Source organism: Pseudomonas sp. NFX224 (assembly GCF_048565165.1).
Lineage (GTDB): Bacteria > Pseudomonadota > Gammaproteobacteria > Pseudomonadales > Pseudomonadaceae > Aquipseudomonas.
The window spans coordinates 5,252,269-5,479,121 of the sequence record NZ_CP183416.1; the positions used below are offsets into that span (position 1 = coordinate 5,252,269).

Annotated in this window: 205 protein-coding genes, 5 tRNA genes and 6 pseudogenes (1 of these 216 running past the window's edge); 102 read left to right on the forward strand and 114 right to left on the reverse strand. The window is 58.4% G+C overall.

All coding sequences use genetic code 11. The features are described 5' to 3' along the window. Positions 1 to 270: 270 nt before the first annotated feature. From nuoN to ACNYC6_RS24055, 22 genes are all read right to left on the reverse strand, one after another. Positions 271 to 1,734: an NADH-quinone oxidoreductase subunit NuoN gene (gene nuoN / locus ACNYC6_RS23950; protein ID WP_150701295.1), complete on the reverse strand. Its 1,464-nt coding sequence runs from the start codon at positions 1,732 to 1,734 to the stop codon at positions 271 to 273. 7 nt (positions 1,735 to 1,741) lie between these two features. Beyond that, complete coding sequence (nuoM, locus tag ACNYC6_RS23955; protein ID WP_419709446.1) at positions 1,742 to 3,274, reverse strand: NADH-quinone oxidoreductase subunit M; 1,533 nt, start codon at positions 3,272 to 3,274, stop codon at positions 1,742 to 1,744. 39 nt (positions 3,275 to 3,313) lie between these two features. Next, positions 3,314 to 5,167, reverse strand: coding sequence for an NADH-quinone oxidoreductase subunit L (nuoL, locus tag ACNYC6_RS23960; RefSeq protein ID WP_419709447.1), 1,854 nt, complete (start codon positions 5,165 to 5,167; stop codon positions 3,314 to 3,316). Continuing rightward, positions 5,164 to 5,472: an NADH-quinone oxidoreductase subunit NuoK gene (gene nuoK / locus ACNYC6_RS23965; protein WP_007946416.1), complete on the reverse strand. Its 309-nt coding sequence runs from the start codon at positions 5,470 to 5,472 to the stop codon at positions 5,164 to 5,166. The genes nuoL and nuoK overlap by 4 nt, the downstream gene beginning before the upstream one ends. 2 nt (positions 5,473 to 5,474) lie before the next feature. Next, positions 5,475 to 5,978: an NADH-quinone oxidoreductase subunit J gene (gene nuoJ / locus ACNYC6_RS23970; protein ID WP_007970450.1), complete on the reverse strand. Its 504-nt coding sequence runs from the start codon at positions 5,976 to 5,978 to the stop codon at positions 5,475 to 5,477. 9 nt (positions 5,979 to 5,987) lie between these two features. Next, complete coding sequence (nuoI, locus tag ACNYC6_RS23975; protein ID WP_178132024.1) at positions 5,988 to 6,533, reverse strand: NADH-quinone oxidoreductase subunit NuoI; 546 nt, start codon at positions 6,531 to 6,533, stop codon at positions 5,988 to 5,990. A 12-nt stretch (positions 6,534 to 6,545) separates the two neighbouring features. After that, positions 6,546 to 7,553, reverse strand: a complete 1,008-nt coding sequence (gene nuoH / locus ACNYC6_RS23980) for an NADH-quinone oxidoreductase subunit NuoH (protein ID WP_419709448.1) — start codon at positions 7,551 to 7,553, stop codon at positions 6,546 to 6,548. After that, a complete protein-coding gene (gene nuoG / locus ACNYC6_RS23985; protein ID WP_419709449.1) occupies positions 7,550 to 10,264 on the reverse strand; it encodes an NADH-quinone oxidoreductase subunit NuoG in 2,715 nt (904 codons plus the stop codon). The genes nuoH and nuoG overlap by 4 nt, the downstream gene beginning before the upstream one ends. A gap of 137 nt (positions 10,265 to 10,401) precedes the next feature. Next, the gene (gene nuoF, locus ACNYC6_RS23990) at positions 10,402 to 11,757 is read right to left on the reverse strand and encodes an NADH-quinone oxidoreductase subunit NuoF (RefSeq protein WP_419709450.1); all 1,356 of its coding nucleotides are present in this window, start codon (positions 11,755 to 11,757) and stop codon (positions 10,402 to 10,404) included. Next, on the reverse strand, positions 11,754 to 12,251 hold the full coding sequence (gene nuoE, locus ACNYC6_RS23995; RefSeq protein WP_008053447.1) for an NADH-quinone oxidoreductase subunit NuoE: 498 nt from the start codon (positions 12,249 to 12,251) through the stop codon (positions 11,754 to 11,756). The genes nuoF and nuoE overlap by 4 nt, the downstream gene beginning before the upstream one ends. A gap of 2 nt (positions 12,252 to 12,253) precedes the next feature. Further along, a complete protein-coding gene (gene nuoC / locus ACNYC6_RS24000; protein ID WP_419709451.1) occupies positions 12,254 to 14,038 on the reverse strand; it encodes an NADH-quinone oxidoreductase subunit C/D in 1,785 nt (594 codons plus the stop codon). A 73-nt stretch (positions 14,039 to 14,111) separates the two neighbouring features. Then, entirely contained in the window at positions 14,112 to 14,786 is a 675-nt protein-coding gene (locus ACNYC6_RS24005; protein ID WP_046037844.1) for a NuoB/complex I 20 kDa subunit family protein, read from the reverse strand. Positions 14,787 to 14,796: 10 nt separating this feature from the next. Next, positions 14,797 to 15,210 (reverse strand): NADH-quinone oxidoreductase subunit A, encoded by a 414-nt coding sequence (locus ACNYC6_RS24010; RefSeq protein WP_077045930.1) that lies wholly within the window; start codon positions 15,208 to 15,210, stop codon positions 14,797 to 14,799. A gap of 635 nt (positions 15,211 to 15,845) precedes the next feature. Continuing rightward, complete coding sequence (gene aceA / locus ACNYC6_RS24015) at positions 15,846 to 17,171, reverse strand: isocitrate lyase (protein WP_056854618.1); 1,326 nt, start codon at positions 17,169 to 17,171, stop codon at positions 15,846 to 15,848. Between the two features lie 474 nt (positions 17,172 to 17,645). Then, complete coding sequence (locus ACNYC6_RS24020; RefSeq protein WP_419709452.1) at positions 17,646 to 18,407, reverse strand: secretin N-terminal domain-containing protein; 762 nt, start codon at positions 18,405 to 18,407, stop codon at positions 17,646 to 17,648. A gap of 222 nt (positions 18,408 to 18,629) precedes the next feature. Beyond that, a complete protein-coding gene (locus tag ACNYC6_RS24025; protein WP_419709453.1) occupies positions 18,630 to 19,055 on the reverse strand; it encodes a GNAT family N-acetyltransferase in 426 nt (141 codons plus the stop codon). Then, entirely contained in the window at positions 19,048 to 20,217 is a 1,170-nt protein-coding gene (locus ACNYC6_RS24030) for a JmjC domain-containing protein (RefSeq protein WP_419709454.1), read from the reverse strand. The genes ACNYC6_RS24025 and ACNYC6_RS24030 overlap by 8 nt, the downstream gene beginning before the upstream one ends. An 86-nt stretch (positions 20,218 to 20,303) precedes the next feature. Beyond that, the gene (purB, locus tag ACNYC6_RS24035; protein ID WP_339528455.1) at positions 20,304 to 21,674 is read right to left on the reverse strand and encodes an adenylosuccinate lyase; all 1,371 of its coding nucleotides are present in this window, start codon (positions 21,672 to 21,674) and stop codon (positions 20,304 to 20,306) included. A gap of 124 nt (positions 21,675 to 21,798) precedes the next feature. After that, a complete protein-coding gene (hflD, locus tag ACNYC6_RS24040; RefSeq protein WP_419709455.1) occupies positions 21,799 to 22,422 on the reverse strand; it encodes a high frequency lysogenization protein HflD in 624 nt (207 codons plus the stop codon). Further along, positions 22,419 to 23,552, reverse strand: coding sequence for a tRNA 2-thiouridine(34) synthase MnmA (gene mnmA, locus ACNYC6_RS24045; RefSeq protein ID WP_419709456.1), 1,134 nt, complete (start codon positions 23,550 to 23,552; stop codon positions 22,419 to 22,421). The genes hflD and mnmA overlap by 4 nt, the downstream gene beginning before the upstream one ends. Before the next feature lie 59 nt (positions 23,553 to 23,611). After that, entirely contained in the window at positions 23,612 to 24,058 is a 447-nt protein-coding gene (locus tag ACNYC6_RS24050) for an NUDIX hydrolase (RefSeq protein WP_419709457.1), read from the reverse strand. A 186-nt stretch (positions 24,059 to 24,244) separates the two neighbouring features. Beyond that, complete coding sequence (locus ACNYC6_RS24055; protein WP_419709458.1) at positions 24,245 to 26,470, reverse strand: NADP-dependent isocitrate dehydrogenase; 2,226 nt, start codon at positions 26,468 to 26,470, stop codon at positions 24,245 to 24,247. Between the two features lie 493 nt (positions 26,471 to 26,963). Here ACNYC6_RS24055 and icd point away from each other — a divergent pair, with 493 nt between their 5' ends. Then, positions 26,964 to 28,220 (forward strand): NADP-dependent isocitrate dehydrogenase, encoded by a 1,257-nt coding sequence (icd, locus tag ACNYC6_RS24060; protein WP_008015544.1) that lies wholly within the window; start codon positions 26,964 to 26,966, stop codon positions 28,218 to 28,220. 79 nt (positions 28,221 to 28,299) lie between these two features. Here icd and cspD read toward each other — a convergent pair whose 3' ends face one another. Continuing rightward, the gene (gene cspD, locus ACNYC6_RS24065; RefSeq protein ID WP_419709459.1) at positions 28,300 to 28,554 is read right to left on the reverse strand and encodes a cold shock domain-containing protein CspD; all 255 of its coding nucleotides are present in this window, start codon (positions 28,552 to 28,554) and stop codon (positions 28,300 to 28,302) included. A 224-nt stretch (positions 28,555 to 28,778) separates the two neighbouring features. On the opposite strand from cspD, the gene clpS reads away from it, so the two are divergent. Beyond that, complete coding sequence (clpS, locus tag ACNYC6_RS24070; RefSeq protein WP_020799529.1) at positions 28,779 to 29,162, forward strand: ATP-dependent Clp protease adapter ClpS; 384 nt, start codon at positions 28,779 to 28,781, stop codon at positions 29,160 to 29,162. A 30-nt stretch (positions 29,163 to 29,192) separates the two neighbouring features. Next, positions 29,193 to 31,463, forward strand: coding sequence for an ATP-dependent Clp protease ATP-binding subunit ClpA (gene clpA, locus ACNYC6_RS24075; RefSeq protein ID WP_419709460.1), 2,271 nt, complete (start codon positions 29,193 to 29,195; stop codon positions 31,461 to 31,463). Between the two features lie 139 nt (positions 31,464 to 31,602). Here the strand turns inward: clpA and infA are convergent, their stop codons facing one another. From infA to trxB, 4 genes are all read right to left on the reverse strand, one after another. Further along, positions 31,603 to 31,821 (reverse strand): translation initiation factor IF-1, encoded by a 219-nt coding sequence (gene infA, locus ACNYC6_RS24080; RefSeq protein ID WP_002553999.1) that lies wholly within the window; start codon positions 31,819 to 31,821, stop codon positions 31,603 to 31,605. 112 nt (positions 31,822 to 31,933) lie between these two features. Beyond that, positions 31,934 to 32,641 (reverse strand): arginyltransferase, encoded by a 708-nt coding sequence (locus ACNYC6_RS24085; RefSeq protein ID WP_338581870.1) that lies wholly within the window; start codon positions 32,639 to 32,641, stop codon positions 31,934 to 31,936. A 57-nt stretch (positions 32,642 to 32,698) separates the two neighbouring features. Continuing rightward, positions 32,699 to 33,379 (reverse strand): leucyl/phenylalanyl-tRNA--protein transferase, encoded by a 681-nt coding sequence (aat, locus tag ACNYC6_RS24090; protein WP_419709461.1) that lies wholly within the window; start codon positions 33,377 to 33,379, stop codon positions 32,699 to 32,701. Positions 33,380 to 33,442: 63 nt separating this feature from the next. After that, positions 33,443 to 34,402, reverse strand: a complete 960-nt coding sequence (gene trxB / locus ACNYC6_RS24095) for a thioredoxin-disulfide reductase (protein ID WP_419709462.1) — start codon at positions 34,400 to 34,402, stop codon at positions 33,443 to 33,445. Between the two features lie 318 nt (positions 34,403 to 34,720). Between trxB and ACNYC6_RS24100 the strand changes: the two genes are divergently transcribed. The 6 genes from ACNYC6_RS24100 to cysG all read left to right on the forward strand — a co-directional run bounded on the left by ACNYC6_RS24100 (position 34,721) and on the right by cysG (position 42,355). After that, positions 34,721 to 37,129 (forward strand): DNA translocase FtsK, encoded by a 2,409-nt coding sequence (locus tag ACNYC6_RS24100; RefSeq protein ID WP_419709463.1) that lies wholly within the window; start codon positions 34,721 to 34,723, stop codon positions 37,127 to 37,129. A gap of 66 nt (positions 37,130 to 37,195) precedes the next feature. Continuing rightward, positions 37,196 to 37,819: an outer membrane lipoprotein chaperone LolA gene (gene lolA, locus ACNYC6_RS24105; RefSeq protein ID WP_338581865.1), complete on the forward strand. Its 624-nt coding sequence runs from the start codon at positions 37,196 to 37,198 to the stop codon at positions 37,817 to 37,819. Between the two features lie 148 nt (positions 37,820 to 37,967). Continuing rightward, the gene (locus ACNYC6_RS24110) at positions 37,968 to 39,290 is read left to right on the forward strand and encodes a replication-associated recombination protein A (protein WP_419709464.1); all 1,323 of its coding nucleotides are present in this window, start codon (positions 37,968 to 37,970) and stop codon (positions 39,288 to 39,290) included. After that, a complete protein-coding gene (crcB, locus tag ACNYC6_RS24115; RefSeq protein ID WP_419709465.1) occupies positions 39,290 to 39,664 on the forward strand; it encodes a fluoride efflux transporter CrcB in 375 nt (124 codons plus the stop codon). The genes ACNYC6_RS24110 and crcB overlap by 1 nt, the downstream gene beginning before the upstream one ends. Positions 39,665 to 39,679: 15 nt before the next feature. Continuing rightward, entirely contained in the window at positions 39,680 to 40,960 is a 1,281-nt protein-coding gene (serS, locus tag ACNYC6_RS24120; protein ID WP_419709466.1) for a serine--tRNA ligase, read from the forward strand. After that, a complete protein-coding gene (gene cysG / locus ACNYC6_RS24125) occupies positions 40,961 to 42,355 on the forward strand; it encodes a siroheme synthase CysG (RefSeq protein ID WP_419709467.1) in 1,395 nt (464 codons plus the stop codon). Positions 42,356 to 42,471: 116 nt separating this feature from the next. Here the strand turns inward: cysG and ACNYC6_RS24130 are convergent, their stop codons facing one another. The 7 genes from ACNYC6_RS24130 to ACNYC6_RS24160 all read right to left on the reverse strand — a co-directional run bounded on the left by ACNYC6_RS24130 (position 42,472) and on the right by ACNYC6_RS24160 (position 46,598). Further along, positions 42,472 to 43,473, reverse strand: coding sequence for a glutathione S-transferase family protein (locus tag ACNYC6_RS24130; protein WP_419709468.1), 1,002 nt, complete (start codon positions 43,471 to 43,473; stop codon positions 42,472 to 42,474). Between the two features lie 90 nt (positions 43,474 to 43,563). Beyond that, positions 43,564 to 44,565, reverse strand: a complete 1,002-nt coding sequence (locus ACNYC6_RS24135; protein ID WP_419709469.1) for a glycosyl transferase family protein — start codon at positions 44,563 to 44,565, stop codon at positions 43,564 to 43,566. Beyond that, positions 44,562 to 44,897 (reverse strand): TusE/DsrC/DsvC family sulfur relay protein, encoded by a 336-nt coding sequence (locus tag ACNYC6_RS24140; RefSeq protein ID WP_419709470.1) that lies wholly within the window; start codon positions 44,895 to 44,897, stop codon positions 44,562 to 44,564. The genes ACNYC6_RS24135 and ACNYC6_RS24140 overlap by 4 nt, the downstream gene beginning before the upstream one ends. Then, the gene (tusB, locus tag ACNYC6_RS24145; RefSeq protein ID WP_419709471.1) at positions 44,894 to 45,187 is read right to left on the reverse strand and encodes a sulfurtransferase complex subunit TusB; all 294 of its coding nucleotides are present in this window, start codon (positions 45,185 to 45,187) and stop codon (positions 44,894 to 44,896) included. The genes ACNYC6_RS24140 and tusB overlap by 4 nt, the downstream gene beginning before the upstream one ends. Next, positions 45,187 to 45,549: a sulfurtransferase complex subunit TusC gene (gene tusC / locus ACNYC6_RS24150; RefSeq protein WP_419709472.1), complete on the reverse strand. Its 363-nt coding sequence runs from the start codon at positions 45,547 to 45,549 to the stop codon at positions 45,187 to 45,189. The genes tusB and tusC overlap by 1 nt, the downstream gene beginning before the upstream one ends. A 1-nt stretch (position 45,550) precedes the next feature. Beyond that, complete coding sequence (gene tusD, locus ACNYC6_RS24155; protein WP_419713005.1) at positions 45,551 to 45,943, reverse strand: sulfurtransferase complex subunit TusD; 393 nt, start codon at positions 45,941 to 45,943, stop codon at positions 45,551 to 45,553. 325 nt (positions 45,944 to 46,268) lie between these two features. Continuing rightward, positions 46,269 to 46,598 (reverse strand): DUF6388 family protein, encoded by a 330-nt coding sequence (locus ACNYC6_RS24160; protein WP_419709473.1) that lies wholly within the window; start codon positions 46,596 to 46,598, stop codon positions 46,269 to 46,271. 126 nt (positions 46,599 to 46,724) lie between these two features. Here ACNYC6_RS24160 and ACNYC6_RS24165 point away from each other — a divergent pair, with 126 nt between their 5' ends. After that, positions 46,725 to 47,075, forward strand: coding sequence for a hypothetical protein (locus tag ACNYC6_RS24165; RefSeq protein WP_419709474.1), 351 nt, complete (start codon positions 46,725 to 46,727; stop codon positions 47,073 to 47,075). 60 nt (positions 47,076 to 47,135) lie between these two features. Here ACNYC6_RS24165 and ACNYC6_RS24170 read toward each other — a convergent pair whose 3' ends face one another. Beyond that, on the reverse strand, positions 47,136 to 47,561 hold the full coding sequence (locus ACNYC6_RS24170) for a GNAT family N-acetyltransferase (RefSeq protein WP_419709475.1): 426 nt from the start codon (positions 47,559 to 47,561) through the stop codon (positions 47,136 to 47,138). A 146-nt stretch (positions 47,562 to 47,707) separates the two neighbouring features. Between ACNYC6_RS24170 and ACNYC6_RS24175 the strand changes: the two genes are divergently transcribed. Further along, the gene (locus ACNYC6_RS24175) at positions 47,708 to 48,145 is read left to right on the forward strand and encodes a hemerythrin domain-containing protein (RefSeq protein WP_419709476.1); all 438 of its coding nucleotides are present in this window, start codon (positions 47,708 to 47,710) and stop codon (positions 48,143 to 48,145) included. A 122-nt stretch (positions 48,146 to 48,267) separates the two neighbouring features. Here ACNYC6_RS24175 and ACNYC6_RS24180 read toward each other — a convergent pair whose 3' ends face one another. Continuing rightward, positions 48,268 to 48,780 (reverse strand): methylated-DNA--[protein]-cysteine S-methyltransferase, encoded by a 513-nt coding sequence (locus ACNYC6_RS24180; RefSeq protein WP_419709477.1) that lies wholly within the window; start codon positions 48,778 to 48,780, stop codon positions 48,268 to 48,270. Positions 48,781 to 48,916: 136 nt separating this feature from the next. Here ACNYC6_RS24180 and ggt point away from each other — a divergent pair, with 136 nt between their 5' ends. The 3 genes from ggt to ACNYC6_RS24195 all read left to right on the forward strand — a co-directional run bounded on the left by ggt (position 48,917) and on the right by ACNYC6_RS24195 (position 52,709). Continuing rightward, positions 48,917 to 50,644, forward strand: coding sequence for a gamma-glutamyltransferase (gene ggt, locus ACNYC6_RS24185; RefSeq protein ID WP_419709478.1), 1,728 nt, complete (start codon positions 48,917 to 48,919; stop codon positions 50,642 to 50,644). Between the two features lie 68 nt (positions 50,645 to 50,712). Continuing rightward, positions 50,713 to 51,246, forward strand: coding sequence for a cysteine hydrolase family protein (locus ACNYC6_RS24190; RefSeq protein ID WP_419709479.1), 534 nt, complete (start codon positions 50,713 to 50,715; stop codon positions 51,244 to 51,246). A gap of 359 nt (positions 51,247 to 51,605) precedes the next feature. Next, positions 51,606 to 52,709, forward strand: a complete 1,104-nt coding sequence (locus tag ACNYC6_RS24195) for a sterol desaturase family protein (protein WP_419709480.1) — start codon at positions 51,606 to 51,608, stop codon at positions 52,707 to 52,709. Here ACNYC6_RS24195 and ACNYC6_RS24200 read toward each other — a convergent pair. From ACNYC6_RS24200 to lipA, 3 genes and pseudogenes are all read right to left on the reverse strand, one after another. After that, complete coding sequence (locus ACNYC6_RS24200; protein WP_419709481.1) at positions 52,612 to 53,334, reverse strand: L,D-transpeptidase family protein; 723 nt, start codon at positions 53,332 to 53,334, stop codon at positions 52,612 to 52,614. The genes ACNYC6_RS24195 and ACNYC6_RS24200 overlap by 98 nt on opposite strands. Beyond that, positions 53,331 to 54,089: a M15 family metallopeptidase gene (locus ACNYC6_RS24205; RefSeq protein WP_419709482.1), complete on the reverse strand. Its 759-nt coding sequence runs from the start codon at positions 54,087 to 54,089 to the stop codon at positions 53,331 to 53,333. The genes ACNYC6_RS24200 and ACNYC6_RS24205 overlap by 4 nt, the downstream gene beginning before the upstream one ends. A gap of 33 nt (positions 54,090 to 54,122) precedes the next feature. Beyond that, positions 54,123 to 55,104 (reverse strand): annotated as a pseudogene (gene lipA / locus ACNYC6_RS24210) (lipoyl synthase). Positions 55,105 to 55,197: 93 nt separating this feature from the next. Here lipA and ACNYC6_RS24215 point away from each other — a divergent pair. After that, positions 55,198 to 56,157: a tRNA dihydrouridine synthase gene (locus ACNYC6_RS24215; RefSeq protein WP_419709483.1), complete on the forward strand. Its 960-nt coding sequence runs from the start codon at positions 55,198 to 55,200 to the stop codon at positions 56,155 to 56,157. A gap of 71 nt (positions 56,158 to 56,228) precedes the next feature. Here ACNYC6_RS24215 and ACNYC6_RS24220 read toward each other — a convergent pair whose 3' ends face one another. Next, entirely contained in the window at positions 56,229 to 58,505 is a 2,277-nt protein-coding gene (locus tag ACNYC6_RS24220; RefSeq protein WP_419709484.1) for a nitric-oxide reductase large subunit, read from the reverse strand. A 120-nt stretch (positions 58,506 to 58,625) separates the two neighbouring features. Between ACNYC6_RS24220 and ACNYC6_RS24225 the strand changes: the two genes are divergently transcribed. Then, positions 58,626 to 59,831: an ISL3 family transposase gene (locus ACNYC6_RS24225; RefSeq protein ID WP_419709226.1), complete on the forward strand. Its 1,206-nt coding sequence runs from the start codon at positions 58,626 to 58,628 to the stop codon at positions 59,829 to 59,831. 284 nt (positions 59,832 to 60,115) lie between these two features. On the opposite strand, the gene ACNYC6_RS24230 is transcribed toward ACNYC6_RS24225, so the two are convergent. Further along, complete coding sequence (locus ACNYC6_RS24230) at positions 60,116 to 63,394, reverse strand: PAS domain S-box protein (protein WP_419709485.1); 3,279 nt, start codon at positions 63,392 to 63,394, stop codon at positions 60,116 to 60,118. Positions 63,395 to 63,460: 66 nt separating this feature from the next. Then, complete coding sequence (locus ACNYC6_RS24235) at positions 63,461 to 64,351, reverse strand: LysR family transcriptional regulator (RefSeq protein WP_338585800.1); 891 nt, start codon at positions 64,349 to 64,351, stop codon at positions 63,461 to 63,463. Positions 64,352 to 64,498: 147 nt separating this feature from the next. Between ACNYC6_RS24235 and leuC the strand changes: the two genes are divergently transcribed. The 22 genes from leuC to ACNYC6_RS24345 all read left to right on the forward strand — a co-directional run bounded on the left by leuC (position 64,499) and on the right by ACNYC6_RS24345 (position 87,656). Then, a complete protein-coding gene (gene leuC / locus ACNYC6_RS24240) occupies positions 64,499 to 65,917 on the forward strand; it encodes a 3-isopropylmalate dehydratase large subunit (RefSeq protein ID WP_419709486.1) in 1,419 nt (472 codons plus the stop codon). A 10-nt stretch (positions 65,918 to 65,927) separates the two neighbouring features. Next, positions 65,928 to 66,572, forward strand: coding sequence for a 3-isopropylmalate dehydratase small subunit (leuD, locus tag ACNYC6_RS24245; RefSeq protein ID WP_419709487.1), 645 nt, complete (start codon positions 65,928 to 65,930; stop codon positions 66,570 to 66,572). A 139-nt stretch (positions 66,573 to 66,711) separates the two neighbouring features. Continuing rightward, on the forward strand, positions 66,712 to 67,479 hold the full coding sequence (locus tag ACNYC6_RS24250) for a class I SAM-dependent methyltransferase (RefSeq protein WP_419709488.1): 768 nt from the start codon (positions 66,712 to 66,714) through the stop codon (positions 67,477 to 67,479). Between the two features lie 69 nt (positions 67,480 to 67,548). After that, positions 67,549 to 68,631, forward strand: a complete 1,083-nt coding sequence (gene leuB, locus ACNYC6_RS24255) for a 3-isopropylmalate dehydrogenase (protein ID WP_419709489.1) — start codon at positions 67,549 to 67,551, stop codon at positions 68,629 to 68,631. Positions 68,632 to 68,697: 66 nt separating this feature from the next. Next, entirely contained in the window at positions 68,698 to 69,810 is a 1,113-nt protein-coding gene (gene asd, locus ACNYC6_RS24260) for an aspartate-semialdehyde dehydrogenase (protein ID WP_419709490.1), read from the forward strand. Between the two features lie 281 nt (positions 69,811 to 70,091). Then, a complete protein-coding gene (locus tag ACNYC6_RS24265) occupies positions 70,092 to 71,102 on the forward strand; it encodes an aspartate-semialdehyde dehydrogenase (protein ID WP_419709491.1) in 1,011 nt (336 codons plus the stop codon). A gap of 87 nt (positions 71,103 to 71,189) precedes the next feature. Then, positions 71,190 to 73,913, forward strand: coding sequence for a FimV/HubP family polar landmark protein (locus ACNYC6_RS24270; RefSeq protein ID WP_419709492.1), 2,724 nt, complete (start codon positions 71,190 to 71,192; stop codon positions 73,911 to 73,913). A gap of 184 nt (positions 73,914 to 74,097) precedes the next feature. Continuing rightward, positions 74,098 to 74,952 carry a tRNA pseudouridine(38-40) synthase TruA gene (truA, locus tag ACNYC6_RS24275; protein ID WP_416128319.1) on the forward strand — a complete coding sequence of 285 codons (855 nt, stop codon included), beginning with the start codon at positions 74,098 to 74,100 and terminating at the stop codon, positions 74,950 to 74,952. A gap of 63 nt (positions 74,953 to 75,015) precedes the next feature. After that, complete coding sequence (locus ACNYC6_RS24280; protein ID WP_419709493.1) at positions 75,016 to 75,639, forward strand: phosphoribosylanthranilate isomerase; 624 nt, start codon at positions 75,016 to 75,018, stop codon at positions 75,637 to 75,639. 194 nt (positions 75,640 to 75,833) lie between these two features. Beyond that, positions 75,834 to 76,754, forward strand: coding sequence for an acetyl-CoA carboxylase, carboxyltransferase subunit beta (gene accD / locus ACNYC6_RS24285; protein ID WP_217872859.1), 921 nt, complete (start codon positions 75,834 to 75,836; stop codon positions 76,752 to 76,754). After that, positions 76,751 to 78,058 carry a bifunctional tetrahydrofolate synthase/dihydrofolate synthase gene (folC, locus tag ACNYC6_RS24290; protein ID WP_419709494.1) on the forward strand — a complete coding sequence of 436 codons (1,308 nt, stop codon included), beginning with the start codon at positions 76,751 to 76,753 and terminating at the stop codon, positions 78,056 to 78,058. Before accD ends, folC begins: the two co-directional genes overlap by 4 nt. Beyond that, entirely contained in the window at positions 78,042 to 78,701 is a 660-nt protein-coding gene (locus ACNYC6_RS24295; protein WP_419709495.1) for an SPOR domain-containing protein, read from the forward strand. Before folC ends, ACNYC6_RS24295 begins: the two co-directional genes overlap by 17 nt. A gap of 98 nt (positions 78,702 to 78,799) precedes the next feature. Continuing rightward, positions 78,800 to 79,360, forward strand: a complete 561-nt coding sequence (locus ACNYC6_RS24300) for a CvpA family protein (protein WP_419709496.1) — start codon at positions 78,800 to 78,802, stop codon at positions 79,358 to 79,360. A gap of 41 nt (positions 79,361 to 79,401) precedes the next feature. Continuing rightward, a complete protein-coding gene (gene purF, locus ACNYC6_RS24305; RefSeq protein WP_338585814.1) occupies positions 79,402 to 80,907 on the forward strand; it encodes an amidophosphoribosyltransferase in 1,506 nt (501 codons plus the stop codon). A gap of 74 nt (positions 80,908 to 80,981) precedes the next feature. Beyond that, a complete protein-coding gene (locus ACNYC6_RS24310) occupies positions 80,982 to 82,193 on the forward strand; it encodes an O-succinylhomoserine sulfhydrylase (RefSeq protein ID WP_130930812.1) in 1,212 nt (403 codons plus the stop codon). Next, positions 82,190 to 82,963, forward strand: coding sequence for an SDR family oxidoreductase (locus tag ACNYC6_RS24315; protein WP_419709497.1), 774 nt, complete (start codon positions 82,190 to 82,192; stop codon positions 82,961 to 82,963). Before ACNYC6_RS24310 ends, ACNYC6_RS24315 begins: the two co-directional genes overlap by 4 nt. A 129-nt stretch (positions 82,964 to 83,092) precedes the next feature. Beyond that, a tRNA-Val gene (locus ACNYC6_RS24320) sits at positions 83,093 to 83,168 on the forward strand. 53 nt (positions 83,169 to 83,221) lie between these two features. Beyond that, positions 83,222 to 83,298 (forward strand) — tRNA-Asp (locus tag ACNYC6_RS24325). Between the two features lie 94 nt (positions 83,299 to 83,392). Further along, positions 83,393 to 83,469 (forward strand) — tRNA-Asp (locus tag ACNYC6_RS24330). A gap of 246 nt (positions 83,470 to 83,715) precedes the next feature. Beyond that, complete coding sequence (locus ACNYC6_RS24335; protein ID WP_419709498.1) at positions 83,716 to 84,225, forward strand: sigma-70 family RNA polymerase sigma factor; 510 nt, start codon at positions 83,716 to 83,718, stop codon at positions 84,223 to 84,225. Continuing rightward, the gene (locus ACNYC6_RS24340) at positions 84,222 to 85,166 is read left to right on the forward strand and encodes a FecR domain-containing protein (protein WP_419709499.1); all 945 of its coding nucleotides are present in this window, start codon (positions 84,222 to 84,224) and stop codon (positions 85,164 to 85,166) included. The genes ACNYC6_RS24335 and ACNYC6_RS24340 overlap by 4 nt, the downstream gene beginning before the upstream one ends. Positions 85,167 to 85,232: 66 nt before the next feature. Continuing rightward, on the forward strand, positions 85,233 to 87,656 hold the full coding sequence (locus ACNYC6_RS24345) for a TonB-dependent siderophore receptor (RefSeq protein ID WP_419709500.1): 2,424 nt from the start codon (positions 85,233 to 85,235) through the stop codon (positions 87,654 to 87,656). Between the two features lie 130 nt (positions 87,657 to 87,786). Here ACNYC6_RS24345 and aldA read toward each other — a convergent pair whose 3' ends face one another. From aldA to ACNYC6_RS24365, 4 genes are read right to left on the reverse strand one after another with little or no spacing between them, the layout of a single operon-like run. Beyond that, positions 87,787 to 89,220: an aldehyde dehydrogenase gene (aldA, locus tag ACNYC6_RS24350; RefSeq protein ID WP_419709501.1), complete on the reverse strand. Its 1,434-nt coding sequence runs from the start codon at positions 89,218 to 89,220 to the stop codon at positions 87,787 to 87,789. Positions 89,221 to 89,239: 19 nt separating this feature from the next. Then, on the reverse strand, positions 89,240 to 90,040 hold the full coding sequence (locus ACNYC6_RS24355; RefSeq protein WP_419709502.1) for an aldolase/citrate lyase family protein: 801 nt from the start codon (positions 90,038 to 90,040) through the stop codon (positions 89,240 to 89,242). 14 nt (positions 90,041 to 90,054) lie between these two features. Continuing rightward, positions 90,055 to 91,239: an L-rhamnonate dehydratase gene (rhmD, locus tag ACNYC6_RS24360; RefSeq protein WP_419709503.1), complete on the reverse strand. Its 1,185-nt coding sequence runs from the start codon at positions 91,237 to 91,239 to the stop codon at positions 90,055 to 90,057. Positions 91,240 to 91,272: 33 nt separating this feature from the next. Further along, positions 91,273 to 92,568, reverse strand: a complete 1,296-nt coding sequence (locus ACNYC6_RS24365) for an MFS transporter (RefSeq protein ID WP_419709504.1) — start codon at positions 92,566 to 92,568, stop codon at positions 91,273 to 91,275. A 125-nt stretch (positions 92,569 to 92,693) separates the two neighbouring features. On the opposite strand from ACNYC6_RS24365, the gene ACNYC6_RS24370 reads away from it, so the two are divergent. Continuing rightward, entirely contained in the window at positions 92,694 to 93,635 is a 942-nt protein-coding gene (locus tag ACNYC6_RS24370; protein WP_419709505.1) for a LysR family transcriptional regulator, read from the forward strand. Positions 93,636 to 93,638: 3 nt separating this feature from the next. On the opposite strand, the gene ACNYC6_RS24375 is transcribed toward ACNYC6_RS24370, so the two are convergent. Further along, positions 93,639 to 93,812, reverse strand: coding sequence for a hypothetical protein (locus ACNYC6_RS24375; RefSeq protein WP_419709506.1), 174 nt, complete (start codon positions 93,810 to 93,812; stop codon positions 93,639 to 93,641). Here ACNYC6_RS24375 and ACNYC6_RS24380 point away from each other — a divergent pair. The 4 genes from ACNYC6_RS24380 to ACNYC6_RS24395 are packed head-to-tail and all read left to right on the forward strand — an operon-like array spanning position 93,811 to position 99,388. Next, on the forward strand, positions 93,811 to 96,642 hold the full coding sequence (locus tag ACNYC6_RS24380; RefSeq protein WP_419709507.1) for a xanthine dehydrogenase family protein molybdopterin-binding subunit: 2,832 nt from the start codon (positions 93,811 to 93,813) through the stop codon (positions 96,640 to 96,642). The genes ACNYC6_RS24375 and ACNYC6_RS24380 overlap by 2 nt on opposite strands. Further along, on the forward strand, positions 96,635 to 97,174 hold the full coding sequence (locus ACNYC6_RS24385) for a (2Fe-2S)-binding protein (RefSeq protein ID WP_419709508.1): 540 nt from the start codon (positions 96,635 to 96,637) through the stop codon (positions 97,172 to 97,174). Before ACNYC6_RS24380 ends, ACNYC6_RS24385 begins: the two co-directional genes overlap by 8 nt. A gap of 2 nt (positions 97,175 to 97,176) precedes the next feature. Continuing rightward, the gene (locus ACNYC6_RS24390; protein ID WP_419709509.1) at positions 97,177 to 98,415 is read left to right on the forward strand and encodes a c-type cytochrome; all 1,239 of its coding nucleotides are present in this window, start codon (positions 97,177 to 97,179) and stop codon (positions 98,413 to 98,415) included. 1 nt (position 98,416) lies between these two features. After that, complete coding sequence (locus ACNYC6_RS24395; RefSeq protein ID WP_419709510.1) at positions 98,417 to 99,388, forward strand: XdhC family protein; 972 nt, start codon at positions 98,417 to 98,419, stop codon at positions 99,386 to 99,388. A gap of 45 nt (positions 99,389 to 99,433) precedes the next feature. Here ACNYC6_RS24395 and ACNYC6_RS24400 read toward each other — a convergent pair whose 3' ends face one another. Then, positions 99,434 to 100,717, reverse strand: coding sequence for an NAD(P)/FAD-dependent oxidoreductase (locus ACNYC6_RS24400; RefSeq protein WP_419709511.1), 1,284 nt, complete (start codon positions 100,715 to 100,717; stop codon positions 99,434 to 99,436). Positions 100,718 to 100,900: 183 nt separating this feature from the next. On the opposite strand from ACNYC6_RS24400, the gene ACNYC6_RS24405 reads away from it, so the two are divergent. Next, positions 100,901 to 100,977: transfer RNA gene (locus ACNYC6_RS24405), tRNA-Val, on the forward strand. A gap of 98 nt (positions 100,978 to 101,075) precedes the next feature. On the opposite strand, the gene ACNYC6_RS24410 is transcribed toward ACNYC6_RS24405, so the two are convergent. Beyond that, entirely contained in the window at positions 101,076 to 101,231 is a 156-nt protein-coding gene (locus ACNYC6_RS24410; RefSeq protein ID WP_419709512.1) for a hypothetical protein, read from the reverse strand. A gap of 378 nt (positions 101,232 to 101,609) precedes the next feature. Between ACNYC6_RS24410 and ACNYC6_RS24415 the strand changes: the two genes are divergently transcribed. Both ACNYC6_RS24415 and ACNYC6_RS24420 read left to right on the forward strand, forming a co-directional pair. After that, the gene (locus ACNYC6_RS24415) at positions 101,610 to 101,744 is read left to right on the forward strand and encodes a hypothetical protein (protein ID WP_419709513.1); all 135 of its coding nucleotides are present in this window, start codon (positions 101,610 to 101,612) and stop codon (positions 101,742 to 101,744) included. Between the two features lie 430 nt (positions 101,745 to 102,174). Continuing rightward, positions 102,175 to 102,333: a hypothetical protein gene (locus ACNYC6_RS24420; RefSeq protein ID WP_419709514.1), complete on the forward strand. Its 159-nt coding sequence runs from the start codon at positions 102,175 to 102,177 to the stop codon at positions 102,331 to 102,333. 195 nt (positions 102,334 to 102,528) lie between these two features. Here the strand turns inward: ACNYC6_RS24420 and ACNYC6_RS24425 are convergent, their stop codons facing one another. Then, positions 102,529 to 102,813, reverse strand: a complete 285-nt coding sequence (locus ACNYC6_RS24425) for a hypothetical protein (protein ID WP_419709515.1) — start codon at positions 102,811 to 102,813, stop codon at positions 102,529 to 102,531. Between the two features lie 364 nt (positions 102,814 to 103,177). On the opposite strand from ACNYC6_RS24425, the gene ACNYC6_RS24430 reads away from it, so the two are divergent. After that, a complete protein-coding gene (locus tag ACNYC6_RS24430; protein ID WP_419709516.1) occupies positions 103,178 to 103,372 on the forward strand; it encodes a hypothetical protein in 195 nt (64 codons plus the stop codon). 63 nt (positions 103,373 to 103,435) lie between these two features. On the opposite strand, the gene ACNYC6_RS24435 is transcribed toward ACNYC6_RS24430, so the two are convergent. Then, positions 103,436 to 104,188 (reverse strand): carbonic anhydrase, encoded by a 753-nt coding sequence (locus ACNYC6_RS24435; RefSeq protein WP_419709517.1) that lies wholly within the window; start codon positions 104,186 to 104,188, stop codon positions 103,436 to 103,438. A gap of 235 nt (positions 104,189 to 104,423) precedes the next feature. On the opposite strand from ACNYC6_RS24435, the gene ACNYC6_RS24440 reads away from it, so the two are divergent. Beyond that, entirely contained in the window at positions 104,424 to 104,879 is a 456-nt protein-coding gene (locus ACNYC6_RS24440; RefSeq protein WP_419709518.1) for a DUF2214 family protein, read from the forward strand. Between the two features lie 99 nt (positions 104,880 to 104,978). Here the strand turns inward: ACNYC6_RS24440 and csrA are convergent, their stop codons facing one another. Beyond that, the gene (gene csrA / locus ACNYC6_RS24445; RefSeq protein WP_007938114.1) at positions 104,979 to 105,173 is read right to left on the reverse strand and encodes a carbon storage regulator CsrA; all 195 of its coding nucleotides are present in this window, start codon (positions 105,171 to 105,173) and stop codon (positions 104,979 to 104,981) included. Positions 105,174 to 105,423: 250 nt separating this feature from the next. Here csrA and ACNYC6_RS24450 point away from each other — a divergent pair, with 250 nt between their 5' ends. Both ACNYC6_RS24450 and ACNYC6_RS24455 read left to right on the forward strand, forming a co-directional pair. Then, complete coding sequence (locus ACNYC6_RS24450) at positions 105,424 to 105,792, forward strand: SPOR domain-containing protein (RefSeq protein ID WP_419709519.1); 369 nt, start codon at positions 105,424 to 105,426, stop codon at positions 105,790 to 105,792. Between the two features lie 101 nt (positions 105,793 to 105,893). Next, positions 105,894 to 106,805: a siderophore-interacting protein gene (locus ACNYC6_RS24455; protein WP_419709520.1), complete on the forward strand. Its 912-nt coding sequence runs from the start codon at positions 105,894 to 105,896 to the stop codon at positions 106,803 to 106,805. 54 nt (positions 106,806 to 106,859) lie between these two features. On the opposite strand, the gene ACNYC6_RS24460 is transcribed toward ACNYC6_RS24455, so the two are convergent. From ACNYC6_RS24460 to ACNYC6_RS24470, 3 genes are all read right to left on the reverse strand, one after another. Then, on the reverse strand, positions 106,860 to 107,549 hold the full coding sequence (locus tag ACNYC6_RS24460) for an endonuclease (protein ID WP_419709521.1): 690 nt from the start codon (positions 107,547 to 107,549) through the stop codon (positions 106,860 to 106,862). A gap of 4 nt (positions 107,550 to 107,553) precedes the next feature. Continuing rightward, the gene (locus tag ACNYC6_RS24465; RefSeq protein ID WP_419709522.1) at positions 107,554 to 107,823 is read right to left on the reverse strand and encodes a DUF1654 domain-containing protein; all 270 of its coding nucleotides are present in this window, start codon (positions 107,821 to 107,823) and stop codon (positions 107,554 to 107,556) included. A 147-nt stretch (positions 107,824 to 107,970) separates the two neighbouring features. Beyond that, positions 107,971 to 109,059, reverse strand: coding sequence for an asparaginase (locus ACNYC6_RS24470; RefSeq protein ID WP_338585901.1), 1,089 nt, complete (start codon positions 109,057 to 109,059; stop codon positions 107,971 to 107,973). Between the two features lie 327 nt (positions 109,060 to 109,386). On the opposite strand from ACNYC6_RS24470, the gene ACNYC6_RS24475 reads away from it, so the two are divergent. The 8 genes and pseudogenes from ACNYC6_RS24475 to ACNYC6_RS24510 form a co-directional block, all read left to right on the forward strand. Next, positions 109,387 to 109,827 (forward strand): hypothetical protein, encoded by a 441-nt coding sequence (locus ACNYC6_RS24475; protein WP_419709523.1) that lies wholly within the window; start codon positions 109,387 to 109,389, stop codon positions 109,825 to 109,827. A 174-nt stretch (positions 109,828 to 110,001) separates the two neighbouring features. After that, positions 110,002 to 110,958 carry a sugar ABC transporter substrate-binding protein gene (locus tag ACNYC6_RS24480; protein ID WP_419709524.1) on the forward strand — a complete coding sequence of 319 codons (957 nt, stop codon included), beginning with the start codon at positions 110,002 to 110,004 and terminating at the stop codon, positions 110,956 to 110,958. A gap of 55 nt (positions 110,959 to 111,013) precedes the next feature. Beyond that, a complete protein-coding gene (locus ACNYC6_RS24485) occupies positions 111,014 to 112,567 on the forward strand; it encodes a sugar ABC transporter ATP-binding protein (protein ID WP_419709525.1) in 1,554 nt (517 codons plus the stop codon). After that, positions 112,564 to 113,541 (forward strand): ABC transporter permease, encoded by a 978-nt coding sequence (locus ACNYC6_RS24490; RefSeq protein ID WP_419709526.1) that lies wholly within the window; start codon positions 112,564 to 112,566, stop codon positions 113,539 to 113,541. Before ACNYC6_RS24485 ends, ACNYC6_RS24490 begins: the two co-directional genes overlap by 4 nt. A 3-nt stretch (positions 113,542 to 113,544) precedes the next feature. Further along, positions 113,545 to 114,564 (forward strand): LacI family DNA-binding transcriptional regulator, encoded by a 1,020-nt coding sequence (locus tag ACNYC6_RS24495; protein ID WP_419709527.1) that lies wholly within the window; start codon positions 113,545 to 113,547, stop codon positions 114,562 to 114,564. A gap of 41 nt (positions 114,565 to 114,605) precedes the next feature. Further along, positions 114,606 to 115,523, forward strand: a complete 918-nt coding sequence (gene rbsK / locus ACNYC6_RS24500; RefSeq protein WP_419709528.1) for a ribokinase — start codon at positions 114,606 to 114,608, stop codon at positions 115,521 to 115,523. After that, positions 115,520 to 115,924 (forward strand): D-ribose pyranase, encoded by a 405-nt coding sequence (rbsD, locus tag ACNYC6_RS24505; RefSeq protein WP_419709529.1) that lies wholly within the window; start codon positions 115,520 to 115,522, stop codon positions 115,922 to 115,924. The genes rbsK and rbsD overlap by 4 nt, the downstream gene beginning before the upstream one ends. A gap of 5 nt (positions 115,925 to 115,929) precedes the next feature. Further along, a pseudogene (locus tag ACNYC6_RS24510) lies at positions 115,930 to 116,874 on the forward strand (nucleoside hydrolase); the annotation flags it as partial. A gap of 19 nt (positions 116,875 to 116,893) precedes the next feature. Here ACNYC6_RS24510 and ACNYC6_RS24515 read toward each other — a convergent pair. Next, positions 116,894 to 117,106 carry a hypothetical protein gene (locus tag ACNYC6_RS24515; RefSeq protein WP_419709530.1) on the reverse strand — a complete coding sequence of 71 codons (213 nt, stop codon included), beginning with the start codon at positions 117,104 to 117,106 and terminating at the stop codon, positions 116,894 to 116,896. A 132-nt stretch (positions 117,107 to 117,238) separates the two neighbouring features. Here ACNYC6_RS24515 and ACNYC6_RS24520 point away from each other — a divergent pair, with 132 nt between their 5' ends. Then, positions 117,239 to 117,544 (forward strand): hypothetical protein, encoded by a 306-nt coding sequence (locus ACNYC6_RS24520; RefSeq protein WP_419709531.1) that lies wholly within the window; start codon positions 117,239 to 117,241, stop codon positions 117,542 to 117,544. Between the two features lie 167 nt (positions 117,545 to 117,711). Then, positions 117,712 to 118,032 (forward strand): I78 family peptidase inhibitor, encoded by a 321-nt coding sequence (locus tag ACNYC6_RS24525; protein WP_419709532.1) that lies wholly within the window; start codon positions 117,712 to 117,714, stop codon positions 118,030 to 118,032. 71 nt (positions 118,033 to 118,103) lie between these two features. Here ACNYC6_RS24525 and ACNYC6_RS24530 read toward each other — a convergent pair whose 3' ends face one another. The 3 genes from ACNYC6_RS24530 to ACNYC6_RS24540 form a co-directional block, all read right to left on the reverse strand. Beyond that, positions 118,104 to 118,316: a cold-shock protein gene (locus ACNYC6_RS24530; protein WP_003179963.1), complete on the reverse strand. Its 213-nt coding sequence runs from the start codon at positions 118,314 to 118,316 to the stop codon at positions 118,104 to 118,106. Positions 118,317 to 118,608: 292 nt separating this feature from the next. Further along, entirely contained in the window at positions 118,609 to 118,911 is a 303-nt protein-coding gene (locus tag ACNYC6_RS24535; RefSeq protein WP_419709533.1) for a hypothetical protein, read from the reverse strand. 176 nt (positions 118,912 to 119,087) lie between these two features. Next, positions 119,088 to 119,234 carry a hypothetical protein gene (locus ACNYC6_RS24540; protein WP_419709534.1) on the reverse strand — a complete coding sequence of 49 codons (147 nt, stop codon included), beginning with the start codon at positions 119,232 to 119,234 and terminating at the stop codon, positions 119,088 to 119,090. A gap of 50 nt (positions 119,235 to 119,284) precedes the next feature. Here ACNYC6_RS24540 and thrS point away from each other — a divergent pair, with 50 nt between their 5' ends. From thrS to ACNYC6_RS24585, 9 genes are all read left to right on the forward strand, one after another. Then, entirely contained in the window at positions 119,285 to 121,207 is a 1,923-nt protein-coding gene (thrS, locus tag ACNYC6_RS24545) for a threonine--tRNA ligase (protein WP_150705194.1), read from the forward strand. Then, a complete protein-coding gene (gene infC / locus ACNYC6_RS24550) occupies positions 121,207 to 121,758 on the forward strand; it encodes a translation initiation factor IF-3 (protein WP_169843736.1) in 552 nt (183 codons plus the stop codon). The genes thrS and infC overlap by 1 nt, the downstream gene beginning before the upstream one ends. Positions 121,759 to 121,818: 60 nt before the next feature. Then, positions 121,819 to 122,013, forward strand: a complete 195-nt coding sequence (rpmI, locus tag ACNYC6_RS24555; RefSeq protein ID WP_002553160.1) for a 50S ribosomal protein L35 — start codon at positions 121,819 to 121,821, stop codon at positions 122,011 to 122,013. A 28-nt stretch (positions 122,014 to 122,041) separates the two neighbouring features. Further along, the gene (gene rplT, locus ACNYC6_RS24560; RefSeq protein ID WP_007905879.1) at positions 122,042 to 122,398 is read left to right on the forward strand and encodes a 50S ribosomal protein L20; all 357 of its coding nucleotides are present in this window, start codon (positions 122,042 to 122,044) and stop codon (positions 122,396 to 122,398) included. A gap of 109 nt (positions 122,399 to 122,507) precedes the next feature. Then, the gene (pheS, locus tag ACNYC6_RS24565) at positions 122,508 to 123,524 is read left to right on the forward strand and encodes a phenylalanine--tRNA ligase subunit alpha (protein ID WP_419709535.1); all 1,017 of its coding nucleotides are present in this window, start codon (positions 122,508 to 122,510) and stop codon (positions 123,522 to 123,524) included. A gap of 26 nt (positions 123,525 to 123,550) precedes the next feature. Continuing rightward, positions 123,551 to 125,932 (forward strand): phenylalanine--tRNA ligase subunit beta, encoded by a 2,382-nt coding sequence (pheT, locus tag ACNYC6_RS24570; RefSeq protein ID WP_419709536.1) that lies wholly within the window; start codon positions 123,551 to 123,553, stop codon positions 125,930 to 125,932. A 3-nt stretch (positions 125,933 to 125,935) separates the two neighbouring features. Further along, complete coding sequence (gene ihfA, locus ACNYC6_RS24575; RefSeq protein WP_002553164.1) at positions 125,936 to 126,238, forward strand: integration host factor subunit alpha; 303 nt, start codon at positions 125,936 to 125,938, stop codon at positions 126,236 to 126,238. Then, positions 126,219 to 126,575: a MerR family transcriptional regulator gene (locus ACNYC6_RS24580; RefSeq protein ID WP_003179985.1), complete on the forward strand. Its 357-nt coding sequence runs from the start codon at positions 126,219 to 126,221 to the stop codon at positions 126,573 to 126,575. Before ihfA ends, ACNYC6_RS24580 begins: the two co-directional genes overlap by 20 nt. An 89-nt stretch (positions 126,576 to 126,664) precedes the next feature. Next, positions 126,665 to 126,741: transfer RNA gene (locus ACNYC6_RS24585), tRNA-Pro, on the forward strand. Positions 126,742 to 127,173: 432 nt separating this feature from the next. Here the strand turns inward: ACNYC6_RS24585 and istB are convergent. From istB to ACNYC6_RS24620, 7 genes are all read right to left on the reverse strand, one after another. Next, complete coding sequence (gene istB, locus ACNYC6_RS24590) at positions 127,174 to 127,929, reverse strand: IS21-like element ISPsy14 family helper ATPase IstB (protein WP_419709537.1); 756 nt, start codon at positions 127,927 to 127,929, stop codon at positions 127,174 to 127,176. 19 nt (positions 127,930 to 127,948) lie between these two features. Beyond that, positions 127,949 to 129,463 carry an IS21 family transposase gene (gene istA / locus ACNYC6_RS24595; RefSeq protein ID WP_419709538.1) on the reverse strand — a complete coding sequence of 505 codons (1,515 nt, stop codon included), beginning with the start codon at positions 129,461 to 129,463 and terminating at the stop codon, positions 127,949 to 127,951. Positions 129,464 to 129,745: 282 nt separating this feature from the next. Further along, positions 129,746 to 131,146 (reverse strand): VOC family protein, encoded by a 1,401-nt coding sequence (locus ACNYC6_RS24600; protein ID WP_419709539.1) that lies wholly within the window; start codon positions 131,144 to 131,146, stop codon positions 129,746 to 129,748. 174 nt (positions 131,147 to 131,320) lie between these two features. Then, on the reverse strand, positions 131,321 to 132,553 hold the full coding sequence (locus ACNYC6_RS24605) for a DUF3422 domain-containing protein (protein WP_419709540.1): 1,233 nt from the start codon (positions 132,551 to 132,553) through the stop codon (positions 131,321 to 131,323). Positions 132,554 to 132,578: 25 nt separating this feature from the next. Beyond that, entirely contained in the window at positions 132,579 to 135,635 is a 3,057-nt protein-coding gene (locus ACNYC6_RS24610) for an FAD-binding and (Fe-S)-binding domain-containing protein (RefSeq protein WP_419709541.1), read from the reverse strand. Between the two features lie 3 nt (positions 135,636 to 135,638). Continuing rightward, positions 135,639 to 136,889, reverse strand: coding sequence for an aspartate aminotransferase family protein (locus tag ACNYC6_RS24615; RefSeq protein ID WP_419709542.1), 1,251 nt, complete (start codon positions 136,887 to 136,889; stop codon positions 135,639 to 135,641). A 229-nt stretch (positions 136,890 to 137,118) separates the two neighbouring features. Further along, the gene (locus ACNYC6_RS24620) at positions 137,119 to 138,024 is read right to left on the reverse strand and encodes a LysR substrate-binding domain-containing protein (RefSeq protein WP_419709543.1); all 906 of its coding nucleotides are present in this window, start codon (positions 138,022 to 138,024) and stop codon (positions 137,119 to 137,121) included. Between the two features lie 143 nt (positions 138,025 to 138,167). Between ACNYC6_RS24620 and ACNYC6_RS24625 the strand changes: the two genes are divergently transcribed. The 11 genes and pseudogenes from ACNYC6_RS24625 to ACNYC6_RS24675 all read left to right on the forward strand — a co-directional run bounded on the left by ACNYC6_RS24625 (position 138,168) and on the right by ACNYC6_RS24675 (position 152,760). Next, on the forward strand, positions 138,168 to 139,658 hold the full coding sequence (locus ACNYC6_RS24625) for an aldehyde dehydrogenase family protein (protein ID WP_419713006.1): 1,491 nt from the start codon (positions 138,168 to 138,170) through the stop codon (positions 139,656 to 139,658). Positions 139,659 to 139,877: 219 nt separating this feature from the next. Next, positions 139,878 to 140,186, forward strand: coding sequence for a hypothetical protein (locus ACNYC6_RS24630; protein WP_419709544.1), 309 nt, complete (start codon positions 139,878 to 139,880; stop codon positions 140,184 to 140,186). Positions 140,187 to 140,230: 44 nt separating this feature from the next. Further along, positions 140,231 to 141,517, forward strand: coding sequence for an NAD(P)/FAD-dependent oxidoreductase (locus ACNYC6_RS24635; protein ID WP_419709545.1), 1,287 nt, complete (start codon positions 140,231 to 140,233; stop codon positions 141,515 to 141,517). Between the two features lie 171 nt (positions 141,518 to 141,688). Then, positions 141,689 to 142,018 (forward strand): annotated as a pseudogene (locus ACNYC6_RS24640) (ABC transporter substrate-binding protein); the annotation flags it as partial. 71 nt (positions 142,019 to 142,089) lie between these two features. Continuing rightward, positions 142,090 to 143,187 (forward strand): IS630 family transposase, encoded by a 1,098-nt coding sequence (locus ACNYC6_RS24645; protein WP_419709546.1) that lies wholly within the window; start codon positions 142,090 to 142,092, stop codon positions 143,185 to 143,187. Further along, a pseudogene (locus ACNYC6_RS24650) lies at positions 143,183 to 143,983 on the forward strand (branched-chain amino acid ABC transporter substrate-binding protein); the annotation flags it as partial. The gene ACNYC6_RS24645 and the pseudogene ACNYC6_RS24650, both read left to right, overlap by 5 nt. Before the next feature lie 69 nt (positions 143,984 to 144,052). After that, a complete protein-coding gene (gene livH / locus ACNYC6_RS24655; RefSeq protein ID WP_419709547.1) occupies positions 144,053 to 144,967 on the forward strand; it encodes a high-affinity branched-chain amino acid ABC transporter permease LivH in 915 nt (304 codons plus the stop codon). Between the two features lies 1 nt (position 144,968). Next, positions 144,969 to 146,249: a high-affinity branched-chain amino acid ABC transporter permease LivM gene (gene livM, locus ACNYC6_RS24660; RefSeq protein ID WP_419709548.1), complete on the forward strand. Its 1,281-nt coding sequence runs from the start codon at positions 144,969 to 144,971 to the stop codon at positions 146,247 to 146,249. Next, complete coding sequence (locus ACNYC6_RS24665) at positions 146,246 to 147,118, forward strand: ABC transporter ATP-binding protein (RefSeq protein ID WP_419709549.1); 873 nt, start codon at positions 146,246 to 146,248, stop codon at positions 147,116 to 147,118. The genes livM and ACNYC6_RS24665 overlap by 4 nt, the downstream gene beginning before the upstream one ends. Then, on the forward strand, positions 147,115 to 147,831 hold the full coding sequence (locus ACNYC6_RS24670; protein ID WP_419709550.1) for an ABC transporter ATP-binding protein: 717 nt from the start codon (positions 147,115 to 147,117) through the stop codon (positions 147,829 to 147,831). The genes ACNYC6_RS24665 and ACNYC6_RS24670 overlap by 4 nt, the downstream gene beginning before the upstream one ends. Before the next feature lie 93 nt (positions 147,832 to 147,924). After that, positions 147,925 to 152,760 (forward strand): NAD-glutamate dehydrogenase, encoded by a 4,836-nt coding sequence (locus ACNYC6_RS24675; protein ID WP_419709551.1) that lies wholly within the window; start codon positions 147,925 to 147,927, stop codon positions 152,758 to 152,760. A gap of 627 nt (positions 152,761 to 153,387) precedes the next feature. Here the strand turns inward: ACNYC6_RS24675 and ACNYC6_RS24680 are convergent. From ACNYC6_RS24680 to mobH, 3 genes and pseudogenes are all read right to left on the reverse strand, one after another. Then, entirely contained in the window at positions 153,388 to 154,797 is a 1,410-nt protein-coding gene (locus ACNYC6_RS24680) for an amino acid permease (RefSeq protein WP_419709552.1), read from the reverse strand. Between the two features lie 1,605 nt (positions 154,798 to 156,402). Further along, positions 156,403 to 156,601 (reverse strand): annotated as a pseudogene (locus ACNYC6_RS24685) (IS630 family transposase); the annotation flags it as partial. 322 nt (positions 156,602 to 156,923) lie between these two features. After that, positions 156,924 to 158,642 carry a MobH family relaxase gene (gene mobH / locus ACNYC6_RS24690; protein WP_419709553.1) on the reverse strand — a complete coding sequence of 573 codons (1,719 nt, stop codon included), beginning with the start codon at positions 158,640 to 158,642 and terminating at the stop codon, positions 156,924 to 156,926. 224 nt (positions 158,643 to 158,866) lie between these two features. On the opposite strand from mobH, the gene ACNYC6_RS24695 reads away from it, so the two are divergent. Both ACNYC6_RS24695 and ACNYC6_RS24700 read left to right on the forward strand, forming a co-directional pair. After that, on the forward strand, positions 158,867 to 159,061 hold the full coding sequence (locus ACNYC6_RS24695) for a hypothetical protein (RefSeq protein WP_419709554.1): 195 nt from the start codon (positions 158,867 to 158,869) through the stop codon (positions 159,059 to 159,061). 126 nt (positions 159,062 to 159,187) lie between these two features. Then, entirely contained in the window at positions 159,188 to 159,553 is a 366-nt protein-coding gene (locus ACNYC6_RS24700) for a histone-like nucleoid-structuring protein, MvaT/MvaU family (protein ID WP_419709555.1), read from the forward strand. A gap of 81 nt (positions 159,554 to 159,634) precedes the next feature. Here ACNYC6_RS24700 and ACNYC6_RS24705 read toward each other — a convergent pair whose 3' ends face one another. Continuing rightward, complete coding sequence (locus tag ACNYC6_RS24705) at positions 159,635 to 160,573, reverse strand: ArdC family protein (RefSeq protein WP_419709556.1); 939 nt, start codon at positions 160,571 to 160,573, stop codon at positions 159,635 to 159,637. A gap of 704 nt (positions 160,574 to 161,277) precedes the next feature. Continuing rightward, a complete protein-coding gene (locus tag ACNYC6_RS24710) occupies positions 161,278 to 161,640 on the reverse strand; it encodes a DUF3085 domain-containing protein (protein WP_419709557.1) in 363 nt (120 codons plus the stop codon). 464 nt (positions 161,641 to 162,104) lie between these two features. On the opposite strand from ACNYC6_RS24710, the gene ACNYC6_RS24715 reads away from it, so the two are divergent. Continuing rightward, positions 162,105 to 162,461: a hypothetical protein gene (locus tag ACNYC6_RS24715; protein WP_419709558.1), complete on the forward strand. Its 357-nt coding sequence runs from the start codon at positions 162,105 to 162,107 to the stop codon at positions 162,459 to 162,461. Between the two features lie 4 nt (positions 162,462 to 162,465). On the opposite strand, the gene ACNYC6_RS24720 is transcribed toward ACNYC6_RS24715, so the two are convergent. From ACNYC6_RS24720 to ACNYC6_RS24790, 15 genes are all read right to left on the reverse strand, one after another. Then, on the reverse strand, positions 162,466 to 164,004 hold the full coding sequence (locus ACNYC6_RS24720) for a conjugal transfer protein TraG N-terminal domain-containing protein (RefSeq protein WP_419709559.1): 1,539 nt from the start codon (positions 164,002 to 164,004) through the stop codon (positions 162,466 to 162,468). Between the two features lie 9 nt (positions 164,005 to 164,013). Continuing rightward, a complete protein-coding gene (locus tag ACNYC6_RS24725) occupies positions 164,014 to 164,319 on the reverse strand; it encodes a hypothetical protein (RefSeq protein ID WP_419709560.1) in 306 nt (101 codons plus the stop codon). Beyond that, positions 164,316 to 165,671, reverse strand: a complete 1,356-nt coding sequence (locus ACNYC6_RS24730; protein ID WP_419709561.1) for an integrating conjugative element protein — start codon at positions 165,669 to 165,671, stop codon at positions 164,316 to 164,318. The genes ACNYC6_RS24725 and ACNYC6_RS24730 overlap by 4 nt, the downstream gene beginning before the upstream one ends. Then, positions 165,668 to 166,660 carry a TIGR03756 family integrating conjugative element protein gene (locus ACNYC6_RS24735; protein WP_419709562.1) on the reverse strand — a complete coding sequence of 331 codons (993 nt, stop codon included), beginning with the start codon at positions 166,658 to 166,660 and terminating at the stop codon, positions 165,668 to 165,670. The genes ACNYC6_RS24730 and ACNYC6_RS24735 overlap by 4 nt, the downstream gene beginning before the upstream one ends. Before the next feature lie 230 nt (positions 166,661 to 166,890). After that, on the reverse strand, positions 166,891 to 169,632 hold the full coding sequence (locus tag ACNYC6_RS24740; RefSeq protein ID WP_419709563.1) for a conjugative transfer ATPase: 2,742 nt from the start codon (positions 169,630 to 169,632) through the stop codon (positions 166,891 to 166,893). Beyond that, a complete protein-coding gene (locus tag ACNYC6_RS24745; protein WP_419709564.1) occupies positions 169,632 to 170,051 on the reverse strand; it encodes a TIGR03751 family conjugal transfer lipoprotein in 420 nt (139 codons plus the stop codon). Before ACNYC6_RS24745 ends, ACNYC6_RS24740 begins: the two co-directional genes overlap by 1 nt. Continuing rightward, on the reverse strand, positions 170,014 to 171,522 hold the full coding sequence (locus ACNYC6_RS24750) for a TIGR03752 family integrating conjugative element protein (RefSeq protein ID WP_419709565.1): 1,509 nt from the start codon (positions 171,520 to 171,522) through the stop codon (positions 170,014 to 170,016). The genes ACNYC6_RS24745 and ACNYC6_RS24750 overlap by 38 nt, the downstream gene beginning before the upstream one ends. After that, positions 171,512 to 172,318 carry a TIGR03749 family integrating conjugative element protein gene (locus ACNYC6_RS24755; RefSeq protein ID WP_419713007.1) on the reverse strand — a complete coding sequence of 269 codons (807 nt, stop codon included), beginning with the start codon at positions 172,316 to 172,318 and terminating at the stop codon, positions 171,512 to 171,514. Before ACNYC6_RS24755 ends, ACNYC6_RS24750 begins: the two co-directional genes overlap by 11 nt. After that, on the reverse strand, positions 172,318 to 172,956 hold the full coding sequence (locus ACNYC6_RS24760; protein WP_419709566.1) for a PFL_4703 family integrating conjugative element protein: 639 nt from the start codon (positions 172,954 to 172,956) through the stop codon (positions 172,318 to 172,320). Before ACNYC6_RS24760 ends, ACNYC6_RS24755 begins: the two co-directional genes overlap by 1 nt. Further along, a complete protein-coding gene (locus ACNYC6_RS24765) occupies positions 172,953 to 173,354 on the reverse strand; it encodes a TIGR03750 family conjugal transfer protein (RefSeq protein WP_419709567.1) in 402 nt (133 codons plus the stop codon). The genes ACNYC6_RS24760 and ACNYC6_RS24765 overlap by 4 nt, the downstream gene beginning before the upstream one ends. 7 nt (positions 173,355 to 173,361) lie before the next feature. After that, positions 173,362 to 173,739, reverse strand: coding sequence for a TIGR03745 family integrating conjugative element membrane protein (locus ACNYC6_RS24770; protein WP_419709568.1), 378 nt, complete (start codon positions 173,737 to 173,739; stop codon positions 173,362 to 173,364). Between the two features lie 15 nt (positions 173,740 to 173,754). After that, the gene (locus ACNYC6_RS24775) at positions 173,755 to 173,994 is read right to left on the reverse strand and encodes a TIGR03758 family integrating conjugative element protein (RefSeq protein WP_419709569.1); all 240 of its coding nucleotides are present in this window, start codon (positions 173,992 to 173,994) and stop codon (positions 173,755 to 173,757) included. Next, complete coding sequence (locus ACNYC6_RS24780; RefSeq protein ID WP_419709570.1) at positions 173,981 to 174,316, reverse strand: RAQPRD family integrative conjugative element protein; 336 nt, start codon at positions 174,314 to 174,316, stop codon at positions 173,981 to 173,983. Before ACNYC6_RS24780 ends, ACNYC6_RS24775 begins: the two co-directional genes overlap by 14 nt. A 440-nt stretch (positions 174,317 to 174,756) precedes the next feature. Next, a complete protein-coding gene (locus ACNYC6_RS24785; RefSeq protein ID WP_419709571.1) occupies positions 174,757 to 175,980 on the reverse strand; it encodes a DUF3422 domain-containing protein in 1,224 nt (407 codons plus the stop codon). A gap of 5 nt (positions 175,981 to 175,985) precedes the next feature. Next, a complete protein-coding gene (locus tag ACNYC6_RS24790) occupies positions 175,986 to 176,603 on the reverse strand; it encodes a TetR/AcrR family transcriptional regulator (RefSeq protein WP_419709572.1) in 618 nt (205 codons plus the stop codon). A 115-nt stretch (positions 176,604 to 176,718) separates the two neighbouring features. Here ACNYC6_RS24790 and ACNYC6_RS24795 point away from each other — a divergent pair, with 115 nt between their 5' ends. The 9 genes from ACNYC6_RS24795 (at position 176,719) to ACNYC6_RS24835 (ending at position 188,676) form a co-directional block, all read left to right on the forward strand. Continuing rightward, a complete protein-coding gene (locus tag ACNYC6_RS24795; RefSeq protein WP_419709573.1) occupies positions 176,719 to 177,468 on the forward strand; it encodes an SDR family NAD(P)-dependent oxidoreductase in 750 nt (249 codons plus the stop codon). Next, positions 177,461 to 178,219, forward strand: a complete 759-nt coding sequence (locus tag ACNYC6_RS24800; protein ID WP_419709574.1) for an SDR family oxidoreductase — start codon at positions 177,461 to 177,463, stop codon at positions 178,217 to 178,219. Before ACNYC6_RS24795 ends, ACNYC6_RS24800 begins: the two co-directional genes overlap by 8 nt. 169 nt (positions 178,220 to 178,388) lie before the next feature. Beyond that, entirely contained in the window at positions 178,389 to 180,464 is a 2,076-nt protein-coding gene (locus ACNYC6_RS24805) for a hydantoinase/oxoprolinase family protein (RefSeq protein ID WP_419709575.1), read from the forward strand. Between the two features lie 29 nt (positions 180,465 to 180,493). Further along, on the forward strand, positions 180,494 to 182,161 hold the full coding sequence (locus ACNYC6_RS24810) for a hydantoinase B/oxoprolinase family protein (protein ID WP_419709576.1): 1,668 nt from the start codon (positions 180,494 to 180,496) through the stop codon (positions 182,159 to 182,161). Beyond that, the gene (locus tag ACNYC6_RS24815) at positions 182,161 to 183,363 is read left to right on the forward strand and encodes an aminotransferase class I/II-fold pyridoxal phosphate-dependent enzyme (RefSeq protein WP_419709577.1); all 1,203 of its coding nucleotides are present in this window, start codon (positions 182,161 to 182,163) and stop codon (positions 183,361 to 183,363) included. The genes ACNYC6_RS24810 and ACNYC6_RS24815 overlap by 1 nt, the downstream gene beginning before the upstream one ends. A 35-nt stretch (positions 183,364 to 183,398) precedes the next feature. Next, on the forward strand, positions 183,399 to 184,211 hold the full coding sequence (locus ACNYC6_RS24820; protein WP_419709578.1) for an NAD-dependent epimerase/dehydratase family protein: 813 nt from the start codon (positions 183,399 to 183,401) through the stop codon (positions 184,209 to 184,211). Between the two features lie 33 nt (positions 184,212 to 184,244). Next, complete coding sequence (locus ACNYC6_RS24825) at positions 184,245 to 185,441, forward strand: NAD(P)/FAD-dependent oxidoreductase (protein ID WP_419709579.1); 1,197 nt, start codon at positions 184,245 to 184,247, stop codon at positions 185,439 to 185,441. A gap of 25 nt (positions 185,442 to 185,466) precedes the next feature. Then, a complete protein-coding gene (locus ACNYC6_RS24830) occupies positions 185,467 to 187,155 on the forward strand; it encodes a thiamine pyrophosphate-binding protein (protein ID WP_419709580.1) in 1,689 nt (562 codons plus the stop codon). A 69-nt stretch (positions 187,156 to 187,224) separates the two neighbouring features. Continuing rightward, positions 187,225 to 188,676, forward strand: a complete 1,452-nt coding sequence (locus ACNYC6_RS24835; RefSeq protein WP_419709581.1) for an NAD-dependent succinate-semialdehyde dehydrogenase — start codon at positions 187,225 to 187,227, stop codon at positions 188,674 to 188,676. 24 nt (positions 188,677 to 188,700) lie between these two features. On the opposite strand, the gene ACNYC6_RS24840 is transcribed toward ACNYC6_RS24835, so the two are convergent. Then, positions 188,701 to 189,426, reverse strand: a complete 726-nt coding sequence (locus ACNYC6_RS24840) for a FadR/GntR family transcriptional regulator (RefSeq protein ID WP_223570048.1) — start codon at positions 189,424 to 189,426, stop codon at positions 188,701 to 188,703. Positions 189,427 to 189,871: 445 nt separating this feature from the next. Here ACNYC6_RS24840 and ACNYC6_RS24845 point away from each other — a divergent pair, with 445 nt between their 5' ends. From ACNYC6_RS24845 to ACNYC6_RS24870, 6 genes are all read left to right on the forward strand, one after another. Beyond that, positions 189,872 to 191,020 (forward strand): branched-chain amino acid ABC transporter substrate-binding protein, encoded by a 1,149-nt coding sequence (locus ACNYC6_RS24845; protein ID WP_419709582.1) that lies wholly within the window; start codon positions 189,872 to 189,874, stop codon positions 191,018 to 191,020. Positions 191,021 to 191,166: 146 nt separating this feature from the next. Next, the gene (locus ACNYC6_RS24850) at positions 191,167 to 192,105 is read left to right on the forward strand and encodes a branched-chain amino acid ABC transporter permease (protein ID WP_419709583.1); all 939 of its coding nucleotides are present in this window, start codon (positions 191,167 to 191,169) and stop codon (positions 192,103 to 192,105) included. 11 nt (positions 192,106 to 192,116) lie between these two features. After that, a complete protein-coding gene (locus ACNYC6_RS24855) occupies positions 192,117 to 193,361 on the forward strand; it encodes an ABC transporter permease subunit (protein WP_419709584.1) in 1,245 nt (414 codons plus the stop codon). Beyond that, positions 193,358 to 194,131: an ABC transporter ATP-binding protein gene (locus ACNYC6_RS24860; RefSeq protein WP_419709585.1), complete on the forward strand. Its 774-nt coding sequence runs from the start codon at positions 193,358 to 193,360 to the stop codon at positions 194,129 to 194,131. The genes ACNYC6_RS24855 and ACNYC6_RS24860 overlap by 4 nt, the downstream gene beginning before the upstream one ends. Before the next feature lie 2 nt (positions 194,132 to 194,133). Continuing rightward, on the forward strand, positions 194,134 to 194,850 hold the full coding sequence (locus ACNYC6_RS24865; RefSeq protein WP_419709586.1) for an ABC transporter ATP-binding protein: 717 nt from the start codon (positions 194,134 to 194,136) through the stop codon (positions 194,848 to 194,850). 104 nt (positions 194,851 to 194,954) lie between these two features. Beyond that, a complete protein-coding gene (locus ACNYC6_RS24870; protein ID WP_419709587.1) occupies positions 194,955 to 197,987 on the forward strand; it encodes an FAD-binding and (Fe-S)-binding domain-containing protein in 3,033 nt (1,010 codons plus the stop codon). A 248-nt stretch (positions 197,988 to 198,235) separates the two neighbouring features. On the opposite strand, the gene ACNYC6_RS24875 is transcribed toward ACNYC6_RS24870, so the two are convergent. The 12 genes from ACNYC6_RS24875 to ACNYC6_RS24930 all read right to left on the reverse strand — a co-directional run bounded on the left by ACNYC6_RS24875 (position 198,236) and on the right by ACNYC6_RS24930 (position 208,807). Continuing rightward, entirely contained in the window at positions 198,236 to 198,964 is a 729-nt protein-coding gene (locus ACNYC6_RS24875) for a TIGR03747 family integrating conjugative element membrane protein (protein ID WP_419709588.1), read from the reverse strand. Between the two features lie 36 nt (positions 198,965 to 199,000). Next, entirely contained in the window at positions 199,001 to 201,127 is a 2,127-nt protein-coding gene (gene traD, locus ACNYC6_RS24880; RefSeq protein WP_419709589.1) for a type IV conjugative transfer system coupling protein TraD, read from the reverse strand. A 9-nt stretch (positions 201,128 to 201,136) separates the two neighbouring features. Then, positions 201,137 to 201,598 (reverse strand): integrating conjugative element protein, encoded by a 462-nt coding sequence (locus ACNYC6_RS24885; protein WP_419709590.1) that lies wholly within the window; start codon positions 201,596 to 201,598, stop codon positions 201,137 to 201,139. After that, on the reverse strand, positions 201,595 to 202,149 hold the full coding sequence (locus ACNYC6_RS24890) for a transglycosylase (protein ID WP_419709591.1): 555 nt from the start codon (positions 202,147 to 202,149) through the stop codon (positions 201,595 to 201,597). Before ACNYC6_RS24890 ends, ACNYC6_RS24885 begins: the two co-directional genes overlap by 4 nt. Beyond that, entirely contained in the window at positions 202,131 to 202,847 is a 717-nt protein-coding gene (locus ACNYC6_RS24895; protein ID WP_419709592.1) for a TIGR03759 family integrating conjugative element protein, read from the reverse strand. The genes ACNYC6_RS24890 and ACNYC6_RS24895 overlap by 19 nt, the downstream gene beginning before the upstream one ends. A 10-nt stretch (positions 202,848 to 202,857) precedes the next feature. Beyond that, positions 202,858 to 203,529, reverse strand: coding sequence for a hypothetical protein (locus ACNYC6_RS24900; RefSeq protein ID WP_419709593.1), 672 nt, complete (start codon positions 203,527 to 203,529; stop codon positions 202,858 to 202,860). Then, positions 203,526 to 204,041, reverse strand: coding sequence for a PilL N-terminal domain-containing protein (locus ACNYC6_RS24905; RefSeq protein WP_419709594.1), 516 nt, complete (start codon positions 204,039 to 204,041; stop codon positions 203,526 to 203,528). The genes ACNYC6_RS24900 and ACNYC6_RS24905 overlap by 4 nt, the downstream gene beginning before the upstream one ends. 215 nt (positions 204,042 to 204,256) lie before the next feature. After that, positions 204,257 to 204,751, reverse strand: a complete 495-nt coding sequence (locus ACNYC6_RS24910; RefSeq protein WP_419709595.1) for a JAB domain-containing protein — start codon at positions 204,749 to 204,751, stop codon at positions 204,257 to 204,259. 62 nt (positions 204,752 to 204,813) lie between these two features. Then, positions 204,814 to 205,071: a hypothetical protein gene (locus ACNYC6_RS24915; RefSeq protein WP_419709596.1), complete on the reverse strand. Its 258-nt coding sequence runs from the start codon at positions 205,069 to 205,071 to the stop codon at positions 204,814 to 204,816. Between the two features lie 63 nt (positions 205,072 to 205,134). Further along, entirely contained in the window at positions 205,135 to 205,689 is a 555-nt protein-coding gene (locus ACNYC6_RS24920) for an STY4534 family ICE replication protein (RefSeq protein ID WP_419709597.1), read from the reverse strand. Between the two features lie 755 nt (positions 205,690 to 206,444). Then, the gene (locus tag ACNYC6_RS24925; protein WP_419709598.1) at positions 206,445 to 208,424 is read right to left on the reverse strand and encodes a DNA topoisomerase III; all 1,980 of its coding nucleotides are present in this window, start codon (positions 208,422 to 208,424) and stop codon (positions 206,445 to 206,447) included. 131 nt (positions 208,425 to 208,555) lie between these two features. Further along, complete coding sequence (locus ACNYC6_RS24930) at positions 208,556 to 208,807, reverse strand: helix-turn-helix domain-containing protein (RefSeq protein WP_419709599.1); 252 nt, start codon at positions 208,805 to 208,807, stop codon at positions 208,556 to 208,558. Between the two features lie 229 nt (positions 208,808 to 209,036). Here ACNYC6_RS24930 and ACNYC6_RS24935 point away from each other — a divergent pair, with 229 nt between their 5' ends. Further along, positions 209,037 to 209,258, forward strand: coding sequence for a DUF4880 domain-containing protein (locus ACNYC6_RS24935; protein WP_419709600.1), 222 nt, complete (start codon positions 209,037 to 209,039; stop codon positions 209,256 to 209,258). Between the two features lie 86 nt (positions 209,259 to 209,344). Here the strand turns inward: ACNYC6_RS24935 and ACNYC6_RS24940 are convergent, their stop codons facing one another. The 9 genes from ACNYC6_RS24940 to ACNYC6_RS24980 form a co-directional block, all read right to left on the reverse strand. Beyond that, the gene (locus tag ACNYC6_RS24940) at positions 209,345 to 209,782 is read right to left on the reverse strand and encodes a single-stranded DNA-binding protein (protein ID WP_419709601.1); all 438 of its coding nucleotides are present in this window, start codon (positions 209,780 to 209,782) and stop codon (positions 209,345 to 209,347) included. Continuing rightward, positions 209,779 to 210,288 (reverse strand): DUF3158 family protein, encoded by a 510-nt coding sequence (locus tag ACNYC6_RS24945; protein ID WP_419709602.1) that lies wholly within the window; start codon positions 210,286 to 210,288, stop codon positions 209,779 to 209,781. Before ACNYC6_RS24945 ends, ACNYC6_RS24940 begins: the two co-directional genes overlap by 4 nt. Further along, entirely contained in the window at positions 210,285 to 211,046 is a 762-nt protein-coding gene (locus tag ACNYC6_RS24950; protein WP_419709603.1) for a PFL_4669 family integrating conjugative element protein, read from the reverse strand. Before ACNYC6_RS24950 ends, ACNYC6_RS24945 begins: the two co-directional genes overlap by 4 nt. A gap of 182 nt (positions 211,047 to 211,228) precedes the next feature. After that, on the reverse strand, positions 211,229 to 212,428 hold the full coding sequence (locus ACNYC6_RS24955) for an STY4528 family pathogenicity island replication protein (RefSeq protein ID WP_419709604.1): 1,200 nt from the start codon (positions 212,426 to 212,428) through the stop codon (positions 211,229 to 211,231). Next, positions 212,422 to 212,973 carry a DUF2857 domain-containing protein gene (locus tag ACNYC6_RS24960; RefSeq protein ID WP_419709605.1) on the reverse strand — a complete coding sequence of 184 codons (552 nt, stop codon included), beginning with the start codon at positions 212,971 to 212,973 and terminating at the stop codon, positions 212,422 to 212,424. Before ACNYC6_RS24960 ends, ACNYC6_RS24955 begins: the two co-directional genes overlap by 7 nt. 16 nt (positions 212,974 to 212,989) lie before the next feature. Next, positions 212,990 to 214,555, reverse strand: a complete 1,566-nt coding sequence (locus tag ACNYC6_RS24965) for a ParB family protein (RefSeq protein WP_419709606.1) — start codon at positions 214,553 to 214,555, stop codon at positions 212,990 to 212,992. 193 nt (positions 214,556 to 214,748) lie between these two features. After that, complete coding sequence (locus ACNYC6_RS24970) at positions 214,749 to 215,645, reverse strand: ParA family protein (protein ID WP_419709607.1); 897 nt, start codon at positions 215,643 to 215,645, stop codon at positions 214,749 to 214,751. A 3-nt stretch (positions 215,646 to 215,648) separates the two neighbouring features. Beyond that, complete coding sequence (locus tag ACNYC6_RS24975; protein ID WP_419709608.1) at positions 215,649 to 215,861, reverse strand: AlpA family transcriptional regulator; 213 nt, start codon at positions 215,859 to 215,861, stop codon at positions 215,649 to 215,651. A gap of 119 nt (positions 215,862 to 215,980) precedes the next feature. Then, the gene (locus ACNYC6_RS24980; protein WP_419709609.1) at positions 215,981 to 216,712 is read right to left on the reverse strand and encodes a hypothetical protein; all 732 of its coding nucleotides are present in this window, start codon (positions 216,710 to 216,712) and stop codon (positions 215,981 to 215,983) included. 245 nt (positions 216,713 to 216,957) lie between these two features. Here ACNYC6_RS24980 and tnpB point away from each other — a divergent pair, with 245 nt between their 5' ends. Continuing rightward, positions 216,958 to 217,266 carry an IS66 family insertion sequence element accessory protein TnpB gene (tnpB, locus tag ACNYC6_RS24985; RefSeq protein ID WP_419709610.1) on the forward strand — a complete coding sequence of 103 codons (309 nt, stop codon included), beginning with the start codon at positions 216,958 to 216,960 and terminating at the stop codon, positions 217,264 to 217,266. 53 nt (positions 217,267 to 217,319) lie between these two features. Continuing rightward, positions 217,320 to 218,519 (forward strand): annotated as a pseudogene (locus ACNYC6_RS24990) (transposase); the annotation flags it as partial. A 467-nt stretch (positions 218,520 to 218,986) separates the two neighbouring features. Here ACNYC6_RS24990 and ACNYC6_RS24995 read toward each other — a convergent pair. From ACNYC6_RS24995 to ACNYC6_RS25020, 6 genes are all read right to left on the reverse strand, one after another. Further along, the gene (locus ACNYC6_RS24995; RefSeq protein WP_419709611.1) at positions 218,987 to 219,406 is read right to left on the reverse strand and encodes a hypothetical protein; all 420 of its coding nucleotides are present in this window, start codon (positions 219,404 to 219,406) and stop codon (positions 218,987 to 218,989) included. 214 nt (positions 219,407 to 219,620) lie between these two features. Next, the gene (locus tag ACNYC6_RS25000) at positions 219,621 to 220,862 is read right to left on the reverse strand and encodes a cytochrome P450 (protein ID WP_419709612.1); all 1,242 of its coding nucleotides are present in this window, start codon (positions 220,860 to 220,862) and stop codon (positions 219,621 to 219,623) included. Between the two features lie 70 nt (positions 220,863 to 220,932). Continuing rightward, positions 220,933 to 221,253, reverse strand: coding sequence for a 2Fe-2S iron-sulfur cluster-binding protein (locus tag ACNYC6_RS25005; RefSeq protein ID WP_419709613.1), 321 nt, complete (start codon positions 221,251 to 221,253; stop codon positions 220,933 to 220,935). Positions 221,254 to 221,277: 24 nt separating this feature from the next. After that, positions 221,278 to 222,384 carry a hypothetical protein gene (locus tag ACNYC6_RS25010; RefSeq protein WP_419709614.1) on the reverse strand — a complete coding sequence of 369 codons (1,107 nt, stop codon included), beginning with the start codon at positions 222,382 to 222,384 and terminating at the stop codon, positions 221,278 to 221,280. A gap of 529 nt (positions 222,385 to 222,913) precedes the next feature. Next, on the reverse strand, positions 222,914 to 223,315 hold the full coding sequence (locus ACNYC6_RS25015) for a nuclear transport factor 2 family protein (RefSeq protein ID WP_419709615.1): 402 nt from the start codon (positions 223,313 to 223,315) through the stop codon (positions 222,914 to 222,916). A 21-nt stretch (positions 223,316 to 223,336) separates the two neighbouring features. Then, on the reverse strand, positions 223,337 to 224,158 hold the full coding sequence (locus tag ACNYC6_RS25020; RefSeq protein ID WP_419709616.1) for an SDR family NAD(P)-dependent oxidoreductase: 822 nt from the start codon (positions 224,156 to 224,158) through the stop codon (positions 223,337 to 223,339). Positions 224,159 to 225,506: 1,348 nt separating this feature from the next. Here ACNYC6_RS25020 and ACNYC6_RS25025 point away from each other — a divergent pair. After that, on the forward strand, positions 225,507 to 226,853 hold the 5' portion of the coding sequence (locus tag ACNYC6_RS25025; protein WP_419709617.1) for a DUF1302 domain-containing protein. The gene runs 318 nt beyond the window's last position; only the first 1,347 of its 1,665 coding nucleotides appear in the window; it begins with the start codon at positions 225,507 to 225,509; its stop codon lies beyond the right edge, outside the window.

Genomic DNA, 226,853 nt, shown 5'->3' on the forward strand with positions numbered 1-226,853 from the left:
CGGCACACACGAACCGATGTGGGAGTGAGCTTGCTCACGATAGCGGTATGTCAGTGAAGCAAGCATTGGCTGACCCGACGCCATCGCTGGCAGGCCAGCTCCCAAAGGTTATGTGTCGTTCGCCAGCTTTTTGATGACCCACAATCCCCGTGGGCGCGCGGCTTGCCCGCGAAGAGGCCATTCCAGGCACTCAAGATGTTGAATCCCACAAACGCAAAAACGGCACCCGAAGGTGCCGTTTCAGTTTACTGCCGAATGTCGCTTAAGCGATCAACCCGCCAGGCCCGATTGCTGAACCAGGTTCAGCAGCGGTTGTGGGTAGACGCCGAGGAAGAACGCGACCAGGGCGATGGCCAGCAGCATCACGCCGCCTGCCTTCTGTTCCCAGTGCAGTTGCGCATCGTGGCGACGCAGGTTCGGTTCGATCAGGTACAGGGTGACCATGACGCGCAGGTAGTAGAACACGCCGATGGCGCTGCCCAGTACCAAGGAACCAACCAGCCACCATTGATGCGATTCGACACCGGTGGCGATGATGTAGAACTTGCCGATGAAGCCCGCGGTCAGCGGGATACCGGCGAGGGACAGCATCATCACGGTCAGGACGGCGGTCAGGTACGGACGACGCCAGAACAGGCCGCGGTATTCGTACAGGGCGTCCGCGTCACGGCCGTTGTACGGCGAGGACATCAGGGTGATCACGCCGAAAGCGCCGAGGCTGGTGATCACGTAGGTGACCAGGTACACGCCGATGGCTTCCACGGCCAAGCCTTTGCTCGCCACCAGGGCGATCAGCAGGTAACCGAAGTGGGCGATGGACGAGTAACCCAGCAGACGCTTGAGGTTGCTCTGGGTCAGCGCCAGCAGGTTACCGAACAGGATCGACGCGATGGCGATGATGGTCAGCACGTCGCTCAGCACGCCGCTGCTTGCCGCTGGCGAAATCTGGAACAGACGCACCATCACGGCAAACACGGCAACCTTGGAAGCGGTAGCGAGGAACGCTGCAACCGGCGCCGGAGCACCTTCGTAAACGTCCGGTGTCCAGAGGTGGAACGGTACCAGCGACAGCTTGAACGCCAGGCCGATCAGCATCATGCCGAGGCCCAGTTGAGCCAGCGAGCTTGGCAGGCCGGTAGCCGCCAGCGCCTGGCCGATGCCGACGAAGCTCAGGGAACCCGAGTCTGCGTACAGCAGCGCCATACCGAACAACAGGAACGCCGAGCCGGCAGCCGACAGCACCATGTACTTGATACCGGCTTCCAGCGAACGCTTGTTGAAGAAGGCGTAAGCCACCAGACCGTAGACCGGCACCGACAGCAGTTCCAGGCCGATGAACAACCCGGCCAGGTGCTGCGCGCTGACCAGAACCAGGCCACCGGCGGCGGCCATCAGGATCAGCAGGTACAGTTCTTCACGGTTGCCCGGGTAACCCGAACCGCCGTCGCCGAGGTAGGCGTGGGCGAGGGTGACACAGGCGAGGGTGGCGACCAGGATCAGCGCCATGTACAGGCAGGCAAAGGTGTCGATTTGCAGCAGTGGCGTTACGGCCAGAGGCGCAACTTTCAAGGCAGGCAGGATCGACAGCAAAGCCAGGTTCAGACCTGCCACGGAAATCAGGAAGGTCTGCGAGTGGTTGCGGCGCCAGGCGATTGCCAGCATCACCACGATAATGGTGAGGCTGGTAATCAACAGCGGCGCTAGCGCGATAAAGTGTTGAGTCGTGAATTCCATAGCGCTCTTACCGGGCCGAAGCGAGTTGAGTGAAGGCGGTGCCGAGCCATTGCTGCACGCCATGCATCGTCGCGGCAGAAGTATCGAGGAACGGTTGTGGGTACACGCCGATGTAGATCAGCAGTGCAGCCAGACCGACCACCATGATCAGTTCGCGACCGTCCATGCCATGCAGTACCGCGTCCGATTTGGCCGGGCCGAAGTACGCACGGTGGATCATGATCAGCGAGTAGACCGAACCGAACACCAGGCCGGTCGTGGCGATGATGGTGACCCATGGGGCAATCGGGAAGGTACCGATCAGGATCAGGAACTCGCCGACGAAGTTACCGGTACCCGGCAAGCCCAACGACGCGGCTGCGAAGAACAGGCTGAGGGCCGGCAGGTAAGCGATCTTCGACCACAGGCCACCCATTTCACGCATGTCGCGGGTGTGGGTGCGTTCGTACAGCTGGCCACTCAGGATAAAGAGTGCCGCCGCCGACAGGCCGTGCGCCAGCATCTGCATGACAGCGCCTTGCAGTGCCAGTTGGCTGCCGGAGTAGATGCCGATCAGTACGAAGCCCATGTGGGAAACGGACGAGAAGGCAATCAGACGCTTGATGTCGGTTTGCGCGAACGCCAGGAACGCACCGTAGAAGATCCCGATCAGACCCAGGGTCATGGCGATCGGCGCGAACTCGGCCGACGCATTCGGGAACAGCGGCAGGGCGAAACGCAGCAGGCCGTAGGCAGCGGTTTTCAGCAAGATACCGGCGAGGTCGACGGAACCAGCGGTCGGTGCCTGGGCGTGAGCGTCAGGCAGCCAGGAGTGGAACGGTACGACCGGCAACTTGACCGCGAAGGCAATGAAGAAGCCGAGCATCAGGATGTACTCGGTGGTCATCGACATCTTGGTTTTCAACAGGTCGGCGTAGTTGAAGGTAATCACGCCGGTTTCGTTGAAGTTGACCAGTACCAGGCCCAGGATCGCCACCAGCATGATCAGGCCGGAAGCCTGAGTGAAGATGAAGAACTTGGTCGCCGCGTAGATCCGGGTTTTCTTGCCATCCGAAGAACTGTGACCCCAGAGCGCGATGAGGAAGTACATCGGCACCAGCATCATTTCCCAGAAGAAGAAGAACATGAACAGGTCGAGGGCGAGGAACACGCCGACGACACCACCCAGGATCCACATCAGGTTCAGGTGGAAGAAGCCAACGTGACGTTGAATCTCTTTCCACGAGCAGAGTACCGAGAGGACACCCAGCAGGCCGGTCAGCAGGATCATCAGCAGCGACAGGCCGTCGAGGGCCAGATGCACGCTGATGCCGAAGCGCTGGATCCAGATGTGCTTGAACTCAATCACCCAGGTCGGATCGGCGCCAGGCGCCGGAGCAAATGAATAATCGCCATGGGCCCACAGCCAGAGGCCGAGTGCGAGTTCCAGGGACATGGTCAACAGCGCAATCCAGCGTGGGAGGGTAGAGCCGAAGCGCTCACCCATCCAGCACAGCAGGCCGCCGATGAAGGGAATCAGGATTAGCCAAGGCAGAATCATGACGGGCTCGTTTCCTTTCGCAAATTCGCAAGGTTCATATCAGACCGCTACCAGCACGACGGCGCCAATTACCAGCACGGCACCCGCAGCCATCGAGGCGGCATACCAACGCAGTTGACCGGTCTCGGTACGGCTCAGGGCGGTGTGACCGCCTTTGGCCATGCGCGGGATCAGACCGATGGTCTGGTCGAGCGGGTCTTTGCGCAGGATGTGGCTGATCGCCAGGTACGGCTTGACGAACAGTTTGTCGTAGATCCAATCGAAGCCCCAGGCAGCGAACCACCAGGCCGAGAGGAAACGGCCGATGCCGCTGTTGGCGACCGCAGTGACGAAGCGACGCTTGCCGAGGAACAGCAGCGCGGCCAGCAGGATACCGGCCAGGGCGATGGCGCCCGACGCGATTTCCAGGCTGTGCTTGGCTTCGCCGCCGGCATGGCCGACGCTTTGTGGCAGCACGCCGTGCAGCGGTGGAACGATCATCGCGCCGATGAAGGTCGACAATACGATCAGCACCGACAGTGGCAGCCAGTGGGCGATGCCGTGACCGGCGTGGGCTTCGGTCTTCGCTTCACCGTGGAACGCGATGAAGATCAGGCGGAAGGTATACAGCGAGGTCATGAACGCGCCAACCAGACCTGCGTAAAGCAGACCGTTGTTGCCGCTGGCGAACGCTTCCCAAAGGATTTCGTCCTTGGAGTAGAAGCCTGCGGTTACCAGGGGCAGGGCCGCCAGGGCCGCACCGCCGACGATGAAGCTGGCGTAGGCCAGTGGCAGCTTCTTCCACAGACCGCCCATCTTGAAGATGTTCTGCTCGTGGTGGCAGGCAACAATCACCGCACCGGAAGCAAGGAACAACAGCGCCTTGAAGAAGGCGTGGGTCATCAGGTGGAAGATCGCGCCGTCCCAGGCACCAACGCCCAGGGCCAGGAACATGTAGCCGATCTGGCTCATGGTCGAGTAGGCGAGGATACGCTTGATGTCGGTCTGGACCAGGGCTGCGAAGCCAGCCAGAACCAGGGTCACACCGCCGACGATGCCGACCAGGTGCAGGATTTCCGGTGCCAGGGTGAACAGACCGTGAGTACGGGCGATCAGGTAGACGCCCGCGGTCACCATGGTGGCGGCGTGGATCAGTGCCGAAACCGGGGTAGGACCGGCCATCGCGTCCGCCAGCCAGGTTTGCAGCGGCAGTTGCGCGGATTTACCGACAGCGCCACCCAGCAGCATCAGGGTGGCCATGACCATCCAGAAGTCGCCGGCCTGGAATTTCTGCGGTGCCAGCACCAGCAGTTCCTGAACGTTCAGGGTGCCCAGTTGGGCAAACAGAATGAACAGGCCGATGGCCATGAACACGTCACCGATACGGGTCACGATGAAGGCTTTGAGTGCGGCGTTACCGTTGTTGCGGTTGCTGTAGTAGAAACCGATCAACAGGTACGAGCACAGGCCCACGCCTTCCCAACCGAAGTACAGGAACAACAGGTTGTCGCCCAGCACCAGGAACAGCATGCTGGCGATAAACAGGTTGGTGTAGGCGAAGAAGCGCGAGTAACCGGCTTCACCGCGCATGTACCAGGACGCGAACAGGTGGATCAGGAAGCCGACGCCAACCACCACGCCGAGCATGGTCACGGACAGGCCGTCCAGATACAGCGCGAAGTTCGGGGTGAAGCCTTCCACCGCCATCCACTGCCACAACACCTGGGTGTAGTGACCGCCTTGCGGCGGGGCGACGTTGAATTGCCAGATCACATAGGCGGTGACGATTGCCGACAGACCGATGGAACCCACGCCGATCAGTGCGGCCAGGTTTTCCGAGATGCGTCCACGGGAGAACGACAGCAGCAGGAAACCAATGAGAGGGAATACGAAAGTCAGAAAGAGTAGGTTCATCCGCGCATCTCACTGGCAGCGTCGATATCGAGCGTGTGGAAGCGGCGATACAGTTGCAACAGGATCGCCAGGCCAATACTGGCCTCGGCGGCTGCCAGGCTGATCACCAGGATGAACATGATCTGTCCATCCGGCTGCGCCCAACGGCTACCGGCAACGATGAAGGCCAGTGCAGAGGCGTTCATCATCACTTCAAGACTCATCAACACGAACAAAATGTTGCGGCGGACCATCAGGCCGACCAGACCGAGGCAGAACAGGATGCCGGCGACCGCCAGACCATGCTCCATAGGGATAGCAGGCATCGTCATTGCTCCTTGGCTTCGTTGCGGCCCAAGTGGAACGCCGTGACGGCTGCGGCGAGCAGCAGCATCGAGGCGAGTTCGACCACCAGCAGGTAAGGACCGAACAGGCTGATGCCCACGGCCTTGGCGTCTACAGTGGTGTGGCCGACGGCTTCACCGGTCTGGTGGGAGAACAGCACGTACAGCAGTTCCACCAGCAGCAGCGCGGCGAGGAGGACCGGGCCGCCCCAGATGCCGGGCTTGAGCCAGACGCGCTCTTGCTGAACCGAGGCAGGCCCCAGGTTCAGCATCATCACCACGAATACGAACAGCACCATGATGGCGCCAGCGTAGGCGATCACTTCCAGGACACCGGCAAACGGTGCGCCGAGGGCGAAGAACGTCATCGCCACGGCGATCAGCGAAATGATCAGGTAGAGCAGGGCGTGCACAGGGTTGGTGTTGGTGATCACGCGAAGCGTGGACACCACAGCGATACCCGATGCGAAATAGAAAGCGAATTCCATCTTTCTTCCTTAAGGCAGCAAGCTCTTCACGTTGATCGGTTCGGCTTCATTCTGCGCGGAGCCTTTCGGCTTCCCGGCAATCGCCATACCTGCAACACGATAGAAGTTGTAATCAGGGTTTTTGCCGGGGCCGGAGATCAGCAGATCTTCTTTCTCGTAAACCAGGTCCTGACGTTTGAACTCGGCCATTTCGAAATCCGGTGTGAGCTGGATCGCGGTGGTCGGGCAGGCTTCCTCGCAGAGGCCGCAGAAAATGCAGCGCGAGAAGTTGATGCGGAAGAAGTCCGGGTACCAGCGACCGTCTTCGGTTTCAGCTTTCTGTAGCGAGATGCAACCGACCGGGCACGCTACGGCGCACAGGTTGCACGCTACACAACGCTCTTCACCGTCAGGGTCGCGGGTCAGGACGATACGCCCACGGTAGCGCGGCGGCAGGTAGACCGGTTCTTCCGGGTACTGAAGCGTGTCGCGCTTGCGGAAGGCGTGGCCGAAAATCATCACCAGGCTGCGAAGCTGGGTGTAGAGGCCATGCACGATGTCAAATATGTACTTCATGATTCTCTATCCTCACTGAGCCGCGACGGCGGGCGTGTTGAGCAACACGATCGCAGCGGTCACCAGCATGTTGACGAGGGTCAGCGGCAAGCAAAACTTCCAGCTGAAATCCATCACTTGGTCATAACGTGGGCGCGGGATCGACGCACGCAACAGAATGAAGATCATGATGAAGAACGCGGTTTTCAGTGCGAACCAGATGAACGGGATCTGCGGCAGGATGCCGAACGGACCGTGCCAGCCACCGAAGAACAGGGTCACCAGCAGCGCCGAGATCAGCACGATGCCGATGTACTCGCCGACGAAGAACATGCCCCATTTCATGCCGGCGTATTCAATGTGGTAACCGTCGGCCAGTTCCTGTTCCGCTTCCGGCTGGTCGAACGGGTGACGGTGAGTCACGGCCACGCCAGCGATGAAGAAGGTCAGGAAACCGAAGATCTGCGGAATGATGAACCACAGGTTCTGTGCCTGGTAATCCACGATGTCGCGCATGTTGAACGAGCCGACCTGGATCACGATGCCCATCAGCGACAGGCCCATGAACACTTCGTACGACACGGTCTGCGCCGAGGCTCGCAAGCTGCCCAGCAGGGCGAACTTGTTGTTACTCGACCAACCGGCGAACAACACCGCATAGACCGACAGACCGGCCATGGCGAAGAAGAACAGGATGCCGATGTTCAGGTCCGCCACGCCCCAGGTCGGGGTGATCGGGATGATCGCGAAGGCAATCAGCAGGGCGCTCATGGCGACTACCGGTGCCAGGGTGAAGATCATCTTGTCGGCGAATGGAGGCGTCCAGTCTTCCTTGAAGAACATCTTGATCATGTCGGCAGCGATCTGGAACGCGCCGAACGGACCGACGCGGTTCGGACCGTAACGGTCCTGCCAGAGGGCGAGCAGGCGACGCTCGACCCAACTGAGCAGGGCGCCGCAGACCACCACGGCGAGCAGAATCACCACGGCCTTGAGGACCGCAATGATCACGTCGATCACTTCAGGAGTGAACAAGGTCATTGAGCTGCCTCCTGCAGACCGTCAACGGATTTGCCAAAGATCGCTGGCGGAATGCCGGCGATGCCCGCAGGCAATGCAACCAGACCAGCGCCCAGCTCTTCGTTGATGCGCAGCGGCAGACGCAGGGTCTGGCCAGCCACGTTCAGGCTCAGCATGGCGCCGTCATTGACACCCAGGCGATCGGCTTCGGATTTGGCCAGAGCAACGTAGGCAGCCGGAATGCGTTCCTGAACCGGAGCGGCTTTCGAAGAGTTCTCTTCGCTGCCGAACAGGTGGAAGAACGGCACTGCCTGCCAAGTACCTGGAGCCGGGTTGAACGCACGCGGAGCGCTGGCGAACCAGTTCAGCGAGTCACCGGTGCTTTCGATCAGGCGGGTGCCCGGGTCGCCAGCGCGGATGTGACCACCGACTTCGTCCTGGAACTTGTTCCAGGCTTGCGGCGAGTTCCAGCCCGGAGACCAGGCGAATGGCACTTGCTGACGGGGTTCGGCCGAACCCGAGTAACCTTCCATGGAGAAGGCAAACGCGGTGTCTTTGTCTTGCGGGGTACGCGGCTCGTGCACGCTGATGTCGGCGCGCATGGCGGTACGACCGGAGTAACGCAGCGGTTCACGGGCCAGTTTCATGCCCTTGATGCGGAACGCGGCGGACGGTGCGGCATCGACGATGCGGTTCAGGATCGAAGTGCTGGAAGCGACGGCAGCGGTGACGTGGTCCAGTTGGGTCCAGTCAATCGGCTGGTTCAGCAGGGTGGCACGCAGGGCATGCAGCCAGCGCCAGCCTTCGTGAACCAGGATGCTCGCGTCCATGTACTTCGGATCGAAGACCTGGAAGAAACGCTGGGCGCGGCCTTCCTGGCTGACCAGCGTACCGTCGCCCTCGGCGAAGCTGGCGGCTGGCAGAACCAGGTGCGCACGCTCGCTGGTGGCGGTCTTCTGATGGTCGGCGACGATCAGCACCTTGGCGGCGGTCAGGGCAGCATCGACCTTGGCCTTGTCGGTACGGGTGTACAGATCGTTTTCCAGCACGACGATGGCGTCGGCCTTGCCGTCGATCACGGCTTGCAGCGCAGCGTCGACCGATTCACCACCGAGCATGGCCAGGCCGAGGCTGTTGGCCTCAGGCACGATCAGGCTGATGGAACCGTTCTTCTCGCGCAGCTTCAAGGCTTTGGCGATGTTTGCGGCGGCTTCGATCAAGGCTTTGGAGCCCAGGGAAGTACCGGCAATGATCAGCGGGCGCTTGGCAGCGAGCAGGGCGTCGGCAATGCGCTTGGCCAGTTCGAGGGCTTCAGCGTCCAGGCCTTCAACGGCTGGAGCGCTGGCGTCGAGGGCGTGAGCCACCGCGAAACCGATGCGAGCCAGGTCGTCTGGAGCCGCGTGAACGCACTCTTCGGCGATGTCGTCGAGCTTGGTTTCAGCCAGGCTGGCGATGAACAGCGGGTTCAGCGCGTGCTGACCGATGTTCTTCACCGCAGCGTCGAGCCAAGGTTGGACGCGCATGGCGTCGGCCATGTCTTCAGCTTTACCCTTGACCGATTGGCGCAGGGCCAGGGCCATGCGTGCTGCGGTCTGGGTCAGGTCTTCACCGAGGACGAACACGGCGTCGTGGTCTTCGATGTCGCGCATGTTCGGCACTGGCAGCGGGCTGTCTTTCAGCACCTGCAGGACCAGACGAATGCGTTCCAGTTCGGAAGCTTCGATACCGCAGTAGAAGTGCTCGGCACCGACCAGTTCGCGCAACGCGTAGTTGCTTTCGAGGCTGGCGCGAGGCGAACCGATACCGACGATGTTGCGACCGCGCAGCAGGTCAGCGGCTTTATCCAGCGCTTCGTCGAGGCTCAGCTTGGTGCCGTTGGCCAGCAGTGGCTGACGCGGGCGGTCTTCGCGGTTGACGTAGCCATAGCCGAAACGGCCACGGTCGCACAGGAAGTACTGGTTTACCGAACCGTTGAAACGGTTTTCGATGCGACGCAGTTCGCCGTAACGTTCGCCCGGGGAGATGTTGCAACCGCTGGAGCAACCATGGCAGATGCTCGGCGAGAACTGCATGTCCCACTTGCGGTTGTAGCGCTCGGAGTGAGTCTTGTCGGTGAACACACCGGTCGGGCAAACCTCGGTGAGGTTGCCGGAGAACTCGCTTTCGAGCACGCCGTCTTCAACGCGACCGAAGTACACGTTGTCGTGAGCGCCGTACACGCCGAGGTCGGTGCCGCCAGCGTAGTCTTTATAGAAGCGCACGCAGCGGTAGCAAGCGATGCAGCGGTTCATTTCGTGGGAAATGAACGGGCCCAGTTGCTGGTTCTGGTGGGTACGCTTGGTGAAGCGGTAACGGCGCTCGTTGTGGCCGGTCATTACCGTCATGTCTTGCAGGTGGCAGTGACCGCCTTCTTCACAGACCGGGCAGTCGTGAGGGTGGTTGGTCATCAGCCATTCGACAACACTGGCGCGGAAAGCCTTGGATTCTTCATCTTCGATGGAGATCCAGGTGTTGTCGGTGGCAGGGGTCATGCAGGACATGACGATACGACCACGGGTGTCGTTCTCGTCGGTGTACTGCTTGACCGCGCACTGGCGGCAAGCGCCAACGCTGCCTAGGGCAGGGTGCCAGCAGAAATACGGAATATCGAGGCCCAGAGACAGACATGCCTGTAACAGGTTGTCTGCCCCATCGACTTCGAGCGCTTTGCCGTCTACGTGGATAGTGGCCATGGTTCAAAGTTCTTCGTTGGCCCGGTGTCAGCGGGCGTGGCTAATGGAATCTTGTTATCCGCGTGAATCAACACAGCCGTTAAAGGCGTCATCACACGAAAAGCGAAGGGCACGGACCCTTCGCTTTTTTTAAGCGTTTACGCGCCGATTACGATCGGCCTTGCCAGAGGCGGGACGGCGGCGCTGACAGGCGCGATACCGGCTTCGAACTCATGGCGGAAGTATTTGATTGCGCTGCCCAACGGCTCCACGGCTCCCGGTGCGTGAGCACAGAAGGTCTTGCCCGGGCCGAGGAAACCGACCAGACCCAGCAGGGTCTCGATGTCGCCTGGCTGACCTTCGCCGTTTTCGATGGCCATCAGGAGCTTGACACTCCATGGCAAGCCATCGCGGCACGGGGTGCAGAAACCACAGGATTCGCGAGCGAAGAACTGCTCCATGTTGCGCAGCAGGGACACCATGTTGACGCTGTCGTCCACCGCCATGGCCAGGCCGGTACCCATACGGGTGCCCACTTTGGCGATGCCGCCGGCGTACATTTGTGCGTCCAGGTGTTCCGGCAACAGGAAGCCGGTACCGGCGCCGCCAGGCTGCCAGGCCTTGAGCTTGTAACCGTCGCGCATGCCGCCGGCGTAGTCTTCGAACAGCTCGCGACCGGTGACGCCGAACGGCAGTTCCCACAGGCCCGGGTTCTTCACTTTGCCGGAGAAGCCCATGAGCTTGGTGCCCATATCCTCACTGCCGACCCGGGCCAACGATTTGTACCAGTCCACGCCGTCGGCAATGATCGCCGGCACGTTGCACAGGGTTTCAACGTTGTTCACGCAAGTCGGCTTGCCCCACACGCCAACGGCGGCAGGGAAGGGCGGCTTGGAGCGCGGGTTGGCGCGGCGGCCTTCGAGGGAGTTGATCAGTGCGGTTTCTTCACCGCAGATGTAACGCCCGGCGCCGGTGTGGACGAACAGCTCGAAATCGAAACCCGAACCCAGGATGTTCTTGCCCAGCAGGCCCGCTGCCTTGGCTTCTTCCACGGCACGGTTGAGGTGCTTGGCGGCGGTGGTGTATTCGCCACGCAGGAAGATGTAGCCACGGTAGGTTTTCAGTGCACGGGCACTGATCAGCATGCCTTCGATCAGCAGATGGGGCAGTTGCTCCATCAGCATGCGGTCTTTCCAGGTGTTCGGCTCCATTTCATCCGCGTTGCACAGCAGGTAACGGATGTTGATGGATTCGTCCTTTGGCATCAGGCCCCACTTCACGCCAGTGGGAAAGCCTGCACCGCCGCGACCTTTAAGGCCGGCGTCTTTCACGGTCTGGACGATGTCGTCCTGAGCCATGTCGGCGAAGGCTTTGCGCGCAGCGGCGTAACCGTTCTTGGCCTGGTACTCGTCGAGCCATACGGCTTCGCCGTCGTCACGCAGACGCCAGGTGAGCGGGTGAGTCTCGGCCGAACGCTTGATGCGGTTGGCTGGACCGAAAGAAGTCAGGGTCATACGTAGCCCTCGAGCAATTTGGCAACGCCTGCTGGCTGCACATCACCGAAAGTGTCGTCGTCGATCATCAACGCCGGCGCCTTGTCGCAGTTGCCGAGGCAGCAGACCGGCAGCAGGGTGAAACGACCGTCGGTGGTGGTCTGACCCAGGCCGATACCGAGTTTGCTCTGGATTTCGCTGACCACGGACTCGTGGCCGCCGATGTAGCAGACCATGCTGTCGCAGACGCGAATGATGTGGCGGCCGACCGGCTGACGGAAGATCTGGCTATAGAAAGTAGCCACGCCTTCAACGTCGCTCGCCGGGATGCCGAGGATCTCGCCAATGGCGTACAGAGCGCCGTCCGGCACCCAGCCACGTTCCTTCTGGACGATCTTCAGGGCTTCGATCGACGCCGCGCGCGGGTCTTCGTAGTGATGCAACTCGTGCTCGATGGCCGAGCGCTCGGTTTCACTCAAAGTGAAACGGTCTGTCTGGATAAGCGTGCTGTTCATGCTTAGCGGTCCACGTCGGCCATAACGAAATCGATACTACCCAGGTACGCGATCAAGTCCGCGACCATGCTGCCTTTGATCACCGAAGGGATCTGCTGCAGGTGCGGGAAGCTTGGAGTACGAATCCGGGTGCGGTAGCTCATGGTGCCGCCATCGCTCGTCAGGTAATAACTGTTGATGCCCTTGGTCGCTTCGATCATCTGGAAGGATTCGTTGGCCGGCATGACCGGACCCCACGAAACTTGCAGGAAGTGCGTGATCAAGGTTTCGATGTGCTGCAGGGTGCGCTCTTTCGGCGGCGGCGTGGTCAGCGGGTGATCCGCCTTGTACGGGCCTTCCGGCATGTTGCGCATGCACTGCTCGATGATCTTGATGCTCTGGCGCATCTCCTCGACGCGCACGATGCAGCGATCGTAGGCATCGCCGTTGGCCGCCAGCGGCACTTCGAACTCGAAGTTCTCGTAGCCCGAGTACGGGCGCGCTTTACGCAGGTCGAAATCGCAACCGGTCGAACGCAGGCCTGCACCCGTGACGCCCCACTCCAGGGCCTCTTTGGTGTTGTAGGCAGCGACGCCGATGGTCCGGCCGCGCAGGATGCTGTTGTCCAGTGCGGCTTTCTGATACTCGTCCAGACGCTTTGGCATCCACTCGACGAAATCTTTAACCAGTTTTTCCCAGCCGCGTGGCAGGTCGTGGGCGACACCACCGATGCGGTACCAGGCCGGGTGCAGACGGAAACCGGTAATGGCTTCGATCACCGTGTACGCCTTCTGGCGGTCGGTGAAGGTGAAGAACACCGGGGTCATGGCGCCGACGTCCTGGATGTAGGTACCCAGGAACAGCAGGTGGCTGGTGATCCGGAAGAACTCGGCCATCATGATGCGGATGACGTCGACCTTCTCCGGCACCTTGATGCCGGCCAGCTTCTCGACGGAGAGCACGTACGGCAGGTTGTTCATCACGCCGCCGAGGTAGTCGATACGGTCGGTGTACGGGATGAAGCTGTGCCAGGACTGACGTTCGGCCATCTTCTCGGCACCACGGTGGTGGTAGCCGACGTCCGGAACGCAATCGACGATCTCTTCACCGTCCAGCTGCAGGATGATGCGGAACGCACCGTGCGCCGAAGGGTGGTTAGGACCGAGGTTGAGGAACATGTAGTCCTCGTTCGGGCCGGAACGCTTCATGCCCCAGTCTTCCGGCTTGAAGCGTGCGGACTCTTCTTCGAGCTGCTGCTTGGCCAGGTTCAGGGTGAACGGGTCGAACTCGGTGGCGCGCGCCGGGAAATCCTTGCGCAGCGGGTGACCTTCCCACGTCGGCGGCATCATGATGCGCGACAGGTGAGGATGGCCTTTGAAGTCGATGCCGTACATGTCCCAGACTTCACGCTCGTACCAGTTGGCGTTCGGCCAGATGCTGGTGACGGTCGGCAGGCTGAGGTCGCTCTCGGACAAGGCGACTTTGATCATGACGTCACTATTACGTTCGATCGACATCAAGTGATAGAACACGGAGAAGTCGACGCCGTTCGGCAGCCCTTGACGCTTGGTGCGCAGACGCTCGTCCACGCCGTGCAGGTCATAGAGCATGACGTACGGCTTGGGCAGGTTGCGCAGGAAGGTCAGGACTTCGACGAGTTTGGCGCGGGCAACCCAAAGCACCGGCATGCCGGTGCGGGTAGCCTGGGCGGTGAACGCCTCGGGGCCAAAACGGTTGTTCAGTTCGACGACCACATCCTGGTCGTCTGCCTTGTAAGGCGGGATGTACAGAGCACTGCCTGTAGTCATGGTTATTTTATCGCTTTCGGTCAACGTAAAGAATGAAGCCAGTTTCTCGTTCTATTAAAGAAGCAGATCTGGATCAGACTTCGTCGGGGCTGCGCAGGTTGGTGACTGCGATTCGCTGTTCGCGGCGCTTTTCCTTTTCGGAAGGCATCTCGGCGCGATAGACGCCTTGATCGCCAACGACCCAGGAAAGCGGGCGACGCTCCTGGCCAATCGACTCCTGCAACAGCATCAAACCTTGCAGAAAAGCTTCAGGGCGGGGCGGGCAGCCAGGCACGTAGACGTCCACGGGCAGGAACTTGTCCACCCCTTGAACCACAGAGTAGATGTCGTACATGCCACCGGAGTTGGCGCACGAACCCATGGAAATGACCCATTTAGGTTCGAGCATTTGCTCGTAGAGACGCTGAATGATCGGCGCCATCTTGATGAAGCAGGTACCGGCGATAACCATGAAATCCGCCTGGCGCGGCGATGCCCGGATAACCTCGGCGCCAAAGCGCGCGATGTCGTGGGGCGCCGTGAAGGCGGTGGTCATTTCCACGTAGCAGCACGAAAGACCGAAGTTATACGGCCACAGGGAGTTCTTGCGCCCCCAGTTGATCGTGCCGTTAAGCACGTCTTCGAGCTTGCCCATGAAAATGTTTTTGTGGACTTGATCTTCTAACGGATCGGAAACGGTTTCCCGTTGGCCAATCGGATACTGCTCGTTAGGAGCATCGGGGTCGATCCTGGTGAGATTGTATTGCATTGCCAAAGCCTCATTGTTTCAGCTTCGCTTGCCGCTTGCGCCGAGCTTCCGGAGCCCAGTCAAGGGCGCCCACTCGGAATAGGTAGACAAGACCTGCCAACAGAATTGCTATGAAAACGAGAGCTTCGACGAATCCGGTCCAGCCGCTTTCGCGGACGGACACAGACCATGCAAAGAGAAAGAGGGCTTCGATATCGAAGATCACGAAGAGCATCGCGACCAGATAGAATTTGGCTGAGAGCCGCAAGCGGGCGCCACCTGTAGGTAGCATGCCGGACTCGAACGGTTCGTTTTTGCTGCGGCCCCAGGCTTTTGACCCGAGGAGGCTGGAGACGCCCAGCATAAAGGCACAGAGGCCGATGACGCCTAGAAGGAAAATGGCAAAGCCCCAGTTATGGGCCATGAGTCCTGTCGCTTCGGGCATGCTGGTAATCCTTAACAGAGAGCAAAGGTCTCTGAGCTTGAAAAAGAACAAAGCAGTGACGATATGTCGCAGCAATCAATCCCGCTGATTTTATGGCTAAACACCCGGCAAGTAAAATTCCTATAGCGAAATTATTTATAGGAATAAGGACATTACGAGCCCTCAAAGCCCTGTAACCCTTGGCCCGTGGGCATTAGCCGAGATTTCATCAATTATGTTTTGTAGGGAATGTAACGAACATAGTTTCAGCTAAATGATAATCAATATTGTTTGGCGTGGGATTTAAACTGTTTGCCCAGTGGGAAGTTGGGAAGTTGTCTTATATGCGCGTTACTACAAGTAGCGGCGGGGTGGGTTTTAGCGGATTTTTCTGGGGGCGATAGCGCTCTGAATCATTGTTTTTCCGGGCCACCATCATCCCTGTAGGAGTGAGCCTGCTCGCGATGGTCGTGAACGATAACGCGCGAAACCTGACTCCCTGTGGTGCTCTTGAGTTTTTCGCGAGCAGGCTCGCTCCTGCAGGGGGGGCGGTGTTTGGCGCGCAAAAAAAACGCCCCGAACCAGTCGGGGCGTCAGATGTGCGGCGTTGCGGTTTCTAATCGGTCCGCAACGGCCGTTGACTCAGGCGAAGCAGATCAGTGGAACTGTTCTTCTTCAGTCGAACCGGTCAGCGCGGTGACCGAAGACGAGCCACCCTGGATCACGGTGGTCATGTCGTCGAAGTAGCCGGTGCCTACTTCCTGCTGGTGAGCCACGAAGGTGTAGCCCTTCGAAGCGTCAGCGAATTCCTGCTCTTGCAGCTTCACGTAGGCAGTCATGTCGTTGCGGGCGTAGTCGTGCGCCAGGTTGAACATGCTGTGCCACATGTTGTGAATGCCGGCCAGGGTGATGAACTGGTGCTTGTAGCCCATGGCGGACAGTTCGCGCTGGAATTTGGCGATGGTCGCGTCGTCCAGGTTTTTCTTCCAGTTGAAGGAAGGCGAGCAGTTGTACGACAGCAGTTGGTCCGGGTATTCCTTCTTGATCGCTTCAGCGAAGCGACGCGCTTCTTCCAGGTCCGGCTTGGCGGTTTCGCACCAGATCAGGTCGGCGTACGGAGCGTAAGCCAGGCCGCGAGCGATAGCCTGGTCCAGGCCGGCGCGTACTTTGTAGAAACCTTCCTGGGTACGTTCACCAGTCACGAATGGCTGGTCGTACGGGTCGCAGTCCGAAGTCAGCAGGTCGGCGGCGTTTGCGTCGGTACGGGCCAGGATGATGGTCGGAGTGCCGGCAACGTCAGCAGCCAGACGGGCAGCGGTCAGCTTCTGTACGGCTTCCTGGGTTGGAACCAGTACCTTGCCGCCCATGTGGCCGCATTTCTTCACGGACGCCAGTTGGTCTTCGAAGTGAACGCCGGCGGCGCCTGCTTCGATCATGCTCTTCATCAGCTCGTAAGCGTTCAGTACGCCACCGAAACCGGCTTCAGCGTCAGCCACGATTGGCGCGAAGTAGTCGATGTAGCCGTCGTCGCCCGGGTTCTTGCCGGCTTTCCACTGGATCTGGTCGGCACGACGGAACGAGTTGTTGATGCGCTTGACCACGGTTGGAACCGAGTCCACCGGGTACAGCGACTGATCCGGGTACATCGATTCGGCGGAGTTGTTGTCCGCAGCCACTTGCCAGCCCGACAGGTAGATCGCCTGGATACCGGCTTTGACTTGTTGCACAGCCTGGCCGCCGGTCAGGGCGCCCATGCAGTTGACGAAATCTTTCTCAGGACGGAAGGCTGGCTTGGCACCCTGGGTAACCAGGTTCCACAGCTTCTCGGCGCCCATTTTTGCAAAGGTGTGCTCAGGTTGAACCGAGCCACGCAGACGGACGACGTCAGCAGCGGAGTAAGTGCGTGTCACGCCTTTCCAGCGCGGGTTTTCAGCCCAGTCTTTTTCGAGGGCTGCAATTTGCTGTTCGCGTGTCAGTGCCATGGGAGATAAACCTCGTCGCGTCTTTATGAAAAGTTGTTCTGCGGTGGAAAATTCCTGCGCTCGCTGACCAGAAGCTTAGGCGGTCAAGTCGGATTCGGCGGGGATGGCGACGGGATGAACGATGGGCTCGAGGGGAAGTGAGCAGGTAAAGGCGAACTGCGTGCGCATTCGGGCGTCGTGGGCCTTGGTGCGAACATCAGTGGAGTGCCGGGCTACCTAATTACGCTTCCGTCCCTCGGGACAACTTCGTTCCAGTCGGCAACCTCGTCAAACACACCTTGTGGGCGGTACAGACACGAAGCGGTTCGCGGGGTAGGTGCGAACATCGCCTCGAAGGCCCTTGCCAGGGCCCCTGATTAGCGGGAGCGAGGCCATCATGCCTTTGCTTTTTTGGCTCGTCAAACGTTTTGTAGTGCTTTTTTTCAAGCACTACATCTTTGGTCTAATACGACTAATCAGTCAGTTTTCGGTGACTTAGTCCAAAGTGTCGACTTTCACCCGCAAGGTCATGTCGTTACGGCTCTGAGTAGAGTAACTGCGGGCTACGCCTTGTTTATCGGCTTGTGTCTGGCCGTTCGTGCCGGCCAGCAGGATCCATTCGCCGAGGCGACCGGTGACGGTTGTGTCGGTGCTTTGCACGTTCACTACATCCGGACGTTCCTGGCTCATGCGGTCACGGTTGGTGCTGATCGACAAGTGAACGATCTCGCCGGTGACGTTGGCCGTAACGTAGAAACCCTGGGTGACGTTGCGATACTCGGTCTGGCTGCGCAGGTCGCCGTAGGAGTCGGTCTGGGTGCTGGTCAGCGGCACGCTCTGGCCAACCTGGATCAGTGCCGGCATGCCGTCGGTAGCCTGGACCTGCTGAATGCCGCCGTCGCGGCTATCGGTACTGCGATTGATGATGCGGGTCTGGCTGGGCTTGGCGCCGTTCACCGAGTATCCCTGATCGCCCTGGAAGTTGTTTTCGTTGGTGTCGACGGTGATCAGCAGGCGTTTGGGGGCGGTGTCGAGCTGGCCAATCAAGGCCTTGAGTTCGTCGATTTTGCGTTGATCGGCATTGACGATGAGCTGATTGCCATAGGCGCTGACGGTGCCGTCCTTGCCGATGAAATCCTGTGCCACGGGCAGCATGTCGGCACTGGTGTGGTAATTCAAAGGCACGATTTCAGTGGCTGCCATGACCGAAAAACTGCAGGTCACCAGCAGCGTGGTGAGCAGGGTGCGTAGGGACATATCCGTTATCTCCGCTAACTTCAAAGTGTTGATATTGCCACTTTGTCGGCCTGGGAGGCGGCAAGTTGAATCGTAGGCAGCAAAACGCCCCGGCATCGTGTGATGTCGGGGCGTTCTAAGTGTTCTTGCGGGCCTCTTCGCGAGCAGACTCCCATATTGGTTTTGCGTGGTTCGCAAATCAACTGCGGGAGCGGGCCTGCTCGCGAAGGCCGCAACTCGGTATCAAGCCGAGTGGCGAACCATGTCCACATGCGGAATCCCGGCTTCCAGGAACTCCTCACTGACCATGCTGAAACCCAGGCGCTCATAGAACGCCGTGGCCTGCACCTGAGCGCTGAGCATCTGCTGTTTCAGCCCACGTTCTTCGGCTTCGCCAATCACGGCTTGCATCAGGGCATCGCCGACCTTCAGGCCGCGCCAGTCCTTGAGCACCGAAACCCGGCCAACGTGACCGTCAGGCAGTAGGCGTGCGGTGCCAATCGGAAAGTCGCCTTCAAGCGCAAGGAAATGCACCGCGGTTGCGTCATCGGCGTCCCATTCCAGTTCAGGTGGAACGCATTGCTCGGCAACGAACACCGTCTCACGAATGCGCCGGATCTCGGCGTTGTCCTTTTGCCAGTCTGCGACACGTACGTGAATCTTATTCATCGGCGAACCCCAGGCTACCTTGCTTGACCAGTTCGCACAGCAGGCCGCGGCCGTCTTCGTCGCTCAGCCATTCGCCTAGGTTGTCGACGTGCAGCGCGTCGGCGGCGCAGATCATCTTCAGCAGCTCGCGCAGTTTGCCCGGCAGATAACGGCTCTGGCCGCTGGCGAACAGCAGCAGATCGTCGTCGACCTCGGACCAGGCCAGGCGTGCGCTTGGGTTGCGGATCAGCACCGCGCCTTGCTCCAGTGCGCCGAGGACGTCTTCTTCGGCGAGGTCTTCCTGACCGACTACCAGTTCCGGGTAGCGCGGCTCGGTCATGAACTGGCCGAACCAGGTCAGCAGCAGACGCTCGTCGCTCATGTGTTCGGCGAGTAGGCTTTTCAGACGATCCAGTGCGTCGTGCTGAATCTGGTGCGGATCGGCCGCAGGCAGGGCGTCGGCGTCGGTGTAACGCTCTTCGTCCGGCAGGAACTGACTGAGGAAGTCGGTGAAGTGGGTCAGCACTTCGGCGGCGCTCGGTGCGCGGAAGCCGACCGAGTAAGTCAGGCAGTCATCGACGGCCACGCCGCAGTGGGCCAGGCGCGGCGGGAGGTACAGCATGTCGCCCGGTTCCAGGACCCATTCATCGGTCGCTTCGAAGTCGGCGAGGATGCGCAGGTCGGCGTGTTGCAGCAGCGGGCTTTCGGAATCGCACATCTGGCCGATTTTCCAGTTGCGCTTGCCGTGGCCTTGCAGCAGGAACACGTCGTAGTTGTCGAAGTGCGGACCGACGCTGCCACCCGGGGCGGCAAAGCTGATCATCACGTCGTCGATGCGCCAGCTCGGCAGGAAACGGAAGTGCTCCAGCAGTTCGCTGACTTCCGGGACGAACTGGTCGACGGCTTGCACCAGCAAGGTCCAGTCACGCTCAGGCAGTTTGCTGAATTCGTCTTCGGCAAACGGGCCGCGACGCAATTCCCAGGGACGCTCGCCGTTCTCGATGATCAGGCGCGATTCGACCTCTTCTTCCAGCGCCAGGCCGGCCAGTTCGTCGGCGTCGATCGGGCTTTCGAAATCAGGAATCGCCTGACGGATCAGCAGTGGTTTTTTCTGCCAGTAGTCGCGCAGGAATTCCCGTGCCGTGATGCCGCCCAGAAGTTGAAGAGGAGTGTCAGGATTCATGTGTAACCTATTGAAAAAAAGCACTTTCCATACGGGAATAAAAACGCCCGGCGCTGCCGGGCGTCTTAAAAGGGTCAAGCGGTCGATCAGATGCGTTTGGCTTGCGCTACAGCGTTACCGATGTAGTTGGCCGGGGTGAGCAATTTCAGCTCGGCCTTGGCGGCGACTGGCATGTCCAGGCCGTCAATGAAAGTCTGCAGCGCTTCAGGGCTGATGCCTTTGCCGCGAGTCAATTCTTTCAGTTTTTCGTACGGGTTTTCGATGTTGTAGCGACGCATCACGGTCTGGATCGGCTCGGCCAATACTTCCCAGCAGGCGTCCAGGTCAGCGGCAATCTTCTGCTCGTTGAGCTCCAGTTTGCTGATGCCTTTGAGGCTGGCTTCGTACGCGATCACGCTGTGGGCGAAGCCGACACCGAGGTTGCGCAGTACGGTGGAGTCGGTCAGGTCGCGCTGCCAGCGGGAGATCGGCAGTTTGCTCGCCAGGTGCTGGAACAATGCGTTGGCGATACCCAGGTTGCCTTCGGAGTTTTCGAAGTCGATCGGGTTGACCTTGTGCGGCATGGTCGACGAACCGATTTCGCCAGCGATGGTGCGCTGCTTGAAATAACCCAGGGAGATGTAGCCCCAGATGTCGCGGTCGAAGTCGATCAGGATGGTGTTGAAGCGTGCGATCGCGTCGAACAGCTCGGCAATGTAGTCGTGCGGCTCGATCTGCGTGGTGTACGGGTTGAAGCCCAAGCCCAATTCGTCTTCGATGAAGGCGCGGGCGTTGGCTTCCCAGTCGATCTCAGGGTAGGCCGACAGGTGAGCGTTGTAGTTGCCGACGGCGCCATTGATCTTGCCCAGCAGTGGAACGGCGGCGACTTGAGCGATCTGGCGCTCCAGACGGTAAACCACGTTCGCCAGTTCTTTGCCCAGGGTGGTCGGCGAGGCCGGTTGACCGTGGGTGCGCGACAGCATTGGCACGTCGGCAAAACGGATGGCCAGTTCGCGGATGGCGTTGGCGGTCTGGCGCATCAGTGGCAGCATCACGTCATCACGGCCTTCGCGCAGCATCAGGGCGTGGGACAGGTTGTTGATGTCCTCGCTGGTGCAGGCAAAGTGGATGAACTCGCTGACCTGGGCCAGTTCCGGCAGCTTGGCCGCTTGCTCTTTGAGCAGGTATTCGATGGCTTTGACGTCGTGGTTGGTGGTGCGCTCGATCTCTTTGACGCGCTCGGCGTGCTCCAGAGAGAAGTTTTCCGCCAGGGTGTTGAGCACAGCGTTGGCTTCGGCGGAGAACGCCGGTACTTCGCTGATGGCAGGGTGGGCGGCCAGGCGCTGGAGCCAGCGCACTTCAACCAGAACGCGGGCACGGATCAGGCCGTACTCGCTGAAAATTGGGCGCAGGGCCTGGGTTTTGCCGGCGTAGCGGCCGTCAACAGGGGAAACCGCAGTGAGCGAAGAAAGCTGCATGGGGTGTTCTCGGACAGTCGGGCAACGAAATGGGGCGCGTATCATACATGAAAAAATCCGCCGGTCCGTCGCCAACTGACCGGCGTATTACGCGTATTGCTAGGTTCGGTGCTGTCGATGCGAGTTATTCGTTACGCATCAACGGGTAAAGCTCTTTCAGCAATTTGCGGCGGCTGACCACCAGCTGCCAGCGATGACCGCCCAACTGCCGCCACAAGCGTGCCGAGCGAATGCCGGCCAGCAACAGGGCGCGGATTTTCGAGGCGTTGCTCGGCTGTTGCAGGTTGCGCATGTCGCCGTGCACCTGAATGCGTTGGCGCAGCGTGCTCAGGGTGTCCTGATACAGCGCGCCGCAGGCGGCGACCACGTTTTCGTGGGCCGGGCCGAAGTGTTCAACCTGGGACTGGATCTGTGGCAGACGCTTGCCGATTACGTCGAGCATGTCGCTGCGCTTGGCCAGCTGACGCTCAAGGCCGAGCATGGCCAGCGCATAACGCAGCGGTTCACGCTGCAGAGCGCTCGGGTCGCGTTCGAGGGCGCCAACCAAGGCGCGATAGCCTTCGCGCAGATTGATGTCGTCGCCGCCGTAGACTTCCAGAGTGTCCTTGGGGTCGCGGATCAGCAGGCTGCCGAGCATGCAGGTCAGGCCGGCTTCGCTGGTCTGGCCGGTTTTGGCAATTTTGTCCACCAGCACGGCGGCGAGGAATACGCCGCCCAGTGCCGTCAGTTGTTCCTGAATCGGGCTCATAGGGCCTGGCCCTTGCTCGTCCACGGCTCGGCGACTTCAATTACGCCGCCGCCGAGGCAGATTTCGCCGTCGTAAAACACTACCGATTGGCCTGGCGTGACCGCGCGTTGCGGGTCATCGAAGGTTGCGCGGTAGCCGGTGGCGGTCTTTTCCAGCGTGCAAGACTGGTCGCTCTGGCGATAACGCACTTTGGCGGTCAGCTTGCGCGGCTGGCTCAGGTCGATCGGGTTGACCCAGTAGATGTCCGAAGCGAGCAGGGCGCGGGAGAACAGCCACGGGTGATCATTGCCCTGACCGACGATCAGCTCGTTGTGCTCCAGATCCTTGATCAGCACGTACCACGGCTCGTCGCTGGCGTCTTTCAGGCCGCCGATGCCGAGGCCCTGGCGCTGGCCGATGGTGTGGTACATCAAGCCGTGGTGACGGCCGATGATCTCGCCTTCGGTCGTCTTGATCTCGCCCGGTTGCGCCGGCAGGTACTGCTTGAGGAAGTCGCTGAAGCGGCGTTCGCCAATGAAGCAGATCCCGGTGGAATCCTTTTTCTTCGCGGTCGCCAGTTCGTATTTTTCGGCGATAGCGCGCACTTGCGGTTTTTCCAGCTCGCCCACCGGGAACAGGGTCTTGGCGATCTGTTCACCGCCGACGGCGTGCAGGAAGTAGCTCTGGTCTTTGTTCGGGTCGAGGCCCTTGAGCAGTTCGGTGCGGCCATCGATGTCGCGGCGACGCACGTAGTGACCGGTGGCGATCAGGTCGGCGCCGAGCATCATGGCGTAGTCGAGGAACGCCTTGAACTTGATCTCGCGGTTGCACAGGATGTCCGGGTTCGGCGTGCGCCCGGCCTTGTATTCGGCCAGGAAGTGCTCGAACACGTTATCCCAGTACTCGGCGGCGAAGTTGGCGGTGTGCAGCTTGATGCCAATCTTGTCGCACACGGCCTGGGCGTCCGCCAGGTCGTCCATGGCGGTGCAGTATTCCGTTCCATCGTCTTCTTCCCAGTTCTTCATGAACAGGCCTTCCACCTCATAACCCTGCTCGATCAGCAGGAGGGCGGAAACGGAAGAGTCCACGCCGCCGGACATGCCGACAATGACGCGCTTCTTTTGTGTGTCAGAAGGGGCTGGATCACGCATAGGGATTCAATGAGTGTCTTGAAAAAGGACGCGATTCTAGCAGGCTGAAGCGCACAAGGCTAAAGAGAAGGACGGATCAATTCGAGGTCGAAGTGATTGCCGGCCAGGTAGTCGTCGATGCAACGGATGATCAACTCGCTGCGCCAGTTGTCGCGCTGCTCGATTAATTCGTCACGGGTCAACCACTTGGCGCCGACGATGCCATCGTCCAGTTGATAATCCGGGTGGTGTTGCAGCGGTTTGGCGATGAAGCAGACCCGTTGGTAGGTCACGCCATTGCTCGGGGCCGTGTACAGATAAATGCCCAGTACGCCGGTGGGTTCGACGTCCCAGCCGGTTTCTTCGAGGGTTTCACGGGCTGCGGCTTCGGTCAGGGTTTCGTTCGGGTCGAGATGACCGGCGGGCTGATTGAGCACCACGCGCCCGTGCTTGAGTTCTTCGACCATCAGGAAACGGCCGTTGTCTTCGACGATGGTAGCGACGGTGATGTGGGGTTGCCAGTCCATGAAAGTTCCTTGGTCTGTAAGTTGAAGTCCGATCTCTGTGGGAACTGGCCTGCCGGCGATTGCGGTGGGTCAGTTATCATCAATGTCGACTGATAAGCCGCCATCGCCGGCAGGCCGGCTCCCACAGGGGTTATTGGAAACAGAAACCCCGGCACTGGGCCGGGGCTTCTTTGCTTCCTTACAACCTTAAACCAACGCTGCAACCGCTGCGTTGAAAGTTGCGCTAGGACGCATGGCCTTGCTGATCAGCTCGGCGTCGGCGTGGTAGTAACCGCCGATGTCCACTGGCTTGCCCTGAACGGCGTTGAGTTCGGCAACGATGGTTGCCTCGTTCTCGGTCAGGGTCTTGGCCAGGGTCGCGAACTGCGCTTGCAGTGCAGCGTCTTCGGTCTGGGCGGCCAGGGCTTGAGCCCAGTACAGCGCCAGGTAGAAGTGGCTGCCGCGGTTGTCGATGTTGCCGACTTTGCGCGATGGCGACTTGTTGTTGTCCAGGAACTGGCCGGTGGCCTGATCCAGGGTCTTGGCCAGAACCAGCGCCTTCGGATTGTTGTAGGTCACGCCCAGGTGTTCCAGGGACGCGGCCAGGGCCAGGAATTCACCCAGCGAATCCCAGCGCAGGAAGTTCTCTTCCAACAGCTGCTGAACATGCTTCGGAGCCGAACCGCCGGCGCCAGTTTCGAACAGGCCACCGCCATTCATCAGCGGCACGATCGATAGCATCTTGGCGCTGGTGCCCAGTTCCATGATCGGGAACAGGTCGGTCAGGTAGTCGCGCAGTACGTTGCCGGTCACCGAGATGGTGTCCTTGCCTTCGCGGGTGCGCTGCAGGGTGTACTTCATGGCCTCGACTGGCGCCATGATCTGGATGTCCAGACCGGCAGTGTCGTGATCCTTCAGGTAAGCCTGAACTTTCTCGATCACCACGCCGTCGTGGGCGCGCATTGGGTCCAGCCAGAAAATCGCTGGCGTGCTGCTGGCGCGAGCACGGTTGACGGCCAGTTTGACCCAATCCTGAATCGGCGCGTCTTTGGTCTGGCACATGCGGAAGATGTCGCCGGCTTCAACCGACTGCTCCAGCAGCAAGGTGCCGTTGGTGTCGGTCACGCGGACAACACCGTTGGTCTTGATCTGGAAAGTCTTGTCGTGGGAACCGTACTCTTCGGCTTTTTTCGCCATCAGGCCAACGTTCGGCACGCTGCCCATGGTGGTTGGGTCGAAGGCTCCGTTTACCTTGCAGTCTTCGATCACTGCCTGGTAGATGGTCGCGTAGCAGCGATCCGGGATCACCGCCTTGGTGTCGTGCAACTGGCCGTCGGTGCCCCACATCTTGCCGGAGTCACGGATCATGGCCGGCATCGAGGCGTCGACGATGACGTCGCTCGGCACGTGCAGGTTGGTGATGCCTTTGTCGGAGTTGACCATCGCCAGGGAAGGGCGAACGGCGTAGACCGCTTGAATGTCAGCTTCGATGGCGGCTTGTTGCTCGGCCGGCAGGGCCTTGATGCGAGCGTACAGGTCGCCGATGCCGTTGTTCAGGTTGAAGCCGATCTGAGCCAGCACATCAGCGTGCTTGGTCAGTGCGTCTTTATAGAACTCGGCAACGATCTGGCCGAACATGATCGGGTCGGAGACCTTCATCATGGTCGCTTTCAGGTGAACCGACAGCAGCACGCCCTGGGCCTTGGCGCTTTCGATTTCAGCGGCGATGAAAGCGCGCAGAGCATTTTTGCTCATGACGGCGCAATCGAGGATCTCGCCAGCCTGAACGCTGGTTTTTTCTTTCAGGACGGTGGTGGTGCCGTCTTGAGCGATCAGCTCGATCTTCACGGCGCCAGCGGCGTCGATCAGGGCGGCTTTTTCGCTGCCGTAGAAATCGCCGGTGCTCATGTGCGCGACGTGGGACTTGGAGTCCGCAGCCCAGGCGCCCATTTTGTGCGGGTGCTTGCGAGCGTAGTTCTTGACCGATAGCGGAGCGCGACGGTCGGAGTTGCCTTCACGCAGAACCGGGTTTACCGCGCTGCCCTTGACCTTGTCATAGCGCGACTTGACTTCTTTGTCGGCGTCGCTGGTCACGGTTTCCGGGTAGTCCGGCAGGGCGTAGCCCTGGGCTTGCAGTTCTTTGATCGCGGCTTGCAGTTGCGGAACCGAGGCGCTGATGTTTGGCAGCTTGATGATGTTGGCTTCAGGCGTAACGGCCAGGGCGCCCAGTTCGGCGAGGTGGTCGGCTACGGCTTTGTCGCCCAGTTGCTCGGGGAAGCTGGCCAGGATGCGCCCTGCAAGAGAGATATCGCGGGTTTCAACGGCGATATCAGCCGAGGCGGTGAACGCCTCTACGATAGGCAACAGTGAATAGGTGGCGAGGGCTGGGGCTTCGTCGGTGAAGGTATAGATGATCTTCGAGCGGGTGGGCATATTCGGATTAACTCTCTCTTCTTTGCTAAAGCGTGCGCAGAAACTCGAGGGGCGCCGGGTAAGCGCGTTCGTTCAAAGTCATCCATGAGCCGAATATCGAGATTTCGTTGCTGTGATGTTGGGTGCATCAGTAGGGCGTCAAGCAGCCGGTCTGCGGTAACAGGCCGGCCTGTCGGGCTGAAAGTCTCGTCATAGAGCCTTTCAGTCGTCGTGACCCTTTGGTCAGCGCCGGCATTATACATAGGTAGCTGGCAATCTGCCGATGGTTCATACGCAACGATTCTCGTCCATTGGTCTAAAGGTCGCAGGGGCGAGTGCGGCAAGATGTCATTCGTCGTGCTTGATTTTGGCGCTTTTCCCTTAGCTTTCAGGCTTGTAGCGCGCCAGTTGCAGGGCTTTGCGGCATATGGACAGAACATAGGGTTTGCGCGTTGATTTAACTGGGTTACGCTCGAACCAAGCCAGATGTTCAATCCAATCAATGGAGTTCAGCATGGGTTACAAGAAGATTCAGGTTCCAGCCGTCGGCGACAAAATCACCGTCAATGCAGACCATTCTCTCAATGTTCCTAATAACCCGATCATCCCCTTCATCGAAGGTGACGGCATTGGTGTCGACATCAGTCCGGTCATGATCAAGGTTGTCGATGCTGCTGTGAAAAAGGCTTACGGCGGCGAGCGCAAGATTTCCTGGATGGAAGTGTACGCCGGGGAAAAAGCGACTCAGGTTTACGATCAGGACACCTGGCTGCCTCAGGAAACCCTGGACGCGGTCAAGGATTACGTGGTTTCCATCAAGGGCCCGTTGACCACGCCGGTCGGCGGCGGTATCCGTTCCCTCAACGTAGCGCTGCGCCAGCAACTCGACCTGTACGTCTGCCTGCGTCCGGTACGCTGGTTTGAAGGCGTGCCGAGCCCGGTCAAGAAGCCAGGCGACGTCGACATGACGATCTTCCGCGAGAACTCCGAAGACATCTACGCCGGTATCGAATGGAAGGCTGGTACGCCGGAAGCCACCAAGGTCATCAAATTCCTTAAAGAAGAAATGGGCGTTACCAAGATCCGTTTCGACGAAAACTGCGGTATCGGCGTCAAACCGGTTTCCCTGCAAGGCACCAAGCGTCTGGCGCGCAAGGCCCTGCAATATGTGGTCGACAACGATCGCGATTCGCTGACCATCGTGCACAAAGGCAACATCATGAAGTTCACCGAAGGTGCCTTCAAGGAATGGGCCTACGAAGTGGCGGCTGAAGAGTTCGGCGCGACCCTGCTTGACGGTGGTCCGTGGATGCAGTTCAAGAACCCGAAGACCGGCAAGAACGTTGTCGTCAAGGACGCCATCGCCGACGCCATGCTCCAGCAGATCCTGCTGCGTCCGGCCGAGTACGATGTGATCGCAACCCTGAACCTCAACGGCGACTACCTCTCCGACGCCCTGGCGGCGGAAGTGGGCGGTATCGGTATTGCGCCAGGTGCCAACCTGTCCGACACCGTTGCGATGTTCGAAGCCACCCACGGTACGGCGCCGAAGTACGCAGGCAAGGACCAGGTGAACCCGGGTTCGTTGATCCTGTCCGCTGAAATGATGTTGCGCCACATGGGCTGGACGGAAGCGGCTGACCTGATCATCAAGGGCACCAACGGCGCGATCTCCGCGAAGACCGTGACCTATGATTTCGAGCGCTTGATGGATGGTGCCAAGCTGGTGTCTTCCTCCGGCTTCGGTGATGCGCTGATCTCGCACATGTAAGAAAACGCAGGCACACAAAAACCGCCTGATTCAAGACGTTGAGTCAGGCGGTTTTTTATGACTGGATGACGGTGTGGTCTCAGGCCGTCACGGTCTGTTGCGTGGAAGGTGTCTCCGTTTTCGAAGCATCTACAGGGTTGCCGATCTCGACGGCATGCAGGCCCTTCGGCCCCTGGATGATTTCGAAGACGACCGCTTGCCCGGCTTTCAGGGTTTTATAACCTTCCATTTTAATGGCCGAGTAGTGGGCAAACAGATCTTCTGTCTTGCCTTCCTCGTTGATGAAACCGTAACCCTTGGCGTTGTTGAACCATTTCACCTTGCCGACAGCCATACCCAACTCCCTCTGCAACAGACTCCATCACTGGAGTATCATCCAGTTCATCCGCAGTCACTTCTTCGAAAAAAGTTGACTCCGCGGACCTTTTTTACCCACTGTGGGCTCTATTGGTTGTAACACCGTTTTGCCGATAGTCAAGGTGACCAGGCAGTCGGAGTTGAAATCGTCCAGGATCGCCCCCACCACTGTATTTGCACAACTGACGAACCTTTCTTTCCATGCATGCAATCAGCCAGATTCGACTAACATTCAATCAGGATCGCCCGACTCTCCAGAAAGATCGCCCGGAGGAACACGACGACGATTCAGCAGGCATTGCTGTCCAGGAGGCCAAGCCTGCTTTACAGGCGCCGCCGATGTACAAGGTGGTTTTGTTTAATGATGACTACACACCGATGGATTTCGTCGTCGAAGTGCTCGAGGTGTTTTTTAACCTGAATCGCGAGCTGGCGACCAAGGTCATGCTGGCCGTCCATACAGAAGGACGGGCAGTATGTGGAGTGTTTACCCGCGACATCGCCGAGACCAAGGCCATGCAGGTCAACCAGTACGCCAGGGAAAGCCAGCATCCGCTACTCTGTGAAATCGAGAAGGACGGTTAATCGCCGGACACTTGGGTATGAGGTGAAGCTATGTTAAACCGCGAGCTCGAAGTCACCCTCAATCTTGCCTTCAAGGAGGCTCGTTCGAAGCGTCATGAATTCATGACCGTCGAACACCTTCTGCTGGCCCTATTGGACAATGAGGCTGCCGCCACCGTTTTACGTGCGTGCGGCGCAAACCTCGACAAACTCAAGCATGACCTGCAGGAGTTCATCGACTCCACCACGCCATTGATCCCCGTTCATGACGAGGATCGCGAAACCCAGCCAACCCTGGGCTTCCAGCGTGTACTGCAACGTGCTGTGTTTCACGTACAGAGCTCGGGCAAGCGCGAAGTGACTGGCGCTAACGTGCTGGTCGCGATCTTCAGTGAGCAAGAGAGCCAGGCAGTGTTCCTGCTGAAACAGCAGAGCGTTGCGCGCATCGATGTCGTCAACTACATCGCCCACGGCATCTCCAAGGTGCCAGGGCACGGCGATCACTCTGAAGGTGAGCAAGATATGCAGGACGACGAGGGCAGTGAGTCTTCTTCTTCAGGCAATCCACTGGATGCTTATGCCAGCAACCTTAATGAGCTTGCACGCCAGGGTCGTATCGATCCGTTGGTAGGGCGTGAGCTGGAAGTCGAGCGCGTCGCCCAGATCCTGGCGCGTCGTCGCAAAAACAATCCATTGCTGGTGGGCGAGGCGGGCGTGGGTAAAACCGCAATTGCCGAAGGCCTGGCCAAGCGTATTGTCGACAACCAGGTGCCGGACCTGCTGGCCAACAGCGTGGTTTACTCCCTCGATCTGGGTGCCTTGCTGGCCGGGACCAAATATCGCGGCGATTTCGAGAAGCGCTTCAAGGCGTTGCTCAATGAACTGAAAAAACGTCCGCAGGCGATCCTGTTCATCGACGAAATCCACACCATCATCGGTGCGGGTGCTGCGTCGGGTGGCGTCATGGATGCCTCGAACCTGCTCAAGCCACTGCTGTCGTCCGGTGATATCCGTTGCATCGGCTCGACTACCTTCCAGGAATTCCGCGGGATCTTCGAGAAGGACCGTGCTTTGGCCCGGCGTTTCCAGAAAGTCGATGTGTCGGAACCTTCCGTGGAAGACACCATTGGAATTCTGCGCGGCCTGAAGGGTCGTTTCGAGACCCATCACAATATCGAATACAGTGATGAAGCCCTGCGCGCAGCTGCCGAACTGGCCTCGCGTTACATCAATGACCGTCACATGCCGGACAAGGCCATCGACGTCATCGACGAAGCGGGTGCCTACCAGCGCCTGCAACCGGTCGAGAAGCGTGTAAAGCGCATTGAAGTGCCGCAAGTCGAGGACATCGTCGCGAAAATCGCGCGGATTCCGCCAAAGCACGTCACCAGTTCCGACAAAGAACTGCTGCGTAACCTTGAGCGTGATTTGAAGCTGACGGTGTTTGGTCAGGATGCCGCGATCGACTCGTTGGCGACTGCGATCAAGCTGTCCCGCGCCGGCCTCAAGTCGCCTGACAAGCCTGTCGGTTCGTTCCTGTTCGCCGGGCCTACCGGTGTCGGTAAAACCGAAGCGGCGCGTCAGTTGGCCAAGGCGTTGGGCGTTGAGCTGGTTCGTTTCGACATGTCCGAGTATATGGAGCGCCACACCGTATCGCGTCTGATCGGTGCGCCTCCAGGCTATGTCGGGTTCGATCAGGGCGGTCTGCTGACCGAAGCCATCACCAAGCAACCACACTGCGTGTTGCTGCTCGATGAAATCGAGAAGGCGCATCCGGAAGTCTTCAACCTGCTGTTGCAGGTCATGGACCACGGTACGCTGACCGACAACAACGGACGCAAGGCGGACTTCCGTAACGTGATCGTCATCATGACGACCAACGCCGGGGCCGAAACCGCAGCGCGTGCTTCGATCGGTTTCACCCATCAGGACCACTCGTCCGATGCGATGGAAGTGATCAAGAAGAGCTTCACGCCCGAGTTCCGCAACCGTCTGGACACCATCATCCAGTTTGGTCGCCTCAGTCATGAGGTCATCAAGAGCGTGGTGGACAAGTTCCTCACCGAGCTTCAGGCGCAGCTGGAAGACAAGCGTGTGTTGCTGGAAGTCACCGATGCGGCTCGCAGCTGGCTGGCAGCCGGCGGTTACGACTCGGCAATGGGTGCTCGACCTATGGCGCGCCTGATCCAGGACAAGATCAAGCGTCCACTGGCGGAGGAGATTCTCTTTGGTGAGTTGGCCGAACATGGCGGTGTAGTGCACATCGACATCAAGGACGGCGAACTGACCTTCGAGTTCGAGACCACGGCTGAAATGGCCTGACGTTAAACCGCAGTACAGCAAAAAGGCGCCGGTTGGCGCCTTTTTGCTGTCTGTCATAATCACCGGCAGTGCGCGGTCGCTAAATCGCAGGCAAACAAAAACGCCCGGCAATTATGCCGGGCGTTTTGTATTGACTTGATTAGCGAGCGCGGTAAGTGATGCGCCCTTTGCTCAAGTCATAGGGCGTCAGTTCGACGCGCACTTTGTCACCGGTAAGAATACGAATGTAGTTCTTGCGCATCTTGCCGGAAATATGCGCGGTTACGACGTGCCCATTTTCCAACTCCACGCGAAACATGGTGTTGGGCAGGGTGTCGACGACAGTGCCTTCCATTTCGAAGCTGTCTTCTTTCGACATGCAGTAAAGCCCTCGGTGTCCAGTGAATGGCCCGGTGCAACTGCGCCAGGCAAAAGCGGCGTGCATTGTGCCCGAAAAGTGGAGGTCAAGCCAAGGGGTTTAAGGGTGTGCTCTAGTTCAGAACGACCCAGCGCTGGTTAACCAGCAGCTCTATGGGACGATATTGGGTCTTGTAACTCATTTTTTTGCAGTTCTTGATCCAGTAGCCCAGGTACACCGCGTCCAGCCCCAGGCGTCGGGCTTCGGCGATTTGCCAGAGGATGGCGTAACGCCCCAGGCTGCGGCGCTCTTCGGCGGGTTCATAGAAGGTGTAGACCGCCGACAGACCGTTGGGCAGAAGGTCGGTGACGGCGATCGCCAGCAACCGTCCGTCGAGACGGAATTCATAGAACCGTGAAAACGGCAGGTCGCGCACCAGAAACGTGGAAAACTGATCGCGACTGGGTGGGTACATGTCGCCGTCGGCATGCCGCTCTTCGATGTAGCGCTGATAAAGGTCGAAATACTCTTCGCTGAAACCTGGCTTGGCCGGACGCACCTGCAAGTCGGCGTTGCGCTTGAAAATACGTTTCTGCTGACGGTTAGGCGTGAATTGGGCTACAGGAATGCGCGCCGGTACGCACGCATTGCAGTTCTGGCAATGGGGGCGATACAAGTGGTCGCCACTGCGACGAAAGCCCATTTCCGACAGGTCTGCATAGACATGCACATCCATGGGCTGGCTAGGGTCCAGGAACAGGGTCGTGGCCTGCTCCTCAGGCAGATAGCTGCAAGAGTGGGGCTGAGTGGCATAGAACTTCAAACGCGCCAACTCGGTCATGATCAACCCTCGGGATAATGCTTTCGATTAAGTGTAAGCCACGCGCGCAAAAGTCGCTCAGCAAACCCAGGTTGCGCGGCTGGGTTGATCCAGATATTGCGACAGATAGCCAGCAAACGCGCTGCGCGGGATCGCCCGGGCGCCCAGGCTGTGCAGATGGTCGGTGGGCATCTGGCAGTCGATCAGGACAAAGCCTGAGTCTTTCAAATGTCGCACCAGTGTGGCAAAGCCATATTTGGATGCGTTGTCGGCGCGACTGAACATGGATTCGCCGAAAAACAGCCGCCCCATCGCCAGGCCATACAGCCCGCCGACGAGCGTGCCCTGATCCCAGACCTCCACCGAATGCGCGTAACCGCGTTTGTGCAGTTGCAGGTAGGCGTCCTGCATGGCACCGGTAATCCAGGTGCCGTCGGCGTACTCCCGAGGCGCGGCGCAGGCGCCGATGACCGCGGCAAAATCCTGATCGAAGGTCACTTGATAGCGTTGCTGGCGCAGCAATTTGCGCAGGCTGCGGGATACGTGCAGTTCGTCGGGAAACAGCACGGTGCGCGGGTCTGGCGACCACCAGAGGATCGGCTGGCCTTCGGAGAACCATGGAAAGCAACCGTGGCGGTAGGCCTGAATCAACCGATCGGCAGACAGGTCGCCGCCGGCGGCCAACAAGCCGTTGGGGTCGCGCATGGCTTTTTCCAGCGGCGGGAAAGTCAGGGAGTTGCGTTGTAACCAAGTCAGCATGGCGTCCGGGCTTACAGAAGGGGAGGGCGGTGGCGAGCTTGAGGCTCGCCACTCAGTGTGCCGTTAAACGGCGGGAATGTCGTCGAGGTATTTTTCCGCATCGAGGGCCGCCATGCAGCCAGCCCCGGCGGAGGTGACTGCCTGGCGATAGACGTGATCGGCCACGTCGCCGGCCGCAAACACGCCTTCGATGGCAGTTGCGGTGGCATCACCTTCGCTGCCGCCCTTGACCAGCAGGTAGCCGTCGCGCATTTCCAGTTGGCCGACGAACAGGTCGGTATTGGGTTTGTGGCCGATAGCGATGAACACGCCAGAAACCGCCAGTTCCTTGAGTTCGCCGGTATGGCTGTCGCGCAGGCGGGCGCCGGTCACGCCGCTCGCATCACCCAGCACTTCATCCAGATTCTGGTTCCAGTGCAGGCGGATGTTGCCATTGGCGGCTTTCTCGAACAGTTTGTCCTGAAGGATTTTCTCTGAGCGCAGCTTGTCGCGACGATGAATCAGGTGCACTTCGCTGGCGATGTTCGACAGGTACAAGGCTTCCTCAACGGCCGTGTTGCCGCCGCCGACCACGGCAACCACTTGCTTGCGATAGAAGAATCCATCGCAGGTCGCGCAGGCCGAAACCCCTTTGCCGGCAAATGTTTCTTCCGATGGCAGGCCCAGGTATTGCGCGGAAGCGCCGGTGGCGATAATCAGTGCGTCGCACGTGTAAGTGCCGCTGTCGCCGGTCAACTCGAACGGGCGCTGTTGCAACTTGGCCGTATGGATGTGGTCGTAGACGATCTGTGTGTCAAAGCGTTCGGCGTGTTTTTGCATGCGTTCCATGAGGACCGGGCCGGTGAGACCTTCGACATCACCTGGCCAGTTATCGACTTCGACGGTGGTGGTGAGCTGGCCACCTGCCTGTATGCCGGTAATGACAACGGGTTTGAGGTTGGCGCGGGCGGCATACACGGCTGCGCTGTAACCGGCGGGGCCGGAACCCAGAATGATCAGGCGGTGATGTTGCGCTGCGCTCATAAAAACACCTCATAAGCCTTTGTCACAAAAGAGAATGCATGCTCAAATTGAGTCGCATGTAGTGTGCTTTTGACTATGCTGCATACAAGTGTTGCAAGCATGGCATCGGACGAGCAAACCCGTACAATGCCTGGCTGTAACCGTGTTTGTAACAAAATAAGCAATGCGCTTCGTGTTTATAAAAACCGGGGCGCAGTGTTAAAAGTAGTACCAGTTACGCCGGTTAACTTTTTTACCTGCCTGGATTGGGCAGTTTTTTACCGTTTTTTAAAGACATTCATCAGATGGACGCGCCTTGGGCGCAGGAAAAGTAGCGTTTTGAAGAAATCCACCGAAGCACCCAAAACAGTCGTTCCGCTCTGGCGTCAGCATTTGCACTACCGCCTCAAGGAAGGTGCATTGATCGCCATCGGTGCCTTGTGCCTGTTCCTGATGATGGCCTTGCTGACCTATGGCAAGGACGATCCGGGCTGGAGTCACAACAGCAAGATCGACGACGTGCAGAACTTCGGCGGCCCGGCAGGCTCCTACAGCGCCGATATTCTGTTCATGGTGTTGGGTTACTTCGCCTATATCTTCCCGTTGTTGCTGGCGATCAAGGCTTACCAGATCTTCCGTCAGCGCCACGAGCCGTGGCAGTGGAGCGGCTGGCTGTTTTCCTGGCGTTTGATTGGCCTGGTGTTCCTGGTGCTGTCCGGCGCTGCGCTGGCGCATATCCATTTCCATGCCGCCACCGGCCTTCCGGCGGGCGCTGGTGGTGCGCTGGGCGAAAGCCTTGGCGACCTGGCCAAAAACGCGCTGAACATTCAGGGCAGCACGTTGCTGTTCATCGCTCTGTTCCTGTTCGGCTTGACCGTATTCACCGACCTGTCGTGGTTCAAGGTGATGGACATCACCGGCAAGATCACCCTCGACCTGTTCGAACTGTTCCAGGGCGCCGCCAATCGCTGGTGGGCGGCCCGTAACGAGCGCAAGCAACTGGTCGCGCAATTGCGTGAAGTCGACGACCGTGTCCACGACGTGGTCGCGCCGACCGTCACCGACAAACGCGAGCAGGCCAAGGTCAAGGAGCGCCTGATCGAGCGCGAGCAGGCCCTGAGCAAGCACATGTCCGAGCGTGAGAAGCAGGTGCCGCCTGTTATTGCACCGGCGCCGGTCAAGCCCGCCGCACCGAGCAAGCGTGTCGAAAAAGAGAAACAGGCACCGCTGTTCGTCGACAGCGCCGTGGAAGGCACCTTGCCACCGATCTCGATTCTCGACCCGGCGGAAAAGAAACAACTCAATTATTCGCCTGAATCCCTGGCTGCGGTTGGCCACCTGCTGGAAATCAAGCTCAAGGAATTCGGCGTAGAAGTCGCCGTGGATTCGATCCATCCGGGCCCGGTGATTACCCGTTACGAAATTCAGCCTGCCGCGGGCGTGAAAGTCAGCCGAATCGCCAACCTGGCCAAAGACCTGGCGCGTTCCCTGGCCGTGACCAGTGTGCGGGTGGTGGAAGTGATTCCGGGCAAGACCACGGTCGGTATCGAAATTCCGAACGAAGACCGGCAGATCGTGCGTTTCTCCGAGGTGCTGTCGACTCCCGAGTACGACAACTTCAAATCGCCGGTCACCCTGGCCCTGGGTCACGACATCGGTGGCAAGCCGGTCATCACCGACCTGGCGAAGATGCCGCACCTGCTGGTAGCCGGTACAACCGGTTCCGGTAAGTCGGTGGGTGTGAACGCGATGATCCTGTCGATCCTGTTCAAGTCCGGCCCGGAAGACGCCAAGCTGATCATGATCGACCCGAAAATGCTTGAACTGTCGATCTACGAAGGCATTCCGCACCTGCTGTGTCCGGTGGTTACCGACATGAAGGACGCCGCCAACGCCCTGCGCTGGAGCGTTGCCGAGATGGAGCGCCGCTACAAGCTGATGGCGAAGATGGGCGTGCGAAATCTGTCGGGTTTCAACGCCAAGGTCAAGGAAGCCCAGGACGCCGGCGAGCCGTTGAGCGATCCGCTGTACAAGCGCGAAAGCATCCACGACGAAGCGCCACTGCTGCAAAAGCTGCCGACCATTGTGGTGGTCGTCGACGAATTCGCCGACATGATGATGATCGTGGGCAAGAAGGTTGAAGAACTGATCGCCCGTATCGCCCAGAAGGCCCGTGCTGCCGGTATCCACTTGATCCTCGCGACCCAGCGTCCGTCGGTTGACGTGATCACCGGTCTGATCAAGGCCAACATCCCGACGCGCATGGCGTTCCAGGTATCGAGCAAGATCGACTCGCGGACCATCATCGACCAGGGCGGCGCCGAGCAACTGCTTGGTCACGGTGACATGCTGTACATGCCGCCGGGCACCAGCCTGCCGATCCGTGTCCACGGTGCGTTCGTTTCCGATGATGAGGTACACCGGGTGGTCGAAGCCTGGAAACTGCGCGGTGCGCCTGAGTACAACGACGACATCCTTAACGGTGTCGAAGAGGCGGGCAGTGGCTTTGAAGGCAGCAGTGGCGGCGGCGACGGCGATGATCCCGAGGCTGACGCGCTGTACGATGAGGCGGTGCAGTTCGTTCTGGAAAGCCGCCGCGCTTCCATTTCCGCGGTTCAGCGCAAGCTGAAAATCGGCTACAACCGCGCCGCGCGCATGATCGAAGCCATGGAAATGGCCGGGGTCGTGACGTCCATGAATACCAACGGTTCGCGTGAAGTCCTGGCCCCAACGCCGGCGCGCGACTGAGCTGATATGAAAGGGGGGGCGTCCTGAGGCGCCACCCGCACTCCCACGAATGTAATGAGGACTCCCATGCGTCTGATCCGCATGCTGTTGCTGCCGGTACTGGCTTTGACCACGCTCTCGGCCCACGCCGATGACAAGGACGTGGCGCGTCTGACCCAACTGCTGGAAAAATCCCAGACCCTGAGCGCACGTTTCTCGCAACTGACCCTCGATGGCACTGGCACTCAGTTGCAGGAAACAGCTGGCGAGATGTCGTTGCAGCGTCCGGGCCTGTTCTACTGGCACACCAATGCTCCTGCCGAGCAGACCATGGTTTCCGACGGCAAGAAAGTCACCTTGTGGGACCCGGACCTGGAGCAGGCCACCATCAAGAACCTCGACCAGCGTCTGACCCAGACGCCGGCGTTGCTGTTGTCCGGTGACGTGTCCAAGATCAGCGAAAGTTTCGACATCAGCGCCAAGGAAGCCGGTGGCGTGATCGACTTCACCTTGAAGCCCAAGACCAAGGACACCTTGTTCGACAGCCTGCGCCTGTCGTTCCGCAACGGTCTGGTCAATGACATGCAGCTGATCGACAGCGTCGGCCAGCGCACCAATATCCTGTTCACCGGGGTGAAGGCCAATGAGCCGATCCCGGCTTCCAAGTTCAAGTTCGACATCCCCAAGGGTGCGGACGTGATCCAGGAGTAACACGCACAACCCTGTAGGAGCGAGCCTGCTCGCGATGGAGTCCGGTCAGTGCGCATTGATATCGAATGCAGTACCGCTATCGCTAGCAGGCTAGCTCCCACAGGGATCTGCGGTGTTCAAATCTTGCAGTGAGGTTTCACCCGATACCATGGATCTGTTCCGCAGCACCCCAATCGCCCAACCCTTGGCCGCCCGCCTGCGTGCGACCAATCTGGACGAGTACGTCGGTCAGGAGCACGTGCTCGCTCGCGGCAAGCCTTTGCGCGAGGCACTGGAGCAGGGTGCCCTGCATTCGATGATTTTCTGGGGACCGCCGGGCGTGGGCAAAACCACCCTGGCGCGATTGCTGGCGGAAGTCTCGGAAGCGCATTTCGAAACGGTGTCGGCGGTCCTGGCCGGGGTCAAGGAGATCCGTCAGTCGGTGGAAATCGCCAAGCAGCAGGCCGCGCAGTACGGTCGGCGCACGATTCTGTTCGTCGACGAAGTGCACCGCTTCAACAAGTCGCAGCAGGATGCATTCCTGCCTTACGTTGAAGACGGTACGCTGATTTTCATTGGTGCGACCACCGAAAACCCCTCGTTCGAACTCAATAACGCCTTGCTCTCCCGTGCGCGGGTCTATGTGCTGAAAAGCCTCGACGAAGCCGCACTGCGCAAACTGGTGCACCGTGCGCTGACCGAAGAACGCGGCCTGGGCAAGCGCAACCTGACCCTCAGTGATGAAGGCTTCCAGATGCTGCTGTCGGCCGCCGATGGCGATGGCCGGCGCTTGCTCAATCTGCTGGAAAACGCCTCGGACCTGGCGGAAGACAACAGCGAAATCGGCACCGACCTGCTGCAAAGCCTGCTCGGCGATACCCGTCGGCGTTTCGACAAGGGTGGCGAGGCGTTCTACGATCAGATCTCCGCACTGCACAAATCGGTGCGCGGCTCCAACCCCGACGGCGCGTTGTACTGGTTTGCGCGAATGATCGACGGCGGTTGCGATCCGTTGTACCTGGCCCGGCGCGTGGTGCGCATGGCCAGCGAAGACATCGGCAACGCCGACCCGCGTGCGTTGAGCCTATGTCTGGCAGCGTGGGAAGTGCAGGAGCGCCTCGGCAGCCCCGAAGGCGAGTTGGCGGTGGCCCAGGCCATCACCTATCTGGCCTGCGCGCCGAAAAGCAACGCGGTGTACATGGGCTTCAAGACCGCACTGCGCGCCGCCGCCGAACATGGTTCGCTGGAAGTGCCGCTGCACCTGCGCAACGCGCCGACCAAGCTGATGAAGCAGCTGGGCTACGGCGACGAATACCGTTATGCCCACGACGAACCTGATGCCTACGCCGCCGGGGAAGACTATTTCCCGGAAGAACTCGACCCGATCCCGTTCTATCAACCGGTGCCCCGTGGCCTGGAGTTAAAGATCGGCGAAAAGCTCAACCACCTGGCAAAACTCGACCGTTTAAGCCCGAGGCAGCGGAGAAAATAGTGCTTCCATTGATTGTTGCGGTTTCTGTCGGCGGGATGGCCGGCACCTTGTTGCGCTTCGCCACCGGCAACTGGATCAACGCTAATTGGCCGCGGCACTTCTATACCGCGACGCTGGCCGTTAATATCGTCGGCTGTTTGCTGATCGGCGTTCTTTACGGTCTGTTTTTACTGCGCCCGGAAGTGCCCATTGAGGTACGCGCCGGGTTGATCGTTGGCTTCCTTGGGGGACTGACGACTTTTTCATCTTTTTCACTGGATACCGTGCGCCTGCTGGAAAGCGGGCAGGTGCCGCTGGCCCTGGGCTATGCTGCCATCAGCGTATTCGGCGGGCTGCTCGCCACTTGGGCCGGCCTGTCCCTGACCAAACTTTGATAACGAGAGACCGACATGCTCGATTCCAAACTGTTACGTAGCAACCTTCAGGACGTAGCGGATCGCCTCGCATCCCGTGGCTTTGCCCTGGATGTCGCGCGCATTGAAGCGCTGGAAGAACAGCGCAAAACCGTTCAGACCCGCACCGAAGCCCTGCAGGCAGAACGCAACGCACGCTCCAAATCCATCGGTCAGGCCAAGCAACGTGGCGAAGACATCGCGCCTTTGATGGCCGACGTCGAGCGCATGGCGGGCGAATTGAGTGCCGGTAAAGTCGAACTGGACGCGATCCAGACCGAGCTGGATTCGATTGTACTTGGCATCCCCAACCTGCCGCACGAATCCGTACCCGTCGGCAAAGATGAAGACGACAACGTCGAAGTGCGTCGCTGGGGCACCCCGACCGCTTTCGATTTCCCGGTTCAGGACCACGTGGCCCTGGGCGAGAAGTTCGGTTGGCTGGATTTCGAAACCGCCGCCAAGCTGTCCGGCGCCCGTTTCGCCTTGCTGCGCGGTCCGATCGCCCGTATGCACCGCGCCCTGGCGCAGTTCATGATCAACCTGCACGTCACCGAACACGGCTACGAAGAGGCTTACACGCCTTATCTGGTTCAGGCTCCGGCGCTGCAAGGCACCGGCCAGTTGCCTAAGTTCGAAGAAGACCTGTTCAAGATCACCCGCGAAGGCGAAGCCGACCTGTACCTGATCCCGACCGCCGAAGTGTCGCTGACCAACATCGTGGCCGGCGAAATCGTCGATTCGAAACTGCTGCCGATCAAGTTCGTCGCCCACACCCCGTGCTTCCGCAGCGAAGCCGGTGCATCGGGCCGCGATACCCGCGGCATGATCCGCCAGCATCAATTCGACAAAGTCGAAATGGTACAGATCGTCGAGCCGTCGACCTCCATGGAAGCGCTGGAAGGCCTGACCGCCAACGCCGAGAAAGTCCTGCAACTGCTGGAGCTGCCGTACCGCACCATCGCGCTGTGCACCGGCGATATGGGCTTCGGCGCGGTCAAGACCTACGACCTGGAAGTGTGGATCCCGAGCCAGGACAAGTACCGCGAAATCTCGTCGTGCTCCAACTGTGGCGACTTCCAGGCCCGTCGCATGCAGGCGCGTTTCCGCAACCCGGAAACCGGCAAGCCTGAACTGGTGCACACCCTGAACGGTTCCGGCCTGGCGGTCGGTCGTACCCTGGTAGCGGTGCTGGAGAACTATCAGCAAGCCGACGGTTCGATCCGCGTACCTGAAGTGCTCAAGCCGTACATGGGTGGCCTCGAGGTTATCGGCTAAATGAACTATCTGCCGCTGTTCCATAACCTTCGCGGCAGTCGTGTGTTGGTCGTCGGCGGGGGGGAAATTGCCTTGCGCAAATCCCGTCTGCTGGCCGATGCCGGTGCGCTGCTGCGGGTGGTTGCACCTGAAATCGAAACGCAATTGCGCGAACTGGTAGCCGGCAGCGGTGGCGAGTGCCTGGTGCGTGGATATGCCGAAGCGGATCTCAATGGTTGCGGGCTGATCATTGCCGCCACTGACGACGAAGCGCTGAACGCACAAGTCTCCGCCGATGCCCATCGGCGTTGCGTGCCGGTCAACGTGGTCGACGCGCCTGCGCTGTGCAGCGTGATTTTCCCGGCGATCGTCGACCGTTCGCCGTTGATCATTGCGGTGTCTAGCGGCGGCGATGCGCCGGTGCTGGCGCGCTTGATCCGCGCCAAGATCGAAACCTGGATTCCTTCGACCTACGGCCAACTGGCTGGGCTGGCGGCGCGTTTTCGCCATCAGGTGAAAAAACTGTTCCCGGATGTGCAGCAGCGCCGCGCGTTCTGGGAAGAGGTTTTCCAGGGGCCAATTGCTGATCGTCAACTGGCGGGGCAGGGCGGTGAAGCCGAGCGTCTGCTGCAAGCGAAAATCAATGGCGAAGCGCCGGTAGCGACTGGCGAGGTGTATCTGGTGGGCGCAGGGCCGGGTGATCCGGATCTGCTGACCTTCCGCGCCTTGCGCCTGATGCAGCAAGCCGATGTGGTGCTGTACGATCGCTTGGTGGCACCGACGATTCTGGAGTTGTGCCGTCGCGACGCCGAGCGGGTTTATGTCGGCAAGCGTCGCGCTGATCACGCCGTGCCGCAGGATCAGATCAACCAGCAACTGGTGGATTTGGCCAAGCAAGGCAAGCGCGTGGTGCGGTTGAAGGGCGGTGATCCGTTCATCTTCGGCCGTGGCGGTGAAGAGATCGAGGAACTGGCGGCCCATGGCATCCCGTTCCAGGTGGTGCCGGGTATCACAGCGGCCAGTGGTTGCGCGGCCTATGCCGGGATTCCGCTGACTCATCGCGATTACGCGCAGTCGGTGCGCTTCATTACCGGTCACCTCAAGGATGGCTCCAGTGATCTGCCGTGGCCCGACCTGGTCGCACCGGCGCAGACCCTGGTGTTCTACATGGGGCTGGTGGGTTTGCCGATCATCTGTGAACAGTTGATCAAGCACGGTCGCGGCGCCGATACCCCGGCGGCACTGATCCAGCAGGGCACAACGGTCAATCAGCGGGTGTTCACCGGCACGTTGGCCGATTTACCTCGATTGGTGGCGGAGCATGAAGTGCATGCGCCGACCTTGGTGATCGTGGGTGAAGTGGTGCAACTGCGCGAGAAACTGGCGTGGTTTGAAGGGGCTCAGGGGCAGGTCTGAAAACCGAGTCGGCTCCATCGCTAGCAGGCTAGCTGCCACACTGGATTTGTGTCGTTTCACACATCCCCTGTGGGAGCTAGCTGCTAGCGATTGGGGCCTTGATACCTGCAAAAACCTCAGGCACTTTGCCAAGTCCCTTTGCCACTCAACCGCTCCCGATCATGGGGCGCGGTGAAGTCTTGCGTCGGACCCTTGGGCACGATACCGGTCGGGTTGATGGTCTTGTGGCTGCCGTAGTAGTGATGCTTGATGTGGGTGAAATCCACCGTCCCGGCAATCCCCGGCCACTGGTAAATTTCCCGCAACCAGTTCGACAGGTTCGGATAATCGGCAATGCGCCGCAGGTTGCACTTGAAGTGGCCGTAGTACACCGCGTCAAAACGAATCAGCGTGGTGAACAGGCGAATGTCCGCTTCGGTCAGGTATTCGCCGGTCAGGTAACGGTTGGCGTCCAGCACCTGCTCCAGATGATCCAGTTCGGCAAACACATCGTCGAACGCCTCTTCATAGGCCTGCTGTGACGTGGCGAAACCGGCGCGGTACACGCCGTTGTTCACTGCCGGGTAGATCCGCTCGTTCAGCGCATCGATCTCACTGCGCAGCGGGGCCGGGTAGAAGTCCAGGTCATTGCCGGTCAACTCATCGAAGGCGCTGTTGAACATGCGGATGATTTCCGCCGATTCATTGCTGACGATGCGCTGCTGCTGTTTGTCCCACAGCACTGGCACGGTGACGCGGCCAGTGTAGTCGGCGGTATCGGCGGTGTAGCGCTGGTGCATGAATTCGAAACCGTCGAGTTTGTCGCCGGTAGAGCCCAGCGTCTTGTCGAAAGTCCAGCCGTTTTCCAGCATCAGCCAACTGACCACCGACACATCGACCAGGCTTTCCAGGCCCTTGAGTTTGCGCAGGATCAACGTGCGATGGGCCCACGGACAGGCGAGGGACACGTAGAGGTGATAGCGACCAGGTTCGGCAGCAAAACCACCGACACCGCTCGGGCCGGGTTGGCCGTCAGCGGTGACCCAGTTGCGACGCTGCGCCTGCTCACGCTGGAACGCGCCGTCCTTGCTGCTTTCGTACCACTTGTCTTGCCAGCGACCTTCAACTAACAGACCCATGTTCGAGACTCCTCAACCGATAAGCGTTGGAGAGGAGTCTATTCCGATAGGTTCGATAAAAAAGCGCAAAGGTTGATAGGTTGTGATCGATTAAATCGATTTATTCCGAGCGTCCCAGTATTGCTGGGCGGTTTCGAACGCCCGCTCGCGAGTCTGGCCGAGGCCACGCAAGGCCAGCGCCATGGTGGAGATCAGGGCCATTTGCGGGTAGCTGTCGACCACATCGCCACGCCAGACGGCTTTCAGATGTTCTGGCTCAAGTGATGCCGGTTTGACGTGGCGCTGGCTCGACAGTTGCGGCCATTCCTCATCCCAGCTTTCACCGCCTGTGGTGCCGTACAAATGGCTGTCGGCGTCCGGGTTGATTTCGATTTCGCCGCCATCGCCTTTGACCACAATCGCGGTGTCGCCGAGCAAGCCGCTGGCATCGCGATGCACTGCCTGGTAGCCGGGGTGGAAAATGCTTTGCAAACCACAACGCGCGCCCAGCGGATTGAGAATCCGCGCCAGCGAGTGGATTGGAGAACGCAGGCCCAGGGTGTTGCGCAGGTCGATCATCCGTTGGAGCTGTGGCGCCCAGTCCACCAGTGGCATGAACGCCAAGCCGCCATTGTCCAGGGCCGTGCCGACCTGCTGCCAGTTGCGGCACAGCGGGATGTTTAGTTCCTCCAGCAATTGCTCGCTGTACAGCCGACCCGCCGTGTGCGCTCCGCCGCCGTGCATGAAAATACGCACGCCGTTCTGCGCCAGGCACTTGGCTGCCAACAGATACCACGGCAGATGACGCTTCTTGCCGGCGTAGGTCGGCCAGTCCAGATCGACCGCCATTGCCGGTGGATTCAAGCGCTCGCGCAAGGCCTCGGTGAAGCCGGCCATTTCCTCGGCGCTTTCTTCCTTGTGCCGCAACAGCATCAGGAATGCGCCGAGCTGGGTTTCCTCGACCTTTTCATCGAGCACCATGCCCATGGCGGCACGGGCTTCTTCGCGGGTCAGGTCGCGGGCGCCGCGTTTGCCTTTGCCGAGGATTCGTACGAACTGGGCGAACGGGTGTTCGGCGGGCGTTTCGAGGGTCAGCGCTGGATAGTCGGTCATAAGCAATTCGTCGGTTTGGGCAGGCCCGCCAGTTTCGCGGCGAGTTTGGCGGGGGTGCCTTTGAACAATTGGTTCAGGTGCAGGCTGTTGCCCTTTTCCGGACCAAGCTTCAATGCGGTGTATTTGATCAGCGGTCGGGTGGCCGGCGACAACTGGAACTCGGCGTAGAAACTGCGCAGCAGTTCGAGGATTTCCCAGTGTTCGGGGCTCAACTCGATGTCTTCGGCGGCCGCCAGGGCGCAGGCGACTTCTGCCGACCAGTCACTCAGTTCGACCAGGAAACCGTCTTTGTCCAACTCGATGGCGCGGGCGCCGACCGTCAATGCATTCATAGCCAACTGTTGACCTTGTCGTGGCGGATCGACAGTTCGACGAAGGCCGGGTAATCGATGGCTTCGGCCCAGTCCGGAACGTCGATGGCCCGGGCCTGGGCGTCTTCGGCCAGAACGTAGAGCTTGAGGCTGCGAGCGTTCAGTGCATTGAACGGTGCGGTGCCCGGCTGCAAGGCATAGGCGGCGTCGCCGGACAGCAGCAGCGCGTCATCGGCGCCGATCACGCGCAGGCAACTGCTCAAGCGTTCGTCGCCGAAGGGAGAGTGAGACAACACATGCAAAGTCGACATCAGAGGGTGATCACCTGGTCGTAACGGTCAATAAGTGCAGTGATTTCAGCGGCGGCCAGCGCCTGGGCTTCCTCCAGCGACAGCGTGCTCGGGTCTAGCCCACGCTGCGCCGCGCTGTCGGCACAGACGAACAGCGCTTCGACACCGAACATCGGCAAGGCCTGAAGGTTAGCGCTCAGGTCTTTCTGTTGCAGGGCCTTGGCGTCCTGTTTCGGCGCGAGCTGGAACACACCGTCATCGAGAAACAGCAAACCGATCGGCAGATCGAAAGCGCCGCCGGCCAGCACGATGTCCAGCGCTTCCCGTGCGCCCGGCCCGGCCCACGGTGCCTGGCGGCTGATGATCAACAAGGATTTGGCCATGTTATGCGCCTCCGAAACAGATCAGGCGGTCGGCATCCTGCACCGCGTCATGCAACTGGCCGAGCCCGGACAATTCCCACGGTGCACCGACGGCGATGGCTTCGCGTTGATAGCGCTTGGCTTCTTCCTCGTTCAACACGCCTCGGCGCAAGGCGGCGGCGATGCAGACCACGCCATCCAGTTTTTGCTCGCTGACGAAGGTGCGCCATTGCTTGGGCACGTCGAGCTCGTCCTGGGGCGTGACCATGCTGCCGGATGCGTTGTAGACGCCATCCTGATAAAAAAACAGCCGGACAATTTCATGCCCGCCGGCCAGCGCGGCCTGGGCAAACAGCAAGGCGCGGCGCGAGGAGGGCGCATGAGCGGCGGAAAACACGGCGATGGCGAACTTCATGACGGACTCGATCAGCGAAACTGCGGCCATGATAAAGCTTTATCGGCGGGGGCGGCTAAATCGATGTTGCCTGTGAGGGCCTGATCGCTGGCAGGCCAGCTCCGACAGGTTTTGTGGTGAGCTTGCATGGACAGCAGCAGGGGTGGGGCTCGGCGCCCACTTAGCCTCAGCCGGCTGAGCCAGCCCCGGCCACCGGCTCACACACAAATAGCCTGGACGCACCAGCCTGCGTCTGGTGATCCTCGTCGCGACGTTCACCCTCGGCAATGCGCTGTGCGGTCGGGTGGCGGAAGGCACCATGGGCTGTGATGTCCTTGAGCGGTGGTCAGGGTTTTATTCCGTACAAATCGCAATACTCCAGCCAGTCCATGCCGGCCATCTCCGCCACCTCCCGGTGCACGGCAACGCGCTGGGCCTCGTATTCCTGCGGTGTGTCGGCAGTCAGTTGCAGGGTCAGCTCCCAAGCGAACAATCCCAGGCGCTCGGCTTCTTCTTCAAAGGCTTCATGCAAGCGCTCCTCGCGAAACCGAGCTTGGGTCTCGCCCTTGGCCTGAGCCAGCAGCGGGTTTAGATTGTCCAGTTGATGGAGCAACTCGGGACGTTCATCGAGAAATTTTTTCAGTGCCTGTTCGTGTTGCAGCTCGGATGCCGCCATGGTCACTCCTTGAGAACCGATTAGGGTCGCGAATCGTCGCACGGTGTCGCGGTATAAATGAAGTAAAGCAGAACGATTCGCGGTGCCACGGTGATACAGTCCGCTATTTCCTGAAGAGGCAATGCAATGCGAATTCTGATGGTAGCGCTGGCCGCTGCCTTGCTGGTGGGATGCGCGGGCTCGGCAATGAACGATGCTCGCACCAAGGCCCCGTACAAAACCCTGAACTCGGACAAACCGGCCAAAGACGTCGCCCAGTGCGTGCAGTTTTCCTGGCAGGACGAATCGGTGTTCGGTGTTGATGCCGCTGCTTACCTGGAGCCAGCGCAGAAGGGCGGCACCACGGTTTACACCCGCTCGGCGGAGTCTTTCGTGGACGTGACTACCAATGCCTCGGGCACTGTGTTGAGCTACTACGCGCAGCAGGACGACTTCGTTGCCAAGCGCCGGTTGGCGGCGTTGGCCACCTGCCTGTAAGTCGATGCAATTTCCCAGTAGGAGCGAGCAGGCTCGCTCCTACTGGGTTTTGTGTATTGATCAGTAATTTAAGCGCTTCTGAAAGAAGAAATGCTTGTGCCCCGGCGGGTAGTCGGCGATGTGCCCGATCTCGCTATAACCGCATTTCTTGTAGAACTCCGGCGCCTGGAATTCAAAGGTTTCCAGCCACAGACCGACGCATTCCTTTTCCCGCGCCAGGTCTTCCGCCATCTGCATCAGCTTCGTGCCCATGCCCTGTCCACGGGCCTGTTCCGGCACCGCCAGCAGGTCGATGAACAACCACTGATAAAACAGCCGGGCATAAACGCCGCCGACAATCTCATCGTTGTCGTCGCGTATCAGCAGCGCGATATGTTCCGGTGGCGGGCTCGCGGACTTCGAGGTGTTATAGGCGCGCAACGGCACGAGGATCGCCTCACGTTCTTCGTTGCTGGGGTTGTGCTTGCGTTCGATACGCAGGGTCATGGCTATATCCTTATGGCTGTGAAAGCGCAGCCTATCGTGGTCGACGCCAATGTTCCATCACCACAATGAGGATGGAACCGTCGCCTTCGCGCCGATGTCATTTGTTGTGACGCGCCATTGCCGAGCGCGACCGATGAGGACACGCCGTGAATATTTTCGAAGCCTTGCGCGAAAGCCATGAACGCCAGCGGACTTATGCCAAGGCGCTGATCCACACCAGCGGCGATACCCCTGAACGGGTCGAGGCCTACAAGCAGCTCAAGTCCGAATTGCAGGCCCACGAGACGGCTGAAGAGCGGCATTTCTACATCCCGCTGATGGAGTTCGACAACGGCGTCGACCTCAGTCGCCACGCCATCGCCGAGCATCACGAAATGGACGAAATGATGGAGGAACTGGACGAGACCGAGATGTCCAGCCCGGCCTGGCTGGCGACCGCTAAGAAGCTGTCGGAAAAGGTTCATCACCACCTCAAGGAGGAGGAGCAGAAGTTCTTCCAGATGGCGGGCAAAATGCTCGATGACAAGCAGAAAGAGGCGCTGGCCGGGCAGTACGAGAAGGAGTACAAGGCGCAGCTTTCCTGATTCAGTAACGCCTTCCCCTGTAGGAGCGAGCCTGCTCGCGAAAAAACGACTGGATAATGCGGTCATTCAGACAGGGCGCGTTATCGTTGACGTCCATCGCAAGCAGGCTCGCTCCTACAGGGTTAGAAGCCAGGCAGACGGGATGTGCCTGGCCAATGCCCGCCTTCCAGCGTCAGCAACAATTCCTTCGCCTCCAGCCCCCCGGCAAACCCGGTCAATTTCCCCGACGCGCCTATCACCCGGTGGCACGGTGCAATAATCGATATCGGGTTCTTGCCATTCGCCGCGCCCACCGCCCGCACCGCGTTCGGGTTGCCGATCTGTTCGGCGATCTGGCTGTAGCTGCGGGTTTCGCCGAAAGGGATGGTCAGCAGCGCTGCCCAGACCTTTTTCTGAAATTCCGTGCCGACAAAATCCAGGTCCAGTTCAAATCGCTGACGTATACCAGTGAAATATTCGCGCAGTTGCTCGGCGGCACGCATCAGGATCGGGTTGTCCGGCGCTTCGTTCATCGGGCCGAGGCGCACGCGGCCGGGGTTGTCGTTTTCCCAGAGGATGGCGACCAGTCTTGATCCGTTCGCCACCAGCTTCAACTCGCCGACCGGGGAGGCAAGGGTGGTGCAGGTGTAAGTCATGCCGCAGGCCCTGCCTGATTGTTGAACAGGTGTTAAGGATACTGCTTCGCCGGGGAGGCGCAATACGCAATCCCGACCATACTTGGCTCCTGCTTTTGACGAATTTTCATACTTAAAAACAAGAAGAGACCGACTCATGAAGTACGAACCTTTTGCCAAATCGCTAATTGCGACCTCGTTGGCGCTCAGTTGCCTGACTGCCCATGCGGCCTCCGTCGCCCCGGTTGCCGCCGAAAACGGCATGGTGGTCACCGCCCAGCATCTGGCCAGTCACGTGGGCGTGGATGTGTTGAAGGACGGTGGCAACGCGGTCGATGCAGCTGTCGCGGTGGGTTACGCGTTGGCGGTGGTGTATCCAGCGGCGGGTAACCTGGGCGGTGGTGGTTTCATGACCATTCAACTGGCTGACGGGCGCAAGACCTTCCTCGACTTCCGTGAAAAAGCCCCGCTGGCTGCCACCGCCGACATGTACCTGGACGAGGCCGGCAACGTTATTCCGGACCTGAGTACCCGTGGCCACCTGGCCGTCGGCGTGCCGGGCACTGTTTCCGGCATGGAACTGGCCCTGAGCAAGTACGGCACCAAGCCGCGCAAAGAGGTGATCGCCCCGGCAATCAAACTCGCTGAAGACGGTTTCGTGCTGGAGCAGGGCGATGTCGAGTTGCTGGAATACGCCACCGACGTGTTCAAGAAGGACATGAAGGATTCCGGTTCGATCTTCCTCAGCAACGGTGAACCGATGCAGGTCGGGCAAAAACTGGTGCAAAAAGACCTCGGAAAAACCCTGCGCGAGATCTCCGAAAAGGGTGCGGACGGTTTCTATAAAGGTTGGGTGGCCGACGCCCTCGTCACCTCCAGTCAAGCCAACAAAGGCATCATTACCCAAGCCGACCTCGACAAATACAAGACCCGCGAACTGGCGCCGATCGAGTGCGACTACCGTGGCTACCACGTGGTTTCGGCACCGCCGCCGAGCTCCGGCGGCGTGGTGATCTGCCAGATCATGAACATCCTCGAAGGCTATCCGATGAAGGATCTGGGCTACCACTCGGCCCAGGGCATGCACTACCAGATCGAAGCGATGCGTCACGCTTATGTCGATCGCAACAGCTACCTCGGCGACCCGGATTTCGTGAAAAACCCGATCGCCCATTTGCTGGACAAGAACTACGCGACCAAACTCCGCGAAGCCATCAACCCGCAAAAGGCCGGCGTGTCCAAGGACCTCAAACCCGGCGTAGCGCCCCATGAGGGCAGCAACACCACCCACTACTCGATCGTCGACAAATGGGGCAACGCGGTGTCGGTGACCTACACCCTCAACGACTGGTTCGGCGCCGGGGTCATGGCCAGCAAGACCGGGGTCATCCTCAACGACGAAATGGATGACTTCACCTCGAAAATCGGTGTGCCGAACATGTACGGCCTGGTGCAGGGCGAGGCCAACGCCATCGCCCCCGGCAAGGCGCCGTTGTCGTCCATGAGCCCGACCATCGTCACCAAGGACGGCAAAGTGGTGATGGTGGTCGGCACGCCGGGCGGCAGCCGCATCATCACCGCGACCTTGTTGACCATGCTCAACGTCATCGACTACGGCATGAACATTCAGGAAGCGGTGGATGCGCCGCGTTTCCACCAGCAATGGTTGCCGGAGGAAACCAATCTGGAAACCTTCACCACCAGCCCGGACACGGTGAAGATCCTCGAAAGCTGGGGCCACAAGTTCGCCGGCCCGCAGGATGCCAACCACCTGGCGGCGATCCTCGTAGGGGCGCCGTCGCTGGATGGAAAACCGGTGGGCAAGAATCGTTTCTACGGAGCCAACGATCCACGGCGTAACACCGGTTTGTCGCTGGGCTATTGAGGGTTGTGTTTGACGAGGGACGGACTTATGTTCGTCCCTCGCTCCTCTGACATTTCAAGGAAGGAACCATGACCACTGCACTGTTAATCATCGACGTCCAGCAGGCGCTATGCTCGGGTGAATACAAGTGCTTCGAGATCGAACGTGTAATCAAAACCATCAACGACCTTTCGACGCGGGCGCGCAATGCCGGTGTTCCGGTGGTTTTGATTCAGCACGAAGAGGCGGAGGGTCTCTTAACGTACGATGCGGCTGGCTGGCAACTGGCTGAAGGGCTGCAAACGGCGCCAAAGGACCTGCGCGTACGCAAGACCGCCGGGGATTCGTTCTACCAGACCAACCTGCAAAAGCATTTGCCCAAAGAAGACTTTGAACGCCTGGTCATTTGCGGTCTGCAAACCGATTACTGCGTCAACGCCACTGTGCGTCAGGCGCTGAAACTGGGCTATGACGTGGTGCTGGCGAACGACGCGCATTCCACCGTCGACATCGGCAACCTCACCGCTGACGACATCATTGCCGAGCACAATAAGGATTGGGCGCGCCTCACCGGTTCGGTGGCCCGGATCGACGTGGTCCCAACCAAGGGCATTCACTTTTGAAATCACCACATTCCCTGTAGGAGCGAGACTGCTCACTCCTACAAGGTGTCTCAGGTCGCAAATCGCAAATCCGCGCCTCGATGTAGGCAGGCAAGCCCACCAGCGGACCGTCGCTCTCGCGCAGCACAGCAGACGCTTCCAGCAACGGCTCGACAAACCCGAGCAGAACCCTGTTCTCCCGGACATCGGCATTGGGGATATCCGTTGCCGAAGCTCACAGGCCTGAATAAGATACATCCTCAATAGCGTCTACACTTGCTGGTCTGCCAAGGATGAAGCAGCACTTGCAGGAGCACGGCTTGCCGGCAAGCCGTGCTCCTGCAGGAAGCGATTTTGCACTTCGACAGGGGCAGCCGTTCATGGATGTTCTCGCACCGTTCTACCAATACCTGTTCAGGTGGGTCATCGCACCTGTCAGCGAGCAGTTTCTTGGCCTGTTCGACCTCAATGGCCGCCTCTGTGTGGCTTTTCTCTTTACCTCCTATGCCGTTGCTTACGCTCTGTTCCGCTTCAGGAAGGCTCGCGGGCTGGCCGACGCACACACGTTCTGGCAGTTCATCGGCGGCAACCGCGTGCATTTTCATCCTTCGGCATTGCTCGATTACCGCTACTACTTCGTGCGCGCGATCCTCAAAGTCATGCTGGTGGTGCCGATTGTCGGGCTGGTCGATCCGTACGTGCTGCGCTCCGGTGACTACATCCGCTTTTTCACCCACCTGTGGGGCGCGCGGGTGCAGGTGGAGGAACACTTGGCGCTGTCCTTGCTCTACGGGCTGGGCGTGTTCTTGCTGCAGGACTTCATCCACTACTGGGCGCACCGTGCTTATCACTCGCGCTACTTGTGGGCCTTCCACAAAGTCCATCATTCGGCGCCGGTGCTGGTTCCGGTGACGGCCAGCCGCGTGCACTTCGTCGAAAAAATGGTCGAGCGGCTGATCGACATCGTGTTCATCAGCGCGTTTGCTGGCGTGTTCTGGTACGCCTGCGGCGGGGAGATCAGCCGCTACACGCTGTTCGGCGTGACCTACATAGTGTTCATCCTCAATGCATTGGCGGCGAACCTGCGCCACAGCCATGTCTGGCTGTCGTTCGGTCCGGCGGTCGAGCATGTGCTGAACAGTCCAGCGCAGCACCAGATCCATCACAGCGATGCGCCTCGGCACATGAACAAGAACTTCGGTGTGAACCTGTCACTCTGGGACTGGATGTTCGGCACGCTTTACGTCACGCAGGCGAAACCCGAGGCCATTCGCTTCGGCACCGGTGAAGCGGATCAGGAGCGTTACCTGACGCTCTATAGCCTGATCGTGACGCCGTTTGTTGAGACGGCGTGCACGTTCCGTCAGACAAAGCGTGTACCTGAAATCAGCGCTGCGGAAGCTTCCAGCGTTCACGCAACAGCTCGTATTGCGCCTGGGGCAGCTGCACCAGCAGCGGGGACTGGCGCGAGTCGAGCCAGGTGAGCAGGCGAGCAATATCTTCCGGGGCCATGGCGGTGCAGCCTCGGGTCGGCGCTGTCGAGCTGCGCCAGATGTGGAAGAATATGCAGGAGCCTGCGCCGGGAGACGCAGGCGTGTTGTGCTCGATGAAAATCCCTTGGCGATACAGATCGTCCTTGCGTCGCATGCGTTCGGCGCTGTTCCAGTCTTTTTCCATGCTGAAGCCATCGACGAGCTGGTTGTAGCGCGCCGACTGGCTGTCATCCACGCATTCGATGGTCGGGGTCAGCGCGAGATAAGGCAGGCGAGTGCTGGCTGAAGCGTCGTAGCCGAACACTGTTCCCAGTTTGAACATCCCGGCCGGGGCCTTGCCATCGCCTTCCTGTTTGATCGGGCCCTGAGGTTGCTCGACGATTTTCAGGCCCTTGCCCCAGCCCATGCCATTTTTCCCGAGCACCACGGGAAATGCGGCTTCGAACTTTTCAAATCGGTCGCCGTGCCGTTCATAGCGCTGGGCGATGCCCTGGATGTCATCCCAGTTTTTGCTGGTGACAACAATCAACTGACCGCTGCCGTCGAGTCCCTGAGCCATGGCTGCACCGGGCAACAGCAGCATCAGCAATGACCAGACCCCGATCAGGTGGCTCATGGCGCCAACGGCGTAATGGGGAAGTCCATGACGGTCTTCAATGACGCGTCCCGGCTGTACGTGAAGTGCCACCACTCGTTGGCGTAACCGATAAATCCTTCCTTCTCCATCGCACGGCTGAGTCGCTGGCGATTGTCCTTGGCTGCCGCGCTGATCAGTGATGAATCGGTATGTGCGCGCTCATCGAAACAGTCGAACCCAGTGCCCATGTCGACGGCGCCATCGTGCCAGCGCTGACCATAAGGCGCGGTGCAATCGACCGGCGTGGCGGCAGGCGTCCAGGTGTCGGCGGCCAGGGCGCCCGGGCCGGTCAGGGTGAGGTCGACCGTACTGCCACGGGAGTGATTGGACACCCGCGCCACGTAACCCAGGCGCCAGAAGTCCTGTTTGTCTACCCGTGGATAGAATTCAGCCTTGCGTGGGTCGCCCGGCTCCGTGGCGAAACGGCCCATGTCGGCGACTGCCCGAGCGGGGCGATAGCAGTCGAACACCTTCAAACCGTAGCCGTCGGCCTCAAGGGCCGTTTGTGCCCGGGCCAGAGCCTTGGCGGCGTCCACTGACAACAGGCACTCGGCGGCCTGGTAACCGTCGAGCGGATGCCCGGTGAAGTTGTGGGCGCTGGCGTAGCGGATGTCCTGCTCGATACCCGGATCGATCGTGCGCAGATAGACCATGTGTTCGGGTTTCGATTCCTCGGCCATACACGGCGTGGCAAGGCACAGGCACAGCAGCAACAGACAGGGTGAACGCGACATCGCAAACGGCTCCATGCATGACCAGTCACCTCATCATGGCTTGAAACCCGCTCCACCTCCATGAAGTTGTTGATCGGCATGATAGGACGAGCGCACCAATGGTGCCGGACGCGACGTTTTTGAAACCCATGCGTGCGCCTTCCTCGGCGAACCAGGCAAACACGTCCGGGTGCACGAAACGCTGGACCGGCAAGTGACTGCGCGACGGTTGCAAGTACTGGCCGAGGGTGAGCATGTCGATGTCGTGGTCGCGCATGCGCTGCATGACTTCGATCACTTCCTCATCGGTTTCACCCAGGCCCAGCATCAGTCCGGATTTGGTCGGCACCTGCGGCACCCGTTGCTTGAAGTTCTGCAACAGGTCCAGCGACCACTCGAAATCCGAACCCGGCCGCGCGGCCTTATACAAACGCGGCACGGTTTCCAGGTTGTGGTTGAACACATCCGGCGGTTCCGATGCGGTGATCGCCAAGGCGACGTCCATGCGCCCGCGATAATCCGGCACCAGGGTTTCCAGTTGAATGCCCGGCGACAGCTTGCGGATCTCGCGCAGGCGATCGACAAAGTGTTGAGCGCCGCCATCGCGCAAATCGTCGCGATCCACCTAGGTGATCACCACGTACTTAAAGCGTAATTCGGCGATGGCCACGGCGAGGTTGGTCGGCTCGTCGACATCCAGCGGTTTCGGACGTCCGTGGCCGACGTCGCAGAACGGACAGCGGCGGGTGCAGATGTCGCCCATGATCATGAACGTCGCCGTGCCCCCGGAAAAACACTCGCCGAGGTTCGGGCAGGAGGCTTCTTCGCAGACGCTGTGCAGCTCGTGTTTGCGCAGCAGTTGCTTGATGCGGTCGACCTCGGGGGAGGTTGGCATGCGCACGCGAATCCAGTCGGGTTTGCGCGGGGACTCATCGGTGGGAATGATCTTCACCGGAATCCGCGCGAGCTTCTCTGCACCGCGCAGTTTGATGCCGACTTCTACTTTGGCATTCATGATGCTTTCCTTGTGCAACATAGAATCTCCCACAATGGATCTGCGATGTTCTGCAGATTTACCCAGTAATCCAGTAAACTGCTGCACGTTTTTTCCTTGAGTAGTGTTTTTCCCATGCAAATTGCTTTGGCGCCCATGGAGGGGTTGGTCGACGACATCCTGCGCGACGTGCTGACCCGAGTGGGCGGCATCGATTGGTGTGTGACCGAGTTCATTCGGGTCAACGACCAGTTGCTCACACCGGCCTATTTCCACAAGTTCGGCCCGGAGTTGCTCAACGGTGCCCGCACCGCGTCCGGTGTGCCGCTGCGCGTGCAGTTGCTGGGTTCCGATCCGGTGTGCCTGGCGGAAAACGCCGCACTGGCCTGCGAGTTGGGCTCGGAAGTGATCGACCTGAACTTCGGTTGCCCGGCCAAGACCGTGAATAAATCCCGTGGCGGCGCAGTTCTGCTGAAAGAACCTGAACTGCTCAACCAGATCGTCGAACACGTCCGTCGCGCCGTTCCGGCGCACATTCCCGTCACCGCCAAGATGCGCCTGGGCTTCGACAGTCCCGACGGCTCGCTGGTGTGTGCCACGGCGTTGGCCGAAGGCGGCGCTGAACACATCGTGGTCCACGCGCGAACCAAGGTCGACGGCTACAAGCCGCCAGCGCATTGGGAATGGATTCCACGCGTGCAAGACGTGGTCAAAGTGCCGGTGTTCGCCAACGGTGATATCTGGAGCGTCGAAGACTGGCGTCGTTGCCGCGAGATCAGCGGCGTTGAAGACATCATGCTCGGTCGCGGCCTGGTTTCGCGTCCCGACCTGGCAATGCAAATCGCCGCGGCACGGGCCGGTGAAGAGGTCGTGGAGATGACCTGGGCCGAGCTGTTGCCGTTGATCCAGGACTTCTGGCTGCAGGCCAAGGCGCAGATGACCGCGCGTCAATCGCCGGGCCGCTTGAAGCAATGGCTGGCGATGCTGACCCGCAATTATCCTGAAGCCGTAGAGCTGTTCACCGTTCTGCGTCGCGAGACCGAACTGGATAACGTTTCGCGTTTGCTGGGGTTGCCGGTGGCGGACGCGGCCTGAAAGAATCTCTGAGTTATCTCTTCCAGAGCAACAAGAAGGGCGCCAACGGCGCCCTTTTTTGTGCCTGCGAATTAACGTTTTTCCGCAATCGTTGCAGATTCTATCGCGCGGGGATGCCGGGACGAAAACAGCAAGCCGCCGACGATCTGCCAGATCACCGCAAACGCGCCGACCAGGAACACGATGTCACCGAACGTGCGCACCCAGCGCAGGGTTTGCAGCAAATCTTGCTGCATGAACGCTTCGCTGCGGGCGTACCACAGGCCTTGGCTGGCGCTGGCGTAAAACTGCAGGATGCCAATCGGCAACAGACTGGTGACGATCATCAGCATCAGGCCGCCGTTGAGCCACCAGAAACCGGTGTTCATCAGCCGGTTGTTGAGCTGCAAGTCAGGTCGCAGGTAACGCAGGATCAGCAAGCTGAAGCCCAGCGCCAGGGAGCCATAAACCCCGAATAACGCCGCATGTGCATGCAATGGCGTGGTGTTCAGGCCCTGTATGTAATACAGCGCGATCGGTGGATTGATGAGGAAGCCGAATACACCGGCGCCGAGCATGTTCCAGAACGCAGTAGCGATGAAGAACTGCAACGGCCAACGCAGCGGTGCCATCCACGGCGCGCGCTCTTTCAGGCGCCAGTTTTCCCAGGCTTCATAGCCAAGCAAAATCAGCGGCACCACTTCCAGGGCGCTGAAGGTTGCGCCGACCGCCATCACTGGCGTAGTGGTCCCGGCGAAGTAGATGTGGTGGAAGGTGCCGGGTACGCCGCCGAGCATGAACAACGAGGCCGAACCGAGGGTCGCGGTGGTGGCCAGGCGTTTGGAGACCAGCCCCATGCTGGTGAAAATGAAAGCCAGGGCAGTGGTGGCGAACACCTCGAAGAAGCCTTCGACCCACAGATGCACGACCCACCAGCGCCAGTACTCCATGACCGACAGGTTGGTGCGCTCGCCATAAAACAGGCCTGCACCGTAGAACAGGCCGATGGCGATTACCGACGCGGCCAGCAAGGCCAGCAGGTTTTTGTCGCCGGGCTGGCGCAGGGCCGGGACCATCGCGCGCAACATCAGCACCAGCCAGAACACGATCCCGGCAAACTTGGCGATTTGCCACAGACGTCCGAGGTCAACGTACTCGTAACCCTGGTGGCCGAGCCAGAAGCTCCATTGCGCCGGCATCAGTTGAGCAATGGCGAGGAAGTTGCCGGCATACGAGCCGACAACGACCAACACCAGCGCCCAGAACAGCACATCTACGCCGAGTTTTTGCCACTTCGGGTCTTTGCCGCCGTTGATGAACGGCGCCAGGAACAGTCCGGCTGCAAGAAATCCGGTGGCGATCCAGAACATTGCACTCTGCAAATGCCAGGTTCGGGTCAGCGAGTAGGGGAACCACTTCGACAGCGGCAGCCCATAGAAATCCTGGCCCTCGACCGTGTAGTGCGCCGTCACGCCGCCCATCAGCACCTGGAAGCCGAACAGTGCGCCGACCAGCAACAGGTATTTGCCCAGGGCCTTTTGCGAAGGCGTAAGTTTGATCAGACTCAGCGGGTCCTGTGCCGGAATCTTGGGTTCGCCTTCGTCGTGATTACGCAGGAACGCCCAGCCCCAGACCAGGAAGCCAATACCTGCCAACAGCACGACGATGCTGACGATCGACCAGACCATGTTTTCGGCGGTCGGCTGGTTGTCGATCAACGGCTCATGGGGCCAGTTGTTGGTGAATGTCGCGCTCTGGCCATCGCGTTCGGTGGCGGCTGCCCATGCAGTCCAGAAGAAAAACTGCGTCAACTGCTCGCGTCGGGCGGCGTCGGGCAGGGTGTTTTCTTTCATGGCAAAGCTTTCGCGGCTTTGATGCAGCGAAGCGGCGTTGCCGAATAGGTCTTGGTAATACGCGGCAGTTTGCGCAATGGCCTGGACGCGGCGATCACTGAGGACCAGCGTGCCATCGACCAGTCGATTGCCACGGTACTCGCGTTTGAGTTGATGGCGCAGCAGGGCCTGCTGGTCGTCATCGATATCCTGATAGGCCTTGGCGTAATTCTGCTGCGCCGCCAGGTCCAGCCAGGCGAGCAATTCGCGATGCAGCCAGTCGGCGGTCCAGTCCGGTGCCTGATAGGCGCCGTGGCCCCAGATCGAGCCCAGCTGCATGCCACCGACGCTTTGCCACGCGGTTTGGCCATCAAGAATATCGCCTGCGCGGAAAAGGGTTTTGCCTTCGACGCTTTGCACTTCATCGGGAATTGGCGGTGCCTGTCGATAGATCTCGTGGCCGAACCAGCCGAGCAGGCAGAAGGTCACGCCGAGGACGCCAATCAACGACCACCATAATTTGCGGTATTCACCCATGGATCACCTTAATGTCAAAAAAAAGGTTCTTCACGGAATCCCGGGAAACACAGAAACAAGAACGCCGATTTGATTGATGATGTTCGTGCGAGCAAACACATCTAACAAACCGGCGTTCTTATGCGCGATATTAATACTTTCCTTCCGTTTTGGGAGGGCTTTTCTGTCGTCACGATCAAGCCTGAGGGTGATGCCCTACGGATCGAACTGACTCCCCACGCCACCCGATTTCCTTCCTGTGGCGGCTGCCAAAAGCCTTGTTCAACCACTCATGAGTATTGCGAGCGAACCGTTCGCGATTTGCCCATTCTCGGCCGCGCGGTACGCCTCAGCGTGCTGCTCAGGCGCGTTGGCTGCCGCGACTGTGGCAAACGCATGGAGGCCGTGAGTTGGCTGGATCGCTATGCGCGCATGACACGCCGCTTGGCTGATGCGGTTATTCAGGCCAGCGAACGCCTTCCCACCCTGCACGTGGCCCAGATGTTTGGGCTGCATTGGGACACCGTGCGGTTGCTGGAGCGTCGGGCCTTGCAAGCGGCATTGAGCGAGTTGCCGACGGCTCAACCACGACGCCTGGTGATGGATGAATTCGCGCTGTTTAAAGGGCATCGCTACGCCAGTGTTGTGTTGGATGCCGATACGCGACGAGTGCTATGGATCGGCGAAGGCCGCAGCCGGGCGGCAGTTCGGCCCTTTTTCGAAGAGCTTGGGCCAGAGGGATGTGCTCGAATCGAAGCGGTGGCAATGGACATGAACACTGCGTTTGACCTGGAGGTTCGTCAGCACTGCCCGAAAGCGCGTGTGGTCTACGACCTCTTTCATGTGGTGGCCAAATATGGCCGAGAGGTCATTGACCGGGTCCGCGTCGACGAAGCTAACCGATTGCGTCATGACAAGCCGGCTCGCAAGGTCATCAAGCAGGCGCGATGGCTGTTGCTGCGCAATCCACAGAATCTGAAAACGCCGGAACAGCAGGTTCGCTTGCAAGATTTGTTGGCGGCCAACCAATCGCTGATGACGGTGTATTTGATGAAGGCTGAGCTCAAAACACTCTGGACACCGAGTGCTGCCTGGGCTTGGCGATCGGCCTGGAAGCAATGGCTGCGCCATGCTCATGAAAGCGAACTACCGGCACTGATCCAGTTCGCCAATCGGCTGAAGGCTTACTGGCGAGGCATCGTCAGTCGGGTTCGCTGGCCGATGCACACAGGGCAGTTGGAAGGTATAAACAATCGAATAAAGGTCATCAAACGGATGGCGTACGGTTACCGGGATAGCGAATTCTTTTTCATGAAGATCAAGAGCGTCTTTCCCGGTAATCCGTGAAGAACCAAAAAAAAGCGCCCGCATAACGAGTATGCGGGCGCAGAAAACCCGGCCGTGTGATCGGGAAGAGACGCCGGGGTGTTGCTCAGGGAAAATGATCGGTTGTCGCGATCATTGGCTAGCGGGGGCGGGACGTTTGTCTGCCATGGGATGAATGTACGGTGCACTCGATACTGCGTCACTCCTACTCAGGGTCAGTGGCGTCATGTCTGGGTTTTAATGATTTATACGAAGGTATGGGGGCGATTTCTGCAGGAGCGAGCTTGCTCCTGCAATGACCCGTATCACCTGAGCAATTTTTGAAACTCTTCCACCGGCAGCGGCTTGCTGTGCAGATACCCTTGATAGAAGTGACAGCCCAGCCCTTGCAGGAACTCCAATTGTTCCGGCGTTTCGACACCTTCGGCAATCACTTTCAATTCCAGGCTGCGGGCCATGGCGACGATGGCGCGGATGATCTCGGCGTCGTTGGGGTCGGTGGTGGCGTCGCGGATGAATGACTGGTCGATTTTCAGCGTGTCGACCGGCAGGCGCTTGAGGTAGGTCAGCGACGAGTAGCCGGTGCCGAAGTCATCCATGGCGAAACTGACACCGAGCTTTTTCAGCTGACGCATTTTGCTGATGGTGTCTTCCAGGTTCTGGATGACGATGCCTTCGGTGATTTCCAGTTTAAGTAGCGAGCAGGGCAGGCCATAGCTGGCGAGGCTTTCCTCGACGCGTTCGACGAAGTCGTTCTGGCGGAACTGCCGTGGGCTGATGTTCACGCACAGGCTGAAATCGAGTGGATCCACCAGGCCGTTGGCGATCATCAGGCGGCAGGCCTGGCACGCTTCGTCGAGAATCCAGGTGCCTACCTCCAGGATCAGGCCACTGTCCTCCAGCACCTTGATGAATTCGGTCGGCGATTGTGCGCCAAGTTCCGGATGGTTCCAGCGCACTAGCGCTTCGGCGCCGACGATGCGGTTATCCCGCGCATCAAGCTGCGGTTGGTAATGCACGCGGAACTCGCCGCGTGACAGGGCCAGGCGCAGGTCGGTTTCCATGCGCAGGCGTTCGCTCGCGGCCTTCTGCATGGTGTTGTGATACATCTGCGCGGTATTGCGCCCCGAATCCTTGGCGCGATAAAGAGCAATGTCGGCACGCTTGAGCAGGTCGGTCGGCGTGGAGCCGTGATCGGGAATCAGCGCGATGCCGATACTCGGCGTCACTTGCAGGCGTTGGCCGTCAAGGAACATCGGCTCGGACAGCAATTCGCGCAAGGTATCGGCCAGTTGTCGCACCTGGACGCTGACATCGTTGCGCGAGCCTTCAAGGCCGCTGAGCAACACCACGAACTCGTCACCGCCCAGGCGCGCGACGGTGTCTTCCATGCGCACGCTGGCTTCCAGGCGCGCAGTGATGATTTTCAGCACCGTATCGCCCACCGGATGGCCGAGGGAGTCGTTGATGTGCTTGAAGTGGTCGAGGTCGAGGAACATCAGCGCACCGCGCAGGTTGTGCCGCTTGAGCAGGGCGATTTGCTGGCTCAGGCGATCCATCAGCAGGGCGCGGTTGGGCAGGTTGGTCAGCGGGTCGTGGTAGGCGAGGTGGCGGATCTGCGCCTCGGCGTTTTTCAGCAGGCTGACGTCCCGCGCAGTCAGCAACAGGCACGCGGTTTCGTTGAGGGTGATCGGTTCCACCGAGACTTCGACGGTCAGTAACTCGCCGCGTTTGTTGCGCCCGAGCATTTCCTGATGATGAACCCGGCCCTTGATCTGCAGTTCGGCCAACAGCGCCGAGCGTTGCTTTTCTTCAGCCCAGATCCCGACCTGATAAACCGTGCGGCCAATCACTTCATCGGCGCGATAACCGGTCAAGCGACAGAAGCCGTCGTTGACCTCCAGATAGCGTCCGGTGTCGCGTTCGGTGATGGTGATGGCGTCGGGGCTGGAATGAAACGCCTTGGCGAATTTCTCTTCGCTGGCCTTCAGCGCTGCTTCCGAGCGTTGCTGTTGGGTGATGTCGCGCAGGGTGGTGACGATGCATGGCTGGTCGCCGACGCTGATCTGCCGGCTGGAAATCACGCAGGTCAGGGATTGCCCGTCCTTGTGCTGGACGAGAATCGCTACGTTATTGAGGCCTTGTTCGCGAATCACCTGTTCGATCCGTTGCAAGCTTTTCGCCGAGGCATCCCACAGGCCGATTTCGTCGGCGCTGCGACCGATCACGTCGGCGGCGCTCCAGCCGAAGGTCTGGGTGAAACTGGAGTTGATCTCGATGAACTGGCCGGTGTCCTGGCGGGTCACGCAGATCGGGTCCGGGCTGACCTGGAACAGCGTGGCGAATTTCTCTTCGGAGGCCACCAGCAGTTGTTCGCGTTCGACCTGGTCGGTGATGTCGAGCAAGGTGCCGGCCATGCGCAGCGGCACGCCGTTTTCATCGCGATAGAGCCGGGCTCGGCTTTCCAGATAGCGTGAGCTGCCGTCCGCCAATTGCACGCGATAGGTCAGTTGGTAGTTGCCGGCCGGGCCTTCGCGCAGGCTGCGGTAGGCGTCACGCATGGTGTCGCGCTCTTCGCCGGGCACGCCTTCGAAGAACTCGTCGAAGGACTCATGAAAAGGCTTGGCTTCGAGGCCGTGCAACTGTGCGGCGCGGGCCGAACCGTAGAGCATGCCGCTGGGAATGTGCCAGTCCCAGGTACCGAGTTGCGCCGAGTCCAGGGCCAGGTCGAGGCGTTCCTGACTGTCTTTGAGTGCGTGCTCGGCGGCTTTGCGTTCGGTGGTGTCGAGGAACGTGCTGAGCAGATAGGGTTGACCTTCGAGTTCGACCTTCTGCGCGCTGAGGATGCCGTCGTGGATCTGACCATTGCTGGCGCGAAACTGCACCTCCATGCTGGTCAACTCACCTTGGGCCTTGGTGGCTTTGACCAGCTCCGCCCGCTGCTCGGGGTGCACCCATAAGCCCAATTCCAGAGTGGTGCGGCCAATCGCGTCCTGCACCGGCCAACCGAACAGGCTTTCGAAATACTGGTTGGCTTCGGTGATCAGGCCGTCTTCCTGGCGAGTCAGCAGGACCATGTTCGGGCACAGGTGAAACAGCGTGGCGAAGCGTTTTTCCGAACTGCTCAACGCCTGCTCGCGTTGGCGCTGGTGGGTGATCTCGCGGATCACGCCGATCATTCGGGGGCGTCCGTGTTTGTCCGGCAGCAGGCTGCCGTTGATCTCCAGCCAGTGCAGGCTGCCGTCGGGCCAGCGAATGCGGTGGTGCATCGCATGCTCCAGCGGTGCGCCGGCGATCACCGCATGGAAGGCGCGGACGGTTTTCGCCCGGTCTTCGGGTGGCAGCAAATCGAGGTATTGCAGATCCGCCGGCAACGGTTGCCGGGGATCGAAGCCGAACAGTGCCTGCGTACCCCGCGACCAACTGATCTGCCCGCGCTCGATATCCCAATACCAAGCGCCCAAACGTGCGCCGTTCAGGGCTGCCAGCAATTGTGGGGCACTTTCCCAGCTCTGTTCGGAGCTTTTCGGGTCAAGTGCCTGGATGCGCGGCATCGGCGGAATACGGTCAACAGATTTCGGCATTGGCAAGCCTTAAGCTGAATGGGCTATTTGTGACAGGTTTTCGCGGCTCTATAGGAGTAGCACAAGTTAGCCTTGAGTCCCTGGCAGATCGATTTGAGCGTCCAGCAAGGCCATGAAGGCGCGTGCGGCATTCGACAGCGTCCGTTCTGTGTGCAGGATATAGCCTAGCTGGCGGGACAGTTGTATGCCCGGCAAAGGTATTCGTGCAACTTGATCATCGAGCATGGTGCGCGGCAGCACACTCCAGGCCAGGCCAATTGACACCATCATCTTGATGGTTTCCAGGTAATTGGTGCTCATGGCGATGTTCGGCGTCAGGCCCTGGGCCTCGAACAGGCGCTGGACGATGTGGTGTGTAAAGGTGTTGCCGCCGGGGAACACTGCCGGGTGGCGGGCGATATCCGCGAGGCTGACCTTGCCGTTATTGAGCAGCGAGTGCTCCGGTGCGACCACGAAGTCCAGCGGGTCGTCCCACACCGGCGTGGCCTTGACCAATGCGTGGGGCTCCGGCGCCAGGGTAATGACCGCCAGTTCCGCGCGGCCATGAAGAATTTCTTCGTAGGCCACTTCCGAATCGAGAAACTGAATATCCAGTGCAACCTCGGGATAACGTCGAGTGAACTCCCTTAATAAGGGTGGCAAACGGTGCAGGCCGATGTGGTGACTGGTGGCGAGGGTCAGACGACCGGTCACCTCGCCGGTGAGGTTGGTCAGGGCGCGGCGCGTATCATCAAGGACATTCAGAATCTGGTAGGCCCGCGGCAGCAGGGCGCGGCCCGCCTCGGTCAGCCCGACCTCGCGGCCCAGTCGATCGAACAGTCGCACCTTCAATTGCTGCTCCAGCCCGGCGATGCGCTTGCTGATCGCCGGCTGTGTCAGGTGCAGCCGTTCGCCCGCGCCGGAGAAACTTCCGGTCTCGGCGATGGCTATAAAGGCATTGAGGTTGGCCAGGTCCATGGTCGTATTCCAGTTGGTTATCCAAAGCATAAAAAATATGAATTTGAGTTATTTAATGTAACCCCATAGGATCAGCCTCACAAGCCAAAGGGTTATTGAATCACTCAAGACCCAGGGCATAGAAACAAGCTGATGAGGAACCGTCTGATGGCCGGCAAAACGCTCTACGACAAGCTCTGGGATTCGCATTTGGTCAAGCAGCGCGACGATGGCTCTGCGCTGATCTACATCGATCGTCACATCATCCACGAAGTGACCTCGCCGCAAGCCTTCGAAGGTCTGCGTCTGGCCGGGCGCAAGCCTTGGCGCATCGATGCCAACATCGCGACCCCGGACCACAACGTTCCGACCACTCCGGAGCGCAAGGGCGGCATCGAAGCCATTGCCGACCAGGTCTCGCGTTTGCAGGTCCAGACCCTCGACGACAACTGCGATGAGTACGGCATCGTCGAGTTCAAGATGAACGACGTCCGCCAAGGCATCGTCCACGTCATCGGCCCGGAGCAGGGCGCCACCTTGCCGGGCATGACCGTGGTCTGCGGCGACTCCCATACTTCGACCCACGGTGCATTCGGCGCTCTGGCTCACGGTATCGGCACTTCCGAGGTCGAGCACGTGCTCGCCACTCAGTGCCTGGTCGCCAAGAAAATGAAGAACATGCTGGTGTCGGTCGAGGGCGAATTGCCGTTCGGCGTGACCGCCAAGGACATCGTCCTCGCCGTGATCGGCAAGATCGGCACCGCCGGCGGTAACGGCCACGCCATCGAATTCGCTGGCAGCGCGATTCGCGACCTGTCCGTTGAAGGCCGCATGACCATTTGCAACATGTCGATCGAGGCTGGCGCTCGCGTAGGTCTGGTGGCGGCTGACGAAAAAACCGTGGCCTACGTTAAAGGTCGTCCATTTGCCCCGAAAGGCGCGGAATGGGATTTGGCCGTCGAAGCCTGGAAGGACCTGGTGTCCGACGCCGATGCGAAGTTCGACACCATCGTCGAGCTCGACGCGACTCAGATCAAGCCGCAAGTCAGCTGGGGCACTTCGCCTGAAATGGTGTTGGCCGTGGATCAGAGCGTGCCGGATCCTGCGAAGGAAATGGACCTGGTCAAGCGCGGTTCCATTGAGCGCGCCTTGAAATACATGGGTTTGACCGCCAATCAGGCGATCACCGACATTCAGCTGGATCGTGTGTTCATCGGTTCGTGCACCAACTCGCGGATCGAAGATTTGCGCGCAGCCGCCGTTATCGCCAAAGGCCGCAAAGTGGCCTCGACCATCAAGCAGGCCATCGTGGTGCCGGGCTCGGGTCTGGTGAAGGCGCAGGCTGAGTCGGAAGGCCTGGACAAGATTTTCCTCGAAGCCGGTTTCGAGTGGCGCGAGCCAGGTTGCTCGATGTGCCTGGCGATGAACCCGGACCGTTTGGAGTCCGGCGAGCATTGCGCCTCGACGTCCAACCGTAACTTCGAAGGCCGTCAGGGCGCGGGTGGTCGCACTCACCTCGTCAGCCCGGCCATGGCCGCCGCCGCCGCTGTGAACGGTCGTTTCGTCGACGTCCGTGAATTGATCTAAGGAGCGCAGCATGAAAGCTTTTACCCAGCACACTGGACTTGTCGCGCCTTTGGATCGTGCCAACGTCGACACCGACCAGATCATTCCGAAGCAATTTTTGAAGTCGATCAAGCGCACCGGTTTCGGCCCGAACCTGTTCGACGAGTGGCGCTACCTCGATGTGGGGCAGCCGTACCAGGACAACTCCAAGCGTCCGCTGAACAAGGACTTCGTCCTCAACGCCGAACGCTACCAGGGCGCCAGTGTGTTGCTGGCCCGCGAAAACTTCGGTTGCGGCTCCAGCCGCGAGCACGCGCCGTGGGCGCTGGAAGAATACGGTTTCCGCAGCATCATTGCGCCGAGCTACGCCGACATCTTCTTCAACAACAGCTTCAAGAACGGCTTGCTGCCGATCATCTTGAGTGACGCTGAAGTCGATGAGCTGTTCCAGCAGGTGGAAGCCGATCCGGGTTACCAGTTGCAGATCGATCTGCAAGCCCAGACCGTGAGCCGCCCGGACGGCAAGGTGTTGAACTTCGAAATCGACGCCTTCCGCAAACACTGCCTGCTCAACGGCCTGGACGACATCGGCCTGACCTTGCAGGACGGCGATGCGATTGCGACGTTTGAAGCCAAACATCGTGCGAGCCAGCCGTGGTTGTTTCGCGACGCGTGATTGATCCGAGATTGATGTAGTCAGGGCCGGCCCCATCGCTGGCAAGCCAGCTCCCACAGGAGATCCAATGTGGGAGCTGGCCTGCTAGCGATGGCGGCAGTAGAGACACCACAAGACTCACCCCAAAAAGGAAGTCCCCATGACCAGCACTGCCCAGCACACCCAGGTAGTCCAGAAGCAATTCGGTGAACAGGCTTCGGCCTACCTGAGCAGCGCCGTCCACGCTCAAGGCACTGAATTCGCGCTGCTACAGGCGGAGCTGGCGGGGCAGGGCGATGCCAGGGTTCTGGATTTGGGCTGCGGCGCCGGCCACGTGAGTTTTCACGTCGCCTCGTTGGTGAAAGAAGTGGTGGCGTATGACTTGTCGCAGCAAATGCTCGACGTGGTGACGGCCGCTGCTGTCGACCGTGGGTTGAGCAACGTGTCCACGGTCAACGGTGCCGCCGAGCGCCTGCCATTCGCCGACGGTGAGTTCGATTTCGTATTCAGCCGTTATTCGGCGCACCACTGGAGCGATCTCGGCCTGGCCCTGCGCGAAGTGCGTCGAGTGTTGAAGCCAGGTGGCGTGGCAGCGTTCATCGATGTGTTGTCACCGGGCAGTCCGTTGTTCGACACTTACCTGCAAAGCGTCGAAGTGCTGCGCGACACCAGCCATGTGCGCGATTATTCCGCCGGCGAGTGGTTGCGTCAGGTCAGCGAAGCGGGGTTGCATACCCGCAGTACCACGCGTCAGCGTCTGCGCCTGGAATTCAACAGCTGGGTCGAACGCATGCGCACACCGCAAGTGATGCGTGCAGCGATCCGCGAACTGCAGCAATCGATGGGCAACGAAGTACGCGAATATTTTGAGATTGAGGCCGATGGTTCGTTTAGTACGGATGTACTCGTGCTGATGGCTGAACGATAAGCGCCGAACGATAAGCATTTTTCCGGGCGCGCCGGTTGATGGCGCACCGACTGAAGACATGAGGAAAGCATGAGCAAGCAGATTCTGATTCTCCCAGGTGACGGTATTGGCCCGGAAATCATGGCCGAAGCGGTCAAGGTGCTGGAATTGGCCAGCGACAAGTTCGCCTTGGGCTTCGAGCTGAGCCACGACGTGATCGGCGGCGCTGCCATCGACAAGCACGGCGTGCCACTGGCTGACGAAACCCTGGAGCGTGCCCGCGCAGCCGATGCCGTGCTGTTGGGTGCGGTCGGCGGACCGAAATGGGACGCTATCGAGCGTGACATCCGTCCTGAGCGCGGCCTGCTGAAAATCCGTGCGCAACTGGGCCTGTTCGGCAATCTGCGTCCGGCCATCCTGTACCCGCAACTGGCCGAGGCTTCCAGCTTGAAGCCGGAAATCGTTGCTGGCCTGGACATCCTGATCGTTCGCGAACTGACCGGCGGCATCTACTTCGGCGCGCCACGCGGCACCCGTACCCTGGAAAACGGCGAGCGCCAGTCCTACGACACCCTGCCGTACAGCGAAAGCGAAATCCGTCGCATCGCCCGTGTCGGTTTCGACATGGCGATGGTCCGTGGCAAGAAGCTGTGCTCGGTGGACAAGGCCAACGTGCTGGCTTCCAGCCAACTGTGGCGTGAAATCGTCGAAGAAGTGGCCAAGGATTACCCGCAAGTCGAACTGAGCCACATGTACGTCGACAACGCCGCGATGCAGCTGGTGCGTGCACCGAAGCAGTTCGACGTCATCGTCACCGACAACATGTTCGGCGACATCCTGTCCGATCAGGCTTCGATGCTCACCGGTTCCATCGGTATGCTGCCTTCGGCGTCCCTGGACACCCACAACAAGGGCATGTACGAGCCGTGCCACGGTTCGGCGCCGGACATCGCGGGCCAAGGCATTGCCAACCCGCTGGCGACCATTTTGTCGGTGTCGATGATGTTGCGTTACAGCTTCAACCAGCAGGCCGCGGCCGATGCCATCGAGAAAGCCGTCAGCCTGGTGCTGGATCAGGGCTTGCGTACCGGTGATATCTGGTCGGCCGGTTGCACTAAAGTCGGTACGCAGGAAATGGGCGACGCAGTAGTCGCCGCGCTGCGGAATCTGTAATCTCTCGGGCCCGCTGCCAAATTCAAGACAAAGCAGCGGCCCACATTTCAAGAAGGTGTAGTTGCGATGAAACGTGTAGGTCTGATCGGTTGGCGCGGTATGGTCGGTTCCGTGCTCATGCAGCGGATGCTGGAAGAGCAGGATTTCGATCTTATCGAGCCGGTGTTTTTCACCACTTCCAATGTCGGTGGCCAAGGCCCGTCCGTGGGCAAGGACATTGCTCCGCTCAAGGACGCTTACAGCATTGAAGAGCTGAAAACCCTTGACGTGATTCTGACCTGCCAGGGTGGCGACTACACCAGCGAAGTGTTCCCCAAGCTGCGCGAGGCCGGCTGGCAGGGTTACTGGATCGACGCCGCTTCAAGCCTGCGCATGCAGGATGACGCGGTCATCGTTCTGGATCCGGTCAACCGCAAGGTTATCGACCAGCAACTGGACGCGGGCACCAAGAACTACATCGGCGGCAACTGCACCGTCAGCCTGATGCTGATGGGGCTGGGCGGTCTGTTCGAAGCCGGCCTGGTGGAATGGATGAGCGCCATGACTTATCAGGCGGCCTCCGGTGCCGGCGCGCAGAACATGCGTGAACTGATCAAGCAGATGGGCACGACCCACGCCGCTGTCGCCGATCAACTGGCTGACCCGGCCAGTGCGATCCTCGACATCGACCGTCGTGTGGCCGAAGCCATGCGCAGTGACGCGTACCCGACCGAGAACTTCGGTGTACCGCTGGCCGGCAGCCTGATCCCGTGGATCGACAAGGAACTGCCGAACGGTCAAAGCCGCGAAGAGTGGAAGGCCCAGGCCGAGACCAACAAGATTCTCGGTCGCTTTAAGAGCCCGATCCCGGTGGATGGCATCTGCGTGCGCATCGGCGCCATGCGTTGCCACAGCCAGGCACTGACCATCAAGCTGAACAAAGATGTGCCGATGGCCGATATCGAAGGGCTGATCAGCCAGCACAACCCTTGGGTCAAGCTGGTGCCGAACAACCGCGATGCCAGCATTCAGGAGCTGAGCCCGAACAAGGTCACCGGCACCCTGAACATTCCGGTCGGCCGTCTGCGCAAGCTGAACATGGGTTCGCAGTTCCTCGGCGCGTTCACCGTCGGCGACCAACTGCTGTGGGGCGCGGCCGAACCGCTGCGCCGCATGCTGCGGATCCTGCTTGAGCGTTGATCGATTGATGCAATGAACGAACCCGCGCCTTGAAAGAGGTGCGGGTTTTTTTTTCGCAGGTTGATTGATCCCTGTAGCCGCTGCCGAAGACTGCGTTCGGCTGCGCAGCAGTCGTAAATACTAAAGACGCGGTCCTCCTGAGTGATCAGGCCCCCCCTCGGGCGAGGACTTCGTCCCCGAACGCAGCCTTCGGCAGCTGCTACAAGGTGTCGTGCATCAATTGCCTGCGTCCCACCCACCCGGTAAAGTGCCGCTCCCCCCGTTTCGCCAGAGGTAGAACCATGAGCCAGTCCATTGATATTGCCGTGATCGGCGCCACCGGTACTGTCGGCGAAACGCTGGTGCAGATTCTCGAAGAGCGCGACTTCCCGATCGGCAATCTGCACCTGCTGGCCAGTAGCGAATCCGCCGGCAGTTCGGTGCCGTTTCGCGGCAAGAACATGCGCGTGCGCGAAGTCGATGAGTTCGACTTCGGCAAGGTGCAACTGGTGTTCTTTGCCGCAGGTCCCGCCGTGACCCTGAGTTTCGCTTCCCGCGCCACGGCTGCCGGTTGCTCGATCATCGACCTGTCCGGCGCCTTGTCCGCCGAACAAGCGCCGCAAGTGGTGCCGGAAGCCAACGCCCAAGTACTGGTCGGTCTGAAAAAGCCGTTCCAGGTCAGCAGCCCGAGCCCATCGGCCACCGCGTTGGCGGTGGTGCTCGCGCCATTGCTGGGCTTGCTTGACTTGCAGCGCGTCAGCCTGACCGCCAGCCTGGCAGTGTCGGCTCAAGGCCGCGAGGCCGTCAGTGAACTGGCGCGGCAGACCGCCGAGCTATTAAACGTGCGTCCACTGGAGCCGAAGTTCTTTGATCGGCAGATGGCATTCAACCTGCTGGCACAAGTCGGCAAGCCGGACGAGCAGGGCCATACGCTGCTGGAAAAACGACTGGTGCGAGAGTTGCGGCAGGTGATGGCGCTGCCTTCTTTGAAAATATCCGTTACTTGCATTCAAGCCCCGGTGTTTTTTGGCGATAGCTATAGCGTGACCCTGCAGTCCGCAAGCGATATCGACCTGTCGAAAGTCAACGCTGCACTGGAAGACGCCCCCGGCATCGAACTGGTCGAGGCTGGTGATTTTCCAACCCCGGTCGGCGATGCGGTCGGGCAGGATGTGGTCTACGTTGGTCGGGTTCGTCACGGTATCGACGACCTGTCGGAACTAAATATGTGGCTGACGTCAGATAACGTACGCAAGGGCGCCGCGCTCAATGCCGTGCAGCTGGCTGAGTTGTTGATTAAAGACCTGCTGTAAAAGATACTTGATCGCGCGCAACGCCTTACGGCAGCGGCAATCAACACCTTCTCGCTGGCCGAGGAATGTTCAAACTAAGGATGAGCTATGGTTCAAGTTCGCAAACTGGTGTTAGCAATAGCGGCCGCCTCGGCGCTGTCCTCCGGTATGGCGCATGCCCTCGGGCTCGGGGAGCTGACCCTGAAATCGACGCTCAACCAGCCGCTGGTGGCGGAAATCGAGCTGCTCGATGTCAAGGATCTCACTGCTGCCGAAGTGGTGCCGAGCCTGGCTTCTCCTGAAGATTTCGCCAAGGCCGGTGTCGACCGCCAGGCGTTTCTCAACGACTTGACCTTTACCCCGGTACTCAACGCCAGCGGCAAAAGCATCCTGCGTGTGACCTCCAACAAGCCGCTCTCCGAACCCATGGTGAAATTCCTGGTTCAGGTGATGTGGCCCAACGGTCGTCTGTTGCGCGACTACAGCGTGCTGCTTGATCCGTCCAAATTCTCGCCGCAAACCGCTGAAGCGGCTGCGCAACCGGCGCCGACCGGCACCACCCCTGTCACCGGCGCGACCAAACCGTCCCAATACACCACCACGCCGCGCGATACCCTGTGGGAAATCGCGGCGAAGGCGCGTAACGGCGGTTCGATTCAACAAACCATGCTGGCCATCCAGGCGCTGAACCCGGATGCCTTTATCGACGGCAACATCAACCGCTTGAAAACCGGGCAAGTGCTGCGCCTGCCGGATCAGGCGCAAAGCACCAGCCTGCCGCAACCCAAGGCCATTGCCGAAGTGGCGGCGCAGAACACGGCGTGGCGCCAGGGTCGTCGCTATGTGGCGAAGCCTGGGACCGGGCAGCAGCAGCTCGATGCGACCAATCGCGGTCGTGGTGACGCGCCTGCCACGCAAACCGGTCAGGACAAGCTGAGCCTGGTGTCCGCGGAGTCCGGCAAGGCCGGTGGCAAAGGTGCGGCAGGTGATGCCAAGGCCTTGGGTAACAAATTGGCCGTCACCCAGGAAAGCCTAGACACGACCCGTCGTGACAATGCCGAACTGAAAAGCCGCGTGGCCGATCTGCAAAGTCAGATGGACAAGCTGCAACGCCTGATCGAACTGAAGAGCAATCAACTGGCCAAGTTGCAAGCCGAAGGCGCCGCGGGCGCGCCGGCTGCCGCTACTGCTGCGACCGCTCCGGCGATCACCGCTGAGCTGGCATCCGGCCCGGCGGGAACACCTGCCGAACCAGCGCCAGCCACCCCGGCACCGGCAGCGGCGACTCCTGAAGCCACTCCGGCGCCAGTCGAGCAGCCCGTCGAGCCTAAACCGGCTGCCTCCGACGAGCAGAATTTCAACGAGTTGCTGACCAACCCGTGGCTATTGGGGTTGGCCGGTGGCGGGGCAGTCGTCGTATTGCTGTTGTTGCTGTTGCTGGCTCGTCGCCGCAAGGCCCAGCAGGAAGCCGAGAAACACCTGCGCATGGCCCGTGCCCTGGCCGAAGAGCAAGAGTTCTCCGCCGAACTCGACCTGCCGGAAAGCAGCTTCGAAGGCCTGGAAGTTCCACCGCCAAGCGTGAAGCGTGCGACCATTCCGGCACCCGCGCCAGCTCCAGTGATTGCACCGGTCGTGGTAACACCACCGATTGCAGCGCCGTTGGTTTCTCCAGCCGCCGAGCGCTCGGACGATGTGTTGGGTCAGGCCCAGTCGCATATCGCTGCCGGTCGTCTGAATCAGGCTGCCGCGCTGCTGGAAGAGGGCATCAAGCAAGAGCCACAGCGCAGTGATCTGCGTCTCAAGCTGATGGAAGTCTACGGTCTGCAGGGCGACCGCGATGCGTTCGTGGTTCAAGAGCGTCAACTGGTGGCCAATGGCGACAACTTCGCCCAGGTCGAAAAACTGAAAAGCCGTTTCCCGGCCATGGCGCTGGTCGCTGCTGGCGGTATCGCTGCAGCTGCCGTCGCGGCCGAGCTGGACGCACAATACGTCAAGGACTTGCTGCTGGACGAGCCGCAAGCACCAGTACCAGAGCCCGCGCCGCTTGACGACGACTTCGACAGTGCGTTCGATCTGAGTCTCGACGACCTGGAAAACGTCACACCGGTCGCTGCTGAACCCGTACCAGCGCCGGTCGTCGACGACCTCGACAGCGCGTTCGATTTGAGTCTTGATGACCTGGACAACATCACTCCGGCAGCTGCTGCGCCAGCGCCGCAGGCGGAACCAGAGCCGATTGCGACGCTGGACGAGCTGGAAGATTTCCCCCTGGACGACGACCTGAGCTTCGGGGCGGTGTTGCAGCAGCAGACTGAAATCAAGGAAAGCCTCGACGACCTGTCGGATTTCGATCTGGACATGGACCTCGGTGCCGAACCGTCCCCGGCCATTCTGGCGGAAGACGATTTCCTGCTGGATCTGGATGAGGGCGTGAAGGATCTGCCACCGGTGGAAGCGCCAACAGTGGCCGAAGCACCGCTGGACGACCTGGAGCTGCCGGCTGATTTCGACTTGTCGCTGGCCGACGAGATGGACGCGCCAGACGCCTTTGCCGCTGAGCTGGATGACGTCAACGCCGAACTGGATCGCCTGTCCCAGAGCATCAGCGAGCCAACGTTCACCGTGGACGATGCCTTGGCTACCGTGGATGACGAACCGGACTTCGATTTCCTGTCCGGCACCGACGAAGTCGCTACCAAGCTCGATCTGGCCCAGGCCTACATCGACATGGGCGACAATGACGGCGCCCGCGACATCCTCAATGAGGTGGTGACCGAAGGCGATGCCGGGCAGAAGAGCGAAGCCAAGGAGATGCTTTCGCGTTTGGCTTGAGTCAATCGCTAGACAAAGCGGCAGCCTATTGAGGCTGCCGTTTTTGTTTCTGGCGGGGTTTTAATGGAATCGGTGTGGGGCCTCATCGCGGGCAAGCCGGAACCGTCAATGGAGATGTCACTGGCATCCCCGTCCGAGCACCTTATAATGCCCGCCTTTGCGTACATCAGCAGGCTGTCCTTCCTTGGCAAATATAGATAACCCGGCCGCCGAACTGGCAGCCGAGGGCTTTTACCGGATCGCGTTGGGCGTCGAATACAAAGGCTCGCGGTATCGCGGCTGGCAGCGCCAGGCCTCCGGCGTGCTCACTGTGCAGGAAACTCTCGAAAACGCCTTGTCCAAAGTCGCCGATTCGCCGGTTTCACTGCTGTGCGCCGGGCGCACCGACGCTGGCGTGCATGCTTGCGGGCAAGTGGTGCATTTCGATACCCAGGTCGAGCGGTCGATGAAAGCCTGGGTCATGGGTGCCAACATCAACTTGCCGCATGATGTCAGTGTCAGTTGGGCCAAAGTCATGCCCGCGCATTTTCATGCGCGGTTCAAGGCCATCGCCCGGCGTTATCGCTACGTGATCTACAACGATCAGATCCGTCCGGCGCACCTGAACGAAGAAATCACCTGGAACCACCGTCCGCTGGACGTCGAGCGTATGGCCGAAGCGGCCCAATACCTGGTGGGCACCCATGACTTCAGCGCTTTCCGTGCCGGTCAGTGCCAGGCGAAGTCGCCAATCAAGGAGCTGCATCACCTGCGGGTCACGCGTCACGGCAAGATGATCGTGCTGGATATCCGTGCCAGCGCCTTCCTGCATCACATGGTGCGCAACATTGCCGGTGTGCTGATGACCATCGGTGCCGGCGAGCGCCCGGTGGAGTGGATGAAGGAAGTGCTGGAAAGCCGTATTCGCCGTTCCGGCGGGGTGACGGCGCATCCGTTTGGCCTGTATCTGGTGCAGGTCGAGTACCGCGACGAGTTCGAATTGCCCGAGCGTTACATTGGCCCACACTTCCTCACCGGTTTCTCCGAACTTGACGGCTGACGCCCTCGAACGCTTTTGTTACCATCCGGGACTTTCTCGGATTTGCCGTGGGGTTTTATCGACATGTCAGCCGTTCGCAGCAAAATTTGCGGGATTACCCGCATAGAGGATGCGTTGGCAGCGGTCGAAGCCGGGGCTGATGCCATCGGATTTGTGTTTTATGCCAAGAGTCCGCGGGCGGTGACGTTCCAGCAGGCGCGCGCGATCGTCAAGGCGCTGCCGCCGTTTGTCACGACCGTCGGTTTGTTCGTCAATGCCAGCCGTGCCGAGTTGAGCGAGATCCTCGATGCCGTGCCGCTGGATCTTTTGCAGTTCCATGGCGATGAAAGCGCCGCGGAGTGCGAAAGCTGGGATCGTCCGTACATCAAGGCGTTGCGGGTCAAGGCCGGCGACGACATTGCCGTGGCGTGCGAGGCTTATCCGAGTGCCAGCGGCATCCTGCTCGACGCCTATGTCGAAGGCATTCCCGGTGGAACCGGCGAGGCGTTCGACTGGTCACTGATACCTCAAGGCTTGAGCAAGCCGATCATTCTCGCGGGCGGATTGACCCCGGATAACGTCGCCGATGCAGTGGCCCGGGTCCGGCCTTATGCCGTGGATGTCAGCGGCGGGGTAGAGGCGAGCAAGGGCATCAAGGATCACGCAAGGATTCAGGCATTTATCAAAGCTGTACGCAGGAGCCTGTAGGATGTGACGGCTGGCAGACTGCCGCCGTCCACTGCACTGTACAAAACGGCTGAGGGTTTTTTGGGTTGTACGCCGGTCACGTTTCCCTGACCCGGCAATCCAGCGATCATCGCCGCACACATGAATTTAGCGCTAGGGCATACGCGGGGCTGCGAACCAGAGCGTTCGGGCCGCCGGTACTGGAGAAAGAAAGCATGAGCAACTGGTTAGTAGACAAACTGATCCCTTCGATCATGCGTTCCGAGGTCAAGAAGAGCTCGGTGCCTGAAGGTCTTTGGCACAAATGCCCGTCTTGCGAGGCTGTGCTGTATCGTCCAGAGCTTGAAAAAACCCTGGATGTTTGCCCCAAGTGCAACCATCACATGCGTATCGGCGCACGCGCCCGTATCGACATTTTCCTCGACGTCGAAGGCCGTACCGAGCTGGGCGCGGACCTGGAGCCGGTTGACCGTCTGAAATTCCGGGACGGCAAGAAGTACAAGGATCGCCTGACCGCTGCACAAAAGCAGACCGGCGAAAAAGACGCACTGGTGTCCATGAGCGGTACACTGCTGGGCATGCCGGTGGTGGTTTCGGCGTTCGAATTCTCCTTCATGGGTGGGTCGATGGGCGCTATCGTTGGTGAGCGCTTCGTGCGCGCCGCCAACTACGCGCTGGAAAAACGTTGCCCGATGATCTGCTTTTCCGCCTCTGGTGGTGCGCGGATGCAGGAAGCGCTGATCTCCCTGATGCAAATGGCCAAGACCTCCGCGGTGCTGGCACGTCTGCGTGAAGAAGGCATTCCGTTCATCTCCGTGCTGACCGACCCGGTCTACGGTGGCGTTTCCGCCAGTCTGGCGATGCTCGGCGACGTGATCGTCGGCGAGCCGAAAGCCCTGATCGGTTTTGCCGGTCCGCGCGTGATCGAGCAGACCGTGCGTGAAAAACTGCCGGAAGGCTTCCAGCGCAGCGAGTTCCTGCTGGAGCACGGCGCGATCGACATGATCGTTCATCGTCAGGAACTGCGTCCGCGCCTGGGCAACCTGCTGGCACAAATGATGGGCCTGCCGACGCCGAAATTCGTCGCTGCGCCAATCGAACCGATCGTCGTTCCGCCGGTGCCTGCCAACATATGACCCAACGTACCCTTGGCGAGTGGCTCGCCTACCTTGAGCAGTTGCACCCTTCGGCCATCGACATGGGCCTTGAGCGCTCGCAACAGGTAGCGTCCCGCATGGGACTGGGCAAGCCGGCGCCTCGGGTGATCACGGTCACCGGCACCAACGGCAAGGGTTCTACCTGTGCCTTCGTGGCTTCATTGCTGCGGGCCCAGGGCCTGAAAGTGGGTGTCTACAATTCCCCGCACCTGCTGCGCTACAACGAGCGGGTGCAAGTCAATGGCATCGAAGCCACTGACGCCGAGCTGTGCCAGGCCTTCGCCGCGGTCGAGGCCGGTCGTGGCGACACTTCCCTGACTTACTTCGAAATGGGCACCCTGGCGGCGTTCTGGCTGTTTCAACAGTCTGCACTTGATGCCGTGGTGCTGGAAGTCGGTCTGGGCGGGCGTCTGGACACGGTCAACGTGGTCGACGCCGACATGGCGCTGGTCACCAGCATCGGTGTCGATCACGCGGACTACCTGGGTGATACCCGCGAGTCCGTGGCCTTCGAGAAGGCCGGCATCTTCCGCCAGGGCGCCCCTGCGCTCTGTGGCGACCTGAATCCACCGCAACCCTTGCTGGACAAAGCGCGCGAGCTCAATTGCCCGTTTTTCCTGCGTGGGCGCGATTTCGATCTTGGAGTCACCGATCACAACTGGCAATGGCGCGGTCTTGACGCTCAGGGTCGTGTGGTCGAACTGCGCGATCTGCCATTGCTCGATCTGCCGATGGAAAACGCCGCACTGGCCTTGCAAGCCTATCTGCTGCTCGGTCTGCCTTGGGTGGATGCGCAGATTATCCAGGCGTTGCAAGCGACGCGCGTGGTCGGTCGCCTCGATCGTCGGCAGTTCAACTGGCAGGGTAAGCGCCTGAATCTGTTGCTGGATGTGGGGCACAACCCCCATGCGGCAGAGTATCTGGCGCGGCGTCTGGCCAGTCGTCCATCGGTCGGCAAGCGCTTGGCGGTGTTCGGGTTGCTGGCGGACAAGGATCTGGATGGTGTTGTTGACGAATTGAGTGCTAGTGTCGAGCACTGGGCCGTCGCACCGCTGGATTCGCCGCGTGCTCGGCCGGTTAACGATTTGCAGGAAGCGCTGCACAAACGCGGTGCTTCAGTAACGTCTTATGACAGCGTGGCCGCCGCTCTGGAAGGGCAGAGCGCGCTGGCGACGAGCGACGACGAAATTCTGTTGTTCGGATCATTTTATTGTGTCGCCGAGGCCCTGGAATGGCTGGCCCGGCGCTCCACGGAGGAAGCGGCAAATGGCATTGCTGGATAAAGCCTACAAACAGCGCATGGTCGGCGCCCTGGTTCTGGTGGCGCTGGCCGTGATTTTCCTGCCGATGCTGTTCTCCCGCCAGGATGAGCAGCGCCAGATAACGGTCGAAGCCCCGGCTGCACCGCAAGCACCGGCGATGCCGCAAGTGCAGGTTGAGCCGGTGGTGGTGCCTGAGCCGCAAGCCTTGCCTCAGGAACCCGTACCGAGCGATGACGAAATCGCCCAGCAAGCAGTGCCCGTTGCGCCCGTCGTACCTGCGCCAACCGCAAAACCGGTCACACCGCCTCCTGCTCCGGCACCGGTGCCGGCGCTCGCGGCAAAACCTGCGACCGCGCCGTCCCAGCCGATTACCGCGGCTCCGGGCAAACCGGACACCACGCAAAGCCGCGTCGATGCCAATGGCCTCTCGGTGAGTTGGTCGGTGCAACTGGCCAGCCTGGCCAACCGGGAAAGTGCGGAAAAGTTGCAGAAAACCCTGCGCAGCCAGGGTTACAACGCCTATATCCGTACCGCCGACGGCAAGAATCGGGTGTTTGTGGGGCCACTGATCGAGCGAGCCGAAGCCGATCGCCTGCGTGACTTGTTGAACCGCCAGCAGAACCTCAAGGGGTTTGTGGTGCGTTTTCAGCCAGAGCGCGGCTAAATCTATCGCACCGATTTGAAATGCACTGACAATCGCAGCTTACCGATAAGCATGGGCTCTGCTAAAATGCGCCGCCTTATCCGTCTGTAGGTTGCACTGTGCCATTTACCTGGGTTGACTGGGCGATCGTTGCAATCGTCGCTATCTCCGCATTGATCAGTCTGAGCCGCGGCTTCGTCAAAGAAGCACTGTCGCTGGTGACCTGGATCATCGCAGGAGCCGTTGCCTGGATGTTCGGTGGCTCATTGTCCGAGTACCTCGGCGGATATATCGAAACGCCATCGGCGCGCGTGATCGCGGGCTGCGCAATAATGTTTGTCGCCACGTTAATCGTAGGCGCAATGGTCAATTATCTTATCGGCGAATTGGTACGCGTCACCGGGTTGTCCGGGACCGATCGATTCCTCGGCATGGCCTTCGGCGCCGCGCGTGGCGTGTTGCTGGTGGTCGTGGCGGTCGGGCTGTTGAGCCTGGGGCCGGTACAGCAGGACGAGTGGTGGCAGCAGTCGCAACTCGTGCCAAAATTTCTATTGGTCGCCGATTGGTCCAAAAACCTGATTCTCGGGTGGAGCAGTCAGTGGCTTGCCAGCGGTATCAGCGTACCCGCTGAAATACCGTTCAAGGAGCACCTCTTGCCGATGGCCAAAACGCCTCAGTGAGTTGTGTTCAGTTCAGATCCATTAAGTAGGGGTTGCGTCGCATGTGTGGCATCGTCGGTATCGTCGGTAAGTCGAACGTCAATCAGGCGCTGTATGACGCGCTAACCGTCCTCCAGCACCGCGGCCAGGACGCTGCCGGTATCGTGACCAGCCATGATGGCCGGTTATTCCTGCGCAAGGACAATGGCCTGGTGCGTGACGTGTTCCAGCAGCGTCACATGCAGCGCCTGGTCGGCCACATGGGCATTGGCCATGTGCGCTATCCGACCGCGGGCAGCTCGACCTCGGCCGAAGCTCAACCGTTTTACGTCAACTCGCCTTACGGCATCACCCTGGCGCACAACGGTAACCTGACCAACGTTGAACAGCTGGCCAAGGAGATTTACGAATCTGACCTGCGCCACGTCAACACCAGCTCCGACTCGGAAGTTCTGCTCAACGTGTTCGCGCACGAGCTGGCCCAGCGCGGCAAATTGCAGCCAACCGAAGAAGATGTGTTTGCCGCCGTCACCGACGTGCATAACCGTTGTGTCGGTGGTTACGCCGTTGTGGCGATGGTGACCGGTTACGGCATCGTCGGTTTCCGCGATCCGCACGGCATCCGCCCGATCGTGTTCGGCCAGCGTCACACCGACGAAGGCGTCGAATACATGATCGCGTCCGAAAGTGTGTCCCTGGACGTGCTCGGCTTCACCCTGATTCGCGACCTGGCACCGGGCGAAGCGGTCTACATCACTGAAGACGGCAAGCTGCACACCCGTCAGTGCGCGACCAACCCGTCCCTGACCCCGTGCATCTTCGAACACGTCTACCTGGCACGTCCGGACTCGATCATCGACGGCGTTTCGGTGTACAAGGCCCGTCTGCGCATGGGCGAGAAGCTCGCCGAGAAGATCCTGCGCGAGCGTCCTGAGCACGACATCGATGTGGTCATCCCGATCCCGGACACCAGCCGCACCGCGGCCCTGGAGTTGGCGAACCACCTGGGCGTGAAGTTCCGCGAAGGCTTCGTGAAGAACCGCTACATCGGCCGGACCTTCATCATGCCGGGCCAGGCCGCACGGAAAAAATCCGTACGCCAGAAGCTCAACGCCATCGAGCTGGAATTCCGCGGCAAGAACGTGATGCTGGTGGACGACTCCATCGTTCGCGGCACCACCTGCAAGCAAATCATCCAGATGGCACGTGAGGCGGGCGCCAAGAACGTCTATTTCTGTTCCGCAGCGCCAGCCGTGCGTTTCCCGAACGTCTACGGCATCGACATGCCGAGCGCCCACGAACTGATCGCCCACAACCGTTCGACCCAGGACGTTGCCGACCTGATCGGCGCAGACTGGCTGATCTATCAGGACTTGCCCGACTTGATCGAAGCGGTCGGTGGCGGCAAGATCAAGATCGATAAGTTCGATTGCGCGGTGTTCGACGGCCAGTACGTCACCGGCGACGTCGACGAGGCTTACCTGAACAAGATCGAGCAGGCACGCAACGATGCCTCCAAGGTCAAGACGCAGGCAGTCAGCGCGATCATCGACCTGTACAACAACTGAGTTTCTACCGGCCCTGAGGGGCCGGTTTTGTATCCGGCTTTTTATTTACGAGAATTAGGGAAAGGAGTGACAGCATGAGTCAGGATTGGGATGCCGGTCGGTTGGACAGCGACCTCGAAGGCGTAGCGTTCGATACCCTGGCCGTACGTGCCGGTCAGCACCGTACGCCGGAAGGCGAACACGGTGATCCGATGTTCTTCACGTCCAGCTACGTATTCCGCACCGCTGCCGACGCCGCCGCGCGTTTTGCCGGAGAAGTGCCGGGCAACGTCTACTCGCGCTACACCAACCCGACCGTGCGCGCCTTCGAAGAGCGCATTGCCGCCCTGGAAAGCGCCGAGCAAGCCGTGGCCACCGCAACCGGCATGGCTGCGATCATGGCAGTGGTGATGAGCCTGTGCAGCGCCGGTGATCACGTATTGGTGTCGCGCAGCGTGTTCGGCTCGACCATCAGCCTGTTCGAGAAGTACTTCAAGCGTTTCGGCATCGAAGTCGATTACGTGGCCCTGGCGGACTTGTCCGGCTGGGATGCGGCGATCAAGGCCAACACCAAATTGCTGTTCGTCGAGTCGCCATCCAACCCGCTGGCCGAGTTGGTCGACATCGCCGAACTGGCGAAAATCGCTCATGCCAAAGGTGCGATGCTGGTGGTCGACAACTGCTTCTGCACCCCTGCGTTGCAGCAGCCGCTGAAAATGGGCGCGGACATCGTCGTGCATTCGGCGACCAAGTTCATCGACGGCCAGGGCCGTTGCATGGGCGGTGTCGTCGCCGGTCGCAGCGAGCAGATGAAAGAAGTGGTCGGTTTCCTGCGCACCGCCGGACCGACCCTGAGCCCGTTCAACGCCTGGATCTTCCTCAAGGGCCTGGAAACCCTGAACCTGCGGATGAAGGCGCACTGCGCCAACGCCCAGCAACTGGCTGAGTGGCTGGAGCAACAGGATGGCATCGAGAAGGTTCATTACGCCGGCCTCAAGAGCCACCCGCAACACGAACTGGCCCTGCGTCAGCAGAAGGGTTTCGGGGCAGTGGTGAGCTTCGAAGTGAAGGGTGGCAAAGAGGGCGCCTGGCGCTTTATCGATGCAACGCGCCTGATTTCGATCACCGCCAACCTGGGCGATAGCAAAACCACCATCACTCACCCGAGCACCACCTCTCACGGCCGTCTGGCGCCGCAAGAGCGTGAAGCGGCGGGCATTCGTGACAGCCTGATCCGCATTGCAGTCGGCCTGGAAGATGTGGCAGACCTGCAAGCCGACCTGGCGCGCGGGTTGGCTGCCTTGTGATCGAGCTGTCTAGGCCAACCCCTTCCAATGGTCGCGTTGCACTGGTAACTGGTGCTGCGCGGGGCATTGGATTGGGGATTGCGGCCTGGCTTATCAGCGAGGGCTGGCAAGTCGTGCTGACAGACCTGGATCGTGAGCGCGGTTCGAAAGTGGCGAAGGTGCTTGGCGACAACGCCTGGTTCATCGCCATGGACGTTTCGAATGAAGGGCAGGTGGCTCTGGGTGTTGCCGAGGTGCTGGGGCAATTCGGGCGCCTGGATGCGTTGGTGTGCAATGCGGCGGTAGCCGATCCGCACAACATCACTCTGGAAAGCCTCGATCTGGCTTACTGGAATCGGGTGTTGGCGGTGAATCTCAGTGGGCCGATGTTATTGGCCAAGCACTGTGCGCCTTACCTTCGCGCTCACAACGGGTCGATCGTCAATCTGGCCTCGACCCGTGCCGGGCAATCGGAACCTGATACCGAGGCGTATGCGGCGAGCAAAGGCGGTCTGTTGGCCCTGACTCACGCATTGGCCATCAGTCTTGGCCCGGAAATTCGCGTCAATGCGGTCAGCCCGGGCTGGATCGATGCACGCGACCCTTCAGCGCGTCGTGCCGAGCCGCTGACCGATGCTGATCATGCCCAGCATCCGGCGGGCAGGGTAGGGACGGTGGAGGATGTGGCGGCGATGGTGGCCTGGTTGCTGTCGAAGAATGCCGGTTTTGTCACGGGGCAGGAGTTCGTGGTGGACGGTGGCATGACCAAGAAGATGATTTACAGCGAGTAACTCCAGCGGTCTGACTGTTGGCGACATTGTCCGGATTGAAACGATTTTGTCTTTTTCAGAAAAACTTCAATCCTGCTATTGACTTAGGTTCGCTACCTGCGTAAATTTCGCGGCCTCGGAGATGCAAACGGGTGATTAGCTCAGCTGGGAGAGCGTCTGCCTTACAAGCAGAATGTCGGCGGTTCGATCCCGTCATCACCCACCACTCCCGAGAAACTTGCGAAAGCAAGAAGGAAGCTGAAATGCCTCCACCGACGCGCAGCGGTAGTTCAGTCGGTTAGAATACCGGCCTGTCACGCCGGGGGTCGCGGGTTCGAGTCCCGTCCGCTGCGCCATTATTTACGAAGCAGAATTTGATCTGGTTCGCGATTGAAAAGCACCGAAGCTTTCAATCACACGAGTTACTTGGGCGAAAGTCCAAAGCGATACGCAGCGGTAGTTCAGTCGGTTAGAATACCGGCCTGTCACGCCGGGGGTCGCGGGTTCGAGTCCCGTCCGCTGCGCCATATCTGCACTGAGGCCTACTGAACGCCTCGGAGCTACGAAGAAAGCCACTGGTTTACTTCGAGTCGATAGCAAAGACCCTGGTCGAAAGACCGGGGTTTTTTGTGTCTGAAATTTGTCTTTTTCTTCTCTTTTGCTCTTAACGTCCAATCTTTCTGCACTCGCGGTGCATAAAGCACTTGGTTCGTCGCGGCGATATTAATTAGAATCACTCTCATTTACGACTCCTTGGCACAGGGCTTCTTGAGATGAGTGATGCAGCGATGCCGAAGGAGCAAACCCTTCACGACCTGTACCGCGATCACCGTGGCTGGCTTGAGAGCTGGCTAAGGCGACGCATGGGCAACGCCTGCGATGCGGCGGATCTCAGTCAGGACACGTTTTTGCGTTTGCTTGCCAGTTCTCAACGAATTGCGGATTTGCAAGAGCCCCGTGCCTATTTAATGACAGTGGGCAAGCGCCTGCTGAGCAATTTCTACAAACGACGCAGTCTCGAGCAGGCTTATCTGAATGCCCTAGCATCGTTACCCGAAGACTGCGTGCCGTCCCCGGAACAGCGCTGGTTATTACTGGAAACCCTGCAAGCCCTGGACGAATTGCTCGATGGATTGCCGCGAGCAGTACGACGGGCATTTCTCTGGAGTCAGCTTGAAGGCCTGAGCTACCAGCAAATCGCCGAGCGCCTGTCAGTCTCCGAACGCACGATCAAGCGCTACATGGCACAAGCCTACGAACATTGCCTGCTGGTGGCACTGTGAACAGCGCCGCGCCCGATGCCCGTCAAGTGGTACGAGCGGCTGCGCAATGGCTGGCGTTGCTCGAATCCGGTGGTGCCACCGAGCAGGATCGCGCGAACTTGCAGCGCTGGCGCGATACGGCGGCCAGCCATGAGCAGGCCTGGCAAAAGGCGCAAGCCTTGCGTCAGCGTTTTGCCGACCTGCCTTCAGCGTTGGCCCTGAGCAGTCTCGACCGTCCCGATCCCGGGCGGCGCGTGGTGCTCAAGCGTGCCTTGGGCGCCGTGGCGTTGGTGCCCGCAGCCTGGCTGATCAGCCGGCAATTGCCCATGGACGTCTGGCGTGCCGATCTGCACACCGCCACTGGCGAGCGCAAACAAGTGCAACTTGCGGATGGCAGCTCCCTGCAACTGAATACCGCCAGCGCCGTCGACGTGGAGTTGTCGAATCGCCGGGTGAAGCTGGTGGAGGGCGAAATGTCGCTGAAGGTGTCGGGTCTCTCGCCATTGACGGTCCAGACCCGCTTCGGCCAGGTGATCGTCAGCCAAAGCGAAGTTTGCGTGCGTCAGGACAATCGCGGATGCCGGGTTTCGGTGTTCGACGGCGCCGTGCAGTTGCAGCCGTTGCAGGCCCCGGCACTGACGCTGCGTGCGGGTCAGCAGGTCAACCTGCAAGCGGCAGGCGCTGGTGCGGTGCAAGCCTTTGATGTGCTGCAACCTGGCTGGCGTGAAGGCGTGTTGATGGCGAACAACCAGCCGCTGGGGGATTTCCTGCGTGAACTTGATACCTATCGACCGGGTGTCCTGCGTTGGGAACCGGAACTCGAAGCGCTGCGCGTCACCGGCAGTTTTCGCCTCGATGACACCGATCGCATTCTCGCGTTGCTTGCAGTCAGCCTGCCGTTGGAGGTGCAAACGCGTACCCGTTACTGGGTGACGTTGCTGCCGCGCAAAAAAGTTGTCTGAAGCGTGTCCCCTTTTTTCCACTCGCTTGTCATTCAAGGCAACTGAACGCACAAGAGAGTTTTTTCAATGCCCGCAGTAAAGCCTTGCTGTTCGCGCCCGACGTCTTCCGGTCTGCGCCCATTGTTGCGCCTGAGCCTGTTGCTGAGCCTGAGTGCCAGCCCGTTTTTCATGACCAACAGCTGGGCCGAAGATGCCGCCCGCCGCAGTTATCAGGTGCCCGCCGGCAGCCTGAGCGATGCGTTGACGCGGTTTGCGGGTTTGGCCGGAGTCAACCTGTCGGTCGATCCCGCGCTGGTCAGTGGTCGCAGCAGTGCCGGTCTGTCCGGCGACTTCGGGGTAGAGGAGGGCTTTGCGCGCCTGTTGCAAAATTCCGGACTGCAACTGCAGCCGGTGGGTGAGCAGGCGTACATCCTGATTCCGGCGCCAAGCGGTGCCAGCCTGCAATTGGGCGCGACTTCGATTCTCGGTGCCGTTGATTCCGAACATGGCGATCCGTATGCCGGTGGCCAGGTTGCGCGTCGCGGGTCGCAAGGCTTGCTGGGCTCGCAAGACTTCATGGAAACGCCGTTCAGCATGACCACCTACACCAGCGAGACGGTGAAAAACCAGCAGGCCCGCACCTTGGGCGACTTGGTTGCCAGCGATCCTTCGGTTCGTGCCACCAACCCGGCGGGCGGGCGTTACGAGCAATTCACCATTCGCGGGCTCAGCCTGTTCAATAGCGATGTTTCCTACAACGGTCTGTACGGGATCCTGCCGACCTATACGATCGACATGGAGATGGCCGATCGCGTCGATATCCTCAAAGGCCCGAGCCAGCTCATCAACGGCATCTCGCCGCGAGGCAGCGTGGGTGGTGGGATCAACGTGGTGCCAAAGCGCGCGACCGACCAGCCCGTCACCTCGTTCACCGGTAGTTACGCGTCCAACAACCAGGTCGGCGGTGCCGTGGATGTTGGTCGGCGCTTTGGCGAAGGCGACATGTTCGGCATTCGCTTCAACGGCGTGAAACAGTCCGGCGACACCGAATGGGATCACCAGAGCGTCGACCGTGAAATGGCCGTGCTGGGCCTGGATTTTCGCGGTGAGCGCCTGCGCCTGTCGACCGACATCGGCCACACCGAGCGCGATACCGATGCCCCGCAGGAGCGCGTGCAGATTGGCGCCAACGCGAAGGTGCCGAATGCCAACGATGTCCGTGACAACTATGCTCAGCCCTGGAGTCAGGCACGGACCACGGACACCTTCGGCACGCTGAACGGCGAGTTCGATGTTAGCGATTCAGTCATGCTGTACGGCGGTGTGGGCGCGCGTAAAAGTAATCATGATTTTCTTCGGCATGCCGTTTCGATCACCAATGATGCTGGCGATTTCAGCGTTCTGCCGCGTGATTTCACCCGCGACGAAAATGTCCGCACGGCCACGGCAGGCGTGCGCAACTGGTTTCATACCGGTCCGGTGAGCCATCAGGTCAACCTGGCGGCCAGCTACTTCTACATGGACTTCGAAAATGGCGGCGCCCGTTATGCGGCCGCCCCCAGCAACCTCTACAACCCTCGGGAAACACCTACACCTGTCCGCCCGACGCGTTTCGATCCAGAGGTCTACACCGAAAACCGCTTCAGCAGCGTGGCGTTGTCCGACACGCTGGGTTTCTTCGAGGATCGCTTGCTGCTGACCCTCGGCGGCCGCTGGCAGCGGGTCAAGGTCGACGACTGGTCGGATGACGTCAAAGGCGAGACTGCCTACGACGAGGAAAAATTCTCGCCATCGGGTGGCATCCTGTTCAAGGCGACCGACCAATTGTCGCTGTACGCCAACTACATGGAAGGTCTGAGCCAGGGCAAGATCGCGCCGTCGACGTCGGTGAACGAGGACGAGATTTTTCCTCCATTCATCAGTCGCCAGGTCGAGGTCGGTGCCAAGTACGACGCCGGTGTGTTCGCGCTCACCGCCGCCGTGTTCCGGATCAAGCAGCCGGCCTACGAGACCAATGCCACGACGCGGGTCTTCGGCCCGAATGGCAAACGTCAGAATGATGGTGTGGAGTTGAGCGTGTTTGGCGAACCGCTCAAGGGTTTCCGCCTGCTTGGCGGTGTGATGTACATCGACAGCGAATTGACCGACACCACCAACGGCACTTTCGACGGCAACCGCGCACCGGCCACGCCGAAGTACAACGTCAATCTGGGCGCCGAGTGGGACGTGCCTAACGTGCAAGGCTTGACCCTGACCAGTCGCGGTATCTATTCCAGTTCGCAGTATCTGGATCAGTCCAACAACAAGGAAATCGATTCGTGGGAGCGGTTCGACGTGGGCGCGCGGTATGCGTTCAGGGTTGATGAAAAGACCATCACCGTGCGGGCGAATGTCGAGAACGTGGCGGACAAGCGCTACTGGAGTTCGGCGGGGGCTTCGGATGACAGCGAGCCGGGGTTGACGCTCTCGACGCCGCGGACCTATTTGCTTTCGGCGACTGTGGATTTCTGATGTCATCGTGTTGACTGGTCTGGCGCCATCGCGAGCAGGCTCACTCCTACAGGGGATTTGCGTGGACAACACAAGTCCCTGTAAGAGTGAGCCTGCTCGCGATAGCGGTCTAAACAGCACCGCCAAATATTCAGCCTTGCAAATAAACCGCATGCGTATGGGTGTACTCGTACAACCCATGCTTGCCATCCGCACCGCCAATCCCCGATTTACGCACGCCGGCATGGAAGCCTTGCATGGCTTCGAAGTTCTCGCGGTTGACGTAGGTTTCGCCAAAATCCAGCTCGCGCATGGCGTGCAGGGTTTTGTTCAGGTCGCGGGTGTAGATCGATGAAGTCAGGCCATAGTCGCAGTCGTTGGCCAGGGCGATGGCTTCGTCGAGGTCATCGATGATCTGGATCGGCAGCACCGGGCCGAAAATCTCTTCGCGCATGATCTCCATGTCGGCGCGGCAACCGGCAAGCACCGTAGGTTGGAAGTGGAAGCCATTCGGCAGGTCGGCAATTTGCCCACCGCTGATCAGGCTCGCGCCCTGGCTCAATGCCGTGCGGACTTTACGGTTGACGCTGTCCAGTCCCTGGCGGTTGATCAGCGGACCCATTTCCACATCGGACTGCGCAATCGGGTCGCCATAGCGGGTCGCGCTCATCGTCGCTGCGATGCGCTCGATGAATTGATCCGCCACTTTGCGCTCGACGTACACCCGCTCGGCGCAATTGCACACCTGACCGCTGTTGATGATCCGCGAATCGCGAATGGCTTTGACGGCGAGATCCAGATCAGCGTCCGCCAGCACAATGGCCGGGGCCTTGCCGCCCAGTTCCAGATTGAGCTTGGTGATGTTCGGTGCGGCGGCAGCCATGATTCGCGAACCGGTGTCGACGCTGCCGGTGAAGCTGATCATGTCCACGCCCTTGTGCCCGCTGAGTGCCGCGCCAACCTGGCCGTCACCGCAGACCACGTTGAACACGCCGGGCGGCAAATCGGTTTCGGCCACCAAACGGGCGAATTCGAAGCAGTTGTTTGGCGTCTCTTCGCTGGGCTTGATGACGATGGTGTTGCCGGTCAGCAGCGCCGGGGCCATCTTGCGAGCGATCAGGAAGAACGGGAAATTCCACGGCAGAATCCCGGCCACTACGCCCAACGGTTTGCGGAACAGGAAGATGTTTTCGTTCTGGCGGTCGCTGGTGATGATTTCGCCTTCGATGCGCCGCGCCCACTCGGCCATGTAGTCGAGGTAGTCAGCGGTGAAGTTGACTTCGACTTCGGCCAGACCGCTGATCTTGCCTTGCTCCAGCGTAATGGTGCGCGCCAGGTGCGGTACGTTTTCACGCAGTTTGGCGGCGATACGGCGCAAGTAACCGGCGCGGTCATTTGCCGCTTTGCGTGCCCAATCCTTCTGCGCCGCTCGGGCAGCAGAGAGCGCGCGTTCGACGTCTTCGGCGGTCGAAGCGGGGACTTTCGACAACATGCCTCCGGTGGCCGGGTTGATCACATCGAGGTGGGCAGCGCTGGCCACGAACTGGCCGTTGATGAAGTTTTCGTAAACAGGCACGGACGGCATGGGACGACTCCTTGGCAGATCAGTAAGTGCGTGACGGCGCTTGTGTGCTGGCGGGTTCGCGGTAGCGGGCGAGGGTGGCCATGGCGCTCTGGCGTAGCAGGCTGATGTCGATGGCGACTGCAATGAACTGGCAACCCCAGCCTTGGTAGCGACGGGCATCTTCTTCGTTGGGAGCGAGAATCCCGCAGGCCTTGCCCGCCGCGAGCGTGGCGTTCACGGCGTGTTGAATGCGTTCCTGAACTTCCGGATGACCAGGATTGCCGGCATGACCCAGGCCAATCGACAAATCCGCCGGGCCGATAAACACCGCATCCACACCCTCGACGGCGGCAATCGCTTCGACGTTTTCCACGCCGATGCGCGATTCCACCTGTACGATCAGGCACAACTGTTCATGGGCGGTATTGAGGTAATCGGGCACGCCATCCCAACGCGTGGCGCGGGTCAGGCCGCCGCCGACACCGCGAATCCCGTGGGGCGGGTAGCGCATCGCGCGGACCAATGCCTTGGCCTGTTCGGCGGTTTCGACCATCGGGATCATCAGCGTCTGCGCGCCGATATCCAACAGTTGCTTGATCAGATTGGCGTCGCCATTCACCGCGCGCACGATCGGCGCAGTGGAGTAGGGCGCCACGGCCTGCAATTGCGCGAGTACGCCGGGCACGGTGTTCGGTGCGTGCTCGCCATCGATCAGCATCCAGTCGTAACCGGTGGTGGCGACGATTTCGGCGGCGTAGCCGGTGGCGAATCCGGCCCAGATGCCATATTGGGTCGCCGGTTTTTTCAGCGCGGCTTTGAAAGCGTTGTTCGGCATGATCATCACGAGCTCCTTTCTCAGCGGCTGTACGGCCGATGCAGTTGGCATTCGGGGTTGAGTGTTACGCCGAAACCGGGCTGGTCGAGCGCCGACAGGCGCATGCGGCCATTGACCGGCACCGGTTCGCCGAGCAGTTGGGGATGGAACATCGGCACCACTTCGTCAGCCTTCGGCGCCATCATCAAGAATTCGGCGAACGGGCTGTTATGCCGGGTGGCGACGAAGTGGTAGCTGTACACCGACGAACCGTGGGGGATGACCAAAGCGTTATGGGCATCGGCCAGGGCCGAGATTTTCACCAGTTCGGTGAGGCCACCGCACCAGCCGACGTCTGGCTGTATGATGTCGCAGCAGCCCATTTCCAGCAGCATGCGGAAGCCCCAGCGCGTGGCTTCGTGTTCGCCGGTGGTCACCAGCATGCCTTTCGGTACGTTGTTGCGCAGGGCCGCGTAGCCCCAGTAATCGTCTGGCGGCAGGGCTTCTTCGATCCACTTCAAGCCATGTTCGTGGGCACCGACCGCCAGTTTGGTGGCGTAGTTGAGGTCCAGGCTCATCCAGCAATCAAGCATCAGCCAGAAGTCCGGGCCGACCCGTTCACGCATGGTCGCCAGTTCTTCGAGGTTCTTGCGCAGGCCTTCTTCGCCTTCGGCGGGGCCGTGGTGCAGCGGCATCTTGCCGCCGATGAAGCCCATTTTCTGCGCCAAGTCCGGACGGGCGCCGGTGGCGTAGAACTGCAGTTCGTCGCGCACTGCGCCGCCGAGTAATTGATGCACCGGTTCCTGGCGGATCTTGCCGAGCAAGTCCCACAGCGCCAGGTCAACGCCGGAGAGGGTGTTGATGACGATGCCCTTGCGCCCGTAATACAGGGTCGACTGGTACATCTGGTCCCAGATCTTTTCGATGTCGGTGACGCGGGCGCCTTCAAGGAACCGCGCCAGGTGTTTCTCGACAATGTAGGCGGCAGGCTCGCCGCCGGTGGTCACGGCAAAACCAACGGTGCCGTCACTGGCTTCAATCTCTACCACCAGCGTACCGAGCACGTTGATGCCGAAGGTGCGGCGGCTCTGGCGGTACTCCGGGTATTTGCTCATCGGGGTAGCGATGTGATCGTCGATCCAGTGGCCGTCCGCCTGATCGTGATAATCCGCGCCGCCGCCACGCAGGGTGAAAGCGCGAACGTGTTTGATGGTTGGAATGCCCATGGTGTGATTCCTTTTGTTAAACGGCGGTCAGGTTTAAACGGTGGCCGGTTTGTTCGAGGCTTTATGGCCGGGCGCACGGACGCCCAGCACCAGCAACGCGGCGATGACGGTCGTAGCGGACAGCACGTACAAACCGGCTGCCGGGGAATGGAAGGCGCCTTCGGCCCAGTTCTTCAGCACCGGGGCGATGAAGCCACCGAGGGCGCCGAACGAGTTGATCAGGGCAATTCCGGCTGCGGCGGCGCTGCCGGCGAGGTAGCTGGAGGGGAAGGTCCAGAACACCGGTTGCACGGCGATGAACCCGGAGGCGGCGAAGCACAGGGCAATGATGCCCAGCAGCGGATTGCTGAAGGTCACCGAGCAGGCGATCCCGGCGGCGGCCATGAGCAAGGTCAGGCTTGCGGTGCGCCGACGTTCACCGGTGCGATCGCTGTAGCCGGGAATCAGGTAGGCGGCGATCAATGCGCAAATCCATGGAATTGCGGTGACCAGTCCGACCATCAAGCCGACTTTGGTGCCGAGCAGTCCGCCAACCTGGCTTGGCAGGTAAAACACCACGCCGTAGACGCTCGCCTGGATGAGCAGATAAATGAGGCACAGGTACAACACCGAAGGCTGGCAAATCACGTTGAGCAGGCTGCGGCCGTGGTTCTGTTTATGGCTGTCTTCCTGATCGAGCAGGCTCTGCACTTGCTGGCGTTCCTCGACGGTCAGCCACTTGGCATCGGCCGGGCGATTGTCCAGGTACCAATAGGCCCAGATGCCGACCGCCGTGGCCATCAAGCCTTCAACGGCGAACAGCCATTGCCAGCCATGGAAGCCTGCAAAACCGTCCAGCTCCAGCAGCAGGCCGGACAGCGGGCTGCCGAAGATGAACGCCAGCGGCGCACCGAAATAGAAGAAGCCCATGGCTTTGCCGCGCACGGCGCTGGGGAACCAGTAGGTGAGGTAAAGGATCACGCCGGGGAAGAATCCGGCTTCGGCCACCCCCAGCAAAAAACGCAGGATGTAGAAGCTGGTTTCGGTGTGGGCGAAGACCATGGCCGCGGAGACCAGGCCCCAGGTGACCATGATCCGGCACATCCACAGACGGGCGCCGACGCGGTGCAGAATCAGGTTGCTCGGCACTTCGAGCAGCGCGTAACCGACGAAGAACACCCCGGCACCGAAGGCGAAGGCGGCGTCACTGATATGGGTGTCGGCCTGGAAGGCTTGCTTGGCGAACCCGACGTTGGCGCGGTCGAGGAAGGCCATGATGTACATCAGCAGGAGAAACGGGAGCAGCCGCCAGGAAATTTTGGCGAGCAGAGGCGCGGGTAGAGTCTTCATCGCAGTTTTCCTTTGGTAGGGCATTTGTTCTTATGGGGAAGACTGTACGGCCGCTGATCGATGCGTTACAAATCGAATCTAGCTCACAACTGATACCTTCAGGGTATCGATAACAAAGGCCCGCCATGTCCACGCCAACCATCTCCCGCAGCCTGCTCAATCGCCTGCGCTACAAACATCTGCACATGCTGGTGACGCTCAGCACCAGCCAGAACCTGCACCGTGCTTCGCAAAGCTTGAACATGTCGCAACCGGCTGCCACCCGCATGCTCCATGAAATTGAAGACATGTTTGGCTGCGACCTGTTCGAACGTTTGCCGCGCGGGATGCGACCGACGGCGCTGGGTCAGGAGTTGATTCGTTTTGCCGAGTCGGCGCTCAGCGGTCTCGACCGTTGCGCCGAAGACCTGATGGCGCGGCAGCAGGGTGGCTACGGCTACCTGTCGATCGGCACCATCATGGGCGCGGCGCCGGATCTGGTGATGGATTCGATTGCCGAGATCAAATCACTCAATCCGCAATTGCGAATTCGCATCATGGGCGACACCAGCGATCAGGTGATCCAGTTGCTGGAGCAGGGCCGCATCGACCTCGCCATCGCGCGGCGCAATGCCGCCACCGACAGCGAGCATTACGTCTTCGAACAATTGGGCAACGAACGCTTGCTGGTGGTGGTACACGCTGGCCACCCGCTGGCCAGGCGCAAGAAGCTGGAAATGGCAGAACTGGTCAACGGCTGGCCGTGGATTCTGCAACCGGAAACCAGCCCGGCGCGCATCGGCCTGGATCAAGCCCTGCAGCGCCTGGCCTTGCCGTTGCCGGCAGACATCATCGAATGCGGCTCGGTGTATTCGATGCAGCAGCTGATTCAACTGACCGACGCGATCATGGTCCTGTCGGAAACCGCATTGCGCGACTACCTTAAAATGGGGCTGGTGGTGGCGCTTCCGGTGGAGCTGGATGTGCAACTGGCGCCGTTTGGGCTGCTGTTGCGCAAAGGTGAGCACATAAGTCGCGAGCTGGGATTGTTCATCGATCTGCTGCGTCGAAAAGCCGCGGTTTTTTGATTTTCAGGTCAGTTTTTTGTTTTCCGCGAGCGCATAAACCTTTAAAGTTAACCTTTCGGTCAGCTTTGCACTGTCATCACAGCCCTTTGCATCGTCAAAAGGGGCTTCTGCAAGACTCGAGATTCCCAGTAGATAACCAGAAGGGCGGACCCCATAACCGCCCAGAGGATGATCCATGTCCAACCGTGATATATCCCGGCGCTCGTTCCTTCAGGGCGGGCTGGTAGCGGGTGTGAGCGTGACGCTCACACCATTGAGCAGCCAGGCGCTGGCAGCCTTGATGGAAAACAGCGTGACCGTGCCGTCCGAGCAATGGCTCGGCAACAACGGCAAGGCGCGCGCCCGTAACGATGCCTTGTCCAAGGTCTGCGGCAGCAAAGTGTTTGCTCGCGACATCCGCGCCAAGGACATGCCGGGCTGGCCGCAGCAGCAAGGCCACGCCATGCTGCTGAAAACCATCAAGGCTGACCGAATCTACGATGGCTACGACCTGTCGTGGCTCGGTGCCGAATTGCAGCCGGACCGCATCGTCACCGCCGACGACCTGATCAAGGACGGGATCGTCTTCCCGGAAGAGCACGCGCCTGATCCGCTGCTGCCGGCCGGCAAGGTGCCGATGTTCATCGGTCATCCAGTGGCGATCCTGATCTGGAACGACTTCGAGCGTTTCCGCCAGGCCAAGGCCCAACTCAAATTCAATGACAAGGCAATCCGCTACGGCGAGAAAGCGCCGTTCTACGAAGGCGACCCGTACGGCAGCTTCCGCTACGTGCGCGTCGGCGGCCCGACCTCGGCCGACGAAGATGAATTTGCCAGCCTCAAGGATTCGATCCTGTTTCCGATGCTGAAAAACCGGCGTCCGGTGTGGAACTCCCAGCCCAACCTGCACGGCAACCTGACCGAGCGCGGCTTGTTCTATGCCGAGCGCATGAAGCAGCAAATCGACACGCCGCCGGACAACTGGCTGGTGTTCGACGAGCGCTACAAAACACCGTCGATCGAGCCGGCCGCGATGGAACCGGACAACGGCAACGGCTGGTACGACCCGGCCACGAAGACTCTGCATTTTGTCGTCGCCACGCAGTGCCCGCTGGAAACCGCGACCGAGACCGCGAAGATGATCGCGCCGTCGCGTTTCGGCCTGGCCAACCTGAACATGCACCCGGGTTACACCGTCGGTTACGGCTCGAAAGACCACAACATTTTTGTCTACTACGCCGCCCTTGCAGCGTTGTACGGCGCCGGTGTGCCGGTGCGTCTGGCGAATGACCGCTATGAACAGTTCCAGAGCGGCATCAAGCGTCACCCGTTCGATATCCGCTACCAACTGGCGGTGGACAAGACCGATCACAGCTTCAAGATTTTCCGCGCCGAGATGAGCGTCGACGGTGGCGGCCGGGTCAACTACAGCCCGTCTGTGGCAGCGGTGGGCGCCACGGCGGCGCAGTCGATCTACTACATGCCGCAGAACGATTTGCAGGTGACGGCTTATCACTCCCGCGCCGTTGAGGCCGGGTCAATGCGTGGCTACGGCACCCTGCAAAGCATGGCGTCCACCGAGATGATGGTCGACGAAATCGCTGATCGCCTCGGTGTCGATGCCATTGAATTACGCCGCAAGAACGCGCTGCGTTCGGGCATGAAAAACACCCAGGGCGCGGTGCCTGCCGGTGCCTTGCGTCTGCACGAGATTCTCGATAAAGCGGCCGTTCACGACACCTGGAAAAACCGCGCCGCGATCAAGAAACAACGCGAAGCCGCCGACCCGGATAACTGGTACGGCATCGGTTTCGCCATCTGCCAGAAAGACTTCGGCACCGGTTCCGAAGCGCCGATGGCGAGTATCGAATACACCGCTGACGGTCGCATCACCCTGCGCCACATCGGCATCGAAATCGGCACCGGCATGTCCACGTCCCAAGCGATGGTGGTGGCCGATTTCCTCGGCAACCCGGCGCATGAAGTGAAGACCGGCGAAACCGAATGGAAAGAGTTGCAGCTGATCAGCGGCGGCAACCCGTACATCATGAGCCAGGCCGAGCAGGACAACTTCCTGCGTAATCCGCGTTGGGTCGGCAAGGTCGCTTCGGCCTCATCCGCGACCAACTCGGCGTACTACTTCAGCCACGCCACCCGTGAAGCGGCACGCGTGCTGTTCAACCACGGCTTGTGGCCGGCAGCGATGGAGATCTGGCGCCAAGGCCCATTCGGCGGCCAGGCCAACCCTTACGTGGTGCGCCGTGAAGACGCCCATTGGGTCGATGGCAAACTCACCGCCAACGGTATGGAGCCTTTGCCGTTTGCGGTGCTGGCCAAGCGCGCCCACGAGCGCGGTCTGGTCACTGGCGCCACGGTTCACGGCTTCAACCGTTGGAGCTGGGCCGAGGCCGAGTTCAGCATCGATGGCGTGCGTGAACGCTTGCCGCTCGATGGCCTGGCCGTGAAGTACGGCGACGGTGCACCGAACGCGAAGAAGGCGCAGATGAACAGCGCCGGTTTCCATTTGCTGGATCGGCAGAACATCGCCTACCCGGCGACCCAGTTGAACAACGCGGCAGTCACGTACTACAGCCCGGTCGCGACGCTGGTGGAAGTGAAGGTCAACAAGGGTTCGAACGAAGTGTCGGTGCTCAACCACCACTCGTGGGTCGAGTGCGGTCGGGTGCTGGTGCCGGAACTGGTCAAGGGCCAGCTCGAAGGCGGCATCGCCATGGGCATCGGCCATGCGCTGATGGAAGAAATGCCGCTGTACGAAGGTGGGCCGGGGGAGGGTGACTGGAACTTTAACCGCTATCGCTTGCCGATGGCGCGCCACGTCGCGGTGTGGAAACAGACCGCGGAAATCCTGCCGCCATTGTCACCAAGCGACCCGTCCAAAGGCATCGCCGAAGTGGTGATGATCCCGGTGGTCGGCGCCATCGGCAACGCCGTGGCCCATGCCATCGGTAAACGTGTCCGCGACCTGCCTATCACTTCTGCACGCATCAAGGAGGCCCTCAATGGCTAACCGTCCGCTTCAACTGACCCTCAACGGTCAATCCGTCGGCCCGGTGGACATCCCTGCTGACCTGCCGATGATCGACTACCTGCACGAATACAAGAACCTCACCGGCTCACGCCTCGGCTGCGGTCAGGGCATTTGCCACGCCTGCGTGGTGATCGTCGACAACCCGGACGGCACCAGCGAAGAAGTGCGCACCTGCATCACTGGCGCGCACTATTTCGAAGGCAAGAAAGTACGGACTATCGAAGGCCATGCGACCCGCGACGAGCAGGGCAAGGTCACCGAACTGAACCCGATCCAGCAGCGCTTCGTCGACGAATTCGCCTTCCAGTGCAGCTACTGCGCGCCGGGCTTCGTCAACGCCGCGACGGTGCTGGTGGAAAAACTGCAACGCCAGCCGATCGTCAAAAGCCAGCTGGAAAAAGTCATCGAGGACAGCCTGGGTCATCACATCTGCCGTTGCACCGGGTACGTGCGCTACTACAGCGCCACCCGCAACGTGCTGACCGATCTCGGCCTGGTCAAGGAGGGTTAAGCATGAAGCAACTACTTAGCCGTCTCGTGTTGACGGTCGGCCTCGCTGCGCCTGTGTTGGCGGCTCACGCTGACGATGCGCAGGTCAAGCAAGGCGAATACCTCGCCCGCGCCGCCGACTGCATGGCGTGCCACACCGCACCGGGTGGCGCGCCGTATGCGGGCGGCCTGCCGATCGTCTCGCCGTTCGGCACGATCTACGGCACCAACATTACACCGAGCAAAGAGCACGGCATCGGTTTGTACAACGATGACGAATTCTTCGCTGCGTTGACCGAAGGCAAGCGTCGCGATGGCGCGAACCTGTACCCGGCGATGCCGTACACCTCGTATCACCTGATCCCGCGTGCCGACTCCGACGCGATTCACGCTTACCTGAAAACCGTCGAGCCCATCGAGCGCGCCGCGCCGGTCACCAGCCTGACCTTTCCGTTCAACGTGCGTCCGGGCCTCATGGGTTGGAACATGATCTACGGCAAGGACGTGAAGCTGGAATCCACCGAAGGCAAAAGCGAAGCCTGGAAGCGCGGCCAGTACATGGTCGACGTGCTCGGCCACTGCGGCGAATGTCACACGCCACGTGGCCTTCCCGGTGCGATGCAAATGGACAAGCGCATGACCGGCGGCATCCTCAACGGCTACCTGGCACCGAGCCTGCTGGCCACTGACCTGGCGGCACGCGGCTGGAACCATCAGGACCTGAGCTCGTTCCTCAAGCACGGCATGAGTGCCCAGGGCACGATGTTCAACGAGATGTTCCCGGTGTTCCACAACAGCACTCAGGGCCTCACTGATCCGGATCTGGCCGCCATGGCCACGTTCCTGCTCGGCGATCAGCCGCCAGCGGCAAAAGTGCTGACTGACGTACCGTTGGACAAACTCAGCGCCAGCGCCCAGCGCGGTCGTCAGGATTACCTGAACGTCTGCGCCGGTTGCCATGCGCCAGGTGGCGAAGGCAAGCCGCACATCGCTGTGGCCATGCGCGGCAACACCACGTTGCGCCTGGAAGATCCGCGCAACCTGGTTCGGGTGATCGACGACGGTATCGGCGAACAGAAATTCTCCGGGTTCGAGCACATGCAGCCGATGCCAGGTTTTGTCGAGAAGCTCAGCGACGAGCAACTGACCGATCTGCTGAACTACCTGCGTCAGGGGTGGGGCGGTCAGCCGGGTGACCTTGCGGTGAATGCGGTGCAGAAGTTGCGCGCAGACGCGCCGCCGCTTGAGCACAAGGCGCACTGACATGCAGCATCTGGATCTGCAAGTGGTGCGGCGGGCGTTGGAGTGGTCGTTGGCTGGTCAGCGTGTCTGGCTGTGCACGGTTCTCGCCACTTACGGCTCGGCGCCTCGCGCACCGGGTTCGTTGCTGGCGGTGAACGCCGACGGCCAGTGGATCGGTTCGTTGTCGGGCGGTTGCGTCGAAGAAGATTTCCTTGAACGCGTCGCCGAAGGTGCGTTTGAGCAAGCCGTCAGCGTTGTGCGTTACGGCGAAGGTGATGATCCGCGCTCGCGGGTCAGTTTGCCCTGTGGCGGTGTGCTCGACGTGCTGGTGGAGAGGCTGGATTCGGATTGCGACGTTCAGGCGCATCTGCGCGAACTGGAGTCGGCGTTGTTGGGCCGACGGCGGTTGATCCGCGAAGTCGATCTGGTCAGCGGTGCGCGCGGCCTGTTCGATGATCGCGAGCAGGGTGTGCGCGTCGAGTGCGAAGTCGACCGGGTTCGCCTGCGCATCGGTGCGGCACAGCGCTTGTTGCTGGCCGGGTATTCCAGTGTGGCGCAGGCATGTGCGGAGTTTGCCGTGGGCCTTGGCTTCGAGGTGATCCTCTGCGATCCACGGGACGAAGTGCTCGAAGGTGTCGTGCTGGACAACGTGGAGATCCGTCGTCAACTGCCATCGGTGTTCATCGCCGATGGCGGCTGTCACAGCGACACGGCGGTGGTGGCGCTGACCCACGATCCGCGCATCGATGACCTGGCGATGATGGAAGCCGTGCGCACCGAAGCGTTTTACATCGGTGTGATGGGCTCGATGCAAACTTCGCAAAAGCGCTTCGAGCGGTTGCGGCGTATTGGTGGGCTGGGCGATGCCGAACTGGCGCGGATTCATGCGCCGATCGGTTTGAACCTGGGCAGCAAGACACCGGCGGAGATTGCCTTGGCGGTGCTGGCCGATATCTTGCGGATTCGAAGTGGTATCTCACGGGATCGGCTCTAACCACAAAAACTGTGCGAGCTTGCTCCCACAGTTTTTGTGTGCCGCTTAGTACCCGAACTTGTCCCGCAACCCGTAATACCACGCACCTAAAGCCGCAAACGGTGTGCGCAACAATTGCCCACCGGGAAACGGGTAGTGCGGCAAGTCGGCAAACGCGTCGAAACGCTCGGCCTGGCCACGCAACGCTTCAGCCAGGACCTTACCCGCCAGATGCGTGTAGGTCACGCCGTGGCCGCTGCAACCCTGGGAGTAGTAGACGTTGTCGCCCAGTCGCCCGACTTGTGGCAGACGCGACAGGGTCAGCAGGAAGTTGCCGGTCCAGGCATAGTCGATCTTCACGTCTTTGAGTTGCGGGAAAGCCTTGAGCATTTTCGGGCGGATGATCGCCTCGATGTTCGCCGGATCCCGGGCGCCATACACCACACCACCGCCGAAAACCAGGCGCTTGTCGCCCGTCAGGCGGTAGTAGTCGAGCAGGTAGTTGCAGTCTTCGACGCAGTAATCCTGAGGCAGCAGGCTTTTCGCCAACTCGTCGCCCAAGGGCTCGGTGGTGATGACCTGGGTGCCGCAAGGCATCGACTTGGCCGCCAGCTCCGGCACCAGATTGCCCAGGTACGCGTTGCCCGCCACGATGATGAATTTTGCCCGGACCTTGCCCTGTGGCGTGTGCACCACTGGATTCGCGCCGCGCTCGATGCGCACGGCCGGTGACTGTTCATAGATCGTGCCGCCCAACGACTCAACCGCGGCCGCTTCGCCCAACGCCAGATTGAGTGGGTGAATGTGCCCGCCGCTCATGTCGAGCATGCCGCCGACGTATTGGTCACAGGCCACCACTTCACGGATGCGCCGCTCATCCAGCAACTCGAGCTGCGTATGACCGAAGCGTTCCCACAGGCGCTTCTGGGATTCCAGGTGGCCCATCTGCTTGGCAGTGATGGCGGCGAACACGCCACCGTCCTTCAAATCACACTGGATATTATATTTGGCGACCCGCTCACGAATGATCCGCCCGCCCTCGAACGCCATCTGCCCCAGCAACTGAGCCTGTTTGGGGCCGACGCTGCGTTCGATCACGTCGATATCACGGCTGTAGCTGTTGACGATCTGGCCACCGTTACGCCCGGAAGCACCAAAACCAACCTTGGCAGCTTCCAGCACCGTCACGTTGAAACCGTTCTCCAGCAAAAACAGGGCAGAGGACAGGCCGGTGTAACCGGCGCCGATTACACAGACATCAGTCTCCACGTCATTCTGCAACGCCGGGCGCGGCGGCACCGCGTTGGCCGATGCGGCGTAGTAGGACTCTGGGTAGGGGGTGTTCGCCATCCGGCAGCCTCTGTTTAATATATTTTACGAGTGCGTCGATCCTACCCGAGTTAAAAAACCACCGCCAGCCACCGGAAAATCTTCTTCGCGGCGGCGAAATTAAATATTTTGCATATTCATAGGGTTAGCGCGAAAAAAGGTGTTGACACCCCTCCGGAATTCCGTAGAATGCCGCCTCACAGCAGGCACGTAGCTCAGTTGGTTAGAGCACCACCTTGACATGGTGGGGGTCGTTGGTTCGAGTCCAATCGCGCCTACCAAACAAAATCCGCTCTGCTGGGCGGTCTAGAGGGGTCACCGGAAACGGTGACCCCTTTTTGCTTTCTGCGATTTGCAAAACTTTTGCAAAACTCCCACCTCAGAACGCCAATTCGGCACCTACCTCCACCAGCGGCGACCGCAAGCATTCACCGACCACCTCCCTAAGCGCCGCGCCCATGGTGATCTTCAGGTGGGTCGGATTGTCGTAGCTCTGCGTCTTCTCGGGCGATACCGTCACCGTGTTCTTGCCCATGTCCGGTGTCAGCCCACTACAGCACTGAGGTTCTGCACTCCCGCTCGCGGGCGATCAGCAGCGTATTGATCCAACAAAACTCGGCTGCACTCATCCATTCCGCTGGTTGCCGTTGGGCGCGGAAGAGAGTGCATACGGGTTTAGTCGGTGGAGGGGGTGTTGCTAATTCAGCAGTAGTTTTGGCTGGTGGGTTTGATATGTCTCGCCAGTGAATCATTGATCCGTCTGACGGTCATATCGCCGACTTTGGCTTTTAGGACGTTCAAATGAAGCGTGCAGTAATAATGTTCATGGCCATTTCAGGCTCTCTCCTGCTGGGAGGCTGCGGGCCTCACTGGCACGACGGAGATAGGTACGAACGTGATCGGGGCTACGATCATGGCCGCGGATATGACCGAGGGCATGACGATGATCGAAAGCAATACCGCAGATATGATCGTCGCGACGATGATCATGGATATGAGCGCAATCACGATCGTGATCATGGCGACAGAGGCGATTAGTTCGCTCTGATCTCTTTACATGTAGGAAGGCTACCTATTGAATGAGTAAAGAGTGGAGCCGCATTGCGCGGTGCAGAGTCGTCCGCATCGGGGTGTGATCTGGCCGGCGCTGATCTCAGGCTGAGGACGGATCCTTCAAGGAGATATACAACGAGCCCGGCCAGCTAATTTTTGAGCAACTGGCGAACCGAAAGCCCACGCGAACAGGGCTGCATGGCGGATTGATGAACATGTTGAAGAGCATCAACAAGGTTGTTCCTGACTCCGAAGGGATCCCGCAGCGATGGATCCATTTTCAATCCCGTCTCGACGAGTTTCCCCCCCGCAGACAGGGCCTGCATCTCGCCTCTAAGAAGGAAGCAACGCCAGGCTTATGATCGTTGACGGGCGTAACGGATATGCCTATACACTCCGTTCTTTCAATTTTGTTTCGGTAAGTCATGAGCGAAGAACGAGATATCCCTGAGCCTGAGCACGACCATCTGCTCGACCATGAATTCCACGATGACGACTCATGGGCCGAAGAAGACGCACAGGCAATCGTGGATGAGGAAGATGAGGACGTCGATTTTCTTGATCAGATAGACCAGGACGACTGACACAGTATTCAACATCCAAAGAGACCCGCCCATCCACGTGGTTCCACATGCATCGAATCAAGACCTGGCACCCGCCAAGTTTTTTTATGCCAACGATTTACACAAGCCTCGTCAATGACGGAGCTTTTTCATCTCTGCGGGCAGGGCTTGCAATTCGTCTCTGGGAGACAAGCAAGCCCCAGTAAGTTCTGCGGGCTACTCAATATGCTTCAACCCCACCGTATTCCGAGCCAGCTTCGCGCGCTCACTCCAGGCGATGGTGTGGCTGGCCTTGTTCCATCGCACCTTCATGATGTCGCGCCCTGACGCTTTTTCAATGGCGTCAGCGATGAAACGAATGTTGAAAGTGCTGCCCGCACATTCTCCATGGTGAAGCAAGGCGGCTTTCCAGGCTTCAAGTTCGCTCATGCTTGAGCGTTCGATGATGATGACCTTCTTGAATCCGCCAACCATAAAATGAATCTCGTAACGTTCCCTCATTACCAGGCTGTCTCCGCCAGCATTTTACATGAGAAATGTTATCATTTGCGGAGTTGGATTAGGGATTCGTATTGCCATATGACAATCATTTCTACCCGAATTGAACTGTGAGCAACGAACTGCATCCAACCAGAACAGGCGGCGAGGCGTTTGATTGGCTCAGTGAAGCGGGAGGGGAGGTGATGGGGAGGCGAGCGATGATCCGATTCTTTGCGGCTTACTTGTCCATTTGCCTTTTACTTCAATGGACTGTGGTTGAGGCATCCCCCTGGATTGCCACTCATGTGCTTTTGAGGTGGATCCTGTAACGCAGTGATTCAGGCGTAAAATGGGCAGTGCTCCCTCATCTAAAGGAGTCACGTATATGATCTCCGACCCAATCAACAAGCAGTCATTCGACAGCCAAACTGTTTGGGATCAATACTTCTGCGCTGCGTTGATTGCAGAGAGCAATCTGACGGCACCCATAGTAGGCGGGGCCACTCATGAAGACAGGCAGAATCTGTTGATCGAGAGGGCCAAAGCCCTCGCCGACAAAATGATGGAAAACAGAAAATAACCAGAGCCCAGCCATCGCGCTGGGCTCTTCGCATCCGGCACTTTTTACCGAAGCCCCGAAGATTCAGGCAATCAGTTCGACCTTTCCGGTCGCCAGACGATAGATGCCCCCCACTATTTTCAACTTGCCGTTGCCGAGCGCGTCGGTCAGCAGTGGCGTGGCCTGCTTGAGGCGTGCAACCGAGTCTTTGACATTTTGCACGGTCGCGTTTTCCATCAGGTCTCCAGGTTGTTTGATCACTGTTTCGATAGCGGGTTTGAGTGCGTCGGTCAGTTTGGGGATCTGCCCGGGGAATACCGTTTTATCCTTGACGGCTTTGATGCCGGCCTCGATAGCGCCGCAGCTCTCATGCCCCAATACCAGAATGAGCGGCGCGCCAAGCACGGCGACACCGTATTCAATACTCGCCAGACCTTCGTTCGTTACAAAGTTACCAGCCACGCGTACGGCGAAAAGATCACCTCGTGCAGTATCGAATGCGTACTCAGGGGCAATGCGCGAGTCGGAGCAACTCAAGACCGCGACGAACGGGTTCTGACCGGAAACCAACGCTTCGCGTTCGTCTTTGAAGTCATGGGTTTCTGAATTCCCGCTGACATACCGTTCATTTCCCGCCATCAGTCTTTTAAGGGCCTCGTCGGGGCTGATGACGTTTTTGGGTTTGGGGGGCGTTGAGGTTTTTTCGGCGGCCTGAAGGATTCGATCGGGCAGGGTGCCGGCGAGTAACAGGGCGCCGGCTCCTAATCCGGCAAGGCGAAGAAAGCGGCGACGTTCATGGGTATTTGAATCAGAGTTTGAATCACATGATTCACACATGATTTTGTGTACTCAGGTCAATTCGGTGGGAATGCTTTGGGGTAATGCTTGCAGGAGCCTATAGGCACTGGAATGTTGGAGTCTAGCCGGGGTCTGGAACATTATGTTGCGGCCTGCGGAGCATGTCGGGTTAACGCGGCACAGTAACCGGCGAATCGTGCAACGAGTGCAATCCGTTGGTTGATGGACTACTACTGACAGGTTGATTCAACTTCGTCCTCACAGGAGTTTCACGATGCTGGCTCACTGGTTTCTTGCAGCGGCACATCTTCTGGCATTGGCACTGGGTTTTTGGGCGGTTCTGGTTCGCGGTACGAATTTTCGGCGTTTGGCGAGCGGCGCGGGGGAGGCTCGCAGCGTGCTGATCGCGGATAACCTTTGGGGGATTTGCGCACTCATTCTGCTAGTTACCGGTGGGATGCGAGCCTTTGGCGGGTACGAAAAAGGCACGGGTTACTACCTGCATCAGCCGTTGTTTCACCTCAAGATGACGCTTTTCGTTCTTATCCTGCTGCTTGAAGTCGTGCCGATGGTGACCCTGATCAAATGGCGAGTGGCGCTGGCACGTGGCGCGGCAATCGATACTGGGCGCGCGAAGTTGTTCGCACGGATCAGTCATGTCGAAGCGTTGCTGGTGTTGTTGATGGTTGTCGCGGCCACTGGCATGGCGCGAGGTGTGACGTTTGGATAGCCAGGGGAAAGCGAGGAAAGCGGAGGGCGTTGCGACACATGAATCTTTAGCCAGCCGTCGTTCCGGGGCGAACGGGCTGGCTACTGACTGCATCAGGATTCAGGGAGTCTGCGGCTTGTCCGGGGCGGTCAGGCCAGCTTGAATGCGCTGATAAATCTCTTCGCGATGCACCGCAACGTCTTTCGGGGCGTTGATGCCAATTCTGACTTGCTGGCCGCTTACGCCCAGGATGGTGATCGTAATGTCATCACCAATATTTATGCTTTCACCGACTTTGCGGGTGAGTATCAGCATGGTCTTCTCCTTGATTGCTTTGTGGGGCACCTGATTCGGACAGTGCAGAGGTCGGTGGTATGTATAGATTAGTGCGAAGTCTCACAATTTGGGTGCCTCTTTCTGACGCGCAGATGCAGCATTAATTCCCAAGGTGTAACTATACAGAGGCCGCAACCATCATTCTTGTTGTTTTGTGCCCATTTTACGGCACTCGAGAAGTATTCATGAGTGTTAAAATCCTCGCTTTAAGCATTCAGAGGGAAACGCTGTGCGCAAAATGGTTTTGGTATTGGCGGTACTGGCGCTGGCGGGATGTGGTGAGGACAAGCGTGGGGATGCGCAAAAGCCGCAGCCTGCAGTGGCGGCGGTAGCGCCGGCGCAAGTGTCGGGACCGCAATGGGATCTCGAGGTCCGAGGCGAAACACCTCAGGCAGTCAGCGACCTCAGCGGCTGGCTGATCGAGCACAGCTTCATGTCCAATGTCATCAGGGAAAATGGCAAGACCCGGATTCTGATGGGGCCATACAGTTCGAAGGCTGAAGCCGACGCCAAACAGGCGCAGGTGAACGCGGCGCTGGTCAAGGCGAAGAAACAGAACATTGAAGTGCTGGTCCTCGAGCGTCCGGCCGCTCAATAAGGATCCATTTTCAACACGCTGTTCGGCGGAGCTTCTTAAAGGATAAACACGGTGACTCGTCTTCATGCGTAGTCACTGTCGATTTTCCGAAGGAGCTTCCCATGGCCTCCGCCACCCCTTACAAAATATTCGACGCAGTCCTGCGCCACAAAAAGACCCTGAGTCCGCATTTGATGCGGGTCACTCTGGCCGGCCCGATGGTCACGGAAATGGCGACCTGGGCGCCGGACCAGCGCGTGAAACTGTTCTTCCCCGCCGAGGATGGCTCGCCCGCTCAACTGCCTCATGATGCCGGTTGGCACGCGCGTTACCGCTCCATACCGATTGCCCGACGCCCGGCGATGCGTACCTACACCATTCGCCATCTGCGCGCCGACCAAGGTGAAGTCGATATCGATTTTGTGCTGCATGGTGAAACCGGTCCGGCCTCTCGTTGGGCCATTCACGCGACAACGGGCGAGTCGATTCAGATCGTCGCGCCGAATCGCCGGTTCTCCGCGCAGGAGGCGGGTGGTTTCGAGTGGAAACCGCCCCGGCAGCTCAAACATCTGTTACTGGTCGCCGATGCCACGGCCCTGCCGGCGGCCCTCGGTATTCTCGATGAACTGGCCGTTCTCGATGAGCCTCCAGTGACCCAGGCCTTTTTTGAGGTGGACAGCCTCGACGATGCGTTACCGGTTCCGGACTGGCCGGGCCTATCGGTGCAGTGGCTGATTCGCGATGACGCCGGTGCTCTGCGAGCAGGGTCATTGATGGTCGATGCGGTTCATCGGGCCAGTCTGCCTTCAGCAGCTTGCTCGGCATCGCAAATCACCGAGTTGGCGCCAGTCGATGTAGACGAAGATACCCTTTGGGAAACGTCGGAGTCGGCCAGTGATGGTTTCTATGGCTGGATTGCCGGCGAGACAATGGCCGTGATGAACTTGCGCAAGCATTTGATCAAAGAGCGCGGCATTGCCCGGGAATCACTGAACCTGATGGGCTATTGGCGCTACGACAAAGCCGGCGGTTAGAAACGAAGAGGCCTCGGGTATTGAACCCGAGGCCTTTGTATTTTCAGCGCGTGTTTAACCGCAGGACTTCATGTCCACCGGACCGACAAACTCGTTGCCGCGCCCCATGACGCAAGCCACGCTTTGGTTGCGCTGACGTTCCCAGGACTGAACCGGATAGGTTTTGTTCCAGGCTTCATACAGTTGGCGATCCTGTTTCGACAGGCGTAAACCGTATTGCTTGCTCATGTAGAAATACGTCCGGGCGATCATCCCGCGAATGGATGGGCGAGGCATGACCTTCTTCGCCTTGAAGTCGACCTGGGTCAGGCACGAGCCGTATTGACCCGATTGCTCGGGCAACCAACCGAAACTGAAGTTACTGCGGTCACCGTTCACCTCACCGATGCTTGGCACCAGGTTATGCAGATCGGCCTCGGCCTTCTGGTAGGTCGGGTCGTAGCGCGTGCAGTTCTTGCGTCCGCCTTCCTGCCAGCATTGGCGCTGGTGGCCGATCTGCCAGGCCGGAACGATGTGTTCCCATTCGATGCGCGAGGCACGCTTGGCATTTTTACGCGGCACGTAGCCACACGCTGCGAGGTTCACCTTGTTGCCGGTGTATTTGCAGCCGCAATAAAACTCGGTGGATTGCGGGGCGTACAACTTCCAGGCGACTTTCTTGGCTTCGTTGAAGGTACGTGGCGCGTCGGCCTGGGCGCCCATGGCGAACAACAGAAACAGCAAAGCAAAACAACGGACACTCATTGACTCAATCTTCCTTCGGCACAACCCAGAAAATCTGCACACCGCCGTCATCGCGATAGGCGAGGGTGACGTTGTCGTTTTCATCGATTTCTTCGAGCAGGCGTTCCCACTCATCCGCAGGCTCGTCGGGAAGACGAAAAATCAGCGCTGCCTTGGCTTTTTGAGCGGTGGGGGAGTTGATGATTTTCTGAACGCGCAAGCCCATGCGGACATAGGAGTCAGGTGAGGCAGAGGTGGTGTCCACGGGATTATCCTTATTAAGCTGTACGTGCATACAGTATTTAACTGTAGGAATTTTCGCAACTGCTTAAAATTCAAGAAAATCCTCTGACAGCGGTTTGTTCCATTTGGTGTAGGACGAAGGAACATTTTTTCGAAAGGCGAGGCGGTGCCCGACCGGAATCGGTCGGGCGAGGGCGAATCAGTATTCCCAGAACATCCGTTGCAGCTCTTTGCTGTCGTTGGTCTTGGTCAGGGCGACCATGGCCAGGATGCGGGCTTTTTGCGGGTTCAGGTCGTGAGCCACGACCCAGTCGTACTTGTCGTCAGGCTGTTCGGCATTACGCAGAACGAAGCCGCCGGCGTTGACGTGGGAAGAGCGGATGATTTGCACGCCGTCCTTGCGCAGGGCTTGCAGGCTTGGAACGACCCGCGAAGACACCGAGCCGTTGCCGGTGCCCGCGTGGATGATGGCTTTGGCGCCGGACTGAGCCAGCGCTTTGTATGCGGTGTCGCTGACGTTGCCGTAGGAGTAGGCGATTTCTACGTCAGGCAGGCTCTTGATGTTCTTGATGTCGAATTCCGAGTCCATGGTGTGGCGCTTGGCTGGCAGGCGGAACCAGTAGGATTTGCCTTCCACCACCATCCCGAGGGGACCCCAAGGGCTTTTAAACGCCTCGGTCTTGATGTTGATCATCTTGCTGACATCGCGACCCGACTGGATTTCATCGTTCATGGTCACCAGCACGCCTTTGCCGCGAGCCTCTTTGCTGCTGGCCACAGCCACGGCGTTGTACAGGTTCAGCATGCCGTCTGCGGACATCGCCGTGCCCGGGCGCATGGAGCCGACCACGATGATCGGCTTGTCGGTTTTCTCTACCAGGTTCAGGAAGTAAGCGGTTTCTTCCAGGGTGTCGGTGCCGTGGGTGATGACGATGCCGTCGACGTCAGCGCTATCGGCCAGTTCGGCGACGCGGCGACCCAGTTGCAGCAGGTTTTCGTTGGTAATGCTTTCGGATGCGATCTGCATCACTTGTTCGCCGCGAACATTGGCGACCTGGCTCAATTCCGGAACGCCGGCGATCAGTTTATCAATGCCGACTTTCGCCGCCTGGTAAGTCGCACTGTTGGCCGCGCTGGCGCCGGCGCCGGCAATGGTGCCACCGGTGGCAAGAATCACCACGTTCGCCAGTTTCTGTTGGGTTTCGACTTCTTTTGCCTGAAGGGCAGTAGGCAGGAGCAGCAAGAGGGCCAAGGCGCCCGGAACAAAATGTTTGATAGCAGATGTCATTATTTTTCTCTCTAGTAGTGACGGTGCTGATGCAAGTTCATCTAGATGCGCCCCGAGCGGATCTGAACGCTTGAGGTGCTGGAGAAGAGCAGAATCTGTACCAATTACACTTTGTATTGAGAGAGTCTCTTAAGTTGCTGATTTGTTTAAATAAATAAACGCTTGTTCAACGCGCTTGCATCGCGGGTTGTCCGGGTTTCCGACTGATTGCGGGTTTCCCGTTCGGCTCTCCGACGGTCTGTGCAAACCCAAGGTCGTCGGGTTGTTGTTAAAGAAACCGGTACGCAGGCCGATCTCTCCTGGAGGAGTATTTTTCAGGGAGTTCACATGTCGTTGACCGTCGGTTTTCCAAATGCATCCGTGATCAACATCGGCGGGAAGTCTTCGTCGACCGTTGAGGCCTTGAGCGAGGCGGCAGCTGATACGTCGACACAGCGCCTGGGGCTGGAAGCGGACGAGAAAAAGTCTGTCAGTCTCGGTGGCGGCGCGCAGGGTAGTGAGAAAGCCGAAAGCGCGGGCAGTCAGCAAAGCATTGCCGCGCAAATGTTGCTCAAGCGCATGCAGGAATTGCAGGAGCAACTGCGCGAGCAACAGCAGCAATTGGCGGCAACCCAGGCTGCGAATTTCCAGTCGGCGGAAGCCAAGGCGGCCGCGGTCATGTCGATTCAGTCGCAGATTGCCGATACGTCCGCGGCACTGATGCAAGTGGCGGCGGCCCTGGTGAAGGAACTGACAGGTTCCGGGAATGTGGTCAGTACCACGGCGTGAAGGGTTCCCACAAATGGCGTTTTCTCGTCATTGACAAATGTCGACAAGATTCGCATAGTCCGGTCTACGCAAACGTTTGCGCCATTCCTGTTGGGCTAAACCCATCAGCGAACGCCACGCAGCTTACGCCAGCGCAAGCGTTGCTCACAATAATCATAAGATCGGAGTGAACCCATGAAGCTGCCATTCGCTGGACGACTTCTTGCTGTCGCTATGCTGGCTGCCGCCTCTGCTGCGCTGCCTGTCTCTTCGGCTTTCGCTGAAACGCCTGCCAAACCTAAAGTCGCTTTGGTGATGAAGTCCCTGGCCAACGAATTTTTCCTGACCATGGAAGACGGCGCCAAGGCTTACCAGAAAGATCACTCCGGCGAGTTCGAGCTTATTTCCAACGGCATCAAGGACGAAACGGATACTGCGGGCCAGACGCGCATCGTCGAGCAAATGATTCTGGCCAAGGTCGATGCGCTGGTCATTGCGCCGGCTGACTCCAAGGCCATGGTGCCGGTGATCAAAAAAGCCATCGATGCCGGTATCACCGTGATCAACATCGACAATCAGCTTGACCCGGCCGTGGTCAAAAGCAAAAACATCAGTGTTCCGTTCGTAGGCCCGGACAACCGTAAAGGCGCGCGTCTGGTGGGTGAGTACCTGGCCAGGAAACTCAAGGCCGGTGACGAAGTCGGCATCATAGAAGGTGTGTCCACGACCACCAACGCCCAGGCTCGCACCGCAGGCTTCAAGGATGCGATGGAAGCCGCGCAGATCAAGGTTGTGTCGGTCCAGTCCGGCGACTGGGAAATCGACAAGGGCAACAAGGTTGCCGCGTCGATTCTCAGCGAATACCCGCAAACCAAAGCCCTGCTGGCCGGTAACGACAGCATGGCGCTCGGTGTAGTGTCGGCGGTACGTGCTGCGGGTAAGGCCGGCAAGGTTGAAGTCGTCGGCTACGACAATATCAACGCCATCAAGCCGATGCTCGCGGACGGTCGAGTGCTGGCCACTGCCGACCAGTTTGCCGCTAAACAAGCGGTGTTCGGTATCGAGACGGCGCTGAAAATCATCAAGGGCGAAAAAGTCGACAGCAGCGCCAACGGTGTGATCGAGACGCCGGTAGAACTGGTTACCCAGTAGTCCTCTGGCGACACAACGGTGCTCGCCCGTCCGGGCGAGCGCATGGAGAGTTTTTATGTCCTTTCGCGACCCGAACGCTGTCCTCTCGGTCAGCGGTATCGGCAAGACCTACGCCCAGCCGGTCCTGACCGGCATCGACCTGACGCTCATGCGCGGTGAAGTGCTGGCGCTGACCGGTGAGAACGGCGCGGGCAAAAGCACGCTGTCGAAGATCATTGGCGGACTCGTCACCCCGACCACTGGCCAGATGCAGTTCCAGGGGCAGGATTACCGGCCGGGCAGCCGCACCCAGGCGGAAGACCTCGGTATCCGCATGGTCATGCAGGAACTCAATCTGTTGCCGACCTTGTCGGTGGCGGAAAACCTGTTTCTCGACAACTTGCCCAGCAACGGCGGCTGGATCAGTCGCAAGCAACTGCGCAAAGCGGCGATCGAAGCCATGACTCAGGTCGGCCTCGACGCGATCGATCCGGACACCCTGGTCGGCGAACTGGGCATCGGTCACCAGCAAATGGTCGAGATCGCCCGCAACCTGATCGGCGATTGCCACGTGCTGATCCTTGACGAACCGACCGCGATGTTGACGGCCCGTGAAGTCGAGATGCTGTTTGAACAGATCACTCGCCTGCAAGCGCGCGGCGTGTCGATCATCTATATCTCCCATCGCCTCGAAGAATTGGCGCGGGTTGCCCAGCGCATTGCGGTTTTGCGTGACGGTAATCTGGTGTGCGTCGAGCCGATGGCCAATTACAACAGCGAGCAACTGGTCGCGTTGATGGTCGGTCGTGAACTGGGCGAACACATCGACATGGGGCCACGCAAGATCGGCGCTGCGGCGTTGACGGTCACGGGCCTGACCCGCGCCGACAAGGTCCGTGACGTGTCCTTCGAAGTGCGCGCCGGCGAGATCTTCGGCATTTCCGGCTTGATCGGAGCAGGGCGCACCGAGTTGCTGCGGCTGATCTTCGGCGCCGATACCGCAGACAGCGGCACAGTGGCGCTGGGTTCGCCGGCGCAGGTCGTCAGCATCCGATCCCCGGTCGACGCAGTCGCTCACGGCATTGCCCTGATCACCGAAGACCGCAAGGGCGAAGGCTTGCTGTTGACACAATCGATCGGCGCAAACATCGCGCTGGGCAACATGCCGAGCATTTCGAGCAGCGGGTTCGTCAACCCAGGCGACGAAGCTTCCCTGGCCCAGCGTCAGATCGACGCCATGCGCATCCGCAGTTCCGGCCCGGCGCAATGGGTGTCCGAGCTGTCCGGTGGCAATCAGCAGAAAGTGGTGATCGGCCGTTGGCTGGAGCGCGACTGCTCGGTGCTGTTGTTCGACGAGCCGACCCGCGGTATCGACGTCGGCGCCAAGTTCGACATTTATGCGTTGCTCGGTGAACTGACCCGCCAGGGCAAAGCGCTGGTGGTGGTCTCCAGTGATCTGCGCGAATTGATGCTGATCTGCGACCGCATCGGCGTGCTCTCGGCCGGACGTCTGATCGACACCTTCGAGCGCGACAGCTGGACCCAGGATGACTTGCTTGCCGCCGCTTTCTCCGGCTACCAAAAACGTGATGCGCTGCTCAATGAAGCCGCGCCTAGGGATCTTCCATGAAAACCGCATCTTCGTCCGGCAAACGCAGTGGCAACTTTTATGGCCTCGGCACTTACCTGGGCCTGGCCGGTGCCTTGCTGGCGATGGTCGTACTGTTCTCGGCCCTGAGCAGCCACTTCCTGTCCTACGACACCTTCAGCACCTTGGCCAACCAGATTCCGGACCTGATGGTCCTGGCGGTCGGCATGACCTTTGTGTTGATCATAGGCGGCATCGACCTGTCGGTGGGCTCGGTGCTGGCGCTGGCCGCCTCGACAGTCAGTGTGGCGATTCTCGGCTGGGGCTGGAGCGTCCTGCCCGCGGCATTGCTCGGCATGGCGGCGGCCGCACTGGCCGGAACCATCACCGGTTCGATCACCGTGGCATGGCGCATTCCATCGTTCATCGTGTCCCTTGGCGTGCTGGAAATGGCGCGTGGCGTGGCGTATCAGATGACCGGTTCGCGGACCGCGTACATTGGTGATGCCTTCGCCTGGTTGTCCAATCCGATCGCCTTCGGGATTTCACCATCGTTTATCATTGCCTTGCTGATCATCTTCATCGCCCAGGCTGTGTTGACCCGTACCGTGTTCGGCCGTTACCTGATCGGCATCGGCACCAACGAAGAAGCGGTACGGTTGGCGGGGATCAATCCCAAGCCCTACAAGATCATGGTGTTCAGCCTGATGGGGTTGCTGGCGGGTATCGCTGCGCTGTTTCAGATTTCGCGCCTGGAAGCGGCCGACCCCAACGCCGGCTCCGGTCTCGAACTGCAAGTGATCGCCGCGGTGGTGATCGGTGGCACCAGCCTCATGGGCGGTCGCGGTTCGGTCATCAGTACGTTCTTCGGGGTGTTGATCATTTCCGTATTGGCGGCCGGTCTGGCGCAGATCGGCGCATCCGAGCCGACCAAGCGCATCATCACCGGCGCGGTGATCGTCGTCGCGGTGGTGCTTGATACCTATCGCAGTCAGCGCGCAAGCCGGCGGACCTGAGTCATGGCAACGATCAAAGATGTGGCGGCACTCGCAGGGATTTCCTACACCACGGTTTCCCATGTGGTGAACAAGACCCGGCCGGTCAGCGAGGAAGTGCGGATCAAGGTTGAAGCGGCGATCAAGACCCTCGACTACGTGCCCAGCGCGGTGGCCCGGTCGCTCAAGGCGAAAACCACGGCCACCATCGGTTTGCTGGTACCCAACAGCCTCAACCCGTACTTCGCCGAACTGGCCCGGGGCATCGAGGATTACTGCGAACGCAATGGCTATTGCGTGATCCTCTGCAACTCCGACGATAACCCGGACAAGCAGCGCAGCTACCTGCGCGTGTTGCTGGAAAAGCGTATCGACGGGCTGATCGTCGCTTCGGCTGGCGGCGACAGCGGGTTGGCGCAGGGCTTGTCGAACGTACGCACGCCGATGGTGATTGTCGACCGCGGACTGGACGGCGTCGATGCAGATCTGGTGCGCATCGATCACGAATACGGCGCCTACCTGGCCACCCGGCATTTGTTGGAGATGGGGCATCGGGACATCGCCACCATCAGCGGCCCGGCGACGACGAGCGTGGCGCAAATGCGTCTGGCCGGTTTCTGCCGGGCCCTGAAACAAGCGGGCATCGAAGTGCCCCGCGAGCGCATGCTGGAAAGCGATTTCACCAGCACCGGCGGCTATAACGCCGCGGCGATCCTGCTGGAGCGCAATCCGCCCAGCGCGATCTTCGCCGCCAACGACATGATCGGCATTGGTGTGCTGCGAGCCGCTGCCGAGCGCAATGTCCGCGTACCCAGCGAGTTGTCGGTGATCGGCTTCGACGATATCCAGATGAGCCGTTATGTCTATCCGGCATTGACCACCGTCGGACAGTCGATCCTGCAGCTGGGCGAGATGGCGGCTGAAGTGCTGTTGCGCCGGATCGCCACGCCGAACCTGGCTACCGAGCAACGGATCGTGACCCCCAGCATCGTCATGCGTGAGTCGACCGCGCCATTGGCCGGTGTATTTGCGCAGTTCCGTTAAATCAAAAGCGTCGCTGAAACCGAATGAATGAGTAGCAATGTATGTCAGCAAAAGTAGTGGTAATCGGCAGCCTCAACATGGACCTGGTCACTCGGGCGCCGAGGCTGCCACGCGGCGGAGAGACGCTGATCGGTGAGTCGTTTGCCACGGTTTCCGGTGGCAAGGGCGCCAATCAGGCAGTGGCGGCCGCGCGACTGGGTGCGCAAGTATCGATGGTCGGCTGCGTGGGCAGCGATGCCTACGGTAAAGAACTGCGTGAGGCGTTGTTGGCCGAGCAGATCGATTGCCAGGCGGTCAGCGCCGTGGATGGCTCCAGCGGCGTGGCGTTGATTGTGGTCGACGACAACAGCCAGAACGCGATCGTGATCGTTGCCGGTGCCAACGGCGCGTTGACGCCTGCGTTGATCGGCTGCTTCGATTCGGTCCTGCAGGCGGCCGACGTGATCATTTGTCAGCTGGAAGTGCCGGACGCCACGGTGGGCCACGCGCTCAAGCGCAGTCGCGAACTGGGCAAGACCGTGATCCTCAATCCGGCGCCAGCCAGCCGTCCATTGCCGGCGGACTGGTACGCGAATATCGATTACCTGATTCCCAACGAGAGCGAAGCGTCGGCACTGAGTGGCTTGCCGGTGGACTCTCGGCAAACCGCGGAAATCGCTGCGACCCGGTTGATCGAGATGGGCGCGGGCAAGGTGATCATCACCCTCGGCGCCCAGGGTTCGCTGTTCGCCGATGGCAAGGGCTTTGAACATTTCCGTGCGCCGACCGTGAAAGCGGTCGACACCACAGCGGCCGGCGATACCTTCGTTGGCGGTTTTGCTGCCGCGCTGGCGGCCGGCAAGAGCGAAGCCGAGGCGATTCGCTTCGGTCAGGTCGCTGCGGCGATGTCGGTTACTCGAGCCGGCGCGCAACCGTCGATTCCCTCTCTTTGCGAAGTGCAGGCGTTCAAGACAGTATGAAAAAAACTCCGTTGCTCAACGTTGCACTGTCGCGACTGATCGCTTCCCTTGGCCATGGCGACAAAGTGGTCATCGGCGATGCGGGCCTGCCGGTACCGCCGGGGGTCGAACTGATCGACCTGGCGCTGACCCACGGCATTCCGGATTTCGTTAGCACCCTGAAGGTTGTGCTCAGCGAAATGCAGGTCGAAAGCCATGTGCTGGCCAAGGAAATCCTGGAGAAAAAACCATCCTCACTGTCGACTCTCGACGAACTGAATGCCGAGGGGGCGCTGGGGCAGCGTGAGTTGCTCAGCCACGAACAATTCAAGGTTCTCAGCCGACAGGCCCGGGCGATCGTGCGCACTGGCGAGTGTCAGCCGTACTGCAACATCGTGCTGGTTGCCGGGGTAACGTTTTGACTCGTTCGGAAAAGATCGACCTGATCATCGACACCGACCCCGGTGCAGACGATGTGGTGGCGTTGCTGTTTGCGCTGGCATCACCCGATGAGTTGAGCGTCCGTGCGTTGACCACTGTCGCCGGCAACGTGCGCCTGGATAAGACCTCGCGAAACGCGCGACTGGCCCGCGAATGGGCGGGGCGTGAGGAGGTTCCGGTGTATGCCGGGGCGCCGAAGCCCATGATGCGCATACCGATCTATGCCGAGGACATCCATGGCAAGGAGGGCCTGTCCGGTGTCGCCGTGTACGAACCGAAAGCAGGTTTGGCCGAAGGCAATGCGATCGACTACCTGATTGATACGTTGATGGCCGCTGCGCCCCACAGCATCACGCTTGCCATTCTGGGGCCACAGACCAACCTGGCCTTGGCGCTGATCCGGCAGCCGGCAATCGTTCGGGGCATCAAGGAAGTGGTGATCATGGGCGGGGCGCACTTCAACGGCGGTAACATCACACCGGTGGCGGAATTCAACCTGTTCGCCGATCCGCACGCCGCCGAGCTGGTGCTTAAGAGCGGATTGAAGCTGATCTACCTGTCTCTGGACGCGACCCACAAGATCCTCACCAGTGACGAGCGCCTGAAGCAGATTGCCGCGTTGAACAACCGTGCCAGCAAGTTGGTGGTCGATATTCTGAATGACTACATCAAGGCCGATATGGAGCACTACGACATCCCGGGTGGCCCGGTACACGACGCCGCCGTCATCGCCTGGCTGCTCAAACCTCAGCTGTTCAGCGGGCGCGAAGTCAACGTGGTGATCGACAGTCGCGAAGGTCCGACCTTCGGCCAGACCATCGTCGACTGGCATGACCGCCTCAAAGCACCCAGGAATGCCTTCTGGGTTAACGGCGGTGACGCGCAGGGCTTTTTCGATCTGTTGACCGAACGACTGGCTCGTCTGAAGTAAGTCTCACAGGCGCAGGCTTTTACACCAGCCCTGAATCAGTTGCACTTTTGTGGTCTGCCAGGTGCTTCTCGAACACCTGTTCGATGAAGGACTGGGCAGCCTCGGTTCCCAGCTCTCTCACCAGCAGATCGATGCCGATGATTGCGAGCTCTTCCGTCGTGCCCGGGCTGTAAGAACTATGGCCGTCCTGCCACTTTGCTTTGATGTCGGCGTCGATGCTTACAGTGGTCATGATGGCGCTCGTGCGGTCGGGGAGGTCTGAACATCGAGTTAACCATTTTGCGGCGCGTTTGGCACTCCGACTTAGGCAGGAGCTAAGGGCTATGCGACACTTGGTCTTTGACGGATTTTCAAGGATTGTGCTGTGCAGATCGATTTGAACACACCTGACGGCTTGACCCTGGAAGCCGTTCGTCAGCTGTTGGCGTCCGCCAGCGACGACGTGCACACGCAGTTGCGTGTGACGAAGGGCGGCATCGCCTATATTTCATCGGGTGTCGTGGGCGGCACCGATATCGACGGCTTGCTGTTCCGTCTGGAAACCTGGGCCAAGGGCTCCGGTTATGTCGGGCGGGTCGCGGCCAGCGATGAGGTCTGGGTCATGCAGATCTTCAATGCGCTGAAGCAGAACTGGCCAAGACCGGCTTTCGATTACATCGACGTGTATTGAGCGCCGTTCATATTCAGTCACGATTGAAGGGTGAAGGGCAGGGCGATGCTCAGGCAAACTTGCCGTTTGTCCGAGGCGAAGGGCAGGGTGCCTAGGCTCCCTGTGAAACCAAACACCGGATTGGCGGTCGCACGATCTCAGCTTAACTCTCGAAAATAGGAGGCTTCATGTCTTGGAAGCTCGCGTCATTGGGTACTTTGTTGGCCGTTGCCATGCTGGCGGGTTGCAGCACTGCAACCACCGGGTCTGCAACGGACCCTGTAACGACGACTGACACAGGTCACAGCCGTTGCGAGGCCCAAGCGGCCGAATTCACCATCGGCAAACAGGCTTCACCCGAACTGCTGGAGCAGGCGCGTACACGTGCAGGCGCTCAGAATGCGCGGTTCCTCCTGCCGACCGACATGGTGACGCTGGAGTACCGCTCCGACCGTCTGAACCTCAACACTGATGCCAATCGGGTCGTCACCCGCGTCAACTGCGGCTGATCGCTCGGGCTTTTACGCCGCCCACAAAAAACCCCGTCACATGGACGGGGTTTTTTTAGTGCGCCTGGAAATTACTCTGGGCGAACTTGAGCAGCTTGCATACCCTTTTGGCCTTTCTCAGCCACGAAGGAAACGGTTTGGCCTTCTTTCAGGCTTTTGAAACCGTCGCTTTCGATAGCTTTGAAGTGTACGAACAGGTCGTCACCGCCACCTTGAGGAGTGATGAAGCCGAAGCCTTTTTCATCGTTGAACCATTTAACGGTGCCGGTTTGGCGATTAGACATGGTGTATCTCCAAGAAACATATATTTTCAGTAGTACTGTGCTGCTCAGGCCAACTGGGCACACCGGGGTATCATAGTCGAAATGTTCGCTTTGGGAGCCCCCCACAGGTGCTGTTTGCCCTACAGTCGCAAATTCTTCGATGTCTGATATGGCTGAAAGCCCCGTTTTAAAAGGCTTTCAGCCGAAAGTAAAGACGATAAAAAAAGCTGTAAAACCTGCATAATTTGTAGAAAAAAGCGCTTTTCAGGGGTTTTTCACCCGTCGAAAACGTCTTGTCTACGGTTTGTCGGGCTTATTTTTTCGCCGGATTGTTGGCCTTGCACTTGGAAATCTGGGTCAGGGCCTGTTGCTTCAGGGAATCGCTGGCCGTGTTGTCCATTAAGGACTGAAGGTCCTTGGCCGGGTACGATTTGATCGCGTCGGCACCGCAAGCGCAGTGAGAGTTTGCTGCCGGCTTGCCGATCTGCGGCGTGGCAGCTTCAACGCATTGCGCCATGTACTTCTCGCGCTCACCCTTCGGCCATTCGGCGTGGGCGGCCAGCGGCAACAGCAGGACAATGGGGGCGACTACAGCGAGTAAACGATTCAGACGCATGCCGGGATGCTCCTTTGGGGTCAGTGTCTTGTTATCTGAGGGGTAAACCGCGGATCAAGTTCATCACTCTGGCATAAAAACGCCGGATTTGCCCTGGCTGAAAACCTGCGCACCGCCACGACCGTTCATCTGTGCTAGCATGCCTCGCTCGGGCGCTTGCAGGCGTCGGTCGACGTTCAGTCCCGGCTGCGGCGAATGCCCGAATAATCCTGATTTGAATCCCAGTCACTCTGGTTCGATTTCCGGTTGGCCGAAAGGCTCTTGCCGCTGTAAGGCAGGCGTTCGTCATTGAATGGCCTGGATCGGATCTTGTACTGGCTCATCCCAACCCACGTGACCTTTGGTAGGGGTCACCACTAGGAGAGGAGGCGCCATGCCAACTATTACTCTTCCCGACGGCAGTCAACGTTCATTCGATCACCCCGTATCCATCGCCGAGGTCGCCGCATCCATTGGTGCCGGTCTGGCCAAGGCCACTGTGGCGGGTAAGGTCAATGGCAAGCTGGCCGACGCCAGCGACATCATCGACAGCGACGCTACGCTGCAAATCATCACGCCAAAGGATGAAGAGGGGCTGGAGATCATTCGCCACTCTTGCGCTCACCTGGTTGGCCATGCGGTCAAGCAGCTGTATCCGACCGCCAAAATGGTCATCGGCCCGGTCATCGACGAAGGCTTCTATTACGACATCGCCTTCGAGCGTCCTTTCACTCCGGACGACCTTGCCGCCATCGAACAGCGCATGCAGCAGCTGATCGAGAAAGATTATGACGTGATCAAGAAAGTCACTCCGCGCGCCGAAGTGATCGAAGTGTTCAAGGCCCGTGGCGAAGACTACAAGTTGCGCCTGGTCGAGGACATGCCGAACGAACAGGCGATGGGCCTGTACTATCACGAAGAATACGTCGACATGTGCCGCGGTCCGCACGTGCCGAACACGCGTTTCCTGAAATCCTTCAAACTGACCAAGCTGTCTGGCGCCTACTGGCGCGGCGACGCCAAGAACGAGCAATTGCAGCGCGTTTACGGCACCGCTTGGGCTGACAAGAAGCAACTGGCTGCCTACATCCAGCGCATCGAAGAAGCCGAGAAGCGCGATCACCGCAAGATCGGCAAGCGACTGGGCCTGTTCCATACTCAGGAAGAGTCGCCGGGCATGGTGTTCTGGCACCCGAACGGCTGGACGCTGTACCAGGTGCTCGAGCAGTACATGCGCAAGGTTCAGCGCGACAACGGTTACCTGGAAATCAAGACGCCTCAGGTCGTTGATCGCAGCCTGTGGGAGAAATCCGGCCACTGGGCCAACTACGCCGACAACATGTTCACCACTCAGTCGGAAAATCGCGACTACGCCATCAAGCCAATGAACTGCCCTTGCCACGTGCAAGTGTTCAATCAGGGTCTGAAGAGCTACCGCGAACTGCCGATGCGTCTGGCCGAATTCGGTGCTTGCCACCGTAACGAGCCATCGGGCGCGTTGCACGGCATCATGCGCGTGCGTGCGTTCACTCAGGATGACGCCCACATCTTCTGCACCGAAGAGCAGATGCAGGCCGAGTCCGCTGCGTTCATCAAGCTGACCATGGACGTCTACGCCGACTTCGGCTTTAAAGATGTCGAAATGAAACTGTCCACTCGTCCGGAAAAACGCGTCGGTTCCGACGAGTTGTGGGATCGCGCCGAAGCTGCATTGGCTGCAGCCCTTGATAGTGCTGGCCTGCCGTACGATCTGCAGCCGGGTGAGGGTGCGTTCTACGGACCGAAGATCGAGTTCTCGCTGAAAGATTGCCTTGGTCGCGTCTGGCAGTGTGGTACCCTGCAGCTCGATTTTAACCTGCCTGTCCGTCTGGGCGCCGAATACGTCTCCGAAGACAACAGCCGCAAGCATCCGGTGATGTTGCATCGGGCGATTTTGGGTTCGTTCGAGCGTTTCGTCGGAATTCTGATCGAGCACTACGAGGGTGCATTCCCTGCGTGGCTGGCGCCGACCCAGGCAGTGATCATGAATATCACTGATAAACAGGCAGATTTTGTTGCCGAAGTTGAAAAAACTCTCAATGAAAGCGGGTTTCGTGCCAAGTCTGACTTGAGAAATGAAAAGATCGGCTTTAAAATCCGCGAGCATACCTTGCTCAAGGTTCCCTATCTCTTGGTTATTGGGGATAAGGAAGTCGAGATGCAGACTGTCGCTGTGCGTACTCGTGAAGGTGCTGACCTGGGCTCGATGCCCGTCGCCCAGTTCGCCGAGTTCCTCGCGCAAGCGGTTTCCCGGCGTGGTCGCCAAGATTCGGAGTAATTATTATTAAGCGTGAAATGAGACAAGATAAACGAGCTGCACCGAAAGCCCCGATCAACGAGAATATCTCGGCACGCGAGGTTCGGTTAATTGGCGCTGACGGCGAGCAGATTGGCATCGTCTCGATTGATGAAGCGCTTCGTATTGCTGAAGAAGCCAAGCTTGATCTGGTAGAAATCTCCGCCGACGCAGTCCCGCCAGTTTGCCGGGTGATGGACTACGGCAAATCGATCTTCGAAAAGAAGAAGCAGATTGCGGCAGCGAAGAAAAACCAGAAGCAGATTCAGGTAAAAGAAATCAAGTTTCGTCCAGGGACGGAGGAAGGGGATTACCAGGTAAAACTGCGCAACCTGGTACGTTTCCTGAGTGACGGGGACAGGGCCAAGGTATCCTTGCGATTCCGCGGCCGTGAGATGGCCCACCAGGAGCTGGGGATGGAACTCCTCAAGCGAGTTGAAGGTGACTTGCTCGAGTACGGTTCGGTCGAACAGCATCCTAAGATGGAAGGACGCCAGCTGATTATGGTCATCGCCCCGAAAAAGAAGAAGTAATCAACAGGGCACGGCAGGCCTTCTGATTATGTTTATCAACTGAATGCGGAGTATCCGAACATGCCAAAAATGAAGACCAAAAGTGGTGCTGCTAAGCGGTTTCTGAAAACTGCTAACGGTATCAAGCACAAGCACGCTTTCAAGAGCCACATCCTGACCAAAATGTCGACCAAGCGTAAGCGTCAACTGCGCGGTAGCAGCTTGCTGCATCCGTCTGACGTGGCAAAAGTCGAGCGCATGCTGCGCCTTCGTTAATTTTAGTCAAGAATAGAGGAAGTAACTCATGGCTCGTGTAAAGCGTGGCGTCATTGCCCGTAAGCGTCACAAAAAAATTCTGAAACTTGCTAAAGGCTACTACGGCGCACGCTCCCGCGTATTCCGTGTTGCCAAGCAAGCGGTAATCAAGGCAGGCCAATACGCCTACCGTGACCGTCGTCAGAAAAAACGTCAGTTCCGCGCTCTGTGGATCGCTCGTATCAACGCTGGTGCTCGTATCAACGGTCTGTCCTACAGCCGTTTCATCGCCGGCCTGAAAAAAGCGTCCATCGAGATCGACCGTAAGGTTCTGGCTGATCTGGCAGTGAACGAAAAAGCGGCGTTTGCTGCGATTGTCGAGAAAGCTAAAGCCACCTTGGCTTAAGTACCCCCGACAGTCACCCGGCCTCACTTCCGTGGGGTCAGGTGTTAAACGTCATAAATAGGGGAAGAGCCTTCAAGCTCTTCCCCTATTTTGTATCTGGAGTCTGTACATGGAAAACCTGGATGCGCTCGTCTCTCAAGCACTAGAGGCTGTGCAAAGCGCTGAAGATATCAATGCCCTGGAGCAAATCCGGGTTCACTACCTTGGCAAAAAGGGTGAGTTGACTCAGGTGATGAAGACCCTGGGGAATTTGCCTGCAGAAGAGCGTCCGCAAGTCGGGGCGCTGATCAACGTTGCCAAGGAGCGTGTCACAGACGTTCTCAATGCGCGCAAGGCGTTGTTTGAAGAGGCCGACCTGGCCGCCAAACTGTCCGCCGAGTCCATTGACGTGACTCTGCCGGGCCGCGGTCAGACCTCCGGTGGTCTGCATCCGGTTACCCGCACTCTGGAACGCATCGAACAATTCTTCACTCACATCGGCTACGGCATCGCCGAAGGCCCTGAGGTCGAAGACGATTATCACAACTTCGAAGCGCTCAACATCCCAGGCCATCACCCGGCCCGGTCGATGCATGACACCTTCTATTTCAATGCCAACATGTTGCTGCGCACCCATACCTCGCCGGTACAAGTCCGCACCATGGAATCGAAGCGGCCGCCGATCCGCATCGTCTGCCCAGGCCGCGTATACCGCAGCGACTCCGATATCACCCACTCGCCGATGTTCCACCAAGTCGAAGGCCTGCTGGTCGATCGCGACATCAATTTCGCCGATCTCAAAGGCACCATCGAAGAATTCCTGCGTGTGTTCTTCGAAAAAGAACTGGCCGTGCGTTTCCGTCCTTCTTACTTCCCGTTCACCGAGCCATCCGCTGAAGTCGACATGGAATGCGTGATGTGCAGCGGTAAAGGCTGCCGTGTCTGCAAACAGACTGGCTGGCTGGAAGTCATGGGCTGCGGCATGGTTCACCCGAACGTGCTGCGCATGTCCGGCATCGATCCGGAAGAGTTCTCCGGCTTTGCCTTCGGCATGGGCGTTGAGCGTCTGGCCATGCTGCGTTACGGCGTGAACGACTTGCGTCTGTTCTTCGACAACGACTTGCGGTTCCTCGCGCAATTTCGCTAGTCGTAACGAATTCTTAGGAGAGCAGGATGAAATTCAGTGAACAATGGCTGCGTGGCTGGGTTAGCCCGCAGGTAAGTCGCGACGAGCTGGTTGCTCGTCTGTCGATGGCCGGTCTTGAGGTCGATAGCGTTACGCCGGCCGCCGGTGTATTCAGCGGCGTGATCGTGGGCGAGGTGCTCAGCACCGAACAGCACCCGGACGCCGACAAGCTGCGCGTTTGCCAGGTCAGCAATGGTTCGGAAACTTTCCAGGTCGTGTGCGGTGCGCCAAACGTGCGCCCGGGCCTGAAGATCCCGTTCGCCACCATCGGTGCCGAACTGCCGGGTGACTTCAAGATCAAGAAAGCCAAGCTGCGGGGCGTCGAGTCCAACGGCATGCTGTGCTCGCAAGCCGAGTTGCAAGTGGGCGAAGGCAACGATGGCCTGATGGAGTTGCCGGCCGATGCGCCGGTCGGTCAGGACATTCGTGAGTACCTGAGCCTGGACGACGCGAGCATCGAGGTCGACCTGACCCCGAACCGCGGCGACTGCCTGTCCCTGGCCGGTCTGGCCCGTGAAGTCGGCGCGCTGTATGCCGCTCAAGTCACTCGTCCAGTGGTTACCAGCGTTCCGGCGGTGCACGACGAAGTGCGTTCGGTAGAAGTACTGGCACCGGCTGCATGCCCGCGTTATCTGGGTCGTGTGATCCGTAACGTCGACCTGTCCAAGTCAACTCCGCTGTGGATGGTTGAGCGTCTGCGTCGTGCCGACGTACGCAGCATCGATGCTGCCGTCGACATCACCAACTATGTGATGCTCGAACTGGGTCAGCCGCTGCACGCTTTCGATCTTGCCGAAATCAACGGCGGCATTCGCGTGCGCATGGCCGAAGAAGGCGAGAAGCTGGTACTGCTCGACGGTCAGGAAGTCAGCCTGCGTAGCGATACGCTGGTGATCGCCGACCACACCCGCGCCTTGGCCATTGCCGGCGTCATGGGTGGCGAGCATAGCGGCGTCAACACCGCGACCACTCGTGACATCTTCCTGGAAAGTGCATTCTTCGATCAGATCGCTGTCGCCGGCAAGGCTCGTTCCTATGGCCTGCACACCGACGCTTCGCACCGCTACGAGCGCGGCGTGGACTGGCAGCTGGCCCGTGAAGCCATGGAGCGCGCCACTGGCCTGCTGCTGGAAATCACCGGCGGCGAAGCCGGCCCGATCATCGAAACGGTCAGCGAACAGTATTTGCCGTCGATCGCGCCGATCACCTTGCGTACCCAGCGCATCACCCAGATGCTGGGCATGGAAATGGATTCGGCTGAAGTCGAGCGTCTGCTCAGCGCTTTGGGCCTGACCATTACTGCCGATGGGGCAGGGCAGTGGCATGTAGAAGTGCCAAGTCATCGCTTCGATATTAGCCTGGAAGTCGACCTGATCGAAGAACTGGCTCGCCTCTACGGCTACAACCGCCTGCCGGTTCGTTACCCGCAAGCGCGTCTGGCACCGCAAGCCAAGGCTGAAGCCCGTAGCGATCTGCCTGAACTGCGTCGTCTGCTGGTCGCCCGTGGTTATCAGGAAGCGATCACCTACAGCTTCATCGATCCGAAACAGTTCGAGTTGTTTAATCCGGGTGTCGAGCCGTTGCTGCTGGCCAACCCGATTTCCAACGACATGGCGGCCATGCGTTCGTCCCTGTGGCCTGGTCTGGTCAAGGCGCTTCAGCACAACCTGAACCGTCAGCAGGATCGCGTACGTCTGTTCGAAAGCGGTCTGCGTTTCGTTGGTCAGCTCGAAGGCTTGAAGCAAGAGCCGATGCTGGCCGGTGTGGTTTGCGGTAGCCGTCTGCCGGAAGGCTGGGCACAAGGTCGCGACACCGTGGACTTCTTCGACGTCAAGGCTGACGTGGAAGCGGTATTGGGCTTCGCCGGTGCTCTGGATGCGTTCACTTTCGTACCGGGCAAACACCCGGCGCTGCACCCGGGTCAAACCGCACGCATCGAACGTGAAGGTCGTCTGGTCGGTTTTGTGGGTGCTATTCACCCTGAACTGTCGAAAACATTGGGCCTGGATCGTCCGGTCTTCGTTTTCGAAATGGTTCTGGCGGAAGTGGCTTCGGGCAAAATGCCTAAATTCCACGAGTTATCGCGCTTTCCTGAAGTGCGTCGTGACTTGGCGCTGATTGCGCATAAAGACGTTGCAGCCTCGGCTGTATTGGACGTAATCCGTGAAAATGCAGGCGAATGGCTGACAGACCTCAGGCTATTTGACGTATATCAGGGTAAAGGCATTGATCCTGATAGAAAAAGCCTTGCAGTCGGCTTGACCTGGCAGCATCCATCGCGCACTCTTAATGACGATGAGGTGAATAACACGACGCAAAATATCCTCACCTCGCTCGAACAAAGGTTGAACGCCACGTTAAGGAAGTGACGTATGGGGGCTTTGACGAAAGCTGAGATGGCGGAACGTCTGTATGAAGAGCTGGGCCTGAACAAGCGGGAAGCCAAGGAATTGGTCGAACTGTTTTTCGAGGAAATCAGGCACGCTCTTGAAGACAACGAACAGGTGAAATTGTCCGGTTTCGGCAATTTCGACCTTCGGGACAAACGCCAGCGGCCTGGCCGCAATCCGAAAACGGGAGAAGAAATCCCGATCACGGCTCGCCGTGTGGTCACCTTTCGTCCAGGGCAGAAGTTGAAGGCCCGAGTTGAGGCTTATGCTGGAACCAAGTCATAACGACGAACTACCCGTCATCCCAGGCAAACGCTACTTCACCATCGGTGAAGTTAGCGAGCTGTGTGCAGTAAAACCGCACGTGCTGCGCTACTGGGAGCAGGAGTTTCCTCAACTCAACCCCGTCAAACGCCGCGGAAACCGCCGGTATTATCAGCGCCAGGACGTGCTGATGATCCGGCAGATCCGCGCGCTCCTTTACGATCAGGGGTTCACCATCGGCGGCGCACGCTTGCGTTTGTCCGGCGATGAAGCCAAAGACGACACCACCCAATACAAGCAAATGATCCGCCAGATGATCGCCGAGCTGGAAGATGTTCTGGTGGTCCTCAAGAAATAAATTCCTGCTTTTAAATACTTCCAGTTTTCAAAAGCTTGCGATATATTCTTGAGCGTTCTTCGAGAAGAGGAACAGGTTTCACGCCTAGTCGGGGCGTAGCGCAGTCCGGTAGCGCACTAGCATGGGGTGCTAGGGGTCGAGTGTTCGAATCACTCCGTCCCGACCAATTATTTATAGAGAATCCAATCACTTAGCGGTGGTTGGATTTTTTTATTGGCTAAGCTTTTTGGTGACATCGAATTTTGCCCCACTTTTTGCCCCACCGAAAATTCTCCCCGCCAAAGTGATGATGGATTCGTAAATCTGGATTTGGTTCTTGGCTACCGATCGAGGCAGGCAACCATCCGCAGCAGAATGCCGGCGCAACGCTGACCCACTTCAAGCCACCCCCAAATCCAACACTGGTAATGGCCTACGGAGCAACGGCTTGGGTCAATGAAACTTCGGCAGTAGGGTCAATCGTGTTCTGGCGGTAACACGCCACATCGATAGACTGCGCATTCCACGCCATCCGGCCACTCAGCCCACCAACATCCGGCCACCTATTCCACGCTCATCCGGCCGGGCAGTCGGAGCGCAGCGACGCAGGTTTGCATTGTTAGTCTGAAGTCTGTGTTGCCGTCAATTTCGTCGCGCGCCTACGCATCGATTCGCCCTTGAGTTCGATCCGATAAGCGTTGTGTACCAGTCGGTCGAGGATCGCATCGCCCAAGGTCGGATCGCCGATCAGCGCATGCCATTTGTCCACCGGCATCTGGCTGGTCACCAGCGTCGAGCGGTTCCCGTAACGGTCATCCAGCAGTTCGAGCATGTCGCGCCGTTGTGCAGCGGTAAACGGCGCCAGGCCCCAGTCGTCCAAAATCAGCAAGTCAGTCTTGGCGTAGCCAGCCATCAGTTTGGTGAAGCGTCCATCGCCGTGGGCCAGTCCCAGCTCCTCCATTAAGCGTGGCAGGCGCAGGTAGCGCACGCTGTAACCGTCTCGGCAGGCCTTGTGGGCCAGCGCACAGGCGAGCCAGGTTTTGCCCACGCCGGTGGGGCCGCCGATGATCAGGTTCAGGCCGTCGCGTAGCCATTGGCCGCTGCCCAGTTGCAGGATCAGTGCCTTGTCCAGGCCTCGCGGGCTGCGGTAGTCGATGTCTTCCAGGCAAGCGTTGTGGCGCAGTCGCGCGGCTTTGAGGCGGGTCGTCAGGCGAGCATCTTCACGCTCGGTCAGTTCGCGATCAACCATCAGGCCAAGGCGTTCGTCGAAGCTGAGATCGTTGATGTCGGGCGTCGCGTGTTGCTCGTTCAGCGCCTTGACCATGCCGTGCAGGCGCAGGGTTTGCAGCTTGTCGAGTGTCGGATTGGGCAGCATGTTTGTGCTCCTTTTTCAGTCAGTGGTAGTAGCCAGGGCCGCGCAGATTGATATGTTCTTCGGGCAGTAACGGCAGGTTTTGCTGGGTCAGCGGCAGCCGTTCCAGTCCTTGGCGCAGGATCGATTCGAGGCTTTTGTAGCTACATGCGCCCAGTGCCAGCGCACGCTGGCAAGCGGCTTCCAGCCGCTCTTCGCCGTGCTGTTTGCTCAGGCGCAAGATGCCCAGGCAGGCACGGAAGCCGTGCTGCGGATGGATTCGGCGTTCGAGGATGTAGGCGATGACGCCGGCCGTATTCGGGCCGGTCTGTTCTGCCCAGCGGATCAGTCGCTGCGGCGTCCACTCGGCATGTTCGCGGTGGCTCTTGGGCATGTGCTCGATCTGGGTGGTGTGGCGGCCTTTGTGTGGCGAGCGCAAATGGCTGGCCACGCGCTGGTTGGCGTGGAAGCACTCGACGGTCTGCGCGGTCAGCCGTACTTCGAGCTGGTGTTTCACCAGTTGATACGGCACGGAGTAGTAATGGCCGTCGACCTCGACGTGATAGTCGATGTGCGCTCGTACCTTTTTCCACTCGGCGTAGACGTAAGGATGCTCCGGCAGTGGTTGCAGCGCCGGTTGATCGATGGTCTCGAAGGCCGAACGGCGGGAGCCGGGCAGCTTCTTGAAGGGCTTTTCGTTGAGCCGATCCAGCAGTAGGCTGATTGCCGTGTTGAGTTCGCCCAGCGAGAAGAACTGTCGGTTGCGCAAGACCGCGAGGATCCAGCGTTCGACGACCTGTACGCCGACTTCGACCTTGGCTTTGTCTTTGGGTTTGCGCGAGCGAGCAGGCAGCACGGCCACGCCGTAATGCTCGGCCAGGTCGCGGTAACTGGGGTTGATGTCAGGCTCGTAGCGATGCGCCTTGGTGACGCCGCTGCGCAGATTGTCGGGCACCAGGATCTGCGATGTGCCACCGAAAAAAGCAAAGCAGCGGGCGTGCGAGCCCAGCCAGTCAGGCAGTTTCTGCGACCAGGTGGCTTCTGCAAAGGTGTAGCTCGACGCTCCAAGCACGGCAACGAAGATCTGGGTTTGCCGGATCTCGCCGGTTCGCCGATCAATGACCGGCACAGTCTGACCGGCGTAATCGACGAACAGTTTTTCGCCGGCTCGGTGCTCCTGACGCATGACCACATCGATCTTGGCGGCCCAAAGGCGGTAGCGCTCGCAGAACCAGCTGTATTGGAAGCCTTGTGGATGGGTGAGTCGATATTCCTGCCAGAGCAAAGCCAGAGTCACGCCGGGGCGGCGCAACTCGGCGTGAGCCCATGCCCAGTCAGGTATCGGACGTTGATCACTGGGAACGGTGGGCGGCGGCGGAAAAAGATGCCGTTGCAACTCGGCGTCAGTCAGCGCAGAGGGCCAAGTCAGGCCGCTGGCAGCAAAGCGATTGAGGTACTCACCGACGCTGGCTCGACCCACTTGCAAGCTGACAGCGACCTGGCGGGCAGATAGGCCGACCTCGAATTTGAGACGTAGCACTTCTCGAATCTTACGCATGGATAACCGCTCCACGACGACCTCTCTGCTTCGATAAAAGAGGTCGATGGTAGTGAATTAATCCTGCGTTGCTGCCTGCCTTAAGGGTGGCCGGATGAGCGTGGAACGGGTGGCCGGATCATCGTGGAATCAGTGGCCGGATGTTCATGGAATAGGTTGGCCGTGGAATCCGCAGTCGAATGGTGCGGTGTAAAGAGATGAGCTGTTCGATTTCTGGTTAGTAATGATTCGTTCGATAAAAAGAACAACGGCAAACCATGGTTTGCCGTTCATGCGTCGAATCTAGACGAGAGGGGGTACCGCCAGAATTATTGAGCATTCCAGCAAAGAGCGGCGTTGGGTGTCAGCGTAGAGCTTGAGCTCGTTGGTGACTTTTTGACCCAGTGCCTTTTCGAACTCCTCTTGATTTGAGCTGCCGGCGTAATGGGCTTGGGAATCATCGCCAAGGTTCGATTGGAAGATGCCCGCCGCGCTTACTGGCAGGAAGTCTTCATAGACGAGGGGCTCATATTGAATGTGACCCTGCTCAATGAGCTCTTGACGCGAGCTTGGGCGATAACTGTTGCTTCGGGATGCAATACCTTCCTGCGTTGGGAAATAGCGGAAGTAGGCAAGACCCTTGTCGTGCAATTCAGCGTAAGTGTCTGGAAACTCTTTGAAGTGCTTGGCCAGAAGCGCGGTGTATTGTTCTGCGTTGGACTCGGATGGGAATTCACCCAACTCTGAACGTGCAGCATTCAGTAGGGTATCGTAAAGGGCGCGACCTTTTGGTGTAAGTGCGGCACCTCGTTGTTCAATCTCCCCAAATCGAGCCGTATGACTACCCTTTGCACTGCCGCCTTGGTCAGTGAAGGCGACGATTTCTTGCAGAGCTTTGAAGCTGGTCTGGCGTAGCAAAATCGGGCATTTACGACGTGGAGGCCCTTCAATAACTGCCTTCGGTGTAATGCCTTTTTGAGGCATTCCGTCCTGGATCATGTCGATGTCCAGAGTACGAGGAGTGAGGTGATTGATATGCGGGCCTTTGAACGCGACAACATCGGCGATGAGCCTGTGTTGATCATGCAGGCGCTGATATTCTTTTGCCGTTACTGTCGCGTCGTGATGCCAGCGAAACGTCTCTAGGGCCTCCTGAATGAAGTCCTTGGCATCCTTGGCATCAAGGCCGCCATTAGTTTCGAACTTCTCGATGAGCGATAAAGCGTTCGGTGTGAAAATTTGACGCTGATCCAGGATTGCCTGCGCGAGTTTTCGAAGCTCTTGGTCTTCAATCAACTCCAGACGCAGGAGTGATGTGAAAACCCTGAAAGGACTAACCTGCAGTGAGTCTTCATGGATGGCACGAAATGCAGTGGAGTGCACTGGAACGCCGGCAGGGGTCAGATCGTAATAGCCGACAGGCTGCATACCCATCACGGCGAACAGTCGCGCAATTGTAGCCAGTTCTTGAGGAGTCCCAACGCGGATAGCCCCATGACGCTCCATGTCCAAACGCTCAATTTCTCCTGTCCGATTCAGATAGTCAGAAACGGCCTTATTTGACTCCAACACTTTAATGTTGGTTTCGGCGACAAGCTCCATGAGTGTTTCGTAAAGAGGAACCTCATCCTTGTACATTTCGGACATTGCACGGGAAAACTGGGTACGAATTTCGTCTGATTCGACGAAACCTGGGGTGTTCATCAAAGGAACTCCTTGCTGAATATCTACGTATGACGTGGACGGTCGATCTCAAAATAATGAGCTTTGTGCCCTGAATTCTGAGCATCATCGTTTATAGGTACAAACGATGTTTGCTCAGAATTTCATTCCCTCAGCTATTGAAGTGGGGCGGCGGTTTTCGAGGCTGCCAGGTTGCTAAGCTGTCGCGCGCTTTAGCCTCTTTGCTATAAGTAAAACCATTCCTATTACTAATGGAATCAACAGTGAAGCGACTATCCTGGGGGCGATGGATACACCTAGAGACGATAGGGTTTCGCAGATTATTTTCAGTACGCTGATTAGGTAGTAGCTGATTGCAATGATTGAGAACCCTTCAACAGCCTTCTGAATTCTTATCTGCGTCATTGCCCTCAGATCAAGAGCGGCGAGAATTTTTGAATTTTGCTCCTCTACCTCAACTTGAACCCTGGCTTGCAGCAGGTCTCCGAGGTTGGCGACACTGGTAGCAATACGTTCCAATCGTTTTTCTGTCGCTTCGCAATACCGAACGCCAGGTCGGAAGCGTCGTTCGATGAATTTGCCCACTTGCTGGTAGCCCTTTATGCAGCTCTCGCGCAGTTCTGAGACGCGTTCGAAGACAATGAGTGAGTAAGCTTCCGTGGCGCTAAAACGCTGCCGAGTCTTCGCTGTGCGGTTAGCTAGCTCAGCTGAAAGCAACGTAATTTCGTCCAGTAAAATTCGCGCCGAGCCACTGCATATCGATGAGTTTTTTTGAGCAAGCGATGCCAAGTTTCGTTCGAAAACCTGCAGCTCGACGCTAATCTCTTGTGCAAGGGGCAAGGTGAGAGAGGCAAGCATTCGGTAGGTTTCGATTTCAAGCAGACGTCGGATGCTGCGTCCAAGTCGAAACGCGTTCAAATTACTGTTCACCAGTAGGATGTGATTGAAACCGTCAGCGTCGAGGCGGAAATCACTCCAGATTGATGCATCTCCGTTGTTGATATTAGAGCTCGCTGGATCCTTAAACCCGTAGGACTGAGGCACTCCTAACCAATTGCGCGCTTCTTCGACCAGTATCTGGGTTGCATTGATTACCAGTGCTCTGTGTTGCGTGATGATTTCTTCTAAAAAATTAGGGGCCGTCGTCCATCCATCGAACGCTTCAGATCGCGGCACCACTACTGTCATGGTCAGAAATTCGGTATGCCACTCCCATTTGAAAGGAAGGCCGTCGATCCTCATGAGTTGGTGCCGTTTGGATATGTTCGGTGTGCCCAGCTCACAATGTGGTGAAAGTGTTTCGATTATTTCATTGGCAGAGTTACCGTCATCAAGGATTGCCAGGTGATAAATGATTGCAGGGCCGTCAAAATAAATTGATGGCCGCGCATGAAGTTCATCGTGAAGGCACTTTCGCAGGGGGTGCATTTAGGAGAACGCTCATCAAGCTGCTTTAGGATTTGATATGGGCTAGGAGCGCTTGGACAGGATGGTTTATTTTTTCATCCCCAAATCGCTTCACCTGGCTCCGGCAGGAGTAACCATTGGCCAGAAGCTTTCCGCTGGCTTTGTGTTTGTCCACGGCGGGTTGCCATGACAGACCATATATTCTCTTGGAGGTGTCGTAGTTTTGCGACTCGTGACCGTAGGTGCCGGACATACCGCAGCAACCGGTAGCCAAGACGGTCAGCTTCATGCCGAACTTTTCAAAAACTGTTTGCCAAAGGGCAGTGCTTACCGGGGTGTTCGTTTTTTCGGTGCAGTGAGCCATTAGCAAGTAGGGGGCTTGGGAGGCTGCGCGATTATTTATCACTGGTGATCCGACCTCGAAAATTTTGGCCAGCCATTCCTGTGGCAGAAATACCATCGGGCAGGCGTTCTCAGCTGATAGCTTCGAATACTCTTGGCGGTAGACAAGCGTCATCGCGGGATCCAGACCTACCAAGGGGATACCAAATTTGCCCAACTCGCTCAGCTTGGCCGAACTTTTTCTAGCTGTTTTTTCAAACGCTCCCAAAAAGCCTAAAACTTGGAGAGGCTTTCCGTTTGGCGAAAATGGAGCTAGGTAAATGTGGTATCCGATCTTGGATATCAGCTCGATCCAGTCCGATACCACCTGGGTTTCGAAGTACCTGGTAAAGGCGTCCTGAACCAAAATTACGCTTCGTTTGCGCTCGCTGTCAGTCAGTGAAGACAGCGTCTCTGACGTAGCGATTTTGACTTTTGCGTTTTTGACCGCTTCGGCCAAACTGATGTTGCTGAGCAATGGGCTGTCTACCATCCCTCCGTATTTCTTCAGGAAAAGGCTGACTGGCTTCGCACTCATAAGGGAGTTATAGAGCCAGGGCACTCTTGCAAAATACGGTATCGTGAACTCCAAGGATCCAATCAAATAGTCTTTGAGCGGGCGGAAGTAGCGCGTGTGGTAAAGCTCCAAAAAACGAGACCGAAACTCAGGCACGTTCACCTTTACGGGGCACTGGCCGGCACAAGACTTACAGGCCAAACATCCCGACATTGCATCGAAAACCTGATGGGAAAAATCTTCCTTGGTGCCTCGCGACTTGAAGCTAGTCTTTAACTTTCTCAACAGGCTGACCACGGTGCTTTCGTCTTTCGCACGCTGCGCGACTTTGAGAACATCGATGCCAGCATTACCTTGAATTCTTAGCCATTCACGAATCAGCGATGCACGCCCTTTCGGTGAGTGGACACGTTCCCTTGTGGCTTTCCAAGAAGGGCACATCGCATCATTAGGATCAAAGTTGTAGCAGGCACCGTTTCCGTTGCAGTGCACGGCGCTCTCGTAGCTTTGCCAGACTCGCTCATCGATCTGACGGTCGTACTCGCCCCGCATAGGCACTTCGTCAATCTTGAGAAGTTGCTCATTGCTATTGAGTGGCGTCGCAATTTTTCCAGGATTGAGCTGGTTGTAAGGGTCGAAGGCTGCCTTCAACTGCTGCAGGACGGGGTAAAGCTTGCCAAAGAATTTGGGCGCGTATTCCGATCGAATACCTTTTCCGTGCTCGCCCCACAATAAGCCTCCGTACTTGTGAGTCAGCTCTGCAACGCCATCAGAAACCGTTCGCACGAGAGAGGCTTGAGTCGGGTCTTTCATATCGAGAGCGGGTCGGACATGGAGTACGCCGGCATCGACATGGCCGAACATTCCGTATTGCAGATTGTGCGAGTCCAGCAGTGCCCGAAACTCAGTAATGAAGTCCGCTAGATTTTCTGGTGGTACTGCTGTGTCCTCTACAAATGGTTGAGGACGAATTTCGCCCTTCACGTTACCAAGCAGACCAACAGCACGCTTTCGCATCGAGTACACGCGAGAAATGGCTTGTGCGCCTTTGGCTAACGTATGGCCGATACGCTCAACGCTTTTGTCGGAGGATAAGTGTGCAAGGAAGTCGTTAACGGTGGCTTCCAGGGCGCAGGCGTCATCGCCGCTGAACTCGATGAGATTGATGCCCAAGGTCGGACGATTTGGATTGGGCGGAAAGTACTCAGCCACGTCGTGCCAAACAATGTCCTGCATTGCGAGGCCCAGTACTTTGGAGTCCACCGTCTCAATGGATAGCGGCGCGAGGGCCATTAGCGCACGCGCGTCACGCAAAGCTTCCATGAAGCTCGCGTACGAAACATTGATGAGTGTTGAGTGTTTGGGAATCGGCAAAACGTTAAGTTTGGCTTCCACGACGAAGCCCAGCGATCCTTCAGAACCACACAAAATGTTGTTCAGATTCACCAGTCCACGCTCGTCGCGGATGTGTGCCAAGTCATAACCGGTCAAACAACGATTGAGCTTTGGAAACGTTTTGTCGATGAGCTCCCGATGTTCCTTGTGAATATCGGTTACGCAGCGATGTACTTGGCCAACGATACCGGGAGTTGCAATGAACTGTTGGAGTTCGCCGTCATTGAGGGGCTTGCTGTTCAGCGTGTAGCCACCCAAGAGCATGCTCTTGAGCTCTAGGACATGATCTCTGGTTTTGCCATACGTGCAGCTGCCTTGCCCGCTGGCATCAGTGTTGATCATGCCGCCGATAGTGGCCCGATTCGATGTTGAAAGCTCTGGCGCGAAGAACAAACCATGAGGTTTCAAGGCCGCGTTGAGCTGGTCTTTGACCACTCCAGACTGTACTCGAACCCAACGCTCTTCGACGTTGATTTCCAGAATTTGATTGAGATGCTTCGAAAGGTCGACGATCAAGCCGTGTGTTAAGGATTGCCCATTTGTGCCAGTGCCACCGCCTCTCGGGGTAATAACGATTTGCCGAAATTCTTTCTGCGCAACAAGTCGAGTCAATATTTGGATGTCATGGGCATCACGGGGGAACAGCGCTGCTTGTGGCAAGCGCTGGTAGATCGAGTTGTCAGTCGCCAGCACGGTACGGTTGGCATAGTCAGGAGTTATTTCTCCCTTAAAACCTTGCGCATGGAGCGAGTCAAGGAAAGTACGATAGACCCTTGTGAGCTCTACCGGTGCAGCAATCTGGGCGATCATGTTTTAGCGAATTCCAGCCAGGCAGTTCTCGAAAATATCGAGACCTTCGTTCAAGATTTCTGGTTCGGTAGTCAGCGGTGGGAGCAGTCGGATGATGTGGCGAGATTTTCCGCTGGGCATCAGAAGCAGGCCGTTCTGTCTGGCGCTCCCAAGTAGCTGTGCTAATACCGACGTGGCTGGCGCTCCTTCAGGAGTTATCAGCTCTATACCTCTCATGGCACCAACCCCGGTCAACCTTCCGAGATAAGGAGAGAGCTTCTTTTGCTGCCATGCCAGATACCGACTTACGATTGCTTTTTCCTGGTACTCACCCCAAGAAGAAAGGTTGGTGTCTGTCATCTCGTCTAACGTGGCGAGCGCAGCAGCACAAGCTATCGGGTTGCCTGAATAAGTCCCACCCAGACCACCTTTTGGCAATGTGTCGAGCAGTTGTTTTTTACCGACGACAGCACCCAGCGGAAGACCGCCGGCGATGCTTTTGCCTAGCAGTATCAAATCGGGTTCGATACCTAGCCGCGTGAAAGCAAAGCGTTGGCCGGTACGACCGAATCCGGATTGAATTTCATCAACGATTAAAAGAATGCCTTTCTCGTCGCAAAACTTACGCAGCGCTTGTGCGAACTGAGGATCGAGTGCAAGAAATCCGCCTTCACCTTGAACAGGCTCGAGAATGAAACAGGCGACTTCTTCGACGTCGATCTCGACGCTGAACAGCCGATCCATCGCTTTGAGTGCTTCCTGCGTAGTTACACCAGTGTCTTCACTCGGGTAGGGCAGGTGATAAACGGGGCCTGGCAGCGTGCCAACACGCTGTTTGTACGGTGCTACTTTTCCGTTCAAATTCAGGGTGGCCAAAGTTCGTCCATGAAAGCCACCATCGAATGCTATGACCGCAGTGCGACCGGTAGCGGCACGCACAATTTTCAGCGCATTCTCTGCCGCCTCTGCGCCACTGTTGGTCAACATGCCACTGACTGGGAAGGACACGGGGATGAACTCGGCCAGTCGAGCCATCAGTTTCTTATAGGGTTCATGAGGCACCGCGTTGAATGCGTAGTGCGTCAGCCTAGAAGCTTGGTTGCACACGGCCTCAACGATCCGTGGATTGCAGTGACCTAGATTCAGAACGCCAATACCGCCTACGAAATCGATATAGCGCTTGCCGTCTGTATCCCATACCTGTGCATTGATGCCGTGGCTCAACGTGATCGGATGGACGATTGCGATGGACTCGCTAATGGAAGAATGTGTCATGACCGCACGTTCTCCATCGCCTCAGCCGACAAGTTTTCGCTCCGATTTTTCTCTTGTGGAGAAACGGAAAACATCAAGCCGATAGGTGTCGTCCATTGGCAATTTTTTTTGGCAAGCATTGGCATTTTGGTGTTCCTGGCTGCATAGGTTTTTTTCTATGTAAGCGAGGAATGCTTGGTCACGACAAGCGAAAAGAAATTACAGAGTCATTCCGTAAACTCTTGAATCATCAAATTGGGTGCTTTCCAAGTTTGGCTTGCTCCAGTACCCATTCCACAAAATTGCGTACCTTTGGGATGTCAGCGGCGTGTTCTGAATAGGCCATGAAATGCGAGCCAATGCTACGGACGGAGTAGTCCCAAGCAACGACTAATTTCTTATCGGCGATCTCGTCAGTGACAAGAAATTTAGGTACCAAGGCCACTCCGCAGCCTGCTTGGGCTGCGCGTATGCACATGTAAAAAGTGTCGAAGCGTGGCCCGTGATAGCTGTTTTCTGTATGCAGATCTTGCTCAAGAAACCATTCGTGCCAAGCCTCAGGTCGAGAGGTGCATTGCAGCAAGACCAGGTCAGTTAGGTCGGCTGCGCTCTTGATGGGTCTATTTTCGAGAGTTTCCGGGGAGCACACGGGAACAACATCCTCTCCGAAAAGCTTGGTGCAGACGGCTCCAGGCCACGAGCCCTGACCGAAGAAAAAGGCCACATCCGCCTTTGCCTTCAACAGGTCGAAGGGCTCCAGTTCGCTGCGAATTTCTAGATGGATATTGGGAAACCGCTTACTGAAACCTTTTAGGTTAGGCACCAGCCAGCGTGCGCCGAAGGTGGGTTGGGTTGCCACCCGCAGGACTTCTGTCTCGCCTCCGTAAGAAAGAATGTACCGACTCGACATGTCAACCTGGGTCAATATTTTATCGACCTCCGCAAGGTAAAGCTCGCCGGCAGGTGTTAGCTGCAGGCGTCGGCGCACCCTGTGAAAGAGATGATGTCGCAGCATTTCTTCAAGCTGAGCAACCTGCTTGCTAACGGCACTCTGGGTCAGATGGAGCTCTTCAGCGGCACGAGTAAAACTCAAGTGTCGAGCTGCTGCTTCGAAACACTGAAGGGCTGCCATGGAGGGAGTAAGACGTTTGGACATATCTCTCTCTATTCTGGTGAAAAATCAACTTCATTAGCTCAGGGAATGATGTGCTGAGTAAACGTCGTTTGTTGAACGATGGGATCGGATTAATACTGACCCAGATCAATAATTACAACCACCATCAGATGCAGGAGAGAAAAATGGTTGATGGACTGCTCAAAGGCCTTGGCGTTTCTGAGGCTGCATTCACGAATGGCGGCTATCCCATTCATACACCTATCGATGGTAGTCAGATCGCTTCCGTCACTTTAGAGGGCAAAGCTGCCGTCGCTAAGAAGATCGATCTTGCCCATCAGGCCTTCTTGGCGTGGCGCGACGTACCGGCACCGCGTCGTGGTGAACTGGTTCGTGTGTTCGGCGAGGTTCTGCGTAAGAACAAAGATCAGCTGGGTGAATTGGTATCGGTCGAAACTGGCAAGATCTTCCAAGAAGGTCTGGGCGAAGTTCAGGAAATGATCGACATCTGCGACTTCGCAGTTGGTTTGTCTCGTCAGCTGTATGGTTTGACTATCGCTTCTGAGCGCCCGGGTCACCACATGCGTGAAACTTGGCAGCCTCTCGGCGTCGTTGGTGTTATCAGCGCGTTTAACTTCCCTGCCGCAGTGTGGGCTTGGAACACTTCCCTGGCACTGGTTTGCGGTAACTCTGTGCTGTGGAAACCGTCCGAGAAAACGCCTCTGACTGCCTTGGCATGCCAGGCGCTTTTCGAGCAAGCACTGAAAATCTTCGGTCAGGCTCCAGAAGGGCTCAGCCAACTGATCATCGGTGATCGTGAGGCCGGTGAAGTTCTAGTTGATGATCCACGCATTCCGCTGATTAGTGCTACGGGCAGTACCCGCATGGGGCGTGAAGTAGGCCCACGAGTGGCAGCTCGTTTTGGTCGAAGCATTCTCGAACTCGGCGGCAACAATGCCATGATCCTGGCGCCTAGTGCTGACCTTGATTTGGCAGTGCGTGGCATCTTGTTCAGTGCTGTGGGTACCGCTGGTCAACGCTGCACGACGCTTCGTCGATTGATCGTGCACCGCTCGATCAAAGATGAGGTTGTTGCTCGCGTGAAAGCGGCTTACGCCAAGGTGCGTATCGGTGATCCACGTAAGGACAATCTGATTGGGCCTCTGATCGATGAGCACGCATTCGAATCGATGCAAGGTGCTTTGAGTCAAGCGCGAGACGAAGGTGGTCAGGTCTTTGGTGGTGAACGCCAGCTGCAGGATCAGTATCCAAATGCCTATTACGTCGCGCCGGCCATTGTAGAAATGCCAGGCCAGTCCGCCGTCGTTCGTCACGAAACCTTCGCCCCGATTCTGTACGTGTTGGCGTATGACGAGTTCGAAGAAGCGCTTCGTCTGAACAACGAGGTTCCACAAGGCCTGTCGTCCTGCATTTTCACCTTGGACGTACGCGAAGCCGAGCGTTTTCAAAGCGCATCTGGTAGCGATTGCGGTATCGCCAACGTCAATATCGGCACAAGTGGCGCCGAAATTGGTGGTGCATTCGGCGGCGAGAAAGAAACCGGTGGCGGTCGTGAGTCCGGTTCGGATTCCTGGAAAGCCTACATGCGTCGTCAGACAAATACCGTTAACTATTCTCGCGAGCTGCCACTGGCTCAAGGGATCGTTTTCGACTGATCTAGATTGCTCCCCTCGTCGGTTTTGACTGGCGAGGGGAGTTTAGTCTTTAGGATAAAAATTCGCCGCTAAAGGATGCAAATGAATAGCACAGGCGGGGGCTAATGATGTTCCGCCTGAAATAAATAAACGCCTGCAAAGCTGTAAAAAATAATAAAAGGCCAACGCCATGTTTGTGATATTTAGATCTGCCATCATATTTGTTAGAGAGGCTTGACTTTGGACACTGGAAAAGTGACGAAGGCGAATGCTCCTTTCTGGATGGCAATCGCTGCGCTATTGACTACCACTATTATTTTAATGGTGCAGTTGTTTAATTCTGAAAATTTCAAGCCGCAGATTCAGTCCACCGTCGGCATGCTGCTTGCAGCCATCATGTCCGTGAGCGTCGTTCGAATGCTCATCCAGGCGGTAAATTCTTCTCTCTTTGAGTACTCGAATCCCACTGCGGACGACGCTTTTAAAGCCAGGTCTCTGGTTCAGGGCGAGCCGCGTGAACTCACCCTTCCTGAACCCTTGGTTCTATAAACATATGTGTTCCACTGCGAGTCTGCGGTAGAGAGGTTGATTGTATGGTTGAGTTACGTCGAGAGTGTCTTTGGGAGCATGTAACTCCTAAGCAGGCATCACCATTCGCCCTGAAAAGCACTATCAAGGTGGACGTCTGCGTTATTGGTGGTGGTATTACTGGACTCTCTGCTGCGCTGAACTTGCTCGAGAAAGGCAAGAGCGTTGCTGTACTTGAAGCCCACCTGGTTGGTCACGGTGGATCTGGACGCAACGTTGGTTTAGTTAACGCCGGTACCTGGATCAGACCAGATGACGTGGAGACAACACTCGGCACTAAAGTAGGGGCACGTCTCAATAAGGTTCTTGGAGAGGCACCTGCTCAGGTTTTTGCGACGATCAAAAGACTAGGTATTGATTGCCAAGCGCGTAACGATGGCACGCTTCACATGGCTCATAACGCTTCAGGTGCTGCTGACTTGCAAGCCCGACATGATCAGTGGAAACGTCGAGGCGCGGATGTTGAACTGTTGACCGGATCAAATTGCCAGGAATACTGCGGCACGGATCAAATTTCAGCGGCGTTGTTGGATCGTCGGGCGGGAACGATAAACCCTATGGGCTATACAACGGGATTGGCCGCAGCAGTCCGGCAGTTGGGTGGCCGTTTGTTCCAAAACTCTGCCGTCACCCATTTGGAGAAGCAGGGTACCGCTTGGTTGGTTACGACCGCTGGTGGCGCAGTTCTTGCCGACAAAGTCGTAATATCAACCGGGGCCTATACCGAAGGCGATTGGTCAGAACTTCAGAAAAACTACTTCCGTGGTTATTACTATCAGGTGGCCTCGAAACCTCTGGTAGGGCCTGAAGCCGATGACGTGTTGAAGTATGGCCAAGGCTCTTGGGATACCCGTTTAGTATTAAGTAGCATCCGCCGAGATGCTGATGGACGGTTGTTGCTTGGCAGTATGGGGCGAACAGATAACAAGCCTGCTTGGTTCATCAAAGGATGGGCCGACAGGATACAAACTCATTATTTTCCTAAATTGGGAAAAGTAGAGTGGGAAATGCATTGGACTGGCTGTATTGATTTTACTCCAGATCATTTGATGCGCTTGTTTGAACCCTCCCCTGGGGTTGTTGCGGTTACTGGCTATAACGGACGGGGAAATACAACCGGTACCGTCGTTGGTAAAGCCTTGGCTGACTATTTGATTAACGACCAGCCTGATGAATTGCCAATACCGTTTTCGACGATGAAGCCTATTTATAGCGCTGGATTGCGTAGTGCGTTCTATGAAGGTGGATTCTCTCTCTACCATGCTGGCCAATGTTTGAGAGTCATATTGTAAAAATATAAATAGATTTTATGTGGGTCGCCCCTGCCGAATTTATGGTCAAGTTCGGTAGCTGGGAGCAGTCAGCCTGAAATTAGAGTTTTACTCTAACTGCCGTGGTCGTGCATTTTTTGGGTGCGCGTAATTAAACTGATGTTTTTCGTTTAAATAAGAAGAGGAAAAGACATGACATCTAAAAATTTTAGTATCAAAACTCTCAGTTTGGCGCTCGCGGCAGTCATGGGGCTATCTGCTCAGGCATATGCGGATATCAAAATTGGTGTGGCCGGGCCTCATACAGGCCCTAACGCAGCCTACGGCGATCAGCTTTGGAAGGGGGCCTCCCAAGCAGCCGAGGACATTAACGCCAAAGGTGGTATTAACGGCGAAAAAATTGTCCTGGTTAAAGGGGATGACGCTTGCGAGCCGAAGCAGGCTATCGCAGTCGCTAACCGATTGGTTGATTCCGATAAGGTCAAAGCGGTAATCGGTCACTTCTGTTCTTCATCTAGTGTGCTGTTCGCGAAATAAATTTCTCCATGCTTGCACTACACTTCAGGTGCCATTCCTACCTTGGAGAGTTCCTGGTGAGCGCTCTGGACATTACGCTTAGCCCTGAAGAATTTGCCGAACTGAGCCGCCGCGTACGTTCCGCCACCATCAGTCAGCGCGATGGCCGTCGAGCCCGCGTCATCTTGCTGGCAGCGCAAGGATCAATGCGAGAAGAAATTGTACGATTGACAGGTTTCTCTCGCCCTACGGTCACCGACTGGTGCCAGCGTTTTCAGGCGCTCAGATTGGAAGGCCTGCTCGACAAGCCTGGCCGAGGACGCAAATCCCCTCTGCCTGCCGACACGATCCGCCGCGTGCTCGAACAGGTCACTCAACCTCGTATCGGCGAGCCCCGCTGGAGCTGCCGAAGCATGGCCCGTGCCGCCGGCATATCAGCGACCACCGTGCATAAACTGTGGGCGGCCAATGACTTAAAGCCTCATCTGACACGTACCTTCAAACTGTCGAACGACCCGCAGTTCGAGGAGAAATTCTGGGATGTCATCGGCCTGTACCTGGCCCCGCCAGACAAGGCGTTGGTGCTCTGCTGCGACGAGAAAAGTCAGGTGCAAGCCTTGGAACGCACACAGCCTGGGCTGCCTCTGGGGATCGGTCATATCCAAACAAAATCCCATGATTACACTCGCCACGGCACGGTCACGCTGTTCGCAGCGCTGGATTATCTCCAAGGCAAACTGATCAGTAGCATCGAGCGCCAGCACCGCCATCAGGAGTGGTTGGCTTTCCTCAAGAAAATCGACAAGGAAACCCCCAAGCACCTCCAGCTGCATCTGATCGTGGATAACTATGCGACACACAAGCACGCCAAGGTGAAGGCTTGGCTAGCGAAACATCCGCGCTTCCATGTGCATTTCACGCCGACCTCCAGCTCGTGGATGAACATGGTCGAGCGGTTTTTCAGGGACATTACCGTGTTCTTGCGCGACGGCAGCTTCGGCTCCGTACGTGAGTTGGAAAGCTCGATTACCACCTTCCTGGCATTACGGAACGCACGACCGACCCGGTACGTTTGGAACGCGAAAGGCGAGGAAATTTTGAGCAAGATCCGGCGGGCACGTGAAGCGATGGAGACGCAGATGGAAGGGCAAGTTATTTCGAAAACAGCACACTAGCATTCCAGCATCAGAAGTCTATGAGGAAGCAGGGATCATATCGATTACACCTGGTTCCACAAGTCCGAAGTTGACGGATCGGGGTTATAACACTGTATTCCGCATGTGCGGCCGCGATGATCAGCAAGGCCTCATTGCAGGCAACTATATTGTAGATGATCTTAAGGCTACCAAAGTCGCCATTGTTCACGATAAAGACACTTACGGTCAGGGTCTTGCCCAAGCGACTCAAAACCAGCTGCACGCTCGCGGTGTTACGGAGGTGATGTTTGAAGGCCTGACGCGTGGCGAAAAGGATTTCAACTCTCTTGTTTCAAAAATCGCTGCTACAGGGGCTGAAGTCGTCTATTTCGGAGGTCTGCACTCAGAGGCAGGCCCATTAGTTCGCCAAATGCGTGAGCAAGGTCTTAAGGCGAAATTTATTTCCGATGACGGCATTGTAACCGACGAATTGGTGACTACTGCTGGTGGAGCAAAATATACAGAAGGCGTTTTGATGACCTTTGTAGTTGATCCTCGAACCCTTCCAGAAGGTCAGGATGTTGTAAAACGATTCCGTGATAAGGGTTACGAGCCTGAAGGTTACACCCTCTTTTCCTATGCCTCGCTGCAAACACTGGCTGCCGCATTTAAAGCTACTGGTGGTACTGATACCGAGAAGGCCAGTGTCTGGATTAAGTCGCATCCGGTCAGCACAGTTATGGGTAACAAGGAATGGGATGAGAAGGGCGATCTGAAAACGTCCCCTTATGTCATGTATCGCTGGGATGCAGCTGGTAAGTATAAGCAGCTTTAATCGCTGCGGTCTTTCAATGCCCATACCGTAGCTGGTATGGGTTGAACGCTTTTAACTGGGAGAGTCAATATGGACGCTCTGTTCCTCCAACAAATGGTCAATGGATTGACCTTAGGATCAGTTTACGGGCTGATCGCTATTGGTTACACCATGGTGTACGGGATTATCGGTATGATTAACTTCGCTCATGGCGAGGTTTACATGATTTCCGCGTACCTTTCTGCTATTACGTTGGCTCTCTTAGCATTCTTCGGTTTGCAGTCTTTCCCTCTTTTAATACTTGGAACACTAATAATAACGATCGTGATTACTTGTGTTTACGGTTGGGTAATCGAGCGCGTGGCCTACAAGCCGCTTCGTAATTCTACTCGCCTTGCTCCACTGATTTCAGCGATCGGGATTTCTCTGATTCTGCAGAACTATGTTCAGCTGACCCAGGGGGCTCGCCAGCAAGGTGTTCCAACATTAATGGAAGGTGCGGCGCGTTTTGATTTTAATGATGCGTTTGTTCAAATAACCTATACCAAAATTTTCATTCTACTGGCTTCCTTTGTTGGTATGGGTGTGTTGACCTATATCATTAAATTCACTCGTCTAGGGAGAATGTGCAGAGCAGTCCAGCAAGATCGAAAAATGGCATCCATATTGGGTATTAATACAGATCGAGTTATTTCCTATGTGTTTGTAATCGGCGCTGCCATGGCTGCTCTGGCAGGCGTTCTGATTACGATGAACTATGGCACCTTTGACTTTTATGCTGGATTCATCATTGGTATTAAAGCGTTCACTGCTGCTGTATTAGGTGGTATTGGTTCGTTGCCCGGTGCGATGTTGGGTGGGCTCATTCTTGGTATCGCCGAAGCTCAATTCGCGAGTGTCTTCAACTCGGATTACAAGGATGTGTTTTCGTTTGCACTCCTGGTAGTGATTTTGATCTTCCGTCCGCAAGGTCTCTTGGGACGTCCGCAAGTAACGAAGGTGTAACATGACTGCTCAGACGTCATCTTTTGACTTGAAAAAAAGTCTTCTGGATACATTGCTTGCAGGGTTGCTTGCGTTAATTGTATTCGGGCCAATCGTGGGCGTAGTCCTAGATGGCTACAGCTTCAACTTTCACGCCGATCGTGTGGTTTGGTTTGTCGCTGTAGTGATGGCCGGACGTTTCCTCGTAAGTGCCTTTTTGCAGACGTCTCATGGCAAAAAATTCCAGTCACGCTTCGAATTAACAGGCAGTGGAGTAACTGTGCTACCGCCGGGTTATAAATCAAATATACGCTGGGTTCTGCTCTTGGTTATCCTGGTCGCAGCGGTGTTACCTTTTGTGGCCAATAAGTACATTTTGACTGTCGTCATTCTGGGACTTATTTATGTACTGCTTGGGCTCGGGCTGAACATCGTTGTTGGTTTGGCTGGCTTGCTCGATCTCGGATATGTCGCATTTTACGCCATTGGTGCCTACGGGCTTGCGCTTGGCTATGAGCATCTGGGGCTCGGCTTTTGGTCGGCAATTCCGTTGGCTGCGCTGCTGGCGGCGTTTGCTGGGGCGATACTGGGCTTTCCCGTTTTGCGCATGCATGGAGACTACCTGGCAATCGTGACCCTTGGGTTCGGGGAAATCATTCGGCTCGTTCTCAATAACTGGATGTCCTTCACTGGCGGGCCTAATGGTATGTCGGTGCCTTCGCCTACATTCTTGGGGCTCGAATTTGGACGAAAGGCCAAAGACGGTGGTGTTCCATTTCATGAGTTTTTTGGAGTGGCCTACAACCCAAACCTGAAATTCATCTTCATTTACGTTGTGCTTTTCCTTGTCGTGTTGACGGTGCTCTATCTCAAACATCGCTTAACCCGCATGCCGATTGGCCGAGCCTGGGAAGCGTTGCGCGAAGATGAAATCGCATGCCGTGCAATGGGGCTCAATCATGTCCTTGTGAAGCTTTCGGCATTCATGATTGGCGCGTCGACTGCGGGTATCGCTGGTGTTTTCTTCGCCAGTTACCAGGGTTTCGTGAACCCGACCTCATTCACTTTCTTTGAATCCGCACTGATCCTTGCGATTGTCGTTTTGGGCGGGATGGGGTCAACAGTGGGTGTGGTGATTGCAGCCTTTGTACTCACGGTTGTACCGGAGTTGCTGCGTAACTTTGCTGACTACCGCGTGCTGCTCTTCGGGGTACTGATGGTGGTGATGATGATCTGGAAGCCGCGAGGACTAATCCGTATCAATCGGATTGGTGTTGCAACTCCGGAAGGAGTCGCGAAATGAAAGACGCTATTCTGCGTGTAGAGAGTCTCATGATGCACTTCGGTGGTATCAAGGCACTCAAGGACGTCAATCTCGAGGTTGAACGCTCCTCTATCACCGCATTGATCGGCCCCAATGGTGCCGGTAAGACAACAGTATTCAACTGCCTGACTGGTTTCTACAAAGCGTCAGGTGGAAGGATTCAGCTCAACGCACGTAAGCGCGATACCAACGTCATCAAGATCCTTGGTGAGCCGTTTCGTTTTACGGACTTCATCAGTCCTGTGAAGTTTGCATCTCGACTCTGGTTCAAGATGTTCGGTGGCACTCATTTGGTGAATCGAGCGGGCTTGGCGCGCACGTTTCAGAACATTCGCTTGTTTAAAGAAATGTCAGTGGTTGAAAACTTGCTGGTTGTTCAGCACATGCAGGCTAATCGGAGCCTGCTGGCAGGAGCATTGAATACCCCAGGTTACCGACGCACCGAAAAGGAGCTGATCAGGAATGCATTTCGTTGGCTGGAATTCGTTGACCTCGGCGAATTTGCAAATCGCCTAGCGGGAGAGTTGTCCTATGGGCAGCAGCGCCGTTTGGAGATCGCCCGCGCAATGTGCACCAATCCTGAATTGGTCTGCCTTGACGAGCCAGCAGCGGGCCTGAATCCGGCAGAAACGATAAAACTCACATCAATCATTCGGGGGCTGCGCGATATCCATGGCGTCACTGTGCTTCTGATTGAGCACGATATGGGGATGGTCATGAGTATCTCCGATCACATCATTGTGCTCGAGCATGGAGACGTGATCGCCCAGGGAGGCCCTGAACACATTCGTACTAACGAGCGAGTCATTGCCGCGTACCTCGGTGCTGATGAGGAGGAGGTCGCATGAAGGCGCCTATCTTGGAGTTACGCAACGTCGATGTTTTTTATGGGCCTATCCAGGCTCTGCGTGAGGTCTCGCTCGAGATACATGAGGGAGAAACAGTCTCCCTGATTGGCGCAAACGGCGCGGGTAAATCAACGTTACTGATGTCCATTTTCGGTCAACCCCGTGCAAGCGGTGGGGCGATACTTTACCGAGGAGAGGACATCAGCAAGAAATCATCCCACTACGTTGCCTCTAATGGCATTGCTCAGTCGCCTGAAGGTCGTCGTGTTTTCCCTGATATGACGGTCGAGGAGAATCTGCTAATGGGTACCATCCCGATCGGGATGACTCATGCAGCGGAAGACCTACAGCGGATGTTCGAACTCTTTCCGCGTTTGAAGGAGCGACGTAACCAAAGAGCGATGACAATGTCAGGCGGCGAACAGCAGATGCTTGCGATTGCGCGTGCCCTGATGAGTCGCCCTAAGATCCTGTTGTTGGATGAACCCAGCCTCGGATTGGCACCTATTGTGGTCAAGCACATTTTCCAGACACTCCGCGATCTGGCAAAAGGCGGCATGACGATTTTCCTCGTTGAGCAGAATGCTAACCATGCGCTCAAACTCAGTGACCGAGCTTATGTAATGGTCAATGGAGAAATCCGCATGTCTGGCACCGGACGCGAACTTCTTGAGGATCCTCAGGTGCGAGAGGCCTATTTAGGCGGGCACTGATCTAAACAATACCGCTCTCGGAGGATGCCGAGGGCGGTCTACAGATTATTCTCATCCCGTCGCATTTCATCACTCCTCCGCGTAGGCCAGGCTATGAATAGTGTCTCTGTTATCAGTGAAAATAATTTGAAATCTCAACTGCACCAAGCACTGGGGCAATATGTCAGTGATGACGAGATAAGCCAAGTTGTACAATTTTCTGATCAGTTCTATAGCTTTGCGGCGTTGGAGGAACTGAAGGATCGGCGAATTTCAGATTTGGCTGGTGCCACCATTTCTTCATGGAGAATGCTTATGCAGCATGACGCCAAGAGCCCCACAGTCCGAGTGTATAACCCGGATTTCGAGCGGCATGGGTGGCAGTCGCCACACACCGTTGTTGAGATGGTTTGCCCCCAGGCTCCTTTTTTAATTAACTCGATTCGAATGGAGCTGAACAATCGTGGATACAACATCCACACACTCCAAACCGCTGTTTTTGACCTCAAGCTCGGCGAGGTCGGGGGGGCGGTAGAGCTATCTACGAACTCATCCGACTTTGGCTCATCCAAGATCGCAGTGGCTTTTTTCGAGATTGATCGCTGCTCAAGTTCAAGCGAGCTTCGATCAATCGAAGTCGCGTTGGTAGAGGTGCTTGCAGAGGTCAGGCTGGTGGATGCGGATCTTTTACTTATGAAGATCAAGCTCAACGAGCTCAGCGCTTCTTTGGGTATGTTCGATCCGAACGCTCAACCTTCTGAGCTTGACGAAACAAGAGCTTTCTTCGATTGGATGCTCAAAGGCCACTTCACGTTCTTGGGTTATGAAGAGTTCAAGGTTATCAGCGACTCCTCTTTGGGACGCATTGAGTATGATGAGTCGTCGTTTTTGGGAGTCAGCCGTAGGTTGCATTCCGGCTTGGATAGTCATGATCTGAAGGTTCGGCCAGAAGTGAAGAACTTCCTGACTGCTTCTTTGTTGCTCTCCTTTGCTAAATCCTCGTACCTGAGCCGCGTTAGACGAGCGACCTATGCGGATTACGTTTCTCTGAGAGAGATTGATTCTGCTGGGAATGTTGTTAAAGAGCATCGATTCATTGGCTTGTTCTATTCCCATGGCCAAAGCGTGCGTGATATTCCCTGTATTCGCAAAAAGGTAGCTCAAGTCGAAGAGCGCTCAGGGTATGGGGCGGAGAGCCATTTGGGGCAGGAGCTTGCAAGAATCCTTGAAGCGCTGCCAAGAGATGATTTGTATCAAAGCTCGGTGGACGAACTGTTCCCAACCGTCATTTCTATCGCGCAAATTCAGGAGCGCTTCAAGGTTCGTGCATTCTTTCGAACTGACCCCTATGACCGGTTCTTCTACTGCCTGACTTATGTTCCTCGTGAGATTTATTCCACTGAAATTCGTCTGAAGATCCAGCAGGTACTGATGGCTGCCGTCGGTGCGCAGGCGTGTGAGTTCTGGACGGTGTTCTCTGAGTCTGTCCTGGCTCGCGTTCAGTTTATTCTTCCTCTGACGGATCACTATGCGGTGACGGTTGACTACAAACTTCTTGAGCAGCAAGTGATTCAGGCATGCCGTTCTTGGCAGGATGAGTACGCTAGCCTAACGGTAGAGAGTTTCGGCGAGGCCAATGGCACCAATGTATTGGCTGACTTCCCGAAAGGCTTCCCGGCCGGTTACCGCGAGCGTTTCGCCGCTTACTCTGCCGTGGTCGACATGCAGCACTTGCTGAACCTGACTGAAGCCAATCCACTGGTGATGAGCTTCTATCAGCCATTGGGTCAGGTGTCCGGTCAACGCGAGCTGCATTGCAAGCTGTACCACGCCGATACCCCACTGGCGTTGTCCGACGTGTTGCCAATCCTGGAAAACCTCGGCCTGCGCGTGCTGGGTGAATTCCCGTATCGCCTGCGTCACAACAATGGTCGCGAGTTATGGATTCACGATTTTGCGTTCACCGCCGCCGAAGGCCTGGAGCTGGACATTCAGCAACTCAACGACACCCTGCAGGACGCCTTCGTCCACATCGTGCGTGGTGATGCCGAAAATGATGCGTTTAACCGCTTGGTATTGACGGCTGGTCTGCCATGGCGTGACGTGGCACTGCTGCGTGCCTATGCCCGTTACATGAAGCAGATCCGCCTGGGCTTCGACCTGGGCTACATCGCCAGCACCCTGAACAACCACGCCGACATCGCTCGCGAGTTGACCCGGTTGTTCAAAACCCGTTTCTACCTGGCGCGCAAGCTGGACAGTGAGGATCTGGAAGATAAGCAGCAACGTCTGGAACACGCGATTCTGAGCGCGCTGGACGATGTCCAGGTGTTGAATGAAGACCGCATCCTGCGTCGCTACCTCGACTTGATCAAAGCGACCCTGCGCACCAATTTTTATCAGACTGATCTCCACGGTCAGAACAAGTCCTACTTCAGCTTCAAGTTCAACCCGCACCAGATTCCTGAGCTGCCCAAGCCGGTACCGAAGTTCGAAATTTTCGTGTACTCGCCTCGCGTCGAGGGCGTGCACCTGCGCTTCGGTAATGTTGCTCGCGGGGGGCTGCGTTGGTCTGACCGTGAAGAAGACTTCCGTACCGAAGTCCTAGGCCTGGTAAAAGCCCAGCAAGTGAAGAACTCGGTCATCGTGCCAGTGGGCGCGAAGGGCGGCTTCCTGCCGCGTCGCCTGCCACTGGGCGGTAGCCGTGACGAGATTGCGGCCGAGGGCATCGCCTGCTACCGCATCTTCATCTCGGGCCTGCTGGACATCACCGACAACCTGAAAGACGGCGCGCTCGTGCCACCGGCCAACGTCGTGCGTCATGACGACGATGACCCGTACCTGGTAGTGGCAGCGGACAAGGGCACTGCAACCTTCTCCGACATCGCCAACGGCATAGCTATCGACTACGGCTTCTGGCTTGGCGATGCGTTCGCTTCCGGTGGTTCGGCCGGTTACGACCACAAGAAAATGGGCATCACCGCCAAGGGCGCGTGGGTGGGCGTACAACGCCACTTCCGCGAGCGCGGCATCAATGTCCAGGAAGACAGCATCACCGTGGTTGGCGTCGGCGACATGGCCGGTGACGTGTTCGGTAACGGCTTGTTGATGTCTGACAAGCTGCAACTGGTTGCGGCATTCAACCACCTGCACATCTTCATCGACCCGAACCCGAACCCGGCGACCAGCTTCGCCGAGCGTCAGCGCCTGTTCGACCTGCCACGTTCGGCCTGGTCTGACTACGACACCAGCATCATGTCCGAAGGTGGCGGCATCTTCTCCCGTAGCGCGAAGAGCATCGCGATTTCCCCGCAGATGCAGGAACGCTTCGACATCCAGGCCGACAAGCTGACCCCGACCGAGCTGCTGAACGCCTTGCTCAAGGCGCCGGTGGACCTGTTGTGGAACGGCGGTATCGGTACGTACGTCAAGGCCAGCAGCGAAAGCCACGCCGATGTCGGCGACAAGGCCAACGATGCATTGCGCGTGAACGGCAACGAACTGCGCTGCAAAGTGGTGGGCGAGGGCGGTAACCTCGGCATGACCCAGCTGGGTCGCGTGGAATTCGGCCTCAACGGCGGCGGTTCCAACACCGACTTCATCGACAACGCTGGCGGTGTGGACTGCTCCGACCACGAAGTGAACATCAAGATCCTGCTGAACGAAGTGGTTCAGGCCGGCGACATGACCGACAAGCAGCGCAACCAGCTGCTGGCGAGCATGACCGACGAAGTCGGTGGCCTGGTGCTGGGCAACAACTACAAGCAGACCCAGGCGCTGTCCCTGGCGGCCCGTCGTGCCTTGCCGCGGATTGCCGAATACAAGCGCCTGATGAACGATCTGGAAGGTCGCGGCAAGCTGGACCGCGCCATCGAGTTCCTGCCGTCTGAAGACCAGATCAACGAGCGCGTCGCCGCAGGCCATGGCCTGACCCGCGCCGAGCTGTCGGTATTGATCTCCTACAGCAAGATCGACCTCAAGGAGCAGTTGCTGGGCTCTCTGGTACCGGACGACGCGTATCTGACACGGGATATGGAAGGTGCCTTCCCATCATCGCTGGTGAGTAATTTCGGTGAAGCGATGCGAAGCCATCGGCTCAAGCGTGAGATTGTCAGCAACCAGATCGCTAACGATCTTGTCAATAATATGGGTATAACTTTTGTTCAGTCCTTGTGCGAATCAACGGGAAAAAGCCCGGCTGATGTTGTCGAAGCCTATGTGATTGTGCGAGATGTATTCCATCTGCCCCATTGGTTTCACCAGGTCGAAGCTTTGGACTACCAAGTGCCGGTGGAGATCCAGTTCAGTCTGATGGACGAGCTGATTCACTTGTGTAGCCGTGCTACACGATGGTTTCTTCGAAGCCGCCGCAACGAACAAGATGCAGCTCGCGACGTGATTCACTTTGGCCCACACATCGCAGCACTTGGTTTGGAATTAGATGATCTGTTGCAAGGTCAGGCGCGTGATGAATGGGGGCATCGTTATCATGAGTTTGTTCAAGCGGGTGTACCTGAGCTTTTAGCTCGATTGGTTGCCGGTGCAGATCATTTGTACAACCTGCTGCCAGCGATTGAGGCCTCAGGTAGCACCACTCATAGTCCTGCTGAAATGGTTAAAGCTTTCTTTGCAGCGGGCAGTGCTCTAGAGCTGAACTGGTATCTCCAGGAGCTGGGTAATCTACCGGCGGAAAACAATTGGCAGTCACTGGCCCGCGAGTCGCTACGGGATGACGCGGACAAGCAGTTGAGCACCATCGTCATGTCTATCATGAAATCAGGCTCGGAGTCCTCGGATGGTGCCGAAGCGACACAGGTATGGGTGACTCAGAACGCTGTGATCATCGATAAGTGGATACATTTGATTGATGAGCTAAAGTCTGCGCCGAAAAGTGACTGGAGCATGTACACAGTTGCAAATATCCAGTTAATGAGCCTTTCCACCATTTAGTGCGGGTATGAGCAATGTACCAACCCATAGGGTGGTTGCTGACAAATATATTGGGTACTCCAACTCCCCCTCAATGAGGATTAATAGCAGCAAAAATGCCAAGTGTGGGTTGGCTGGGTCTAGATGGTTAGGCAAAATGCCATTACTTACGAGCTTTTTTCAACTGAGCTGCAGTCTAAGTAATAAGACTCTCCCGTTTTCTCAAATGTGTATCCCGACTTTTTGTGTAGGCGCGTTTTCCCCATCGTTGAGTAATCAACCGATGGGGTTTTTTTGAGTAGTTCGTTAGTCTGGACGTACATCGTGTCCAATCGAAAATCTGGATTGTGATGGCTTACTAAAAGCCAACGGCTTTCGGGGTAACGGGCTGGCGGCAGTCGCCTCGGACTGTATTGAAAAAATGTCTCTAACGGTAGGTCGTGCTATGTCGGCTCGCAGTTAGTGCGACGTCTCGATCAGGGAGAATGGGGCGCACGATAATCAATAGTAACTAGTGCTTCCAGCGTTACGTTAATCGACTATTAAAGAAAAAGTTTTAATGCGGAGATGGGTGGTAGCATTCGGAATATAATCTGAAATGAAAAAAGCCCAAGGAAAACCATGGGCTAGTGGTGTTGTTTGGTGTTGCTATTTGATTTTTCTTTCGAAAATTTGCTGCTGGTAATAGGCGTGTGTAGTAGGCTTTCGACGTAAGGTTCCCATCATTAATATAGTTCCAGCAACAATGGCTGTCATCAGGGTTTCGTATCTGTAATGCTCGCTTACTAGCATGTATCCCAGTACCAGCGTGATCGTCGCGATTACAAACCAAGTCAACCAAGGGAATAGCCACATTTTGAATTCAGGAGGAGTTTCCTCTCTCTCCAGTTTGGCCCGCATTCTCAGTTGAGATATGGCAATTACTAGATAAACTAGGAGGGCAATGGCTCCGGTAGTGGAGAGTAGAAAACCAAAGACTTTGCCAGGGAAAGCATAGTTAACGAAACATCCCACAAAACCCGCGAGTGTAGAGAGTATGACCGCTACAGTTGGGACTCCATTGCCAGAGATGCGGCGGGTCGTCGGATGTGCTTCTCCGCGTACGCCTAATGAATAGAGCATGCGAGAGGCGGTATAGAGGCCTGAGTTCATGCAGCTCGTTACAGCAACGAGCACCACGATATCTACCATTAGTTTAGCCCCAGGTACATTCAGAATCTCTAGTGCGCGTTGAAATGAGCCTACCTCCATTAATCGAGTGTCATTCCATGCAACTAGCGAAACGATGAAAAATATAGAGGCAATATAAAATATCGCAATACGATAAACTACCAGATTTGTTGCTTTTCGGATTTTCTCCTTCGGGTTCTCTGTTTCTTCTGCTGCGATCGTTACGATTTCTGCTCCGAAAAATGAGAAAATTGTAACGAGAACTCCCCCAAGTACCGCTCCAAACCCATTGGGCATGAAACCGCCGTTAGATAATAGTTGACCAACTCCGAATGTTTTGGCCAGTGGCCAGTATCCGCTAACCCCAAGAGCACAAACGATAATAAATGCTGCAATGGCGACGACTTTAACCAGTGCAAACCAATATTCGAACTCACCGAAATTTTTTACGCTTGCCAGGTTCGTGGATGACAGCGTCACCATAATGAGAAAGGCAAACAGCCACGAGGGGACTGCTGGAATCCATGCGTGGAGGATGTCAGCGCCAGCGATCGCTTCGACGGGAATAATCAGTACCCAGAACCACCAGTAAAGCCAACCAATTGTAAAACCTGCCCAGGGGCCAATTGCACGTCCCGCATAAGTGGAAAACGAACCGCTGTCAGGGCTGGCAATAGCCATTTCGCCCAGCATACGCATAACAAGAAGAACAAGAAGGCCCGTAAGGCCATAGGAAATCAAAATAGCGGGCCCAGCAGTTGCAATCGCATTTGATGAACCGATGAATAAGCCGGCGCCAATAATTCCTGCAATTGAGATCATCGAAACTTGACGGGAAGTTAACCCATGTTTAAGTGAGCTTGTCTCTTTTTTTTGTGGCGAGACCATGTTTTGTCCTCTGTTCGGCACGTATTGTCAAGGTTGTTGTAAGTTTTGAGCCTGGCAGTGATTGCGGAATAAGAATGCTGTTTTTTTGTAGTTTGTTTTACTATCTGGCTTGAATTTTTAGCGGATGCTTCGGGAGCGTTAAGCCTTTTGTGTCGGGTGTTGGATTTTTTATCTTTGCCATAATTTTTTCAATTTGTTGAAAATTGGCGATGGCTGGTATTGTATAAGGTGTGTTTTTTGTTGTGATGCAGCGAGGTTGAACTTTCCGCATTTAACAATGCCTATTATTTTTTGATAGGCGCAGTGAAGGTGGTTTTCCTTTTGCTGCTGTCGCTATGTTTGATTACGAATGATGACAATGTTCGGGGCTTGAGGAGCAGTGCTCCTAAGAATTGACATTTGCAGACTCTTTTTCAGCTAGTGCTGCGTAGGTGATAAGATGCATGGGTTTTTTTCGTAATGTCAATAACCCTTAGTGTCTTGCCTGCTCAGGATTTTTGGTAAGCCAGTGCGCGCAGCATGCGCATAATTGAGAAGTTTTTAACTGCATTTTTTTGTGTGCACTTTGTGTGCATCAGAGCTTATTTTTCTCCTTGCATGATGGGGGATTCAGCTTGGGTGGGATCGATTGAGAAATGATTAGAAAAGCTTTAATTCAGAAGCGCTAATAGCGTCACTCACAAACTTTTCAGTTGGTCGGCAGTCATTTCGATCTCATGCATTTGGCGCTGGATGAAACCGTTGACGTGCACCAGTATTGATTTATGATCTCGATCCTCGCAAGCGATATTTTAGAACTATAAAATTCCAAATTGGAATGATGTTGAGGGATGACTCCGATCAAATCCCCCAAGCATGCTGAAATATGCGCTCACTAACTGGTTGAACCGCATTTTTACCTGAGTATGTCAACTGGAAAGGGGCAATATTTCAACCACCACCTATGCGGAAACTGACGTTCCGAAGTACCAGAAAATGAATGAAACAGATAATTTTGAGGGCTCTCCGTAACTTGCAAGGAACGGAGTAGACCAGAACTTGGTACGGCGACTTTTACGTGGAAGAGGGCGTCGTAGCAGTATGAATTTTTCAGAACATTGAAATCAGCTTGAAACGATGTGCAAATCAGAGCACATACCAGTCCTTTTTGACGCACAGCTTGCGCGTTTCATTGGAGTTTCTCGAAGGTTGCTTGCTGTGGTAACGCATTACGACCGCACGAAGTTGCTTTAGTCTCGTGCTGGGAGCTGCTTTTCGACGCTGACGATTGCGAAGGGCGGCTTTCAGGCGATTTTTGCACATTGCCACCGTCAGCTTCTGACGGTTGAGGTACTGGTCACCAGCCCGCAAGCCTTCGAGGGCCTACGTAACGTGAAACCGCGAGCTGCGTTTAGACGCAAGCGGAGCGCGTAGGCGAGAGGATGTAAGCCCGAAGGGCCAAGACGCCGGTCTGCGGCGGCTTGGTTCACGACAGCCGTGCTCAAGGAGCCTCGCCCAGCTATTTGCGAGGGGCGCTACCTGCCTCCAGTTCACAAGGTGCAGGTCGTGAAATAGATTCTTCAAGCGCTCTGGCTCCTGCTGCCTTGTACCTAATGGCCTGAGCGGTTAATTCATTAATTTATTTTTGATCATGCTGAGCTTTGCTCTATTTACCGAGCTGATGATGGCTTCAGCCGTTTTGTTCCACTTGAAAGGGCTTGGCCGAGTGTTCGTTATGAGCTTCGATAAATTGGCGGATTGCCGCTTTCAGATCGGCGACGCTGGTGAAGGCGCCCCGATACAGCGCTCGCCGTTCCAGTTGCGCTGTGTTCGGTCGGCAGGACGCCGGAGGAGGGGTAGTCTGAAACGATCTCTACAGGTTTCTTTGGAGGCTAGTTGCGGAAATGGCCGAAAAGATGCGGAAACGATCAGCGCGAGGGCAACAGAAAAGCAAAACCCCAGAAACGACAAAGCCCTGAATAATCAGGGCTTTGTCGTATAAAGATGGCGGAGGCGATTCCCCACCTAATGGTTGAGGTAACCCATCCTGAGACGGGCTTTTATTGCGTAGGCACAGTAACTTTGCCATTTTCAAGCCGCAAGCCGCAAGCCGCAAGCCGCCAGCCGCCAGCCGCGTCTCGTAGCGTTCACGAGTTCAACGTAAGGAATCGATTATCTGTCGGCTGTTCACTAGAAATGGACCTGCTGTCGCGCAGCAGGTAGCCATTCAGAGAACTGGTTTTGCGTGGCCCCTTCACTTTGCAGGTCCAGATATTGTGTCCGTTGGGTCGTTTCAGGTGGAGATCGAGCCGCTCAAAGCGGCGTTGAAGTTGCAGCCATGCATCGTCTTTTTCATCTTTGGTTGTGAGGCGTGAACGCTCACCGACGTAGCGTTGGAAGATTCCTGGTGTGACCAGGAAGAACGTTCCCTCAACCGTATGGACCTGTGCCTTGCTGTCATTGACGAGCAGTCGGTGACTTTGAATCCCTTCGCGCAACCAGTCGACAAAGGTCTCAGCCGGGCAGCTGTCTTCCGAAGGCGTGGTCTCGGGGAAGGCTGCGGAGTGAGTTTTTTCACTGGCAGTCTCCCGACCCTGGAGCATGTCCATGAAGCTTTCCAGATAGCCGGTATCATCCGGCGAAAGCTCGGGGTTGAAAGCCTTGTCGCGGCTGCGCGTGTGCTCGGGGTCTTCCTGTGATTCGCCTGTTTCATCCGCAATTTCTGGACTGCGGGATTTGATAACCACCGAGCCTGCAAACGGTTCTGGCCGGACTTCATCGGCCCAGATCAATGCGGGTTGCAGGCGCAGGAAGGTGAAGCGTTCCTCCCAGTCGTCATCCGAAACCGTGGCGCGCCAAACCGCCTTACCCTCCGGGGTTGCCTCGACCAACCCATGCGATTGCAGTTCATCGAACATCGCGATGTTGGAGGAGGGAATGCCGTCCACGGATTGGGCCAGCAGGCAAGCCCGCAGTTTGTCGGTCGCGGTTTTGCTGACCAGCCACAGATGGTCCTCGGTGAGCCAACCGGCCGCGCCGGGCTGGTTGAGTTTGAACTCATTTTTCACCAGGTGGCGCAACCCCGCCAGCAGATGATGCTGGAGCGAGCGAACGGGTGCCTGCAGCGCCTTGGTCGGGTTGGCACCGATATTCTGTGCCGTAGAGACCCGATCCGCTTGCAGCACCAGTTCCCCTAGTGTGCCGGCGTGCTCATAGTGGTTGGCCAGCAAGCAGAGCAGGTGGCCCCATAAGGCTGGGTAGCCGCTGAGCCAGTCGAGCAGGGGGGGCGCCAGGATCTGGGTGTAGAGCAGGCCGGCGGCTGCGCCATGCAGCTGGTAGTCGCGGCCGACCAGGTAGCGGAAGCGGTAGGGCTGAGTCAGGGGGCCGTGCCAGGGGTGCCAGCGCTCGCCGCTCTGGTATTCCACCTGCAGGTCGACGGCAATCTTGCCGATGTCATGCAGCAGCGCTCCGTAGGCGATGGCGGCGCTCCAGGCGTCGGCCTGCGCAACCTGGTCTTCGGGGGCGGCGTCACTGGGTAACAGGTACGACTGGCGCAGCTTGAGACTACAGGCCACCAGTTCCAGACCGTGGTCGAGCATGCCGCCTGGATAGGCGTGATGATGGCTTTCGCTGGCGGGCAGCTGCTGCACATAGCTGGCGTAGCGGCGAATGGGGTCGAGATAGAGCTGATCGAACTGAGGTTTCGACAGCGCGGTGTACTGCCAGATACGTTCGAGCAACTTTTGCCGGTGATCGGCGGCCAGCAGTGATTCTGCTGACGCGGGAGCCCAGTAGCCCTCGACCACAGGTGCCGGAGCGAGGGCTGCGGCATTACCTTTTTGATGTTTGAGCCACCAGCGCAACATCGCATTACCTGCTTTGCATCCAGGAGGTCCTTTTGCCTTTTCGGGTAGGCCTCTTACCCTTGCGACCCCTTCCATTGTCGCCATTACCCTTTAACCGATGTGCCCTTTTCGCGGACGCGAGAATCTGATCCTGGCCGTTTCGGGTTAGTTAGGGCGATTGGAGTAGCAAACACCCTTTTCGCGTGGTTACACTCAGCCGCATGACTTTCGAAGCAGGGGCGCCGATGACGCTCGCAGACGCAGTATTGATCGTATTGCTGGTTGACCGAATTCACGGAACTGACGCGGCCATTCGAGCAGCGGCCAAACGTTGCGCGAAAAAGCTTCCACGCAGTCAGCGCGATATCTTGTTCAAGATGGGGAGTAGCCCGTCGCCTCGGCAACTCGTTGCCCATCTCTGCCAGGTTTTGGAAGAGTGACTGCAGTGTGTGGGGGTTGAGCGACAAGTCAAAAGTTCGTTCAATGGATTTAGTTTGATCCCTCGGCAATGGGCTTGATCTGAGCTAGCATCACGCCACTTGTCTCACCATCACCAAGGGTTACTCATGTCTAAGCTTGCCGAATTCAAAGCTCTGGAAGCGCAGTTGGCTGCGCAGCTTCAGCAACTGGATACGATGAAAAATGATTCCGGGCTGAAACAGGAAATTGAGTTTGAGCGCAAACTCAAATCTTTGCTGGAAGAGTACGGCATGGGCCTGCGTCAGGTCATTGCCATCCTTGATCCCGCAAAGGGATTGACGGTGAGCGCTGTGAGTGCAGGCACCGGTGCCCAGCGCAAGCCTCGCGATGTCAAGCGCTACAAGAACCCACACAGCGGTGAGGTGGTGGAAACCAAGGGCGGTAACCACAAGATCCTCAAGCAATGGAAGCAGGAGCACGGCGCCGATACCGTCGAGCGCTGGCTGCAGTAGCCGGTTGCCCGGCTGCGCTGCGGCGGGCCGTTTCTGCAGACAAAACAAAGGCCCCAAACGGGGCCTTTGGTGTTGGTGGGGTCATGCCGTCAACCGCTTGCGTGATTCGCTGTCGCCTACCGTCTGCAGCGCAAACAGATATTCTGTGGCCTCGCGCGCCTGGCCGCTGGCGCGGAAAATGGCGCGCTTGTCTTCCTTGAGAATCTTCAACCACGACGCTAGGTACTCCTCGTGCCGCAGTTCGCCCTGAGTACCGGTCATTGCGCAGAGAAACGCTGCGCCCATTTCCGCGACTAACTCTTCAAACGCGTACTCGGCAGAGCCGAAGTGATGCTCGCCCGTGATGCCTTCACGGTTGAGCCGCGAGGCATGACCTGACCAATGCGTCAGCTCGTGCAGGGCGGTGGCGTAGTAACTGCCCACATCCTCGAACTGGCCCTTGGTGGGCAGCTGAATCAGATCCCTGATGGGGTAGTAGCCCGCGTCGTCGCCGTAGCGGTGGTCGATGCGCGCCCCAGTGGAGGCCAAGAGCTGCTCCGCAGGTACATGGTCAATAAAGGCCGGAGGATCATTATGATCATCGGGGAGTTGCTCCTCGTTCGGTAGGCCATCTGCCTGCTCGATGTTGAACAGGCAGTGCGTTCTCAGCAGCGCGAACTGCACCGTCTTGATGTTGCCTTGTTCATCGCGCAGAACCTCACCGTTCTCATCCTGTGCCTCCTTGCTCATGGGTTTGTACAGCACCGCCAGGGTCGACTGCTCGCCCTTGCGGATGTGACCACCGGCCTTGCGGGCTTGGTTGAAGGTCAGCCAGCGATCCTGGCTAAAACCGCGAAGTCGGGCTTCGGCCCACAACAGTGGAATGTTGATGCCGGAGTAGGGGCGCCGGGTAATCGCGTTGGTGGGAAAAGGGGAGTCAACAGCTGAGGCTGCTGTTGACCAAGGTTTGATCCACGGGATCACTCCTTGATCCAGCGCGTTGACGATCTTGTTGGTGACCTCGAGGTAGATATCGGACATGACGTTCTCCAGTTAATGAAAGGGGAACGCTGCCCGGCCGGGAAGGGTTCCCGGTGGGGTGAGTGATGGGCGCTTGCAGTTCGATCCACTGAGGTGGATCAGCAATCCACGGGCGCTTCGTCTGGCAAGCGAATAAGCAGAAATGAGGGGTTGCCAGCTGACGTGATGTGCGTCAGTTGCAGGTTGCGTGACGGGGAGGCCGGTGATCCTGCGTTGGTAGACGGTTCAATATTCAGCGTCATCGAACGTCCCTCACCGCGTTGGCCAAGTGACGTCAACGCCCTGCTCATCAGTGTCGCGAGACGCTGTGCTGAGAGCTCTGGTCGATCGGCGCCGTTGCCGGAAGCCATGACGTATCGCCATACACCAGGGCTAAGAACCACGGCGGTCGAGAAGGTGTTCGTCGTCGACATCGGAACCTCCCAGTATTCGTGCTGTAGTACATAAAGCGCTGCAGTTGGAGTCTGGCTTGCGCCTCCGTAAACTATGCTGTCCTGGTCATTTAACCGCGGTGTGCGGGCCGGTCAATGCTCAGGTCTGTTCCAGAAAAAGGGAGACTTCCATCGAATGCCAAGGAAGATTTTTGTCCCGAAGAACTGGACGAATGGCAGGGTATGTCGCTAAGACTTTGGGCCATTGCAGCGGCTTCCAAATGGGCAGTCTCTCGGGTGTGAGAGGCTGCGTATGCTAGGAAAGTTGCGCCTTCATGATTGTCCCGTTGGGGCAATCTCCGCAGCCAGGGACAGGTGAGTGGGCGTGGCCTCAACCACCAGCGATCCTGCAGTGTCATGCAGGCTGGCCAGGACAGGATCAACGATATCGAGGTATTCGGCGAAGTCATCACCGCCGAATTCGTCACGAGCCCGGCCCCACCAGAGGTCGAACGCGTCGACGTTGGGGTTGCAACCGGTGGCGTAGGCTATGCGTTTGCGGCCACCTTCCGGTTTGCTTTCACCGACCTCGGACATGAGGTAAACACCGTGGCCTTTGACCAGGACAACTCGACAGCCATTGATGCCGGCCTCAGCCAATACCGCGTGCAGTTCTGTGCCTTTGAATCGCAGCATGATGAGATCCTCCAAGGAGTGCAGAGGAATGCCACCCATGCGGGAAGAATTCCCAGCACTGGAACGGATTGAGAGAGTGAGCGTCAAGGATGCATGGCTCAGCGAGCCTCGGGGTAGGAGAGCGTTCATCACCGCGGGGAACGGTGATCGGGCGAGCTGCCGAACGCGAATCGCCTTTGGGATAACCATCACGGGAGTGACGTAGCCTTGAAGGTTGTGGCTACCTGGTTGCTGGAAACCAGCGTTTGCACTTCCGATTTACCAAATGGCCCTGACTATCGTCAATGGCGTTTGGTGTTTGTGTACTCGGTATGAATACACTGAGTACCACTGACGATTATTCAAAAGGATCTGGCGATCAACGGTCGGAGCTTTCAGTTTATTGGGAGTAAGCTGGAGGCTGGATCCAAAAACTCGGTGCGCCCTTGAGCTGCAAGTGAAGAAAGGGGAAAGGAGGGATTTACATGGCATTCCACGCATCTTCGACTTCAAGCCGTACGCCGTTCGGCAAGCATGTGATTCATACCGCAGTCACTTTTGGTCACGCAGTGAACCGTCTTGAAAACAGAGTTCTGCATTCCCGCAGTTTGGCATCTATCCCATTGGGAGTTCGCCAAATCGGATTTCAGGCCCTTAAAGTACTTCTCATGCTTGCCGTTGCGTCAGTTGCGATTTTCCTGGCAATTGGCATGCTTGCGGTGTGGACCCTGGCGGCGTTGCCAATCAGTGCTGATAAAAAACCTCGTATCCACGAGGTGAGCCATCCACGACATCAAGCCAGTTATCCTGAGCTATATGACGAGCATGGATCGCTGGGATAATTGATTATTTCAACCTCCGGGCTCCTGAGATGAGCTGTGATGAACCCTTCTCAGCTTGGACTTGAGCAGCTTCTGTTCCTCGGCTAAAGAGTGTTTGCACACCGCTGCCCACGTTGTAGCCCGCCCAGCTCATCACGCCAAGAAAGAACATCGGCAATACCACAAACATCGCCCCCATAACATACTCAATCACTTGCGCAGTCACCGTCCCATCCATGACTCCTGCCGTCGGCAGCGACAAGAGCGCCTGGTCCGAGGCAGACACCTGGTTGTACAGCGTCTCCAGCATGCTCGAGTCGATCCAGCGTGCGAGTTCCCACCAGAACGTCAGCATGTGCAGGGTGAACAGTGCGAACGTGATCGTCATGAGCGCCTTGAGCTGATAGGTGCTGATGAGCAGTACCAGCGGTAGGCTGATGATCGTGCCCATGATCAGAAAGGCCTGAACCATGGGCAGCGCCGTGCGCAATGCATTCATCGCCGGGAAATTGCTGAATGAGCCCAGGGCCAGGCCGGTATTTGTGGCCAGGTTGTTGAGCCCTTGCGTCAGCGATCCGCCCCGCGCACTGCTGCCGTAGTCTTGGAACACTTGTCCTGGCGCCATGCTCAACGACTGCTGCCGCGGGCTCACCAGCTCGCGGAGGGTGGCATTTTCGATTTCAGTAGTGGTACGGCCGGTGAGCCAGCCTCGCAATTGCGAAAGGAGTGACGGATCGACCTCGGCGACCAGTCGATCACGCAGCCCGATCGTTGGATCACTCCACCACTGCTTGCAGGTCGGGTAGCCAGCGCCGTTGTCGAGTTGGGGTAGGGAGGTGTCCCGGGTCTCGTCGTAGGGCCAATCGACCCTCGGCGTTCGCGATCGATCTGTGTCGTAGTAGCCCGGCGTGTTGAGCAAGAAGGTCGAGCCAATCCAGGAGGCATCGTAGCTCTGCGATTCATCAAGTTCGGGACGATGGGTAAACAGCCGAGAGCGCGAATAGCCGTAGCAATCGCGGGTGAAGTCCGCGACCTCCTGTAGTAGCACCTGGTCTTTGATGCGCGAGCTGTCGATCTCCATTCGCATGGAGCGGATATCTGGTGCACAGGGAATCGAGGCGGTAGCAGCGGCCGTGATGCCTTTGCTCATGGCATGCACGAGAAACCACCACACCGGCACACTCGCTGATTTTTCGCCAATCGTGTTGAAGGTCGCGCCCCAAGCCGTATCGGCAGGTTTGGCCATGGAGACCCCGCACCGTTGGCTGGCCGAATCATCAAAGGTCACGGAGGAAAGGTTCAAGGGGAAGAACGGCATGCAGCCGAACAGGATGACCACGTAGCTCATCCACAGCCGGTTCTCGACGCGAGGGATCGACAGCAAGCCCTTGTTGCCCTCGTCTGCGCCCTGTTGGCGCGCAGACAGCCATTCTTGCAGGATGATCGCGCCGAAGGGGGCGGCGAAAAGTCCCGTATCCGCCAGCGTGTTCCAGATGCCGTTGTTGATGATCCAGGCCAGCAGCGACAGGTAGTACTCAAGGTAGCTGTTGGTGCTCATGCTCATGACTGCACCTCACACACGAGACAGTTCGACCAAGATGATCGAGCCGAAGCCGATCAGTCCCAGTCGCTTGAGCCGGTGCTGATCCTCAAGCGCCGGTCGCAAGCGCAATGCCGTGGTCCAGCCCGTGATGAGTAGGGAATACACCAGTGCGCGCCAGCAGGTGAGATAGGGCGTAGCCCCCCGCGCGTGCGCGAGCCAATCAATCCTGGCGCCCGACTGCTGCAGCGCCATCCAGGCAATCAGGAACATCAAGGCCATGGCGCCGAGAATCAGCAGCACATGGGTAATCGTGGACCTTAAAGAAAACAGCATCATGGTGTGCTCCTGCTTTGGTCCGCCCGATGCAGTCGGTCCGGCTGCGGATCGCGCTGATCGATGGTGCGCGAGGCGTCGGCGCCGCCAGCGTGACGGTCCAGGACCAGGCTGGCAGTGTTGGTGGCCAGCGACTGGCGCACCTGCAGCTCCGTTTGCAGCAGGCGGATCTCTCGCTCCAAGGTTTCCACATTGCCATTCAAGGCCTCGGTAGCAGGCTGCGCCGACGCCACATTGGGCTCATGGCTGCCGGCCAGGAGCGTGCGCTGCAACAGCATCGCCTTGTAGATCACGCTCGACAGCGCGGTTTCGCTGGCCAGGCGTCGGGCCAATAGGTTCTGGTCGGGATCGTCGTGCAAGCCTTCGATGACCCCGCGGGATACTTGCAGCAAAGGGCTGGAGACCTTGCTGAGGTTTTCCGGCGTGGGCTGTTCGGCGCCAGACAACAGTCGCTGCAACCCTTCGAGGTGCTCCGTGTAGGTTTCCTGGATCAGTGGTGAGAGCCCTGTGCCGGCCGTCACGCGCAACGTCTCACAATCGTCGCAGGTCTCGACCTCGGTTTCGCCAAGGACTCTCGTAGCCCACTCGGAGACCTCATCGGGGGTCGACCAGGCTTGGCAGATGGCGCCATTCTGGCAACCAGAGCCGACTGCCGAGGTGTCTTCGACCGGCCGGTTGTGCAGCAGGTTATAGCCTGCCTTCACCACATCCGAGGTGACCCGGATCGGGCGCTGGCCGAGGCCACCGGCTTTCTGCCCGCCGACCCAGCTGACGCCATGGTTGCCGTTGTTCGACTCGGTGTCCTTCACTGCGGTGACGGCATCACCGTCGGATTGCTCAAGGTTGTGCTGCATCTCCTGGTTCTGCGCCAGTGCCCCCCAGCCAGCCTGGTCCACCTTGTCGGCCATTTTGGCGGCCATCGCCTGACAGGTGAGCTTCGACCGGTCAAAGTCGATCCGCCCCTGCAGCACGCCGTTGCTAAGCAGCTCGTACAGACCGGGGTTGGCGCGCTGAATGATCATCGCTGGCAGGGACATCACCGCCTGTGTGGCGTTCTGGATGACATTGCCCATGATCTGTTGGAAGCCCTGTGTGGCGCCATTGAGCTGGTTCTGCAGGGTGTTGGAGAGGTTCATGTTTCCGCACATCATGTTCGCGCGCCAGGACATGCCCACGCCGAGACCATTCGGCCGATAAAGCGAGGAGGGGGCTCCCGCAGCGGATCCGCCACCGATGGTGTACATCACGCGGTCGTCTAAAACCTCGCCCTGATCACCCAGGCGGTAGTCCCCTTCGGCGGCCTGGACGGCAGCCGCTACGAGCATGCATGCCAACCCAAGAGCGAGCATGTTCATCCTTGGCCTCCTTCAAAGTCGATGCTGAACAGCAAGGTCTGGCCCATGCGCTGACAGCAGCGGTAGGGCCGCCACAGCGACCAGGCGTAGCCACCCTCAACGCTGTGGATCGTAGGGCTGGGGAAGATCGCGCAGGTGCTCTGAATCACCGGCGAAAGCAGCTGCCAGCGGTGGTTGTTGACGTTGTTCTCCATCACCGGTTGCGGCGGCCAGTAGCCGGGATAAGGCTTCGGCTGCAGCGGCAGGTAGACATGCGGTTGGCCGACGCGCGTGATGAAGTCACTGGCGCGCTGGGCCATGACGGCGGATGCCTTGAAATCATCGGCCTGCACCAGAAAACCGTGCCGCGGGTAGACGCTGCCCCACATGTTCCCGAGCGCCTGGCTGCCGATCTCGCGCGAGCCCGGGATCAGCGCTTGTGGGTAGGCGGACTCGGGAATGGCCTGACGCCAAGCGAGCGGATCGAGCGTGCTGAGGTAGTAGGGGGCCAGTGGCACTGCCCCGGAAGGGCATGCATAACCGAAGCTGTGCGCCAGGGCGGTGAGCGCCGCCCCGCCGGGATGGCCAATGCCGTCGACATTCTTGAAGCGGAGCAGGTTATCGCGCTGCGGCGAAGGTGTGATCAGGTTGCCACCCCCTTGCGACGAAAGCGTGGGCGCCGACAGTGTGGCCATCTCGACCCACGGACTAGCCCCTGTGTCGGAATAGCTGGATACCACCAGTTCCGGAATGAAGTGGCGGACCTTGGGCGAGGTCTTCACCGTGCAGCCAAATGGGGTGCAGAGGAGCCAGTAGCAGATCCCGACCACCCGGTACTCCAGGCACTGCAGCGAAGTGATGGAGGCGATGATGGCTGGGGTGGTCAGCGCCAGACACTGTTGCGCGGCCATGAACAAAACGGCCGCGGTAAGCGCTCGTCTGCTGCCAGCGAGCCGGCTAGGCGTCCTGACCTTCGGAGATCTGCATCGAGTAGTCGCGGTCTCATTCATGGGTAGCACTCGACAAGAGGCAACGTTGTACATTCGTTGCGTCAAGCTTCAGCATTCCGAAATCGAGCGAGGAAAGGGTCGGACAAACCGACGCCGGAGTGATCGGTTTTGTCAGTAGTCGGCTTGAGGGCGGAAAATCCGCAAAAAACCACCACAGGCGTACAAATAGGCTCCTGGTGTTTTTTGCTCGGGGAAAGGGCTTCTAATATCGCCGGGATGGGTGCGTGCGTTTACGACATGCCGCGCAGGCGATCGATCTCTGCGGCGACCTGAAGGGCAGCGTCCAGCTCGGACTGCTGGTGCTCTTTCATCAAGCGCCAACGCTGAGCCTTTTCCTCCGGCTCGGTCATGGCCAGGGCAAGGTAGAGACTGGGGGGGACCGCGCGAAACAGCGTCTCCAGATTCTTCGACAAGACCACGCCCTCGGTGTATTTTCCCGAGGCCTTGCTGGCGGAGAGCAGCAGCGCCTTCTGCGCCGGCGTGAGCTTTTTGAAGCGGGCGATCTCTTCGACTTCCGCCGGCGGCATGTTCAGGCAGATCCACCACTCGATCATGTTGAGCATGGTCTGCGCTGCATCGGGGAAGTCGGCCAGGTTTTGCGTCGCTAGCCAGAACCAGGCGCCGAGCTTGCGCCACATCTTGGTGCCCTTGACCACAAAAGGCGCCAGCAACGGATTCTTGGTGATGATATGCCCCTCGTCGGTGACCATGATGATGGGGCGACCGAGGTACTGATCGCGTTCGGCGAGGTTGTTCACCGTGTTCATCAGGCTGATGTAGCTGATCGACATCTGCGCCTCATAGCCTTCACGGGCATAGGTGGCGAGATCGACGATGGTGACATCGCTTTCGGGCCAGGGTGTCCCCGGCCGGTCAAAGAGCTCGCCTTCGAAGCCTTGGCAAAACAGGTCGATGGACTCGGCCATTTCCTGGGCCCGTTCACGGCGCTTTTCGGGCAGGTGCGTGTCGCTGGCGACCTGGCGTAGTGCATCGCGGACGTGGTGGGTCAGGACTTGCTGCTGGGTGGCCGCACACTGCCTGGCCGCATCCAGGATGCACTCGCGGATCAGGCTGCGGTCAGCGCGGGTCAGCCGCGCCTCTTCCTTGGCCTCGCCACCGGTGATCATCAGGCGCGCGGTGATCTCCAGCTCGCCCAGCACGTCACGTTGTTCATCATTGTCCGGAGCGGTTTCATCCTGCTCTTCGGTCGACAGGCTGGCGACTTGGTCAGGGTGGTCAATCAGGCGCCGGGCATCGGCGAAAGGGGCCAGGCTCAAGCCGCTACCAGGCTTGAGCTGGACCTTGTTAACGGACAGGCCATGCCTGGCGAAATAGTCGCCTTGGAGCCCGAACGAGTTGCCTGCCTCGACGACAATCAGCCGCGGTCGGTACACGGCCATGACCTGCATCAGCATCCATACCAACGTGGCTGACTTGCCGGCACCGGTGGGGCCGAACAACAACAGGTGGCCATTCATGGAGCGGTCGAAGCGCGACAGCGGATCGAACGATAGGGGCGCGCCACCACGGTTGAAAAAAGTGATGCCCGGGTTGCCGGTACCGATGCTGCGCCCCCAGAGAGGCAACAGATTGGCGACATGCTGAGCAAACATAAGCCGGGTGTACCAGTTACGCGCGTCGCGGACGGGGTTGTAGACCATTGGCAACCAGCGCAAGTAGCTGTTGCACGCCGCGACCTCATCGCCCTCACGCACCGGTTGCAATCCCGCGCCGAGCAGCACATTGGCAGCCTGAATCGAGCGCTGGCGCAGTTGCTGTTCGTCGGCACCGCGCAGGTACAGGGCCAAGGTGCCGCGATACAGCTTGTGCTGGCGGCCGATCAGTGCGCGGGCTTCTTCCACGTCCTGGCGGGTCTGGGTCGAGGCAAGGTTTTCGCCGATGGCTTTTCTTGCCAACCGGTTGAGCTGCTCCTCAAGCACATCCTGGGGTGTAATCACCAAGGTGAGGCTCATGACTGCCTGCTCGGGCAGTTGATCGAACAACGCGTTCAGGGCCTCGCCCTTTCGCGTTTCGCCGGTCAGCTGGCCGATATAAGGCGGCTTGCGCAGCTTGTCGACCACCATCACGGCGTGGGGTTGCTGATCGAAGTACCACTGGCCTTGGTCAACATCGGAGCGCGGCTCCTGGAAGAACAGCCGCTCGGCAAAATCGTGGTCGAAGGGCAACGGCAGGGCATCGTCCTGGCCTTCCTCCGGATAGGGCACGCGACGATAGAACGCTGCCGGCGACTCGCCGGTAAGGGTCGGGGCTGGGTTGAACCAGGGCAGCAGCCAGGCGTAGAAGTCGCGCCCGGTCAGACGCCGGGGACTCACCCCGCAGGTCTGCAGTGAAGCTACCAGGCGATCGCATGTCCTGCTCAACAGTTGAACCGGGCTCTGTGTGTCGTCGTCGGTCTGGTCCCCCTGCCAGCGATAGACCACCAGCCGGATCCGCCGATTGCTGCCACGCCAGGGTAGATGAGACACGACATGGTCGTCGAACAGCCCGCCCGGTTTGGCGATGGCCGAGAGATGACGTTGCATCGACGCGAGGAAGGTCTCGGTGAACGGCGTGCCTTGTGCCCGGGGTGCGATGTAGCGTTCCAGGCGCTCAAGGTACGGGGAAAAGTCACTGTCGTCCTGACAGAAGAACTGCACCACCCAGGGCGCCTGGTCGAGCTCTTCGAAGCTGTCCTGCAGCGCATCTTCCAAGGCGTCACGCGCCGCCATCAGCCACTCGGGTTCACGGCCTTCGGTACCAATCGGCTGCAGCTCGAACACGGCTCCCACTGAGCGATTGTCGTCGAGCAGAAAGCACTGCTCGTCCTCGAGGTACTCCACCCAGGGCAAGTGGTCGGCGAAGCTGGGGTTATGCGCATACTGGGCGGCCTCGTCGGCAAGGGTTGCCCGCCGGCGTTGCGCCGCGCGCCAGGCCTTCCAGCGCGGTGGCTCGCGACTCGCGTCATCGGCCATCAGAGATCTTCCAGTCGCTCGCCGGGCAGTGCGTATTGGACCTTCTCGTACAGCGGGAACACGGTCGAGTAGCCGGGCACCGGCGTCTGCTGGGTGCCGGCCAGGTGCGGATAGACGTACATCACCAGGTCGGGGTTCGGCAGACGCGGGAACTGCGCACGGATCTCGTTGGCGGCCGTGCGGGTGTACGCGCTCTGGTCGTTAATCAGACGGTCTGGGTCGAGCACAGGGCGCCGCAGTTCACGGCGTGCCTCCTGGAGCTGCTGCTGCGTGCCTACCGAGCCGCTGCCGTTCCAGATATCCAGCATGGTTTGATCGCCATGGGGCAACATTTCGTCCTTGCTGGTGGAGCAGCCCGCCAGGAGTGCGCCAAGCAGCAGGTTAATCCAGATCCAGTACCGAAACGGATGGGCTTTCATGATTCACTCTCCGGCCTTTGGGTTCGTAGTCGATGCTGATTTCGTGATCCAGGTGCAAGGCCACCTTGGCCCCGGGCGGGACGTAGATGGCCGCGAAGGCTTCGCCGTAGAGCTTGTTGATCCATTCGCGGATGTCGCCAATGCCACCGCTGATGACTGAGTTCAGCGCGCTGTTGCCGCTGTTCTGGGTCATGCCTAGGCTGCCACTGGCCGAGTTGATGAACGAGGTGTTGCTCTGTTCACTGCCCAGGGTCGCAGCGAAACCGGCGCCGGCGGCAGTGATCAGGCTCTGGCTGCCCAGGTACTGCTGCGCGTTGGAGCGCCGCTCGCCGGAAACGCACGGGATGCCGTACGGGTCGGAGATGTAGCCCAAGCCGCCACGGATCTTTTCGGTGTCTGACGCCTGGGCGCTGCTGCGATTGCGGCTGACCACTTTTTGCGGCTGCGGCACCGTGCGGACGGTACCGTCGCTGAAAACGAAGGTGATCGACTCGACCTGACCGCGCACGCAGGACAAGGTCCAGTCGCCCGCAGCGGTGCCACTCATGACCGCGCCAACCACGTCTGGCAGATCAATCCCGTTAGCAGTGAGATTGTCCGGCCCCACCAGGACCTTGAACGGATAGGGATCGCTCACCGTGCCATCCACCGGCACGCGGCCGATCAGGGCGGTCATGGCGATCGAGCCCATCAGCGTTGAGTTTTCCGGAATGGTGTAGACGGGCCTGGCGCCTTCGGTGCGGTCTTCGGCGCTCCCCAGATCACGCTCGCCTTTGGCAACGGCGAGCAAGTGATCCTGGCCGCGGTCAATCGCGTTGTTGTCCAGGCCGTGCAGGTCCTTGAATTTTGACGTCAGCGTGGAGAGTGGCCCGTCTGGTTTGGTGAGGTCCTCCTGGCTGGCGCGGGCATTGACCGGTTCGATCCACTGCACCGTGTCAGCCTGCGGCTGAACCCCTGAAAACTGTTGCTCATCACCCGGCTCGAGGCCAAAGCCCACGGGCAGGTCAGCCTTCGCAGCGGGTTTGCCGGTCAGCTGATCTTTGAGCTTGGACAGCAGTCCCTGGGTCTCGCGATGCTGCTGTTCGGCCTTTTGCCGGGCATCGTTCGCCTGCTGGCGCTGCTCGGTCACTTGTTGGGTGACGCTGCTTAATGTGCTCTGGATGCGGGTATCGATGTTGCCTTCGCGCGTGCGCAGCCGATTGTTCTCGGTCTGCAGCGCATCGTTGCCTTTCTTCAGCGACTGCATCTCGCTGCGCATGGCCTTGACCTGTCCAATCAGCGTGGCCACGGTGTCGCGTGGCGTGTCACCGGCGATGCCCAGAGCCTTCGCCTGTTCAGGGCTGAGCGTGGTATTGTCGGGGGCGTGGGCGGGCTGACCGTCAGGCGCCGTCACCCAGGATTTGCCAATGATCAGTACAATCCCAAGCAGCACGCCGGGCACGAGCCATTTCAGCAGGCTGTTAGCTTTCATGATCAGCGGCCTCCGGCGTTGGCGGGGGCAGCAGGAGGGCGTGCTTCAAGTCACCGCCGTGCGTGACCAGGTAGGCCACGGTGGTGTCTTCGGGCGTGCCGGTGCGACCGAGGTACGCATGCTGGAACGTCGCGGCGTACAGCGTGGCTTGCAGGTGACGCGGATCGAGCAACACCTTGGCGGGGCCGCGGTTGACGATCTTCACCGCAGTCACCCAGTAGTCGCCCAGCCTCCACGCAGCCAGCCCCTTGATCGTCACCCGTTCGGTCGGCAGCAGCGTGCTGAGTGCAGCTGACTTGTCCAGGGGAACCCGGCGGACACCAGGCAGCGGTGCCACCGTGCGTAGGGGCGCATACAGGTTTTGCGCTGCGTAGCGGGTAAGTACTACCGGAACCGGCGTCGCTGCCGGTGCTGAATCCTCCACTGTTTCCACTTCTGACGTTTGGGACTGCGCGACGATCTTGAGCGGTTCCAGCGACTCGTTGCCAGCGAGCGCTTCGATGTCGATCAGAATGATGTCCCCCGACTTCACGGACTGCAGTTGCAGCCGCGTGGGCGGAATGGCTTCCGCTGCTTTCAGGTAGACAGTACCGCCGACGGATTGCACCCGCAGTTTGCTGGCAACTACGCTCGGCAGCCCAACTCGGACATCCTCCTCCAGCATAAGGATGCGTTCCTGGCCAACCGTGAGAGGTACGGCCAACGGCAGGCGATCCCAGTATTTGACTTCAACCGCTCCAGCGGTTGAGCACCAGCCGACGGTCCACACCAGGACCAGAATCAAGACACGCATCATCATGCACCTCCGGGCAGCGTCAGCTTCTGCGGCGTGCCATCGTAGCAATCCAGGGCCAGACCCCACTTGTTGTGTTCGGGGTCAACATCGAAACGCACCACGCGCAGCGGATAGCGCACCACCACGCGCTTTACCGGCTCCGCGGCGTAGTACTCGTCGGCGTTGAGATCGAGCTTGACCAGCCAGCTGTGTGCATCCAGCTGCTTCACCCGCAAGTCCGGGTCGTCGCTGTAGCCGCGGCCCAGCACTTCGTACACTCCACGCACCCGTCCGCGTAATTCGCCTGCTGCCTTGCGGTAATCGAAGTCGCCGTCGAAGAAGGTTTTGCAGGCCGGTGTGAGGTACGGTTGCAGGGCGAAGATGGCCCGGTGGTAGTCGACTTCGCCATCGGTGGGCCAGCGGTTGAGCTGGCCGAAGATGTACAGGGCGAAGGCATAGATGTTTTCGGGTGGTACGTCCCACCATTTGCGCGTACTGCCAGAGCGCAGATCGGGCGGCACGTGGATGGTCAGCTCAGAGGGGGCGGACTGCCAGCCGTACCAGAGCCCGCTGCACAGCAGCGCCAGGACTGCCACGGCCAGGCGCAGGCTGAAGATATGCGCCCGTTGCGCATCCACCTTGTTGCGAAAGCGGCTCATGTTACTGTCCTCATATGCCGACGCGTACGCCGGACGGTCCAGGGGCCGGAATGCCGGATAAGGTGGGTCGTGCCGATGCCCCAGTGCACCGCCAACTGCCACTGCAGGCGCCGGTACAGCCAGGTTTCCGGCCTGGCACGCTTGGCCCGACGCAGCAGTGTGCCGCCGCCGAGCAGCACCAGCGCCATGCACATGAACATGCAGGTGGGGAGGGTGGCGATGGAGGCCGTGGCCACTGCCAACGGCGCGCCGACGATCACGCCCAGCGCTGCACCGACGACCAGGGCGATCCACATCTCGTCGTTCGTCAGGCCACGGAGGACGGCCGGGTCACGATTGAGACGCTCCGGCAGGAAGGTCAACGTGCCGTCAGATAAGGTGGCAGGAGCATCGGACATGGTGATCTCACAGAATCGTGGCGGCTTTGGTCAGGAACCACAGGATCACCACCACCAGCAGTGCGCCGACTCCGACCACGGCGCCGAGATCCTTCCAGGTCTTACGCTGGTTTTGCACGTCGGCGTACACGGTGAGCGAATGCCAGGCCACGCCCAGAAACGCGAGGGTGGCAATTAACAGCCCGAGCAGGATGCCGCCGTCGTAGGCGTAGTTCTTGATGGTGTCTATCAGCCCAGCGCCTTCGCCCCGGGACGGGGCCTCCATGGTCGGCAGGTCAGCCCAAGCCAGCGTTGAGCTCAGCAGCATCAGGCCACCGAGCAGAGCTTCCGAACAGCGCTCGCGCATCGGTGTGGAAGGGCGGCGGCAAAAACGGGAGAGGTTCATGGCAAGTCTCCTGGTTTACGACAACATGAAAAACATCAGCACGATCAGGGCGAGGGCAATACGCAGCGTGCTGCCACCGAGCGCGCCGAAGTTGATGTTGCCGGCCGCCCAGCCGCGGTAGCCGGTCCACAAGGTCCAGGCGCACCAGAGCAACGCCAGCACCAGAACGGACGAGCGCCACAGCACAGAGCTGAGCTGTGGGGTAAAGCCGGCCACTGTGGAGAACGCGGTTAGTTGGGTGTCAGTCATGCTCATCGGTCGTGCTCGGTTGCGGGGCGTTCGCGCGATAGTCGCCAATCAAATCGGCAAGGTCGGCCGGCTGCGCCCGGGAGGGTGAAAGGTACTGGTTGACGCCATGGCGTAAGCGCTCGAGATCCGCTGTGAACCTCGGGAAGTCGAAGCGATAGCGAGCCCCTTCGGTGTCGGTACTGACACTGTGAGCTCGCTCGGCCAGTTGTGCGATTACGCCGAGTTGCTGATCCATGAGGCCTAGGTCCGAGCGCTCTCGGACGTCTTGAGCAACGGCTGAGAGCGTTACGAAGCAGACAATGACTAGGAAGCATGGAGAGTTCGTCATGGCGAAATCCAGAGCGGAAACTGGTTTTCACCTTGAAGACTCAAGCAGGTTTTGACATGAAGAAAACGGATCTTCGGGCATTCGCTTTAAGACGAAGTGCCAGTTGTACGGCCGGCAGCTATTGGCAGATTCTGTTGAAAAAGTCGACCAGGGCTTCCACGGCAGAATAATACGCGCTTGAGATTGAAATGTTTTCTTTGAGCAGAAGAAGTCTGGACTCAGATTTCGCGTAGCGACGCGCAAAGCTGGCGGTTTCAGCAGTCAGTGTGCGGGCAGTCTGGAGAGTCCGACTTTTTCAACAGAATCGGCCGACTTCTGCCTGTCGAGAGCGACGGTAATCGACTCACGGCTGCCATCGTCGATGGTTCGCATTTAGGCTTGTATCCACTGGTGCTCACATTCGCGTCGTTTGAGCATCAGAATCGAAACTTGGTCGCGGTTCAATGCTGCTTTGCTGCCCTTATCCGTATAAAAATTTTCAACAGAATGAAAATTGCAATGGGTGCCATCGCAATGACCGCTGATCTTGGAGACAGCTCCATGCCCAGCAAATGCACTCCGGAGTAAAGCAACTTCAGTAGGTTCAGGACGTAGTAGGTGATGGCGATAATGGAGAGGCCTTCAACCGCTCGTTGAATCTTGATCTGTGCATCCGCTCGCGCATTCAGGCTTTTTAAGATTTCGGCGTTTTGCTCTTCCATCTCCACCTGGACGCGCGCCTGTAGAAGCTCTCCCAGATTGGCCACACTTTTGGCGAGTACGTCGAGTCGTTGTTCTGTAACAGCGCAGTATCTCACCGTTGGTTTGAAGCGGCGTTCGATGAAGATCCCCAGACGCTGACAATCACCCGCACGGTTTTCCCGTAGTTCTGCCAAACGTTCGAACACCAGTTGTGCATACGCTTGTGTGGCGCTGAAGCGATGGCGATGTTTGGCTGCGAGGCTGACGACTTTTGCGGAAAGTTCTGCAATTTCTGAAAGCAGCGCTTTTGTATTGCTTCTATCGGGCGCGGCGTTTCGCTCCGACAGATCGACCAGCGTTTTATCGAAAACGTTGAGCTGGGAACTCAGTTGCTTTGCCGCGGGCAACGAAAGTGAAGCCATCATGCGATAGGTTTCGATCTCAAGCAGCCGGCGAATCATGCGCCCTTGGCGATAGGCATTGAGGTGATTGTTAATGAACAGAAACCGGTTCTCACCGCATTCGCTCAAGCGGAAATCGCTCCAGACTGCGGCATCGCCGCCGCCTATGGAAGATCCGCACGGATCCTTGAATCCATATTCCGGGTGATCTTTCGTCCAGGAATGATTGCTGTGTACCACTATTTGCACGCTGTTGATTAACAGGTGGGTGTAGGGGGTGATTTTTACCGCCAGGGCATCTGGCAAGGAACTCCAGTGCGGAGTATCCATTGGCGCGGTGACGACATAAGTGAGGGTAAAAAACTCGGCATGTCGTTCCCATTTCAGCCAGTGCCCGTCAAGTCTGGTGATGCCTTGGGGGATTTCACCACCGACCGGTTCATCATAGAGGCTGTTGAGAAGTGACTGTCGCTCGCTTTCGCTGCCCATGACGGCCATGTGAAAAACATAGGCCGGCTCGCTGAAGTACAGAGAAGAACGGGCGTGCAGTTCGTTATGAAGTGAATGTCGTAGCGGGTGCATAATGCTTATGCCTTGAGCGCTGAGTCTTTGCCGCAGGTAACGATTCCCACGACAAAGTGAGTCAGGGCATCCGTGAGTTTTTGTTCCGGGACTTGCGTGCTCTGCCAGAGGGATTGTCCGTATAGCATCCCGATGACGGCCTCTGTGATGAGTCCGGTGCGGTCGCTGATGCAGCCATGCTCACCGCGTTCAGCGGCGATGATTGCTCTCAACAGGGCGACATAGCTGCTCTTGAGTCGGTTGATTTCCTGTTGTTGCTCATCGGTCAAATTGACGAATTCACGTGTCACCAGCAGAAGACGGTGCTTTTCTGCCAGATTGAAAGCCACGAATGCATGTACAAAACGGTGGAGGCGATCACGGTGAGTCCTGGCTCCGCGCATACGACGTTTGGTATCGGCCAGCAGGTCAGACACAGCGCCTTCAATCAGCTCGAACAGCAGGCACTGTTTATTCTCGATATGCGCGTAAAGCGAGCCAGCATGCAGCCCCAGTTGCCCTGCAAGATCGCGTAGGCCTATCGCCTGATAGCCGCGCGTCGCGAAGAGTTCCAACGCCACATCAAGAAGACGGTCTCGGGCACTGCCGGGTTCGGATTTCGAGTAGATAGTGGCCGCAGGCATGGTGCTGTCCTGTGTTCTTGGACGGGGTACTTGCCGACTGTCGTCGGACAAATTGGGTTTGACCAAATGTAAGACAACAGGCATCTTACGTAAAGACTAATCGCGGAGGTGTTTTATGGATGGGCAAACGGTCGTAATCGTCGGTGGCGCTTCGGGTCTGGGGCTGGAAACTGCCAAGCTGATGCGCAAGCGTGGGGCAGCGAAAATCGGCATCATCGATAGAAATGAGCAGTTGATGGCTGCCGCGGCGGAAGTGCTTCGCGCCGACGGTTGCGAAGTTGCCACTGCGGTGGGCGACATCTCCCGGCAGGAATCCGCCCATGGCGCTTTCCAGCAAATCGTAGATGCGCTGGGACGCGTACATTGCCTGGTCAACAGCGCCGCGATTTATCCGCGCAAGGACATTTTCGAGATCACTGACGAGGAGTGGGATCTGGAAAACGCGGTGAACATCAAAGGCACTTACCACATGATGGTCGCCGCGGTGAAACACATGCAGGCTTACGTGGCGGCGCCTGCCGTGACCGGTCGCATCGTCAATGTCACCTCGGTCGACGCTTTCAAGGCTCATCCGCAGAACGCCCACTACGCCGCGACCAAGGCCGCCGTTGTCAGCCTGACCAAATCCTTTGCCCAGGCCTGCGCCAAAGACCAGATCCTGGTCAATTCGGTGGCGCCTGCCGGTTTCGCCACCGAGCGCGCAAAGCAACTGGGCTTCCTCGGTGAACTGGCTGCGGCCAACCCGTTGGGCCGCGCAGCCGAGCCTGCCGAGATTGCCGAGTGGATCGTCATGATGGGCAGCAGTCGCAACAGCTATGCCACCGGTGAGAACGTGATTGTCAGCGGGGGCTACATCTATGCCTGATTCAGTAGCGGTGCCGGCGATCTACCGTCGGGCGTTGGTCACGGGCGCCACCAGCGGTATCGGCAAGGCCGTGGTCTTGGCATTGCGCGATGCCGGTCTGCAGGTGATTGCAGTCGGTCGCAGTCCCGAGGCGTTGGCCGAGCTGCGTTCGGAGCCGGGCGTGACAGTGGTCGAGGCCGATGTGCGGCAAGTCGATGCCTTCACCGACATCCTGGCGCGCTACCCGGTGGATGTGCTGGTCAACAACGCTGGAGTCTTGTCTACCCGGTCTTCGTTCCAGGAAATGGATCCGGCGGAAATCGACAACATGTTCGATATCAATCTGAAGGCGCCTTTGCACCTGGCACGCAAGGCATTGCCCGGAATGATCGAGCGTGGCCATGGTCATCTATTCTTTATCGGTTCGAGTGCCGGTCGTGCGCCACATCCCGGGGCAGCGGTCTATGGTGCGTCCAAGGCGGGCATCAGCCTGTTCTGCGATGCATTGCGCTGCGACTTGCTCGGCAGTGGGGTGCGCGTGACGGAAATCGCCCCCGGACGGGTCCAGACGCAACTTTATAAAACCGCCATGGGCATGGAGGCCGCTGGCGCCGAATTGTACGAAGGGTATGAGTCGATCATGCCGGAGGATATCGCGACCTTGCTGTTGGCGGCATTGAGCCTGCCTCAGCAAGTGGATGTGTCTCGCCTGGAGGTTTTCCCGACTGCTCAGGCAGTGGGCGGTGGACGTATGGTCAAGACCAGGGGTTGATGACCGAGGCCGGGATTTCATCGATCCCGGCCGACACTTTCACAAGTGTCTGAAGCAGCCGAATACCGTGTCACAGTGCTTGACTGCCTGTAAGACAACATATAACTTACATTTAAAGCGGGCTTGATTGCCTCTTGTCATGAAATCAGGAATTTCAGGGGATACGACGATGACTGCTACTTCATGCCGGGTCGGCGTGGACATAGGTGGGACCTTTACCGATATCGCGCTTGATGTGGGCGGGGTATTGCACTCAACTAAAATTCTTACCGACTATGAGCTGCCAGAGCGCGCCATTCTCACCGGTGTGAAAAGTGTCATCGATGCCGCCGGCCTGAAGCTGTCCGACATTGATCAACTGATCCATGGCACCACCCTGGCCACCAACGCACTGATCGAGCGGCGCGGGGCCAGGACTGCATTCATTACTACTGAAGGTTTTCGCGACACGCTGGAAATGCGTACCGAAAACCGCTTCGAACAATACGACATCAACATCACCTTGCCGCCGCCGTTGATTGAGCGCGAACACCGCTACACCTTGCGTGAGCGCCTGGATGTGCACGGCGATGTGCTGATCGCGCCTGAACAATCCGATATCGATGCGCTGGTCGAGCGAGTGGCCGAAGGCAACTACGAGAGTATCGCGGTCGGCCTGATTCACAGCTACGTCAACGGTGCCCACGAGCGCCTGTTGCGCGATGCCTTGCAGCGCCGCTTGCCGCAGGTGTCCGTGTCGATTTCCAGCGAAGTCTCGCCGCAAATGCGCGAATTTGAGCGCTTCAATACCGTCTGTGCCAATGCCTACGTCAAGCCGCTGATCAAATCCTATCTGGATCGCCTGGTGGTAACCCTCAAGCAATCCGGTGCCGATTGCCCGGTGTTCATGATCCACTCGGGCGGCGGAATCATCTCGGTGCAGAGCGCTGCAGAATTCCCTGTGCGTCTGGTCGAGTCCGGCCCGGCCGGTGGGGCGATTTTCGCCGCTGACATCGCGCGCAAGTATTCGCTGGATTCGGTGGTTTCCTTCGATATGGGCGGGACCACGGCAAAGATCTGCCTGATCGAGAATCAGGTGCCCAAGACCGCCAAGACCTTTGAGGTCGCGCGCACCTATCGCTTCAAGAAAGGCAGCGGCATGCCGATCTCGATCCCGGTCGTGGAGATGGTTGAAATCGGTGCCGGTGGCGGCTCTATCGCCAGCATCGACAGCATGCGCCAGATTAGGGTGGGGCCGCACAGCGCCGGCTCCGAGCCAGGCCCTGCCTGCTACGGTCGCGGCGGGGTGGAACCGACCATCACCGATGCCAACCTGTTGCTCGGTCGTCTTGATCCGGACAACTTCGCTGGCGGAGCCATGCGTTTGTCCGTCGACAACGCCGCTTCGGCCACCGCCCGGGTCATCGGCGCGCCGCTGAACATGGAGGCGGTCACCGCGGCATATGGCGTATGCGAAGTGGTCGATGAAAACATGGCCAACGCCGGCCGCGTACATGCGGTCGAAAGCGGCAAAGATATCGCTGAATACACCATGATCACCTTTGGTGGCGGCGGCCCGCTACACGCTGCGCGGTTGTGCGAAAAAATGGGTGTGTCGCGCTTCCTGGTGCCGGCAGGTGCCGGCGTCGGCTCGGCCATCGGCTTCCTGCGTGCTCCATTCGGCTACGAAGCGGTCCGCAGTGCTTTCGTGCGCTTGTCGCAGTTCGATGCGCCGCAGGTCAATGCCTTGATCGATGACATGAAGGCCGAATCCATTGGCTTCCTGCGCCAGGGCATGCCCGAAGGCGAGCCTGAACTGGAATGCACGGCGTTCATGCGCTATGTCGGCCAGGGTTGGGAAATTCCCGTGGCTCTTCCGTTCAAGCCCTTCAGCAACAGTGACACTGCACAGTTCAAAACCCTGTTTGAAGCGGCCTATACCCAGTTCTTCGGACGCCCGATCGAAGGGCCTGATGTCGAAATCGTCAGCTGGTCGGTCAAGGCCAGTTCGCCGCTGATGCCGGTGCAACCGGTCGAGCAGATCAATGCGTCGCACCGCGCCCATGAGGTTTCGCGTCGCGAGGTCTTCGACGTCGTCAGCGGTGGTTTTGTCGATGCCGGCATTTTCCAGCGCGAGGAGTTGCAACCGGGTGCCCGTGTCGAGGGCCCGGCCATCATCGCCGAGCGCGAAACGTCGACCTTCGTGTCGTCCTCCTTCACCGCCACGGTCCAGCCTGACGGCTGCCTGCTGGTTGTTCGACGCTAAGCGTCACTTGCATAGAAGGCGATTTTCCCATGAGCGATACCTTGATCGATATTCAAATGCAGGTGATGTGGAATCGCCTGATTTCGGTGGTTGAAGAGCAAGCCCTGACGCTGATCCGCACAGCGTTCTCCACCAGCGTGCGTGAAGCCGGCGACTTGTCCGCCGGTGTCTTCGACCGTGCAGGCAACATGCTTGCCCAGGCCGTTACCGGCACCCCGGGACACGTCAACACCATGGCCGAGGCGGTGGTGCATTTCATCAACGACATTGGCCAGGACAACATCTTTGAAGGCGATGTCTATGTGACCAACGACCCGTGGAAGGGGACGGGCCACCTGCACGACATCACCATCGTGTCGCCCTCGTTCTACAAGGGCAATCTGATCGGTTACTTCGCCAGTACCGCGCACGTGGTGGATATCGGCGGCCGTGGCTTTGGCCCGGATGCCCGTGAAGTCTACGAAGAAGGCTTGTTCATTCCGATCATGAAGCTGTTCGAGCGTGGCAAGGTCAATCGCGACTTGATCAGCATTCTGCGCAACAACGTGCGTGAGAATGATCGGGTGGTGGGTGACTTCTATGCGCTGTCGGCCTGCAATGAAACCGGCCACAAGCGCCTGCTGAGCATGCTCGAAGAGTTCCGCCTGGAAAACCTCGAGCACATCGGCGGCTTCATCCTGGAGCACAGTCGGCGTGCGACGCTGGAGTGCTTCAAGTCGCTGCCTCACGGTACTTACCAGAACAGCATGACCCTGGATGGCTACGACGTTCCGGTGACCTTGTCGGTGACTCTGACGGTCGGACCGGACGGCATATTGACTGATTTCAATGGCACTTCCGGTATGAGCCAGTTCGGTATCAACGTACCGCTGGGCTATGCCAAGGCCTACGCCTGCTATGGCCTCAAGTGCATCGTCGCTCCCGATATCCCGAACAACTCCGCGTCCCTGGCGCCGTTCGATGTGGTGGCGCCCGAAGGCTGCATTCTGAATGCCAAGCACCCGGCCCCGGTATCGGTGCGTCACGTGCTCGGGCACTTCGTGCCAGACCTGGTGCTGGGTGCGCTGCACAAATGCCTGCATGGCCAGGTCCCGGCCGAAGGTGCCAGTGCGTTGTGGAACCTCCACCTGAGCGTTCGCCCGCTGGAAAGCAATCCAGGCGGACGAAATGCCGAGATGCTGATGTTCAACAGCGGCGGCATGGGCGCACGCGCCGCCAAGGATGGCTTGAGTGCAACAGCGTTCCCGAGCGGTGTGCACACCATGCCGGTCGAGGCCACCGAGCATGCTGGGCCGGTCATTGTCTGGCGCAAGGAGCTGCGTAACGGTTCCGGTGGTGCCGGTCAGCTGCGGGGTGGACTGGGACAAGAGATCGAAGTGTCCGCCGCCGAGGGCTACTCGTTCCGCTTCAGCGCGATGTTTGACCGCATCCTCTATCCGGCCCGTGGCCTTGAAGGCGGCAAGGACGGTGCCAAGGGCTATGTCGGTCTGGACGACGGCACGCTGTTGCGAGGCAAGGGCCAGCAGTTCGTGCCTTCGGACCGGCGTCTGATTCTCAGCTTGCCGGGCGGTGGTGGTTACGGCGACCCGCGTCAGCGCCCTCGCGAAGAGGTCGAACGCGACCTGCGCTTTGGCTACATCAGTGCCGAGCAAGCACGTGACGATTATGGCTATGAAGCCGGGCAGGGGGCCAAGTGATGGAATTTCAAAGTTCGCGGGTCAGGACGGTCAAGAGTTCGCCCAGCATGGCGGTATCGGTTCTGGCGAAAAAAATGCTCGCTCAAGGCGAGCCAGTCATCAATCTCAGCCTTGGCGAGCCGGATTTCAACACGCCGGCCCACGTCATCGAAGCGGCCTACCAGGCGATGCTCGACGGCAATAACCACTACACCGCGCCGAACGGTTACGAGGCGCTGCGCCAGGCCATCGTTGACAAGTTCGCTCGTGAAAACAATCTGAACTACGGCCTGGATGAAATTTGTGTCGCCAACGGCGCAAAGCAGCTGTTGTTCAATGCCTTTCTGGCAACGCTGGAGCCGGGCGACGAAGTGATCACGCCGGCACCTTATTGGGTGTCTTACACCGATATGGTGCTGCTCAATGGTGGTGTGCCCAAGGTCATTCCCTGTGGTTCCGAATATGGCTTCAAGCTCGATGCTGCGAGGCTGGAAGCGGCCATCACGCCGAAGACGCGCTGGTTGATGCTCAATTCGCCGAACAATCCCTGTGGCGCGATTTACACCCGGGAAGAGTTCGCCGCACTCGGCGCGGTGTTGCGTAAACATCCGCAGGTGCTGGTCATCTCCGATGAAATCTATGAGCACATCATTCTCGGCGACAAGCCCTTCGTCCCATTCGTGACCGCATGCCCCGAGTTGCGCGAGCGCACCCTGCTGATCAATGGCGTGTCGAAAGCCTACGCCATGACGGGGTATCGCCTGGGGTATGCCGCGGGTCCGAAAGACTTGATCGTGGCGATGAACAAAACCCAGTCGCAGACCACCACATGCCCCTCGGCCATCTCACAGTTGGCCGCCGCGGCAGCCTTGAGCGGTCCGCAGGACTTCGTGCGTGACGCCAATCGTGAGTATCAGGCCCGAGGCGCAATGGTCGTCGAAGGCCTGGCGGCAATCGACGGACTGGAATTGCAGATGCCGGAAGGAGCGTTTTATGCCTTTCCGAAATGCTCGGCGTTTATCGGCAAGCGCACACCCGATGGCCAAGTGATCGAGACCGATACGGACCTCTCCAACTATTTACTGCGGGTTGGCAAGGTCGCAACGGTTCCGGGTTCTGCATTTGGTCTTGAACCCTACATCCGCCTGTCATTCGCCACGTCCCGCCAGCAGCTCGAGCAGGCCATCGTGCAGATGCGCGATGCACTGGCCCTTTTGGTTTAAACGCTGCAGTCACTGACTAATTCGAGATTGATCTGATGAGCAAGCCTTTCAAACGACTGTTGATCACCGGTGCTGCCGGCCGCTTGGGCAAGGTCTTGCGCGAGCACCTGCGGGGCCTCGCCGATGAGCTGCGCCTGACCGATATCGCTGACATGGGCACGGCCGCGCCGCACGAACAGCTGGTGCGCTGTGACCTGGGCAATCTGGCCGATGTACTGCCACTGGCCGAGGGCGTTGATGCGATCATCCACGCCGGTGGTGTGCCGTTGGAAAATACCTTTGCCGCGATCCTCAACGGCAATATCGTCGGTACCTACAACATCTACGAAGCCGCGCGTCAGCATGGTGTGAAGCGCGTGGTTTATACCAGCTCCAATCATGCCATCGGCTTCTACGACCGTACCGAAACCATCGACTCCACGGTTGCCCATCGTCCCGACAGCCTGTACGGCGTGAGCAAATGCTTTGCCGAAGACCTGGGTCGCTATTACTGGGACAAGTTCGGCGTCGAGTCGGTGAACCTGCGCATTGGCTCCTCGTTCGAAGAGCCGTTGGATCGCCGCATGCTGGCGACCTGGTTGTCGTTCGCCGACTTTGCCCAATTGGTGGAGCGCTCGCTGACCGCGCCGCGCGTTGCACACATGATCGTCTACGGCATGTCGGCCAACCGTGAGTCGCTGTGGGATAACCGCACGGCCTCGTCGATTGGCTATGTGCCACAGGACAGCGCCGATGATTACCGCGAAAAAATCGAAGCGAAATTCCCGCCCCTGGACCCCAATGAGCCCGCCGCGCGTTACCACGGTGGCAATTTTGCCGGCGCAGGCCATTTCGAAGATCCGAAGTAACGTTTCCCTATCGAATTCTCAGAGGTCCGAACCATGGCTTCGACAGCGACAAAGCAACACTACGACGTGGTAATCGTGGGCGGTGCAGTGAACGGCAGTGCCACGGCTTATTTCCTCGCCAACAACCCTGACTTCACCGGTTCGGTACTGGTGATCGAGCGTGACTGGACCTACGCCCAGTCAGCGACGGCACTCTCCAGCAGCTCGATTCGCGTGCAGTTTTCCAACCCGATCAATATTCAGATCTCTCGGTTTGGTGCGCAGTTCATCCGGGATTTCCCGCAACTGATGGAGGTCAATGGCGACAAGCCTGATCTCGCCTTCAAGGAAAATGGCTATCTGTTCCTGGCCGATCAGAAGGGTTTCGACGTGCTCAAGCGTCTGCACCAGACTCAGCTGGACAACGGTGCTGATGTGACCCTCATGGACACCGAGGCGCTGATCAAGCGCTTCCCGTGGGTCAACCCCGACAGCCTGGCCGGTGGTACTTACGGCGAGAAGGACGAAGGCTGGTTCGACAACTACGGCATCATGAACGGCTTTCGCAAGAAGGCGCGCTCACTGGGTGTCGAGTACATCGAGAACGAGGTCGTCGAGGTATTGCGCAAGGGCGATCTGGTCTCGGGTGTAACCCTGGCCAGTGGCGAGCGCATCACCTGTGAATACCTGGTCAATACCGCCGGCACCCGCGGGCCCACGGTGGCAAAAATGGCCGGCTTGCAGATCCCGGTCGAGCCGCGTCGGCGCTCGCTGTTCGTTTTCGACTGCCACACACCACTGGAGGGAGTGGTCCCGCTGACGATTGATCCGACGGGCGTATTTTTTCGCCCGGAAGGTCATCTGTACCTCGGCGGCACTTATCCAAAAGTCGATCCGCAAGTCGATTTCGATGACTTCGACGTGCTGCACGACGAGTTCGACGAAGAGGTCTGGCCGATCCTCGCTGAACGTGTCCCAGCGTTTGAGGCCATCAAGGTGGTCAACTCCTGGGCCGGGCACTATGACTTTTGCGTGCTGGATCACAACGCAATCGTCGGGCCGCACAATGAGGTGCGCAACTTCCTCTTCTGCAATGGCTTCAGCGGCCACGGCCTGCAACAGGCGCCTGCGATCGGTCGCGGCCTGAGTGAACTGATCACTTACGGCGAGTACCGCAGCCTCGATCTGAGCGCTCTGTCTTACGAGCGCGTGGTGGAAAACCGTCCCTTTTTGGAAGACTCGGTCATCTGACCGCGTGGCCTGATGGAGAACAACGATGACTAACAACAATTCCACAGCGACCCGCACAGGCGGCCAGGTGCTGGTTGATGCATTGCGTATCAACGGCGTCGAGCGTGCTTTTTGTGTGCCCGGTGAAAGCTATCTGGCAGTGCTCGATGCACTGCATGATGCCAAGGACGATATCGAGCTGATCGTCTGCCGTCAGGAGGGCGGAGCGGCCTACATGGCGGAGGCGTACGGCAAGCTGACGGGCAAGCCCGGCATCTGTTTCGTAACTCGTGGCCCGGGCGCGACCAACGCATCGGTAGGGGTGCACACGGCGTTTCAGGATTCCACGCCAATGATTCTGTTCATCGGTCAGGTGGCTCGGGATCAGGTGGAGCGCGAAGCTTTCCAGGAAATCGACTATCGCCGCATGTTTGGTCAGATGGCCAAATGGGTGGTCGAAGTGGACGACGCCGCACGCTTGCCGGAGCTGCTCAGCCAGGCTTTCCATCGCGCCACCAACGGTCGACCGGGGCCTGTCGTCGTGGCGCTGCCGGAGGACATGTTGACCGATCTGGTGGATGTCGCTGATGCCGGTCCGGCGCAAATCATCGAGCCGGCCGCTTCGCCGGCTTCACTCGAACAGCTGCAAAGCCTGATCGGTCAGGCCCAACGCCCGCTGGTGGTGCTTGGCGGTGGCGGCTGGAGCGCGGAGGCGGTGGACAATATCCGTGCGTTTATCGAGAAGCAGAATCTGCCGGTAGCGGCGTCGTTCCGCTGCCAGGACCTGTTTAACAATACGCTGCCCAATTACGCCGGTGACCTGGGCCTGGCGGCGGGTCCCGAGCTGGTCGAAGCGGTTAAAAACTCCGACCTGTTACTGGTGATCGGCGCGCGTCTGGGCGAGATGACCACGGGCGGCTATTCACTGGTCAATATCCCGGTGCCGAAGCAGAAGCTGGTTCACGTCCACGGCGGAATTGAAGAACTGGGGCGAGTCTATCAACCCACCCTGGCGATCAATGCCGGGATGAAAACCTTCGCAGCGCAGGTGGCAGCCTTGCCGGCCGTCAACCCGCAGGGGCTGGCTGACTGGACGGCACAACTGAACCGTGGTTACCGCGCCAATTTTGACTGCCCGGCCTCGCCGGGGCCGGTGCAGATGAGCGAGGTCATCGTCTGGCTCAATGATCGCTTGCCCCACGACAGCATCATCACTTGTGGCGCGGGCAACTACACCGGATGGGTGCATCGCGGCTATCAGCACCGCACCTTCCGTACGCTGCTGGGGCCAACCAACGGTTCGATGGGGTATGGCGTGCCGGCGGCGGTGGCGGCCAAAATCACTGCGCCAGAGCGCATGGTGGTGGCATTCGCTGGTGATGGCTGTTTCCTAATGAACGGTCAGGAGCTGGCAACCGCCGCCAACTACGACGCCCGTCTGGTGGTGATCGTGGTGAACAACGGCATGTACGGCACCATCCGCATGCACCAGGAGCGCAGCTATCCAGGTCGCGTTTCCGGCACTGAGCTGCATAACCCGGATTTCGCCATGCTGGCCCGTTCCTACGGCTTCCATGCCGAGACCGTCGTCGCAACCGAGCAGTTTGCCGAGGCCTTCGAGCGCTGTGTCGCTTCGCAGAAGCCGGCCTTGATCGAAATCCAGGTCGATCCGGAGGCGCTGACGCCTCGAATGACCCTGAGCCAGATACGCGAAAAAGCCCTCGCTTCGCGCTGATTGACCTCGGGCGGGACGGATTGATCGTCCCGCCTTTTTTTTGCCTTCAATTTATACGAGCGCCTCATCATGAGACTTGCCGATCCTGAACTGCTACGTGAATTTTGCTACATCGATGGTCAATGGGTGGCGGCTGACAATGCACAGACCGTCGACGTTACCAACCCGGCCACCGATGAAGTGATCGGGCGTGTACCGCGTATGGGGGGCAATGAAACCCGGCGTGCCATTGACGCCGCTCAGGCCGCGCTACCGGCCTGGCGTGCGTTGACTGCCAAGGAACGGGCAGCGCGATTGCAAGCCTGGTTTAGCGAAATCATGGTGCACCAGCAAGACCTGGCGCAGATCATGACTGCCGAGCAAGGCAAGCCCCTGAGCGAAGCGCGAGGCGAAATTGCCTTCGCCGCCGCTTATGTGGAGTGGTACGCGGAGGAGGGCAAGCGCATTTATGGCGATGTGATCCCGTCTCCCCATGCGGATCGACGGCTTATCGTGACCAAGGAGCCCATCGGGGTCTGTGCCGCGATCACCCCGTGGAACTTTCCGGCCGCCATGATCACCCGCAAGGCTGCACCGGCTTTGGCGGCGGGGTGTACGCTGGTGCTGAAGCCGGCGTCACAGACGCCATTCAGTGCCCTGGCGCTCTGCGTGCTGGCGGAGCGCGCTGGCATTCCCCGAGGGGTGTTAAACGTGGTGACGGGGGACTCCGGCGCCATTGGCGGTGAGCTGACTGCCAGTCCGATCGTGCGCAAACTGTCGTTCACCGGGTCCACACCTATTGGCATCAAGCTCCTTGAGCAATGTGCGGCCACGGTGAAGAAAGTCACCATGGAGTTGGGCGGCAATGCGCCTTTCATTGTTTTTGATGATGCCGACCTCGATGCGGCGGTCGAGGGGGCGCTGATCGCCAAATTCCGCAATGCCGGGCAAACCTGCGTGTGTGCCAACCGTTTCTTTATCCAGGACGGTATCTATGATCGCTTCGTCGAGAAGTTCGCCGCGCGTATCGACAGCCTGGTAGTGGGCGAGGGCACTCAGGCGGGCATCGAGGTTGGCCCGATGATCGACGCAAAGGCGCTGGCCGGTGTCGAGGCGTTGGTGGTCGAGGCCAGGGAAGCCGGGGCCCGCGTCGTAGCAGGAGGCAAGCGTCACGCGTTGGGTGGCGCCTTCTACGAGCCGACCCTGTTGGCTGATGTCACTGCCGATATGCGCGTGGCTCGGGAGGAAATCTTTGGTCCGGTGGCGCCATTGTTCCGTTTCAGTAGCGAAGACGAGGTAGTGGCCTTGGCAAACGCCACGGAGTTCGGCCTGGCCTGTTACGTCTACGCCCGTGATCTTGGGCGGGTATGGCGGGTCTCGGAGGCGCTGGAATACGGGATGGTCGGTGTCAACGTCGGGGTACTGGCAACCGAGGTCGCACCTTTTGGCGGGGTCAAGTCATCGGGTCTTGGCCGTGAAGGCTCTCGTTACGGCATCGAGGACTACGTCGAGATCAAATACCTGTGCCTGGGGCTTGGCTGACAGGGTGGAACAGCAGGGCGGAGATCACTCTCCGCTCTGTACCAGGCGCTGATAACGCGAGAGGCTTTCCTCTAGATGCTTGCGCAATGCGTTGCGGGCACCATTGATGTCACCCATGGTAATCGCCGAAAGAATCGCGCCGTGTTCGCGACCGATTTTCTTGATGTGTGCCTGACGGCTTTTGCCGGTGGATTGTCCGTGCTTGAGGTGCAGATCAAAAATAATGTCCGGCCCCAATGCCTCTAACAACTGCGTGAAGTGAGGATTGTTGGTAGCCCTGGCGATGGCCAGGTGGAATTCGAAATCGGCCTTGGCCTCTTCTTCCAGATCGGTCCCGTCCAGTGCGTTAAAGCGATCAAAGGCCTGGGTGATGTCGGCCATGCTGGTCGGACTGCGGCGTTCAGCGGCCCGTGCCACGGATTCGGTTTCAATACCCAGGCGCAGCTCAAGCACTTGCGCGGCGGCACGAACGTCATCGACGGCGGTGCTGAGCGCGTAGCCGATGCGCTTTACGTCCTGTTCGACAACAAAGACACCCACACCTTGGCGTGCGATCAGGCGTCCGCCCAGGCGCAAGGACGCGACTGCCTCGCGGATCACCGGCCGGCTTACGTTGAATTCTTTGCACAAGGCCTGTTCGGAAGGCAGTTTTTCGCCAGGACCATAGGTGCCTATATCAATGCGATTGGACAGTTCGCGGATAACCGTCTCTGCAAGATTTTCCCTGCGCGTACCAGTTGTCGCGTCCATTTATGTTGCTCCTGAACCTGAATGCTCATCACGGAAGATGAATGGTTGTACAGCTGAGAGGACCTCGTCAAATAAATGCAAAGTCTCTATTTATTTCAGCGTTTAGCCGATGATCCGGCCATTTGACCGACGCCCATATGTTATCAAACAACTGACCTCACATGGTGCGAGCAACCCATATTAGCGATGAATGCGCGTCGTATCTGTGCATTTTTGTCACCTCCAGAAGTTCGTCTTTCTCTTTTTCGCTGACACCTAGTATACACCCATTGACAGTTGCCTGCTGACTGTTATCTTACAAGTGCGGTCGCTAATGACGACTAAGCAATGCAGTGAGATTGTCCCGAATAGGTCTGGTTGCCGTGAAAGGGCGCCGGGCATGGAAAAGAAGACTTGCACGTCAACGTGCTCAATTCGTTTGTCCGATGATTTCTGGGAGGGGTATATGCGTAAACACAACCTGATCTTCACAGCACTCGCTGCGGCGATGGCTTCGGCGCTGAGTGTCGGGATCGCTACTGCGGCGGATACCGAGCAGGTACGGATCGGCTTCGCCGGCCCCCTGACCGGGCCATCCGGGCACCAGGGCCTGGATGTGGAGCACGGCGTGAGCATCGCCATCGAAGAGGCCAACCAGCAAAAACTTAAGATTGGCGACAAAGTGGCCGAGTTCAAACTGGTCTCCGAAGACGACGTCGCTGACCCACGGACCGGCACCGCAGTGGCCCAGCGCCTAGTCGATGCCAAGGTGGCGGTGGTCATCGGTCACTACAACTCTGGTACCAGTATTCCTGCTTCAAAAATCTACGGCGACGCGGGCATCCCGCAAATTTCTCCTTCGGCAACCAATCCAGCGCTGACCCGGCAAGGCATTAAGTCGGTGTTCCGCGTGGTCAATGACGACGCGACGTTGGGGCGTTATGCCGGCAATTACCTTGTCAACAAGCTCGGCGCCAAACGCATTGCGATCTTCGATGACCGCACTGCCTATGGCCAAGGGTTGGCTGATGAAGTGAACAAGGCGGTCAAAGCTGCCGGTGGCAATGTCGTGGTGCGTGAATACACCAACGACAAAGCTACCGATTTCAATGCCATTCTGACCACCGCAAAGGCGCAGCAAGTCGATGCCGTGTTCTTTGCCGCCCTGGATTATCAAGCTGCGCCGATGGCCAAGCAGATGAAAAACCTGGGCATCAAGGCCAAGTTCATGAACATCGGCAACCTGCCTAACGACGAGTTCAAGAAAATGGCCGGCAGCGCGGCCGAAGGAGCCTACGCCTGGAACTACGGTACGCCTTTACAGGACATGCCGAAGGGCGCCGCCTTCGAGCAAAAACTCAAGGACAAGTTTGGCATGGGAGTGGTGCAGTCCTCGCCGGCGGCTTACGACGCTACCTGGGCGGCAATCAATGCCATGGTCAAGGCGAATTCGGATGATCCGGCCGTTTACCTGCCTGTCCTGAAAAGCTCCAGCTACGACGGTGTCACCGGGACCATTGCGTTCGACGAGTCTGGCAATCTCAAGAATGCCGCAGCGACGATTTTCCAGTTTGAAGATGGCAAGTGGAAAACCCTGGAAGTAGAGCGCGAGTAAAGATTCAGCAGCATAAAGAACGATAAGCGGGCCTCCACGGCCCGCGACTACAACAAGAAGACTTTTTTCTGATCTGCCATGAGTTTCATCGCGTGCTCTCGCAAGTGATCGCCGGTGAATACAACGCAGCTTTGAGGATTCACCAAGTGGAAGCCAATCTTAATATCTTGTTGCAGCAGATCCTCAATGGTCTGGTGCTCGGCAGTATCTACGCCCTCGTGGCGCTGGGTTACACCATGGTGTACGGCATCATTGGCCTGATCAATTTCGCCCACGGCGAAATTGTCATGGTCGGTGCCATGGTGACGATTTCGGTGCTGACCATGCTGGCAGGGTTTGGATTTGCACCAGGCGTGCTGACACTGATGTTCGCAATCATGATTGCGGCAGTCGTCTGCATGTTGATGGCACAAGGTATGGAGAAATTTGCCTACCGACCGTTGCGCAAAGCCCCTCGTTTGACGCCACTTATCCTGGCAATCGGTATCTCTATTTTTCTGCAGAACCTGGCGATGATGATTTGGGGGCGGGGTTACAAGACGTTCCCCGAAGTCGTTGAAACCCGGCCGATCGAAGTGTTCGGCGCCACCATTACCAACATCCAGATGAGCATCATGATCATCTCGGTCGTCATCATGTTTGCCCTCTGGGTACTGGTGGACAAGACCCGACTTGGCAAAGCCATGCGTGCAACGGCGCAGAACCAGGAAGTCGCCGGCTTGATGGGTATCAACATCAACCGGGTGATCTCGGCCACCTTCGTCATCGGTGCATCGCTGGGCGCCGTGGCCGGTGTCATGCGTGCAGTCAACTATGGCCAGGCGGACGCCTACATGGGCTTGTTGCTGGGACTCAAGGCCTTTTCGGCGGCGGTACTGGGCGGGATCGGCAACCTCTTCGGCGCCATGGCCGGAGGCATCTTGCTGGGCCTGATCGAATCCCTTGCCGCGGGATATACCGGTCAACTGACAGGAGGATTCCTAGGGGCCAATTACCAGGACATCTTCGCGTTCATGGTGCTCATCATGGTCTTGCTATTCCGGCCGAACGGTCTGATGGGCGAGCGCCAGGCCGACCGCGCATAGGAGGCTACGCCATGAAGAATCATTACGCTCAATACGCGCTGCTCGTGCTGGCGTTCATCGCTCTGCCGTTTGTGGTCGACGCCATACCGTTCCTTGGGCCGACCTGGGTGCGAATCCTCGGTTTCGCCATGCTCTATGTGCTGCTGGCACTGGGGCTGAATATCGTGATCGGCTACGCCGGCCTGCTGGACATGGGCTACATCGGTTTTTACGCCATTGGCGCCTACCTGTATGCGTTGCTCTCATCTCCTCACTTGAACATGGCGGGGCTCGCCGAGGGCGTATTGAACTGGCCGTTGTGGATCATTATTCCGCTGGCTGCCGTCATCGCGGCGATCTGCGGTGTGTTGATTGGCGCACCGGTGCTCAAGTTGCGCGGTGACTACCTCGCCATCGTCACGCTAGGCTTTGGCGAAATCATCCGGATTTTCATGAACAACCTCGACCAACCGGTGAACATCACCAACGGTCCTCAGGGTATTTCAGCCATCGCCCCGTTGCACATCGATGCCGGCGCGTGGAGCTACGCGAGCGGACATGCACCGGATGCCATCCTGTCATTGCAGACAAAATGGAGCCTGTTCGGTTTGCAGGTCTCTCCAGTCATCAGCTACTACCTGTTCTTCCTGGTGGTCGTCATCCTCGCGATCATTTTGTCCAAGCGTCTGGAAGTGTCCCGTATCGGCCGCGCCTGGATGGCGTTGCGCGAAGACGAAGTTGCCGCCGAAGCGATGGGTTTGAACAAGCGCAATCTCAAACTCCTGGCATTTGCGATGGGGGCGACGTTCGGAGGGGTGTCCGGTGCCTTGTTTTCCGCTTACCAGGGCTTTGTCAGCCCGGAATCGTTCACGCTGATGGAGTCAATCATGGTCCTGGCGATGGTGGTGCTGGGGGGAATGGGCTCGATCCGCGGTGTGGTGCTGGGCGCGCTGATTCTGTCGATCATGCCCGAGGTGTTCCGCGACCTGGTGAACTGGGTACAGCCATTCGTCATGGACAACGTGACCTTCATCAGTCGCGAAGTGCTGCGCAATGTTCTTGATGCCTCAACATTGCGGATGCTGGTATTCGGTCTTGCATTGATCCTCGTCATGCGTTTCCGCCCCGAAGGACTCTGGCCATCAAGCCGCCGCCGCGCCGAGTTGCATGAAGATGAAAGCGAGCCATTGGTCCCTGCACCCGTGCTCGATAGCACCATAGAGCACCTGGAGCCAGCGACAGCGGAGTTCAGACTGAAAGGGGTGAATAAGGTATGAGCGACGTACTGCTGGAACTGCATAAAGTCAGCAAGTTTTTTGGCGGGTTACAGGCGTTGCATGGCATCGACCTGAGTATCAAACGCGGCGAAATACGTGGATTGCTGGGGCCGAACGGCGCAGGCAAGACGACGCTGTTCAACGTCTTGACCGGCTTGTACCGCGCCGAGGAAGGCAAGGTGAACTTCAACGGCAAACCGTTGCGGATCAGCAAGCCGCACAAAGTGGTTGAGGCTGGCATCTCGCGAACCTTTCAGAACATCCGCCTGTTTCACAATATGACGGCGCTGGAGAACGTGATGATCGGCCGTCATGTGCGGACAAAAAGCGGCGTGTTCGGCGCTATTTTGCGAACCCGTCGTTGTGTTCAGGAGGAGCGAGAGATTCATGAGGCGGCGCGCTACTGGCTCGACTATGTCGGCATTGGCCGGTTTGCAGGCGAGCTGGCGAAGAATCTTTCATACGGTGATCAACGTCGACTGGAGATCGCGCGAGCCCTTGCAACGGAACCGTTACTGGTCGCCCTGGATGAGCCCGCGGCTGGTATGAACGCCTCTGAAACCGAAGGCTTGCGTCAGTTGATGTGCAAGATGAAGGGCGACGGCAAGACGGTGCTGTTGATTGAGCATGATGTGAAGCTGGTCATGGGCTTGTGTGATCACGTTACGGTGCTTGAGTTCGGAAAAAAAATCGCTGATGGCCTGCCTGCGCAGGTACAGAAAGACCCTCGGGTAATCGAGGCTTATTTGGGCACTGAGACGGTGGCTTGAGCATGAAAAATCTTCTTCAGGTAAACGATCTCAAGGTTTCCTATGGCGCCATTCAGGCCATCAAGGGGCTGGACTTTCATGTGGGCGAGGGTGAGATGGTCGCCTTGATCGGGGCCAACGGCGCCGGCAAAACCACGACGCTCAAGACACTGGCCGGAATGCTGACGCCGACGTCCGGGCAAATTACCTTTGATGGGAAAGTCCATTCAAAGATCAAGAGCTACGACTTGATACGCGAAGGCCTGGCGCTGGTGCCTGAAGGGCGGGGCATTTTCCCCAAGCTGACGGTCGTTGAGAATCTGGAAATGGGCGCCTTTTCGCGCACCGATGGCAAGACAGCCATCGAGGCCGATATCGATCGCATGTTTTGCATTTTTCCCCGACTCAAGGAACGTGCCTTCCAGCTTGCCGGCACCATGTCGGGCGGCGAGCAACAGATGCTGGCTATTTCCCGGGCGCTGATGGGCAAACCCAAATTGCTCTTGCTCGACGAACCTTCCATGGGGCTTGCGCCCATCATCGTGCAAAAAATCTTCGAGACCATTCGCGAATGCGTAAAGGGGGGAGTAACGCTGTTGCTGGTTGAGCAAAACGCAAAACTTGCCCTCCAGACCTGTCAGCGCGCCTACGTGATTGACGGTGGTCGCATTGTATTGGAAGGGCAGGCGGACGAGTTGCTGCACAACGAACAAGTGCAGAAAGCCTACCTCGGCGAATAACCGGAACACGTTCTTGAAAGCCTTCGAATGCCACCCACTCCGGCGCAGTTTTTTTGTACTGGCGTGGTTGGCGTTGTCATCCCCGTTCTCGTGAGACTTCCTCAATGATTGCCCAGCTCCCACCGAGCCTGACAGCACCTGACTACAGTGATTTTCTTGCAGCGTTGAAAGCGAAGGGATTCAAGGGGGAGGTGGGAACCGATTACACCAGTCGCACCGTACTGGCGACCGATAACTCGATTTATCAGTGCTTGCCGCAGGCGGTCATTTTTCCATTCGATGAAGAGGACGTGGCGTGCGTTGCACGGCTCCTGGCTGTACCAGCTTTTCGTACGATAAAACTCACGGCGAGAGGCGGAGGAACAGGCACTAATGGTCAATCACTGACTGATGGGATCGTGGTTGATCTTTCGCGGCACATGAACAGGATTCTGGAAATCGATCCACTGAACAGGCGCGTTCGGGCTCAGGCAGGCGTTGTTAAAGACCAGCTCAATGCGGCGCTCAAACCTCATGGCCTGTTCTTCGCTCCGGAACTGTCGACTTCCAATCGGGCGACTATCGGCGGAATGATCAACACCGACGCCAGTGGACAAGGCAGCTGTACTTACGGCAAGACGCGGGATCATGTGCTTGAACTGCACAGTATTCTGCTTGGCGGTGAATATCTTCACTCTCGGCCTCTGGATGAGGAAGAGCTGGAAATTGCCTGTGCCCGGGATGATCGGATCGGCGAAGTTCACCGAGTGGTGCGAGGGATTCACGCCGACAAGGCTGATTTGATTGAAGCCCGGTTTCCCAAGCTCAATCGCTGCCTCACCGGATATGACCTGGCGCATATCCGCGGCGAAGACGGGCGTTTGAGCCTCAATAGTGTGATGTGTGGTGCCGAAGGCTCATTGGGCTTTGTGGTCGAGGCGCTATTGAACGTGTTGCCCATTCCCAAATACTCGGTGTTGGTGAATGTGCGCTACGCCAGTTTCATGGATGCATTGCGCGATGCTCGCTCGTTGATCGAGCACAAACCGTTGTCGATTGAGACGGTCGATTCGAAAGTGCTGATGCTGGCAATGAAGGACATTGTCTGGCACAGCGTTGCTGAGTATTTCCCGGGGAATCCTGATCGCCCGACATTGGGCATTAACCTGGTCGAGTTCAGTGGTGACGACATATCCGAGGTCGAAAGTCGGGTAGCAGCGTTCGTTGAGCATTTGCATGCGGATCAAAGCGTAGAGCGCCTCGGTCATACGTTGGCTGAAGGTGAGGAAGCCGTAAAGCAAGTCTATGCGATGCGCAAACGCTCGGTCGGTTTGCTGGGCAACGTACAAGGCGAGATTCGACCTCAGCCTTTTGTCGAGGACACGGCAGTCCCGCCTGAAAACCTTGCGGATTACATTGCCGAGTTTCGCGCTTTGCTGGACAGTTTTGGCTTGCAGTATGGAATGTTCGGGCACGTCGACGCCGGGGTGCTGCATGTGCGCCCTGCACTTGATATGAAGGACCCGCGGCAGGCCGCATTGGTACGTCCGATTTCCGATGGCGTGGCAGCACTGACGCAACGCTATGGCGGGTTGCTTTGGGGGGAGCATGGAAAAGGCATTCGCTCCGAATATGCCCCGGCGTTTTTCGGCGAGCTGTATCCATCCTTGCAGGCGGTAAAGTCTGCCTTCGATCCCTACAACCAATTCAATCCTGGAAAAATTGCCACGCCGTTGAACAGCGCCGAGTCATTGATCAAAATCGATGAAGCTGTCATGCGTGGAGATCTTGATCGCCAGATCGATGAGCGGGTCTGGAACAGTTACGAGCCTGCTGTGCATTGCAACGGTAACGGGGCTTGCTACAACTACGACCCGAACGATGCCATGTGCCCTTCATGGAAGGCCACGCGGCAGCGACAACACTCGCCGAAGGGGCGGGCGTCACTGATACGGGAGTGGTTGCGTCTGCAAGGAAATGCAGGCGTGGACGTCCTCTCGACATCACTGCGCCGTCCACACTTTTTCAAAGGTCTGCCGCAGCGCTGGCGCAATAGCCGGGCACAGCGTCAAGGTAGCGTCGACTTCTCCCATGAAGTGTATGAAGCCATGGCCGGTTGCCTTGCTTGCAAATCATGCGCGGGCCAGTGCCCGATCAAGGTCAATGTCCCTGAATTTCGCTCGCGGTTTCTGGAGCTTTACCATGGCCGCTATCTTCGGCCCCTGCGTGACTACCTGATTGGCTCGCTTGAGTTCAGCATTCCTTACTTCGCCAGGGTTCCCGGCCTTTACAACAGGCTGATGACTGCGCCATTGGTGAAGCGCTGGCTGGCCGAAAAAGCGGGCATGGTCGACAGCCCACTGCTCAGTCGCTTCAACTTCCAGACTGTTCTGGATCGCTGGAATGTCGAGCCAGCAACGCCTGAGCGATTGGCAAGACTGGGTCCTGCTCAGGCCGATAAAAGTGTCGTGATAGTGCAAGACGCTTTCACCCGTTATTTTGAGACCCCCTTGCTAGCCTCGTTTATCGAACTGGCGTCGCGTATGGGTTTTCAAGTCTTCGTCGCGCCGTACAGCCCCAATGGCAAGCCGCTTCACGTGCAGGGCTTTCTAGCGGCATTCAACAAGGCTGCGATACGTAATGCCAGGCAGCTTCAGGCCTTGAGTGAATCGGGTGTGCGCCTGGTTGGCCTGGATCCGGCGATGACATTGGTGTACCGCCAGGAGTACTCAAAAGTACCGGGGCTGGCTGCGGCTCCTGCGGTCGAGTTGCCTCAGGAGTGGCTACTGGATAGTTTGAGTGAAGCGCCCATTTGCACGATGCCTAGAACATTACGCTTGTTGGCTCACTGTACGGAGAAGACCAATGTGCCTGCGAGCAGCAAGCAATGGGTCGAAGTATTTCGGAAGTTGGATTTAAAACTGATTGTTGAGTCGACAGGTTGCTGTGGGATGTCCGGTACCTATGGTCATGAAGCGCGTAATCAAGCGACATCACGGGTGATTTTTGATCAGTCATGGAAACGAAAGGTTGCTGACAACACGTCAGGCGAACCACTGGCGACTGGCTACTCATGTCGCAGCCAAGTGAAGCGTCTTTCCAACAGAAACTTGAGGCACCCGCTGGAGATTCTTCTGGAGGTGTATCGAGCTTTTTAGGCAGAACGACTGCTTTGGGCCGATTCTGTTGAATTAGTCGGGTGTGGTTTCCACAGCAGAAAAGGACGCGCTTGAGATTGAAATCTTTATTTTTAGCAGAGGATCTCGGGGGCAGATTTCACTTAGCAGCGCGTAAAAAAGGCGTTTTCAGCAGTCAGTAATCGGGCGGCCAGAAAGGACCGAATTGTTCAACCGAATCGGCCGGAAGCTGTCTGTCGCCACTGTTAGCATCGGGTCAGTATCGGTCGTCAAAGATATTTTTTGAACGTTGCAGCCGTAATGGCCACCATGCAGCCAAGTAGCGTGGCGCATGGCAACAGCACCCAATTGGGGTTGAGCGACCAGGGTAAGGAGAGGTAAATCAGCCAGGGGCTTACCAGCAATGGCAGCAATGTGCGCTTCGCTCGGTGATAGACAAAGCTACTCTCCCGATCAGCCCCGAACTTGCGAAGATCTCGTCGCATCAACCCGTCGACGGCACCGGTGATAACTGCGAGCAAGAACAGCGGCATGGCCAAGGTAAGGACGGCCAGGCGGACCACGAAGGTGAAGACCGTGAACAGCGCTGCCAGCAGGTACTCCTGCACCACGACATACACCTGGGCGAACTGGCCGAGGAGCGACTGCTCTCGACTGAGCAGCTTCAGGTGGGTATCTGATTGCGCCCACCCGGATCGGACCACGACCCATTCGTTGAGGTACTGAATTATCTTGGCGGTCGCTTGCGCCGGCTCCTGGACCAGCAGAGAGCTCTTGAAGTGGCTACTGAGCCAGCCCAGTTCGCTCAGCCACATGGCATGGCTGTGATGCCAACCCTGTTCCGGCCAAAACCACAACATGCCCACGAATTCCAGCACGATAGATAACAGCAGCGATGCGAATAGCAGGCCGAGTAAACGTAGGCAGAGCTCCAGTGCTCCGAGAATGAGCCCAGGACGTCTTTGCACTGGGGGCAGATTGGTTGGAGTGGTGGGCATATGGGCTCCAGCGGAGTGGTAGGCAGGCCATGACCGTTAAGGCGTACCTCTGCGCCTTGGCGGTGGCATTTCAGGATCGAAGTCGACCGTTGGCGCACCGCCGGAACTGGTCCACCAATTGCCCGAATTGGCGTTGTACGACTCGCGCATGCGTGCGGCCAACGCCTGCAGATCGGCCGGCATCGCATCGTCGCTGGCCTGCTTGGGCAGGGGCATGCGGACCTTCCACAGTTGCCCACCTTCCTGGAAGGAAAACATTTGGCCCTTGGGCAACCCGATAATGTGTGCAGGCTCAATCAGCGGCACCGCGGTGGTAGTAACCCGGTCCTGGGACGATGAGGTGAAGTCGGTGCGGGCGTCCGGATCTGCCGTGTCCGTGGCACCGGAGACCAAGGTGCGGGTTTGTACGTTGACCTTGGGCAGCTGATTGGTCAGCAACTCAGCGGTCGCTGTTTCCCGTACACGCAGCATCTGCAGGGTGTTGAAGTTGCCGATGACCTGGCCGGCCTTGGCCCGGCTGCCGATGCGTGCCTCGATGTCGCTCAAGGTCTGGGTGTAGGCGGTGACCTGGATGCCTGCGCCGCCGCCCTTGTTGATCAGCGGGATGAACTCATCGCCCATCAGCTCGTTGAACTCGTCCGCATGCAGATTGATGGGTACCTTTTCCGCCGAGCTGGATGACCCTGGCAAACCGTGATCGATGCCATGTTTGTAAATATGGCCGGCGACGGACACCAGGTCGGCAAACATTGAGTTGCCGACGGCTGCGGCGACTTCGGCATCGGACAGCGCATCCAGGCCAACATAGACAATCCCGCGTTTACGGATAATCTGCAGCCAGTCGAAGATCGGCCGCGGGTCCTCCAGGTCGGTGTAGTCGGGAGCCAGCAGTTGCGCGGTCTTGCCACTGGTGAGCTTTTCCAGCAGCGGCAGGAGCGAGGCGACGATCTTGTCGAAATAGGTGCGGTCGTAACGTACGGCCGAGCGCAGGCCGTCCATCACCGGGTCGAAGATGCGCTTGGCCGTCAGGTACTGCTCAATGGCAACCACACGTTTTTCCCGGCCAATCATGTGTCGTGGCACGTTCTTTTCGTTGATACGGCCCTCGATCTGCACGATCGCTTCCCAAGCCTGTTCGTCGTGGCGGGCGAAAAAGTGCTGGGCATACTCGATGAACAGTGCGTCGATGTTCACCACATGGCGCTGAATCTGCAGGTAGTCCGGACGCCGGCCCAGCTCGATCAAAGCCCGGGCGATAATGTTGACAAAACGCCAGGCGAATTCACGAAACGCCGCCGAGTTGCCTTCGCCACTCAACTGTCCGGCGATCCGGGTGGCCACCTCCGAGATGCGGCCGAAGCGGCCGATGGCGTTGTAGCGTGCGGAGATCTCCGGCCAGCCCAAGTGAAACACGTAGAACTCATGCTCGCGGCCGGCGCGGCGTGCCTCCACGTACATGCGCTTGAGCAGGTCGGCGTCACCCTTGGGGTCGAAGACAATCACCACTTCCTGGGGCGGCCGGTGGATGTCCTGGGTGATGTACACCTCTGCCAGGCGCGTCTTGCCGACCCGGGTGGTGCCCAACACCAGGGTATGCCCCACGCGTTCGCCCAGCGGCAAGGTGGCTGCCTGTTCCTTCGGTTCGACGCCGTGCAGGAGCGGCGAGCCGCCGACCGGCGGCAGCGGACGCACCGGGTTGAACGGACTGTCCCAGGTCGTCAGCCGGGGCAACAGGGAGAGACCTGAAGGCGCCTTTTCCAGCAGGCACTCCAGGCGTCGGGCGAACTGGTAGGCGGCCGATTGATTCACATAGCGGGCGAGTGCAGGATCCTGTGCCTCGAGCAGGCGCTGGGTGTGCAGGCGGGTCCAGCGAAAGCCGCGGCCCATGAACAGGCGCTTGCTGCTCACCGGAATCTGCCGGCTGGTCAGCGAGTAACGGGGCAAACGGCGAATGTTGCGCCGATAGCGCAGCACAAGCCGGGCTTCGTTGAGGCGCTTGATGCCAAGTGCCGTGTACGCCAGGGCCATGCCTGTGCCTACCTCGGGCGACAGCGCCACCGCCCAGGGCGAGAGCAGGCACAGGGCGCCGGCGCCGGCGCAGATGCCCACGGTGTACAGCTCCACCGCCGGGCGTAGCAGGGATTCCATCGCATGATCACCCATGGTGGTCCCTCACTGTTCCAGCCCGGTGGGCGTGATTAGCACGGGGTAGTGCTCCAGCTCCAGCCGCTCGGCGATGTCATCGCCGCTCACCGGCCAGATGTTCAACTCGGGCGCTGTCGCCTGGATGCGTTGCAGCGCCTTGGCGTCGGTAACCTCGACCGCCAGACCGTTGGCGTTCAGCGCTTGCAGGGCGTGGGCATGCCGCGACAGCCACTCCAGCGAGGCAGGGTCCTGCCCGACCAGGAACAACGGGAGCATGCCGGGTAGATTCAACGTTCTGCGCGGCACGGAGCCTGGGCTCAGGCGCATGCTGCGCACCGGCAGCCCCCAGTTCAACGTGCGTGGATCTGGGGGCTTGGCGCGGGCGGCCGACTCGAAGGCGTCGTCGAATTGGGGATCGATGGGGGCTGCGAAGGCGGCGAGCGCCAGCCACTGCCACGTGACCAGTGCCGCCAGACGCGAGAGACTCATGGGTGTGACCCTTCACGAATGGACACGACCGCCTGGATGCGCTGCCAGCGTCGGCTGAATTGCTTGCGGTAGCGCGCCGCGGGCGCGCCACCGGCGGGACGGTGATAGCGGCCAGCGGCTACGACCCAGTCACCCACCTCGGCATAATGCTCGCGCAACAACTCGGCGGTGACGGCGAGGTTCACCCGCGGATCGAGGGCATCGCAGGCGGTGGGATAACGTTCGGGGTGGTAGCCCAGATTGGTCTGGCCCAAACCGACATCGATGCGTTTGGGATCATGTCGGGTGAGCTCCCGTCTAAGCGCGGCGCAGGCCTCGTCGCGACGGGCAAAACGTTGCGCGGTGCCCGCGACATTCAAGGTCCAGGGCCACGGGATCAGGTGACCGCGCAGTGGGGTGCCGCTCTCCTGCAAGGCGATGGCGAACAGCACCGAGGCGGGGATGCCGGCCTGTGCGGCGGCCAGCTGATAGGCGGGCGGGGGCAGGGCATCAGCCTGGACGGCGGTCATCCCGGCCAGGGCCAGCGCGAGGATCAGTCGATACGTTGCCATTTTCCTTCCACCTGCTGAAAGCGAGCGGGCAACGGGCGGGTAGCGCCCAGGGCGAACCAACGACCGCGGTCGTGGTTGAGGGTGACCTGTCCGCTGCTGATCTGGGTTGGGGTAATGCCAGCGCCACGTGCCCAACGCCGAATGCGCTCATCGTCCCCCTGGCTGCCCACCAGGTACACGTCCAGATGCGCCCCGGCACTGAGCCATTGCTGGGTGCTCGTCATGCAGTCTGAGCAGTTTTCTTCCACGAACAGGGTGTAGCGGGTGGTGCTCGACGGTACAGCCTCGTTGCCCAAGCCCTGGACAGGCAGCATTGCCGGGAACAGTCGCGCCCAGGCGGCGGTGTAGGCCTTCTGGTAAGCGAGTTCGCGTTCGGCGCGTTTGGCTTCGAGGCGGACCTGCAGTTCGGCGTAACGCTGACGCTCCTGGTCCGAGTCAGCCTCCACACCCAACGTGGTGAGTGGGTCGAGTTGCGGCGACCAGTACTGGCGCGGGCCGGTCTGCAAGCGCTCGAACGTGGCCCATTCGTCATCCGTCAGTCCCCAGGCCTTGGCTTGAGCCGCAACCGAGTGCTGCCGATCCAGCGACGTCTGTTCGCTGTATTGCTGCGCGGAATCGTTAGCGTTTTGTGCGCTCCATCCCGGCGCTGCCAGCAGGCAGGCGGGGAGCAGGAGGGTGAGGGCGGTGAGCCGAACCATAAACACCTCTTCACGGCAGGGGGAGCGTGCGATCGCCACGGCCAGGAACATGAAACACGACCTGGTCCTCTCGGATCGCCTGCAGCTGCCAGCCATTCATGCTGTCGCCGGGCTGCAACAGGTGCACGGTCGACAGTGAGTGCGCGCCTGCGGGCAGGGCCGAGACGAACCCCACGCCGCCTCGGGTCTCGATACCCAGCAGGGTCAAGGGTGGTGTCGGGGCTTTTGCCTCGGCTTTCTGACCGCCTGAGTCAGCCTGGCGAACCTTGTCCGGCCGTTGCGCAGTCGGCCGGGTCGACAACGTCTGAATCGCGGCCTCTGCCTTGCCAAGGCGCTGTTCCAGTCCAGTGATATCGGCGCTGCTCGGACCGCGGGGTAAAGCTTGAACAGTCTTGAGAGCCGCGGCCATCTCATCCAGCCGCTTGCTGAGCACCGCCTGAGCCGAAGTCTGCTGACGTTGCACGTCGCCGAGCGAAACCAGTTGCGGTTGCAGCGCTGTGAGTGTCTTGTCGAGCGCGTCGATGTCGCGCCGCAGCGCGGGCGTCGGATCGGCAGGGATGCTGCTGGCCGCCGCCAAAAGCTGGCCCAGTTGCTGATGATGGTTGTAGGTAACGGCAGCGAGCCCGGAGGCGCCGAGGCACAAGGTCCCGATCAGCAGGGCTTGAAAGTTTTTGACCTTCATGGCGCGACCTCCAGCGTTGAGAGAGGCGGTGTGGGCTGAGGCAAGCGGAGGCCGTAACACACGGTCCGGTTGACCGGATCGATGTCGAGCTTCCAGGCTGGTCCTCCGATGACGGTCAAGGCGTCCAGCAGCGAGATCGGACCAAGGTGGTGGTGCACGGCTGGCAGAGAGCGGTTGAACAACACGGCCAGCTTTGCGCCGCCGGGGCAGAGCGTGTAGCCCGAGCGTTGCAGCACGTGGCGCAGTGCGTCACCGACATTCGCGTGCAGGGCAGGAGCGATCTGGATATTGATCAGCTGATACAGGGGCTGGCGCTGCTCCAAGGTCGGCCGCGTACTGGCCAGGGTGTAGCGGTCCTGGCGGACCCAAGCGGGTACCGCCGGTGTTTGTTTTGGCAGCGGGGACGGCTGTACGGATGGTTCTAGCGCTGTCGGGGTGGCAGCCGGTGGCGGTGTATTGCAGCCGGCCAGCGCGATTATCAAGCCAAGGGTGGGGAACGTGGGGGTGTGCATGACCAGGTCTCGACAGAAATTGCCGATACGGTGGCGCACGTGCAGCGTCAGACCTACTGAAAAACCGAATCCGGCTGTGCGGATTACCTTGGACCACCCATGAAAAAGGCGCCCGGTGGGGCGCCTTGGGTCAGTCGTCTGCGGGCATGATGGTTCTCCGGTAAAAGCCAAAGCCACCCCAAACTGGCGGTGGCTCCCGGACGGGGTGAGGTGTACTAGATCCAGCCGTTTTCGGCCAGCGACAAGGGCTGGCCTTCGCCAATGATGATGTGGTCCAGGACGCGGACCTCGACCATCGCCAGCGCGTTGCTCAGGCGTGCTGTGAGCACACGGTCGGCGGCGCTGGGCTCAGAGCAACCAGAGGGGTGGTTGTGGCTGATGATGACCGCCGCGGCATTGTGCTCCAATGCCTTGATGACCACTTCGCGTGGATAGACGGAGGCGCCATCAATGCTGCCGAAGAACAATACCTCAAAGCTCAGCACCCGATGTTGCGAGTCCAGGCAGAGTAGGGCGAAGACTTCATGGCGATACGGCGCCAGGCGCAGTTTCAAGTACGCGGCCGCGTCATAAGGGGTCACCAGCAACTCGCCGCGCTGAAAATAGCGCTGGTCCAGCAGCTGCAGGGCTTTGTTGATCAACGCATCCTCGTGGGTGCGTTGGGTCAGTGCGGGATCGAGCGAGTCGACCAAATTCAGTTGAGTGTTCATGGGCAGAGCCTCGTGTGAGGGCGCGCTCGCTGGGAGTGCCTTGTGTGGGTGAGGTCGAGCGTTCAAAGGCGGGTGAAACGATGACGAGAACCCTGCAGCGGGCTCGCGCAGGCCTCGCACGGCCGGGTTGAGAAGGGGTCGATACCGACACCGGTTTCAGAATCAAAGTCGGCGCTCAGGGGGAAGAGCGCGAGTAGGGCTGTGCGCAGGTGGGCGATCCGTTGTTCAACTTGTTCTTCGCTGTAGTAGAGCGACAGTGCGCTGAAGTCATCGTACGCCACAGCCTGCAGGCAGTCCTCGCAGAGCCAGTAGCTCTCCATGACGACCTCCTGGGTGGATAAGAAAAGGCGCTCGTAAGAGCGCCTGTGGAAAGCCAATCTGCCTCAGGCAGACTGACGGGCACGGGTATTAGTGCAGCGTGGACTGGCGGTTGGCGATTGACGATGTGCAGAACTGTCGTTGTCAGAATGCTGTTCTGCGTCACTTTCGGCCTCATCGAATTGCACCTGCGATTCCGCGGGTGCGGACTCCTGCCGAGGCGGAGCTTTGTAGGTGAGTTGGCCATCGACCTTGATCCACTCGATGAAGATCAGCCGACCTTTGAGGCTGGCGCCGGGTTGGCCTTTGCGCTCACCCTTTTCATAGGTGAAGGCATCGACCCAGAGGTCGCCAATCCGAAAGGCGATCAACACCTTGTGCTCAGCTTGGACCTGTTCCAGGTGTTCGCGGATCAGCCGTTCAGCTTCACCCCCTGCGACCTTGCAGTCGAAGCGGGTGTATTCAACGTCGTCCGACGCGCCTTGCAAGGCCGCGATGTCACAGGCCATGAACGGTTGCCCGCGACGGACAGGCACTTCGCGAACACGGTTAAGGTAACCAATGCCTTGCGTGTGCAGGTTGAAGTAAGTGGTGGGGGCAGCGTTGCTTGCAGTGGTCATGGTGAATCTCCTGTTTGCGAGAAACGCGGATATTCACCGGCCCTGGCGGGGGTGAGTCCGCAAGGGAAAGTCAGGTGCAATGAGACCGGTGGAAGAGCGCTCATCATCACGGGGAGCGATGATCGTGCGAGCCGCCGAGCGCTGGTCGCACTTGGGAGGAACCACCCGGGGAGGGCGTAGCCTTGCAGGTCCCGGCTACCTGGCTGCTGTCATCGACAGCGGGGTGCAGTTCAGATATAGAGCGGTGTCGATCGCCCGTCAAGCGTGGTTTCGCAACGTTCGCGGGGCGTGGAATGGGGTGGTGCTCGGTGGATTGTCAGCGGCGAAAAAATAGCCCGACGGTCATCAGGCTAGGAACAGATGGACCACCCTTGACCCGGCATGCCGACATCGAAGTTCATCGCAAATACCTCGATTGTCGCACCACCCTGATCAACCGACCCTTGTCGTGGCCTGGGTCGGAACAACTGGCACGCATCCGCGCACAAAAGGCGCCCAGTCTTTCGCCGGCGGGCACCGGTACTGAGCATCGTCGCCGAAGCGGATGACCCCTGAAGCCTGGTGCAGGCCACACGGGTCATCCGCTTTGGAAACCGTTGATATCAGGAGACGTCACAAGGAGAGGTGAGGCGGGCTCCGAACTCAACGAGTCTGGCCGAGCTGCCCGGAGCGAATCGGCCTGGGTTCGCCTAGTGGCGAGGGGCCGTTTTACTAGACCAGCGTCGAGCGCCGGCGTCAAGTGGCTACCCGTCAGCTCAGGACCGCCTTGGCTTAGCGTTGGTCTTGGTCCCCTTGACCGGCTTGGTGCCCTTGCAGTCAGGGTAACGCGTACACGACCAGAAGCTGCCAGTGCGCCCTTTGCGCTGGCGCATGGCACTCCGGCAGACGGGACAGGCCGGGCCCTTCGCCGGCGGCACGCGAAGGGTTAGTGACGCATGGCTATGCACCAGTTGCGTCAGCCAGGCCGATTGCTTGGCGAGGAAGGTCTCGACGCTCAGGTGCCCGGTTTCGATGCAGTCCAGTGCCTGCTCCCACAGCGCGGTCAGTACCGGATCGGCGACTTCCCGTGGCACCGCTTCGATCAGGGTATGTGCTGCCGCCGATGCGGACAGACTGCGCTTCTGCTTGGTCAAGTAAGCATGATCGATCAGCCCCTGGATAATCGCCGCACGCGTGGCTTCGGTGCCGATGCCGAAGCTGTCCTTGAGTGTCTGCTTGAGGCGCGGGTCGGTCACCTGATTGGCAATGGACTTCATCGCCTTGACCAGGGTGCCTTCGGTGTAGGGTTTGGGCGGCTGTGTGCGCTGCGTATTGACCGTGGTGGTGAGCACCGCCAGTGAGACACCCTCGCGCAGGGTCGGCAGTCGCTGCGTTTGCTCGGCCTGTTCGTTACCATCGGCCTCATCGATCACCGCTTTCCAACCGCGTACCTGAATCTGCTTGCCGCGCGCCTGCAACACATCCGCGTTGCTCTGCAGCAGGACCTGGGTCTTCAAAAACTCATGGTTGGGCAGGAACTGCGCCAAGTAGCGTGCGCGGATCAGCGTGTACACGGCGTGTTCGCGCTCGGACAACTGATCGAGGTCGATCGCCACGGCGGTGGGGATGATGCCGTGGTGAGCGGTGATTTTGCTGGCATTCCAGGCGCGGGAGCGCCGCATCGGGTCGATTTCCTTCAACCGTTGCCCCAACGAGGGCGCGGCGGCTGCCAGGGCATGCAGCACGCGCGGCACCTCATCGAGCATGCTGTCCGGCAGGTAGCCGCAGTCGGTGCGCGGATAGGTGGTGGCTTTGTGAGTTTCGTACAGCGCCTGGGTCGCGGTCAGGGTCTCCTGCGCGCCGAGGCCGAGCTTGGCCGAGCACACTTCCTGCAAGGTGCCGAGGTCGAAGGGCAGGGGCGGCCCCTCGCTGACGCGCTCGACTTCGACGCTGCGGACCTGCGCAGATCCGGCCGTCGCCAGGCGGTGGGCGGCGTTCTCGGCCGCCCGTTGATCAATGCAGCGCCCGGCGTCATCACAGTGTTGCGAAGGGGGTTGCCAGCGCGCCTGGAAGTCGGAGCCATCAGCGCGCAGATGAGCATTCACAGTCCAGAACGGGCTGGCGACAAAACCGGCGATGGCGCGATCACGCTCGACCACAAGGCGCAGTGTCGGCGTCTGTACGCGCCCCACCGGCAGCAGGCCATCGAAGCCGGCACGGCGGCCGAGCAAGGTGAACAGCCGGCTGAGGTTGATTCCCACCAGCCAGTCGGCGCGTGACCGCGCCAGCGCACAGTGATACAGCGGCAGTGTCTGCTCGCCAGGGCGCAGACCGCCCAGTGCACGGCGGATCGAGGCATCGTCCAATGCCGACAGCCACAGGCGCAGAATTGGGCCCTGGTAGTGGCAGCGCTCCAGGATCTCCCGGGCAATCATCTCGCCCTCACGATCGGCATCGGTGGCAATCACCACCTCGGCGCACGCCTGCAGCAATCGGCTGATGACCTTCAGCTGGGCTGCCACCTTGGGTTTCACGACCAACTGCCAGTGGTCCGGGATGATCGGCAGGTGTTCCAGCGTCCACCGTTTGTACTGCTCACCGTAGGCTTCTGGAGGTGCCGTTTCCAGCAGGTGGCCCACACACCAGGTCACCGTCACCGCTTGACCTTGCAGGCAACCGTCGCCGCGGCGATTGGCCTGCAGCACGCGGGCGATGTCGCGTGCCTGAGAGGGTTTTTCGCAGATGTACAGGCGCATGGCTAGGCGCTCCCGGTCGGATAGCGACAGGGTGGCGTGGTGAGAGAGCAGAGCCAGCGAAAAGCTGAAAGGGGCGACATCATTTGCGCCGCGATGGGTTTACGATCCGACGTCAGGGAATGAGGGAAGGGTTATTTCATGGCCAAGTGGGCGGTCAGTCGCTCCAGCGACTCGAGGGCAAACTGCCGGTCGTCCGCGCTCAAGTCCTTGAGGCGCGCCGCGATCAACTGCCACTGATCCTGTGGACGGGTACTGATCGCCAACAGCAGTTCATTTGCTGGGCAGTCGAAGATATCCGCCAATTGCAACAGCTTGGACACGGTCAGCTCGACCTGGCCACGCTCCATGCGCGAGATGGCTTCGGCGCCAATCTCGAGGCGCACGGCGACTTCTTCCTGGGTCAGATTCCGAGCCTTACGGTATTTCGCCAACTGGCTACCGATGTGCTGTGGGCTAGGCTGATGGGCTGGCAATGGGGCGTTCTCCAATTCGACCCATATGGTTGACTATCAACTTGCCCATATGAACGCCCCTAAAGGTTGACTAACAACCTTTTGGGGAGTATCACCGAAACATTGAGCGATTACCTACGCATCACCACGAGGGGTGAACATGGATCGTTTCAGTGATAGCGACATCGAGATGCTGGAGATCAAGGCGTATCAGTTGTTTCTGGCGATTCACTTGGAGCCGGACAATCCCGAGGCGCGGGCGGCTCTGATCAGCTGGGTTGAGGAAAGTCCGGCGCACCGGCGGGCATTCCATGCCCTGGACCAGCACTTGGAAGAGGTGGCCAAGCTACTGGATGCGATTGACCCGGACACCTTCCAGTAAAGGTAAGTCCTGAGCCCCACGCGGGGCGGATGACATGTCTGGAGCAGCATCGCGCTGCGCGCGCGATGCCACTGACAACCACACCCTCACTTGGCTTTACGCGAGCTCTTGCTGCTGGCGCCCTTGCGGGTTGAACCATCGCCTTTGCCGGACTCATTGGCTTTCTCGCGCATGGACACCGAGGCCAAACGATGAGGCAGGATACCGATCCGTCGCGCTTCCACCTTGAAGGTCACCCGCGCATTGTCCTCGCTGTCTTCCCACTCGTCCTTGACCGTGCGACCTTCGACCAGCACGCGCATGCCCTTCTGAAACAGCGTACTCCAGTGCTCGGCATCGCGGTGCCAGAGCTCGACCGGTGCCCAATAGCCCCCGCGGTCCTCGTAGCCACCCTCGCGCGGTACCGGGTTATCGAAATAGACATTCAGCCGCAGCAGGCGCCGCGGCTCGTCCGGGTGGGTATTGAACTCCTGGTACTCGGGGGCGCTGCCGATGTTGCCTTCGCCGACAAAAAAAGTGCTCATGGTTGCTGCTCCTCGGTGGGGTAATGGGGCGTCTCGAAGCGGACCTCGGCTGCCTGCAGCTTGTTGGCAGCTGCCGTGGCCTGGCGGTACAGGGAATGCAGGCAACTCATCTGCAGGTTCAGGGTGACCCGGTTGACTTCCAGTTGGTGCAGCGCGGCGCGAACCGATTGCGCCAGCTGCGGCTGTCCCATCGCCTGCTTCCACACTTCGGCGCCCATGCAACTGAAGTCACGACTGCGCCAGCGCAGAAAGTCGGTGCCCGCCGAGCTGTGCTGGACCACCAGCCGCAGGTCCAGCAGCGAGAAGGGCGGCTGCGCCACAATGGCCAGCATCACGCCCATGAGTTGTGCAACCTGATCGCGCAGGCAAAGCACAGTCTCGGCCAGTTGCAGCAGTTCCCCCTTACCCTTAAAAGGCTTTAAAAGGCCTTTTAGGGAGGCACCTTGTTCGAGCTGGCGATAGGCATCCGAGGAAAAACGGCGCGCGATCGCCTCGGCCAGCGTCATACGTCACCGCCTTCCGGCAAGGCGGCAGGGGTCGCGGCATGGTCCGCATCGCTACCCTCCGAATCCGGCTCAGCCGCTTCGGTCATCGTGGCGCCACGGGCCACCGGCGGGGCGAACTGCGAGCGCCGCGAGCCCTCGAGAATGTCCTGGGGTGGAATGCCGAATTTGTCGATCGCTTCGCGGGCGCGGGCATTATTGGCCGCCATGTCGTCGCGACTGACCCCCGCCAGGCGATAGCGCTGCGCCAGGCCGAAGAGGCTTCGCAGCAGATGCGCGCCGCGATCGATCCAGATTTCCATGTCGCTGCGACCAATCAGTGCCGTGTGATGGGCCAGCAGGACCCGCCGCACCAAAGTGTCGTAATCGGTTAGTAGGTACACCGCGAGAAACCCGAGCTGGCTGCCAATAAACAGCGGCAGGGTCACCGGGTGAATGTTGAGGTTGTCGCCGATGTCGATTTGAGTGGGCAGATCGCGTTCGACCAGGCTGACCTGCTCGGTCAAGGCGAGCATCTCGGCCTTGGCCTGCAGCAGCTTGTCCTCGAGTTGCAGCATGAACCAGTCGGCGAACGGATCGTCCTGACTGCTGGCCTGCTTGAGCAGATTGGTCACGCTGATGTAGCCGGCCATGCCCATGATCGCGTGCACGCCTTCGCGGGCCGTTCGGCCTTGCCACAATCGAGCAGCGTGATGGGTGTGCAGGGTCAGGGTGATGCTGCTGCGCAGTGAGCCCAGGTTGAGCTGGTAGTGGTCGACCATCGCCGGATCCTCGCCGTCGGAATGACGCAGACGATCAGCGTTCCTGGGTCACCTGGCAGCGATCAATGTGAAGGCGATCCACTCGCTTTGCTTGGTGAGTGGACTTCTCTGGATTGAATGCCACTGACATCACTTCCAGGGAGTTCCAATCACAACACTCCCGCGCACGCGAGCCGCCGAGATCATGATGTGCGACTAATCACCCCGCAGCGAAGCTTCAATTGCTCGAGATAGGTCCTTGCTAGGGGCGACGCGGCACGGCTACCCGATGGTTTTGAACGCTCATAAGCGGGCTCAGGAGGGCGAATGCGCCTAGGAGGCGCAGAGGCGGCGTCGCTGCGTGCGGCCCAGAGGGTGAACTCGCCTTGGCAGGCGCGCTTGATCAGCCCCATCAGGTACGCGATCGGCTTGCGGATGTCGCCGCGGCCACAGCGCACGGCCGCTTCATTGATGACCGCTTGGCGCTGTTCAGGCTCCAGCTGGCGCAGCGCCTGGGCGGCCATACGTTGTTCGGCCGGACTCAGCTGCAGACCCGCTGGCCAGATGGAGCTAGCGCTGGCCGAGGAGGGCGGTACTGTATTTTTTTTGCTTTGTTGTTTTTGTACAGTACAGCCTTCCTCGGGATTCCGAACGGCAGCCGAAACGGGCGCGTTCGCGCCGGGTTCGGAATCGACTTCTGGCGAGATTGCACTCCGAACGCTGTGATTTTCACCCAGTTCGGGATGCTCAGGACCACTGGAAACCTGCAGCGGTAATGCCCTTTGAGTCGTCTGCGCGGCGGGCGTAGCGAGTCTCGCCAGCGCATCAGCTGAAACCTGTGAGTCGGCGTGCAGCTCCTCGATCACGTGCTGGGCGAGATCGCGTACGCCTTTGGTGGCATGGCTAAGGCTCTGGCTGATCAGGGCCAGGTATCCGCCATCCAGTTTGATCGCTTCAGCCGGTGTCAGTGGCTGGTCGTGCAGCACATACACGCAACCGCGCAGGCAGCCGTTTTCGTCGCGATATCGCTCGACCAAGCTGAGCCAACGGGTCGCGCGCAGCACGTTAAACGCCCGGGCGATGGTTTCGCGTGAAGCCTGCACGCCACAGGGGCTGGTCGCCAGGTAGGGCTGCAGGTCCTGATAACGAGGAGTACGCATCTGCCGCTCGGTGATCAACCAGCGCAGCACCAGCCACATATTGCGCTCCAGCGGTGTCAGCCGACGATCCTGGAGCAATCCTTGGGGCAGTGGGTCGTTGTTCCCGCGGTAGACGAAACTAGGCTGTGCCTCGGCCGCCTCGCGCATGGCCTTGGCTTGCTCCGCTTCTGCCAACCTGCGCCTGAGCGTGTCATAGCACTGGCGCACGACATCTTCCCAGTCGACGGTGTAGAACTTCAGCATGGGGTACCTCCGTAGAGCTCGATCTGCTGCCAGATCAGGGTCAGACTGATGTGCTGTTCCTCGGCGAGCATCATCATGGCGTCCAGGGGATCGCTATCAGGGTCTTCTTCACGCAGCTGACGCCAGCGGTTCCAGACGGCGTGCTCCTGGGCCTCGCTAAGCTGAACCGGGCGGCCACGGTGGGTCTCGATCTTCAAGACCCGCCGGCGCAGGGCCGTCTCGGAATGATCGAGGCCGAAGCAGCGATACATGATGTTGGAACTGGCGCCGAGCTTTAGGGCGCGGTTGACCAGTCGCTCGTTGAGCTCATCGCGTTCGGCCTGGGCGATCAGTCGACGCAAGACGGTGGAGTCGACTTTGATTTCGACCCAGGAGATCGTGGAATGCGCCAGGTGAGACAAAGTCGTCGGTGGCAACGACTGCAGCACCTCGATGTCCTCGTCGTCGAGGCCCAAAGCCTTGCAACGCTGCAGACGACCATGGCGCAGCTCATGCAGTACTTGGTTCAACATGGCATGGTTCAGCAGATTGAACGGTGTGCTCATGAGGCACCTCCGGTTGTTAGCGGGTGGGCGACAGCGTGAATTCGATCAGGCGCCGAGAGAGCCGGATAAGCGAAAACAGTTGTCCCAATTGAGGGTCGGGAAGGCGCTCAAGCCCGATGGACAGAGGCGGGCGTTCGCTCAACGGCAGGTCATATGCGCCTATCAGCAACTGGCCAAACAGCGCAGCGGGCAGTTGCTGGCGTTGCTCCCAGTCGACTTCATCTTGCAAACGCAGCAACGCTGCCAGCAGCAGCTGAACACCGGTGCTGTCGGAGGTTGAAGGTCCTGCGTTATCCGCAACCAGCATGAAACCCAAGCCATCGTCTGCTGCGCTGACCATCTGGCGGGCGTTGGCATAGTCCGCAAGCTCGCCGGCCAGATGAGCGCACGCTTGGCGCAGTTGTGTCAGGTTTTCCGGAGCGTGGGGTAGCGGCCACACGGAATCGAGGCAATCCGCCACCCATAGGCGTCCATCACCAGATGCGTCGGCGAGCGAAGGGGCAGGAGAGGACGCGGGTAGCCGCTTCTCCTTGGGAACGTCGCCGGGTATCAGTGCTGACGCGGTTTCGGCCGTTTCAGTTGGGTCGATCGGGCTAACTGGATGTGTCACGGCTTGCTGGGATGGTGATTCAGGTTCCGTCCTGGGATGCCTATGCGGGGCTTCGTCGGAGTGATGAGGACGGGGACGTGAATCCTCTGGCTCAAGTGGTAGGCGTGATGCCCCAGCAGGCCCCTGGATCAGTTCCAGGGCCAACCATCGAGGGGACTGGTTCAAGCGCTTCGCCATGTGGGCGAGCAACTCATCCTGCAACTCAGCGGTATCCAGATCGGCTGTCTCGCTGTCGAACCTGGACAGCACCTCCAGCCACAGCGGGGTGAACTCGAGTGGGGCAGCGGCGCTGCGATTCCAAACCGATTCTGCTCGCCGTCGTAGGCTAATGATCCGCTCGATGGAAGGTTTGCCCAATCCCGCGTACAACGTTTGAGGAACGGCCGGTAGCAAATGCTCCAGCGTGTCGAGCATTCGGCTGATATGCGATTGCGAGACTGGATAGCCGCCGGCTGTTAAGTGCGCGGCCAATTCACGCTGGCTCAGACCATCGCGTTGCTCCAACACCATCTCTCTGAATTTTGCAACGGCGAGTGCGCGCTCGACGAAGGTCAACTGACCGTGCAGGTCGCTTTCAGCCAAATGGCCCAGCAGTACGTCAGCCTCGGACCGCCAAGGCCGAAACAAACAGGTGATGCTGAAAAAGCGCGCTTCGCGGGTTTCTTGCCAAAGCTCCCCGAGAATACTGAGGCGGGTATTGCCCCCATTACGGATGATGAAATGGGCCTCGTTGGGTCTACGGGTGATCGACGGTGGTTGGTCCAAACCGCGATCCCGGATGGACGCCTTTATGTCCTCGAACAAGGGGTTGCGGATGAAGCGCGGGTTATGTTCGTAAGGGCGTAGCTGCTCGAGGGTGACGATGATGGGGGTGTCGCAGGTAGGGTCAGCCAGCGGGATCAGAGAGTCTCTCTGGGGGAAATGAGATTGCTGAAGTTTTTGGGTGATTTCTTCTGACGTTGGGGTCTTCATCACACGGCCTCTGATCAACCACGGCGGGTGAACCGACCGATCGCCTTAACGATGGGGTTGCGGCCGAGAAATGCACCGCGAAGGTGCTCCCGAACGGTCCTCGGCACAAGGCCAATAATGAGCTCGTAGCAATGGGCAGGCACGGATAAGCCGAAAACTGTGTCGGCAGTAAGTGTCAGTTCGGCTACCTGGGTCATGGTCGATTCGAGCACTGTGTGCTAGTCCGTTTCCCAAGGGAAGCCGACTGGGCGTCTGGTATAGAGACACTATTGACGGCGGTTATTTTTTGCCGCCATTCAGGAAACAGCTCCAGCGCCAGCGAGACCATGACCTCGCCCGCGCACTGGCTGCGTGTACTGCAGGCAGGCTTGGTATCGACGCGATGGACCGGTAGGCCCAGCGTGGCTGCATTCAGATAGGCAACACGATCTGGAATGACGGTGGCACACACGCTGACATGCAGATCAGCTTGAAACGTGGTTTTGAGGCTCTGCATGATCAAACGGGTATCACGACGATTGAAGTTGACCTGGTTCAGGAGGAGTTTCACTGACGGCAGTGGTACTCCCAGAAAGCGATAGGGCTCAAGCTCTTCAAACATTCCCAAGGTGCCGCGGCGCAGTTCACGTGCGGCGAGCATTTCGGGTGGCATCGGACAGAGTACGCAGTCGGAAGCGAGGATTGCCATTTCCACGACTACGCTTCGGGCGCCTTGAGTGTCCACGATCAACACATCGTAACTATCCTCAAACGCAGACCGCAGGTTACGCAAACGCAGGCGCCCATCGGCCGCATGCAGCAGCTGCGTGTTCAGGTGGGCACCGGGATCATTAGACACGATAAGGTCTAGGCGTTGGATTACGGTAGCAGTGACGATCTGTTTAGGGTCTGTGAGTTTTTGCGCAATCAGTTCATAGCTTCCGGCATTGCAAGCTACTGCAAGCGGGTAGTAGCTGGAGAGCGTCGGTTGGCTGTCCAGATCCAGCAGCAACACCCGCAGTCCTGAATCGGCAAGCAATCCGCCGAGGTTGGCGGCCACGGTGGTCTTGCCCGCGCCACCCTTGGTTGAGATCAGCGATAGGACTTTCATGGCTCAATGTCCACTGGCCAGGCGGTCTTCAACCCATTGCTCGATTTCCAGAGAATCCCAGCCCACAGCGCGCGTACCAATACGTCGGCATTGGGGAAACTGTCCAGCTTTCATCAGGTTGTAGATATGCGAGCGCTTGAACCCGGTTTTTTGTTCGACCTCATCGCGACGCATGATGTGGCGATCTGCAGGAGCTGAAGCGGTTACCGATTGCATGATGTCACTCCTTAGCGCCGGGTGGCGCGTGGCGGGATGTCACAGTCAGTGAATAACGTGATTGGCGTAGAGTCATTGCCAGGCAATGGCCGCCATTGCCTGGCGATAGACCTAAGTGCTCAGCTGGCTTGGGACAAATGTCGCCGCGCCTCGGCAAATTTCCGATCAAGGGTGCGTTTACTCAGTCCCGGAAAACTGGGGAAGCGACAGAGGATGGCTTCGACAATGGCCGACTGATTTCTATAGATGGATTGCACTCGGCCGTTGAGCGAGCAACCCAAGGCACAATCAAGCAGCGCTCCTATGATCATCAGAAAAACTGCTTTGGATGACTCTGTCGGCAGGTCCTGGTCCTGGGCCCGACCTGATAACACGTCGCACTGCCGCGTCTTCTCCACCAGTTCCCTATTGAGTGATGCAACCTTCTGACGAAGTTCTTCGATCACGCGCTTGGATGATTGCACTTCTGCTTCCTGAGCCAGATGCGCGCCGAGGCTGACGCACTGAGAATGCTCATTCTCCGTCCTGAAAAGGAAGGACGGTTTTTCATCGGGGAAATAGCGAGCTATCCAAATCCGTAGATCCGTATGGCGGATAGTAAAGAAGGCACGCTCCGCGTGGATGCTAGATACGATGGGGTGCCCCAGATATGTCGCCGGCAGTTCGTGACAACTGATTGCGTCGTAAATCCGCTCCGCGTAGGTATGAAGAAAAGGCCATTGTGGAAAAAGCGTGATCAATCTTGCTGAGCTCGTGAGCGCGGTTTGAACAATCTCCGCTTCGTACGGCTCAAGGTCAGACCAAAGAATTGCAGCATCTAGGGGATGGTAAAAATTTCTGAGCGAGACCATGGCTCAGCCTCCTAACATATCGTCCATGAACCGGTGCCTGCGGGATCGTTGCAAAGTTACCGTCAGGACCAGCGCCAGATCAGAAATTCATTCTGGATCCAATTTACGTGACATTGAGTTCTTTTTTTAGTTCGATTTTTGGCGACAAATTACGACGCATTGCATAAAAGACGCTCAATATTTCTTCCTGATATTCAGCCCGCTATAGGTTGCTACGTCACCGAGCCAGGGGAAGGGGCCCACGCGTGTTATCGCCAACATACGGTGCTTATCTGTTCGACAACCGTCGGGCCAATCGCATGAAAGTGCTAGTGCACGACGGACTGGGTATCTGGCTGGCGGCGTGCCGCCTGCATCAAGGCGAGCTCTTCTGGCCGGGTTCGGCACTGCTCACAGATGGAGTTGGGTACCGAACAGCTGCATGCCCTGGTGCTGGGGTTGCCTTGGCAAAGAGTCGGCCCAGGCGGCGCGATTTCAATCATATAACACCTGCCATGACCACCCGGACCACGCATTTGTCCGATCAGCCTATCGTCGGTTTTGGCACGCTCTGACAGAATCGGCGGCATGACTTCGTGTCCCAATCGTGACCAACTAAACCCTGAACGAACTGATGATTCGCGTGCTCATCCTGGGTTACTGCTACGGCATTCGCTCCGAACGCCGGTTGTGCGAAGAGGCTCATTTGAACCTGGCGTATCGCTGGTTTTGTGGTTTGAGCCTCGAAGATGACGTCCCCAATCACTCTACGTTTGCCAAAAAATGCCATGGTCGTTTTCGCGACAGCTCGCTGTTTCGCTGGCTGTTCAACGAGGTGCTGCGTCGCTGCATGGACGCTGGTCTGGTTAAGGGCGAAGGGTTTGCAGTGGACGCCAGTATCATCAAGGCGGATGCCAGTCGCCAGCGAGGGGTACATGGTGATGAGGAGGTCAGCTGGAGTGATCTGTCGTTAAGTACTCGCGCCGTTCGTGAGTATCTTGAAGCGTTTGACGAAGAGGCCTTGGCTGAAGCGCTACCGAAGCGCCTGTCACTGACCGACCCTCTCGCTCGCTGGACAGCCGTGCCAGGAAGCCCTGCGTTTTTCGCTTGCTCGACGAACTACCTGATTGATGTCGAGCATGGCGTGATCTTGGATGTAGAACCGACACCGGCTCATCGAACGGCTGAGGTCGACAGCACCACGACGATGATTGATCGGGTCGAAGAACAGTTCCAAATCAAACCGGATCGCATCATTGGCGACGCTGCTTACGGTACCGCGTCGATGCTGGCTTGGATGGTGGAGGAGAAAGACATCGAGCCGCATGTCCCGGTGTGGGACAAAACAGAGCGCAAGAACGACAGCTTTCCGAGCAGCGATTTCCAATGGAATGAAGAGACGAAAGAGTATCGCTGTCCATCCGGAAACCTAGTGCGCAGCGAGTGGCGCGCCTTCAAGAACAAACGCTCACATGTCACGAAAGCCGACACCATTATCTTCCGATCTCGGCAAGCCAACTGTGCTGCATGCTCAATGAAAGAGCGCTGCTGTCCGAACACTTCATCTAGAAAAAATGCACACACTATCCATGAAGCAGCACGCGATGTTGCCTGGCGCATCGCCACGACGCCTCAATATGTGTGCTCTCGCCATGAACGAAAGAAGATCGAAATGTTGTTCGCCCACTTCAAACGAATTCTGAACCTGGATCGATTGCGACTACGCGGGATGAGCGGTGCGAACGGTGAATTCACGATGGCAGCAGCGGTACAGTATCAGCGGAGGCTGGCCAAACCTACTTCACAAGGGCCGCCGCCCACGGGATAGGTACGCCCTGATTCAGCAAAACCCTCCAATCAATCTACTGACCAAGCTGCAACGATCAACGCAGAACCGGAAAAGCCACGCAACGTGGTGAACAGGTTCTGAAGAGACGATCACTCAACGTCTTCCAGTTTGAAATTCCGACTTATTCAACAGAATCGGCGGTTTACGGTCTCTGATGAAGGGCGCAGCGTCATTCCAGCCTAGCCGCTTCTGCAGGTCGATGTCGGCAACCAAGTTGAATTGGTCGGCATAACGCGTTGCTCGGTCGTTGCTGTGATAACCGCCGCGCAGCAAAGTCGAGGTCTCACCGGTGTAAGCATTGCATCTTCATGAGTCAGGCCCGGGCATACCCGTACTGTTCGCACGGGCGGCTTCTCACAGATCGAGTAAGCACCATTTGATGCGCCTTGGTCTTGGCTCGAGGTACACTAGTGATGGCGTTTATCGAGCGTGAGACACTGACGTAATCAAGGCATGTCCGTCTCTGCAGACATTGGGCGATAGCCCCCAAAAATGGATGCCATTTTCCATTCACCCTGATCTTTGTTGAGGTTGTAGTTGCCATATAGTCGAGCAATAACCTTGCCCGTCTCATCGAGCCTACTGGCCTGAACGTTGACAACCGCCACATCGTCTTCCAGCAGGTGCGCCGAGAAATGGTCGATCATCGACTTGCTCCAGATCGCTTCTTTGGACTTCGCAATCAATAGGATGCAAAAATCCACCAGGGGTTCCCGTTCAGTGAATACCTGCCTCGGATAGCCCTCTGCGCGAATTATGCAAGGAAGTGCCAGAGCCTCTGCAAACACACGGGCATCCCCCTGAGCAAACGGTGCGGCATAGTGCTTGTACCAGAAAGCTTCGATGTCTTTTTGTTGACTGTCCATCTGAGTTGACTCTCGACGACTTCATTTAGGCCACGGGCGCGGCGGACTTGATATTCCGGCCAGGGTTGAGGGAGGCGGTAATCTGACAACGTTGTCAGTACTCGGCCATCCTGCCATCAGCATCACATGATGGTAAGGCTTTGACGGCAATCGCCAGCGCAACGCGCGCCACCCATCTAGACGGTAAGTCCATCCTGTGTGTACGCGCGATGAGTCACTGGGGGGCGACGGTCACTGGTGTGAAGGTCATCGGCACATAGCGTGGCACGGCTTTCGCCTGACTGGTCATGTATTTGACAGGCTTGTCCGGGTGCAAGCGGTAATCCTTGATCACCGCATGGAACTCCTGAAGCGCCGTCATGATTTCAAGTGTCGCCAAGTGCTGGCCGATGCATTGATGCACTCCGCCTCCAAACGAGAGATGAGTCTGGGCATTGGATCGACTGAAGTCGATGACATGAGGATCGGGGAATTGACGAGGATCATGATTTGCGCCGCCAGTGGGCAACAGAATTATGTCACCTTTTTTCATCTCGACACCCGCGAAAGTCGTGTCGCGAGCAACCTCTCGACGTATCTGATGGAACCCGTGATAACGGATCATCTCGGTAGCGGCCTGACGGGTGAGGCTGGGATTATCGATAATCTGCTGACGATGTTCCGGGTTCTGTGCCAAGAACATAAACGCGTAGGTCATCATTGACGTGGTCGATGCCGTGCCCGCAAAGAACAAAAGCGACGCCATGTTGAGGACTTCATCATCCGTCAGCTTGCGGTCACCCAGATCAGCATCCAGCAAAATGCTGATGATGTCGTCGCCCGGCTGTGACTTACGCTGCGCGATCAAGTCCAGGAGAATTTCGTCTATCTCTTCACTGACGCTTTTACGATAGTGTCGCGCTGCGTCCTCGCCCTCTTGCAGCAGGACGTCCGCTGCGCCAAACACCAGTCCGACTGAAAGATCATTAAACTTGCGGAAGTTCGAAGGATCGACGCCGAGCATCCCGCAGTACATGGCTGAAGGCATCGAAATAGCAAAATCATCGACGAACTCACATTCGCCCAATGACGCTATCCGCGCGATCTGTTCCTTTGCAACAGTGCGCACCACCTCTTCAAGTCGTGCCACCATGCGAGGTGCGAAAATCGGCACCATGAGCTTGCGGTAGATGCCATGGTCTGGCTCATTTAGCATCAACGGGATATGAATACGACTGTACGGATTAAGGGGCAGGCCCTGAGCGTGCTGAACGAACAATTCGTGATCACGAAAAGCTGCACGAATATCCTCATAGCGAGTCAGCACCCAGAACCCGCCATGGCGGGAGCTGTAAAAGGCGCGGAGGTCTTCGCGGAAGCCGTCAACAGCACTCGGAGGGAACACTGAGATTTCAGGGCCGTGAATATGGTCGTAATCGACCACCAGCTCCTTCGGGATTTCGTTCAGTCTGCTCATGGTTAATGTCCTGTTTATTATTAGTCAGTGGCGTGTAGCCGTGATCAAAATGAGCGCGTGCGCCCGCGCATCAGCACTGGGATTCAGGGAGTTCGACAACCAATCCATCCAGCGCCTCAGTGATAAACACTTGGCAAGACAGTCGACTGGTATTGCGAACATCCAGGGCTCCCATCAACATGGCCTTCTCTGTCTCATCAGCCTCTGGAACCTCCTCACACCATGAGCCCGTGATGTAACAGTGGCACGTCGCACAGGAGCAAGCGCCTCCGCAATCTCCAAGAATTCCCGGTACAGCGTTGTCCTTGGCCGCATCCATCAGCGACAAACCAACGGCAGCGTTAACAATGAATTGCGTACCGTCTGCTTCGATATAGGTAATTCGTGGCATTGCTCATTTCCCCTCACACAATACTTAGTTTCCGGTGTATTTCAGTTCCCAGATGGCCCCATCGGGAAGATGGAATTCTCCGGTAGAGTAACTTTTGCCCCAGTGGGTGATAATCAAGCGATCGCCCTGAAACAGAACATCATTTCGCCCGCTTCTCAACTGAGTGACAAGGGGTTTCAATGTACCGTCTGTGTCCTCGTACAAAATGGCACCGTCATGGGGGAGAGCGGTGTGGTCATACATCGACTGAGACTGATTGATAGAGCCATGGTCGGTGAACAATAACTTTCTGCTCAACGGACCGAAGGTATCAGTGGCGCGGGCAGGAAACGCGAGCATTCTGTTTCCGACGGCGATAGGTTCATCACTTAGTTTCCCGTTTTCTACCACATGGAACGCACATTCTTGGCCGATTTTGCGTCCGACGTTATTGTCACCGATGATGAACGTCCCACTTGGAATCCCGCCCACGATCAATCTCCCTTTATGCTCTGGAAAACAATCGTCGGACCCGAAGCACAGGGCTCTCGGTAACAACGCAGGTCCCCTGATGCCGTCCATGATTGCGAGCGTCGTGGTTTCTCCGCGGCCGTTGACGGCATAGATGGAATTATTACGAAGGGCGGTGAAGTAATAACTTCCTTCGTACGGCGATCCTGTAGGTCCAAAGCCACCAGGGATCAGGGCGGCAGGAATGCCGTTGCCAATGGCGCTTTCATTTCTAGGGATTGTCGCAAACAGAACGAGGTCTTGGCTTTTGCGGTCCCAAATATGGATGACGTGATCCATATGCGCGCCACGCCGCCCAGGCTGGACCTGGCTGAGGATGAGCGCATGTCCGGCCCATCGCCCGAAGGACGCAGGTGCTATGCGTGGGAACATTGGCATGCCAAGGTGAGTCCTTCCCCAAGGCACCGCGGGCTCAAGTCGATCATCAGGGCGAAGCCACCACAGAGCGCCATGGCCCAGGTCAGGGTCGAATTCCGCCTGCGAGGGTTGTCCTCCCACATCACAAATAGGAATACTCCCGTCTTCCTCGATCCAGTTACCTACATGGGGATCGAACAGCACATCATTCGTCGGTACCACAATCCGGAATGTGTACCCAGGCACATGCACCTTAGGGGTCATTTCGAGTGCTTCACCTTCGCTCCAATCTCGCATTGGCAACCTCTGGCAGTCTGAACGCTATCGACCATTTGAGAGATCTCAATTAAGAAATCTTCAATGAATAAATGGGATTAATGACGATTGTTCGTTTTTATTTGTGAATAGAGATACCTCTAAAGCTAACCCATTCGCAAAATACCGTCAAGCGCTTCAGCTGAGGGGGCTCTGAGCGCGTTATGGTAGTGGGAAAGCAGGGCATAATCGTCAGCGATTAGAGCCGGATGATTTCCAGCGCTGTCTTTAAACCAGCGGTCTTTTGTCTGCGGTGAACACACACTCACATACGATCGCTGCGACTTACCAGGTCATATATTGAAGAAGGAGAATCCCATAGCCCCACACCGACCTGGTGAAGAGCTACAAGAAACGCACAGGCGATGCGAAAAACAATGGCAATGCGTTCGAACACGAAGGCTATCTCGATTACGGCCTCAGAGGGGATAGCTTGAAAGCTGCCAACAGCTCAACCACCTGCGCTGCTGTGAAATCCTTAGGTTGCAATAGGCGTAGGAAAAAAGGTGAACCAGCGCTCCTTGAATTGCCATCGCCCTGTGTTGCACACATAAACGTCTTTGTAGTAGCCGCAAAGCGGACCGTATGGGCTCCAGGGTGCATACATGGAGCATGTTCCTCTCGCCTCATCGTCTAGCAGGTCTATGATGTGGTTGACTACTAAAGGCACGCGGTCGCCCGGCGTGATGTCGTTCACCAGCATGTTCCGCAACGCCTCACCTGTCAGTCTCTTTTCAGGGGCGCCGAACGTGCCGTCCGGTGTGAAAAGATCCATGAGTGCGTCGATATCACCTGACGTCACGTGCTGAGCGTAGCGTGCAGTGAGCTCCATGATTTCGTTACGACTTTCGAGTGCGCGGATTCGTGCCTCTAGGCTCATATTCATCTCCTGGGGAAAGGGTTACCAGCTGGCGCGTGGCTCGAGATATTCAATCCCGCCCAGAGCGCTTCGTGCTGTCAGTCCACAATCTACCGCAAGTAACTGACCTGTGATTCCTGCAGCCTGCGTCGAAAGAAAGAAGCGAATAGCATTCGCGACATCAGCACTGGCAGTGGGGCGTTTGAGTGGTGCCCATTCACGTTGGCGCTCGTCTATCGCTCCTTTCGAGATGAGTTCGGCGCGTGCTGTCTTCGTTGCGCCAGGTGCAATGACATTCGCGCGAATGCCATAGCGCCCCAGCTCGACTGCCATGCTGCGAGTCATCGATATGACCGCTGCTTTTGCAGCACCATATGATGCATGGAGCGGAGCAGACGGTAAGGCGCTGATAGATGAGACGTTGACAATTGCACCACCCTCGCCGTGCTCTTTCATATGAAGAGAAACGTCCCGGCAGAGAGTAAATACGTAGTCGAAATTGAGGGCCATAACGTCACGAAATACGTTATCCGGGATGCCCTCGAAAGGCCCCCACTGTTTAGCCTGCATACCGCCCGCGATATTGGCCAGGTAATGGATGGGCCCCTCAGTCAACTCTATTGCGGTGGGCACTATCCGCGCGACAGCCAAAGGATCACACAGATCTGCCAGGATTCCATGAAACTGACGGCCCAAGCCCTCTACCAGCGCCTTGCTTTCGTCGAGCAAATCCTGCTTAAAGTCCACACCTACGATGTTTGCACCCGCCTGCGCTAGCGCAAAAGTAGTAGCGGTGCCAATGCCGCCACCGCCCGATCCGCAAATGAGAACTGTGCGGCCCTTGAACTCATCGAATATCGTCATATCGAAACTCCTTAGTGTTGTTATTGATCAGAGATATCAAGCTTCACGTGCTCTTGCTTCGTAAGCGGCTTGAGCGTGACGACATCTCACCCGGCTGCTACTCATTTGGGTGTGGTCAGAGGATTCGAGACCCTTGCTGGCCAGCCGATTGCCTTGGGGGGTTGCCGTCACAGTCGCTCTTAGTCAGTCGGATTCTGAGTAAAAATTTACCGAGATTCAACCGCTTTTGGCTAATTGATATAATTCTATTGGCGCTAGCATCAGATTTTCCCGTGAGTCATCCAGTTGTCTTAACAAGGTCAGGAATTCCGCTCAACGCCCAAAGCCGTGCACTGTCGCGTAGCTGGGGTTAGTCAACTCGAAAAAGCGAAAGCTTCTCCAATACACCAATGAAGGCAATTTCAAAATTTTTCATGGTTGAATTTCCATGGCTCTCGCCTTCAGGGTGGTGCGCAGTCGAGGAATGGCAGTTGCCAGGCTGCCGCCGCGGGAGTCGACGGTTGGGGCACTGCTTTTTTAAAAAGAGATATCTTTATGTGCCGCCAAGGCAGAGTGCTCCTTGCGCGGCGCTGAATTGCGCAGCGCTTAAATTGGCGGGAGGGCTTGGAGTGGACGCCGTAGGGTAGCGAGCACCAGTAGCGTATTCAGCGTTGCCGCCTCTCAAGTCAGCCTTCACATACCGCTGTTGCGCCATACATATATCTTTATTCGTAATCCTCTCATTGGAACAGAGCACTGTAAAGCCACCTTTCTGGTAGGTTTTACAGGTGTTTAAAAACGTCTAAGCCCATGTAATAAGAGGGTTTATTGTGTTTTTAGGCGAAAAATCACATTTCTGGCTCGGGATGGGGTATCGAAAATATGCTTGCCTGCATTCGGTCAAAGAGATATCTTTATTCGTAGAGATGCATCCGACTCCCTCAAGGTCAGCTTTTTGGGGGGGGGCGCGGTGAGCGGAGCTCTAAGGTGGCAGGCGAGGAAGGTGAAAATGAAAACAGGTGGCAGGTGGTTCGACGACGGGGTGTGCAGCCTCGGTCCAGCAGCAATCCGAAATAGCAGTGCCGCTCGTATTTGGTTTACTTGGCATGTATCAAGATGAATGAGTCTTTTCGACCAGCGCTAAATCAGGGCTGTGCCTATTGGCCTAAGAGTCCACATCAAGATATGTGGTATGGGTTGTCCTCATATCTTAGTGTGAGAAAACTCCACTGAATATTCATTTGTAGCAGCGCGCTTGCTGTGGTTGGCAGTTTGCAGGGGAAAAATTAGCTGTAAATGTCGATCTAGTACCATTTATTGATTTCGAAACTGGATAAATATAAAAATAAGACAAAGGAAATTAAAGTGGATGAACAATAAAAATTTGATCGCTGCGTTCAACGCCAAGACTTCAAGTAAATTGGCTCTCGGTTGGAACATGCGCTATAGCCTACTTGTGGCGTCCATTACCACTGTCGGGCTTGCCGGGCCTGTACAGGCTTTCCCTGTCGATACAGGAAATCCTGATCTAGATATCCGATGGGATAACTCTCTTCGCTACACTCTTGGTGTCAGGGCTGAGGGTCGTGACAGTAAAATCTCCCATACGCCGAGTGCCGATGAAGGCGACGCGAAGTTCGACAAGGGAGACGTGATCGCAAATCGCGTGGACCTCCTTTCCGAATTTGACTTCGTCTACAAACGACGGCACGGCTTCAGACTGTCCGGTGATGCCTGGTATAACCAGGCTTACGCCGACACCAAGGTGGTGGGTGCAGACGGAAATGCATCCAGCTACGACAACGGTCATTATTCATCGTATACCAAGCGCTATTATCGCGGGCCTTCTGGTGAATTACTGGATGCCTTCGCCTTTACGGGATTTGACCTCGGAACGGTGCCGGTCAACATCAAAGCGGGTCGACATGTCGTGGTCTGGGGGGAGGGGCTACTGATTGGCGCGCATGCCATTTCCTATAGGCAAGCACCGTCAGATGGTCGCAAGGGAGCCGAAAACCCCGGGGCAGAAACGAAAGAACTTTTTCTTCCGGTAGGGCAGGTTTCGTTTCAGAGCTCGCTGTCCGATACGTTGTCCTTGGGTGGCCAATATTACTTCGATTGGGAGCCCGACCGGCTGCCCGAAGGCGGCACCTACCTGGGCTCGACCGATTACCTCTGGGAGGGGCCCGATCAGTGGGTTGGCAGCCCTGGCGGAACGACCCGTCGTAATGGCGGCAGTGTCGATCCGCATGGGCAAGACGAATGGGGCCTCAATATGCGCTGGAGTCCGAAGTTGCTCAATGGCGCCACGATCGGTGCGTACTACCGCCAATTCGATGAGCGCCAGCCCTGGATTCAAATCCGTGCGAACGATTACCGCTTGATGTATGCGGAAGACACAAGGCTGTATGGCCTGAGTTACAACCAGTTTGTCGGGGACTCTAACTTCGGCTTCGAGGTTTCCTATCGAGAAAACGCTGCGCTGATCGGCTCTGCAAACTCGGCAGGTGAAGGCCCCAGGGGTGACACGCTGCACGCCATCGCCAATGCTTCGTTTGCATTTCCCAACCTGGCACATACCGATAACGCCTTGCTTTCATTTGAGGTTGCTTACAGCAAGTTGGAACAGGTCACCGACAACCCTGAACTTTTCCGTGGCAAGGGCTATGGAGGCTGCCCCGTCGGCAGCGGTAAATGGCAGGGTTGTGCCACTGAC

Excerpts from the sequence above, each read along its gene's own strand:
- nuoN (WP_150701295.1), bottom strand. The coding sequence starts at position 1,734 with ATGGAATTCACGACTCAACACTTTATCGCGCTAGCGCCGCTGTTGATT.
- nuoM (WP_419709446.1), bottom strand. The coding sequence starts at position 3,274 with ATGATTCTGCCTTGGCTAATCCTGATTCCCTTCATCGGCGGCCTGCTG.
- nuoL (WP_419709447.1), bottom strand. The coding sequence starts at position 5,167 with ATGAACCTACTCTTTCTGACTTTCGTATTCCCTCTCATTGGTTTCCTG.
- nuoK (WP_007946416.1), bottom strand. The coding sequence starts at position 5,472 with ATGCCTGCTATCCCTATGGAGCATGGTCTGGCGGTCGCCGGCATCCTG.
- nuoJ (WP_007970450.1), bottom strand. The coding sequence starts at position 5,978 with ATGGAATTCGCTTTCTATTTCGCATCGGGTATCGCTGTGGTGTCCACG.
- nuoI (WP_178132024.1), bottom strand. The coding sequence starts at position 6,533 with ATGAAGTACATATTTGACATCGTGCATGGCCTCTACACCCAGCTTCGC.
- nuoH (WP_419709448.1), bottom strand. The coding sequence starts at position 7,553 with ATGACCTTGTTCACTCCTGAAGTGATCGACGTGATCATTGCGGTCCTC.
- nuoG (WP_419709449.1), bottom strand. The coding sequence starts at position 10,264 with ATGGCCACTATCCACGTAGACGGCAAAGCGCTCGAAGTCGATGGGGCA.
- nuoF (WP_419709450.1), bottom strand. The coding sequence starts at position 11,757 with ATGACCCTGACTTCTTTCGGTCCAGCCAACCGCATCAAGCGTTCGGCC.
- nuoE (WP_008053447.1), bottom strand. The coding sequence starts at position 12,251 with ATGAACAGCACGCTTATCCAGACAGACCGTTTCACTTTGAGTGAAACC.
- nuoC (WP_419709451.1), bottom strand. The coding sequence starts at position 14,038 with ATGACTACAGGCAGTGCTCTGTACATCCCGCCTTACAAGGCAGACGAC.
- ACNYC6_RS24005 (WP_046037844.1), bottom strand. The coding sequence starts at position 14,786 with ATGCAATACAATCTCACCAGGATCGACCCCGATGCTCCTAACGAGCAG.
- ACNYC6_RS24010 (WP_077045930.1), bottom strand. The coding sequence starts at position 15,210 with ATGCCCGAAGCGACAGGACTCATGGCCCATAACTGGGGCTTTGCCATT.
- aceA (WP_056854618.1), bottom strand. The coding sequence starts at position 17,171 with ATGGCACTGACACGCGAACAGCAAATTGCAGCCCTCGAAAAAGACTGG.
- ACNYC6_RS24020 (WP_419709452.1), bottom strand. The coding sequence starts at position 18,407 with ATGTCCCTACGCACCCTGCTCACCACGCTGCTGGTGACCTGCAGTTTT.
- ACNYC6_RS24025 (WP_419709453.1), bottom strand. The coding sequence starts at position 19,055 with ATGAATAAGATTCACGTACGTGTCGCAGACTGGCAAAAGGACAACGCC.
- ACNYC6_RS24030 (WP_419709454.1), bottom strand. The coding sequence starts at position 20,217 with ATGAATCCTGACACTCCTCTTCAACTTCTGGGCGGCATCACGGCACGG.
- purB (WP_339528455.1), bottom strand. The coding sequence starts at position 21,674 with ATGCAGCTTTCTTCGCTCACTGCGGTTTCCCCTGTTGACGGCCGCTAC.
- hflD (WP_419709455.1), bottom strand. The coding sequence starts at position 22,422 with ATGAGCCCGATTCAGGAACAACTGACGGCACTGGGCGGCGTATTCCTC.
- mnmA (WP_419709456.1), bottom strand. The coding sequence starts at position 23,552 with ATGCGTGATCCAGCCCCTTCTGACACACAAAAGAAGCGCGTCATTGTC.
- ACNYC6_RS24050 (WP_419709457.1), bottom strand. The coding sequence starts at position 24,058 with ATGGACTGGCAACCCCACATCACCGTCGCTACCATCGTCGAAGACAAC.
- ACNYC6_RS24055 (WP_419709458.1), bottom strand. The coding sequence starts at position 26,470 with ATGCCCACCCGCTCGAAGATCATCTATACCTTCACCGACGAAGCCCCA.
- icd (WP_008015544.1), top strand. The coding sequence starts at position 26,964 with ATGGGTTACAAGAAGATTCAGGTTCCAGCCGTCGGCGACAAAATCACC.
- cspD (WP_419709459.1), bottom strand. The coding sequence starts at position 28,554 with ATGGCTGTCGGCAAGGTGAAATGGTTCAACAACGCCAAGGGTTACGGT.
- clpS (WP_020799529.1), top strand. The coding sequence starts at position 28,779 with ATGCATGCAATCAGCCAGATTCGACTAACATTCAATCAGGATCGCCCG.
- clpA (WP_419709460.1), top strand. The coding sequence starts at position 29,193 with ATGTTAAACCGCGAGCTCGAAGTCACCCTCAATCTTGCCTTCAAGGAG.
- infA (WP_002553999.1), bottom strand. The coding sequence starts at position 31,821 with ATGTCGAAAGAAGACAGCTTCGAAATGGAAGGCACTGTCGTCGACACC.
- ACNYC6_RS24085 (WP_338581870.1), bottom strand. The coding sequence starts at position 32,641 with ATGACCGAGTTGGCGCGTTTGAAGTTCTATGCCACTCAGCCCCACTCT.
- aat (WP_419709461.1), bottom strand. The coding sequence starts at position 33,379 with ATGCTGACTTGGTTACAACGCAACTCCCTGACTTTCCCGCCGCTGGAA.
- trxB (WP_419709462.1), bottom strand. The coding sequence starts at position 34,402 with ATGAGCGCAGCGCAACATCACCGCCTGATCATTCTGGGTTCCGGCCCC.
- lolA (WP_338581865.1), top strand. The coding sequence starts at position 37,196 with ATGCGTCTGATCCGCATGCTGTTGCTGCCGGTACTGGCTTTGACCACG.
- ACNYC6_RS24110 (WP_419709464.1), top strand. The coding sequence starts at position 37,968 with ATGGATCTGTTCCGCAGCACCCCAATCGCCCAACCCTTGGCCGCCCGC.
- serS (WP_419709466.1), top strand. The coding sequence starts at position 39,680 with ATGCTCGATTCCAAACTGTTACGTAGCAACCTTCAGGACGTAGCGGAT.
- cysG (WP_419709467.1), top strand. The coding sequence starts at position 40,961 with ATGAACTATCTGCCGCTGTTCCATAACCTTCGCGGCAGTCGTGTGTTG.
- ACNYC6_RS24130 (WP_419709468.1), bottom strand. The coding sequence starts at position 43,473 with ATGGGTCTGTTAGTTGAAGGTCGCTGGCAAGACAAGTGGTACGAAAGC.
- ACNYC6_RS24135 (WP_419709469.1), bottom strand. The coding sequence starts at position 44,565 with ATGACCGACTATCCAGCGCTGACCCTCGAAACGCCCGCCGAACACCCG.
- ACNYC6_RS24140 (WP_419709470.1), bottom strand. The coding sequence starts at position 44,897 with ATGAATGCATTGACGGTCGGCGCCCGCGCCATCGAGTTGGACAAAGAC.
- tusB (WP_419709471.1), bottom strand. The coding sequence starts at position 45,187 with ATGTCGACTTTGCATGTGTTGTCTCACTCTCCCTTCGGCGACGAACGC.
- tusC (WP_419709472.1), bottom strand. The coding sequence starts at position 45,549 with ATGGCCAAATCCTTGTTGATCATCAGCCGCCAGGCACCGTGGGCCGGG.
- tusD (WP_419713005.1), bottom strand. The coding sequence starts at position 45,943 with ATGAAGTTCGCCATCGCCGTGTTTTCCGCCGCTCATGCGCCCTCCTCG.
- ACNYC6_RS24160 (WP_419709473.1), bottom strand. The coding sequence starts at position 46,598 with ATGGCGGCATCCGAGCTGCAACACGAACAGGCACTGAAAAAATTTCTC.
- ACNYC6_RS24165 (WP_419709474.1), top strand. The coding sequence starts at position 46,725 with ATGCGAATTCTGATGGTAGCGCTGGCCGCTGCCTTGCTGGTGGGATGC.
- ACNYC6_RS24170 (WP_419709475.1), bottom strand. The coding sequence starts at position 47,561 with ATGACCCTGCGTATCGAACGCAAGCACAACCCCAGCAACGAAGAACGT.
- ACNYC6_RS24180 (WP_419709477.1), bottom strand. The coding sequence starts at position 48,780 with ATGACTTACACCTGCACCACCCTTGCCTCCCCGGTCGGCGAGTTGAAG.
- ggt (WP_419709478.1), top strand. The coding sequence starts at position 48,917 with ATGAAGTACGAACCTTTTGCCAAATCGCTAATTGCGACCTCGTTGGCG.
- ACNYC6_RS24190 (WP_419709479.1), top strand. The coding sequence starts at position 50,713 with ATGACCACTGCACTGTTAATCATCGACGTCCAGCAGGCGCTATGCTCG.
- ACNYC6_RS24195 (WP_419709480.1), top strand. The coding sequence starts at position 51,606 with ATGGATGTTCTCGCACCGTTCTACCAATACCTGTTCAGGTGGGTCATC.
- ACNYC6_RS24200 (WP_419709481.1), bottom strand. The coding sequence starts at position 53,334 with ATGAGCCACCTGATCGGGGTCTGGTCATTGCTGATGCTGCTGTTGCCC.
- ACNYC6_RS24205 (WP_419709482.1), bottom strand. The coding sequence starts at position 54,089 with ATGTCGCGTTCACCCTGTCTGTTGCTGCTGTGCCTGTGCCTTGCCACG.
- ACNYC6_RS24215 (WP_419709483.1), top strand. The coding sequence starts at position 55,198 with ATGCAAATTGCTTTGGCGCCCATGGAGGGGTTGGTCGACGACATCCTG.
- ACNYC6_RS24220 (WP_419709484.1), bottom strand. The coding sequence starts at position 58,505 with ATGGGTGAATACCGCAAATTATGGTGGTCGTTGATTGGCGTCCTCGGC.
- ACNYC6_RS24225 (WP_419709226.1), top strand. The coding sequence starts at position 58,626 with ATGCGCGATATTAATACTTTCCTTCCGTTTTGGGAGGGCTTTTCTGTC.
- ACNYC6_RS24230 (WP_419709485.1), bottom strand. The coding sequence starts at position 63,394 with ATGCCGAAATCTGTTGACCGTATTCCGCCGATGCCGCGCATCCAGGCA.
- ACNYC6_RS24235 (WP_338585800.1), bottom strand. The coding sequence starts at position 64,351 with ATGGACCTGGCCAACCTCAATGCCTTTATAGCCATCGCCGAGACCGGA.
- leuC (WP_419709486.1), top strand. The coding sequence starts at position 64,499 with ATGGCCGGCAAAACGCTCTACGACAAGCTCTGGGATTCGCATTTGGTC.
- leuD (WP_419709487.1), top strand. The coding sequence starts at position 65,928 with ATGAAAGCTTTTACCCAGCACACTGGACTTGTCGCGCCTTTGGATCGT.
- ACNYC6_RS24250 (WP_419709488.1), top strand. The coding sequence starts at position 66,712 with ATGACCAGCACTGCCCAGCACACCCAGGTAGTCCAGAAGCAATTCGGT.
- leuB (WP_419709489.1), top strand. The coding sequence starts at position 67,549 with ATGAGCAAGCAGATTCTGATTCTCCCAGGTGACGGTATTGGCCCGGAA.
- asd (WP_419709490.1), top strand. The coding sequence starts at position 68,698 with ATGAAACGTGTAGGTCTGATCGGTTGGCGCGGTATGGTCGGTTCCGTG.
- ACNYC6_RS24265 (WP_419709491.1), top strand. The coding sequence starts at position 70,092 with ATGAGCCAGTCCATTGATATTGCCGTGATCGGCGCCACCGGTACTGTC.
- ACNYC6_RS24270 (WP_419709492.1), top strand. The coding sequence starts at position 71,190 with ATGGTTCAAGTTCGCAAACTGGTGTTAGCAATAGCGGCCGCCTCGGCG.
- ACNYC6_RS24280 (WP_419709493.1), top strand. The coding sequence starts at position 75,016 with ATGTCAGCCGTTCGCAGCAAAATTTGCGGGATTACCCGCATAGAGGAT.
- accD (WP_217872859.1), top strand. The coding sequence starts at position 75,834 with ATGAGCAACTGGTTAGTAGACAAACTGATCCCTTCGATCATGCGTTCC.
- folC (WP_419709494.1), top strand. The coding sequence starts at position 76,751 with ATGACCCAACGTACCCTTGGCGAGTGGCTCGCCTACCTTGAGCAGTTG.
- ACNYC6_RS24295 (WP_419709495.1), top strand. The coding sequence starts at position 78,042 with ATGGCATTGCTGGATAAAGCCTACAAACAGCGCATGGTCGGCGCCCTG.
- purF (WP_338585814.1), top strand. The coding sequence starts at position 79,402 with ATGTGTGGCATCGTCGGTATCGTCGGTAAGTCGAACGTCAATCAGGCG.
- ACNYC6_RS24310 (WP_130930812.1), top strand. The coding sequence starts at position 80,982 with ATGAGTCAGGATTGGGATGCCGGTCGGTTGGACAGCGACCTCGAAGGC.
- ACNYC6_RS24335 (WP_419709498.1), top strand. The coding sequence starts at position 83,716 with ATGAGTGATGCAGCGATGCCGAAGGAGCAAACCCTTCACGACCTGTAC.
- ACNYC6_RS24345 (WP_419709500.1), top strand. The coding sequence starts at position 85,233 with ATGCCCGCAGTAAAGCCTTGCTGTTCGCGCCCGACGTCTTCCGGTCTG.
- aldA (WP_419709501.1), bottom strand. The coding sequence starts at position 89,220 with ATGCCGTCCGTGCCTGTTTACGAAAACTTCATCAACGGCCAGTTCGTG.
- ACNYC6_RS24355 (WP_419709502.1), bottom strand. The coding sequence starts at position 90,040 with ATGATCATGCCGAACAACGCTTTCAAAGCCGCGCTGAAAAAACCGGCG.
- rhmD (WP_419709503.1), bottom strand. The coding sequence starts at position 91,239 with ATGGGCATTCCAACCATCAAACACGTTCGCGCTTTCACCCTGCGTGGC.
- ACNYC6_RS24365 (WP_419709504.1), bottom strand. The coding sequence starts at position 92,568 with ATGAAGACTCTACCCGCGCCTCTGCTCGCCAAAATTTCCTGGCGGCTG.
- ACNYC6_RS24370 (WP_419709505.1), top strand. The coding sequence starts at position 92,694 with ATGTCCACGCCAACCATCTCCCGCAGCCTGCTCAATCGCCTGCGCTAC.
- ACNYC6_RS24380 (WP_419709507.1), top strand. The coding sequence starts at position 93,811 with ATGTCCAACCGTGATATATCCCGGCGCTCGTTCCTTCAGGGCGGGCTG.
- ACNYC6_RS24375 (WP_419709506.1), bottom strand. The coding sequence starts at position 93,812 with ATGGATCATCCTCTGGGCGGTTATGGGGTCCGCCCTTCTGGTTATCTA.
- ACNYC6_RS24385 (WP_419709508.1), top strand. The coding sequence starts at position 96,635 with ATGGCTAACCGTCCGCTTCAACTGACCCTCAACGGTCAATCCGTCGGC.
- ACNYC6_RS24390 (WP_419709509.1), top strand. The coding sequence starts at position 97,177 with ATGAAGCAACTACTTAGCCGTCTCGTGTTGACGGTCGGCCTCGCTGCG.
- ACNYC6_RS24395 (WP_419709510.1), top strand. The coding sequence starts at position 98,417 with ATGCAGCATCTGGATCTGCAAGTGGTGCGGCGGGCGTTGGAGTGGTCG.
- ACNYC6_RS24400 (WP_419709511.1), bottom strand. The coding sequence starts at position 100,717 with ATGGCGAACACCCCCTACCCAGAGTCCTACTACGCCGCATCGGCCAAC.
- ACNYC6_RS24410 (WP_419709512.1), bottom strand. The coding sequence starts at position 101,231 with ATGGGCAAGAACACGGTGACGGTATCGCCCGAGAAGACGCAGAGCTAC.
- ACNYC6_RS24415 (WP_419709513.1), top strand. The coding sequence starts at position 101,610 with ATGGCCGCGGATATGACCGAGGGCATGACGATGATCGAAAGCAATACC.
- ACNYC6_RS24420 (WP_419709514.1), top strand. The coding sequence starts at position 102,175 with ATGAGCGAAGAACGAGATATCCCTGAGCCTGAGCACGACCATCTGCTC.
- ACNYC6_RS24425 (WP_419709515.1), bottom strand. The coding sequence starts at position 102,813 with ATGAGGGAACGTTACGAGATTCATTTTATGGTTGGCGGATTCAAGAAG.
- ACNYC6_RS24430 (WP_419709516.1), top strand. The coding sequence starts at position 103,178 with ATGATCTCCGACCCAATCAACAAGCAGTCATTCGACAGCCAAACTGTT.
- ACNYC6_RS24435 (WP_419709517.1), bottom strand. The coding sequence starts at position 104,188 with ATGTGTGAATCATGTGATTCAAACTCTGATTCAAATACCCATGAACGT.
- ACNYC6_RS24440 (WP_419709518.1), top strand. The coding sequence starts at position 104,424 with ATGCTGGCTCACTGGTTTCTTGCAGCGGCACATCTTCTGGCATTGGCA.
- csrA (WP_007938114.1), bottom strand. The coding sequence starts at position 105,173 with ATGCTGATACTCACCCGCAAAGTCGGTGAAAGCATAAATATTGGTGAT.
- ACNYC6_RS24455 (WP_419709520.1), top strand. The coding sequence starts at position 105,894 with ATGGCCTCCGCCACCCCTTACAAAATATTCGACGCAGTCCTGCGCCAC.
- ACNYC6_RS24460 (WP_419709521.1), bottom strand. The coding sequence starts at position 107,549 with ATGAGTGTCCGTTGTTTTGCTTTGCTGTTTCTGTTGTTCGCCATGGGC.
- ACNYC6_RS24465 (WP_419709522.1), bottom strand. The coding sequence starts at position 107,823 with ATGCACGTACAGCTTAATAAGGATAATCCCGTGGACACCACCTCTGCC.
- ACNYC6_RS24470 (WP_338585901.1), bottom strand. The coding sequence starts at position 109,059 with ATGACATCTGCTATCAAACATTTTGTTCCGGGCGCCTTGGCCCTCTTG.
- ACNYC6_RS24475 (WP_419709523.1), top strand. The coding sequence starts at position 109,387 with ATGTCGTTGACCGTCGGTTTTCCAAATGCATCCGTGATCAACATCGGC.
- ACNYC6_RS24480 (WP_419709524.1), top strand. The coding sequence starts at position 110,002 with ATGAAGCTGCCATTCGCTGGACGACTTCTTGCTGTCGCTATGCTGGCT.
- ACNYC6_RS24485 (WP_419709525.1), top strand. The coding sequence starts at position 111,014 with ATGTCCTTTCGCGACCCGAACGCTGTCCTCTCGGTCAGCGGTATCGGC.
- ACNYC6_RS24490 (WP_419709526.1), top strand. The coding sequence starts at position 112,564 with ATGAAAACCGCATCTTCGTCCGGCAAACGCAGTGGCAACTTTTATGGC.
- ACNYC6_RS24495 (WP_419709527.1), top strand. The coding sequence starts at position 113,545 with ATGGCAACGATCAAAGATGTGGCGGCACTCGCAGGGATTTCCTACACC.
- rbsK (WP_419709528.1), top strand. The coding sequence starts at position 114,606 with ATGTCAGCAAAAGTAGTGGTAATCGGCAGCCTCAACATGGACCTGGTC.
- rbsD (WP_419709529.1), top strand. The coding sequence starts at position 115,520 with ATGAAAAAAACTCCGTTGCTCAACGTTGCACTGTCGCGACTGATCGCT.
- ACNYC6_RS24515 (WP_419709530.1), bottom strand. The coding sequence starts at position 117,106 with ATGACCACTGTAAGCATCGACGCCGACATCAAAGCAAAGTGGCAGGAC.
- ACNYC6_RS24525 (WP_419709532.1), top strand. The coding sequence starts at position 117,712 with ATGTCTTGGAAGCTCGCGTCATTGGGTACTTTGTTGGCCGTTGCCATG.
- ACNYC6_RS24530 (WP_003179963.1), bottom strand. The coding sequence starts at position 118,316 with ATGTCTAATCGCCAAACCGGCACCGTTAAATGGTTCAACGATGAAAAA.
- ACNYC6_RS24535 (WP_419709533.1), bottom strand. The coding sequence starts at position 118,911 with ATGCGTCTGAATCGTTTACTCGCTGTAGTCGCCCCCATTGTCCTGCTG.
- ACNYC6_RS24540 (WP_419709534.1), bottom strand. The coding sequence starts at position 119,234 with ATGAGCCAGTACAAGATCCGATCCAGGCCATTCAATGACGAACGCCTG.
- thrS (WP_150705194.1), top strand. The coding sequence starts at position 119,285 with ATGCCAACTATTACTCTTCCCGACGGCAGTCAACGTTCATTCGATCAC.
- rpmI (WP_002553160.1), top strand. The coding sequence starts at position 121,819 with ATGCCAAAAATGAAGACCAAAAGTGGTGCTGCTAAGCGGTTTCTGAAA.
- rplT (WP_007905879.1), top strand. The coding sequence starts at position 122,042 with ATGGCTCGTGTAAAGCGTGGCGTCATTGCCCGTAAGCGTCACAAAAAA.
- pheS (WP_419709535.1), top strand. The coding sequence starts at position 122,508 with ATGGAAAACCTGGATGCGCTCGTCTCTCAAGCACTAGAGGCTGTGCAA.
- pheT (WP_419709536.1), top strand. The coding sequence starts at position 123,551 with ATGAAATTCAGTGAACAATGGCTGCGTGGCTGGGTTAGCCCGCAGGTA.
- ihfA (WP_002553164.1), top strand. The coding sequence starts at position 125,936 with ATGGGGGCTTTGACGAAAGCTGAGATGGCGGAACGTCTGTATGAAGAG.
- ACNYC6_RS24580 (WP_003179985.1), top strand. The coding sequence starts at position 126,219 with ATGCTGGAACCAAGTCATAACGACGAACTACCCGTCATCCCAGGCAAA.
- istB (WP_419709537.1), bottom strand. The coding sequence starts at position 127,929 with ATGCTGCCCAATCCGACACTCGACAAGCTGCAAACCCTGCGCCTGCAC.
- istA (WP_419709538.1), bottom strand. The coding sequence starts at position 129,463 with ATGCGTAAGATTCGAGAAGTGCTACGTCTCAAATTCGAGGTCGGCCTA.
- ACNYC6_RS24600 (WP_419709539.1), bottom strand. The coding sequence starts at position 131,146 with ATGAACACCCCAGGTTTCGTCGAATCAGACGAAATTCGTACCCAGTTT.
- ACNYC6_RS24605 (WP_419709540.1), bottom strand. The coding sequence starts at position 132,553 with ATGCACCCCCTGCGAAAGTGCCTTCACGATGAACTTCATGCGCGGCCA.
- ACNYC6_RS24610 (WP_419709541.1), bottom strand. The coding sequence starts at position 135,635 with ATGATCGCCCAGATTGCTGCACCGGTAGAGCTCACAAGGGTCTATCGT.
- ACNYC6_RS24615 (WP_419709542.1), bottom strand. The coding sequence starts at position 136,889 with ATGACACATTCTTCCATTAGCGAGTCCATCGCAATCGTCCATCCGATC.
- ACNYC6_RS24620 (WP_419709543.1), bottom strand. The coding sequence starts at position 138,024 with ATGTCCAAACGTCTTACTCCCTCCATGGCAGCCCTTCAGTGTTTCGAA.
- ACNYC6_RS24625 (WP_419713006.1), top strand. The coding sequence starts at position 138,168 with ATGGTTGATGGACTGCTCAAAGGCCTTGGCGTTTCTGAGGCTGCATTC.
- ACNYC6_RS24635 (WP_419709545.1), top strand. The coding sequence starts at position 140,231 with ATGGTTGAGTTACGTCGAGAGTGTCTTTGGGAGCATGTAACTCCTAAG.
- livH (WP_419709547.1), top strand. The coding sequence starts at position 144,053 with ATGGACGCTCTGTTCCTCCAACAAATGGTCAATGGATTGACCTTAGGA.
- livM (WP_419709548.1), top strand. The coding sequence starts at position 144,969 with ATGACTGCTCAGACGTCATCTTTTGACTTGAAAAAAAGTCTTCTGGAT.
- ACNYC6_RS24665 (WP_419709549.1), top strand. The coding sequence starts at position 146,246 with ATGAAAGACGCTATTCTGCGTGTAGAGAGTCTCATGATGCACTTCGGT.
- ACNYC6_RS24670 (WP_419709550.1), top strand. The coding sequence starts at position 147,115 with ATGAAGGCGCCTATCTTGGAGTTACGCAACGTCGATGTTTTTTATGGG.
- ACNYC6_RS24675 (WP_419709551.1), top strand. The coding sequence starts at position 147,925 with ATGAATAGTGTCTCTGTTATCAGTGAAAATAATTTGAAATCTCAACTG.
- ACNYC6_RS24680 (WP_419709552.1), bottom strand. The coding sequence starts at position 154,797 with ATGGTCTCGCCACAAAAAAAAGAGACAAGCTCACTTAAACATGGGTTA.
- mobH (WP_419709553.1), bottom strand. The coding sequence starts at position 158,642 with ATGTTGCGCTGGTGGCTCAAACATCAAAAAGGTAATGCCGCAGCCCTC.
- ACNYC6_RS24695 (WP_419709554.1), top strand. The coding sequence starts at position 158,867 with ATGACGCTCGCAGACGCAGTATTGATCGTATTGCTGGTTGACCGAATT.
- ACNYC6_RS24700 (WP_419709555.1), top strand. The coding sequence starts at position 159,188 with ATGTCTAAGCTTGCCGAATTCAAAGCTCTGGAAGCGCAGTTGGCTGCG.
- ACNYC6_RS24705 (WP_419709556.1), bottom strand. The coding sequence starts at position 160,573 with ATGTCCGATATCTACCTCGAGGTCACCAACAAGATCGTCAACGCGCTG.
- ACNYC6_RS24710 (WP_419709557.1), bottom strand. The coding sequence starts at position 161,640 with ATGCTGCGATTCAAAGGCACAGAACTGCACGCGGTATTGGCTGAGGCC.
- ACNYC6_RS24715 (WP_419709558.1), top strand. The coding sequence starts at position 162,105 with ATGGCATTCCACGCATCTTCGACTTCAAGCCGTACGCCGTTCGGCAAG.
- ACNYC6_RS24720 (WP_419709559.1), bottom strand. The coding sequence starts at position 164,004 with ATGAGCATGAGCACCAACAGCTACCTTGAGTACTACCTGTCGCTGCTG.
- ACNYC6_RS24725 (WP_419709560.1), bottom strand. The coding sequence starts at position 164,319 with ATGATGCTGTTTTCTTTAAGGTCCACGATTACCCATGTGCTGCTGATT.
- ACNYC6_RS24730 (WP_419709561.1), bottom strand. The coding sequence starts at position 165,671 with ATGAACATGCTCGCTCTTGGGTTGGCATGCATGCTCGTAGCGGCTGCC.
- ACNYC6_RS24735 (WP_419709562.1), bottom strand. The coding sequence starts at position 166,660 with ATGAATGAGACCGCGACTACTCGATGCAGATCTCCGAAGGTCAGGACG.
- ACNYC6_RS24740 (WP_419709563.1), bottom strand. The coding sequence starts at position 169,632 with ATGGCCGATGACGCGAGTCGCGAGCCACCGCGCTGGAAGGCCTGGCGC.
- ACNYC6_RS24745 (WP_419709564.1), bottom strand. The coding sequence starts at position 170,051 with ATGAAAGCCCATCCGTTTCGGTACTGGATCTGGATTAACCTGCTGCTT.
- ACNYC6_RS24750 (WP_419709565.1), bottom strand. The coding sequence starts at position 171,522 with ATGAAAGCTAACAGCCTGCTGAAATGGCTCGTGCCCGGCGTGCTGCTT.
- ACNYC6_RS24755 (WP_419713007.1), bottom strand. The coding sequence starts at position 172,318 with ATGATGCGTGTCTTGATTCTGGTCCTGGTGTGGACCGTCGGCTGGTGC.
- ACNYC6_RS24760 (WP_419709566.1), bottom strand. The coding sequence starts at position 172,956 with ATGAGCCGCTTTCGCAACAAGGTGGATGCGCAACGGGCGCATATCTTC.
- ACNYC6_RS24765 (WP_419709567.1), bottom strand. The coding sequence starts at position 173,354 with ATGTCCGATGCTCCTGCCACCTTATCTGACGGCACGTTGACCTTCCTG.
- ACNYC6_RS24770 (WP_419709568.1), bottom strand. The coding sequence starts at position 173,739 with ATGAACCTCTCCCGTTTTTGCCGCCGCCCTTCCACACCGATGCGCGAG.
- ACNYC6_RS24775 (WP_419709569.1), bottom strand. The coding sequence starts at position 173,994 with ATGAGCATGACTGACACCCAACTAACCGCGTTCTCCACAGTGGCCGGC.
- ACNYC6_RS24780 (WP_419709570.1), bottom strand. The coding sequence starts at position 174,316 with ATGACGAACTCTCCATGCTTCCTAGTCATTGTCTGCTTCGTAACGCTC.
- ACNYC6_RS24785 (WP_419709571.1), bottom strand. The coding sequence starts at position 175,980 with ATGCACCCGCTACGACATTCACTTCATAACGAACTGCACGCCCGTTCT.
- ACNYC6_RS24790 (WP_419709572.1), bottom strand. The coding sequence starts at position 176,603 with ATGCCTGCGGCCACTATCTACTCGAAATCCGAACCCGGCAGTGCCCGA.
- ACNYC6_RS24795 (WP_419709573.1), top strand. The coding sequence starts at position 176,719 with ATGGATGGGCAAACGGTCGTAATCGTCGGTGGCGCTTCGGGTCTGGGG.
- ACNYC6_RS24800 (WP_419709574.1), top strand. The coding sequence starts at position 177,461 with ATGCCTGATTCAGTAGCGGTGCCGGCGATCTACCGTCGGGCGTTGGTC.
- ACNYC6_RS24805 (WP_419709575.1), top strand. The coding sequence starts at position 178,389 with ATGACTGCTACTTCATGCCGGGTCGGCGTGGACATAGGTGGGACCTTT.
- ACNYC6_RS24810 (WP_419709576.1), top strand. The coding sequence starts at position 180,494 with ATGAGCGATACCTTGATCGATATTCAAATGCAGGTGATGTGGAATCGC.
- ACNYC6_RS24815 (WP_419709577.1), top strand. The coding sequence starts at position 182,161 with ATGGAATTTCAAAGTTCGCGGGTCAGGACGGTCAAGAGTTCGCCCAGC.
- ACNYC6_RS24820 (WP_419709578.1), top strand. The coding sequence starts at position 183,399 with ATGAGCAAGCCTTTCAAACGACTGTTGATCACCGGTGCTGCCGGCCGC.
- ACNYC6_RS24825 (WP_419709579.1), top strand. The coding sequence starts at position 184,245 with ATGGCTTCGACAGCGACAAAGCAACACTACGACGTGGTAATCGTGGGC.
- ACNYC6_RS24830 (WP_419709580.1), top strand. The coding sequence starts at position 185,467 with ATGACTAACAACAATTCCACAGCGACCCGCACAGGCGGCCAGGTGCTG.
- ACNYC6_RS24835 (WP_419709581.1), top strand. The coding sequence starts at position 187,225 with ATGAGACTTGCCGATCCTGAACTGCTACGTGAATTTTGCTACATCGAT.
- ACNYC6_RS24840 (WP_223570048.1), bottom strand. The coding sequence starts at position 189,426 with ATGGACGCGACAACTGGTACGCGCAGGGAAAATCTTGCAGAGACGGTT.
- ACNYC6_RS24845 (WP_419709582.1), top strand. The coding sequence starts at position 189,872 with ATGCGTAAACACAACCTGATCTTCACAGCACTCGCTGCGGCGATGGCT.
- ACNYC6_RS24855 (WP_419709584.1), top strand. The coding sequence starts at position 192,117 with ATGAAGAATCATTACGCTCAATACGCGCTGCTCGTGCTGGCGTTCATC.
- ACNYC6_RS24860 (WP_419709585.1), top strand. The coding sequence starts at position 193,358 with ATGAGCGACGTACTGCTGGAACTGCATAAAGTCAGCAAGTTTTTTGGC.
- ACNYC6_RS24865 (WP_419709586.1), top strand. The coding sequence starts at position 194,134 with ATGAAAAATCTTCTTCAGGTAAACGATCTCAAGGTTTCCTATGGCGCC.
- ACNYC6_RS24870 (WP_419709587.1), top strand. The coding sequence starts at position 194,955 with ATGATTGCCCAGCTCCCACCGAGCCTGACAGCACCTGACTACAGTGAT.
- ACNYC6_RS24875 (WP_419709588.1), bottom strand. The coding sequence starts at position 198,964 with ATGCCCACCACTCCAACCAATCTGCCCCCAGTGCAAAGACGTCCTGGG.
- traD (WP_419709589.1), bottom strand. The coding sequence starts at position 201,127 with ATGGGTGATCATGCGATGGAATCCCTGCTACGCCCGGCGGTGGAGCTG.
- ACNYC6_RS24885 (WP_419709590.1), bottom strand. The coding sequence starts at position 201,598 with ATGAGTCTCTCGCGTCTGGCGGCACTGGTCACGTGGCAGTGGCTGGCG.
- ACNYC6_RS24890 (WP_419709591.1), bottom strand. The coding sequence starts at position 202,149 with ATGGCAACGTATCGACTGATCCTCGCGCTGGCCCTGGCCGGGATGACC.
- ACNYC6_RS24895 (WP_419709592.1), bottom strand. The coding sequence starts at position 202,847 with ATGGTTCGGCTCACCGCCCTCACCCTCCTGCTCCCCGCCTGCCTGCTG.
- ACNYC6_RS24900 (WP_419709593.1), bottom strand. The coding sequence starts at position 203,529 with ATGAAGGTCAAAAACTTTCAAGCCCTGCTGATCGGGACCTTGTGCCTC.
- ACNYC6_RS24905 (WP_419709594.1), bottom strand. The coding sequence starts at position 204,041 with ATGCACACCCCCACGTTCCCCACCCTTGGCTTGATAATCGCGCTGGCC.
- ACNYC6_RS24910 (WP_419709595.1), bottom strand. The coding sequence starts at position 204,751 with ATGAACACTCAACTGAATTTGGTCGACTCGCTCGATCCCGCACTGACC.
- ACNYC6_RS24915 (WP_419709596.1), bottom strand. The coding sequence starts at position 205,071 with ATGGAGAGCTACTGGCTCTGCGAGGACTGCCTGCAGGCTGTGGCGTAC.
- ACNYC6_RS24920 (WP_419709597.1), bottom strand. The coding sequence starts at position 205,689 with ATGACCACTGCAAGCAACGCTGCCCCCACCACTTACTTCAACCTGCAC.
- ACNYC6_RS24925 (WP_419709598.1), bottom strand. The coding sequence starts at position 208,424 with ATGCGCCTGTACATCTGCGAAAAACCCTCTCAGGCACGCGACATCGCC.
- ACNYC6_RS24935 (WP_419709600.1), top strand. The coding sequence starts at position 209,037 with ATGGATCGTTTCAGTGATAGCGACATCGAGATGCTGGAGATCAAGGCG.
- ACNYC6_RS24940 (WP_419709601.1), bottom strand. The coding sequence starts at position 209,782 with ATGAGCACTTTTTTTGTCGGCGAAGGCAACATCGGCAGCGCCCCCGAG.
- ACNYC6_RS24945 (WP_419709602.1), bottom strand. The coding sequence starts at position 210,288 with ATGACGCTGGCCGAGGCGATCGCGCGCCGTTTTTCCTCGGATGCCTAT.
- ACNYC6_RS24950 (WP_419709603.1), bottom strand. The coding sequence starts at position 211,046 with ATGGTCGACCACTACCAGCTCAACCTGGGCTCACTGCGCAGCAGCATC.
- ACNYC6_RS24955 (WP_419709604.1), bottom strand. The coding sequence starts at position 212,428 with ATGCTGAAGTTCTACACCGTCGACTGGGAAGATGTCGTGCGCCAGTGC.
- ACNYC6_RS24960 (WP_419709605.1), bottom strand. The coding sequence starts at position 212,973 with ATGAGCACACCGTTCAATCTGCTGAACCATGCCATGTTGAACCAAGTA.
- ACNYC6_RS24965 (WP_419709606.1), bottom strand. The coding sequence starts at position 214,555 with ATGAAGACCCCAACGTCAGAAGAAATCACCCAAAAACTTCAGCAATCT.
- ACNYC6_RS24970 (WP_419709607.1), bottom strand. The coding sequence starts at position 215,645 with ATGAAAGTCCTATCGCTGATCTCAACCAAGGGTGGCGCGGGCAAGACC.
- ACNYC6_RS24975 (WP_419709608.1), bottom strand. The coding sequence starts at position 215,861 with ATGCAATCGGTAACCGCTTCAGCTCCTGCAGATCGCCACATCATGCGT.
- ACNYC6_RS24980 (WP_419709609.1), bottom strand. The coding sequence starts at position 216,712 with ATGGTCTCGCTCAGAAATTTTTACCATCCCCTAGATGCTGCAATTCTT.
- ACNYC6_RS24995 (WP_419709611.1), bottom strand. The coding sequence starts at position 219,406 with ATGGACAGTCAACAAAAAGACATCGAAGCTTTCTGGTACAAGCACTAT.
- ACNYC6_RS25000 (WP_419709612.1), bottom strand. The coding sequence starts at position 220,862 with ATGAGCAGACTGAACGAAATCCCGAAGGAGCTGGTGGTCGATTACGAC.
- ACNYC6_RS25005 (WP_419709613.1), bottom strand. The coding sequence starts at position 221,253 with ATGCCACGAATTACCTATATCGAAGCAGACGGTACGCAATTCATTGTT.
- ACNYC6_RS25010 (WP_419709614.1), bottom strand. The coding sequence starts at position 222,384 with ATGACCCCTAAGGTGCATGTGCCTGGGTACACATTCCGGATTGTGGTA.
- ACNYC6_RS25015 (WP_419709615.1), bottom strand. The coding sequence starts at position 223,315 with ATGAGCCTAGAGGCACGAATCCGCGCACTCGAAAGTCGTAACGAAATC.
- ACNYC6_RS25020 (WP_419709616.1), bottom strand. The coding sequence starts at position 224,158 with ATGACGATATTCGATGAGTTCAAGGGCCGCACAGTTCTCATTTGCGGA.